Below are 228,165 nucleotides of genomic sequence, written 5' to 3' on the forward strand. Positions count from 1 at the left end.
CGCCGAGGTCGTCCGTGCAGCGATCGCGGCCGGCAAGGACGTCGTCTCCGAGAAACCCCTGGCCCGGACCGACGCGGACGCGGCGGACCTGGCGGCGCGCGCTGCGGACGCAGGCGTGCAGCTCTACCCGGCCCAGGTGGTGCGCTGGTTCCCCGCGTACGCGCGCCTGCACGAAGCCGCGACCACGGGCCTCCTGGGCGACCTGGCGGTGTTGCGGTTCTCGCGGTCCGGTGCCTTCCCCACCCACGTCCCCTGGTTCGGTGACCGCGCGCTGTCGGGCGGGATCGTGATGGACCAGATGATCCACGACCTGGACATCGCGCGCTGGGTGGCGGGCGAGGTGACCCGGGTGTCGGCGGTGAGCGTCCGCGCGGGTTCCGAGGCGGAGCCGGTCGAGGCGGCGCACGTCCTGCTCACGCACGAGTCGGGTGCGATCAGCCACGTCGCCGGGCTGTGGGGGCCGCAGCACCTCGCCTTCACGACCGAGTACTCGGTGACGGGGACGCTCGGCAGCCTGTCGCACTCGTCCCGGGCAGAGGAGGACACCCGCAGTGACCTCGCGGCACCGGCCTCCGTGGACGGTTTCCTGCCGACGGTCGACCCGGCGGACGACCCGTACGCGCTGGAGCTCGCCGACTTCCTCGCCGCGTTCGACGGTGGTGCACCGCCCCGGGTGACCGTGGACGACGGCGTCGCTGCGGTGCGGATCGCGAACGCGGCGATCGCCTCGATCGAGTCCGGCCAGCCGGTGGAGGTGTCGCGGTGACGCTCCGGGTCGGGGTGCTCTCCTTCGCCCACACGCACGCCATCAGCTACCTCGGTGCCCTGGCGGCGATGCCCGACGTCGAGGTGCGCGGCACGGATCCGGACGGCACCTCGACGGGGACGGAACTCGGCGACCTGCGCGGAGCCGAACTGGCGAGCGCGCTCGGCGTCGGGTACGCGGACTCCGTCGACGAGCTGCTCGCCTGGGGTCCGGACGCGGTGATCGTCACGAGCGAGAACGCCCGGCACCGCGAGCACGTCGAGCTCGCGTCGGCAGCGGGGGCACACGTGCTCTGCGAGAAGCCGCTCGCGACCTCGTGGCAGGACGGCCTCGCCATCCGCGATGCGGTGGACCGCGCCGGGGTGCTGCTCATGATGGCGTTCCCGGTGCGCTTCGCCTCGGCGTTCGACCGGCTGCGCGCGACGCGGGACTCGGGCGCACTCGGCACGGTGTTCTCGGTGCGCGGCGCGAACAACGGCATGCTGCCGCTCGCCCGGGACTGGTTCACCGACGTCCGGTCGAGCGGAGGCGGCGCCCTCGTCGACCACGTCGTGCACGTCGCCGACCTGATCGACGGGCTGACCGGAGCGGCGCCGGTGTCCGTCACCGCCGTCGCCAACCGGGTGCTGCACGCGGACCGAGCGAACGCCGAGACCGCGGGCCTGGTGACCATCACGTACGACGACGGCACGATCGCGGCGATCGACTGCTCGTGGAGCCGACCGGACACGTCACCGGTGTGGGGTGGACTGACGCTCGACGTCGCCGGGACCGGCGGCACGGTGTCGGTGGACTTCTTCGGGGCGGCTGCTCGCGGGCTCGACGCGGTCGGGGGCCGGCCGATCGAACTCCGGTACGGACCCGACCACGACCTGCCGATGCTCCGGACGTTCCTGGCGGCCGTGGCGTCGGGCGAGCAGCCGCAGCCGGACGTCGGGGTCGGGCTGCGGACGCTGTCGATCGTGCTGGCGGCGCAGGAGTCGGTGCGGACGGGCAGGACGGTGGCGGTCACCCCGGCGTGATGCGGGAGCGCCGCAGCGCGAGTCCGCTGTGGCCGTCCAGGTCGACGTCGCGCAGCCGCGGCCTCGTCCGCGTGCTCGTCCGCGTCTTCGTCGTCGTCTTCGTCGTCGTCGTCTTCGTCCTCGTCTTCGTCCTCGTCTGCGTCTTCGGAGGCGAGGCGGATTCGCGTCGTGCCGTCCCCGGCGGTATGTTCGGGGCGCGCGGTAGGGACCGCGCATCGTGAGGCAAGGGGTAGCTCGTGACGGTCGCGCCGGCGCGCGCAGCGCGACACGATCCTGTCGCGCGCCACCGTGCCCGTCACAACGCTCGCCGCGCGGGCGGTGCAGCGGACACCAGGACGCTGCGACTCGAGATCCAGGCCGTCCGTGCCATCGCCATCGGGGCGGTGGTGCTCTACCACCTGTTCCCCGAGGTGCTGCCCGGTGGCTACGTCGGCGTCGACGTCTTCTTCGTGATCTCGGGCTTCCTCATCACCGCGCACATCGCGAAACCGCTGGCCACCGGCCGGTTCAGCTTCCGGGCCTTCTACGCTCGACGTGCCTGGCGACTCCTGCCGGCGTCGATGGCGACGCTCTTCGTGACCGTGATCCTGACCGCGGTGTTCGTCCCCCGGACGCTCTGGAAGGACTTCACCGAGCAGATCATCGCCAGCGCGCTCTACGTCGAGAACTGGGCGCTCGCGGGCAACGCCGTCGACTACTCCGCCCTGGCGTCCGACGCGAGCATCGTGCAGCACTTCTGGTCGCTGTCGACCGAGGAGCAGTTCTACGCCGTCTGGCCGCTCGTCCTCTGGTTCTGTGCCTTCGTGCGGTACCGGCGCCGACGCCGGAACGGTGTGTCCCTCGCTCCGGCGATCGCCGTCGCGCTGGGCATCGTGTTCGTGCTGTCGTTGGCGTACTCGATCTGGGCGACGGCGCACACCCCGGCGTCCTACTTCCTCACCACGACCAGGGCGTGGGAGTTCGCCGCGGGCGGCCTGCTCTGGCTCGGCCTGCAGCGCGTCCGGATCCCCGCGGCGCTGGCGGCAGCGATGAGCTGGACCGGCCTCGTCCTGGTCGCGACGACCGCACTCCGGTTCGACGCGTCGACGCCGTTCCCGAGCTGGACGGCGCTCATCCCCATCATCGGGGTCTCGCTCGTCATCGCGGGCGGGATGCCCGAGCCCGCGTGGAGCCCGGCGTTCCTGTACCGGCTGCGACCCGTGCAGTGGCTCGGGGACGTGTCGTACTCGCTCTACCTCTGGCACTGGCCGCTGCTGATCGTGATGCCCTTCGTGATCGGAACCCCCACGGGCGAAGCGACCCCGCTCTGGGCGAAGGGCATCGTGCTCGTCGTCGCGCTCGTCCTCGCCCACTTCTCGCGCCGGTTGATCGAGCAGCCCGTGATCGCGTTCTCCAGCGAGCGCATGCGTGCGCGGCACCCGCGGCACCGCGGCGTCCTGGTGCTCGCGATCGCCGGCATGCTCGTCGTCGCCGTGCCCGCCGCCAGCATGTACTGGTCGGTGGTGCGGGAGGAGACCGCGGGCGCCGCCACCGGGGTCACCGTCACCGCGGACGGCACGCTGACCAGCCGAGCCTGTCACGGTGCCGCAGCGATGCAGCCCGGGGCGGACTGCCCGCAGGTGGACGCGGCCGACATCACGCCCAGCCCGGTGCAGGCGGGGTCCGACGCGTTCGCCGACCAGTCCGGCGCCGGGTGCCAGGTCGCGGGCGACGACACCACGGTCCGGGGCTGCGAGGTCGGCGACCCCGACGGCACCGTGCGGCTGGCGATCGTCGGCGACTCCCACGCCGCCAACTACGTGCCGTCCCTCGAGCTCATCGCGAAGGCGAAGCACTGGAGCCTCACCACCTACCTGCACTCCGGCTGCCCGATGACCCGGGCACTCGTGACCCCGTCGTGCAACACCTGGAAGGCCGACACCCTCGAGCGGCTGCAGCAGGAGCGGTACGACGTCGTGTTCGTCGCCGCGATGTCCCGCACGCCGTGGCCGCACGGCATCATCCGGCACGCCGACGAGATGACGCCCCAGGTCCGCGACGACGCGGCAGGCCAGTACGCGAAGACCTGGGTGCGCCTGCAGCAGGCCGGGTCGAGCATCGTGGCCCTGCGCGACAACCCCGACCCGGGCATCGGCGGCGTGTCCGACGTGCCGAGCTGCGTCGAACAGCACGGTGACGGCGCCGCCTGCGACGTCTCCGACGCCGACGCGCTGATCGACGACCCGGTTGCGCAGGCCGCGCGGACCACTCCGGGCGTCACGCTGATCGACTCCACAGCGATGTTCTGCGCGGACGGCACCTGCCCCTCGGTCATCGGCGGCGTCGTCGTCTACCGACAGGTGCAACACGTCACGCAGACCTACGCACGATCCATGGCGCCGTTCCTGGAGCCGAAGGTGACCGCTGCGGTCGAGGCCGCCGTCGCCGGCTGAGGTAGCTGCAACGGCCGCGACGGCCTCAGCGGCCAGCCGGGTACCGCCGGGTACCGCCCGGGAGCGCCCGGGAGCGCCCGCGCTACGCTCGTCCCGATGCGCGCAACCGTGCGGGACGTGGCAGCCCTCGCCGGGGTGTCCCCGAAGACCGTCTCCAACGTCGTCAACGGCGGCGTGGTCGTGCGCCCGGAAACCCGGGAACGCGTCGAGCGTGCGGTCGCCGAGCTCGACTACGTGCCGAACCTGTCCGCCCGCGGGCTCCGGAACGGTCGCTCCGGAGCGATCGCGCTGACACTGCCGGAGATGGGCAGCGCCTACTCCGCCGAACTCGCGCAGTCCTTCGTGGAACTCGCCCGCGAACGCGGCTGGGTCGTGCAGCTCGAGCAGACCGGCAACGACCCGGCCCGCGAACGCGAACTGGTCTCCCGTGCCCGCGCACACCTGGTGGACGGGCTGATCCTCAACCCGGTGTCGCTCAGCGCGAGCGTCCTGGCCTCGACCGAGGGACTGCCGCCGACCGTCGTCATCGGCGAGGTCGAGCCCGAGCACGTCGACCAGGTGCACGTCGACAGCCGTGCGGCGGCCGAGCAGGTCACCGAACACCTCATCGCCCACGGGCACCGGCGCATCGCGATCGTCGGGGCGTCACCCGAGGGTGCCGCGACGGCGACCAGCGAGCTCCGCGAACGCGGGTACGCCGCCGCGATCGGCGCCGCCGGCATCACGCCCGACCCGTCGCTCCGAGTCCCGCTGCCGGCGTGGACCACGAGTTCCGCGGCGACGACCTTCGCGGCCTGGCTCGACGAGCACCCCCTGCCCGACGCCGTCTTCGCGTTCACCGACTCGATCGCGTTCGGGGTGCTGCACGTGCTCGCCGCCCGCGGTGTCCGGGTGCCGGACCAGGTCAGCGTCATCGGGTTCGACGACGTCGACGGTGCCGCGTACGCGATCCCGTCGCTCAGCACGGTGTCGTTCGACCGTCGGGCGTTCGCAACGGCTGCGCTCGACCTGCTGACCCGTCGGATCGCTGACCGCGGTGCCGCGCCGGAGACCGTCGTCGTGCCGCACCGGATCGTCGAGCGCGCGAGCGTCGCCGACCGCCCGCGCTGACGCCGACGTCGCCGCCGCCGTCGCCGCCGCCGTTTCGCGCTGACCGACACCTCACGCCGTCGCGGGCCCGTGACGTGTCGCTCAGCGCGAAAGACCGCCGGGGCCGGAGCCGCCGCCGCCCCCACCCGGGTCCGCCGCCGCCAGCACCGCCGACCGCGTCCGCGCATCGCCGAGGATCCGGAAGTGCCCTCCCACCGGCAGCCGCACGTTCGTCGCCCCCTGGAGCTCGCTGCCCTCGGGGATGAGCGTGTCGAACACCCCGTACACCGAGGTGATCCGCGCGTTCGCGTCGAGTTCCCGTGCCAGCCCCGCCAGCACCGGGTCGGCCGCCCGGAACGCCCGCAGGTGCGGCACCGGCGCGAGCCGCGCGTAGACCGAGCCCGCGAAGGGCGTCGACACCGCGACCATCCGGTCGATCCGCTCGTGCTGGTCGAGCTGCGTCATCGCGTACTTGCCGATCAGCCCGCCCTTGCTGTGTGCGAGCACGAGCACGTTCCGCAGGTCCTGTTCCTCCAGGGTCGCGATCACCTCGCGCGCGGAGTCGGGCACGGGCCGCAGGTTGTGCCGCAGGACGGGCAGCACGTGCACCGGGTGCCCCCGGTCGTGGAGCGCGTCCATCAGCGGCCGCATGAAGTGCCAGGTCTCGTAGACGCCGGGCACCACGACGACGGGCTGCCCGGCGCCGGTCCGGTAGTCGTCCGCGGTGGTCGGGCCGAGGCTCCGGACCTGCCACCTGGCGGCGTACCCCCAGTCGAGTGCGGCCCACCACGCGCGTCGCACCAGCGGGACACGGCCTGGAGGCCCGGATCGCGCCGTCCGCGCCGCCTCCGTCCCCGACGTGGCCGGCCGGGTCATCGCAGCCCCTCCAGGCGCTCGGCGCTGCGGAACGTCTCGAGGAGGCGCGCGAAGGCGTCCGGCTGCCGTTCCTGCACGTGGTGCGGGCCGGCCAGTTCCACGAAGGTGCCGTTCGGCGCAGCGGCCGCGACCCGAGCCGACCAGTCGTGCCGCGCGATCGGGTCCTGGGTGCCGCGGACGACGAGGACGGGCTGCGTCACCTCGGTGATCGTCTGCTCGGTCGGGTAGCGGAGCATCGGTCCGAGCTCTCGCGTGTACTGCCGCATGCTCCGCAGGTAGTCGGTGACCAGGACGCCGTTCATCCGGACCCCCTCGACGAACCCGTCGCGGCCCAGGTCGAGCGCCTGCAGCGGGAGCGATCGCCGCTCGGAGTCGATCACCGGACCGACGAGCACGATCGCCGCGACGGTCTCCGGGTGGCGCCGGGCGGACTCGACCACGACCTGGGCACCCATCGACTGCCCGACGAGCACCAGGTCGCCGTCGACCAGGTGGCGGACCGCCCGAACGACGACGTCGCCGAGCTCCTCGATCGACAGCCGCCGACCGGCCGCGGGCAGCCAGCCGAACCCCGGCAGGTCGACGCTGACCGTGCGGTGCTCGGCGGCGACGGCGCGCTGCGACCGGGCGAAGGACCGGTGCGACATCCCGATGCCGTGGACGAACACGACGGTGGGGTCGGTGTCGTCGCGGACCGGCTCTCGCGCCGCCATGGTGTGCAGGCGCACGGGCAACCCGTCGATCCGGACGGTCTCCACAGCAGCGCGCACGAGCCGAGGCTACGCGGCGGTTCGCAGCACCGGGTCAGCCTCGTCATCGGCTGCACACAGCCGCGCCGTGTGCACTCCTGGCATGAGCGACACCACTCCCACCAACGGCCACGAACCGGACGGCTCCGACCCGGCGAACCGGGCGACGACGCCGACCGGCTGGGGCGCCGCCCCGACCCCGACGTCGACCTCCACGCTCGACGCCCCCGCGCCGCAACAGCAGCAGCAGCAGCCGTGCCGCGCGGACGCCGGCGCCACGACCCCGGGCGCCTGGGACTCCACCGCCCCGAACGGCACCACCCCCTGGTACGGAGCCGCAGCCGGCGCCGCGAGCCCGACGAACCGCCGCAGCGCAGGCCCGAAGCCCCCGTGGTTCTGGCCGCTCCTCGCCGCGATCGTCGGGCTCGCCGCGCTGCTCGTCGGCGGAGGCGTCGGGTTCGCCATCGGCCACGCGATCGGCGCGGACCGGACGCAGTCGACGACGCAGGTGCCCGGCACGAACCGGTTCCCGGGCAACGGCACCGGCCAGGCCCCCGGGTACGGCACCGGGAGCTGACCGGCGGGTACGATCCGTCCCATGCGGAAGACCACTGCCGGTCTGTTCACGTCGGTCGACGGCGTCGTGCAGGACCCCTACGAGTTCCAGTACGACAGCTTCGACGACGAGCTCGGTGCAGCGATGGGTGCCTTCATGGCCCGGACCGACACCGTGCTGCTCGGCCGGAACAGCTACCTGGAGTGGTCCGAGTGGTGGCCAGCCCACCCGGAGGACCCCTTCGGCCAGTGGATCAACCCGATCGAGAAGCACGTGGCCTCCACCACGCTCGGCAACGACCTGACCTGGCAGAACAGCACGCGGATCCCCGGCGACGTCCCCGCGTTCGTGCGCGACCTGCAGCAGCGCGATGGTGCGGACATCGCCGTGTGCGGCAGTGTCACGCTCGTCCGCAGCCTGCTGTTCGCCGGGGTCCTCGACGAACTGCAGCTCATGATCCACCCGGCGATCGCCGGCCGTGGCCGGCGACTGTTCGAACCGACCGATCCGCCCACGCGCCTGCGTCTGGTCGACAGCACCGTGACGAGCAAGGGGAACGTGCTGAACACCTACGGTCGGTTCGACGCCTGACGGACGCACCACGGGCCTCCCAGCCCCACCCGTCATGCGCCCCGGCAAACCGCGCGTACCCTCGATGGTGACCATCCGCACCCGAGGAACACCGGAGCAAGCATGACCCAGGACACCCGCCCGCACGTCGTCATCGTCGGCGGTGGATTCGCCGGTGTGGCCGCCATGCGCGAGCTCGCCGATGCGCCGGTCCGGGTGACCCTGGTCGACCGCCACGTCTACAACATGTTCCAGCCCCTGATGTACCAGGTGGCGACGGGCGGCCTGAACGCCGGCGACGTGACGTACTTCCTCCGCTCGCTCCGGGCCCGCCAGTCGAATGCCGAGTTCCGTCACGGCCTGCTCACCGGCATCCGCACCGACGAGCGCATCGCCGAGATGTCCGACGGCGAGCACCTGCACTACGACTACCTGATCCTCGCCAACGGCGTGAACACGAGCTACTTCGGCACCCCCGGTGCGTACGAGTACGCGTACTCGATGTACTCCCGCTCGCAGGCACTCCGCATCCGCGACGAGCTGTTCACCCGGCTCGAAGAAGCGGCGGCGAACCAGGGCCCCGACGAGATCCGCATCGTGATCGTCGGTGGCGGTGCGACCGGCGTCGAGATGGCCGGCGCGCTCGCCGAGCTCCGCGACCAGGCGCTCGTCGGCGCGTACCCGGAGATCGAACGCGGCAACATCTCGATCACCCTCGTGCACCGCAGCGGCGAGCTGCTCAAGCCGTTCGCCCCGCGCCTGCGCCGGTACGCCGCCAAGGTGCTGCGCAAGCGAGGCGTCGTGCTGCGGCTGAACACCGGCGTCTCCGAGGTCAAGCGCGACGGCGTGATGACCGCGGACGGCGAGTTCATCCCCGCCTCGCAGGTGATCTGGGCGACCGGCGTCGCCGCCCACAAGGAGGTCTCCGGCTGGGGCCTGCCGCAGACCCACGGTGGCCGCATCCAGGTGAACGACGACCTGAGCGTGAAGGGCGCCGAGCGGATCTTCTCCGCCGGCGACATCGCGGCGCAGGACGACGCCCTCGCCCAGCTCGCCCAGCCCGCGCTGCAGGGCGGACGGCACTCGGCGCGGCAGATCGTGCGCCTGCTCGAGGGCAAGGCCACCGAGCGCTTCAAGTACTTCGACAAGGGCACCATGGCGACGATCGGCACGAACGCCGCGGTCGCCCAGCTGCGTGGCGGGATCACGATGGTCGGCCCGATCGCCTGGCTGGCCTGGGTGTTCGTGCACATCACGAGCCTGCTCGGCGCCGGCAACCGGATGTCGACCCTGACGCACTTCTTCGTCCGCTACGTGTGGTTCATGCGGAAGCGCTCGATCCCGATCGTCGGCGACGTGCGCCCGGTGCGCCCGAACGGCGACCGCGAGCCGGACCCCTGGCAGCTGCAGAAGGCCGAGTAGCCGCGCGCGTTTCCACTTGGTGAGCAGGAACGGTCGGGTCCGCACGTCGGACCCGACCGTTCCTGCTCACGGTGTGCGTGCGGTGGACGCGGGGCGCGACGGCCTGGAGGCGCGGTGCGGGCCGGCCACGGGCCTCCCGGCTGGCGCGTGGTGCGCGGGGCTGGCGCCGACGCGTGGCCGGGACCGTGGGGCCGGCCGACGCGGAACGACGATGACGCTGTCGTACGACAGCGACATCGTCGCTGCGCGCGCTTCGCAACATTGCGCGCGTGCAACGAACGACGATGTCGCTGTCATGCGACGTCGACACTGTCGTTCGACGTCGGCGCTGACGAGCCTGGTGCACCCCGCTCGTTGAGACTCCTCTTACCCGCGAGGAGGACCCTGGTCGGCAACACGCAACCGAGCAGCGCGGGGAGGGACCATGGCGACGACCACGCTGACCCACGCGCCGACGCAGGCGCAGCCACAGCACCGCACGGCCACCCCGGCGCACTCCGAGGCCGGGTCGCCGCAGGCTCCGCCACCCCCGCTGACACACCGCGCACCCGCGCTCGACGGGCTCCGGACCCTCGCCATCCTGGTCGTCGTCCTATACCACCTGCACGTGCCGCAGTTCGAGGGCGGCTTCATCGGCGTGACGGTGTTCTTCGTGCTGTCGGGCTTCCTCATCACGACGCTGCTGCTCGGCGAACGGCGTCGCACCGGGCGGGTGCGCCTCGGCTCGTTCTGGGTGAAGCGGCTGCTCCGCCTCTACCCGGCACTGCTCGCGCTCGTCGTCGTCGGGCTGCTGCTCTGGAACTGGGTCGGTGACTACAAGGGCGCCTCGCTGTCGTCCGGCGAAGCGGCGTTCATCGCGCTGACCTACACGGGCAACCTGTTCCGCGCGTTCTGGGACACGTCGCAGGGCGTCTTCGCGCACACGTGGAGCCTGTCGATGGAGGAGCAGTTCTACCTGGTCTGGCCGCCGGTGCTGGTCCTGCTCGCCGTACTCCGGGTCCGCCGTCGCTGGCTCCTGGCGGGGCTCGGGGTCCTGGTCGTCGGAGCGTCGGTGGCGTCGTGGGCGAGCTACCGCAGCCCGAGCGGCGGTGCCACGCCCGACGTCTACTTCTCGCCCGTGCTCGGGGTCGTGCCGCTCGCGATCGGCTGCGCACTCGCCCTGCTGCTCGACGACGAACGGGTGCGCGTGCGGGCCGCCGGAGTCCTCGGGCACGTGGCGACCTGGCTCGGTCTCGTGCTGCTGGTCGGGGTGCTGCTCCGGATCGACGACGACTGGACGCAGCACGCGTCGACGTTCGGCATCGTGCTGCCGCTGACCGGGCTGATCGCGGCGGTGACGATCGGCGGGCTGGTCTCGGTCCGCTCCCCCGTGTCCGCCGCCCTGGCCTGGACGCCGGTGTCGTGGTTCGGCCGCCGGGTCTCGTACTCGGCGTACCTCTGGCACCCGCTGGTGATCGCGCTGCTCGGCACCTTCGCGATCGGCCCCTGGGGCACGCTCGGCCTGGTCGGCGCGGTGGTGATCGTGTCGATCGGCGCCGCCTACGCCGTCGAGGTCCCCGTCGAGCGCTTCCGCGCACGGGTCCGAGCGGGTCGCCGTGCGGCAGCCCACGCCGCACCGGCGACGACGCCCGCGCCCGCGCCCGCGCCCGCGCAGCGCATCGAGTGAGCACAAGACGTCGAGTACGGCCCACTGACCGGACGCCTTCTGCTCACTGAACGCCGCGGCGAACGGTCACCGTAGGCTCGCGGACGTGCCCATCGAACGCGTCGACGTCCTCGTCGTCGGCGGCGGCCCCGTCGGACTGTTCCTGGCGGCACTCCTCGCGGCGCAGGGCGTCGAGGTCCGAGTGTGGGAACGCCGGGCCGAGCCGCCGACCGGTTCGCGGGCCATCGGCATCCACCCACCGTCCCTCGACGCGTTCGCCGCGATCGGCCTGGACACCGCGGTGCTCGCCGAGGCGTCGCTGGTGCACGCCGGCGTCGCCAGGAGCCGCGGTCGGACCCTCGGCACCCTGCGCTTCGACCGCGCGTCGCCGACCCACCCGTACGTGGCCACCCTCGACCAGCACCGCACCGAGTCCCTGCTCCGGGAGCAGCTCCGGGCCAGCGCACCGAGCGCCCTGCGGACCGGCACCACCCTGACCGCCCTGTCCCGGCACACCGACCACGTCGACGCCACCGGGACCGGACCGGACGGCGGCACCGTGACGGTCCGTGCGGCCTTCGTCGTCGGGGCCGACGGTGCCCGGAGCGCCGTCCGTGACCTGCTCGGCATCGGCACGACCGGGCGCGAGTACCCGGACCGCTACGTGATGGGTGACTTCGCCGATCCCGAGGCCCCGTCGGCTCGGTCCTCCGCGCTGGTCGACGTCGGCCCGGACGGCGTCGTCGAGTCCTTCCCGCTGCCGGGTGCGCGGCGCCGGTACGTCGCCCTGGTGCCGGACGACGACGCGTTCGCCTCGGCCGAGGGCAGCTGGACGGGCACGCCGGACCCCGCGGTCGTCCACCGCCTGGCCGCACTCGTCGCGGAGCGCACCGGCGTCGTGCCGGACCCCGCGACCTGCTCGATGACCAGCGGCTTCCGGGTGCGCCGCCGCGCCGCCGACCGGGTGGGCGTCGGCCGGGTCGTGCTCGTCGGCGATGCCGCCCACGAGATCAGTCCGATCGGCGGGCAGGGCATGAACCTCGGGTGGCTCGACGTCGCCGAACTGGCGCCCCTGCTGGTGGGTGCCGTCCGCACCGGCGTCCCCGGTCCGTGGCCGGGCTACGCCGCCCGCCGCCAGGCAGCCGCCCGACGCGCGGCCCGGCAGGCCGAGGTGAACATGGCACTGGGCCGTCCGCTCGGCCCCGTCACGGCGACCGGCCGGGAGGCGCTGCTCCGGACCGCCCTGTCCCTGCCGACCGCGCACGGCCTGGCCCGGCTCTACGCGATGCGCTGGGCCTGACGGCTCGCGTCCGGCCCGCAGCGCGCAGTCGTGCAGACGCGCGCCTGCGCGGAGGCGCAGCGTGTTCCGCGTCGTCAGGCGACGAGTCGCGCGCCCGCGAAGCCGAGCTCGACCACGAGCACGAGGGACGACGCGATGACCAGCCGGAACAGGGTGCGTGATGCCCGCCCCGCGAGCACCAACCGGACGCCGACGACAGCGAGCACGGCCACCACGACGGCACCGAGGACCGCGAGCACGACGCCGAGGCCCCGGACGGGGTCGTCGCCGAGCACCTGTCCGCCGAGCACCAGCGCGGCCGCGACGACGAGCGAGGCGAACGCGACGATCCCCGCGCCACGGAGCCCGAGCCGGTGCGGGAAGCCCCGGACCCCGGTCGCGGCGTCGTCGACGAGGTCGGGCAGCACGTTGGTGCAGTGGATCGCGATGCCGAAGACAGCCCCCGTGGCGATCGCCCACCACGCCGGCCACTGCCCCTCGGGCCCGGCCGCGACGGACACGACGGGCAGCAGCCCGAAGGCGACGACGAACGGCGCCACCGACCACGCCGAACGCTTCAGGCCGGCGTCGTAGGCCCACCCCGCGGCGACCAGCACGAGGTGCGCGAGGGCGGCGACCGGCCCCAGGAACAGCGAGAGCACCACGGCGATCCCGGCGGTGGCGTACGCGGCGGCACGGACGGTGCCGACGGCGATGAGTCCGCGGGCCACGGGCTTGTCGCTCCGCCCGACGGCTCGGTCGCGGTCCGCGTCGATCCAGTCGTTCGCCAGACCGATGGACAGCTGGCCCGCGACGACGGTCAGCGCCACCAGCACCACGAGCCACACGGGGTGTCCGACGGCTGCGGCGATCACCGCGGCGAGGACGGTCACGGTGACCGTGGGCCCGGGGTGGGACGACGCGAACAGCAGACGCGCGGTCGACGGGGTACGGCTGGCGGTCACCCGGTCAGCGTACGGATCGCGCCTGCGCGGTCGTGGCAGGGCTCACGGAACGGCCGTCACCTCGACGCCGAACCGGTCGACGAGCTCGCGCTTGAGCACCTTGCCGCTCGGGCCCAGCGGCAACGCGTCGAGGACGTGCACCACCCGCGGGTACTTGTACGCGGCGATCTCGGCGGCGACGAAGTCGACCAGGACCTGCGGCTCGACGGATGCGCCGGCGTGCAGGACCACCGCGGCTTCGACCTCCTGCCCGTGCACCGCGTGCGGCACGCCGAACACCGCGGCCATCGCGACGTCGGGGTGGGTGGCGAGCACTTCCTCGACCTGCCGCGGGTACACGTTGTAGCCGTTGCGGATGATCATGTCCTTGGTGCGGTCGACGATCGTCAGGTACCCGTCGTCGTCCTTCGTACCGAGGTCACCGGTGCGGAACCACCCGTCGACGATGGCCTCGGCGGTGTCCTCGGGCCGGTCGAGGTACCCGTTCATCAGGTTGTGGCCGCGGATCACGAGCTCGCCGATCTCGCCGTGCGGCAGCATGACGATCGCGTCGCGGACCTCGGGGTCGGCGATCTCGACGTCGATGCCCCACACTGCTGTGCCGATGGTGCCGGGCCGCGGCGGTTGCCCGACGTGGTTGAAGGTGGCGACCGGCGAGGTCTCGGTCAGCCCGTACCCCTCGTGGATCGGCGCGTCGAAGACCTGCTGGAAGCGCTCGAGCACCGCGAGCGGCAGCGAGGCCCCGCCGGAGATCGCGTACCGGAGCGTCGGACGGGCCTCGGACCGTGTCGCGGCGTCGAGCAGTGCCATGTACATCGTCGGGACACCCATGAAGATGCCGCAGCCGTGCTCGACCATCGCGGCGAGCGCCGTGTCACCGTCGAACTTCGGCAGCATGACGAGCGTCGCGCCGGTCCGGAACCCGGTGTTCATCGTGCAGGTCTGCCCGAACGTGTGGAACAGCGGCAGGGCGCCGAGCAGGACGTCCCCGCGGTGCATGTCGAACGTCGTCATCAGGTTGGTGTTGACCTGTTCGAGCAGCGAGAAGTGCGACCCTTCGGCACCCTTGGGCTGGCCGGTGGTGCCGCTTGTGTACAGGATCGTGGCGGTGTCGAACGGGTGCCGCGGCACGTAGGTGTCGAGCGGTTCGCTCTGCGCGGCCAGGGCCTCGAGCCGGTCCGGGCCGGCCGCGGACCCGTCGTCGGTCGTCGCCGGTGCGAGCACGGTCACGACGTCGACCCCGGCGAGCTCGGCTCCGGCGGCGCCCTCGCCGAGCAGCGGGGCGGCACAGACGAGCAGCGTCGCGCCGCTGTCGCGCAGGACGTACTCGATCTCGCGGCGCTTCAGCAGCGCGTGCACGGGCACGGCCACCGCGCCGAGGGCGAGGGTGGCGTAGTAGACGCGGGGGAAGTCCGCGACGTTCGGCACGAGCATCGCCACCTTCGACCCCTCGGTCACGCCCCGCGCGCGGAGCGCCCCGGCGTAGGCCAGGGTCTGTGCCCACAGCTCGGAGTAGGTCGTACGGACGTCGCCCACGATGACGGCGACGTCGTCCGGGTAGCGTGCTGCCGACTCGGCGAGGATGGCTGCGACGGACGCGGTCGCGCGGGTGGTGTGGGTGTCGTGCATGCCGGTCTCCGTCTTCGTCGACGACCTCGTCGTCGTCACCGCCGATCCTACGGCTCGACCCGGCGGACCGGTCAGGCAGGCTCGACCCGAAGGACCGGTCGGGGAGGCCCCGGTCAGGCGGCGGACGCCGCAGGTTCCCGCCGACGGAGGAGCACCCCGGACGCCAGGGCGATCCCGAGCAGGACGACGAGTCCGCCGACGGGCTCGTTCCACCGCACCCGCTCCCCCAGCACGAGCACACCGAGCGCCACCCCGACCACCGGCGTCAGGTACGTGACGGTGGAGGCGCGGCCGGCGCCCCACGCCTGCACGAGCCGGGTGTTCCAGGCGTAGGCCAGCCCCGTGCCGACGCAACCGAGCGCGATCATCGCGGCCACGATCCTCCCGTCCAGCTGCACCGGACCGGTGGCGATGACGGGCGCGACCAGCAGGAGCATCCCGGAGGCCAGCGTCAGCTGGACCGTCGCGAGCGTGACCGGGTCGTACGCGCTCGCCACGGCCACCCGGCGCAGGTAGGCGAGCCCGATGCCGTAGGACGCCGTCATGCCGAGCAGCGCGACCTGCCCCGGCACGCTCGCCAGGACCTCCGGGTCGGTCAGGACGTCCCACGGGCCGACCAGCACGAGCACCCCGACGATGCCGAGCACGATCCCGAGCACCTGCCGTCCGCGCAGCCGTTCGGACGGCACGAGCACCGCGAGCGCGGCCAGCGTCATGATCGGCGTCGTCGCGTTGTAGATGCTCGCGAGCCCGGAGGGCACCGTCTGCTCGGCCCACGCCATCAGTGACGACGGCACCGCGTTGAGGAACACCGCGACGACCGCCAGGTGCGCCCAGGTGCGTGGCTCCCGGGGCCACCGGCGACGCGTCGCCAGGAGCACCACGACGAGCGTCACCCCACCGAGCACGGTCCGCACGGTGGCGACCTGCTGCGGGGCGAGTCCGTCGAGTCCGATCTTCGCGAAGAGGAAGCTCGAGCCCCAGGTCAGTGCGACGAGGGCGTAGAGGAGGGCGTTCACGTGGCCTAGTGTCGGACCAGCGAGTGACATGCGGCAAACGCATGGGGCTCATGCCGACATGAGGAGGACGCATGACCGTCTCGGTCCAGCAACTGCGCGCGTTCGTCGCCACGCTCGACGCCGGGTCCTTCACCGCGGCGGCCACCGTCCTGGGCGTCGGGCAGTCCGCGGTGTCCCACGCCGTCGCCGGGCTCGAGCGCGAGGTCGGTGGCCCCGTGGTGCGCCGCGGCACGGTCGCCGCCGCCACACCGCTGGGCGACCGCCTGCTGGCCCACGCCCGCAGCGTGCTCGCCTCGGTCGAAGCCCTGGAGGCGGTGGTCCGGCCCGCCACGGCGCGCGGCACCGTGCGCCTCGCCGCCGTCCCCACCGTCTGCCAGGGCCTGCTACCGCGGCTCCGCGAGCTGTGGGCCGTGACCCTGCCGGACGTCGACGTGCAGGTCTACGAGGGCGACGACGACGAGATGCCGGAGTGGCTCGAGGCCGGCACCGTCGACGCCGCCGTGCTCGTCGACCCGTCGCCGACACCCGCGGGTGGCGTGGTCGTGGCGCGGGACGAGATGGCCGCCGTGATCCGCCGCGACCATCCCCTCGCCGAACTGCCCGCGCTCACCCTCGACGACCTGCACGAGGACGGCCTGGTGGCGGGCGGCGGCGGCTGCGAGTACCAGATCCAGAAGCTGCACGAGCTCGACGGCCGCCCGTTCCGCTACGCCCACCGGGTGCGGGAGATGAGCACGATGTTCGGGATGATCCAGCGGGGCGAGGGCGTGTCGATCGTGCCGACCCTGGGCCGCGGAATGCTGCCGCCCGACCTCGTGATGATCCCGATGGCCCGGCGACTCGAACGGACCCTGGTGCTGAGCGGGCCGTCGTCCCGTGCGTGGCACCCGTTGGCGCGGGCACTGGTCGACGCGGTCTGAGACGGACGGTCCCCTGGTCAGGCGGCTCGGGCAGCTCCGACCTTCGGCGGATCCGCTCGTCCCGACGGCTCCCTAGGCTCGGGGCATGACCTCGACCGCGCTCCCCGCCGTACCGCTCGGGCAGCGTGTGTGGTCCCAGACCTGGCGTGTCGCCGTCGCGGCCCTGACCGGGCTCCTCACCGCGGGGCTCGTGTGGCCGTCGATGGACACCCGCGGCTGGAGCGACCTGCACGTCGGCGCACTGATCCTCGGCGACGTGGGAGCCGGTCTGGTCGCCCTCGTCCTCCTGCCGTTCCGGCACCGGGCACCGCTGGTGATCACCGTCGTCATCGGTGCCCTCAGCTCGGTGTCGACACTGGCCGTCGGCGCAGCCGGACTCTCCCTCGTGTCACTCGCCACCCGGCGTCGAGCCGTGGAACTCGCCGTCGCCGGCGCGGTGCTGCTCGGCGCCACACTGCTCTACGACGTCGTCCTGGCACCCCCCGCCGATGACATGCCGCTCTGGCAGATCATGCTCGTCGGCCTCGTCGGCATCGCCCTGCTCGTCGCGATCGGCATCGGGATCGGACAGCGCCGGGCGCTCCTGCTGTCCCTGCGCGAGCGCGCGGCCCTGCTCGAACGCGACCAGCAGCTGCGCGAGGACCGTGCCCGCGAGCAGGAGCGCGCCCACATCGCCCGCGAGATGCACGACGTCCTGGGCCACCGGCTGTCCCTGGTCGCGCTGCACGCCGGTGCGCTCGAGTACCGCGGCCCGGGGCTCACCCCCGACGAGACCGCCGCAGCGGCCGGGGTCGTGCGGGCCGAGGCGCACTCCGCGCTCACCGACCTGCGCGACGTCCTCGGGGTGTTGCGCGACCCCGCGGCGAACGGCGGCGACGAGGTGACCGGCACCGCGCCTCCGCAGCCGACGCTCGTCGACCTGCCCGGCCTGCTCGACCAGGCGCGTTCCGGCGGTGCGACCGTCCGGGCGCGCGTCGACACCGACGGCACGGCGGTGCCGACGGCCGTGGGGCGACACGCCTACCGGATCGTGCAGGAGTCGCTGACGAACGCCCGCAGGCACGCCCCCGGAGAGCTCGTCGACGTCGTCGTCGAGACCGTCCCCGGCCCGGCGATCCGGGTGGTGGTGTCGAACACGCTGGCCGACGGACCCGCGCCCGTGGACGCCTCCGGGCACACGGCCGGGCACGGCCTGCGCGGGCTCGCCGAACGCGCCCGTCTCGTCGGCGGGAGCTTCCGCGCCGGCAGCGACGACGGACGCGTGCACGTGGTCGAGGCGGTGCTGCCGTGGACCCCGTGACCGCTCCCGTCCGCGTCGTCCTGGTCGACGACGACCAGCTCGTGCGCGTCGGGCTCCGCATGCTGCTCAGCGGCGACGACGGGCTGGTGGTGGTGGGCGAAGCGGGCGACGGGCTCGAAGCCGAGGGCGTCATCGCGTCGACCGCGCCCGACGTCGTGCTCATGGACATCCGGATGCCCCGGTGCGACGGACTCGTCGCCACCGAACGCGAACTGCGCCGACGACCCGACCTGGCCGTCCTGGTGCTGACCACCTTCGAGGGCGACGACCTCGTGCTCGGAGCGCTGCAGGCCGGCGCCCGTGGGTTCCTGCTGAAGGACACCCCGCCGCACGAACTCGTGCAGGCCGTGCGGACCGTCGCGGCCGGACGCTCGATCCTGTCCCCGTCCGTGCTCGACCGGGTCATCGCGTTCGCGGCCGGGCCCCGCTCGGGCCAGACGGTCGCTGGCCGGGGCGGCGGACCGGCCGGGCCTGGGGTCGGCACCGCTCCGGACGGAGCCGAGGAGCGCCGGCTCCTCGCCCTGCTGACCGAGCGGGAGCGGGAGGTCGCGCTCGCCGTGGCGAACGGGGCGTCCAACGCGCAGATCGCCGCCGACCTGTACGTGGGCCTGGCCACCGTGAAGACGCACGTCGGGCACGTCTACGAGAAGTTCGGCGTCGAGAACCGGGTGCAGCTGGCTCTCGTCGTGCACGCGGCCCGGCGGGGAGAGCCGAGCGCGTGACCGGTTCGCCGGGTGACCGGGGCGCCGGGTCGCCGGGTCGCCGGATCGCCGGATCGCCGGGTGACCGTCGGCTGAACGGTCGACGGTGCCCCCTCGGCAGGATGGGCCGATGGCCGAGACGCACGTGAAGACGTTCACCACCGCGGACGAAGCGGCAGCCGAAGCCGCCGGGCTCTCCTGGCTCGCCGAGGCCGAGGACACCGGCGGCACCCGCATCGCCCGTGTGCTGGGGCGCCCGACCCCGACCGTGCTCGACCTCGAGCTGATCTCCGACGGCTCCCCCACCGCCGCCCAGGCCGAGCGGTTCGGCCGCTCCCTCGCGCACACACACGCCGCCGGTGCCGACCACTGGGGTGCGCCGCCCACCGAGTGGACCCGCGGTGCGGCGCTGCGGATGGGCCGCTCGCGCACGCCGTTCGTCGCGGCCGATCGGGTACCGACGACCTGGGGCGAGTTCTTCGCCGAGTACCGCATCCGTGACTTCGTCCGCCGCATCGTCGACGCCGGCGGGTTCGACCACGCCGAGGCCGCCGTGTTCGAACGGGTCGCCTCGCGCGTGCAGGACGGCACGCTCGGGTCGCCGCAGCCCGCGCTCGTCGGGGACGGACCCGCGCGCCTGCACGGTGACCTGTGGGCCGGCAACGTCCTCTGGCCGACGGACTCGTCCGAACCGACCGGCGCCGTGCTCATCGACCCGATCGCCCACGGCGGGCATGCGGAGACCGACCTGGCACTGCTCGGGCTGTTCGGGCTCCCCCGGCTCGAGACGGTGCTCGCCGCCTACGACCGGGAGTCACGGCTGGCCGACGGCTGGCAGGAGCGCGTCGAGCTCCACCAGCTCGCGCCGCTGCTGCTGCACGTGTTCCTGTTCGGCGGCTCGTACACCGGGGCCGCACTCCGAGCAGCCCAGCGGTACGCCTGACCCCCTCGCACCGTGCGAGGGGCGCCGCACGAACGGTGCGAGGTTCCACACTCCGTGCGACCCCGCGTGCCTCGCACCGAGTGCGGAACCTCGCACCACGGCAGACCGCCCCCTCGCACCGTGCAAGGGGGCGGCACGCGGTGCTGCGGCCGCTTCGTGAGCAGAAGACGTCGGGTGCCGCGACCGCACTCGACATCTCCTGCTCACCGAGTGCCGCCCGGGTCGCATACTGGTCGGAGAACGCCGGACGAGGAGGCCCCGTGACGAACTCGTACGACAAGCTCCCGGGCCGCCCGGACCCCACCGACCTGGTGGTCGAGGTGCCGGCGTTCGAGGACGACCGCCCCCAGCCGGAACCCGCTCCGCCCGCCGCGGCGCCGGAGCTCGTGGCCGCGACCGAGTTCGCGCGGTCCTCGCACGCACCGCCCACGATCCGTCGGACGCAGATGCGGGCGGGCGCGTGGATCGCGGGCGTCCCGATCGCGGCGCTCGTGGTCGTCGCGATCGTGCAGATCCTGCTGCCCCGCTGACCGAGAGCGCGACCGAGCGGAGCGGGGCGCTCGGACGCCTTCTCACGCGCTCAGCGACACCTCACGCACAGCCGACGGCGTGAGGTGTCGCTGAGCACGAAATCCGGGCGTGGTCCGGATCGTCAGACGATCGACCAACGTCGAGCCCCATCCCGTGCATCCGCGTCAGAGCGCACGCAGGCTGGGTCCTGTCCGAGCAAGACGACCCGAACGGGTCACCACTGCAGAGATGGGAAACACGATCATGAACTCGTTCAAGCGCAAGTCCGTGAAGCTCCTCGCCGGCACCGCCCTCGGTGGCGCCGTCATCGCCGGGGCGTTCGTCGCAGCCCCCGCGCAGGCCGCCGAGCCCGCGCCGCCCAGCACCTCGTCGTCCGTCGGCGGCAACGTCAACGTCAACCTCGACCCGGTCGCGATCGTCAACGCGATCAAGGACGCCGTCAACGACCAGAGCGATCGTGGCGGTGCCGTGCAGGCGGCGCTCGACGTCGGCTACTGGAACGCCGGCAACCCCGACCGCCTCACCGTCGCGGTGGTCAACAAGAACCAGGACATCACCGTCGAGGGCGACGTCGCGGACGCCCAGTCGATCGACATCAAGGGTGGCAACTACGTCATCTACTGGTTCAAGGGCCCCGGCAAGGTCACCAACAACGGTGACGGCGGCTGGCTGAACTGGGGTGTGTTCGGCAACATCGAGCGCATCGACAACGTCATCCACGTCAACGGCGGCTGACTTCCCCGTTCATCGACGACGCCCCCTGGGACCTCGGTCTCCGGGGGCGTCGCCGTGTGCTGTCGGACTCAGGGAGCGTCGTCGCCCGCCTGCGCCGCCTCGATCGCCGACGGCCGGTTGCGTGCAGCCAGCCTGAAGTCCCTCCGAGACCGGATCCAGCCCCGGACGAAGGCGACCGACACCAGCGCCGTCCGGTTCGGTGCGTTCCAGGACTTCATCAGCCGGCCGAGGTGCCAGGCGACGGCCTGTCGGCTGTAGGCGGTCTCCTTGGCGATGGCGTCGTTCGAGAGCCCGCGGGCGGCGAGCGCCAGCATCCGCTCCTCGGTCTCGTCCAGGCCGGGCGCCGACGCCACCAGGTCGATGTCGTCGGTACCGAGTGCTGTCGTCGCGTCCGCCGACGCCCCTCCGCGGTGCTGCGCCCAGGCCTCCGCCCAGCACGAGCCGAGTTCGTGCGCCACGAGTGATGCCCGGCTCATCGCGAGCATCGTCCGGCCGGCATGGTCGATCGTCGTCGCGTGCTCGCGGGTGGCCGTGTGCATGACGAGGGCGAAGACACGGATCGCGGGCAGGGCGCCGCGGAGCACGACCGAGACGTCGACCTGCGGATCGTCGGCGCTGGCGGCTGCGACCTCGCGGAGCCGGACCAGGCACTCCGGATCGAGTGGTTCCCCACGCTCGACCGCGCGCAGTGCCGCGGGGAGCACGAGCGGGACGATCTGCTCGTACCGACGCCGGAGCCAGTCGTGCCCGTCGGGTCGGATCCCGTGCAACGGTGGCGCGAGCAGCAGCTCCGTGAACTCCGGGCACCGCTCGTCGAGCGCCAGCCCCAGCCGCTCCCCGGGGAGCAGCACGGCCGTCCGTCGTGCGTCGTCGCGCTCGGTCGTCATCGTGCGTCGACCGTATCCGGACAACAGGTGTCGTGTCCGCTGCGTTCACGTGGTGTTCGTTCTCACCTCGGCCACAGCGCTCCGCCTCGGTGTGGAGATCTCGGTGCTGGCGGCAGCCAACCCGGTGGCGACGGGCGTGCGGTTCGTGTCATCTGAGGCGTGGGTGTTCCGCGGGCGCAGACGACCGGAGCCATCCGCCCCGGTACCACCACCTCGGCGGGCCTACCGGGTGCGAGCAGCACGGCACCTGCCCGCCGCACCGCCCATCCGGGGCGAGGTCGTCCGCTCCGTGCGGCGCTGCGACCTCGCACCGAGTGATCGACCCCGCACCAGCCGGAGACCCCCGCGCCGCGCCCCACACCACCCGTGTTGCACGGTCGGTATACCAAGCCGTAGCATCGCCCTACCGCACCACCACCCCACAGGGCCCGACTGCCACCATCGGTCTGCCCGCGGCGAGCGCTCCATCGATGCAGCCCGCGCCGTCCGCTGCCGGCAACGCCCCACTGGACCCGCACGTGAACCCCACCTCTTTCGGTCTCTACGACCCTGCCCGCGAATCGAGCGATTGCGGCGTCGGTTTCATCACCCGTCTCGACGGGACGCCGAGCCACGACGTCATCCGCAAGGGCGACGAAGCGCTGTGCTCCATCCCGCACCGCGGCGGCAAGTCCGCCGAGGGTGTCGGTGACGGCGCGGGCGTCAGCATCGACCTGTCGGTGGAGTTCTTCAGCGCCATCACCGGCGAGCAGCTGCGCGCCGGGCACTTCGGCGTCGCGAACTGCTTCGTGCCGAGCAGCGACGGAGTGGACGGCTCCGACGAGCGTGCCCGCGCCGAGCAGACCGTCACGGACGCCATCACGGCCGAGGGCCTCGAACTGCTGCTGGTCCGTGACGTCCCGGTGGACCACTCCGTCGCGCGCCCCGAGGCCGAGCAGTACCAGCTGCCGATCGTGCAGTGGGTCTTCCGTGCTCCGTCCGACTGGGACCGCACCGAGGTCGACGCCGCCGCGAACCGCGCCCTGCTCGCCATCGAGGCGGTCTCCTACGCCCAGGCAGCCGCCGAGCGCGCCGAGCACGCCGCCCTGTACCCGCTGTCGCTCAGCGCCCGGACCCAGATCCTGAAGGGCCGGCTGAACTCCGGCGAGGTGATCGGGTACTTCACCGACCTGCGCGACCCCCGGCACTCGGTGCGGACGCTGTACTTCCACACCCGGTTCTCGACGAACACCGAACCGCACCCGACGATGGCGCAGCCGTTCCGCCTGATGGCGCACAACGGCGAGCTGAACACCGACCGCAAGAACCGGCTGTCGGACGAGGCGCTCGCGCGGGCTCGCACCCGGAGCATCGTGCGTCCGCCCGGGCAGTCGGACTCGAGCCGACTCGACCAGACCCTGCAGAGCCGCGTGTTCGACGACGGGCTCGAGATCATCGAGGCCGTGGTCTCGCTCATGCCGCCGGCATGGGAGAACGACCGCACCCTGACCCCGGACGTCCGGGACATGCTCGAGTACTTCTCGCTGTACGAGGAGAAGAACGACGGTCCCGCCGCCGTGATCTTCAGCGACGGCGACGTCGTCGGCGCCCGCCTGGACCGCCTGGGCCTGCGCCCGCTGCGCACCGTCGAGACGGCCGAGTACCTGATGGTGTCGTCCGAGGCCGGCCAGGTCGAGTTCGACGCCGACGAGGTCGTGCACCGCGGCCGCATCGAGGCCGGCGGCATGCTCGTCGTCGACCACCGCACCGGCACCCGCATGCGCACGGGCGAGGTGCTGCACATGCTCGCGGCCCGCCGTGACTACGGCACCCTGCTCGACGCCGCCCGCGTGAACCTGGACGACGTGCCCGCTCCGGACTACGAGCGCACGACGTCCACCCTGGGCTACGACGGCGACCTGTCGCTCGCGGGTCGGTACGTGGCGTACTCGCTGAACCAGGAGAGCTTCCGGTTCATGCTCGACCCGATGCTGCAGAACGGGTCGGAGCGCATCTCGGCGATGGGCTACGGCAACGCCATCAACGCCCTGAGCGACACCGAGGGCGGCATGGCGAAGTACTTCTCGCAGCGCTTCGCCCAGGTGACGAACCCGCCGCTCGACTCGATCCGCGAGGCCGACGGGATGTCGATGCGCGTGGCACTCGGCGCGAAGCCGGACGGCACGGGCACCACGGGGCGTCAGCTCGTCGTGCAGTCGCCGATCCTCGGGCACCTCGACATGGTGCGGCTGCGCGAGCAGGACATCGTGCCGCTCGAGCGCTTCGACATGCTCTACGTGCCGGTGCCCGCCGACGAGCAGGCCAACGCCGACGCGATGCGCGGCGCGCTGGACGCGCTGTGCGACGCGATCGAGGCGTTCGCGGCGCGCGGTGGCGGGATCGCGGTCGTGACCGACCGCGAGGTGTCGTCGACCCATGCGCCCCTCCCCGTGATCCTGGCCGTGGCCGCCGTCAACCAGCGGCTCATCGAGACCGGTCTGCGCCTGCGGGTGTCCGTCGTCGCGGAGAGCGGTCAGCTGCCATCGTCACACCACGTCGCGACCGCGCTGGGCTTCGGTGCCGCCGCTGTGTACAGCTTGAGCGCTCGGCTGCGCGCGGAGGAGAAGTACCCCGCCGCACCCGCACCCGCCGGCGAGCTGACCGCGACCGACCTGGCGCTCAAGCAGTTCCGCAAGGCCGCCGAGAAGGCCCTGGCGAAGACCATGGGCCGCGTCGGCCTGTGCACCGCCGAGAGCTACATCGGTGGCGAGTTCTTCGAGCCGAACTACCTCGACACCGGCGACGACGTGCTCGCGCGGATCTTCCCGCACATGCAGGCACCGGTCGGCGGCGTCGGCTTCGCGCGCATCGCCCAGGCGGCGACGGACTGGCACGAGCGTGCCCGCACGGTGGCGTCCGAGGGCCAGGTCCCGCTGCTCGGCCTGTTCAAGGAACGCTCCGACGGCGCCGGCCACTCGTTCGGCGTCGCGAGCGTCCGCGGGTTCGGCGGCATGACCGAGGAGCGCCCGGCCTTCGAACGCTCCGGCGACTCCGACGCGCTGCGCCTGCTCACGCTCGGCCAGCTCGACGACTCGTTCGGCATCACCGACGCCGCGTACCGGAACACCGGGTACGACCGGCTGAGCGACGCCGAGATCGACGCGCACCGCATCACGCCGGGCTACGTCACGTTCCTGCAGACGACCCACGACGAGCGGTCCCGCCGCCCCGCCGCGCTCCGCGACGTGCTCGCGCTGCCCGCGGACGTCACCGGGATCGACACCGCCGAGGACTTCGCCCGCGAGCTCGGCCGCTTCTCGACGAGCGGCAACGCCAGCGTCACCGTGCGCGGGCTCTCCGGCTCGCGTCCGTCGGACGACCAGGACCTGCCGGGAGGCACGGAGCGGTTCCGCCTGGAACTCACGTCGACGGGGACCACGGGTGCACTGCGCCACGCGGCCCTGGCGGACGGCCTCGCGCTGCTCCACCCCGGACAGATCGACGTCGACGCCGTCGACGACACCGGGGTGACGCTCCGCGCCACCGGTGCGGCCGTCGCCCTGCTCGCACTGCTGCAGAGCGCCCCGGCGAGCGTCGAGCTCGACGAGGTGCAGCCGGCCCACGAGATCACCCGGACCCTGGCGTCCGGCGCGATGAGCCACGGCGCGCTCGTCGCCACCGCCCACGAGGCCGTCGCGCACGGCACGAACATGGTCGGTGGCATGTCGAACAGCGGTGAGGGCGGCGAGCACCACTCCCGCTACGGCACCATCCGCGGCTCGCGCATCAAGCAGTTCGCCTCGGGCCGGTTCGGCATCTGGGCCGGCTACCTCGCCGACCCCATGCTCGAGGAGCTCGAGATCAAGATCGGCCAGGGCGCGAAGCCCGGCGAGGGTGGCCAGCTGCCCGCACCCAAGGTCACGGTGGACATCGCTGCGGCCCGGGGTGGCACGCCCGGCGTCGAGCTGATCTCGCCGCCGCCGCACCACGACACGTACTCGATCGAGGACCTCGCGCAGCTCATCCACGACTGCAAGGCCGCCCGCGTCCGGGTGATCGTGAAGCTCGTCTCGTCCGAGGGCATCGGCACCATCGCGGTCGGCGTCGCGAAGGCCGGTGCCGACGTGATCAACGTCGCGGGCAACACCGGCGGCACCGGCGCCGCGGCCGTCACCAGCCTGAAGTACGCCGGGCGCTCCGCGGAGATCGGTGTCGCCGAGGTGCACCAGGCCCTGGTCGCGAACGGCCTGCGCCAGAAGGTCACGCTCCGCTGCTCGGGTGCGCACCAGACCGGCAGCGACGTCGTCACGAGCGCCCTGCTCGGCGGCGACAGCTTCGAGTTCGGCACGACCGCGCTCATGATGCTCGGCTGCGTGATGGCGAAGAACTGCAACGTGAAGTGCCCGGCGGGCCTGACCACGAACGCCGAGGCGTTCGAGGGCGACCCCCGCGCGCTCGCGCAGTACCTGCTCAACATCGCCCACGACGTGCGGCAGATCCTGGCCCGTCTCGGCCTGCGCTCCCTGCGCGAGGCCCGCGGCCGGACCGACCTGCTCCAGCTCCTGGACCACCCGGCGAGCGTCGGCCGGCTCGACGCCCGTGCCCTGCTCGCCCAGGTGCCCGAGAAGATCGTCGCGGACCCGGAGTACCTGGAGAAGGACTTCCACACCGACGACGCCCTGCTCGAGCGCGTCCGCACCGCCCTCGTCGACCACGCGCAGGAGCACGTGCTCGTGCACGGCGTGCTGCTCGGCAACGCCGACAAGTCGGTCGGTGGCCAGCTCGGCATCGACCTCGAGCGTCTGCTCAACCACGAGCTCCGCGCCGAGGACGTGCAGGGCCTGCCCGCCGTGACGACGGACGACCGCGGACGCCGCCGACTGGTGGACGGCGCGGTCACGATCCGCACGCAGGGATCGGCCGGGCAGTCCTACGGCGTCTTCAACAACGACGGCGTCGTGCTCGAGCACACCGGCACCGCGAACGACGGTGTCGGCAAGAGCCAGAGCGGCGGACGGATCATCGTCCGCGCCCCCGGTGGCGGCAGCGCCGCACAGGGCGGCAACGTCCTGGTCGGCAACTTCGCGCTGTTCGGGGCCACCGGCGGCCGCACCTTCGTCGAGGGCGAGGCCGGCGACCGGTTCGCCGTCCGCAACTCCGGCGCGACCGCCGTCGTCGAGGGCCTCGGCGACTTCGGCTGCGAGTACATGACCGGCGGCGCCGTGTTCAACCTCGGCGCGTTCGGCAAGGGCCTCGGCAACGGCATGTCCGGCGGGTTCCTGTACCAGTACGACCCCTCCGGCCAGGTCGCCGAGCGTGCCAGCACGGACTCGCTCCTGGTGTTCCCGGTCACCGACACCGAGCGCGGTGCGTTCCACGAGGCCGCCGCCCGCCTGCTGCTCGAGTGGCACCTCGAGGCGACGGGTTCGGCCCTGGCCGACCGGCTGCTCGCCGAGTGGGACACCGCCCGTGCGCACGTGTACGTCGGCATGCCGCGTGCCCTGCTGCTCACGCAGGACGCCGGCGAGATCCTCGCGGCGGCGACCCGGCCCGAGCTCCTCGACGAGCTCGCGACCTCGATCGCCACCGACAAGCTCCGCGCGTTCAAGCTCGACTACCGCGACCAGCGCACGGTGCTCGACGGCCGCGCCCCGGCGCTCGGCGACCAGGGCGAGGACATGTTCTCGCTGCTGTCGTCGTACACGGTGCTCGGGGTCGCCCAGGACGTCGCCCTCGAGCGCGTCCCGGGTGCGCGCGGCGCCGCCGACCCGCGGGTCGCCGAGGCCGTCAAGAACCTCGTGCTCACCGAGGACTTCTCCGTCAAGCAGCGCGTCGTGAAGTACCTGCGCGGCACGCTCGACCGGTTCGCCGACGACCAGCTCGCCACGCTCATCGCGATCAAGCGGCTCGACGACTACAAGCGCGCGCTCACGCAGCGGAACAACCGCAGCATGGACGCGCCGGGCACCACGGGGTGGATCATGCACCAGAACGCCAAGAACGACGGCCGCGTCCGCGAGGCCCGCTTCGACGAGCTGCTCGCCACCGCGGCGCTCGAGGACATCGCCCGCCGGGCACCGCAGGCGCCGACCGAGGCGGTGACCGCGTGAGTCTGCTCCCCCCGACCGGGTCGCTGATCCCCGTCGACGCACCGTTCTCGGCCGCCCAGGAGTCCTGGCTCGCCGGGTTCATCGCGGGCATCGCCGCCGCCGGCAAGAAGGTCGCGGCCAGCGCACCCACGACGACGATCGACGTGCTCTTCGGCACCCAGACCGGCAACGCCGAGTTCCTGGCCGACGAGCTCGTTGCCGGCGCGAAGGCCCGCGGACTCGGCGGTCGTGCCAGTGCGCTCGACGCCGTCACCCCCGAGCAGCTCGCCGAGATGTCGCACGTGCTCGTCGTCACCTCGACCTACGGCGAGGGCGAGATGCCCGACAACGCCGGGCTGTTCTGGGACGCGATCCAGGCGAGCACCGTGCCGCGGCTCGAGGGGCTGCAGTACGCCGTCCTGGGCCTCGGCGACACGAGCTACGACGAGTTCTGCCAGGCCGGCAAGCTCCTCGACACCCGGTTCGAGCAGCTCGGCGCGACCAGGATCCACGACCGCGTCGACTGCGACGTCGACTTCGAGGACCCGGCCGCGCTGTGGACCGCGGCGGTCCTCGACCGCCTCGCCGCCGAGGCCGGCGCGACGGCCGCACCCGGCGCGACCACGGGCGGTGGCGCCGGCGACGGTGCCGGCGCGACCGGCGGGGCGGGCGCGAGCCGTGCCTCCCGGCCGGGGTCGCAGTGGAACAAGCGCAACCCGTACCCGTCCCGCCTGGTCGAGAACCGGCTGCTCTCCTCGCCGCGCAGCGCGAAGGAGATCCGTCACTACGAGTTCGACCTCGGCGACTCGGGCATCGAGTACGCGGCCGGCGACGCCCTGGCGGTCGTACCGATCAACGACGAGGTCTTCGTGGCGGACCTGCTCGAGCAGGTCGGCGCCAACGGCGGCGAGGCGTTCGACGGCCGGCCGATCACCGAGGTCCTGCGGACCGACCGTGAGATCCGGACGCCCTCGAAGGACCTCATCGCCGACCTGGTGCAGCGCGCGCCGTCGAGCGAGCTCGCGGCCGTCGTGGCGCACGGCGACAAGCACGAGCTGGACCGTTGGCTCTGGGGACGCGACGTCCTCGACCTGCTCCGCGACGCCGGCCCGGCCGCCCCGGGACTCGACGAGCTGCTGCCGAACCTGCGGCCGCTGCAGGCGCGGCAGTACTCGATCTCGTCGAGCCCGCTGGCGCACCCGGACCGCATCCACCTGACCATCGCGTCGGTGCGCTACGGCGACCCGCACCGGATGTACGCCGGTGTGGCGTCGACGTTCCTGGCCGACCGGGTCGACCCGGACGGCACCGTCGACGTCTACCTGCAGCCGAACGCGTCGTTCGGGGTGCCGGCGGACGAGTCGGCCCCGATGATCATGATCGGCCCGGGCACCGGTGTCGCCCCGTTCCGCGGGTTCCTGCACGAGCGCGCGGTGTCCGGGGCGACCGGGCGCAACTGGCTGTTCTTCGGGGACCAGCACCGGGACACCGACTTCGTGTACCAGGACGAACTCACCGAGCTGCAGGAACAGGGCGTGCTCGACCGCCTCGACCTGGCGTTCTCGCGCGACCAGGCCGAGAAGGTCTACGTGCAGACGCGGATGCTCGAGCGCTCGGCGGAGCTCTTCGCCTGGCTCGAGGACGGCGGCCACGTGTACGTCTGCGGCGACGCCTCACGCATGGCGAAGGACGTCGAAGCAGCGCTGCTCCAGGTCATCCGGACCGGACGCGGGCGCGGCGAGGACGACGCGCAGGCGTACCTGGCCGACATGCGTCGCGCGAAGCGGTACGTGCGCGACGTCTACTGAGCCGCACACGGACCTGACGGCGGATCCGCGTGCAGACGTGATGAGTCCGCCCCGGCCACGGAACCCGAATCCGATGGCCGGGGCGGTCCCGGAGGAGCGCCGGTCGATGGGGGCGGACCGGCGAGCCCCGCAGCGTGACGCACGCATCACCGACGCGTGGCGTCGGCGACCCGAGCAGGGAGTCCCCTGATCCGGGACTCACGTCCCTCGCTCGTCTCGGTCACCGGTGGTTGGTCGGCACCGGACTCGCTGTGCGTCACGGGCTGTTCGGGTTCCCCTCCTGCCGCGGACACTGCCAGCACCGGCGCCCTAGCAGGCCGGTGCGGGGGGACGACAGCGAACCGCGGTACGGAAACCGTACGAGGTGTGGAGTTCGAGCGGAACCCGTTGACCCGGATCAACCCGCTGTGCTACTGCTGCCGCGATCAGCGCGCGGTGCTCCCGCTCGGCGTCCCCGAGGCGTCGTCCGCGTCGCCGGGTGCCACCGCCCGCGACCACGCCGAGTCGTCCGCCGTGCTGGTGTCCGCCGGCTCCGGCGTCAGCACGAGCCCCGACCCCGAGGTGGCCGAGGCGTAGAGGTCCTCGAGCCAGCTGCGGTTGATCGACGGCACCCGACTGCCGGTGAACTTGAAGTGCAGGCTCACGTTGGGGTGCAGCCAGATCGTGCTGCGACCGTTGCCGTGGACGACGTCGTCCTTCCACGAGAACGCGAACCGGTGGTCACGCCGGAGCATGTTGACGATGACGATCTGCAGGTGCGTGAGCGCGCGGTCGTCGATCCGCAGGTCGAGCGGTCGGCCGTCGTAGATGAGCTGCCCCATGGCTCCTTCTACTCCTGCGCTCCGGTGTGCGCGAGACCAGACGCCCAGGTGGTGATGGTGCGGTCGAACCAGGCGGCGTCGACGTTGCGCTCCCAGGCGTGCTCGGCCGGCTCGCTGACCGCCAGGGTCACCGTGCCGGGGTGGGCGTCGGCGAACTCCTGACTGGCCGAGAACGGCACCGTGGTGTCGCCGGTGGAGTGGATGAGCAGGGTCGGTGGCAGCGGCCGGGGTGCGCGCAACCAGGACAGCACGCGCACGTCGACCGGCGAGCGCAGCCCCACCGTCCGGCAGAGGCCCGGTGTCGCCATCGCCTCGAGGGCAGCGCCCACCACAGGGCCGGGCAGCCCCGCGCGACGGGCCTGGGACCGGACGGTGACGGCCCAGTCCAGTGCCGGGGCGACGAGCACGATCCCGGCCAGGCGGCCACGGTGCGCCGAACGGGCGAGGAGTTCGTGCGTGATCGTCGCGCCCATCGACCACCCCACGATGACGAGCCGTTCGGCGCCGTTCGCGACGGCGTGGTCGAGCGCCGCTTCGACGTCGGCCCACTCGCGCGCGCCGAGGTGCGAGGCCCGGCCTTCCCACGGTGCTTCGCCGTCCCCGCGGAACGACGGGACGATCGAGGTCCAGCCGAGCTCGAGCGCGGCGGGGACGGTCCGGAGCGCGGTGACCCGGGTCGTCCGGATCCCGTGCACGTGGACGGCCCAGGTCCGGGCGGCCGCGGGATCGGCACCCCGGGCAGCCACGGAGTCGGCACCCTGCTCAGCACCGCGGTCCGGGCGTGCAGCACCGTCCGGCCCGGGCCGCACCACCCACGCGGGTGCCGGCCCCACCGGCGTCGGCAGCGACACCTCGGACCAGTCGACGTCCATCGCCGCCGGGTCCGGGTGCACGTGTCCGCTCCACCGCACCCGCGACGACACCGCGCCGGTCGTCCGCACCACGGCCCGGCGCACGAACCCGGCGGCTTCGTCGACCTCGAGCACCGGCCCGACGGTGGTGTGCCCCGGGCCGTCGTGCCACAGCCCGTACTCCCCCGGCCGCACGGTGTCGTCGGTGATCGGCAGCCGGACGGAGTCGGCGTCGGACTCGAGCACGGGCGTCCACCGATCGCCACCGGGCAGCACGATCCTGCCGACGACCTTCCGCAGGACGACCAGGACCGCCAGGGACACCGCCGCCAGCACCACGAGCGCTCCGAGCACCCACCACACGATCGTCACGCCGTCATCCTCCGAGGCTCCGGGTCAGGGTCCGTTCCGCCGACCGCACCTGCGCGAGTTCGGCGTCGTCGAGGGTCCGGCCCTGCACCTCGGCGTCGCGGATCGCGATGACCAGGTCGTAGGTCCGGGCCTGCGGGTCCCCCGGCCGCTCGACCGCCCGCACCGCGTGCCGCCGGGCGATGCGGCGCAGGCGTCGGTGGTGCCCGCGGTGGCGCAGGTCACGGCCCCACCGCCGGAACGTCAGCGAGGCCATCGCCACGACGATGAGCACGATGCCGAGGTAGAACGGCGGGTCGAAGGCCAGGCGCAGGCCGTCCCGCACCCCGGCCGGGAAGAGCCCGAAGTGGTCGGCGGTGAGCGAGGCGACCTCGTCGACGCTCGCCACGACCACCAGCGCGAGCCCGACGCGGAACACCACGAGCGCCACCGGGTTCTGCAGCACGCCGCGGCGCAGTGTCGTCGCGGCGATCAGTCCCACGCCCACCATGTAGACGGTCGCGTAGAGCCACATCGGGGTCTGCTCGATCTCGCGCACGATGAAGTGGAAGTCGGTCCCGCCGCGCTCCTCGACCAGCAGGAACGGCACCGTGAAGGCCACGACCACGACGAGCAGCGCCACCGGCCTGGCGAGCACCGGGCGCTCCGGCAGGTCGTCCGTGCTCGCGCGCAGCATCAGCCAGAACGCGACGGTCGCGCAGACGTTCTGCACCAGGTTGATGAGGTTCGAGCCGCCCAGGGCACCGTCGAGCACCGGCTGCGGCACGACGCTGCCGAGGGTCAGGAGCCCGAGCGCCCCGACGCCGGTGGCACCCCAGGCCGCCCGACCACGGGGGTTCCGCAACACGTACGGCGTGCGGGCGAGCAAGATCAGCGCCGCGAACCAGAAGGCCGCGGCGTGCAGGACGGCCATCAGCCGTAGGCCCGCTCGTCCGCGCCCGTGGCCCCGGCGAGCAGGACCGTCGCGAGCTCGTAGGCGAACCGTTCGGCGAAGTGCTCGTCGTCGTCGGAGATGCTCACGAGCCCGGAGTCGGCGTCGAGGGCACGACGGCAGACGTGGCCCCCGGCGACGAACTCGGCGACGGACGACGGGGTGGGGGTGCCGACGTCGCCGTGCACCAGGTGCCCGAGCTCGTGCAGCACGCAGTGCATGCGGTAGAGCGGCGGTGCGTCGGCCGGCACGAGCACCAGGTTCTCGTGCTCGAACTGCGACACGAGCGCGGTGAGCGGACCCCAGCTCGGGCCGTCGACGTCGACGACGCGCGTGGGCTTGCCGACCATCCGACCGACGCCGGTCACCACGTCGGACAGCTGCGGCGCACGGGGCAGGGTGGCGACGAGGGCACGGACGGCACCGGACGCACCCAGCTGCTCCGCCATCGCCCCTCCGATCTCCGCGGCAAGACTACCGGCAGGTCCCCCTTGTGGACGAGACCGGCCGGACGTAACCTACAACCAAATGGTTGTACGAATCGAACTGTCCGACGCCGAGGTCGACCGGGTGTTCCACGCACTGGCCGACGCGACCCGTCGTGACATCGTCCGGCGCACGCTCGTCGGGTCGTCGTCCGTGAGCGAGCTCGCGGACGCCTACTCGATGTCGTTCGCCGCCGTCCAGAAGCACGTCGCCGTCCTCGAAGGAGCCGGACTCGTGAGCAAGGAGGCCCGCGGCCGCACCCGCATCGTGCGCGCCGAACCGGAGCAGCTCGACCGGGTCCGTGATCTCCTCGACGCCTACGGCCGCCTCTGGCACAGCCGGATGAACCGCCTGGGCGACCTGCTCGACGGCGACGCGTCCGGACACCCAGCACCAGACGACCCCCGACGACACCAGGAGCGATGATGCCCACCACGTCCGTCCACACCGATCCCGACACCCTCTCGATGACCCTCGTCGCCGAGTTCCCCGTCCCCGTCGAACGCCTCTGGGCCGCCTTCGCCGACCCGCGCCAGCTCGAGCGGTTCTGGGGACCGCCCGGGTTCCCCGCGACGTTCACGACGTTCGACCTGCGCCCCGGCGGCCGTGCCGACTACCGGATGACGTCCCCGCAGGGCGAGCGGTTCCACGCCGTCTGGCAGGTCACCGAGGTCGACGAGCCCCGCCGCATCGTCTTCCGTGACCTGTTCACCGACCCCCAGGGCACGGTCGACGAATCACTGCCCGCGGGCGAGACCGTGTTGTCGTTCGGCCCGGCCGACGACGGCTCGCGGGTCACCGTGGTGTCCTCGTTCGCCTCGGCCGCCGACCTCGACGCGATGCTCCAGATGGGCATGCTCGAGGGCTACCAGCAGGCGTTCGGCCAGCTCGACCGGGTGCTCGCCGACCTGCGCGAGTGGGCGCTGGGTGCGGGCACCGAGACCGAGGTCCTCGACGACACCCACGTCCGGATCACCCGGGCGTTCGCGGCGCCGCGGCACCTGCTCTGGCGGGCACACACCGAGCCCGACCTGGTGCGCCGGTGGCTGCTCGGCCCCGACGGGTGGGAGATGACGGTGTACGAGAACGACCTGACCCCGGGCGGCGTGTTCCGGCAGGCCTGGGCGCCGACGGGTGACACCGAGGGTGAGCCCTTCGGGTTCGAGGGCGAGAACCTCGTCGTCGAACCCGAACGCCGGATGGTGTCGACCGAGCGCATGACCGGGGCGCCCTTCCCGCCGAACACGAACGACCTGCAGTTCGACGAGGACGACGGCGTCACGCTCATGACGCTGCTCGTCACCTACCCGGACCGCCAGCAGCGGGACGCGATCCTCGCGACCGGCATGACGGAGGGCATGGAGGCCAGCTACCGGCGGCTGGAGCGCGAGGTCCTGTCCGCAGCGTGACCAGCAGACGGACGGGAGGCCCGTGGCGGCGCCGCCACGGGCCTCCCGTCCGTCTGCGGTGTCCGGTCCAGGACGCCTCGTGCCGGTCTAGGACGCCTCGTAGTGCCGCGCGCCACCGCGCACGCCCGCGAAGCGGAACGGCGCGGTCGTGACGCGCGGACGCTCGACGTCCTCGCTGGTGGCGGCACCCGCGGCGTGCAGCGCGCGGTACGCGTCGACCGTCAGCGGGACCCGTGCCTCGAGCAGCGACCGCACACGACCCGCACGACGGTGCTCGCGGTAGTCGGGCCGGACGGTGCCGGTGATGAGCTCACCGACGCTGCCCGAGCCGTAGCTGAACAGGCCGAGCCGCTCCCCCGCCAGGTCGTCGTCCAGGTCGAGCAGCGCTGCGAGCCCGATCCAGAGCGACGCCGTGTAGGTGTTGCCGGTCTGCCGGTTGTAGGTGAACCCGATCGCCAGGTCGGCCTCGTCGAACGGTGCGCCGACGTGCTGCGTGAGCTTGCGGTGCGCCTTGATCGCCATCTTGGTGAAGGGCTGGTGGTGCACGAACCGGGCGATGTCGTCGTACGCCGGGCCGCCCTGTTCCGCCAGGTCGTCCCAGGCGCCGACGAAGGCGTTGACGTACGCGCTCACCGAGAGCCGACCGTCGACCAGCGCGGTGGAGCGGTCGTTCGGCCGCCAGAAGTCGTCGACGTCCGCCGTGTAGACACCCGCCGCCGGCTCGATCTTGATCAGGTCGGGGTCGGCGGACACCAGGATCGCGGCGGCACCGGCACCCTGGGTCGGCTCGGCCGGGGTGTCGACGTCGTACCGGGCGACGTCGGCGGCGATGACGAGCACCCGCTCGTGCGGGGCGCGGGCGACGATGCCGAGTGCGAGCTGCACCGCGGCCATCCCGCCGTAGCAGGCCTGCTTCAGCTCGACCACGCGGACGGCCTTCGGCAGCCCGAGCAGGCCGTGCACGTACACGCCGGCGGCCTTCGACTGGTCGACGCCGGACTCGGTGGCGAACAGCACCGTGCGGATGCCCTCGACGCCGTGCCGGTCGATGAGCTCCTTCGCCGCCGCGGCGCCCATCGTGACGATGTCCTCGTCGGGCGCGGGCACGCTGAAGGCGTCCTGCCCGATGCCGACGTGGTACTTCGCCGGGTCGACGCCGAGCCGCTCGGCCAGGTCGTCGAGCTCGAGCACGTGGTGCCCGGTCGCGATCGCGATGTCGTGGATGCCGACGCCGGTCATGCCGCACCCCCTGCGGGCTTCGCGCCGCGGCGTTCCATGGCGACGTGGGCGGCCATCAGCTCACCCGGGTTGGTCTGTGCGGCGAGGAGCGAGAGCTCCCCGCACAGGACGGTCGCGGCGCACAGGGCGGCGAGGCGGCGGGCGTTCCCGCCCGGCGCGCGGTCCTCGCGGCAGCCGAGGCGCACCAGGGCGTCCTCGACGACGGGCAGGTCCCCGCCCTTGCCGTTGCCGACCGTGCCGACGATCAGGTGCGGCAGCGAGGTCGCGAAGTACAGGTCGCCGTCGCGGTCCTCGGCGCTCGTGATGCCCTGCGAACCCTCGACGATGTTGGCGGCGTCCTGTCCGGTGGCCAGGTAGAAGCCGAGCAGCATGTTCGCGTAGTGCGCGTTCGCCGAGCGGATGGCCCCGGCGATCGTCGACCCGATCAGGTTCTTCGCGATGTTGAGCTCGACGATGCGCGCGGTGCTCGACCGCAGGCGCTTCTCGACGATCTCGCCGGGGATCACGATCTCGGCGATGGTGTTGCGGCCGCGGCCACGGATACCGTTCACCGCGGTGGCCTTCTTGTCGGTGCAGAAGTTGCCCGACACCGAGACGTACCGCAGGCCCGGCTGCCAGTCCAGGATCGCCGGCAGCAGCTTGTCCGCCGCCTGCGTGACCATGTTGTGGCCGGAGGCGTCGCCGGTGGTGAACGCGAAGCGCAGGAACAGCAGGTCCCCGACGATCTCCGGGTGCACCTCGATGAGCTTGGCGAACCGGCTCTGTCCGGACACGATCGCGGCGAGCTCGTCCTGGCGCGCGAGGATCTGGCCCGCGGCGACGTGGGCTGCGGCGGCGCTGTCGGCACGGACCACGACGGAGCGGGTCATGCGCTCGTCGACGACGGTCGCGACGATGCCGTCCTCGACCATGCGCGAGATGCGGGCACCCCGGCCGACGGACGGCCAGAGCGGCGACTCGTAGGTGGCGAGGGGGACCTCGTGCTCCCCCTGCACGGTGTTGCCGCTGACGCGGATCGGGCCGACCCACTTGGTGGGGATCGGTGTGAGCAGGTCACTCATCGAGGGCTCCTTCTGGTGCTCGCACCGCGACGCTGAGGTGTCTGATGTCGTGCGCCTCCCAGGCGCGGTGGATGCCGGCGGGGTCGGTGTCCGCCGGGACGAGCGCGATGCCGCAGTCGCCGCCGCCGGCCCCGGACGGCTTCGCCGCCCCGCCCGCGGCCTCGACGACGTCGCACAGGGTCGCGAGACGCTCGGTCTCGATCTGCGACCCGACGGACGCACCGAGGCGCTGCAACAGCCCGCGGGCGCGTCGGAGGGCACCGAGCGTGCGCTCGGCGTCGCCGGTCTGGAGGCCCGTGGTCAGGTCGTCGACGGCGCTGCGGCTCTCGTCGAGGAACGCCTGGTACCCGCCGTTGCGGTGCCGACGCACCACGTCGACGAGCTTCGTGGTGGACGCGGGCGAGCCGGTCCAGCCGACGAGCAGCTGCAGGTTCTCGGGAGCGGGCAGCCGCTGGACGTCGAAGCCGTCCCAGGCGTCGGCGTCCGTCAGGATCGCGGACACGGCGTGGTCGCCGAGCATCGCGGCGAGGCGCTCGCGGTCGGGGGCGCTGTAGCGCAGCCAGCCGCCGAACGTGCTCGCGGCGAGGTCGCCACCGGAGGCCCGGGGGTTCACCCGGATGGTGGCGAGCAGCGCGACCTGGAAGCGCTGACGCTGCGTCAGGCCGATGCCGTAGAAGCGGTCGAGGGCGCCGACCGTGGCGACGGTGACCGCGGCCGACGACCCGAGCCCGAACTTCCGGCCGCTGGCGTCGTCCAGTTGGCTCTCGATGCGCAGGTCGTGGAACCGCGGGGCGATGCCGTGCTCGGCGCGGAGCTTCTCGACCAGGTCGATCGTGGCCATCACGTAGTCGTACGGGTGGTGCTCACGGTCGAGCGCCAGGCCGTCCTCGGCACGGGTCCACGTGAGCGGCAGGTGTCCGTACTCCTCGGAGTGCACGCTGCCCGCGCCGTGGCCCTCGCGCACCTTCGCCGTGATGGCGCGGTCGAGGGCGATCAGGACGGACGGCTGGCCCGGCTCGACGACGGCGTACTCGCCGGCGACGAACAGCTTGCCGTGTGCACGGAACTCGATCACTGCGCGGACTCCTTCTGGTCGGGATTGCTCCCGATCTCTTCGGAGCGGAGCACCCGCGCGGCAGGTCCGGTGCCGGACTCGATGACGTCCCCCAGCGACGCGAGCGCCCCGGCGACCGCCGCCCGGTCCTGCGGCTTCGTGAGCACGACGACGTTCGGGCCCGCGTCGGCCGTGGCGTAGGCCTCGGTGCCACCGGCGCGCAGCTCGGCGACGGCGTCGAACACGGCGACGCTGCGGGCGTTGAGGTAGCGGATCGGCGGGAACGCGCCCTCGATCGTCGCGTGCATGCGGAGCGCGTTGCTCTCGGTGATCTCGCCGATGCGGGTGAAGTCGCCGGCCGCGCAGGCCGTGAGCATGTCGCCGACGGTCTCGGTCGTCGAGGTCACCCAGGCCGGGTAGAAGGGCGACGTCGCGATGGTGCGGCGCATGGCCTCGCGCGACCCGATCGGCTTCGGTCCGGCGTCGATCGTGACCACGACCATCGCCATCGGCGGGGCCGGGATCGGCTCGGCGAAGGAGCCCTGGTCGTCGCCCGCGTGCCAGACGGCGACACCGCCGGGGATCGAACGCGTGGCCGAGCCGGAACCGCGACGGGCCAGACGGGACAGGTCGCGCGGCGACAGGTCGAGGCCGTAGGCCGCGGCAGCGGCGGTCGCCAGTGCGGCGAAGCCGGACGCGCTCGAGGCCAGCCCGGCACCGGTCGGGACCGTGTTCTCGGACACCACCGACGCCCGCTCGGACGACCCCGCGAGTTCGCGCACCAGGTCGAGGAACTGCTGCACGCGCACCAGCGCACCGTCGTCGACGACGTGACCGTTCAGCGTGAACGCGTCACGCGCCTCCCGTCCGCCGTCCACCGTGACGGTGGTCGTCGTCGGGAACACGTCGAGCCCCATCGAGACGCTGCCCGTGGCGGGCAGCGCGAGCTGCGCGTCCGCCTTCCCCCAGTACTTGACGAGGGCGATGTTGGGGTGCGCGACGGCGGTGGCTGTCAGCAAGCGCGGGCTCCGATCGTGGTGGTCCAGGTGGCTGCGGCCCCTGCGCCGCGGAGTGCGGCCGCGATGCGGTCCGCGTGGTCGTCGTCCGTGGCGAGCGCGAGGACGCACCCGCCCCGCCCGCCGCCGGTGAGCTTCGCGCCGAGGGCGTCCGCAGCGCGTGCGGCGTCGACGAGCCGGTCCAGGTCGTCACTCGACACGTCGAGTGTGCTGAGCAGGTCGTGCGCGGCGTCCATGGTGGCACCCAGACCCTGGGCATCGCCGTCCTCGAGTGTCCCCCGTGCGCGCCGGGCGAGCGCGCCGATCCGGTCGATCACGGCGCCGACACCGACCGGGTCCTGGTCGTGGCGGGCGCGGACGGCCGAGACGGCCTCGCGGGTGTGCCCGGGGACGCCGGTGTCCGCAACGACGAAGGTGAACCGGGCGCCGAGCGTGACGGGTTCGATCCGGCCGCCCTCGAACCAGACCGGCGCGGACGCGACGACGCCCCGGGCGTCGAGGCCGGACGGTCGGCCGTGGGCGACGCGCTCGCACTCCTGGATGAGCTCGTGGTGGGTCTCGACGTCGAGGGTCTCGCCCAGGGCATCGGCGACGGCGGCGGTCACGGCGGCGGCGACCGCGGCGCTCGAGCCCATGCCGCGGGCGGTCGGGACCTCGCTGTCGACCCGGACGTGGAAGTGGCGGTCGGTGACCCCGAAGTGGCGCAGGGTCGCGGTGACGGCGGTGACGGTCGGCATCACGGCCGCGGGTGCGAGGTCGAGGGGGCCGGTGTGCACGGTCGACTGCAGGCTGTGACCGGGCTGCTCGGCGTCGGCGGCGACCGGCGTGACCGTCGCCACGACCCGCGCGTCGAGCACCGGCAGGACGAGAGCGGGTGCGCCGTAGACCACGGCGTGCTCACCGATCAGGATCGTCTTGCCGTGGGACGACGCCGATCCGTTGCCGGGGGTCGTGGTGTTGTCGAGGTCGCTGCTGGTCATCTTGGGTCACGTCAGCCTAACCGTCCGGGCCGTCGGCGTGTTCGTCGTGCGCTGCGGGCGGACCTGGGACGCCGTTCCGGGAGCGCGGCGCACCATCGGGGTCCGCCCACGACGAGGAGCCGCGATGCCGCACGCCTTCCGACCGGACCGCCCGAACCCGGTCCGACTCGACGTGCTCGCCCGAGCACTCGGCGTCGACGGGCCCGGCGACGGTGCCGGTGGTGGTGCCGCTGGCGGCCCCGGTGCCGTCCCGGTGGCTGGCCTGGCGCTCGCCACCGACGAGCTCCGGCCGGGGATGCTGTTCGCCGCGCTCCCCGGCCGCGTCACACACGGCGCGCAGTACGCCGAGGTGGCGCGCGACGCCGGTGCCGCCGCGGTGCTGACGGACCCGGACGGGCAGGCCGCGGCGCGACGGAGCGGGCTGCCGGTCGTCGTCGTGCCCGACGTCCGCGCACACCTGGGCGCCGTCGCACGGCTCCTCGCCGGCACGGAATCGCTGTCGTTCCCGCTGTTCGGGGTGACCGGCACGAACGGCAAGACGTCGACGGTGCACCTGCTCGACGCCCTGATGCGCCGGCTCGGGTGGCGGTCGGCGATCAGCAGCACGGTGGAGCGCCGTGTCGACGACGAGTCGCTGCCGAGTGCGCTGACGACACCGGAGGCCCCCGAACTGCACGCGTTCCTGGCACGCGCCGCCGAACGCGGGGTCGACGGTGCCGCCCTCGAGGTGAGTGCGCAGGGCCTCTCCCGCCACCGCACCGACGGCGTCCGGTTCGACGTGGCGGGCTTCACGAACCTGTCACACGACCACCTCGACGACTACGCCGACATGGACGAGTACCTGGCGGCCAAGGCCCTGCTGTTCACGCCGGCTCGGTCGCGGGCTGGCGTCGTGTCACTCGACTCCCCCGCCGGTCGACGCGTCGTCGAGCGGGCGACGGTCCTGGTGACGACGATCTCGACGGACCCCGCGGCCGGGGCCGACTGGACCGTCCTGGTGCGGGAGCAGCGGCCCGACGGCACCCGTTCGAGCCTGACCACACCGGACGGCACGACGTTCGACCTCGACCTCCCGCTGCTCGGCGTGCACATGGCGGCGAACGCCGGGCTGGCGGTGGCGATGCTCGCGACCGCCGGGGTGCCCGTCGCGGCCCTGCTCGACGCGACCGAGGGTCGTCTCGACGTCGTCGTCCCCGGGCGGATGGCGGACGCATCGGCCGCGACCGGGCCTCGTGTCTTCGTGGACTTCGCGCACACCCCGGACGCCTTCGCGAAGAGCCTGCAGGCGGTGCGGGCGTTCGCACCGGGCCGGGTCGGGATCGTCCTCGGGGCGGACGGCGACCGGGACCCGAGCAAGCGGGCGGCGATGGGTGCGGTGTCGGCCGAGGCCGCCGACGTCGTCGTCGTGGCCGACCACCACCCGCGGTTCGAGGACCCGGCCCCGATCCGGGCGGCCATCGTCGAGGGTGCGCGAGCGAGCGGGCACGACGCGCTGGTCGTCGAGGAGCCGGACCCGGCGCGGGCGATCCGCCGGGCGATCGCCGAGGTCGGTGACGACGGGGTCGTGTACTGGGCCGGTCCGGGCCTGACCGACTACCGGGACGTCCGCGGCGTGCACGTGCCCTACTCGTCGTTCCGGGACGCCCAGGCCGCACTCGCCGAGGCGGGGCACCTGCCCGGTGCTCGCTGTGAGCTCGCCTGCGAACCGTCGATGTAGGTTGCACACAACTGGGTTGCGTGACAGTGTGGACGCATGCCCGTGACCGACGAGATGGTGTGCTTCTCCCTCTACGCGGCGTCCCGCGCCACCACGCAGGCGTACCGCACGATGCTCGAACCCTGGGGCCTGACGTACCCGCAGTACCTGGTGCTCGTGACCCTGTGGGTCGAGGGCGACCAGACCGTCTCCGGTCTCGGCGAACACCTGCAGCTCGACTCCGGCACCCTCTCGCCACTGCTCCGCCGCATGGAGCAGAGCGACCTGGTCCGCCGCGAGCGCCGCAGCACCGACGAGCGCGTCGTCACGGTGACCGTCGGTGACCGCGGCCGCGAACTGCGGTCCGAGCTGAGCGGCATCCCCGCGCGGATCGCCGCAGGCATGGGCCTGGCCGACGAACGCGCGGCCGCCGAGCTCATCGCGACGCTGCACCGGCTGACCGAGACGATGCACGCGGCGGCCGACCCCGCCGGTGCCGCTGGCGCTGGCGCTGGCGCCGTTTCGCACTGAGCGACACCTCACGCCCCCGTGCGCCCGTGAACTGTCGCGGAGCGCGAGAGCACGCCGCACACCCACCAACTTCACGATCCGCCCCACAAGGAAGGAACCCCATGGAAACCCTCTACACCGCCGAGGCCCTGGCCACCGGCGAAGGCCGCAACGGTCACGTCGCCACGAGCGACGGCACGGTCGAGTTCGACCTCGCCATCCCCAAGGAGATGGGTGGCTCCGGCAACGGCGCCAACCCCGAGCAGCTCTTCGCCGCCGGTTACGCCGCCTGCTTCCACTCCGCACTGCAGGGCGTCGCCCGCAGCCAGAAGGTGAAGATCACCGACTCGTCCGTCGGCGGTCGCGTGTCGATCGGCCCGAACGGCAACGGTGGCTACCAGCTCGCCGTCATGCTCGAGGTCGTCATCCCCGGCCTGGAGCACGACCAGGCCCAGGCCCTCGCCGACGCGGCCCACCAGGTCTGCCCGTACTCGAACGCGACCCGCGGCAACATCGACGTCACCATCGTCGTCTCGGAGGACTGACCCATGAGCACCACCACCCCCACCACCATGCGCGCCGTCGTCCACGAGACGTTCGCCGAGCCCGCCGACGTCCTCGAGGTGCAGGAGCGCCCCGTCCCGACGCCCGGCGCCGGCGAGGTCCTCGTCCGCACGGTCCTCTCCCCCATCCACAACCACGACCTGTGGACCGTCCGCGGCACCTACGGCTTCAAGCCGGAGCTGCCCGCCGCCTCGGGCACCGAGGCACTCGGCGTCGTCGAGGCCCTCGGCGACGGCGTCACGAACCTGCAGGTCGGCCAGCGCGTCGCCGGCGGTGCCTTCGGCGTCTGGGCCGAGTACTACACCGCGAACGCCGCCGGGCTCGTCCCGGTGCCGGATGCGATGACCGACGAGGCCGCCGCCCAGCTCGTCTCGATGCCGTTCAGCGCCATCAGCCTGCTGCACTCGCTCGACCTGCACGAGGGCGACTGGATCATCCAGAACGCCGCCAACGGTGCGGTCGGTCGCATGGTCGCCCAGCTCGGTGCCGCCCGCGGCATCAACGTGATCGGACTCGTCCGTCGCGCCGCCGGTGTCGACGAGCTCCGCGAGCAGGGCATCGAGCGCATCGTCGCCACCGACGCGGACGACTGGCAGGACCAGGTCGCCGCGATCACCGGTGGTGCACCGATCATCGCCGGCGTCGAGTCGGTCGGTGGCAAGGCCGCTGGCGACATCGCCTCCGTGCTGGGCGAGAACGCCACCCTCGTCGTCTTCGGCGCGATGGCGTCGCCGACGCTCGAGATCCCGTCGGGCAAGGTCATCTTCGGCCAGCTCACCGTGAAGGGCTTCTGGGGCTCCGTCGTCAGCAAGACGATGCCGGCCGAGACGAAGGGGCAGCTCTTCGGTGAGCTCATCACCCGCGTGCTCGACGGCTCGCTGACGCTCCCCGTCGCCGAGACCTTCGCCTTCGAGCAGGTCCGCGACGCCGTGCGCGCCAGCGACACCGCGGGCCGCGTCGGCAAGGTGCTCCTGCGCCCGTAGCGCGACCACAGAACGGACGGAGGCCCGGTGCCAGCTGGCACCGGGCCTCCCGTCTGTTTGCTGGTCCGTCACATGGCCTCCTTGATGCCCCGACGCACCAGCCACACGTTCACGGGGTACGAGCAGACGAAGCCGGCCACCATCGCCAGCTGCATCGCCACCCAGAACTCCGGCGAGAAGACGCTCGCGCGCCCGCCGACGAGTGCCGGGAACACGACGAGCTGCCACACCGCCATCAATCCGTACATGCCCACCTGCCACGCGATGATCGACAGCGCGTCGGCCTTGAGCGCGGCGACGAGCCCGGCCCGGACGCCGAGGCCCCGCATCGGCGCGATGGCGAAGTACTGGAACACGATGCCGAGCACGAACGCGATGACGAAGTCGACGATCCACCCGGCGATCATCCGGTCCTGGTAGAGCGCGCCCAGGCCGACCGCCACCCCGAGCGCCGGGAACGCCGCGAGCCCGAACTCGCCGATCAGGTCACCGAGGGCGCACCCGGCCCCGCAGTGGCTCGTGTCGATCACTGTGCCCGCCCACCGTCCGTGGCCGGGCGCCGTCGCCCGCCCCCGACGCAGGTAGAAGACGAGCCACACGACGCTGCCGAAGAGCATCGTGAGCGGCCACACGAACGCCATGACGCGCATCTGCGGCGGCCGACGCACCACGTCGACCGCCACGAACACGGCACAGCCCACGGCGACCACGAGCAGCGCGGAGCACACCACGTTCAGGGCGGCCGGGAAGTCCTGCAGCACCAGTTCCGTCACGCCTCCATGCAACCAACCGGGCGACGACGGTGGATCCAGTGAGCAGAAGACGTTGGGTGCCCTCGGGCGACCCGACGTCTCCTGCTCACTCGGTGCGGCGTGGTGCGGACTAGCGGCGCGACGCCTTCACGGGGACGGTGAAGATGTTGCCGGTGGTGACGCCCTCTTCGACCTCTTCGAGGGTGCGACCGCGGCTCTCCGGCACGAACTTCCAGATGAAGAGCAGCGCCAGCAGCCCGACGACCCCGAACCCGAAGAAGGTCCCGGTGATGCCGGTCGCTGCGACGATCGTCGGGAAGTACAGCCCGAGGAACGCGTTCGCGATCCAGAGGCAGAACACCGAGATGCCCATGCCGAGCGCACGGATCTGGGTGGGGAAGATCTCGGACAGCACGACCCACACCGCGATGTTGAGGAAGGTCTGCATCGAGCCGACGAACGCGACGACCAGGAACAGGATGACCCACGGGCGAGCCGGGTTGCCCTCGGGCAGCGCCACCGACGCGATGCCGATGAGGAAGTGGCAGATCGTCGTCAGCGTGAACCCGAGGATCAGCGTCGTGCGGCGGTTGATCTTCTCCATGTTGTACAGCGCGATGACGCCACCGACCACGGCGATCACGCCGGGGGCGATGTTCGCGATGAGGGCTGCCGACGCCTGGAACCCGGACTCGATGAGCACGGTCTGGCCGTAGTACATGATCGAGTTGATGCCGGTGAGCTGCTGCGCGACGCCGAGCCCGGCACCGATGAGCACGATGCGGATGAGCCACTTGTTCCCGCGCAGCGTGTGCCAACCGCTGACGCGCTCGACCTTCGCTTCGAGGTCGTTGCTCCGCTTGATGTCGTCGAGCTCGGCACGGGCCCGATCGGTGGTCCGGACCTGCTCGAGGACCGAGAGCGCCTCGTCGTAGCGGTCCTTCGACGCGAGCCACCGCGGCGACTCCGGCACCCGGAGCATCCCGACGAACAGCGCGATCGCGGGGAGCGCACAGACGGCCAGCATGACGCGCCACACGCCGTTGCCCTCACCCCACACGTTGCCGATGATCGCGTTGACCACGAACGCGGCGAGCTGACCGATCACGATCATGAGCTCGTTGCGGCCGGACAGCGACCCGCGGATCTCGTACGGCGCGAGTTCGGCGAGGAACACCGGCACCACCGTGGACGCGCCACCCACCGCGAGGCCGAGGAGCACACGACCGACGACGATGACCTCGAACGTCGGCGCGAACACGCAGATCAGCGTGCCGACGAAGAACGTGACGGCGAGCAGGATGATGGTCTTGCGACGACCCCAGCCGTCGGCGATGCGGCCGCCGAGCATGGCGCCGATCGCGGCGCCGAAGAGCAGCGAGCTGGTGACCACGCCCTCGGTGAAGTTCGTGAGGCCGAGCTCCGCCTTCATCGGGTTCAGGGCACCGTTGATGACACCGGTGTCGTACCCGAAGAGCAACCCGCCGAACGTGGCGACGAGGGCCAGCACGCCGAGTCGTCGGCGGTGCGGCCCGGTCCCCAACGGGGGCAGTGCGACAGTCGGGGCTGTCGGTTTGATGTCGACCATTCGGTGACTCCTTCGTCGGTGATCGCGCTTCATCGCGTGGACCGATCGTAACCCGATTCCATGTCCTGTCAATTGGACATTCTGTCGTCAGGTCGTTTGGATCGGTCCACAGAAGGCCTGATGAGGACGGGAGCGGTCCAATCTGCGGATCAGGTTCAGCGCTCGTCGTCGACGGGGCCCTCGCCCAGGACGTCCCCCAACGAGGCCATGTCGGCACCGTGGTCGGTGTAGCGGCGCACGGTCCGTCGGGCGGCGGCACTCGCGGCACCGGACAGGGCGGGGTTGCGTCGTGCGGCGTCGGCGACGCGTCCGGCGTGCCCCGCGGTGGAGAGCAGCACGTTCGCGAGCGCTCGGGCGTCACCGCGCTCGGGGACCCCGGTCACGGTCCAGGCCGTGCGGACCTGGGCGTCGGGGGTGACGCCACGACGGGTGCCCATCCGGTGCCAGTCCGACAGCACGCCCTCGGTGCGCGAGGCCGCGCGGTCCGCCTCGCCTGCGCGTCGGCGAGCGGCGTCGCGGGCGTCGGACTCGCCGTCCGTGCCCTCGACGGTGTCGTACCGGTCGGTGAGCCCGTCGGCACGTCGTCGGACGCTGTCGGCCCGTTCACGCGCTGCGACGTCGTCACCACCGGCCGCTGCGATGCGGGCGGCGTGCGCGGCGGCAGCCGCGGCGAGGATCTCCGAACGCTCCATGCCCTCGACCGTAGCCGCTCCGACCGACACCGGCGGACCGTCCGGCGCGGTGACGGGGCGCGGCGGCAGGCGCGTTTCGCGCTGGGCGACACCTCACGGGCCAGCGCGCGCGTGAGGTGTCGCTGACCGCGAAACCGGCCCGGCGTCCGCCCCGCGGCCAGCGCACGCACACGACGGACGGGAGGCCCGTGGCGAATCCGCCACGGGCCTCCCGTCCGTCAGGTGGGGGCGTGCGCTACTTCCGCAGCTCCAGGTACTTCGCGATGAGCGCCTTGGTCGACGGGTCCTGCGCGTCGAGCGCGGCCTGGTCGCCCTCGACGGCCGGCGTGACCTGCAGCGCCAGCTGCTTGCCGAGCTCCACACCCCACTGGTCGAACGAGTCGATGCCCCAGATCGTGCCCTCGGTGAACACGATGTGCTCGTACAGGGCGATGAGCTGGCCGAGGACGCTCGGGGTGAGCTCCGGCGCGATGATCGACGTGGTCGGCTTGTTGCCGGGGAACGTGCGCGCCGCGACGATGCCTTCGTCCGTGGTGCCCTCGGCGCGGACCTCGTCGGCGCTCTTGCCGAACGCGAGCGCCTTGGTCTGCGCGAAGAAGTTCGCCAGGAACAGCGTGTGCACGTCGGTGCCGGGCGCGACGCCCTTGCCGTCGCCGGTCTCGTCCTTCAGCGGACGGGCCGGGTTGGCGACCGTGATGAAGTCGGCCGGGATCAGGCGGGTGCCCTGGTGGATGAGCTGGTAGAACGCGTGCTGGCCGTTCGTGCCGGGCTCACCCCAGAAGACCTCGCCGGTCTCGGTGGTGACGGGCGAGCCGTCCCAGCGGACGCGCTTGCCGTTCGACTCCATCGTGAGCTGCTGCAGGTACGCGGCGAAGCGGTGCAGGTACTGCGTGTACGGCAGGACCGCGTGGCTCTGCGCTCCGAGGAAGTTCGTGTACCAGACGTTGAGCAGGCCCATCAGGACGGGGACGTTCTGCTCGAGCGGCGTGGTGCGGACGTGCTCGTCGATGGCGTGGAAGCCGGCGAGGAACTGCTCCCAGTTCTCCTTGCCGATGGCGATCACGACGCTCGTGCCGATGGCCGAGTCGACCGAGTAGCGGCCGCCCACCCAGTCCCAGAAGCCGAAGGCGTTCTCGGGGTCGATGCCGAACGCCTCGACCTTGTCGAGCGCGGTGGAGACGGCGACGAAGTGCTTGGCGACGGCGTTCTTCTTCTCGTCGTCGGCGGCGTCGGTCAGGCCGAGCTTCTCCCACAGCCACTGGCGGGCGAGACGCGCGTTCGTCAGGGTCTCGAGCGTGCCGAAGGTCTTCGACGCGACGATGAAGAGCGTGGTCTCGGGGTCCAGGTCCGCGGTCTTCTCGTAGATGTCCGCCGGGTCGATGTTCGAGACGAAGCGGGCTTCGAGGCCGGGCTGGACGTAGGGCTTGAGTGCCTCGTAGACCATGACCGGGCCGAGGTCGGAGCCACCGATGCCGATGTTGACGACGGTCTCGATGCGCTTGCCGGTGACACCGGTCCAGGCGCCGCTGCGGACCTGCTCGGCGAAGCCGTAGACCTTGTCGAGCGTGGCGTGCACGTCGGCGTCGACGTCCTGGCCGTCGACGGTCAGGGGTGCCGCCGGCACGAGGCCCTCGGTCGCCTTCGGGCGGCGGAGCGCGGTGTGCAGCACGGCGCGGTCCTCGGTGACGTTGATGTGCTCACCGGCGAGCATCGCCTGGAAGCGTTCGGCGACGCCGGTGTCCTTCGCGACCTGCAGCAGCGCGGCGAGGATCTCGTCGGTCACCAGGCCCTTGGACAGGTCGACGGTCAGGTCGGCCGCCTGGAAGGTGTACTGCTCGGCACGACCGGGGTCGCTGTCGAACCACCCTCGCAGGTCCGGGGTGAAGCCGGCAGCGATGCTGTCGAGCTTCTTCCAGCCTTCGGTCGATGTGGGGTCGACGGGAGCGGATTCGGTCACTTCGGTCCTCCTGGGGATCACGTTCAAGACGTACAGCCCGCGGGTCACGCAGCGCTGCGTCGCGGACCGTCTTCGAGCGTAGTGCGCTCCGGCAGGTGGTGCGCACAGTCGGCCGGGAGGCGCGGCTCGCGTTCGCTGCGCGCGTCACGCCTCCCGGCCGGTCGCGTTCACGGCTGCGGTCGGCTCGCCGGGTTCACGGCTGCGGTCTGCTCGCCGGGTTCACGGCTGCGGTCGGCTCGCCCGGTTCACGGCTGCGGTCGGCTCGCCCGGTTCACGGCTGCGGTCGGCTCGCCGGGTTCACGGCTGCGCCGCGAAGCGACGCAGGCGCAGGCTGTTCGTCACGACGAAGACCGACGAGAACGCCATCGCCGCACCCGCGAGCACCGGGTTGAGCAGCCCCGCCATCGCGAGCGGGATCGCCGCGACGTTGTACGCGAACGCCCAGAACAGGTTGCCCTTGATGACGCCGAGCGTCGCGCGCGACAACCGGATGGCGTCCGCGACCACGGTGAGCCGGCCGCTCACCACCGTGATGTCGCTCGCCGCGATGGCCGCATCGGTGCCGGCCCCCATGGCGATGCCGAGGTCGGCCGCGGCCAGCGCCGCTGCGTCGTTCACGCCGTCGCCGACCATCGCGACGCTCCGCCCCTCGGACTGCAGTCGGCGGACGGTCTCGAGCTTCGACGCCGGGGTCGCGCGAGCGTGCACCTCGTCGATGCCGACCCGGGCGGCGACCGCACGTGCGGCACCGTCGTTGTCGCCGGTGAGCAGCACCGGGTGCAGGCCGAGCGCCCGCAAGCGGGCGATCGCGTCAGCGGCCTCGGACTTCACCGTGTCGCCGACGACGACCACACCGAGGGCCGTGCCGTTCCGGGCGACGACGACCGCCGTGCCCCCGTCGGCCTCGGCGCGGTCGACGGCGCCGGACAGCACCGGGGGCAGGGTGATCGACCACGAGTCGGCGAGCCAGCGGGTCGTGCCGACCAGGACGACGTCGCCGTCCACGACGGCCTGCACACCAGCGCCGGCGGTCGCGGTGAACTGCTCGGCCTCGGGCAGGTCGACGCCTCGGTCACGGGCCGCGGTGGTGACGGCACGGGCGACGGGGTGTTCCGAGCCGTCCTCGACCGCGGCGGCGAGCCGGAGCACGGTGTCCTCGGTCTCGTCGACGGCGGTGACCGACCGCAGGGTCATCGACCCCGTGGTGACGGTGCCGGTCTTGTCGAGCACGACGGTGTCGACGCCGCGGGTGCGCTCGAGCACCTGCGGACCGCCGATCAGGATGCCGAGCTGGGAGCCTCGGCCGGTCCCGACCAGCAGGGCGGTGGGCGTGGCGAGCCCGAGGGCGCACGGGCAGGCGATGATCAGGGTGGCGACGGCCGCGGTGAAGGCCGCGGTGACCGAACCGCCGAACACGAGCCAGCCGACGAAGGCCAGCACGGCGAGCGCGATGACGATCGGCACGAAGACCCCCGACACGCGGTCGGCCAGGCGCTGCACCTCGGCCTTGCCGGTCTGGGCGTCCTCGACCAGGCGACCCATCCGGGCGAGCTCGGTGTCGGCGCCGACGCGGGTGATCGCGACGACGAGCCGGCCGCCGACGTTGATCGTCGCGCCGGTGACCCGGTCGCCCGGGCCGACCTCGACCGGCACGGACTCACCGGTGAACGTGCTGAGGTCGACGGCCGAGGAGCCGTCCTGCACCAGGCCGTCGCTCGGGATCCGTTCGCCGGGTCGCACCACGACGACGTCACCCACGACGAGGGACGAGGCGGGCACGCGGTGTTCGCCGCCGTCACGCAGGACGGTGGCGTCCTTCGCACCGAGTTCGAGCAGTGCCCGGAGCGCGGCGCCGGACTGCGTCTTCGCGCGGGCCTCCATGTACCGGCCGGCGAGGATGAACACCGTCACGGCCGTCGCGACCTCGAGGTACAGGTCGGCGGCCTCGGGGTCCGTGGCGAACCACGAGAACGTCATGTGCATGCCGGTCGTGCCGGCGTCGCCGAAGAACAGGGCGTACAGCGACCACCCGAAGGCAGCGAGGACGCCGACGCTCACCAGGGTGTCCATGGTGGCGGCACCGTGCCGGGCGTTGACCCACGCGGCACGGTGGAACGGGAGCGCGCCCCAGACCGCGACGGGCGCGGCGAGCGTCAGGGCGAGCCACTGCCAGTTCGGGAACTGCAGGGCCGGCACCATCGAGAGCACCACGACGGGCACCGCGAGCACGGCGGACACGACCAGGCGCCGGCGCAGCGGGCCGGTCGGGTCCTCGTCCACCGCGGGGCCGGCGTCAGCAGCGGCGGGCGGGGCCGGCACCGTGGCGCCGTACCCGGCTGACTCCACCGCGGCGATGAGCGCCTCGGGGTCGGCGGTACCGTCCGCGGCGACCTGCACCTGCGCCTTCTCGGTGGCGTAGTTGACCGTGGCGGTGACCCCGGGCAGCTTGCCGAGCTTCCGCTCGATGCGGTTCGCGCACGAGGCGCAGGTCATCCCGGTGATGTCGAGTTCGACGGTGCGGTCGGTCACGAGCGCACGACCTCGTACCCCGCCTCGACGACGGCGGCGCGGAGGGCGTCCGCGTCGACGGGTGCCGGGGAGCTGACGGTGACCTCGGACGACCCGCCGGGGACGAGTCGGACGTCGACGCCCGACACCCCGTCGACCTCGGTGAGTTCCTCGGTGACGCTCATCACGCAGTGGTCGCAGGTCATGCCCTCGACGAGCAGCGTTTCGGTGGTCATGGTGTCTCCTTCTCGGTGGTGGTCGTCAGGGTCAGGAGCGGACGAGCCGGGCGATCGCCTGGCTGGCCTCGCGCACCTTCTCGTCGGCGGCGTCCCCGCCCTCGGCGACGGCCTCGGCGACGCAGTGCGCCAGGTGGTCCTCGAGCAGCGACAGCGCGACGCGTTCGAGCGCCCGGTTCGCCGCCGAGATCTGGGTCAGGACGTCGATGCAGTACGTCTCGTCCTCGACCATCCGCGCGATGCCGCGCACCTGCCCCTCGGCGCGACGGAGTCGCTTGAGCAGGTCGTCCTTGTCGCCGATGTACCCGACGTGTTCGTGCATGTCCGCCTCCACCGTTCTCAATACGGTACCCCCCTAGGGTATTCCGATCTCGTCCGAGCGCAACCGGTGGCATGATCGGCGCATGGACCCCTCGACGACGAACGGATTCCGCCGGCTGCGGTTCTCCGACGGTGAGGGCTCCGACTACTCCGAGATCTTCGCGGCCGAGTACGGCGGCTCGGACTTCGCATCCGAGACCTTCGCCACCGACGACACCCGGTACGAGTACACGGTCGTGGGCGACGACGACCTGTCGCTGCGCACCATGCGTGCCGAGGGCGGCCGGCGGGGCGGGGTCATCGGCGTGCGGGACGACCACGTGGTGTTCTGGCTGACCAAGGGCCGGCTCGAGATGCACTTCGCCGACCGCACCCGCGTCGTCGAGCCGGGCAGCCCGTACATCGCCTCGGCGTCCGAGGCCTACCGGTTCGAGTCCGACGGCACGGTCTACAACGGCGTGCACGTGTCCGACCGGTTCCTGCGCAGCGTCGGCCGTGACCTCGGCTACCGCCTGCCCGACGGCCCACTGCTGTTCGACCAGCAGGACGAGGTCGTCGCCCGGCGTGAACCGCTGCGGCACCTGATCCGCGAACTCGGGCCGGCCCTGGTCGACGACCGCGTGCTCGGACCGATGCGGACCGCCCTGAACCGCCGGCTGGCCGTCGTCATCCTCGACACGTTCCCCATCCGCAACCGGGGTGACGACGTGCCCGTGGCGAACCGGCTCCGCGACGCGATCCGGTTCATCGAGCTGCACGCCGCCGAACGCCCTTCGGTCCCCACGATCGCCGCCGCGTGCGGACTGAGCCAGCGCGGGCTGCAGGACGTCTTCGCCCGGACACTCGACACCACCCCGCACCGGTTCCTCCGCGACCACCGACTGGACCGTGTGCGCGAAGAGCTGCTCCGCGCGGACCGGGGTGGCCCGGTCGCCCCGGCTGACTGTCCGCTCGTGTCCTCCGGCATCGCCGCGATCGCCCGCCGCTGGGGCTTCACCAACCCGGGTCGGTTCGCCGAGACCTACCGCAACCGGTTCGGCGAGGACCCCGCCGTGACGAAACGCGCGTCGCTGGCTGCGCAGCCGGAGGCCGGCAGGGCGTCGTGGCGTGTCCGCCGTGCGGTGTCGTACATCGAACAGCACCTCGACGACCCCCTCACGCTCGACGACATCGCGGCCGCCGCAGGGGTGCTCCCCCGACGGCTGCAGCAGCTCTTCCGCGAGGAGCGCGGCGAGTCCCCGATGGCCTGCGTGCGAGCCATGCGGGCCGCGGCCGAGCGCAACGACGCGGCCGGAAACGGCTGAAAGGCCCGACGGAACAGCCCGGGGGTACACGCAGATCCCCGGATTTCCGGGGATGCCTGGACATCACCCGAATCCGAGAAGTCGTGTGTGACGAATCTCTTCCACAGCCCGTCTCATCCGTGAACAGCAACCGCTGGGAACGCCCGGCGGGTCAACGGAAGGAACGAACATGGCTGACACCATCACCCCCACCCCGGCCACCACGGCGACCCGTGCCACCTCGCACGCCGGCACCAGCGGCGTCACCGGCAAGACCGTCATCGACGACACCGTCGTGTCGAAGGTCGCCGGCATCGCCGCCCGCGAGGTCAACGGCGTGCACTCCCTCGGCAACGGCGCAGCCCGTGCCATCGGCGCCCTCCGCGACGCCATCGGCCAGCGCGACTTCGGTCAGGGCGTCAAGGTCGAGGTCGGCGAGAAGCAGGTCGCCGCGGACATCGTGATCGTCGCCGAGTACCCGGTGTCGCTTCAGCAGGTCGCCGACGGCGTCCGTTCCGGTGTCGCCCGTGCCCTCGAGCAGATCGTCGGCATGGAGGTCGCCGAGGTCAACGTGACCGTCCAGGACGTCTACATCCCGGGCGACGACGACGACAACGACGACGAGAAGAAGGAAGCCCGAGTCGCATGAGCAACACGCTGATCGGCGCCCTCATCGGCGCAGTCCTCGCCGTCGTGGCACTGCAGTTCGGGTTCTGGGGCTTCGTGCTCGTGATCGTGTTCGGTGCGATCGGGGCCCTCGTGGCCGCCCTCGCCACCGGTCGCATCGACCGCGGTGCCCTGACCGACGTGCTGACCGGACGCCGGAGCTCCCGGTGAACGCCGGCCCGGACGTCCCGGGCCGCGTCGAGATCACCGCACGCGCGCTCACCTCGCTGGCGCGGGCCGTCGCAGCCGAAGGGCTCGGCGCCCCCGCCAAGCGGGTGCGCGTCGGACTCGGCGACGCGTCGGGAGCACTGTCGCTCGACATCACCGGGCCGATCGCCGCGAGCGACGACATCGTCTCGGGGTCGATCCGGATCGCGGACCAGGTCAAGGGCCGCGTGAGCGACCTGACCGGACGCCGCGTCGGCAGTGCCCACATCGAACTCACCGGGATCGTGCGCGAGCACGAGTCCCGTGCCCGCTAGGAGGCCATCATGAGCAACGGTTCCGTCGAACGACGCATCCGTCGTCGGAGCGTGCACCGCTCCCGCTCCACCGCAGTGGCGGTGGCCCTCGTGGTGCTCGCCCTGGTGGCCGCCTGGATCGGCACCGAGTCGGTGCTCAGCGCCATAGGCCGCCCGCCGCTCGTCGCCGACCCCCAGACCGTGGTCGACACCGCGCTCCGCCCGGACGCCGCGTTCGTCACCATCGTGGAGGCCATCGCGGGTGTGCTCGTCGTCCTCGGCGTCGTGCTGGTCGTCCTGGCGCTCAAGCCCGGCCGCCAGCACCGATCGGTCGTCGAACACGAGCGTGGTGCCGTCGTCATCGACGCCCGCATCCTCGCCTCCACCGCGGCCAACGCCGCCGGCATGGCGGCCGGTGTCCCCGAGGGGAACGCCTCCGCCACCGCCCGTGGCCGTTCCACCGAGGTCCGGATCGTCCCCGTCACCGGTGTGCCGGTCGACGAGGCGAGCGTCCGCGCCGCCGTCGTGGAGCGCCTGAGCGGCCTCGACGAGCGCTTCGGCCGACGCGTCCGCGTCCGGGTCGAGGAGAAGGGAACCCTGGCATGACCAAGAGCAACCGGACCCTCAACCGGATCATCCTGTTCGTCCTCGGCCTCGTCGCCGTCGTCATCGGGATCGCGATGGGCGCGGGTGTGCTGCCCGCCGTCCAGGACGCCGTCAAGCCGTACGTCGACCTCCCCCGCAGCCTCGACGTCCCCGCGTCCGCGCTGTGGATCGTCGCCGGGGCCGCGACCCTCGTGATCGTCCTGTCGCTCGTGTGGGTCTTCACCCGCGGTGGTGGCGGCACGTCCGTCGCCGTGCGGGAGCACTCGGGCGACGACGCCGTCACGATCAACGTCGCACTCGTCCGGGACGTCCTCGAGTACGAACTCGCGGGTGTCCGCGACGTGGTCGGCTCCCGTGTCGACACCTACCTCGTCCGCCGGCAGCGCGCCGCACGGATCCGTGTCGCGGTCCGCCGCGGCGGGGACGCCGTCACCGTGCTCGACGCCGTCGACCGAGCCGTCGCGGTCCTCGACCGCACCCTCGGCCGTCCGGTCCCGGTGCTCGTGCACTTGACCGGCGGTACCCGCTCCGCGCTCGCGAAGTCGACCCGCGTCCACTGACACCCGTCAGCCGGACGCACCCCGGGCCTCCCGGCCCACCACCACACCACCGGGCGCACCGCCCACCGACGAAAGGACCCGTCATGGGACTCGACGACAAGATCAAGAACGCCGCACAGGACCTCGCCGGCAAGGCGAAGGAAGCCGTCGGCAACCTGACCAACGACGACTCCAAGGTCGCCGAGGGCAAGAAGGACCAGGCCGCCGCGAGCGCGAAGCAGACCGGCGAGGACGTCAAGGACGTCTTCAAGAAGTAGGTCGTACGTACCGTCTCGGGGCACTCGCGCAGTCGGGTGCCCCGATGCGTTCCGGCGGAACCCGAACGAGGAGAGAACCATGCAGCACGACCCGAACGCGCACACGCAGGTCACCGAGGTGGCGCTGCCCGCGGAGCTCACGGAGCCGTTGCCCGACGACGCGAGCACCGTCACGATCGTCGCCCGGACCGCAGCGGAGACCGCACTCGGCGTGCCCGGTGTGCACCACCTCGGCGGGATCGCCGCCCGTGCAGCCGACCAGCTCCGCAAGCAGCTCGGCCGGAGCGCCGGCGCCGCCGGCGTGCAGGTCGACGAGGACGACGGCGCGCTCGGCGTGCAGGTCTCCATCGTCGTCAGCTACCCGGAGCCGGTGCTGCACGTCGCCGACGAGGTGCGGAAGCAGGTGATCGCCGCTACGCGGCAGCTGTCCGAGCTCCCGACGAGCGTGGACGTCCGCGTCCTCGACGTGCACGGCCCCTTCGACGACGAGCAGTCACCGCTCGGCCGCGCGACCGAGGTCGCGACTGACGCCGTCGAGCAGGCTGCCGAGACCACCGGCGACGCCGTCGAGCAAGCCGCCGAGACCACGGCGGACGCGACGAAACGCGCTGCCGCAGCGACCGCCGACGTGACCAAGCGCACCGCGGACGCGACCGCCGACGCCACCAAGCGCGCTGCCGACGCCACCGCCGAGACCACGAAGCGCGTCGTCGAGAGCGCCGCCGACACCACCGAGGACGTGCGTGACGCCGCCGCCGAGTCGCTCGCACGGGCGTCGGAGCAGGCCGCCGACGCCGCGGCCGACGCAGCCGACGCCGCTGAGGACGCCGCCGCCGCTGCCGCCGACGCGGCCGAGACCGAGACCGCTGCGGCCGAGACGGACGTCGCCCGGCACCGCCGAGAGCAGCCGTGACCACCGCCTGGTCCGGGAACCGCCGGGCGAAGCTCCGTCGCCCCCGGCCACGCGGCGTCTGGATCGCCTCGGGCATCGGTGTGGTCCTGGTCCTCGGCACGGCGCTGGGGGCGTTCCTGCCCCTCGTCGGGTTCCTCGGCGGCGTCACGGCGACCACCTCGGGACTCGTGCCGTTCCCGTTCGTGCGGGTGGCACTCGTCACGATCGCGGGGTCGCTGGTCGTCCTCGCGCTGCTCGCCCTCGCCTTCACCCGACGGCACACCGCGACCGCAGCCTCGGCCGTCGTGCTCGCCGTCCTCGTGGCCGTCGCCGTCACGATCGTCCCGGTCGTCCTCGTCGCCATCGGGTCCGCCGACCGCGCCGGTGGCGTCTGGCCGATCGTCGCCGACCTCTGGAACCGCTTCACCGGCTGACGCGCCGACACCGCTGACGCCTCCGGCGCATCACACATGGATCACGACACGGACGACTCGCGTCGTGATCCGTGTCATGTTCGGCCTCTTCACGACATTGTCGTAGTGGAGGGAGCACCGTGGACAACACCGCAGAAGACGACGCCGGCCTCGCCCGGCGCCTCGCCTCGGGGGACAGAGCAGCACTCGCGACGGCGTTCGACCGGTTCGCGCCGACGCTGACCCGCTACGCCTGGGCGATCGCGGGGAGCAAGCAGGACGTCGAAGAGCTGGTCCAGGACACGTTCCTGACGCTCTGGCAGCGAGCCGACGGCCTGCAGCTCCCGACCGGCACACTCCTGCCGTGGCTGCTGGTGGTGTGCCGGAACCACGCCAAGAACCTGGGACGGCGCAACCAGAAGCACGCCGGCGACGAGCTCCCCTTCGACCTCGCCGCCCCCGCTGACACCACCGAGGCATCCGAGCAGCTCCGCTGGGTCCGCGCCGAGATCGCCGCACTGCCGGAGACCGACCGCCGGATCTGCGAACTCTGCCTGCTGCAGGGGTACTCCTACGCCGAAGCCGCACAACTGCTCGGACTCAGCGTCGGGGCGGTCACCCAGCGGGTCTCCCGGTCCCGCCGACGACTCAGGAAGGCGGTGACGCACGATGAACACTGAACCTCCCCAGCGAGACGACCTGCAGCGCATGCTCGTCTCGATGAAGCAGAACGTCCTCGAGCGGGCCACCCCTCGCCCGAAGCGACGAGGCCGCCGGGCAGGCATCGCGATCGGTGTCGTCGGGGTGCTGCTGCTCGGTGCTGCGGGCGGCGGGGTCGCGCTCGGCCTCATCCCGACGTCGATCACCACCGCCCCCGCCCCCACCGCGACGACGACACCCGAGCCGTCGCCGACCGAGACCTCGTCCGGGGCCCCGGTCGTGGGCGGCCCGACGCCCACGGCGAACCCGACCCCGACCCCGACGCCGACGTCGACCCGGCCGCCGTACTCGCTGTCCGATCCGGACACGTGGACGATCTCCGGCAGCGAGGTGGGGCCGATCGCGCTCGGCGGGGAGGACGCCGCCGAGACGGACGACCTGGACGGGATCTACACGCCCGCGCCCTGCCTCAACCCGAACGTCACCTTCTGGCGGTCGCAGGATTACCCGGAACTGACGGTGGTCCGGGCGGACGACGGCACGGTGCAGAGTCTCGCCATCGGAACCGGCGCCCCGGACGCTCCGGGCAACGGCCCCACGACGGCTGCGGGACTCGGGGTCGGCAGCACGCTCGCCGAGTTGCGGGCGGCGTACCCCGACCTCCACTACACGGAGCCCGGCAACGACGACGCCCAGCCGTCGGACTCGCCCTACGGCGGCTGGACGACGACGATCAACGGCGTGTTCGTCAGCTTCCGGGGCCCGTCGCTCGGCTCCAGCGACCGGGCGGACTCGGTGTGGGTGAGCAAGGTCGATCAGTCGCCGCCGACGGAGTTCTGCGGGTGACGTCGCCGGACCGGAGGCGCGGATCACGCGAGCCGATCGGCTCGCGTGGTCCGCGCCTCCGGTCCGCTACCCTCGCGACGTGAAGCGTCTCTCCCCCGGCCAGCGCTGGGTCATCGGTCTCGGCGCGTTCGCGCTCGTCTGCCTCGTCGTCGGCATCATCGCCATCGCCGTCGGGATCGGCAACGGCGCAGCCACCTGCGTCGACGCCGAGGACGACGGGTTGCAGTACGCGTGCCCCGGTGACACCAGCAGCATCCTGTGGGGCAGTGTCCTCGCCGTCGTCGGGCTGCTCCACCTCGGACTCACCGGGCTCGCGGGGGCACTCGTCTGGACCTCGACCCCGACGATCGGTCCGAAGCCGGTCCGGCGACCCGAGCACCTGCCCGGCCAGACCCAGCGGGTGTTCTCCTACGGCACGCTCCAGCAGCCCCTCGTGCAGGAGTCACTGTTCGGCGAGCATGTCCCGACCACCCCGGACTCCCTGCCCGGCTGGCGGCTCGACCGGGTGACGATCACCGACCCGGACGTCATCCGGACGAGCGGCTCGGACCAGCACCCGATCCTGCGCCGCGGTGCTCCTGACGACGTCGTCGAAGGGGTGGCCCTGGCTCTCGGGTACGAGTGGCAGCTCCGCGCGGTCGACGGGTACGAGGTCGCCGACTACCAGCGCGTGCGGGTCACACTCGCCTCGGGTCGGACGGCCTGGGTCTACGTCGCCGCCGACGAAGCCTGAAGCGCGGCCGCTGCGGCTAGTCGCTCGAGCCCCTCGTCGATCGACACCGACGGGGTCCACCCGAGGTGCTGCCGGGTCCGCCGCTGGTCGAACCAGTGCGCGGTCGACAGCTGCTCGGCCAGGAACCGGGTCATCGGTGGCTCGTCCTCGCCCGGTCGGACGCGCCAGACGGCCTCGACCACGGACCCCGCTGCCCGGGCGACAGCAGCCGGCACGTGCCACTGCGGGGGCCGGACGCCGGACGCCGTGCAGATACCGGCGAGCAGATCGGCGACGGGTCGGGGCTCACCGTTCGTGACCACGTAGGCGTTGCCGTGCACGCCGTCGTCCGTGACGCGTTCGAGTGCCGCGACCATGGCCGTCGCGGCGTTGTCGACGTAGAGCGTGTCGATGAGCGCAGCGCCGGAGTCGAGCAGCGGGAGCCGTCCGGCTCGGGCCCGCTCGACGATCCGTCCGACGAGCTGGGTGTCCCCCGGACCCCACACCAGGTGCGGCCGGACGGCCACGACGGCGAAGTCCGGGGCGTCGGCACCGAGTGCCAGCAGCTCCGCCGCGGCCTTGGTGCGGGCGTAGTCACCACGCGCACGGGACGGTTCGGCCGGACCGGCGTCGGCCCCGACGAGCGACGAACCGGTGTGCGCGACCGACGGCGACGACACGAAGACGAAGCGCCCGACGCCGGCGGCGCGGGCGGCCGCCAGCAGTGAGCGGGTTCCCTCGACGTTGACCCGGGCGAAGTCGGCCGGGTCCCCGGCGAGCGACACCTTCGCGGCCAGGTGCACGACCGCCTCGACCCCGTCGACCGCGCGGGCGATCGCAGCGTCGTCCGTCATCGTCCCGGCGACGTCCTGCACGCCCGAGACCCCGGAGGGACGGCGCTGGAAGGTCCGGACCTCGTGCCCGGCGTCCCGCACGGCTGCGGCGGTGGCCTGCCCGAGGAACCCGCTGGCCCCGGTGACCAGGACCTTCACGGGCGCACCTTCCGGCCGCCGTCTCGAACCGCGGCGGGTCGGAGATTCGTGCTCACCGACACCTCACGCACCCGACGGCCCGTGAGGTGTCGCTGAGCGCGCGAGAACGCGCCGAACGCGCCGAACGCGCCGCTCACGGGCGCACCATCCGTCCGCCGGACAGCACCGAGCCGGCCCAGCGGGACAGCCGGGTGCGGTCGACCTTGGAGTTGTGCCGGATGTCCGTCGGCAGCACGGGCACGACGAGCACCGCGGCGAGTGGCACTCCGGCGGCGGCACGGACCGCTGCGGCGAGCGACGGCGACGCCAGCCCGGGTCGGCGAACGGCAGGGTCCGTCTCGACGACGGCCACCACCTGCTGGGTGCCGATCGGCCCGATGCCCGCGACCCCGGCACGTCCGACACCGTCGACGCCCTCGATCCGCTGCTCCGGCCCCACCGGCGTGACGACCCCGTCCGGGGTGGTGAGCACGTGCTGCAGCCGGCCCTCGACCCAGATCCGTCCCGCGGCATCCAGGTGCCCGACATCTCCGGTGCGGTGCCCGCGCGGGTCGTCGACGCCGAGGCGCGAGACCCGGTCGGCGCGCCAGAGCCGGTCGTAGTGGTCGCGCACGTGTGGTGCCGCGACGACGATCTCGCCGGTGATCCCGGGCTCGTCCGTCAGGGCTCCGGTCGAGCGCCCGGAACCGTCGAGCGGTGCGATGCGGACGCGGACGTTCGCTGCCGGCACCCCGACGCAGATCCCCTCGTCATCGGACCGGCCGGCGGCACGGACCCCGTCCAGGTCGACGTCCGTCATGAGCAGCCCCTCGGTCATGCCGTAGGGGGTGTGCGCGCTGGCGTTCGGCATCAGCTCGGTCGCCGCGGTGAGCAGCGCGGCCGAGACGGGAGCCCCGGCCGACAGGAACAGCCGCACGCCCCGCAGCGCCTGGCGGTCGGCGTCGGTGAGTTCCGACGCGGTCGCGACGACGTTCGCCAGGGCCGCCGGCGACAGGAACACCACGGTGGCGTCCGCCGCGGCGACCGAGGCCGCGACCGCCTTCGCCGTCAGGGTGCGCGGCGCGGTGACGTCCATGTCGGGCGCGACCGACCGCGCCCCGAGGGCCGGGCCGAGCAGCGCGAACGGTGCGAACCCGGCGACGAGGCCGGTGCCGACACCGACGTCGTACTGGGTGGCCAGGGCGTCCCGGACGGCACTGAGTTGCCCGTGCGTGTACACGACACCCTTCGCCGGCCCGGTCGATCCCGAGGTGAAGAGCACGGCAGCGGGCGCGTCCGGCGACGGGGCCGTCGGCAGCGCGGTGCCGTGCGCGAGACGGCGGGCTCCGCAGCGGGCGACGTCGACGAGCGTGTGCTCCACCCGCAGCGCCTTCCGGGCCGGCGCGGGCAACGAGACCGTCGCGATGCGTCGCCCCGGCCAGCCGAGGGCACGCGCGGCACCGAGCCCGGGCAGCGCGCCGATGATCCAGTCCGGTCGGGCTCCACGGACGGCCCGGGTCAGTCCGCCGAGTCCGAGTCCGGCGTCCGCGACGACGACGACCGCCCCGATCCGCACGCAGGCGTACAGGACGGCGGTCAGGTCGGCACCGGGGGTCACCAGGAGCGAGACACGGTCGCCGCTCCGGACGCCCAGGTCGTCGAGTCCTGCGGCGATCTCGTCGACCCGTCGGGCGAGCAGTCGCCACGTGATCGTGCGGGGGCCACCGGCGGCGGCCATCTCGACCAGCGCGGGTTCGTCGCTCTCGCGCAGTTCGTCGAGCCGCGCCCAGAGCGGCGGGGTCGCCTGTGCGGACTGGCCCGGGTCCACGGCGTCGGACTGGAGGCCCGTGGGGGCCTGGGCAGGACGGCCACCGTCCGGCAGGCGGTCACCGAGCCAGTCGAACACCGCGCCCGCCACGTCGGCGTCATCCGGCAGCAGGTGCCCGGCGCCCTCGAACCGGTGGACGTCGGCGTGCGGCACGCGTTCGGTCAGGTCGTCCAGGTAGCGCTCGAGGAACACCGGGTCGCGCGGACCCCAGAGCAGGAGCACCGGCACGTCGAGCGCGGCGACCCCGGCGGCGATGCGGTCGAGTTCGGGTGCGCTCCGGTGCCGGGCGTCGACGGGGATGTCCGCGACGAACCCGCCGATGCCACCGCGTCGGGCGGCACCGCGGTAGGGCGCCCGGTAGCCGTCGGCGACGGCCCGCTCGAGCTTCGGGTGCGCGATGGCCAGGGTGGTCTCGAGGAACGCCGGGGTCACGACCGTCGCGCGGCCGAGCATCCCCGGACCGAGGGCGAGCCGCAACGGTGCGGGGATCGGGGCGTCGTCGGGCTGGTGCACGGCCGTGTTGCACGTCATCGCGGCGGCCAGGACGTCCGGGTGGTCGACCGCCCAACCGAGCGACACCACACCGCCCCAGTCGTGGCCGAGGGTGACGACCGGTCCGGTCAGCCCGAGTTCGTCGGTCAAGGCTCCGAGGTCCGCGACGCGCTGCGCCAGTCCGCGCTCGACGCCGGTGCGCTCCGAGAAGCCCATGTCGAGCTGGTCGACCGCGACCACACGCCAGGCGGGGCCGCCGGCCTGCGCGACCTCGAGCGAGGTGCGGAGCACCGACCGCCACAGGTACGACCACGTCGGGTTGCCGTGCACGCAGAGGATCGTGCCGATCGGTTCCACGCCGAGCGCGGCCAGGGACCCGGCCGTGTCGAGGAGGTGCCAGGTGCGCGCGGCGCGATCTGTGCCTCCCGTCCGATCTCCGGACCACGCGGGGACCGTGACCAGACGCGACCAGGCCGGGTCGAGGTCGGGCAGGGAGGGCGGCTGCGTCGCCGGAGCCGTGCTCGCGGCGACGCGGGGCAGCCGGGACCTCACCAGTGGAGTTCCATCATCGCCGTGTTGATACCCGACCCGACGCCACCCAGGAACACGCGGTCACCGCGACGGATGCCGCCGGAAGCGACCTCGTCGGCCAGGGTGATCGGGATCGACGCGGGGCCGACGTTGCCGAACCGCTGGTACGTGGTGGGGACCTTGTCGCGCGGGATGCCGATCGCCTCGACGAAGGCGTTGGTGTGCACGTCGGAGACCTGGTGCAGCACGTAGCGGTCCATGTCGGCCCAGTCGAAGTGGGCTCGTGCCTCGGTCCAGGCGGCGACGACGAGCTCCATGCCGCCCTTGAGCAGCATCTTCGCATCGGTGAACATGCCGTCGACGCTGCCGACGCACAGGTCGTACCACTGGGTCGCCGCGCGGGTGACGCCGCCGACGATCCGGTGGCCTTCGGGGTGCAGATCCGCCGGGCCGAGCACGGCCGCCGCAGCACCGGACCCGAGGGTCAGGCTGGCGAACTCGCTCATGAAGTCCTTGCGGTTCCGGCCGCCCTGGTTCAGACGGTCGATGGTGTTGAGCTGCACCTGGTCGGCGTCCTCGCCGTCGACGACGAGCGCGTACTTGATCTGCCCGGAGTCGATCATGCCCGCGGCGACGCTCATGGCGTTGACGAACCCCAGGCAGGCGTTCGCGATGTCGAAGTTGATGGCGGACGACGGCAGCCCGAGACCGTGGTGCAGGCGCACGGCGACCGACGGCTCGAGGTGCGGACGGGTCACCGAGGTGTTGATGAGCAGCCCGATCTCGTCCGGACGGACACCGGCCTCGGCCATGGCACGGCGGCCGGCGTCGATCGCGGCGTCCTGGAAAGTCTGGCCCTCGCCCCAGTTGCGACGCTCGATGACCCCGGCGACGCGCTCGAGCAGCCCCATCGGCAGACGGAGCCGACGGAGGACCCCGCGGAGCTTGGCCTCGATGTCGGCCGAGGTCGTCACACGCTCCGCCGTGGTGGTCGCCACGGAGAGCAGCGAGACGTTCCGGTGCTTCGCCGTGGCGTTGCCGGGCTGCTCCGGTTCACTGCTCGATGCCTGGTCGACCGGCCGTTCCGTCATGATCGTCACCGACACATACTTCCGCATCCGGCCTGTGTGCGCGATCCGGATGCGCTGGACGGCCCTGAATCCGAGCAATGCATTGCATGTGAAATACATATTGCATACGATGGCTACCGACCCCTTCGATCGGAGCCCCGAATGCCCCCGCTCAGCAAGTCCACCTCTGCCGCAGCCCTCCTGCTGGCCTTCGCGCCGTTGGCGGTGCCGGACATGGCCGCCGCGACGACCGTCACGACGGCACCCGCGCCGACCGAGGAGCGAGCCGACGCGTCCGTGGAGCCGGAGGCTCCGGGCGCGGGCGAGGGCGAGTCGCCTGTCGACAGTGGCGCACCTGTCGAGCCCGAGGCACCCGCGGACACCGCGGCCCCGGTCGACGCCGACCCCGCCACGAAGCCGGAGCCGGCCCCGGCGCCGAGCACCGCGCCCGCCCCGACCCCCACGCCCGAGGCACAGCCCACGACCGACGAGGTCACGCCGAACGAGACGCCGATCAACGTCTACGTCCAGGGCGCGACGGACGCGATCGGCCAGCCGGGACAGCGGTTCGAGACGTCGATCTTCAACGTCAAGAACTCGAGTGGCTTCACGATCCCGAGCCGCTCGCTCGACTTCCACTGGACCATCACCGGCCCTGCGACCTTCACACGCGGACGACCGCCGTTCAGCGTGGCGAACTCGGGCACGGCGAACGTCGCGAACTGCACGTTCACGTCTCCCACGCAGACCGACTGCCTCGGAGCGAATCCCCAGCCGCTCAACACCGGAGGAGCGAACTTCAACCACATCCGGGTGCCGATCACCGTCGACGCTTCGGCGCTGCCGGGCGACGTCGTCACGGTGCACGGCTCGTTCGCCCCGAACGCCGCCACCGACTACGTCAACACGAACGAGCAGACGACATCGACGTGGAAGGTCACCATCCCGCTGACCTCCGCCGTCATCGACGAGCCGACCGCAGCAGTCGGACCGAAGCCGACCATCACCGGCCAGGGCGTCCCCGGCGGCACCGTCGACGTGACCGTCGGTGACCGGGCACCGGTGAACGTCCGTGTGGGTGACGACGGCACCTGGTCGCTCCCCGTCACCGAGGCGTTGTCGGACGGGTCGGTCACCGTCACCGCCGTACAGCACCGCAACGGCTTCACCGCCGAACCGACCACGGCGACCCTCGACGTCGACGCCACCGCCCCCGATGTCCCCATCGTCGACGACCCCGGCACCCTCGACGACCCGACCGGACCCATCACCGGTACAGCCGACCCGGGCTCCATCGTCATCGTCCGGGACCGTGACGGCAACGAACTCGGCCGCGACCGCGCGAACGAGGACGGCGACTTCTCCGTCCGTCTCGACGCGCCGCTGCCGGAGGGCGCGACCGATCTCGTGGTCGTCGCCGCCGATGCGGTCGGCAACGAGTCCGGCCCGGCGACCGCGACCGCGGTCGTCCCGGACACCACAGCGCCTGATGCTCCGGTCGTCGAGCGCCAGGACCTCGCGACCCCGACCGGTCCGGTGGTCGGAACCGCCGAGCCCGGCTCCATCGTCATCATCCGTGACCAGGACGGCAACGAGATCGGGCGGGGCGAAGCCAACGACGACGGCGACTTCTCGGTCGAGCTGAACGAGCCGCTGACCAAGGGCGACCACGGCCTGGAGGTCGTCGCGCAGGACGACGCCGGCAACGAGTCGGCTCCCTCGCCCGTGACCGTCACCGCACCCGACGTCACCGCACCCGACGCACCGATCAGCACGACCCCCGAGTTCCTCGCCGACGGCACCGGCCCCTTCACCGGGTCGGCCGAACCCGGTTCGACGGTGATCGTGCGGGACGCCGACGGCAACGAACTCGGCCGTGCCGAGGCCCGCGACGACGGGCAGTTCACCATCGTGCTCGACGAGCCGCTCGACGACGGCGCGCACGACCTCGAGCTCGTCGCGCAGGACGAGGCCGGCAACGTCTCGTCCCCGACGCCGGTCACGGTGGACGTGGACGACGACGCTCCGAACGCACCGATCGTCACCGGTCCGACCGACCTGGCTGACGGCAAGGGCCCGATCACCGGGACCGCCGAGCCGGGCTCCACGGTCATCGTCCGTGACGAGGACGGCAACCAGATCGGCCGCGGTGAGGCCAACGACGACGGCGACTTCTCCATCGAGTTGGACGACCCCCTCGACGATGGCGAGCACCACCTCGAACTGATCGCACAGGACGACGCCGGCAACATCTCGACCCCCACCCCGGTCACCATCGACGTCGACACCGAAGCACCCGACGCACCCGTCGTCACCAGCCCGTCCGACCTGAGCGATGGCAAGGGACCGATCACGGGTACCGCGGAGCCGGGCTCGACCGTGATCATCCGCGACGAGGACAGCAACGAGCTCGGCCGCGGTGAGGCCAACGACGACGGCGACTTCTCCATCGAGCTGGACGAACCGCTGACCGACGGCGAGCACAAGCTCGAACTCGTCGCTGCAGACAAGGCCGGCAACGAATCCGACCCGACCGACACCACGGTCGACGTCGACACCGAAGCACCGACAGCACCCGTCGTCACAAGCCCCAGCGATCTCGCTGACGGCAAGGGTCCCATCAGCGGCACCGCCGAGCCCGGCTCCACGGTGATCATCCGTGACGAAGACGGCAACGAACTCGGCCGCGGCGAGGCCAACGACGATGGGGACTTCTCCATCGAACTCGATGTGCCCCTCGACGACGGCGAGCACAAGCTGGAACTCGTCGCCCAGGACGACGCCGGCAACACCTCCGAGGAAACGAAGACCACGGTCGACGTCGACACCGAAGCACCGACAGCACCGGTCGTGACCAGCCCCAGCGATCTCGACAACGGCAAGGGCCCGATCAGCGGGACCGCGGAACCCGGCTCGATCGTGATCATCCGCGACGAGGAGGGCAACGAGATCGGCCGCGGCAAAGCCAACGACGACGGCGACTTCTCGATCGAGCTGGACGAGCCCCTCGACGACGGCGAGCACAAGCTCGAGCTCGTCGCTGAAGACAAAGCCGGCAACGAATCTGGCCCGACCGACACCACGGTCGATGTCGACACCGAAGCCCCCATTGCCCCGGTCGTCACCAGCCCCTCTGACCTCGCTGACGGCAAGGGCCCCATCACCGGCACAGCGGAACCCGGCTCCACGGTCATCGTCCGTGACGAGGACGGTAACGAGATCGGCCGCGGTGAGGCCAACGATGACGGCGACTTCTCGATCGAGCTGGACGAGCCGCTCAACGACGGCGAGCACAAGCTGGAACTCGTCGCTGCAGACAAGGCCGGCAACACCTCTAACCCGACCGACACCACGGTCGATGTCGACACCGAAGCACCCACGGCACCGGTCGTGACCAGCCCCAAGGACCTCGACAACGGCAACGGTCCGATCAGCGGAACCGCGGAACCCGGCTCGACCGTGATCATCCGCGACGAGGACGGCAACGAGATCGGCAGGGGCGAAGCCAACGACGACGGCGACTTCTCCATCGAGCTCGACGGGCCCCTCGATGACGGCGAGCACAAGCTCGAACTCATCGCCCAGGACGACGCCGGCAATACCTCCGAGGAAACGAAGACCACGGTTGACGTCGACACGAAGGCACCGACCGCGCCGGTCGTGACCAGCCCCTCTGACCTCGCTGACGGCAAGGGCCCGATCACCGGGACCGCCGAGCCCGGCTCGACCGTGATCATCCGCGACGAGGACGGCAACGAGCTCGGCCGCGGCGAAGCCAACGACGACGGCGACTTCAGCATCAAGCTGGACGAGCCGCTCAACGACGGCGAGCACAAGCTCGAACTGATCGCCCAGGACAAGGCCGGCAACACCTCGGAGGAAACGAAGACCACCGTCGACGTCGACACCGAAGCGCCCACGGCCCCGGTCGTGACCAGCCCCAGCGACCTCGACAATGGCAAGGGCCCGATCACCGGCACCGCCGAGCCGGGCTCCACTGTGATCATCCGTGACGAGGACGGCAACGAACTCGGCCGCGGCGAAGCCAACGACGACGGCGACTTCAGCATCGAACTGGACGAACCCCTCGACGACGGCGAGCACAAGCTCGAACTGATCGCTGAAGACAAGGCGGGCAACACCTCCGAAGAGACGAAGGCCACGGTCGACGTCGACACCGAAGCACCCACGGCACCGGTCGTCACCAGCCCGTCCGACCTGAGCGACGGCAAGGGCCCCATCACCGGGACCGCCGAACCCGGCTCCACCGTGATCATCCGCGACGAGGACGGCAACGAGCTCGGCCGCGGCGAAGCCAACGACGACGGCGACTTCAGCATCGAGCTCGATGAGCCCCTTGATGACGGCGAGCACAAACTCGAACTCGTCGCGCAGGACAAGGCCGGTAATACCTCCGAAGAGACGAAGACCACGGTCGACGTCGACACCGAAGCACCCACGGCACCGGTCGTCACCAGCCCGTCCGACCTCACCGATGGCAAGGGACCCATCACGGGGACCGCTGAGCCTGGTGCCACGGTGATCATTCGTGACGAGGACGGCAACGAGATCGGCCGCGGCGACGCCAACGACGACGGCGACTTCTCCATCGTCCTCGACGAGCCGCTCACCGATGGCGACCACAAGCTCGAACTGGTCGCGCAGGACAAGGCCGGCAACGCCTCCGAGGAGACGAAGACCACGGTCGACGTCGACACGAAGGCACCGACCGCACCTGTCGTCACCAGCCCGTCCGACCTCGCTGACGGCAAGGGCCCGATCACCGGGACCGCGGAACCCGGCTCCACCGCGATCATCCGCGACGAAGACGGCAACGAACTCGGCCGCGGCGAAGCCAACGACGACGGCGACTTCAGCATCGAGCTCGACGAACCGCTCGACGATGGCGAGCACAAGCTCGAACTCATCGCCCAGGACAAGGCCGGCAACGAATCCGACCCGACCGACACCACGGTTGATGTCGACACCGAAGCCCCCACGGCACCGGTCGTGACCAGCCCCAGCGATCTCGACAACGGCAAGGGCCCGATCAGCGGCACCGCCGATCCCGGCTCGATCGTGATCATCCGCGACGAGGACGGCAACGAGATCGGCCGTGGCGAGGCCAACGACGACGGCGACTTCGCCATCGAGTTGGACGAGCCCCTCGACGACGGCGAGCACCAGCTCGAACTCATCGCCCAGGACGACGCCGGCAACGAGTCCAACCCGACCGACACCACGGTCGACGTCGACACCGAAGCGCCCACGGCACCAGTCGTCACCAGCCCGTCCGACCTCGCTGACGGCAAGGGCCCCATCACCGGGACCGCCGAGCCCGGCTCCACCGTCATCATCCGCGACGAGGACGGCAACGAACTCGGCCGCGACACCGCGGACGAGAACGGCGACTTCGAGATCGTCCTCGACGAGCCGCTCACGGACGGGGCGCACGACCTCGAACTGATCGCGCAGGACAAGGTCGGCAACGAGTCCGACCCGACGAAGACCACCGTCGACGTCGACACCGAGGCCCCGGCGGCACCCGTCCTCGAGGCGTTCGACGACATCGTCGACGGCACCGGCATCGTCCGGGGCTCCGCCGAGCCCGGCTCGACGGTCGTCATCCGCGACACCGACGGCCGCGAGATCGGACGCGGGACAGCGGACTCCGACGGGCGGTTCGCCTTCCGGACGACGGTTCCCCTGGAGCCGGGAGCACACCTGCTGTCGGTCGTCGCCGTGGACCGCTTCGGTCACGTCTCACCGGGCTCGAGCATGCTCGTCACGCTCGTCCCCGAGAGCGAAGGCGATGACGATGGCGATGCCGAGAACGACCACGGGGCCGGAACGGGAATCGCGTTCCCGGTGATCGTGACCCCGGGCACGGGCACGCAGCTCGGCACGACCGACGATCGCACCGCACCCGCTCCGGAGACCGACGGAGCCAGCACCACCGGCACCGCCACCACCAACCGTGAGCTCGCCTTCACCGGCGTCGAGCTCGGCGGCTGGCTCGCCGCCGCGCTGACCGCGCTCGGGCTCGGCGCCGTCCTGCGCCTGCTCGCGCGCCGACGCCAAGGCGACGTGCGCGGCGACTGAGCCCCGGACTGCGGACTGGAGGCCCGGATCACGCACCCGACGAGGGGACGCGATCCGGGCCTCCCGGCTGTCACGGCGCTGCAGCGCCCGAGCGCTCAGCCCTCGGTCTGCAACGGCTCCTTCGGCAGCTTCCGCACCTTCGCGCGCCGTTTGCGGCGCTCCGGGATCATCGACCGCATCTCCTCGAGCTTGCCGAAGCAGAGCAGGCGGTCCCCCGGCTCGAGGGCGACGCCACTGCGCGGGTTCGGGATGACGTTCGAGCCGCGGTGCAGCGTGAGGACCGTGATGTCACGGTCCCAGAGCCCGGACTCCTTGATCGTCTTGCCGACCAGGTCGGCGTTGGTGTGCACGAGGAGCTCGGCGACGCCGTAGCCGGTCGAGACGGACAGCCGCTGGCGGACGTCGATCTCGGGGAACGAGACCTGGTTCGCGATGAAGTCGACGATCGCACCGGCGATGTCGAGGCCGGTGGCACGCTCGACGCCCTCGAGTCCTGGCGAGGAGTTGACCTCCATCACGAGGGGCCCGTCGTTGCCCTCGAGCATGTCGACGCCGGCGACCTTGAGGCCCATGATCTGCGCCGAGCGCACGGCCACCGCCTCGTACTCGGGCGAGAGCGTGACCTTCTCGACGGTGCCGCCGCGGTGCACGTTCGAGCGGAACTCGTCACCCGACGCGGTCCGGCGCATCGCCGCCACGACCCGGTCACCGACGACGAGGGCCCGGATGTCACGACCGCGGCTCTCGGCGATGAACCGCTGGATCAGGACGTTCTGCTTGGTGGAGTGCAGCGTCTCGACGATCGACTCGGCCACCTTCGCCTCGGGTGCCAGGATCACACCGATGCCCTGCGTGCCCTCGAGGAGCTTGATGACGACGGGCGCGCCACCGACCCGTTCGATCGCCCCGCGCACGTCGTTGCGGCCGGCCACGAAGGTCGTCGCCGGCATGCCGATGTCGTGCCGCGACAGGATCTGGTTCGCCCGGAGCTTGTCGCGCGAGTTCGTGATGCCGTTCGCCGTGTTCGGCGTGTAGACGTCCATCTGCTCGAACTGGCGCACGACGGCGGTGCCGTAGTAGGTGATCGAGTTGCCGATGCGCGGCAGCACCGCGTCGTAGTCGCTCAGCAGCTTGCCGCGGTAGAGCAGGTCCGGGTCGTCGCCGGACAGGTCGATCGCGAAGCGCAGGGTGTTGAGCACCTTGACCTCGTGACCGCGGTCGAGTGCCGCTGCGCGGAGGCGCTGGGTCGAGTACGCCTGGGGCGCGCGCGACAGGATGGCGAGTTTCATCGAGGGGTTCTCCGCTGGGTCGGATCGACGGCGACGCTCCATCAAAGCATGCGGACGTGGCCACGGAGCATGCGACAGGATGGGCACATGGCCCGAGCTCCGAAGTCCTCCGACAGCGGGCTCGTCGTCGCCGGGTGGCGGGAGTGGGCGGGACTGCCGGACCTCGGCGTGCCGTGGATCAAGGTGAAGCTCGACACCGGCGCCCGGAGCTCCGCGTTGCACGCCTTCGACCTCGAGGAACTGCCCGGCGAGCGGGTCCGGTTCTCGCTGCACCCCTGGCAGGACACCGATGCCGACGCCTCCACCATCGAGTGCGACGTGCACGACCGCCGCATCGTCCGCAGCTCGACCGGACACACCCAGGAGCGCATCGTCGTCCGCACGCGGATCGCGTTGGCCGGGCAGGTCGTCGAGTCCGAGGTCACCTTGAGCAACCGGGACCAGATGGGGTTCCGGATGCTCGTCGGGCGCGAGGCGCTCCGGCAGGGCTTCCTCGTCGATCCTGCACGGTCCTTCATGGCCGGGCGGGCTCCGAAGGAGATCCGGCGCCGCAACCGCGGTCGCGCCTGAGCGCGCCTGGTCACGCGGCACGGGCCGTTGCGGTGACCGGTCGACGGCCTGGAGGCGCGGTGCGGGGCCGCCACGGGCCTCCCGTCCGCCTCGACGCGCGGCCAGGGCGCGGGCCCGGTCAGTGACCGAGGTGGCGGCCGAGGAAGGCGAGCTGCTGCGGCGCCAGGCGGCGCCAGTAGCCGTGCGTGTGGGCGCCGGGTGCGAAGCCTCCGGCCGGAGGCGAGTCGAAGCCGTCGACGTAGGTGTGCACCGCTGGCGCGAACCCGTCACCGTTGCCGCAGTCGACGCGGACGGCGACACCGTCCAGGGCGCGCTGCCGCCCGAGGACGGTGTTCGCGCGGAAGTCCGCGGCATCGTCGAAGGCGCCGCGAGCGGTGTCGGCGGCCGACTTCCAGAGCGCGGGGCTGATGGCCGAGACGGCCCGGACGCGCGAGGCGCCGAGGACTCCGCCGAGCCGGAGGGCGCCGAAGCCACCCATCGAGTAGCCGGTCAGGGCGAGGCGGTCCGTGTCGAAGCCGCGGCGGGCGATCAGGGGCAGGAACTCGTCGACGACCATCGCGGCGGGGTCGTCCCCGTCGGCTCGTGGGTGCCAGTAGCGGTTGCCGCCGTCGATCGAGGCGATCGCGAACGGGGCTCCGCCGTCGGCGACGTGCGCTGCGAGGAACCGGTCGTAGCCCAGGCTCCGCCCGAAGAACGAGGTGTGGTCGTCGCCGTAGCCGTGCAGGGCGACCGCCACGGGCAAGGGGGTGTCGGATGCCGGAGCCGCGATCGTCCACCCGACGGTGCGGCCGTTCCGAGCGGTCGAGACGAAGGTGCCGGAGGCGGTGGGGACCGCCTCGACGTCGGGGACCGTGCCGTCGGTGCCGTCCAGACCGAGGACCCGGTACAGGGTCGAGCGTCCGGGCAGCAGGCCGAGGTTGATCCCCTCGGCCACGGCTCCCGCGGCGACGACGCCCGTGCCACCGATCAGCAGGGAGCGGCGGGTGATCGTGGCAGCCCGCGATCGGGTCATGTGGTGGGCGCCGTTCCGTCTGGGGTGTGTTCCCGGATGAGGGACGCGGCGACGGACCGTGCCGTCGTCGTGTCGAGCGCGGGGTCGCGCAACCGCATCGCAAGGTAACCGGAGACGATGAGGAGCAGCTGGTCGGCGAGGACCTCGGCACGGGGACCGACCACCGGCACCGCCCGTGCCATGAGCCGCCGGCGCAGGGTGGTGGTCTCGAGGTCCAGGACCTGCCGGACCTCGGCGGGGGCGTCGGCGTACTCGGCGGCGGTGCCGAGGAAGGCGCACCAACGGGAGCCCGTGGGCGTCGAGCGGTAGTCGTCGAGGGCGTCGAACACCGCCAGGAGTCGGCCCAGGTCGTCCCGTTCGGCGGAGACCGCACGGTCCCAGGTGGCGATCCAGTCCTCGTGGCGACGGGTGAGGGCCGCGGCGACCAGGGACTCCTTGCTCGCGTAGCCGCGGTACAGGGTGGCCGTCGAGACCCCGGCCCGTTCGAGGACGGCGTCGATCGGGGTGGCGGCGATGCCCTGTGAGAAGAAGAGCTCCTCGGCGGCGTCGAGCAGCCGTTGCTCGGTCCCTGGGCGCATCACCATGAGAGCACCCTAGGCTCTGAAAAGTGAAACGATCGTTTTCGTTACGACATCGACTGCTCCTGGTGAGCGGACTCGGCCTGATCGCCGCCACCTACGGCCTGGTGCGCCTGGCGTACGGGCTGTTCCTGCCCGACGTGCAGCGGGACCTGGGGCTCCGGGCAGACGCCGCCGGGTGGGTCTCATCGGGTGCCTCGGCGCTGTACTGCGTCGGTGCGGTGGCCGGGTTCCTGCTCGCCGCACGGATGCCCCGCGTGCTCGTCTCGGTCGCGACCCTGGTGGCGGGAGCCGGTGCGATCGCCATGGCGACGGCCGGCGGGGCGCCGGCGTTCGGCATCAGCGCCGTGGTCGCGTCGGCGGGCGCCGGACTCGCGTCGCCCGCCCTCGTGCGGATCGTCGCGGCGCAGGTGCCCCAGGCGCTGCAGGGCCGCGCGCAGGCGATCGTGAACGCCGGCACCGGCCCCGGGCTCGTGGGCGCCGGCGCGCTCGCACTCGTGCTGCTGCCCGACTGGCGGACGGCCTGGGCGGTGTCCGGGGTGTTCGCCCTGGCCATCGGAGCGCTGCTGCTCGTGGTGTCCCGCGGCGGGACTGCCGCGTCCCGGTCACCGCTGCCCGGCGCTCCCTGGTTCGCGGCGCACCGAGGGGTGCTCGTGCTGGCGCTGCTGTTCGGGGCGGGGTCCGCCGTCGTCTGGACCTACGGACGTTCGGCGCTGGTGGAGGCCGGCGCGTCGGTCGTCGTCTCGGTGTCGGCATGGATCGCGCTCGGGATCGGCGGAGCGGCCGTCGTGGTCACCGCGCGTTGGACGAACGGACTGCGCGCCCGGACGCTCTGGGCGGTCACGGCGGGGTCGGTCGCCGTCGCCGTCGTGGTGCTGGGGGCAGCTCCGCAGTCGACGGTCGCGGCACTGCTGGCGTGTGCCGTGTTCGGCTGGGGCTACACGGCGGCGACCGGGGCGCTGATCGCGTGGACGACCGAGATCGATGCCGAGCGGTCGTCGGCCGGCACGTCGATGCTGTTCGTCGCACTCGTGCTCGGGCAGGCCGTCGGCGCTGCGGCTGCCGGAGCGCTCGTCGGTGCGATCGGGTTCGTCGCGACGTTCGTGGTCGGGGCTGGCGTGACCGCGGCGAGCGCCGTCCCCGCGGTGGCCCGTCGGCCGGGTGGGGTCCGCGCTGTCAGAGCAGCGGGCGGAGCTCGATCTTCCGGTTGCACGCCTGCGACGCCTGGTGCGCCACCCGGGCAGCCGTCTCGGCGTCCGGGAGGTCCATGACCCAGAACCCGGCGACGTACTCGTCGGGGTCGGGCCGGTTCGTCGTGTCGACCGCGCCCCCGCGGGCGTCGACCACGGTGGCGTTTGCCGGTGCGGAGACCCCGGCGGCGAACACGATCGCGTCGGCCATCCGTTCGTTGAAGGCATCGACCGCGGCGGCTTCGGCGTCGGTCGCGGAGTACGTGTTGCCGACGGCGGCGGCCTGACCGTCGTCGATGACGTTGACGAGGAACTGCATGGCGTCTCCCCTGCTCGTTGGCGGGAGGCTACTCCTGCCGTGCACCGACGGACGCGTTCGGCGTGAAGCTGCTGTTCCCCTGGGACATCCGCAGAAGCGGTCCTGTGACGTTTACCATCTGTGAACATGAACACTCCCACTCGAGAAGCTGCAGTCGGGACTCGGCTCAGGCGAGGGCACGGCTGGCAGACACCGGTGTTCCTCTGCAGTGCTGCCGTGGTCGCGTGCTTCGTGTTCGTGGCCGAAGGGCTGGACGGCCCACGACTCCCCGTCCTCGCGATCGCCGCGGTCGTCGTCATCGTGCTCTGGCTCGTCGCGAGCACTCGGCGGGTCATCCCCCGCGGAGGCAACCGACTGATGACCGTCGCCTGGATCGCAACAGGTGTCCTCTACGTCCTCGCCGTCGCTCCGCTCGATGCCGCGCTGCTCCGAGGACTCGACGGGTCAGCGTCGCTGGTGGCGTGGGGAGCGACCGCGCTCGTCGTTGCAGCTCCGCTCGTCGTGGCGGCGGTGCAGGCTCGGCCGCGGCGTCGATGACGAGCGGCACCCACCCTCGGCACGAACTCGACGACCGGATCCACTCGCCGGTGAGGTTCTCCCTGCTCGCTCTGCTCCGGACGGTGGACGAAGCGGAGTTCGGCGTCGTCCGGGACGCACTCGAGGTCAGCGACTCAACGCTGTCCCAAGCGGCGGCGACTCTGCGAGAGGCGGGTTTCCTCCGCATCCGCAGACTTCGCGTGGGGAGGAGCACGAGGAGCTGGCTCGCCCTCACCGACGCAGGACGACATGCGTTCGAGCGGCACTTCGCCGTCATCCGGGCGATCGCCGAGCCCGCCCGGTGACCGCCGCCCGGTGAAACGAGCGAACGCCGGCAGTCGAGCGTCGTGGCGATGACCGCGAGCGTCGGCCGATGATGACGACATCGCACCGGGATTCCGCTAGCGTTTCGGGGGTGGGGACGACGGCGGAGTGGTCGCGACTGCCGGTGGGGCGGCACGAGTACCGGCAGGACACGGTGCTCGCCGTGGTGCTGGCCGGCGGGCTCGCCGTCACGACGTTCCTGTACGGGTCGGCCGGTACGTACGGTGACGACCAGGCCGAGTGGTGGGTGTCCGCGCTGATGATCGTCGCGAACGCGGCCCCGATCGCGTTCCGCCGACGGTTCCCGATGTCGGTGGCCCTGGTGTCGGCGGTGGCGTTCGCCGCGACGCAGCTGCTCCAGGTGCCCGAGGTCTTCCTCGTCAACTTCACGCTCTTCATCGCGCTGTACACGGTGGGTGCGTGGTGTTCCGACCGGGTGCGAGCCGAAGCGGTGCGCTGGGTCGTCATCGGCGGCATGTTCGCGTGGTTGTTCGTCGCGATCTCGTTCGGGTGGGCGTCACCGAACGCTCTGCCGAACGACACTGACTCCCCTGTGGCGCCCTACGTCGCGATCTCGCTGCTCAACATCGTCATCAACGTGATCTACTTCGGCGCCGCCTGGTACGCCGGCAACCGCGCCTGGGCCTCCGCGGTCGCACGACACGAGCTCGCCGAACGCACCGCCGAACTCGCCGCCGAGCGGGAGCGGTCCGCGGCACAGGCCGTCACGATCGAGCGGGTGCGGATCGCCCGCGAGCTGCACGACGTCGTCGCCCACCACGTCTCGCTGATGGGCGTGCAGGCGGGTGCTGCACGGCGCGTGATCGACCGCGACCCCGCGCAGGCCACCGCCTCGCTCGGGGTGGTCGAGGAGAGCGCCCGCACCGCGGTGGAGGAACTCCGGCGGATGCTCGGCACCCTGCGCTCCGACGACGACGCGGACGGCCTGGGGGCGGCCGGTGGCGACGGCCCGAGCACCGAGGGCATCACCCGGATCGCCGAGCTGGCCCAGTCCGCCCGGGTGGCGGGCCACCCCGCCGAGTACGTCGTCGTGGGTGACGAGCGCCCGGTGCCGCCGACGGTGGCCGCGGTGGCGTACCGGATCGTGCAGGAAGCGGTGACGAACATCCTCAAGCACGCCGGCCCGACCGCCCGCGCCGACGTCCGGGTGCGGTACCTGGACGACGGCGTCGAGGTGGAGGTCACGGACGACGGGCTCGGTGCCCGTGCCGCCCGGAGCACCTCCGGCAGCGGACTCGGACACGTCGGGATGCGGGAACGCGTCGCCGCCGTGGACGGACGGATCGAGATCGGGCCACGAGCCCGAGGAGGCTACCTGGTGCGCGCATGGCTGCCGACGACCTGACCATCGTGCTGGCCGACGACCAGGAACTCGTCCGCGCCGGGTTCCGCGTGATCCTGGAGTCCGAGCCCGGGTTCCGGGTCGTGGGCGAAGCCGCGGACGGCGCCGGGGCGATCGAGGCCGTGCAGGAGCTCCGTCCCGACGTGGTCTGCCTCGACGTGCAGATGCCCGGTGTCGACGGGCTCGAGGCCGCGCGACGGATTGCGGCACTGCCGGACCCGCCGGCGGTGCTCATCCTCACGACGTTCGACAGCGACGACGCACTGTTCCAGGCGCTCGAGGCGGGAGCGAGCGGGTTCCTGCTGAAGAACGCCTCCCCCGAGCGGCTGATCGACGCGGTCCGGACCGTCGCAGCCGGGGACGCCCTGCTCGCGCCGGACGTCACACGCCGGGTGATCAGCCGGGCGACGGCGTCCGCTGCGGCCCAGCCCTCGGCGACCACCACGACCGCGACCCCTTCGACGACGGGCGAGGACGCGCTCGCCGCCGCCGGGCTCACCGAGCGGGAGACCGAGGTGCTGCGACTCCTCGCCCGAGGCCTGAGCAACGCGGAGATCGCCGCCGAGCTCTACGTCGGCGACGCCACCGTGAAGACCCACGTGTCGAACGTGCTGCAGAAGCTCGCACTGCGCGACCGGATCCAGGCCGTCGTCTGGGCGTTCGAGCACGGCGTCGCCGGCTGACCGAGCCGGGCCGACGCGCGTTCCTCCCCCACGCGGTGGAGCCGACCACCCACCCAAGTCCCGCCTGGCGGCGGAGGCGGGGCGTGCCTCCCGGCCAATAGCGTCGGTCGCAGCGACGACCAGCGTCGCGACGAAGGGGAACGACATGCTCACCATCGAAGGGGTGACCAAGCACTTCGGCGACCGCCGGGTGCTCGACGACGTGGGGTTCACGGTCGGCAGCGGCCGCCTCACCGGCTTCGTCGGCGGCAACGGTGCCGGCAAGACCACCACCATGCGCATCATGCTCGGCGTGCTCCAGGCCGACGCCGGCTCGGTCTCGATCGACGGCACCGCTGTCCGCCCCGCCGACCGCCGCCGCTTCGGCTACATGCCCGAGGAACGCGGCCTGTACCCGAAGATGCCGGTGGCCGAGCAGATCACCTACCTGGCCCGGTTGCACGGCGTCGACAAGCGCGGGGCGACGAACCGCACCGGCGAGCTGCTCGAACGCCTCGAACTCACCGCACACGCCGGCGATCCCGTCGAGAAGCTCTCGCTCGGCAACCAGCAGCGCGTGCAGATCGCCGCGGCGCTGGCACACGACCCTGAGGTGCTCGTGCTCGACGAGCCGTTCTCGGGCCTCGACCCGATGGCTGTCGACACCGTGCTCGGCGTCCTGCGCGAGACCGCGGCCCGGGGCGTCCCGGTGCTGTTCTCGAGCCACCAGCTCGACGTGGTCGAGCGGCTGTGCGACGACGTCGTCGTCATCGCCGGTGGCACGATCCGCGCCGCCGGTCCCCAGGAGGAGCTCCGCAAGCAGGCCGGTCCGGCCGCCTGGGAGCTGCTGGTCGACGGGGACGTCGCCTGGCTCCGCGACGAGCCGGGTGTGGCCGTACGGGAGTTCGACGGCGGGTACGCGGTCTTCGAGGCCGACGCCGCCACCGCCCAGCGCGTCCTGCAGCGTGCCGTCCAGCACGGCACCGTCGGGTCGTTCTCGCCGCGGGTGCCGCGGCTCAGTGAGGTCTTCCGGGAGGTCGTCCGATGAACAACTCCTTCGTGCAGGCCGTGCGGCTCGTCTCCGCACGTGAGATCCAGGCACGCATCCGCAGCAAGGCCTTCGTGGTCTCGGCGCTCATCCTGATCGGCATGGTCGTCGCGTCGATCGTCGTCGGCGGGATCGTGAGCAAGGCCACCGCCGACGACACCACCCCGGTCGCGGTCGTCGACGGCGTCTCGCTGCCGACCACCAGTGGGCTCGACGTCACGGAGTCGGCATCGGTCGACGACGCCGAACGGCTCGTGACCAAGGGCGACGTCGACGCGGCGATCGTGCCGTCGGACGACCCGCTCGGCTACAAGGTCGTCGGACTCGACGAGGCCCCGTCCGAGGTCGTCTCGGCGTTGAGCGTCACCCCGCGCATCGAGTTGCTCGACCCGGACGCACTGCCGGGTGGCCTCGTCTACCTCATCGCCATCGCGTTCGGCGTCGTGTACTTCGCGTCGGCGGTGACGTTCGGCCAGTCGATCGCGCAGAGCGTCGTCGAGGAGAAGTCGACCCGGGTGGTCGAGATCCTGATGTCCGCGATCCCGGCCCGAGCACTGCTCGCGGGCAAGGTCCTCGGCAACAGCATCATGGCCTTCGCCCAGATCGTCGCGGTGGCCGTCGCCGCCATCGTCACGTTGGCGGTGACCGGCCAGGACAACATGTTCGCGATGCTCGGCCCGAGCATCCTGTGGTTCATCGGCTTCTTCGCGATCGGGTTCGTGCTCCTGGCGTCGCTGTTCGCCGCGGCGGCCGTGTTGGTGTCCCGCCAGGAGGACGTCGGCAGCGTCACCACCCCGGTGATGATGCTCGTGATGATCCCGTACTTCCTGATCATCGTCGCGTACGACAACCCGACGATCCTCGGCATCATGTCGTACGTGCCGTTCAGCGCCCCGATCGGCATGCCCATGCGGATCTTCCTGGGGACCGCCGAGTGGTGGGAGCCGATCCTGTCGCTCGTCATCGTCGCCGCTTCGGTCGTCGCGGTCGTGGTCATCGGCGCCCGCGTCTACGAGAACGCCCTGCTCCGCACCGGCAGTCGCGTGAAGCTGTCGGAGGCGTTGCGCGGCTGACGCCGCCGGCCCGTCAGGTACGGCCAGGAGGCCCGCCCAGGGTGAGCAGATCAGCTCACATCGGGCGGGCCGTCCGTCGTCAGTCCGCGCGCACCGAGAAGACGTCGCCCGGCTGGCAGCCGAGCACCTCGCACAGTCGGGTGAGGGTGGAGAACCGGATCGCGCGAGCCCGGTTGTTCTTGAGCACCGAGAGGTTGACGACCGTCACACCGACGCGGTCGGCGAGCTCGGTCAGGGTCATCCCCCGCTCGGCGAGCAGGTCGTCGAGGTGACAGACGACCGCGTGGCCGTCCTCCTGTTCCGGGGGCATCAGACCAGCCCGGCCTGGTCCCGCACCATCCGCTGCGAGGCGGTGAGCGCGAACCGGAAGCAGACGACGACGAGCAGGCCGAGGTACACGGGCAGGAACTGGTGGTCCACCACCGGGGTGGGCAGGTACCCGTCCCAGCCGAGGCCCGACACCACCCAGTTCCACCCCATGCGGCGGACGAACGACGGCAGGAACCCGGCAGCCAGCACCGCGCCGGCGAGCCAGTCGAGGATCCGGGTGGTCGAACGGTCGAAGAGTCCGCCGCGCGAGATCTTCCAGGCCACCGCCGCGACCAGGGCGATGAGGGCGCTGACGAGCAGGACCTCCAGGGCGTCGCCGACGCGGATGTACCCGATCGCACCACCCGGCACGTCGGCGATCGGCGCCCGGAGCACGAGCTGGTCGGACGTCACGATCGCACCGCCCGGAGGCTGCGGGACGGCACTGGTCTCACGGATCCGGATCGGCACCGCCACCGTGCCCGAGGTGATCGAGTGGACGAGCAGGTCGACGTACCGCCACACGACGATCGCGATGCCGATCGCACACGAGACGACGTAGGCCAGGTAGGAGTTCCGCCCGCGGGGCGGTTCGTAGACGGGCGTGGTCATGGCTGCTTCCCCTGTCGATCATCGATACCATCGAATTTCGATGCAACGATAAACGATAGGTCCGGTGCCGGCAACCCCTACAGCAGACCGAAGGCCGCCTGCATGCCCAGGCTCGTCCCCGCCACCAGGACCCACAGCGCGATGCCGAGCAGCATCGGCCGGAACCCGGCACGGCGGAGCGCGGCGAAGTCCGTCGAGCAGCCGATCGCGGCGAGCGCCACCGTGATGAGGAACGAGGCGGCCGTCGCGAACCCCGGCGCCACGGACGCGGGCAGGACCCCGACGGTCCGGAGCAGCACCACCACGAGGAACCCGATCAGGAACCACGGAACCAACCGGAACACACGGAACCCGCGACCCGGCCCCGAGGCGGGGGCGTGCTGCTCGCGGGAGGCGCGGCGGGCCTCCAGTCCGGCCAGCCCGATGACGATCGGGATGATCATCAGGGTGCGCACCAGCTTCACGACGACCGCGGTGTCGGTCGCCTGGCGGCCGTAGACGGTCGCCGTGGCGACGACGGACGACGTGTCGTTCACGGCGGTGCCCGCGAAGACGCCGAAGGCGTGCTGGCTGAGGCCCAGGGCGTGCCCGAGCAGCGGGAAGGCGAAGACGGCCGCGATGTTGCAGAGGAAGATCGTCGACATGGCGTAGGCGACGTCCGCACTGACCGCGCCGATGACGGGTGTCACGGCGGCGATCGCCGAGGCGCCGCAGATGCCGGTCCCGACGCCGATCAGGGTGCGGAGTGCGCCCGAGACCCGGAGCAGTCGGCCGATCCCCCACGCGGCCACCAGGCAGACGACGAGCGTCGCGAGCATCACCGGCAGGGTCTCACCGCCGATGCGCAGGACCTCGCCGATGGACAGCTGCGCGCCGAGCAGGACCACCGCGAACTGCAGGACCCGGCTGGACGAGAACTTCACGCCGGGAGCCAGCGCGGCGAGTGTGCCACCGGTGCGACGCCGGACGATCCACCCCACGACGGCACCGATCAGGACGGCGGGGACGGGACCGCCGACCACCGGGACGACCCGGCCGACGAGGGTGGCGACGATGCCGATCGCCACGGCGAGGGCGACACCGGGTACGACGGCACGGACGGACTGCATGTGAACAGCATGTCGCGCCCGTGGACGATCGGTGACCGCGACGGGCAGGATGGCACGGTGGAGTACTCCGGGGAACGGTGGGTGCAGCGGCTGCGCGACGGGGAGATGCCGAAGCGCGGGCCGCTGCTGCTCGCGGCGGTCGTCACCACGGCGGTGGGGCTCGCCGCGCTCATCGCCGAGTTCGCGTTCCCGGACTTCCTGCGCGGCATCGACAGTGCCCGGACGCAGGGGTCGTTCGTGCTGTGGCCGATCGTGGTCACGGGGTTCGGGCTGCTGCTGGCCGTGTCGACGCTGTCCGCCGGGCGAGGTGACCGCCGGACGCTCGCGCGCATCGGAGCGAGGCGGGCACCCCGGTTCCACCTGCCCGTGCTGACATCCGGCCTGCGCACCTCCGACGACTTCCCGAAGCCCCGCCCCGAGGTCTGGACCGTCGACGAGTTCGGCCTGCACGCGTGGGCACCGTCACGGGACGCGCCGGTGTTCGACCTGCCGTGGGCGCGCATCCGGCGGTTCTCCGTCGCGACGAGGGAGTCCCGCGGCCAGCGTGCCGACTTCGGCGTCTGGATCACCACGACCGACGGTGACGACGTGGTCGTGCAGCCGCGGTCTGCCCTCGGGCGTGGGTTCGAGGCCGGACCGGACAAGCTCGACACCCTCGTGCGGGTCCTCCGCACGCTGCAGCGGGAACTCGGTGTGGCTTCCGCGCCAGCTGACCGTCACTGAGCGGGTGGGGTGTCGCCCGTCATCTCGACCCGGCCGGTCTCGTCGTTCCAGGTGAAGGTGACGGTAGTGCGGCGTGCTGCGACACTGCTCCCATGCGGGGGAAGCACCAGGACACGATCGACGTCGCCGATGAACGGATCGACGGACCACACGGGCCCGTCCCCATCAGGCGCTACCGACCGCTGGACCGGAGCGGCGGCACGGGAACCCCGACCCTGGTCTGGGTGCACGGCGGCGGCTTCTTCCGCGGCGACCTCGACCTGCCGGAGTCCGACGCCGTCGCACGCGCACTCGCCGAGCGCGGCCTGCCGGTCGTGACCGTCGACTACCGCCTCGGACCGCTGCCCGGACTGCCCTGGCTCGCCCGGCGTGGACCCCGTGGGCGACGGCGGGCACCCCACGCGCGGGACGAGATCGTCGCCGTCCTCCACCACCTGCACGACGAGGCGCCGTCCGGCCTGCTGCTCGGCGGGGCGAGCGCCGGTGCGTGCCTGGCGGCGTCCGCGGTCGCGACCGCCCCGCCGCTGGCCGGCCTCGTGCTGACCTACGGGTTCTTCCACGCCCGGCTCCCCCGTGACCGGGCGGTGCGGCGACTCGTCCGAGGGCACCGGCGTCTCACGCACGCGCCGCTGCTGCTCGACCTGAGCAACCGGGCGTACGCGGGCGGCCGCCCCACTGCGGTCTACCCGGCGTCCGACGACCTCGGCGGGTTCCCCCGCACCCTGTTGATCGACGCCGAGCAGGACGTGATGCGCGCCTCGGGCGAGCGCTTCGCGGACGAGCTCGAGGCCGCGGGCATCGAGGTCGAACGACACGTCCTGCCGGACAGCCGTCACGCGTTCCTCAACCGACCCGGCACGCGGGACTTCGACGACACGATCGAACGCATCGTGGACTGGGCCGACCGGACCCCCATCCACTGAACGCTCATCCATCTGCGAACGGCGGACATCCGGGAACGGCACGCCCATCGCGGACGTACTCTGGAAACGGAAGCAACGGCGGTTCCGAATCCCCTTCGCCACGCTCCCTGCCGTGGCGCCTCACCACCGTGACGAAGAGTTCCATCGTGACCGAACACCTCATCGAGTACGTCGCCCGCGACCGCACGGGCATCACCGCCGTCGTGACACCGACCGGTGTCATCGACGTGGACACCGTGATCCAGCACATCCGCGCCGGCCACGCCGGGTACTACGTGGCTGCCGACTCGTGGAAGCGCACGCCGGTCCGGAGCATGTCCTTCATCGGCGGGACCTACCTGTTCGCCAACTGGGACGGATCGAAGCGGAACATGTTGCACGACCTGGCGTTCCGCTCCCCGACCCGCTCGATCGAGACGCCCCACGAGCCGGAGTCGCGGTTCTCGCGGTTCCTCGACGCGCTGTTCGGCAGGCGCACACTGCAGCTCTGACCCCCGGCAACCCGCCCGTGACACCATGGCAGGGCCACGAGAGGCGCCAGCAGAAGGGGGAGGACATGCTCGCACGAGACGTTGCGGACAAGCGGTTCCGGCCGACGAAGTTCCGCGAGGGGTACGACCAGAGCGAGGTCGACGCGTTCCTCGACCGGATCCAGACCACCCTGGCCGGGTACGAGCAGCGACGCCCCGTCGACCCGCTCACACCGGAGCAGGTCGCAGCGGTCCGGTTCCAGCCGACGAAGTTCCGCGAGGGGTACGACCAGGGGCAGGTCGACGACTTCCTCGACGAGGTCGTCGTCGCACTGCGCCAGCACGGCGCCCGCTGAATCGGTCACCTGCGGTGGAGGTGACCGCCTGGAGGCGCGGCGTGCGTTGCGGACGCAGGTCGCGCCTCCAGGCGGTCGCGTCGGTCACCGGACCGACTTGATGGGCAGGATCACGAGGGCACCGAGGATGACGGCGACGCCGGCACCCCAGAGCATGAGCGTGTAGTTCTGGCCGCCTCCGATGCCGAGCAGGAACAGACCGACGGCGGGGGCGAGCGACTGCGGCAGGGCGTTCGCGATGTTGATGACACCGAGGTCCTTGCCGGGGCGCTCCGGGTCGGGCAGCACGTCGACGATCAGGGCGGTGTCGATGGCGGCGTAGATGCCGAAGGCGAAACCGAGGACGATCTCGGCGAAGTAGAACCCGCCGACGCTGTCGACGTGGGCCAGGATCACCAGGCCGACGGCGGTCATGGCCGTCGAACCCCAGACGAAGACCTTGCGACGCTGGATCCGGTCGGACACCCAGCCGGAGACGGCCGCACTGACGAGCAGGGCGATCGTGTACAGGAGCACACCGAACGCCACGGCGCCGACCGCTTCGGCCTGCGGGAGTCCGATGCGGTCCTGCATGTAGAGGAGTCGGTACGTCGTGAACATGAACGTGCCGAAGGTGATGAGGAAGCGGCCCCACCAGGCGAGCCCGAAGTCGCGGTGCTTGATCGGGTTCGTCCAGAACGAGCTGATCAGGTTGATCCAGCTGAAGGGCTTGACCGGCGTCGTCGGCAGGTCGTCACGGGCGACGAACGAGTAGACGAGGACCGCGATGATCGCCAGGACGCCCGGTGCGATGAACAGGACCGGCAGGTTGCCGACCAGGTACACGGCCAGGTAGAGCCCGGCCAGGATCGCGATGTTCTGGGCCAGGGCGATGACGCTCGACGCCTTGCCGCGCTGGAACTCCGGCACGTTGTCAGCGAAGCTCGCCGTGAGCGTGGACAGGACCGCGTTGGCGGAGACCTGCGCCAGCACCCAGGCCAGGGTGAGCTGGAGCACGTCGGGCGAGAACGCGAGCCAGGCGAGGGAACCGACGAAGACGACGACACCGCCGACCATCCAGGGGCGGCGACGGCCCCACCTCGTGCGGGTGCGGTCGGAGAGCGCGCCGAACAGGGGGTTGGCGAACAGGGCGCCGAGCGCGCCGAACGGCAGGACCGAGCCGACGACGGTCTCGGGGCTCGTCGGGTTCAGCTCCGTCGCCTTGATCGACATGCTCACGAAGACGGGCGTGAGCAGGGCGACGAACAGGCCGAACTGGGCGAAGCTGAGGCCCCAGAGGTAGCCGCGGCCCACCCGGACGGTGCTGACGGACTGCGTGATGCCCTCGACCGAGAACGCTCGGGACGCCGCGGCGTCCGTGGCGGTGGCTCCGGCGGCTGCGGTGACCGCTGGGGACGCGGTCCCGGCGATGCCCCGCGTGGGTTCTTCCTTCGACGTCGGTGTCGACATGACTCCTCCTTGAGTCACAGGGGGCTTCGGCGCCCGCTGAATCCCTAGTGCTGCTAGGTGATCGGGACTGTAGCACCGGAAACCTCGTGCCGGAAGGTTTTGTGACGCATGTTTCGTCGGGCGCGGACGGATGCGTGGCGACGCAGAACGACACCGCCGTTGTCGGAGGACAACGACGGTGTCGTTCTGCATCGACCCGCAGGCCGGAAAGGAGCCGCTAGTGCTCGCCGTCCTCTTCCGGGTTGAAGTGCGAGTCGTCACCCGTGTGGCCCGCGGCCAGGCCGTCGGGGTTGTTCGGGATGGTGTTGTCGTCGCCGAGGCCGCCCGGCTTCTCGGTGCCCTCGGAGTCGTTCTTCGGGGCGTCGTGCGTGTTGTCACTGTCGGTCATGAGCTGCTCCAGTGCAGAGATCGATCCGGCAGCACTGCCGCCGGTGGTACTGAGGACTCGGACAGTACGTGGCGCACCTCGGAAACCGCCGTCCACCCGGAGGCAACGGATGACAGGGACCGGGACGATCGGTAGATTGTTCAACAACCCGCGAGGACAGGGAGCACCCGTGACCACGATCGACCTGAACAGCGACCTGGGCGAGGGCTTCGGCGCCTGGGCCATGGGCGACGACGCCGCGATGCTCGACGTCGTCTCGAGCGCCAACGTCGCGTGCGGGTTCCACGCCGGCGACCCGACGATCATGCTCACCACCGCCCGCGCCGCCGCCGAGCGTGGTGTGGCGGTCGGGGCACACGTGGCCTACCGCGACCTGATCGGGTTCGGCCGCCGACCCGTGCACGTCACCCCCGACGAGCTGTACGCCGACGTCGTCCACCAGCTCGGCGCGATGGCCGCCACGGCGCACGTCGCCGGCACGGCCGTCACCTACGTCAAGCCCCACGGCGCCCTGTACAACACCGCCTGCGCGGACCCGGTGCAGGCCGAGGCCGTCGTCCGTGCCGTGGCCGACGTCGACCCGTCCCTCGCGGTGCTCGCGCTGCCCGGGTCGGAGCTGCTGCTGGCGGCCGAGCGGCACGGGCTCCGCGCGGTGAGCGAGTCCTTCGCCGACCGTGCTTACGAACCCGACGGCTCGCTGGTGTCAAGGAAGCAGCCGGGGTCGGTGCTGCACGACCCGGACGAGGTCGCAGCCCGGGTGCTCCGCATGGTCACCGACGGCGTCGCGACCGCCGTCGACGGGTCCGAGATCGCCGTGCGTGCCGACTCGGTCTGCGTCCACGGCGACTCCCCGGACGCGGTCGCGATGGCCCGTGCCATCCGAGCGCTGCTGACCGAGCACGGCGTGACGATCGCGCCCTTCGCACCGTGACTGGTCCGGAGGTCCGCTCCGCGGGCGGCACCGCACTCCTCGCCACGTTCGACTCCCTCGCCGACGTCGTCGCCTTCCGCGCCGGGCTCGCGCAGGCCGCCCTGCCGGGGCTGACCGAGGTCGTCTCCGGCGCCCGGACACTGCTGCTCCGGTTCGACCCGACCACGACGGACGCCGGGCGGCTCCGCACCGAGCTCACGCAGGTCAGCCCGGTCAGCGCCACGCTCGAAGCGCACGAGGCCGACCCGCTCGTCATCCCCGTCACCTACGACGGCGAGGACCTCGACACCGTCACCGAGCTGACCGGCATGGGGCGGGACGAGCTCGTGGCGTGGCACACCGGGCAGCTCTGGACGAGCGCGTTCTGCGGCTTCGCACCCGGCTTCAGCTACCTCACCGGCAGTGATCGGCCGCTCGACCTACCCCGCCGCAGCACCGCCCGCACGGCCGTCCCGAGCGGGGCCGTCGCGGTGGCCGGCGAGTTCAGCGCCGTCTACCCGAGGACCTCGCCCGGCGGCTGGCAGCTCATCGGCCGCACCGACGTCCCGATGTGGTCGCTCGACCGCACGCCCCCGGCGCTCGCCCCCGCCGGCACGCTCGTCCGCTTCGTCGTGGCGGGTGCGGCATGACCGCGCTGACCGTCGTGCAGGTCGGCTACGGCGCGACCACGCAGGACCTCGGGCGCCCGGGCTTCAGCGACATGGGCCTCGGCGCGGCCGGAGCAGCCGACCGCGGCTCCGCGGCGCTCGCCAACCGGCTGGTCGGCAACCGTCCCGACGCGGCCGTCCTGGAGGCCCTGCTCGGCTCCGTCACGCTGCGCGCCGACGCGTACGTGGTCGCGGCCACCACCGGCGCGGCCTGCCCCGTCGAGGTCGAGCGGGCGGACGGGTCGGTCCGCGGGGCGGCCTCACACGAGGTGCTGCTGCTGGCTCCGGGCGACACGCTCCGGATCGGCACCGCGACCGTCGGCCTGCGCGCCTACGTCGCGGTCCTCGGGGGCTTCGCGGTCGACCCGGTGCTCGGCAGTCGCTCGTGGGACTCCCTCGCGCGCCTCGGTCCGCCGCCGCTGTCCGCCGGTGACGTCCTGCCCGTCGGTGACGCCCGGGTGTCGTGGCCGATCGTCGACGCGGTGCCGCAGCCCGAGCCACGGTGGCCCGACGAGCCGGTCGTGCTCGACGTTGTGCCCGGACCGCGCGACGACTGGTTCACCCCGGAGTGGCGTGCGACCTTGACCGGTCAGGACTTCTCCGTCAGTGCGGACAGCGACCGCGTGGGGGTCCGCACCACGGCCGAGACGCCGCTCACCCGCTCCGTGGCACGCGAGCTGCCGAGCGAGGGCGTGGAGACCGGTTCACTGCAGGTGCCGCCCGAGGGCTTCCCCGTGCTGTTCCTCGCCGACCACCCGGTGACCGGCGGCTACCCGGTCGTCGCGGTCCTGACACCGTCGTCGATCGACCTCGCTGCGCAACTCCGTCCGGGCGATCCGCTCCGGTTCCGCATCGTCGACTGACCGACCCGGAACAAGCGCAGGGGGTCAGGGGTTGGCTTGGACACCGCTGACGAAAGGTTCCCCATGTCGATGACCGTCCTGCTCGAGGTCCAGTTCCAGAGTGATGCCCCCGACGACGCACTCCAGGGTGCGATCCGCGAGACGCTCGAACAGACCGCGTCGTTCCACGGCCTGGAGTCGCTCGAGGTCCTGGTCGACGACGAGGACCCGGCGCGCATGGTCGTCGTCGAGTCGTGGACGACCGCGGAGGACCACGACACCTACGTGGCCTGGCGTGCGACGCCGGAGGGCGCTCCGGCGATGGCACCGTTCCTCGCCGCCACTCCGGTCACCCGCACCTTCGCGCGGACCCTGCCGCTCGACTGAGCGGATACCGACACCGAAGCTGACGCCAACGCCGGTGCTGACGCCGCGGCACGACGCCGGCGCGATCGCTCAGATCGTGTCGTCGTCGGTGTCGAGCGGCACCGGTCGGTCGTCGTCCGGGAGCAGTTCGTCGTCCGCGTCGTCGACCACCGGCAGGTCGTCGGGGTCGAGCACGGTCGGCTCCGGTTCGTAGTCGGTCTCCTGCGCCTCGCGGAAGTCGTCGAGGGTCTCGTCGTCCTTCGGATCGCTCATGGCCCCGAAGGTACCTCCGGATCCTCGACGTGTCCGGAGACGACCAGCGCTCCCGACGAACGATCAGCGGGCGGCGTGCTCCCGGGCCTCCATCGCGTCCCAGGCGAAGCTCGCCAGCCAGTGGGTGGAGTAGTACTCCTCGCCCACGCTCGCCGCGAGCCCGGAGGCCAGCAGCCGATCGGCCGCGTCGTCGAGCAGGTCGGCGATCCCGGTGCCGGAGTCGTCCGCACCGTCGGCGCGGAGTGCGTCCGCGATGCGCCGGGCCGAGCCCGCCCGCGACAGGTCGAGCCCGAACAGGTGCACCTGCTGCGGGTCGTTCTCGTCACGGACCACCGTCGACCGCAGGATCGCGTCGCCCGGCTGCACCGCGGCGAAGAAGCCGCGCGCCCACGTCGCGAACTCCGGGGCGGGCAGCACCGCCCGCATCAGGTCGGCTTCGGCGAGGCCCGCGGACAGGAAGTCGTGCCCGCTCCGCTCCCAGGCGAACGGCCACCCGGCGTCCGCGCCGAACCAGTCCTCCGCAGCCCCCTCGACCGCAGCCGCCAGGGCCGGACGGTCGAGCGACCGGGCGGCCTCGAGCACGAGCAGCAGCCCGAACGCCGAGTTCGAGTGCACGCCGTGCCGGACCGGGTGCGCGGCGCCGTCGATCCACCGGACGACCAGGTCTTCGAGGACGTCGACGACGGGCGCGAAGCCCGGCGCCAGTGCCCGGACGGCGGGCGCCTCGGACGCCGACACCTCGGCGGCGAGCCGCGCGAGCCAGGCCCAGCCGTAGGGGCGCTCGTAGTGCGGCGTCCCACGCAGGTAGGCCGCCTCGGTCGCCAGGTGATCCGTCGTGAGGTGCGCCCGCAGGATCGAGGTGAGCCGGGCCTCCAGGTCGGTGGGCAGGCCGTGCGCGACCAGGCGTGCAGCGAGCCAGTGCATGTGCACCGACGAGTGCCAGTCGTACGACGTGGCGAAGGCGGGGTGGAGCTCGACGGGCAGTGCCCGGTCGTCCGGTCCGGACGTCGCGTGGTGCGCGGCGTAGGGGTACTCGCGGGTCGTGTTGTCCGCGGCGACGGCCGCGAAGCGGTCGGCCCACGCGGCCCGGGTCAGGTCGATCGGGGCGGCATCAGAATGCGACAAGGTACATGACTCCCATGTTGACGACGAGCAGGATGGCGGCGGTGGGGATCTGCGCCTTGATCGGGCCGTACTTGTCCCGCATCTCGAGCAGGGCGGCCGGCACCAGGTTGAAGTTCGCGGCCATCGGGGTGACGAGCGTGCCGCAGAAGCCGGCGAGCATGCCGATCGCGAAGATCGCCGCGGGGTTGCCGTCGAAGCCCTGCACCAGCACCGGCCAGCCGATCGCGGCCGTCATGATCGGGAAGGCGGCGAAGGCGTTGCCCATGATGATCGTGAACAGGGCCATGCCCAGGCAGTAGATGACCACGGCGGCGAGCAGCGAGCCGTCGGGCAGGACCGACTTGATGATCGTGCCGACGGCGTCACCGACCCCGGCCTGGGTGAAGACGATGCCGAGCGTCGAGAGCATCTGCGGCAGCAGCGCCGCCCAGCCGATCGCCTGCAGCAGGCGACCGCCCTCGCGGATCGGGGTGGCGATCTTCGGCGGGCGCAGGACGAACACGGCCACGACCACGGCGAGCACCGAACCGATGCCCAGACCGGTCAGGGTCGCACTGCCCTCGGCGAGGAGCGGTTCGCCACCGAACGAGACGAGGGGGCCGAGCGTCGCGACCAGCACGGCGACCACCGGCACCACGAGGGCCGGGATGAAGAGCCGGTTGCCGTACTTCGTCGCGAAGGCGGCGCGCTCGTCCGGACTGGTGGTGGCGAGCACACTCGTGCTGCCGCTGCCGGCGTTCGTGATCTTCTGCGTCACGCCGGTGGGTTCGGCGGGGCCGGTCTCGGCACCCGTGCCCGCGCCGGGGATGCTCGCGACCCGGGTGCGGCTCGTCGTACCCGTGAAGCCGAGTCCGGCGAGCGCGACCATCACGAGGACGGCGATCCCGAGCGTCCAGGCCGGCACGGTGCCGGCGGCGACGAAGGTGCCGTAGAAGAACGACAGCCCGAGGATGCCCCAGAACGCCGCGTTGCCCAGGCGCTTCGCGTGCGCGGTGTCGGTGACGATCAGGACGGCGACGGCGATGAAGAACGCGCCGATGAGCCAGTAGAGCCATTCGCTGGTGATCACGCTGCTGCCCCCAGGGTCGGGGCGTCGGCACGGGCGTCCGCCGCCATCTTGTCGAGTCGGCGGTCGAACAGCAGCAGGCGTCCGCCGTGCACGATGAGCGCCGCGATGCCCGTCGGGATCGCCCACAGGGCCAGGTCGATCGGCTCGAGCGACAGCCCGTAGGTCGAGTCGACGAACGTCGTGATGAGCAGGATCGAGCCGACCGCGACGAAGACGTCCTCGCCGAAGAACACACCGACGGTGTCGGACGACGCCGAGTAGCCCTTGATCTTCTCGCGCATGCGGTCGTCGATCCGCCCGTACTTCTTGGTGGCAGCGCCCTCGGCCATCGGGTAGACCAGCGGGCGCACCGTCTGCGCCGGCCCACCGATGCTCGTCAGGCCGACCGCAGCGGTGACTTGCCGGATCACCAGGTAGCCGGCGAGCAGGCGCCCGGTCGTGAGCTTGTCGAGCTTCGCGATCAGGCGCTTCGCCTGGTCCTGCAGGCCGTAGCGCTCGATCAGACCGATGACGGGCAGGACGAGCGCGAAGGTCGTGACGGACCGGCTCGAGGCGAACCCGTTGCCGAACGCGTCGAGGATGCCGACGGGACCGATCCCGCCGATGGCCGCGGTCACGATGCCCGCGACCGTGACGACGAGGAGCGCGTTGATGCGCAACGCGAAGCCGACGATGACGACGGCGACGCCGATGAGGACGAACATGCGGGACAGTCTGGACCGCATTGTTCAACAATCGCAAGAGCCGGTTCCGCTCTGTAACACGCCCTTCACAAACGCCACCCGTGCCAGGATCGGTGCCATGACCCGAACCGTCGGCGGCGCTGACTCCACGGCCACGCGGTTGCGCACCATGATCGCGTCGGGTGGGTTCTCCCCCGGGGCGCAGCTGTCCGAGGAGCGGTTGAGCGACCAGCTCGGGGTCTCACGGAACACCCTGCGCGAGGCCTTCCGGCTGCTCGCCCGCGACCGTCTGGTCGAGCACGTGTTCAACCGCGGGGTCTTCGTCCGCCGGCTCTCCGCCGCCGACGTCACCGATCTCTACGCGGCTCGGCGGGTGCTCGAGGAGGCAGCCGTCCGCGCCTGCACCCCCGACGCACCGGCACTCGCCGAGGCCGCCGCAGCGGTCGCCGACGCCCGGGCAGCAGCGTCCGCGGGCGACTGGGGTGCGGTCGGGACCGCCGACATCCGGTTCCACTCCGAGCTCGTGCGCGCGGTGCCGAGCGAGCGGATCCACGCCCTGATGGACGGCCTGCTCGCCGAGATGCGGCTCGCCTTCCTGACCACCGCGGACCCGGCCTCGTTCCACGCCGACTTCGTCGAACGCAACGACGCGATCGTGTCCGCGTTGCGCGGTGGCGACCAGGACGCCGCCTCGGCGCTGCTCGCCGACTACCTCGACGATGCGGAGCGGACGCTGCGGGTCGCCGCCGACGCAGCCGACTGAGGGGCGGCCAGGAGGCCCGGTGCGGCCCCGTCCCGCACGCTTGGCCCCAGCGCCCTCACGCTGGTGCTCGTGGACCCTTCGGTCAGGACTTCCCGCCGAGCAGGGCGGCGACCGCGTCCACCACGACCTGGCGACGCCGCGGCGGCGTCACGGCCTGCACCAGCGGCTCGTACTCCGGAGCGGTCGCGCTCCAGAACGCCGCGGTGTGCAGCACGAGCCCGAGCAGCACCGCCGGACGGAACGCCCGCGGCAGGACCCCGGCACGCTGGGCGTGCTCGACCTCGGCCACCGCGTCGGCGTAGCTCGTCGCGACGGACTCGAGCGGGACGTCGGCGCGCTCGAGCCGGTGCCACGTCGCGAGCCGCTGGGCCCAGGGGCGACGGACGTACGAGTCGTGCACCCGGCCGGCCCATGCGGCGAGGTCGGCGGTGTCGAGCGGGGCCTCGGCGAACGTCTCGGTCACGGTGTCGGCGACGAGGGCGTCGAACAGCCCCTCCTTGCTGCCGAAGTAGTGGAAGACCTGCGCCTTGTTGCTCGACGCTGCGGCACCGATCCGTTCGACCCTGCCGGCGGCCAGTCCGACCGCGGCGAACTCGTCCCGCGCGGCGAGCAGGAGCCGGGCGCGCATCGCGTCAGCGGCTGGGGGCGTGAATCGGGCCATGGCGACCACCGTACCGATCACACGGCAGCCGAGCCGTCGATGCGGACCAGCGCGCGCAGCAGCCCTGCCCCGAGGCCAGTCGACAGCACTCCCCGGTCCCTTCCGGAGATCCCAGCCACGCGGAGCGACGGTTCCGTGCGCGGCTCGCGTGGATGCCCGCGCGAGCGCCGTGACGACGCACGATTCCACCGGAGATGGGCAACTTTGCGTCCCCCGAACTTCCCTAGGCTCGAGACGATCCGGTAACGCGCACCACTCGTCCGCAGATCCGCGGCCGACCCCAATGACGGGAGGTTCGACATGTCCCAGTTCGTCCAGAAGATCTCGCAGGACGCCATCGTCGGAGAGCCCGAGGTCGTCGAGGACCACCTGTCGGTGCGCGAGATCGCCGCCCACCCCGCCTGGCTCCGGCTCAAGCGTGCGGTCGTCGCCCTGCAGGCCCTGCAGACGCGGGACGGCTCCGTCCCCGAACCGTCCGACCACGCCGCTGCTGCCGGTCACGTCGCGGTGATCGTGCCGGCGATCGCCGAGCTGGTGCCGCACTTCCCGCACGACGCCGCGTTCCTGCAGGTGCTGCAGCACGACTTCGCTCGCTGGCAGGAGCAGGGCTTCGGCGTCCCCGACTTCCTCGACTCCCTCACCGCGTTCCAGCCGCAGCAGCACCGCGTCGACGGGCTCGGCCACCTGGTCGTGTTCCCGATGGTCACGCAGAACGGCAGCACCTCGCGGTTCGTCGAAGCGGTCCTGGTCGAGGTCCTCTGGCCGGAGTTCATCGTCGAGCTCGAGGCCGGCGACCACGGCAACGCGTTGTTCGTCGCGCTGCGGTTCGTCGACTTCACCCCGGGGTACGACACGAACTCGGCGGTGCTGTTCCCCGAGACCGTCGCGATGCGCACGATCCCCGCCTTCACGTGGGGCGCGATCTTCCAGGACCGCGAGGCCGCCCGCTACCGCCGGGTCGTCCGTGCCGCCGCCGACGTCACCAAGCTCGAGCTGCCGGCCGAGGCCGCAGCGATGCTCGACGACCAGCAGCTGACCGAGCGGGTCTTCGTGATGTGGGACATCATCCACGACCGTTCGCACATGCGCGGGGACCTGCCCTTCGACCCGTTCATGATCAAGCAGCGGATGCCGTTCTTCCTCTACTCGCTCGAGGAGCTCCGCTGCGACCTGACCGCGTTCCGCGAGTCGGTGCGTCTGGAACGCGAGCTGTCCGCCGGACCCGACGCGGGCCTCCAGGACGCGCAGCGCGCCATCCGTGACCACGCGCGCCTGGTGCAGTACGCGGTCGTCTTCGACCGCATCTTCCGCTTCGCGATCACCGGCAGCCGCGTCCGCAACTACGACGGACTCGGCGGCCAGCTGCTGTTCGCCTGGATGCACCAGCACGGCGTCCTGCACTGGACGGACACCCAGCTGACGATCGACTGGCCCGAGGTGCCGGACGTGATCATCGCCCTGAGTGACGAGATCAACGAGCTCTACCGGCGCTCGATCGACCGGCCGAAGTCGGCGCACTGGCTCGCCGCGTACGAGATACTGACCCGCACGCTCACGCCGCACCCGGCGTCGAAGTGGGCGCGTGGGCTGCCCGACGAGACGCTCGCCGGACCGCCGCGCGGCTACACCGACGCGGTGCTCGACGACGAGTTCCCGCTGTCGATGTTCTACGAGGCCCTCGACAAGAAGATGGCGACCGTCATCGCGTCCACCGCCGGCATCACCGGCACCACGGACGCCGAGCTCGTCGGCGAGGCCGCCGCGTGACCGACCGCTCGGTGGCCGGTCGCCTGGTGCTGATCGCCGGTGCGACCAGTGCCAGCGGCGCGGCCGTCGCGCGCGCACTCACCGCCGCCGGTGCGTCCGTCGTCGCGGTCGGCACCAGACCCGACGCCCTGGAGGCCCTGCGCGCGTCCGTCCCGGGCGTCACGACCCGCACGTGCGACCTGTCGGACCTCGGTGCGGTCACCGCGTTGGCCGACGACGTCCACGCGGACGCCGGCCGCGTCGACGGACTGGTCCACCTGGTCGGCGGGTGGCGCGGCGGTGGCAGCATCGTCGGCCAGTCCGACGCGGACTGGGACTTCTTCGACCGCGCCTTCCGGACCCTGCGGAACACGACCCGGGTCTTCCACGACGACCTGGTGGCGTCCCCTGCCGGACGGCTCGCGTTCGTGTCGTCCACCGCGGTCGACTCCCCCACCGCCGGCGCCGCGAACTACGCGGCGGCGAAGGCCGCGTCCGACGCCTGGGTCCGGGCCGTCGCGCAGGGGTTCCGGAAGGAGGGGCCGGAGACCGCCGCTGCCGCCGTGTTCGTCGTCGGCGAGTTGTCCGGCCTCGAAGCGCAGCTCGGCGCCGAGGTCGTCCGGCTCTGGGACACCCCATCGGCCGACGTCAACGGTGCCCGCATCCCGCTCACGGCGCCTGATCCCTCGAACCTAGGATGAACGAGTGACCCTCCGACTGCACGACCTGGACCTGCGGGGCTTCGCCTCGGACAACTACGCCGGCGTCCACCCCGAGATCCTCGCCGCCATCGCCGCGGCCAACGACGGCCACCAGATCGCCTACGGCGAGGATGTCTACACCGCACGTCTCAACGAGGTGATCCGCGAGCACTTCGGGTCGCAGGCCGAGGCGTTCCCGGTGTTCAACGGCACGGGCGCGAACGTCGTCGGCCTGCAGTCGATGCTGCCGCGGTGGGGAGCGGTCGTGTGCACCGCGACCGCGCACATCCACACCGACGAAGCCGGTGCGCCCGAGCGCGTCGCCGGCATCAAGCTCCTGCCGGTGGAGGCGCCCGACGGCAAGCTGACGCCCGAGCTCATCGACCGCGAGGCCTGGGGCTGGGGCGACGAGCACCGCGCCCAGCCGCTCGTCGTGTCGATCACGCAGACCACCGAGCTCGGCACCGCCTACACGGTGGACGAGGTCCGGACGATCGCCGACCACGTCCACTCGCTCGGCATGAAGCTGCACATGGACGGCGCCCGCATCTCGAACGCCGCGGCGTCCCTCGGGGTGCCCCTGCGCGACTTCACCACCGACGCCGGTGTCGACGTGCTGAGCTTCGGCGGCACGAAGAACGGCATGCTCTACGGCGAGGCGATCGTCGTGCTGAACCCGTCGGCGTCCGAGGGGTTGCACTACCTGCGCAAGATGAACATGCAGCTCTCGTCGAAGATGCGGTTCGTCTCCGCCCAGCTGATCGCCCTGCTCAGCGACGACCTGTACCTGCGCTCCGCCGGGCACGCCAACGCCATGGCCGCCCGACTGCGCGGTGCGCTGGAGGCCGGCATCGCCGACGGCAGCATCCGCGGTGTCGGCTTCAGCCAGCAGACCCAGGCGAACGGGGTCTTCGCGACCCTGCCCGCCGGGGTGGCCGACCGGCTGCGGAAGCACTTCCGGTTCTACGACTGGGATGCCAGCCGCAACGAGGTGCGGTGGATGTGCGCGTACGACACCTCGGAGCAGGACATCGACGACTTCGTCGCGGCCCTGACGCGGGAGCTCGACGCCGCCTGAGCCGGTCGGGCCCGGCCCGGTCGGGCGCGCGCCGAGTCGGCACCGGCGGTCGGTTCACCCGAACGGGATGACCCGCACGACGATCGCCACCACGAGCATCGCCATCGCGACCACGGCGGCCCGCCACAGCACCTTGCGGTGGTGGTCGCCGAGGTTCACGTTGGCCAGCGACACCAGCAGCAGGATCGCGGGGACCAGCGGGCTCTGCATGTGCACCGGCTGCCCGACGACCGAGGCCCGCGCCATCTCGGCCGGCGTGATCCCGTACGCCGCGGCGCTCTCGGACAGCACCGGCAGGATCCCGAAGTAGAACGCGTCGTTGCTCATGAAGAACGTCAGCGGCATGCTCAGCACGCCGGTGATGCCCGCCAGGTACGGGCCCATCGAGTCCGGGATCACCGCGACGAGCCAGTCGGCCATCGCCGCGACCATCCCGGTGCCGTCGAGCACCCCGATCAGCACCCCGGCGGCGAACACCATCGACACGACACCGACGATGCTCGGGGCGTGCGCCACGATCTGCGCGGTCTGCTGCTTGAGCTGCGGGAAGTTCACGAGCAGGGCGATCGCCGTGCCGATCATGAACACGAAGTGCAGCGGCAGGAGCCCCAGCACGAGCGCCATCATCACGGCGACGGTCAGCGCCAGGTTGAACCAGATCCGCTTCGGCCGCAGGGTCGGACGGTTCGGGTCGAGCATCGTCTCGGCCATGGTGCCGGTCCCCGTGCTGTCGTCCCCCGCCCCGGTGCCGTCCACGCCCTCGCCGTCCGCACGCCGGCCGTCGGCCTTCCCACCGCGCAGCCCGAGCGCGACCGTGGGGCTCGTGAACATCCCGCCGCCGGTCCCGCCGACCGCCGCGAGCACCCGTGACCCGGCTCGGGCGTTCGCCCGCTCCGGCACCCGCGCGCCCCGCGAGGCCTCGGTGAACTCGATCATGCCGAGGCGCTTGCGCTCCCGCAGGCCCATCGTCCACGCGAACGTGAAGCACAGCAGCAGCCCCACCACGAGCGAGGGCACGAGGGGCACGAAGATGTCCGTCGGGTCGATCTTCAGCGCGGCGGCGGCACGGGCGGTGGGACCGCCCCACGGCACGATGTTGAGCGTGCCGTTCGTCAGACCCGCCACACACGTCATCACGACCGGGCTCATGCCGAGCTTCAGGTAGATCGGCAGCATCGCCGCCGTGACCACGATGAACGTCGTCGAGCCGTCCCCGTCGAGCGAGACCGCACCGGCCAGCAGAGCCGTGCCGAGCACGATCTTCGCCGGGTCGTTGCCGGTCACCCGCAGGATGAACCGGACGAGCGGGTCGAACAGGCCGACGTCGATCATCAGCCCGAAGTACATGATCGCGAACATCAGGAGCGCGGCCGTCGGTGCCAGCGTGCCGATCGCCTCGGTCACCATGTCGCCGAGTCCCAGACCCGCCCCGGCGAACAGTCCGAACACGGTCGGCACGATGATCAGCGCGAGCATGGGCGACATGCGCTTGGTCATGATCAGGACCATGAAGGTCAGGACCATCGCGTACCCGAGGATGACGAGCATCAGGACTCCTTCGTCCGTGTCTGGCAGTCCGGGCACGCTACGACCCGGCCTGGAGGCGCGGCGCGCTTCTGCACATTGGCGCACCATCGCGCGTTGACCGCTTTCTGCGCATTGTGCGCAGGCAGGTCGACTCGCCCTCCGTACGCTGGGGTCGTGACCGACGACCGTTCACGGCGCCCCAGGCTCCGCTTCGCCACCGAGGTGCTCGTGCTGCAGCTCGCCGTGGTGGTCGCCGTCGTCGCCCTGACCAGTGCCGTGTTCGTCCGGATCGAGGTCACCCGGCTCGAGCGCGCTGCCGAGGGGACCGCCCTCGCGATCGCACAGAGCGTCGCCGCGCAGTCCGACGTCCGGGCCGCGGTCGCCCGGCTCAGCGTCGACGGCACCGACCTCGACCCCGCGGTCCTCGCCGACGGACCCGTCCAGCGTGCGGCACTCGCAGCCCAGCGCCGGACCGGGGCGCTCTTCGTCGTGGTCACCGACGACCGGGGCATCCGCCTGGCCCACCCCGACACCGACCGGATCGGCGAGATGGTGAGCACCTCTCCCGACGCCGCACTCGCCGGCCGCGAGACCGTGTCCTGGGCGCGCGGCACCCTCGGTGAGTCGGCGCGGGCGAAGGTGCCCGTCTCCGCGCCCGCAGCCGGCGGGGCGGAGACGAGCCGGGCCTCCCGGCAGTCCGCCGTCGTCGGCGAGGTGAGCGTCGGCTTCAACCGGGCACGCGTCTACGACACCCTGGTCGAGGACAGCATGCCGGTGATCGGTGCCGGGCTGGCGGCGGTCCTGCTCGCGGTGATCGCCTCGGTGCTGATCCGGCGGCGACTGGTGCGGCTGACGCTCGGGCTGCAGCCGGAGGAGCTCGTGACGCTCGTGCAGAACCAGCAGGCCGTGCTGGGCGGCGTCGGTGAAGGCGTCATCGCGATCGGCCCGTCGGGGGTCGTCACCGTCTGCAACCCCGAAGCCGTGCGACTGCTCGGACTGACCGACCCGATCGGCCGTCCGGTGGCCTCCCTCGACCTGCCCGCGCCGCTCGGGTCGATGCTCGTCGCGTCCACCGCGGCTCCGGCGAGCGCCACGATCGTCGCCGGGCACCGGGTGCTGCTCGTCGACGTCCGCACGGTGTTCCGCGACGGACGCGACCTGGGCCGGGTCGCCGTCCTGCGCGACCGCACCGACGTCGAGGCCCTGACCCGACGGCTCGACGCCGTCGGGGCGATGAGCACGGCGCTCCGCGCGCAGCGCCACGAGTTCGCGAACCGGCTGCACGCGATCTCGGGGCTGCTCGACATCGGCGAGACAACGCGGGCACGCGCCTACCTGGCGGACGTGCAGGAGCGCGGGCCGCTGCGCTACCCGGTGCAGCACGCCGACCGGTTGACCGAGCCGTACCTGCAGGCGTTCCTCGGAGCGAAGGGCGTCGAGGCCGCCGAGCGCGGGGTGCTGCTGCGGATCGGGGCGGAGACGCTCGTTCAGGGGACGATCACCGAACCGGGCGACGTGACGACCGTGCTCGGCAACCTGGTCGACAACGCGGTCTCGGCGGCGCTCGGCGGCGACGAGCGAACGCGCGACGGCGGATCCCCGTGGGTGGAGGTCGAGGTGCTCGACGACGGCGCGACCCTGCACCTGTCGGTGGTGGACTCGGGGCCGGGGGTGCCGGACGATGCCGCGGACTCGCTGTTCGTCCGCGCGCCGGCGGCGGCTCCTGCGTCGGAGGACGTCTCGCAGGTGCACGGGCTCGGGATCGGGCTGCCGTTGTCGCGGGAGATCGCCCGGCGGCACGGTGGCGAGGTGTGGCTCGCCTCCCCCGGCGGTGACGACCACGGCGCGGTCTTCTGCGCCCGACTGGAAGGAGTGGTGTCGTGAGTTCCGTCTTCACCGTGCTGGTGGTCGACGACGACTTCCACGTCGCCGACCTGCACCGGCGGCAGGTCGACGAGGTACCGGGGTTCCGGGCACTCGAACCCGTCGGGACCCTCGCGGCCGCCCGCTCCGCGCTGTCGAGCGGGACCGTGGACCTGGTGCTCGTCGACGTGTACCTGCCCGACGGCAGCGGGCTCGACCTGCTGCGGTCGATCGACACAGATGCCGACGCCTTCGTTCTGAGTGCTGCGTCGGACTCGGGCACCGTTCGGCGGGCGATGCGCAGCGGGGCACTCGCCTACCTGATCAAGCCGTTCGCAGCCGGGGTGCTGGCCGAGCGGCTGCAGGCGTACGCACGGTCGCGGAACGTGCTCGACGAGCGGTCGACCCTCGATCAAGAGGCCGTCGAGCGGGCGTTCCGGATCCTGCACGCCGGCGACAGCGGTGGGGCGTCGCCGTCCCGGGCGGCCACGGCGGCGCTGGTGCTCGAGCAGCTCGTCGCCGGTGAGGAACGATCCGCCGCGGAGGTGGCTGCGGCGATCGGGGTGTCGCGGGCGACGGCGCAGCGGTACCTGGCGCAGCTCACGGCGGACGGGACCGTGGCGATGCAGTTGCGGTACGGGGCTGCGGGGCGGCCGGAGCACCGGTACGTGCGGCGGTAGCGGGCCCTGTTGCCCTTGCGTATTTCACCGGATACCGGCAGGTTTGGTCTGACACGCTCCGCGCAGCCTCACTGCGCACACGAGCGCGATGACCGACCCAGAAGGAGACCACGTGATCGCGATCGAGACGGCGGCCGCCGTCCTGACCATCGTCCTCGTCGCACTGCCGGCGCGGGGCCTCATCGGCAGGAACGGACTCGTGGGCATCCGCACCCGGGCGACCATGCGCAGTGACGAGAACTGGATCCTCGGCCACCGAGCAGCGGTCGTCCCGACGAGCATCGCCGGCGGCGCGACGGTGGTCGTGAGCCTGGTCTACATCGCACTCGGACGCACCGACGACGTTCCCGCGTTCGTCGCGTGCGCCGCGATCCTCGTCGGTGGAGCCCTCTGGGGCGTGGAGGCCGCACGACGCGCGACCAGGTGACGGACGGGAGGCGCGGGGCGGGGCCGCACCGGGCCTCCATGCCGTCAGGTGGTCACGCGACGATCTGCACCTGCGTGGGCACGTCGGCGACGGCGAACGCCGCGGACGCGCCACGCACGTCGACGCGGTAGTCGCCACGGAAACCGCGGATCTGCACCTGACCACGGTCGTCGGTGCGCAGCACCGTCGGGCCGAGCCACCACTCCTCCTTGACCAGCCGGCGGAGGGCCTCGTACGACGGCTTCGGGGTGCCGTCGGCGCGGACGAGTCCGATCGGGGCGCCGAGCCAGGCGCCGGCGTCGGTGATCCCCCAGTAGGTGATCGCCTCGACGGAAGGGTGGCCGACCAGGCTCCGGTAGTGCCGCTCGAGGTCGTCGGCCTGGCGCGCCTCGCCCTCGGGCGTCGACGGCCACGAGGCCACCTGGTGGTCGTTGAGGTCGACGATGTGCGCGGGCATGAGGTCACCGGAGACGAGCGAGGTCTCGGTCAGGTGCAGCGGCAGGCCGTAGCGGGCGAACCGGTCAACCATCGCGAGCATCGTGTCCTCGCCCCAGTAGCCCTGGTGCATGTGGGTCTGCAGTCCGATGACATCGATCTGCACGCCGGCTTCGAGCACGCCCTCGATCAGGCACTCGTACGCACTCGACAGGTCGAAGTCGTTGAGCAGCAGGGTGGCGTGCGGGTTGGCGGCGCGGGCCTCCTCGACGGCCATCCGGATCGTCGGGATGCGGCCCTTGGCACGGGCGAGCGGGGTGATCGCGTTGTCGCCGTTGTCGAACACCGGCATGATGACCACCTCGTTGATGGCGTCCCAGGTGTCGATCGTGCCGGCGAAGGCGGAGACCTCGCGGCGGATGCGCTCCCGTTGGAGCTGCTCGACCTCGTCCAGCGGGAGCCCCAGCAGCCAATCGGGCTGCACGGTGTGCCAGACGAGCGGGTGGCCCTTGAGGGCGATGCCGCGGTCGCGGAACCACTGCGCCGTCGTCAGGAGTCTGGCGGTGTCCGCCGCTCCGCGCTCGGGCTCGAAGCGACCCCAGTAGAACGGGAGCGTCGCGGTGTTGAAGACGTCGGTGTAGAGGTCGGCGAGGTGCTCGGTGCCTGCTTCCTCCTGCGCTTCGGCGTTGGCTTCGCCGGCCGGTTCGCCGGTCGGTTCGCCGGTCGCTTCGCCGTTGGCGAGTCCGATGAAGTCGAAGCCGATGTTGCCGAAGGCGAAGGCATGGCGGGTCTGCTCGACGGTGATGTCGGCATCCGGGATGGGATTGCCTTCGGCATCGACGACCGTCAGGGTCGTCTCACCGAAGCGGTGCTCTGGTGCGTGCGTCATCGCGCGTCCTCCGACATCGTCGTCCGGGATTTGTTGTGCGCGCAAACATAGCAGCGGAGGGCGTGGGCGTCACGCCGTAGATTGATGGTGTGAACTCGCAGAAGCACTGCGCTCGACGCACCTCACGGTGGACGCCGGTGCTCGTCTGCGTGTTCGGAGCCACGCTTGCGCGGGTCGCTGGCCAGATGCTCCTTGGCCAAGGGTCAGACTCACCAGAGCCCGGACTTCTGATGCTGACCACAGGGGCGATGAGCAGGGCTGACGGAATCCTGTGATCGATCCGGAGTGTGCAGACTCACCCTTCTTCCGGGCCCCCGACGGCCGCGTGTACGTCGATCGCGACGGCCCCGCTGCCGACACCGCGTCTCGGTGGCGCCGACTCCACGATCCCGCTGGCGTGCGCCGTCAAGACCGGCTCGCAACAGCGTCCGTCTTGGCGGTCTTTGCGGTCGGGTACATGGCAGGCGGCGCATTCGGCTTCGTGGTCGCGCCGCCGCCGCTGCCCGGAGACGAGCCAGTCGTTGCCCGACTCATCGGCGCGGTCCTCGGCGGAGGCGTCGTCGCCGTCCCCGCGATGCTCTTCGCCTTCTTCCGCAGCGCCGCCCCCGACCGGCGGGTGATCCCAGTACCGGACGAGGTGCTGCAGCATGCACCGCCGACTGCGTCGAGTTCCGACATCTGGCGGTGGTCGGTAGCGGTCATCGACGAGGCCGCGGAGCGCCGGACGATCGGGTACGAGACGAACGTCGAGCGCCCGAGGGACGTCGCTCGTGCGGATCGCGCGACCGCTCGGTATGGCGAGGTGTACTGCGCCTACCTCACGGCTGCTGCCGAGCTCGGGTTGCGGCCGAGGGCGCCTGCCATCGGCCTACCGCCCGCTTCTTCCGACTGACCACACGGACAGCGTGCCCTTCGAGCAGGACACGGTCATCTCGGACATGCAGCAGCCGGAGGATTGCGCACGAGCTGTGGTCGAGCGGAGGTCCGTTGATGAGCCCCTGATCAGCTGGTCGAGCCGCTCCCGGTCATCTCTCCGTAATCGCCGTCGGCACATTGCGATTCAGCGTCGATGCTGTAGCCACCCACTGTGGAAGCGAGGAAGTCGATCGTCTCGATCGGACCACCGCGGCCCCGGACCCCGAGATCAGGATCGTCGCCGCCGCTCCGATACCGCTCGGTCGTGATGCCGAGGCTCTTCCACAACGCCTCGACTTTCCGGAGATCGTCCCTCGGGTCGGCCGCGCCCTCGCGCTGCTTCACGTACACCCAAGTGACTCCACCACTGTCGTCCGCACGCCCCGAGCCGTCAGATCCGGGGCACAGGCCGACTCGCGGTCCACTGATGACCTTCCAAGGGCCGCCGTCCACGGCACGAGCCGTTTCATCGACGAGATCCACCACGGTGCGCTTGGCTGCATCGGGCTTCACGGTGTGGTTGGTCGAGGGACTTTCCATCGGTTTTCCTCCTGCGCATGCTGTCAGCAGAGACATCGTCACGATCGCGGCCACCGCCGCACCCGACCAACGCGCCGCGGGTCGTCCCAGCGCCGCGCTCCTTGCAATCGTGGAACCGTTCATTCGTTGGTCACCAGGCTTCCTCGTGATCGTCCGGTCGGGTCACCTTGTCACCCTGACCGGTGGAGATCAGGCCGACGTTCCGGAGCGACTCGGTCCCTTTGTCCAGGTACCCACGTTTGCCACCTGTGTGTACTCCATGGTCCAGGACTGGGTTGCCCTGAGCACCGTCGTCGACCTCGAAGGCGGTGCCACCGAAGTCGTCATCTGTCGGATCTTTGCGGTTACTTCCGAGACGACCGAGCCAGGCCCATTGGTCGCCGCTCGGCTCGTCATCGTTCAGCGGGTTCGCTTGTTGCGCCTGGCCGGAGTAAACGTGGCTTGCGTGAAGGTCGCCCGCGTCGTGAATGCTGCGTGGTATTCCCGCTGATCCAATCGTAGTCAAGGTGTCTACGTGGACACCTTCCTCGGTGAGGCCGAACGCGGCAGTGGTCGATCCGTAGGAGTGAGCGACCACGTTCGTCCGCGGCCTGTCATCGCCCCGTACTGCGTCGAGACCTCGAACGCTCGACGCCAACTTCGGTGCCCCTTCTCGAGCGGATCGATCGCCGAGCACGCCGAGGTCCCGATTCTCACCGTCTGGAACGGGAGGCGGTTCGTATCCGATCCACGCCAGTACTGCATTGTCAGGGCGGCCGTTTGCTTCGGCCTGTTGCTCCACGAGGTTCTGGCCGGCGTTGGCCCAACCCACCATGTCAGCGGTCGTCGTGCCCATGCCGGGTACCGTCCACGTCACATTCGCTGCCGCATCAAGGTCACCGATCGAGATCGCAGCAAGCGGAGGCACGTCCGCGGTGAGTGCAGTGAGCGATCTGGGGTATTCATCGGTCGCACCGCGAAGTGCTTTGTTGATACTCGTGAGCGCCTCCAGCTCCACATCATTCCCCCCATGCCGAGCAGCCTGCAGACGCTCGCCGAGCACGACGCGGTTGGCCGTGTCACGAGCCCAGTACGGAATGCCTTCCAGGTTCCCCAAAGCGGAAAGCACGGGCAGTGGTAGGGCACGCAGATCAGCGCGGTGTTCTGGCGTGTATCCGAATGCCGCCCACAACTCGTGCACCTCGCTCGGTGCCAGCCCGTCACCGAAGATGCGCTGCACAGCGGCGGGGACCTCGTTCGAAGTGGAAACGTCGAGCGTCGCATTGGAGAGGCTCCCGGACCGGCCAGCCCGGTCGAAGGCCTCGGCTATGCGATCGATCCACAACGCGTCGTCGTTGTTCTCCCGCAAGTACGAGTCCATCCCAGCGAGGAATGTTGTGTTGCCTATCCGCGCCCATCCGCACGAAGCGACGAACGCCGCCCAAGCCCGACGAATGCGGGCGACGGCTACGCCCGCTGACCGGTCTTCGGACCGGCATGTCCGTGCGAACCCTCGCAAGTTCTCGGGCACCGCGGAGCTTCGCCCACTGCTCGTCCCAGTTCCTGTCCGCTCTCGGTGTCGCGGTGCGAACGAAGCGGAGATCTCGGCCGGTGTGATCGCTGTCGTCGATGGTTTCGGATCTGGAAATGTGATCGGAGGAACTTCGAGCATCCGCAGTGGACCCGCAGCCGCGGTTTGCTGGCGGCGGGCTTCACGCGTCGTCCAGTCGGCCAGGTCGGCCATCCGCTGACGCTCTCTGGTTGCTTCAGCTGCGACCGCTGTGACCTGCTCAGCTATTGTTGCGAAGCGATTCGCCAGTAGTGCCCGGTCGGACGCCTCCACCTGAACGGCTGCGACGAACCGCAGGGAGTAGACGCCGTCAAAGTTGAACAACGCGTCTTGCGCCGCTGCTGATCTTGAGGCCCCTTGACCACGCAGACAATCATCCGCTGCGCGGGCAGCCGCGGCCAGAGCCGCCGCCGCACGATCGTCAAACTGGATATCGATCATGACGCCCCCGTTCCACCCCGCAACCACCATAGCGACACGCGCCGAGCAGGGGGCGTCCATCACTGGAACTCACAAACAGCAACCGGCGGATGTCAACGAGATGCGGAAGGCGCCCGCGCTCAGCGCCAGCCCTGCACCCCTCCTGACGGCGTTACACGACGGCACCGATGCGGATCCCTCGGGTGGTCTTGCTCCTAGCGATCCGCAATCGGGCGATGGATGGTGTGTTCGACGTGTTCGGCTGCGAACCCGCACCCTTTGGTCCTCCTGGGGAGCGCGGAGTCCCGCGAACGGGAGGATGCGGTGGGATGCCGATCTCCGGAACACTTGCCGCCACATGCGCACACCGTTCCTGCACGCCCGCCACGGCCGACGACGCGGCACCCTCGCCATCGGCGTCGCCGTCGTGGCCCTCGTGTCGCTCACGGCGTGTTCCGACCACCCGACACCGGAAGAGAACGACAAGGCGCACTCCCGCTGGATGCAGGGTGTCCAGGAGCGATGGGCCGGACAGCCCGGCGAACTCGGCAGCGGCGCCGGCAACGACCACCCGACCGACCGGCTCTCGCTCGGCAACGACGGGGACGAAGCCGGGGACCGTGCGCGCATCCGCGTCTCGGTCACCTGCCAGGGTGACGGGACCGTGCAGATGGCCGTGTGGGCGGGCCGTGCCGCCACGGACGGAACGACGACGGGCAAGCGGCTCGCATCGCGCTCGGTTCACTGCGGACACGACGAGGACCTGTACGTCGTCACGTCGAGCGGGTGGATCACGATCGGACCGACCGCCGGCGACGGCACCGTCGGCTGGTACGCGGCGGCCTACAGCGACCTCGTTGCGCGCTCGAGCTGAGCTCGCGCCCGGATCGGCGATCGACCGTGAAGGCGGCCACCGTCGGGTCGTACCTGCGTTGCAGATGGTGTGGCCCGACTCTCAGGGGGGGCTTCCCCTGGGAACACGGCTATCGCAACCCAGTTGAAGGCGTCGGTGTAGCGGTCGGCGAGATGCTCGGTGCCTGCTTCTTCGTTCGCAACAGAGCACCGCTTCGGTGAGACGACCCTGACGTTCGTCGATGCCACCGGCGCACCCATCCCCGATGCCGGCGTCACCGTCGAGCAGACCCGCCATGCCTTCGCCTTCGCCAACATCGGACTCGCGAACGGCGAAGCGACCGGCGTAGTCGACCGCGCTGCGTGCGTCATCGCGCCTCCTCCGACATCGTCGTCCGGGACTTGTTTGGCGCGCAACACGGCAGCGTGGACCGCCGCCGTCACCCCTGGGGTTCGGCCGTGCGGAGTCGCCTGCGGGGTCAGGCGGACTGGCCACAGTGACCGGAGAGAGCCCGGTCGAGCAGGTGGATGAGGTCCTTCCGCTCCTTCGTCGACAACGCGGTGAGCAGTTCGTCCTGCACGGCGTCCGCGAGCACCTGGATCTCGGCGAGCCTGCGCTGTCCGGTGGGCGTGATCGTGACGACGTTCCGCCGGCGGTCCGACAGGTCAGGCTCCCGAGTCACGGCCTCGTCCCCCTCGAGCCGGACGACGATGCCGTTGACGTTGTTGCGGTCCAGACCCAGCACCCGGCCGATCTCGGCCTGACTCAGCGCGCCGCTCTCTTCGAGCACCGCCAGGACCGCGAAGTCGGACCGCGCTTCGAGCGGCATCCGGGCGCCCGTCAAGCGTGCGCCGATCGTCGCGAGTCGCCCGGCCTGCCAGCTCACGAGCGTCCGGAGCGCCTGGGGCGGAGTGGGTTCGTCGGACATGTCGAAAGCTTATCAGTTGGCACGACCAACCATTTGTGCATATCGTTGGTTGAACCAACATTGATCCCACCAAAGAGTCGAACATGTCCACAGATCCCGTCACCCCTGACCTCTCAGGTCGTCGCGTCCTCGTGCCGGGCGGCACGGGCGGTGTCGGGGAAGGCATCGTGCGCGCCTACCTCGACGCTGGTGCCGACGTCGTCGTCCCCACGCGTTCCGACGAGCGTGGGTCGGAACTCCGCGCCGCGCTCGGCACGATCGGCACGTCCCAGCTGCTGCACCTGCCGACGCACGACTACACGTCCTTCGCCGGGGCGGAAGCACTCGGTGCCGAGATGACCGAGCGGCTCGGCGGCATCGACGACGTGGTCGTCCCCGTTGGCGGATGGTGGCAGGGCGGGCCCCTGACCACCATCGGTGAGGACGACTGGGCGGCAGCGTTCACCGGGCTCGCCACGGCGCACATGGCGCTGGCGCGGGCGATCGTCCCGAGGCTCAGTGGCGCCGGCGCCTACACGGTGATCGTCGGGCAGTCGGCCGAGTTCCCGGTGCCGGGCAGCGGGCTCGTGAGCATGGAGCAGGCCGCGGTGCTCATGATGCAGCGGGTCCTCGCGGCGGAGTCGCCCGACGAGCGTGTCCACGCGCTCGTGCTCGGGCCGGTGCGGACCCGGTTCGTCGGCGGCGAGCCGGAGTGGGTCTCGGCATCCGAGGTCGGTGCCGCCGCCGTCGCACTGTCCCTGGCGACGGGCATCGGCAGCCACTCCGTCTCGCTCGCCTCGTCGGCGGAGGCCCGAGCGGCGACGGAGGCGTTCCGGGCCGCGGCCTGACCGCTGTCCGGGTGCCACCGTTGCACAGAAGGAGCAGGCGGACCGTCCGACCCGACGGCCCGCCTGCTCCGGTCTCGCTACGCGACGACGACGACCCGGACGTCCCACGGCCCGAGCTCGAGCACGGCATCCGCGTCGAGTGCCGTGCCCTCGAACAGGTCCTCCGCGGCGACCGGCACCGCGTACGTGCTCGGTTCCCACGACCAGTTGTGGATGACGTGCACCGTCTCGCCGTGGCCGTTGACCGAGCTCGCGACCGACTGCGTGTCGGCCTGCGGCTGCCAGCTCGGCGACCCGCTGCCCTGCGCGACGGCCCACTCCGTGATCGCTGCGGCGAGCGCCGGATCCGGGACGGTCCCGACGTAGGTGACCCGACCGGCTCCGTGCGACCGTGTGGTCACCGCTGCGAACCGACCGTGGTGCGGGTGGTCGTACCCGACGAGCACGTCGGCGTCGTCGACGAGCAGGCCGTCCGCCCACCGGGTGGCCGTCGCCCCGGCCGGCACGGTGAACCCGTGCTCAGCGGCCGCGGCTCCGGCGGACACCGGGATGCGTCGGCCGAGGTTGCTGAACTCGTCGTAGTGCACGCCCGCGGGCACGTCGAGGAACGCGGGCTTCCGTTCGAGCCGCGCACGGGCTTCTTCGTCCTCGTACCCGGTGCGGATGCCGACGACCAGGTGTCCGCCTGCCTCGGCGTAGGCGGCGAGCCACTGCAGCTGTGCGTCGGTCGCGATGGTGAACGCGGCAGCGACGAGCACCGGACGCTCCGCGGCGAAGGACGCCGGATCACGGTCGAAGACCTGCGACGGATGCACCGTGTTCGCCTGCAGTCCGGCATCGAAGACGCCTCGGGCGTAGGCGTCGTAAATCGTCTGCCACGACCGCCGGTCGGGCTCCATGCCGTCGCCGAGCGCCGGGTGCTCGTTCAGCGCCCACTTCGACTCGTTCGAGAACAGCAGGGCGACGTCGGCGTGCGGGCGGAGGCCGGCGACCCGGTCCCCGGCGTGCGCGAACTCCGCTCCGATCCGGGCGATCTCCTCGTAGGTGCGACCGGGCTGCTGCGAATGCGGCAGGACGCCACCCCAGTACGTCTCGACGCCGTAGTGCAGCGTGTGCCAGTGCCAGTACTCGATCATCGACGCGCCTCGGGACACGAGTGCCCAGGCGGCCTGTCGCCACTGCCCTTCGTAGGCCGGTTCGTTCATCCACGAGAACCCGATGGCCTGCGCGTTGGTCTCGGTGACCAGGAACGGTGCCTGCTTCGACCCGTACATGCGGTCGCCCGAGGCGAAGATCGACCAGGCACCGGACGAGGTCCAGAACTGTGCGGGCTCCTCGGCGCTCGGCAGCTCGAGGGCGTCCTGCATCCGGTAGTACGGGTTGCCAGCGGTGACGTCGAGCGTCCGGGTGAGCACCTCGTCCTCGACGGTCGGCCGCTCGTAGGCGATGCACGTGGTCACGAACTGGTCCGGACGCGAGTACTCCCGCACGACCGATGCCTGCCAGGCGATGAAGTCCGTCGTGATCGAGGCCTGGAACCGGCGCCAGGCCAGGTCGTACTGCGGCTGCGCGTTGCCGTCCGGCGTCCACAGGTCAGCCCAGGTGGACAGCCGGTGGGACCAGTAGGTCAGGCCCCACTCCTCGTTCAACCGCTCGACGCTGCCGTAGGTGTGACGCAGGTGGTCGACGAAGCGCTGGAACACCTCGGGGTTCGCGATGAGCTCGTTGCCCGGCTCGTTGTCGACCTGGTAGCCGATCACGGCGGGGTGTTCGGCGTAGCGGGCGACGATCTTCCGGATGACCCGCTCGGCGTGGAACAGGAACGCCGGGTGGGCGTAGTCGATCTCCTGCCGGGCACCCCAGCCCATCGCCTCGCCGTCGGTACGGCGGCGGACGTTGATCTCCGGCACGATGCGGGCGAGCCACATCGGCACGGCGTACGTGGGTGTGCCGAGGATCACCCGGATTCCGTGTTCGTGGGCGGCGTCGAGCACCGGCGCGAGCCACTCCAGGTCGAAGCGGCCGTTCTCCGGCTCCCAGGTGCTCCAGACGGACTCACCGACGCGGATGACCGAGAAGCCGGCCTCCTGCATCAGGCGCATGTCCTCGTCGAGCCGAGGGGTCGGCTGGTACTCGTGGTAGTAAGCGGCGCCGAAGAGGACGCGGTCGTGCTGCATGGTGCTGGGTGCTCCGTTCGAGAAGGATCGGTGGTGGGTGCGGGTGTCGGTCATCCCTTGACCGCCCCCGCGGTCAGCCCGTCGAGCAGCTGCTTGCGGAGGAGCAGGAACACGAGGATCGTCGGCACGCTCGCCAGCACGGCGCCGGCGAGCACCAGGTCGTACGACCGGTTCTCCGACGCGAAGATCGCGTTGAGGCCGAGGGGCAGCGTGTACTGGCTCGAGTCGGACAGCAGGACCAACGGCCACTGGAACGAGTTGTAGCTCTGCAGGAAGCTCCACACCGCCAGGGCGCCGAGCGACGGCCGGAGCAGCGGGAGCACGACCCGGCGGAACGTTCCGAACTCGGAGTTGCCGTCGATGCGGGCCGCCTCGATGAGTTCGTCGGGGATCGCCTGCACGATGAACTGCTGCATCATGAAGATGCCGAACGCCGGCGCCACCCACGGGACGACGAGCGAGAACCACGGGTTCGTCAGCCCGGACTTCACCACCAGGATGAAGAGCGGTACGAGGATCACCGCGAACGGCACCGAAAGCGACGAGAACATCACCGCGAACAGGATCCGCTTGCCCCGGAACCGGAACTTCGCGAACCCGTACCCGGCCATCGCGCAGACGAACACGGACACGACGGTCGCGATCAGGGCGGTGCCGACACTGATGCCGAACCAGGCCCAGAACGGCTGGGTGGCGAGCAGGTTCGTGTAGTTCTCCCCCGTCGCCGGGCTCGGGATGAGCGTGGGCGGTGTCGCGAAGATGTCGCCACGCTGCTTGAACGAGCCGGACAGCGTCCAGAGCAGCGGGAACACGAACACCAGCAGCAGGGCCACGAGTGTGGCGTAGAGCAGGCCGCGGCGAGCGATCCAGCCCCTGGTGCGGGGCGGGCCGGACCGAGGCGCCCGGCTTCCGGCGGTCGTGACGGCCCGGGTGTCCGGGCGGTCGGTGGTGGCGGTCATGCGTCCCTCCCGATGGCGAGTGCGCGGTTGAGGATCTGGCTGACGCCGAACACGACGACGAACAGCACGACACCGGCGGCTGCCGCGTACCCGAACTGCTGCCGTTCGAAGGCGGCGCGGTAGATGAACATGGCGACGGAGAGCGTGGCTTCACCCGGACCGCCCTTGGTGAGCAGGTAGGGCTCGTCGAACAGCTGCGCGGCACTGATGAAGCTCGTCACCACGACGAACGCCGTGACCGGCCGGATCGCCGGGAGCGTCACGTTGGTGAACTTCCGGAAGGTTCCTGCCCCGTCGAGCGACGCGGCCTCGTACTGCTCGGGCGACACGTTCTGCAGTGCTGCCAGGAAGAAGATCGTCAGGTACCCGACCGTGCGCCACAGGAGCACGAAGCCGATGGCGACCTTCGCGAGCGTCGGGTCACCGAGCCAGTCGGTGTTCGGCAGTCCGAACAGCGCCTTGAGCGTGGCGTTGAGCAGCCCGTAGTTGGTGTCGAACACCAGGCTGTAGATGAGCGCGATGACGATCGGCGACAGCACCATCGGGATGAAGAACGTCACCCGGAACAGGTCTCGGGCGCGGAGTCCCTTGGCGTTGAGTGCCTGCGCGACCAGGAGCGAGCACGGCACGATGACGAACACGGCGATGAGTGTGTAGATCAACGAGTTGACCAGGGCTGTGCCGAAGCTGGTGTCCCGGAACAGGTTCGCGTAGTTGGACAGACCGATCCAGTTCGGTGTGCCGAGGCCGACCCACTCGGTGAGTGACAGGTACACGGCGGCGAGCACCGGCACGATCATGAACAGGCCGTACAGGACGTAGAACGGCGCGATGAAGAGGTACGGCGCGCTGCCACCGTTCGTGTTCAGACGGCGGCGACGGCGATCGGGTGGATCGGTGGTGGTCGTGGTGGCGGACACCGGGATGCCGGTGGCGGTTGATGTGGACAACGTCGTCCTCCTCAGGCGCGGGTCTGGCCGCGGAAGTCGGCCGCAGCGGCGTCGAGCGCCTGCTTCGGGGAGATCTGGCCCTTGTAGGCCTTGATGAGGTAACCGCTCAGGACGGTCTGCAGGATCGAGGCATCGGCGCTCTGGTGCTGCGAGGGCACGTCGTCGACGACCGACTTGTAGACGCCGAACAGCTGCTGCCCGCCGAAGTACGGGTCGCTCAGCGCCGCGAGCCGCGGGTCGTCGTAGACCGAGCGGAGCGTCGGCAGGTACCCGAGGTCCTGGTAGCGCTTCACCTGCTGGTCCGGGTCGAGGTACGCGGCGAGCACCAGGTTGATCCCGGCCTTCGTGAGCGGCTTGTCGCGGAGCACCGCAAACCCGGTGCCGCCGCCGACGCTCGTCGTGCTGCCACCACCCGCGAACCGGGGCAGGTTCCGCACCTTCCACTTGCCCTTCTGCTCGGGCACGTTCGGCTTGATGCCGTAGCTGGCGTACCAGGAGGGCATGTCGACGGCCAGGATCGTGCCGCCCTTCAGCCCGGACTGCAGGCTCGGTCCGTACATGTCGGCGACCGTCGCGATGGCCCCGGACTGCACACCGTCGACCAGGAACTGCAGGGTGCGTTCGGCCTCCGGCGTCTGGATGGCGATTCCGCCGTCCTCGTCGTACAGGTCGCCGCCCCGCTGGAGCAGCAGGATCTGGTAGCTCTGCAGCGTGCCGCCCGGATCGGTGACCGCCACGGCGTGCAGCGAGACACCCTTGTTCTTGTTGAGCTTCGCGCCGACGTCCATGTACTCCTCCCACGTCGTCAGGTCGTCGGGGATGCCGAGGGCCTCGAACTGGTCCGCGCGGTGGTAGTAGACGCACAACGGGGTGTCCGAGTCGAGCGCGTAGAGGTGCCCGTCCTTCGAGAACGGCGTGAGTCGTGCAGCGATCAGGTCGTCCTTGCGCGACGCCACCGACGGCGACAGGTCGCTCAGCAGCTCGGCAGCGATGTCACCGCGGAGCATCCGGCAAAACGCCCCGATCTCGAGCCCGGCGACGTCCGGCGTCCCCGTGCCGGCGACGGCCTGCGCGATGAGCTTGGTCGGGATGTCCGCCGCCGCGATCGTGGTGATGTCGAGCGCGAAGTCGAAGTCCGACTTCCGGTCGGCGACCGGCAACGCCTCGGTGAAGAACTTCTCGTAGCCGGGGTCGTGGGTCCAGAAGGACAGGTCGGCGCGTCCGGAACGGACGGCGGCCGTCGACTGCGGGGAGCAGCCGGCGAGCAGCGCGCCGAGGGCGATGCTGCCGCCAGCGGCGGCGCCCCACCGGAGCAGGTCGCGCCGGCTCGGCCCACGGCCTGGAGGCACGGGTGGCGCAGGTGGGGAAAGTCGCCTGGGTACTGGGGTCACGGAGGTCTCCTGACGTCGTCGTCGAGGTGCGTGCGGAAGTGGCGGTGAGCGCGCGTGAGCGCTCACTCACGGGACGGACGCAAGCCGCGCCTCCCGTCCGGGGGTTCAGTCGGCGGGGCGGAGGTGACGCCGCTCAGCGGACGGCGGCGCGCTGGTGGCACGCGTGATCAGCTGGCCGGGCAGCATCCGGTGGCGCTCGGCGGGCGGGTGGCCGTCGAGGGTGCGGAAGAGGCGGTGCATCGCGAGGCGGGTGGCCTCGTCGAAGTCCTGACGGATGGTCGTGAGCGGCGTCGGCAGGTAGGCCGAGATCGGCATGTCGTCGAAGCCGACGATGCTGACGTCACCCGGCACGGACAACCCGTGCTGCTGGATGGCGGACATCGCGCCGATCGCCATCTGGTCGTTCGCGACGAAGACCCCCGTCAGGTCCGGGCGGCCGAGCAACGAGCGCATGGCCTCATAGCCGCTCTGCGGCGACCAGTCCCCCTCGGCCGGTGCGTGCTCGGCGACGCCGGCGTCCTGCAGCGCCGCCCGCCACCCCGCCAGCCGGCGCGAACTCGAGGTCCAGTCCGCCGGACCCGCGATGTGCCACACGGTCTCGTGCCCGAGGGCCAGCAGGTGATCGGTGGCCGCGAACGCAGCGCCGCTCTCGTCCAGGCCGACCGCCAGGGTGTTCTCGCGGTCGGCGACGTCCGGCGGCCCGAGCGTCAGCACCGTCACGCCCTGGGGCAGGCGGAGCTGGTCCATCTGGTTCTCGACCGGCTCGGAGAAGACGATCGCCTCGACGTCCTGGCCGACGAGCGAGTCGACCGCCGGCTGGAGCTCGGATGCGGTCGCGGCGACGGTCCGGACGATGGCCAGGCTGTACCCGTTCGTGCGGCACGCCTGCTCGACGCCGGTGAGCATGGCGGTCGGGCCGTACAGGTTCGTACCGATGGTGATGAGACCGATCCGGCGGGAGCGCTGCGACTTGAGGGAGCGGGCAGCGGCGTTCGGGCGGAAACCCAGTTCGTCGATCGCTTCGAGGACCCGGGCGCGGACCGCCTCGGTGACGTGCGGTTCGTCGTTCACCACGCGGGAGACGGTCTTCTGGGAGACGCCGGCCAGGCTCGCGACGTCGGTCATGGAGGCCGGGCGGAGGCGATGAACCGATGCGTTGCCGCTCATCGTCAGCTCCTTCGCTGCTCCGTGGGACCGGCCGGGACCGGGTGTGGGAGCAAGACAACCACGGGATTGTCTACGTAGTCAAGAGTGATTCCGCGGTGTCATCGCAGCCTGCTTACCCGAGCGGCTCGACGCCGTAGCTGGTGACCACCGCACGCAACTCGTCCAGGTAGGTCTGCGCCTGCACGGTGAGGGGAACCGAAGCGTGCGCGATCCAGCCGATCTCGATGCGCTCGTCGACGTCGAGTGGGATGGCGACGATCTCGGGATCGAGGTCGTCGCTGATGAGCCCGGTGGAGATCGTGTACCCGCCGAGGCCGATCATCAGGTTGAAGATCGTCGCCCGGTCCGACACACGGATCTCCCGCTTGCTCGACATCGTCGACAGGATCTCCTCGGCCAGGTAGAAGGAGTTGTTCGCGCCCTGGTCGAACGTGAGCCGAGGCAGGTCCGCGAGGTCCTCGAGGGTCGCACGCTCCCGCGACGCGAGCGGGTTCCGCTTCGCCACGAAGATGTGCGGCTGTGCGACGAACAGCGGTGTGAACACGACGCCGGCGTCGCGCAGCAGCTTGCCGAGCACCTGCTTGTTGAAGTCGTTGCGGTAGAGGATGCCCACCTCGCTGCGCAGGGTGCGGACGTCCTCGATGATGTCCCAGGTGCGTGTCTCGCGCAGCGAGAACTCGTACTCGTCCGCAGCTGCCGCTTCGACCATCCGGACGAAGGCCTCCACCGCGAACGAGTAGTGCTGCGCGGACACCCCGAGCAGCCGACGCGACCGCTGGCCGCCGACGTACCGCTGCTCGAGGAGGGAGACCTGCTCGACGACCTGCCGGGCGTACCCGAGGAACTCGACGCCGTCGACGGTGGGCACGACGCCTCGGGCCGAGCGGGTGAACAGCGGGCGCCCGATCCGCGTCTCCAGGTCCTTCATCGCTGCGGACATCGTCGGCTGCGACACATAGAGCAGGTCGGCCGCTGCGCTGATCGAGCCCTCCGTCGCCACCTCGATGAAGTACCGGAGCTGCTGCAGGGTGATGTCGTTCGAAACGCGAGCCATAGGCCGAGGCTATACCGGTGCATAGCGTCTCGGTATTACCTGATGGCTCGCGAATCCAGCCATGATCGATGCATCCCTCCCATCGTGCCCACGGGCCGCTCGACGAACAGATTGCCGACCATGGCGAACGACCTCACCTTCAGCATCACCCGGACCCGGTTCGACGAGGACTACTCCCCCGCCGACAGCTCCCGGCTGACCACGAACTTCGCCAACCTGGCGCGCGGCGAGCACCGTCAGCAGAACCTGCGTGCTGCGCTGGCGATGATCGACGGGCGAGCGAACGAGCTGGCCGCGGCACACGACCGCTACCGTCTGCAGCTCGACATCGTCTCGGTGGCGCTCGAGTTCTCCGACGGTGGTTCGGACGCCGAGTTCCCGCTGCTCGAGATGCTCGACGTCACGATCCTCGACCAGCACACCGGCGAGCGCCACCGGGGAATCCTCGGCAACAACTTCTCGTCGTACCTGCGCGACTACGACTTCTCCGTCCTGCTGCCCTCGGCGTCGTCCGGCATCCCGTCCGACTTCGGACAGCTGCACGGGGCGCTCTTCCAGCGCTTCCTGGAGTCATCCGCGTTCCACTCGAGTTTCAGTGCCGAGCCCGTCGTCTGCATCAGCGTCTCGACGAGCCAGACCTACCGCCGCACCGGGTACGTCCACCCGGTCCTCGGCGCCGAGTACGAGCACGAGCACTCCTCGCTCACCGACGACTACTTCGGCCGGATGGGCATGCGAGTCCGGTACTTCCAGCCCGCCGGAGCGGCTGCCCCGCTCGCGTTCTACACGCGCGGCGACCTGACCGGCGACTACACGGACCTCCAGCTCATCGGCACGATCGCCACCATGGAGACCTTCCAGAAGATCTACCGCCCGGAGGTCTACGCCGCGGACACCCCGGCCGGCAGCACCTACCGCCCCACCCTCGACCACACCGACTTCACGCCCACCCCGGTGACCTACGACCGCGAGGAGCGCAGCCGCCTCGGGATCACGCAGGGCCGGTGGACCGAGGAGCACCTGGTGCGGCCGCACCACGCACTCCTCGCCCGGTGGGCTGACCCCGCCCTCGCGCGCTGACCTCCTCTGCCCTTCGACTGACTGGACCGTCACTCCCATGCGTTCTCTCCTCCCCACCTCGATCGTCGGCAGCCTGCCGAAGCCGTCCTGGCTCGCCGAGCCCGAGCGACTGTGGTCCCCCTGGCTGCTCGAGGGTGCCGCCCTGACCGAGGGCAAGCAGGATGCCCTGCGCTCCGCCGTGCACGAGCAGGAGCGCCGGGGCATCGACATCGTCAGCGACGGCGAGCAGACCCGCCAGCACTTCGTCACGACGTTCATCGAGCACCTGGATGGCGTCGACCTCGACCGCAAGGAAACCGTCCGCATCCGCGACCGGTACGACGCGGCCGTCCCGACCGTCGTCGGTGCCGTGAGCCGTCGGAAGCCGGTCTTCGTCGAGGACGCTGCGTTCCTGAGGGCTCAGACCGATCGCCCCATCAAGTGGGCGCTCCCCGGCCCGATGACGATGATCGACACGCTGTCCGACCAGCACTACAAGAGCCGCGAGAAGCTGGCGTGGGAGTTCGCCACGATCCTCAACCAAGAGGCACGCGAACTGCAGGACGCCGGCGTCGACATTATCCAGTTCGACGAGCCCGCCTTCACGGTCTTCCACGACGAGGTGCAGGACTGGGGCGTGGCCGCACTCGAACGCGCGGCCGAGGGCTTGCACGCTGAGACCGCCGTGCACATCTGTTACGGCTACGGCATCGAGGCGAACAACAAGTGGAAGGAGACGCTCGGCGCGGAGTGGCGGCAGTACGAGCAGTCCTTCCCGCTCCTGCAGCAGTCCTCGATCGACATCGTCTCGCTGGAGTGCATCCACTCCCACGTTCCCCTCGAGCTCGTCGAGCTGATCCGCGGCAAGAAGGTCATGCTCGGGGCGATCGACGTCGCGACCGAGACCGTGGAGACGCCGGAGGAGGTCGCGGAGGTGCTTCGTCGGGCGCTCGAGTTCGTCGATGCCGACAAGCTCATCCCCAGCTCCAACTGCGGCATGGCACCCCTGGCGCGGGGTGCGGCGCTGGACAAGCTCGGCGCGCTGTCGGCTGGAGCGGACATCGTGCGGGCCGAGCTCGTCGGCACGGCGGTCCCGTCGGCCCGCTGATCGCCGCGAGACACCACGGCGGCTCTCTTCCGGAAGGAGGAGGGCCGCCGTTCGTGTTGCGTCCGCCGCGTGCGCGGCTTTCGGTCCGGCCTGGAGGCGCGGCTTCCGCCCGGTCGACAGGGCGCGTTGGTACTGGTGTCGCGACCAGAACCCGAACCCGAACCCGAACAGCGTTAGCGGGCTTCTGCGAGCGCCGCATTTCCAATCGGTCGATATGTTGCGGTTCAAACTTCACATCATGTACGTTCATACCCGTGCGCGGAGGGGCCGCGCGAGAAGGGGGCTTCGATGTCGAAGTTCATGATTACGGCTGCGGCCGTGATGGTCACCGTTTCCGCTGCAACCACAGTGCCGGCGCTACCGGCCCACGCAACGTCACCGACAACGCAGCATCAGGTCGCTGCCGAGCGGGCTGCGCTCTCTGACCGCAACGTGATCGAGCTCTTCACCGGGCAGGGGCGGATCATCGCCGAGCACCCGGAGCTTGCAAAGTACGTACCAAGCGGCGAGCAGAAGCTGACAGCTGCGCAGATCTCCGCCGTCACGGAGGAGTACCAGAACGCCTACCCGCAGTTTCACGACAACATCACCGTCCCGCTGCAGAGCGGCGACCCGTACCGAGTGCTCGATGCACTGCACGCGTTCGAAACCGCAACCGAACGCATCGCAACCTCGGAATCCGCCACCATCACCGGCGACGGCAAGTGCGCCCTGCTGGTCGCCGTCGCTGTCGCTGCAACGCTGTGGTTGGGCGTCCTTGTCTGGGTTGCGGGCCGATCCGGCTCCGCCCTGACCGAGGAACAGTTCGCGGCCGAGCTGGCGACTGCTTTGCCGTCGAGCAACTGACAAGAACCTCGAGAGGAAAAACCTTCGATGTCGAAGATCATGATCGCGGCTGCGGCCGTGATGGTCACCGTTTCCGCTGCAATCACAGTGCCGGCTGCGCCGGTCCAGGCAGCAACACCGACGACGCAACACCTCACCGCCGAACGGGCTCCGCTTTCTGACCGCAACGTGATCGAGCTCTTCACCGGGCAGGGGCGGATCATCGCCGAGCACCCGGAGCTTGCAAAGTACGTACCAAGCGGCGAGCAGAAGCTGACAGCTGCGCAGATCTCCGCCGTCACGGAGGAGTACCAGAACGCCTACCCGCAGTTCCGCGACAACATCACCGTCCCGCTGCAGAGCGGCGACCCGTACCGAGTGCTCGACGCGCTGCACGCGTTCGAAACCGCAACCGAACGCATCGCAACCTCGGAGCCCGCCACGATCACCGGTGATGGCAAGTGCCTGGTGGTCGTCGCAGTCGGTGTCCTGGTCTGGGCGGCTGTTTCGGTCTCGGTGAAGTTCTGGGGGCCGAAGTCAGCAGACCGTGACTCCGGCGCGCTCTTTGCTGCGGAGCTGACTCGCGACCTGGGCTGATGGGCCCGAAACGAGCGCTTTGGCCATTTGCGACAACGGCCGTACTGCTGATGAGTTGGACGGCACTGAGCATTGTGGAGTCGTTGTCTCCACACGCGTTGTCGAGTCGTGATCCTGCCGCGGTGAAGGTGCGAGATGCAGTGCTGACAATCGCTCCACAGCGTTGGGAGTTCTTCACCGCATCTTCCAAGGGCCGGCAATACGTCGCCTACCGCACGCAGACAGGCGACTCGGCGCTTTCGCTGCCGCAAGGCAAAGCAACGAACCTGTTCGGCGTCTCGCGCGCTCAGCGTGCGCAGGGTCCTGAGCTAGCAGCGCTGCATCAGCAGGTGGCGAACTGGAAGAAGTGCGTGGACAAGTCTGCGTCTCAGAAGTGCATCCGACAGGCGGCCGAAGAGCGACCGCAGGCTCTGAGGAATGGGGCGAAGCGGAAGACTCTCTGCGGAGATCTCCTCCTCGCTCAGGAGAAGGCGACTCCGTTCGAGTTCCGTAGCTTCGATCTCCCGAATTTCCGGGTGCTGAAGGCTGCACGTGTGGAGGTGTCGTGCAACTGATCTTCGCCGAGGTGAGCGGGCCCCGGCTGCGGCGCACCCTCCGCAGCTTTGACCTTCAGACGCTCCGCTTCAGCGGCTTTCGCGGGACGCTCGTGCTGGCTCAACTCACGATCCTCGTGGCAACGCCGTACGACGCGTTGATGCAGACTCTGGTGGGAAGCGGAGCCGGACCGGTTTGTGATGGGCTTCGAAACGCTTCGACATACTGCCTTGGACGATCCTTGCCCGATGCGCTCGTCACATCCGCCATGGTCATGATCCTCATCGGGGTTGCGGCTGGGGTTGCGCCGACCGTGATGGCGATCCTGCACGCGTGGGTTGGGTTCTCGATCGCTGGGTCGATCTCGCTCCCCGACGGGGGCGACCAAGCGGCCGCGGTGTGCACCCTGCTCCTTGTCGCCGTCAGTTTCGCCGACCGACGTCGCTGGCTGCTCGGTCCGCCGCAGACAGTCGCGAACTGGCGCCGACAAGTGGCGCTCGCAGGTCTCATGGTCATGCGAGTGCAGGTCACTGCGATCTACTTCAACGCCGCGATCGCCAAGCTGTTTGCACCCGAATGGGTCAACGGCACAGCCGAGTACTACGTCCTTCGGGACCCGTTCTTCGGGGCGAGCGGACCGCTTGCTCCTGTCCTACAAGCTGCAACAACGCTGCCCGCTGTGACGGTGGGCGTGACCTGGGGTGCGGTGATAGCGGAGATCGCGATCGGTGTGCTGATTCTGTGTGGCCCGCGAAGTCGTTCGATTGCCTTGGTCCTGTGCGTGGTGCTGCACGGGGCGATCATCATCACGATGGGGCTCTGGAGCTTCGGGCTGATCATGATTGCGATCGTCGGCATCGCCGCGATGCCGTACACGCCGCATGAGCAGACGCACCAGTTCTGGTCCCGTCTCGGCAGAAGGCACCACGCCACCGTGCACAGCCCTAGCGTGGGTGGCGCTGGGGTCCGGTGAGCGCGCAGCACGTGCGTAGCGCGTCTCTTGGCTCCCTCGCGGCGGCCGTCCCCGTCTTCATCGAGATCGCAGTCACGAGTGCATGGTGGAACCGACTCCCCGATCGGATCGCTACGACCTTCGGTCCGGACGGCAGCCCAGGCGGATACGGGACCCCGTTGGGGACGGTGATCCTTCTCGCCGCCGTGCAGACCCTCTTTCTCGTCGCTGCGGTCGGATCTGCCTTCGCTCGAGATCGGCGGAAAGGTCGGATCGCCTGCGCGGTCACCGCTGGATTCATCGCCGCTGTGGCTATCAGTTGGCTGAACATCGCGGGAGTCGCGGCCTCGACCGTGCCACCAGAAGCTTGGTGGGCAATCCTGGCGGGCCCGGCGTGGGCAGTCGTTCCGTACTGGCTGCTACGACTCGACAAGGAGGCACCATGAGGGAGATCAGGGGGCGAAAGAACGAGAGCGAGACCGCAGCTGGGAGGTCGCGGGGCACCCGGTGGGGTGTGGTCAGCGTGTTCGTGTGCCTGGCCTACGTTGCGGCGTGGGTGTTGCTCTGGCCAGCAATTGAGGCGAGCGCGGACCTCTCGGACCCCGCCGGGAACCCTGGTGCGTACATCGCGACCGTAGCGATGATGTTCACACCGGGCCTCGCAGCGCTGCTGGTCGCGATCACGCTCGAAGGCCGCCGTGGGAAGGCGATCCTGGTTGCACTCGGGCTGACGGGGTTCTTCACGCGTCAAGGCTGGCGCTTCGCTCTCGCAGGAATCGCCGGAGCTGCTCTGCTGATCTCCGGCAGCTGGGGCCTCGGGATGCTGTTCGGGTGGGTGCAGCTCGACCCCGAACACTCCGTCGCGAAAGAACTCATCGTTCGAGTCACGGGCGAGCAACCGCCGATGCCGATGGCGCTCCTGGCGCTGCTGCAACTGCTGAACCTCCCGATCGGGATTGCCATCACCGCGATCGCTGCGATCGGCGAAGAAGTCGGTTGGCGCGGCTGGCTCCTCCCGAAACTGCTGCCACTCGGCTCCGGATGGGCGCTGAGCGTCAGCGGCGCGATCTGGGGCCTCTGGCACGCTCCCGCGATCCTGCTCGGCCTGAACTACGAGGAACGCAATCCCCTCGGGATCATCTTGATGATGATCGGCTGTGTCGGCGCGGGCGTGCTGATCGGCTGGCTCCGGCTTGCGAGTGGATCGCTTCTGCCCTGCGTGCTCGCCCATGCGGCACTCAACAGCTTCGCCTCGTACCAGTCCGTCCTCTTCCCGCCTTTCGACGAACGCCTTGTCGGGCCGCTCGCCATCACCGGATGGGTCGTCATGGCGCTCTTGATCGCGGCGTGCGTGTTGCGGGCAACTCGACTTCGCCAGCGACACGGGTCGCAACTGGGCAGCCCCGAGGTCCGCAACACCGAGCTTTCCCAGTAGCCGGCCGAACGCCCAAGGGAACTGACCGGACCACCGCGGCCTCGGACCCCGAAGGACAGGTCCTCACCCCGGCCTGGAGGACGGCGTCTGCGAAGCGTCAGACTCGAGGGCGTTGACTTACGTTCATGATCACCAAGGGCGTCATCCACCAGGTCGAGAGTGCGACTGTCCGGGATCGCAACGGCGTATCAGTCGGCAAGGTCGTGCAGGTGTTCCCCTCCGACGAGGACGGCAGTGCGGCCTACGTCTGTGTCGCAACCGGCCTGCTCGGGCGACACCAGGCGCTCGTCCCCGCCGACGACGCCACGTTCGACGGCACGGACGTGCACGTCGGGTACACGAAGGACGCGATCAAGGGCGCTCCGTCCTTCGGAGCCGGACGCACCTTGTCCCCCGCCGAGACGAACGCCGTCCGCAAACACTTCGGGCTGTCCCGCACCGGCGCTGCGACCGGAGACATGGGTGACCCCCACGAGAACCTCGATCAGGCCGGGACCGGTCTTGCGGGTGCCGACGACACCGAGGGCGCAGGGACGACGCCGCCGGCCTGAACCTCACCGGAGTGAACGACGCCGAAACCGAGGATTTCGCCCACACCCGGCCAGGCAGCGGCCGGTCCTCTGGCGGGTGCGTGCTCCCTCATTGACGCGCGCTTCTGTGAGCCCGGCATACGCGGGCTTCTCGGAGGAGCATGCCTGTCTTCGTCCGACGGGCTCCGCGGCCGTCGCACACGCGCATCACCGCGAAGGCGCTGCTGCGAACGCTCACGGCGTCGCAGCGTGGTCACGTGTCATGGGAAGTCACCCTCCGACATACATCGACACAACCCTTCTCGCGGGCGTTCGGCGATGTCACAGTCTCGCCATGGCGCACATCTGGTCGGGGCTGTCCGGAGCCGCACTGCGCGGGGGCTGGTGACCGGACGGCTCGCACGACACCGGCCCGCGGGCGCCCCCGCGGACGAGACAGCCGTGCCGACCGCCACGGCCGGCCGCCCTCGCGCCGCGCCCACACCGGACGAATCGACACCACACGACGCCACACCACGCGACAGGTAGCAGTTCAGACCACGAAGGAGTCCTCGTGACCATCAGCAACCAGACCGCCGACAGCAGGATCGACGAGGGCGCCGACGACGAGCTCCTCGCCCGCTTCCGTCCGATCTTCGACCGCATCGCTGCCGGCGCCTCTGAGCGCGAACGCGACCACCGCCTCCCGTTCGAGGAGATCCGCGAACTCGCCGCGGCAGGATTCGGCGCCGTCCGCGTCCCCGTCGCCCACGGCGGAGCCGGGGCGACCCTGCCCCAGCTGTTCCGCCTGCTGACCGAACTCGCCGCCGCTGACAGCAACATCCCCCAGGCGCTCCGCGGCCACTTCGCACTGGTGGAGGACCGGCTGGTCGCCCGGTCCGGGGAACGTGAGGGGTGGTTGGACCGCTTCGGCCGCGGTGAGATCGCCGGCAACTCGTGGACCGAGGTCGGATCGGTGCAGGTGGGCGATGTGATCACGAAGGTGACCCCGCAGCCGGACGGGACGTTCCGGATCACCGGGCAGAAGTACTACTCGACCGGCAGCATCTTCGCCGACTGGATCGACACCTACGCCGAACGCACGGACACCGGCGAGCGGGTCATCGCGATCGTCGACGCGCACCAGCCCGGGGTCACCCACACCGACGACTGGGACGGGTTCGGGCAGCGCACCACCGGGTCCGGCACCAGCACCTTCGACGACGCCGTCGTGCAGGCCGACGCGGTGATCCCCTTCGACGAGCGGTTCAAGTACCAGACGGCGTTCTACCAGGGCGTGCTGTTGAGCGTCCTCGCCGGGTCCGTCCTCGCAGCCGAACGAGAGATCGCGCGCGAGGTCCGCAACCGCACCCGCGTCTTCTCCCACGGCAACGCCGACACGTTCGCGGCAGACCCGCAGATCCTGCAGGTCGTCGGCGAGGTGTCGGCGGCCGGGTTCGCCGCCACGGCGATCGTCGACCGGGCCGCCGCGGCCTTGCAGGGCGCGTACGAGGGAGCCGGGCTCGCCACAGCCGAAGACGAGCGCCGCAACGACCGCGCCGAACTCGCGACCGCGCAGGCCCAGGTGGCGCTGACCACCCTGGCGACGACGGCGACCTCGCACCTGTTCGACGCGCTCGCGGCGTCCGGGGTGAGCACGACGAAGAACCTCGACCGGCACTGGCGGAACGCTCGCACCGCCGGCAGCCACAACCCGTGGGTGTTCAAGGCTCGGATCATCGGTGACCACGCCGTCAACGGTGCCGAACCGCCCCGCGTCTGGGCGATCGGTGCGACCCGGACCTCATGACGCCTGTCGAAGCCGAGACGGCTTCCGCGTGACCGCTGCTGCGATGTGCCTGCCCCGCCGCCCGGCCGCCGTGCGCGTACAGTCCCTGGCAACGCACGGCTGGCCGACCATCGGGGAACGCGATGCGACTGATCACGGGGACGACACTGGCCGTTGCGCTGGCAGCAGGCGCGCTGATCGGCCTCGTGCCACCAGCGACTGCGGCCGGATCCGGAACGATCACCGTGCAGCTCGCAACGCCGGACGGCACCGCGATCCGGATGGCGGACGTCGAACTCGCAGCGATCGGCACCGACGTCGTCGTCGGGAACGCCACCACCGACGATGACGGCACCGCGACGTTCACCGGCATCCCCGCACCGGACACCGTCACGGTGACGACGCGGCAGCTCCCGCCGCACGGAACGGAGACCTACGCCCCCGGACTCCGCTCGGGCATCGCCGTCCGCGGCGGTTCGACAGTCGCGGTCACCGTGCCGCTCGTGATCGGCGCCACCGTGCAGGGCGGTGTGGTCGGCCCGACGGGACCCGCCGCCGGTCGCCTGATGTACGCCTGGAACGAGGACACCTCGCAGGTGTTCCGGACGACCTCGGACAGCGCGGGCCAGTACCGGTTCGTCGGGTTGAGCACCGGGAAGTACCGCATCGAGGCCTACGCCAGTGGAACGGCGTCGCCCGCCGTCTGGAAGACCCGGGTGTACCAGCAGCGAGGAACGCTCCCGGCTTCCCGCGTCACCTTGTCACGGCACTACGCACACAGCGACTACGACCTGGTCGTCTACGCAGCCTCGGCGTCCCGCAGCCCGTCGGCGCAACTGAGCGGTGCGACCGTCACGGTGACGAACGCGACGACCGGGGCATCGTTCTCGACCCGGTTCTCGACGCTGCTCGACAGCGAGCAGACGGCGCAGTTCCAGATCCCCTCCGGGCAGTACGTGGTGGAGCTCCGGACCGTGGCGACGACCGCAACGACCACGCAGGTGCTGTGGCTCGGACGTCCGGGCGGCGTGTACCGGTACGTGACCGACCGGGCGCAGGCCGTCCCGGTGCAGGTCATGTTCGGCGGTCATGACTTCTGGGGCGGCGCCCTCGGGTGATTCGGCCCCAGCACCATCCCCAGCACATGGCTGGCCGGACGCGGTTGGCTGCGTGACTGCACGCGGTCGCGTGAGCAGCAACGGACAGGAGGCGCGGTGCCAGCTGGCACCGCGCCTCCTGTCCGGCACACGGTCGCGGACACGCGACGGTGGCGTCGCCACCTTCTACATGTCGGCGATGAGACGGAGCGTGTAGCCGTCGGGGACCGTCTGGTGTTCGACGTAGTGCATGAACACCGGCGCAGCCTGGTCGACCGTGAACAGCTCGGCAGGATGCCGAGGCTCGTGCGCAGCCTGCACGTCGATGGTCTCCGTGAGCGGTTCGGTGAGATCGTGGTCGCGGCCGACGATGTAGAAGCGGTACTCGCCGTCGTCCTCGCGGCGGCGCAACTCCACGCTCATCTTCTCGGCGGTGCCACCGGCCTGCAGGTAGGAGCCGCCGTACTGCTCCTCAGTCTTGTCGGGGTTGAACATCCAGTCGGCGTGGTCGGGACACCACCAGAGCCTCCACGCGAAGTGCTCGTCGTTGTCGAGGAGTCCTAGCATGCGGCGAACCTGGTCAGGCATCGGCCGGAAGGTGTCCCGCAGGATGCTGCTGATGCTGCTGTTGGTCTCTTGGATGATCATGCGCTACTTCACTCGTTGGTAGTTGACCGAGGTGATCTTGATCCGTTCGCCGTTCAGTTTGGTGCGCGGGATAGTCGTACGACACCGCTCGGTCGACAGCTTCTTCGGCCCCGTTCTTCGATGTGCCGCTCTTGACCTCGACACCCTCCCATGTGCCGTCAGACTTCTTCACCAAGCCGTCGTGGCCCCTTGGATCCGCGGTCCAGGCTGGCGCGCCCCGGCTCCGTTGTCGTGCCTTCACTCCAGTATTGCTGCTTGATGCCCTGCGCCTTCTGCGCCGAGTCAGCACGCGACTTGTGGTTGTCCTCCGACCTGTGCTCACCTTCGTGCTGGGCCCGGGGCCCTCCGGCCGTTCCCCTTCTGCCCGCTCAGGACTAAGAAAGGTCCGCAGAACGGACGCTCCTTATGCACTCAGGGGGTCCCCATTGCGTTTGCCCCGACCCCCGCAGACACCCGCCTCGGGTATCGGCCCAAACGTGTCCCGCACGATGCTGCTGTTGGTCTCTTGAATGACCAGGTGTTACTTTACTCGTTGGTGGCATTCAAAGTGCCTGTAGTTAGCAAGAGTGGATGCCGATCAATCAATCGATCGAGCGAGCCGCAGCCATTCTTCGCAGCAGCGTTCTCGACGGGTGAATAACGTCGACACGTGCAATAACCCTACTCGCTCGCCCCCGCTCCCAGCCCGAACCCCCTAGCCGATAGGTAGGGGAACGAGGTGCGATTCACGTTACTCATCGAACCGTCCGATTGGGCACCCCTTATGCTGGTTCCCATGGAAGAGCCAGCCGACCAGCACCTGATGTCGCTCGTACGGGGTGTCCGTGTGAACCACCGAGCCGCCGGGCCGTATCTCGCGATTGAGCGCTACATCGCGGAACTCGTGGGCGGGCAGCAGGCCCAGGAATCCGGACCGGATATAGTCTTGGCGCGGGACGGTGCTGCGCCTCTCGCAATTGAACTGAAGCTGCTCAACTCCCAGTTTTTGCCCAAGAACTTTCGTAATCGAATCTCGGAAATGCTGGCAGCCTCGGTCGAGACGCGACGCTCTTTTCGCGACGAGGTGACTGTCGTGGCCATACTCCTTTTCCACGGAGACGCCGATGGCGCGAGCACCCGCCAAGATCCTGGGCAGCTTTCTTCCGAGCTGGCTTCCCGGCTTCTTCGGGCCAATGACGGTGTGGGATTTGACTCTATATTGGTCGGCACTGCGGGCGCTGAGTTGGAGTGGAAGTTGTTCGCCACCACTTCGAAGGGTGATCTACCCGTACGACGTCCAACCTCCACGCGAGAGGCGCTCAGCCTATTGACGATGCAACGCCCGCTTGCCACTCGCCAGAACAGGACAATGCGGGAACGAAAATTCGATCGCTGCTTGCTTGTTGCCGACGAGTGGCGCTCAGGGCGCGGCGGCATATCCACCGTGAATCGTGAGCTAGCGATCGCTTTAGCCGCCGCCGGCGTTGATTCAGCGGTGATGGTTCCGCATGCTTCAGCGCAAGATATCAAGGCCGCGTCTGACGTCGATGTCGCGCTCGTGACACCCGCACGATTACCCGGGTTGACTGACCGCGAGACACTACTTCTTCGTCCGGTCTTCGCCGATCAATCTTGGGTACCTGATGTCATTATCGGACATGGCCGGCTCCTTGGTCCGTTCGCCGCCGCTCAACAGCAACAGTTTTTTCCACATGCGCGTCGCATACATTTCGTTCACACAGATGCCGAACAGCTTGAATCGGCGAAAGAGGTTTTAGGCGGTGGGTCGCGTATGTCAGATTCGGACGCTCGTCGACGACTAGAGCAGGAACTAGTGCAGTCCGCGCATCTGGTTGTAGGTGTAGGTCCGCTACTTGCCGCAAGTATCCGAGATGACCTCATCGGCCGCGAACCAACAAGTCGCGTGATTTGCCTGATGCCAGGCTTGCGTGAGGCGTTTGACGTCAGTACGAGTCACACTCCCGTACGTAATCACGTGTTGATCGTGGGGCGCGCTGATGATTTTCATTCGAAAGGCATAGACATCGCTGCCGAAGCGATGCTAAAGGTTATCGACTTATGGCCGCGAGACAAATCGCATCGTCCCGTCCTCATCATCAGAGGCGTCCCCGATGAAGCGGCCACGGAAGTCAAGGCTCGTCTCGATGCAATTCTGGAAGGGCGCGTGAAGTTCCACCTACGCCCATTCACTGCGACGGAAACAGACGTCACGCAAGATCTCGCTCAAGCGCGCGTACTACTGATGCCTTCGCGGCATGAAGGTTTCGGGCTCGCCGCCTATGAAGCGATTGCAAGTGGCGTACCGGTGATCATCAGCGCAGAGTCGGGGCTTGCAGAATTTCTGCGCGACTCCGCGATCGATACGAGCCCTTCATCCATCGCGTCGACGAATGATTCACGGACCCGGCTTGCGGTGGATGCGTGGGCTGACGCAATTCAACGGGTACTCGACGCCCCGCACCTCGCGCGCGCACAGGCGATCGCGCTTCGTGATTCCGTCGCCGGACTAGTGAACTGGCCGAGTTCAGTCGCGCAGCTTCTCGCGGAGTTCTCGTCGCCGTAGGAGTGGCAGCATGACCGCTGAGCCGGTGGCCAAGCTCAGGGTCGCGGCTGCGTCAAGAACTGCTAATCGCAGGATTAGGTGAACTCGGTGTCAACTTCCTGTCAGCGCTGTCGTGGTGTCAGGTCGACTACAGCTGCAAGGTGGTGTTCGTTGTCTGGCGACGATACGTTTCATCACATGAAAACCGTTGCCATTGGCTGGTTACCAGCGGTCGCGGCCCTGTGCAGTTTTTGAATAGTCCGGCCGCGCCCTGTTCCCGATGTCGACACGGCGGCGCTCACTCCGATGCAATCATCCGCCTCGCTCACGCCCAGTCGACCGGGGCTGTGTGCCGAACTGAGCGTCTTCGGCTCATCAGCGACCTGGAGTGGCTCCGGAGCTAATGAGGAGCCTGAGCGTTCCAAGACGCAAGCTTGAGGTGGGGTCCGCCAGCCACAGAGCTACCCGGTCGGTACGGGGTGCTACACACCCGGCACCTCTCATCTGTGGCGTCGGAGAACCCGCACCAGTTCGCCTGAATATAGGATCTTCTGCCTGACGGGCAGCTGACCGCTACCGGACGCGCTTTAGCGGACGCGAAGGCCTCTTTCGGCGTTGAACGCGAGTAGGGACGGCCACGTCACGGCCGCCCCTACTCGCTCGTTCTGCTAGCGCTTGCGCTTGCCCGCCTGGGCGAGAGCGCTCGCTGCGGCCGTCCGCGCAGCGTCGCTGTAGCGCTTGTCCGTCATGATGCGGGACGCCGTGGACGCGACCTTCGGGCTGGTTTCCTTCTTGTTCGCCAAGGCGAACCTCCTTCAGTCATGCTGGGGTTGAGCTGAACGTGGATCTGACGAGCTTCAGACCCACGTTCAGGGTTTGGCTGCATCAGCCCTTCGAGGGGCGGATGCGGATCGTGTAACGAGTCGTGACACGGACGATGCGCTTGGGCAACGTCGTCTCCCTTCCCGACCCCACTGACTCTCTCCCCGACACGCCGATCATGTTGACCGGTCGTACCGTCGCTCGTACGCTGGTGAAGTTCACTCCAAGAACAGTCACCTTCGGGTGAGGGCCTTGCGATCGCAGTACATCTGCGGTTGCGGGGCCGTTTTTCTATGCGGGTGGTACTTCGATCCCGGCGAGACCGGTTGCCATCCGCTGTGTTGAGTTGTGAAGTGTCGAGCTAGACCTAGAAGTCCCAGTCCTCGTCCTCAGTGTTCACGGCCTTGCCGATGACGTACGACGAGCCGGACCCCGAGAAGAAGTCGTGGTTCTCGTCCGCGTTGGGCGACAGGGCGGAGAGGATTGCCGGGTTCACGTCCGTGATGTTCTTCGGGAACATCGGCTCGTAGCCCAGGTTCATCAGCGCCTTGTTGGCGTTGTAGTGCAGGAACTTCTTGACGTCCTCGGTCAGACCGACCTCGTCGTAGAGGTCCTGCGTGTACTGCACCTCGTTCTCGTACATCTCGAACAGCAGCGAGAACGTGTAGTCCTTGAGCTCGTCGCGCTCGGCCTGCGTGAGGGTCTCGAGGCCCTTCTGGTACTTGTACCCGATGTAGTACCCGTGGACGGCTTCGTCACGGATGATCAGGCGGATCAGGTCGGCGGTGTTCGTGAGCTTGGCGCGCGACGACCAGTGCATCGGCAGGTAGAAGCCCGAGTAAAACAGGAACGACTCGAGCAGCGTCGAGGCGACCTTGCGCTTCAGCGGGTTGTCGCCCTGGTAGTAGTCCATCACGATGGACGCCTTCTTCTGCAGGTTCGGGTTCTCCTCGGACCAGCGGAAGGCCTCGTCGATCTCACGCGTCGACGCGAGGGTCGAGAAGATCGACGAGTAGGACTTGGCGTGCACCGACTCCATGAACGCGATGTTCGTGTAGACGGCTTCCTCGTGCGGGGTGATCGCGTCGGGGATGAGCGACACGGCGCCGACGGTGCCCTGGATGGTGTCGAGCAGGGTCAGACCGGTGAACACACGCATGGTCAGGGTCTGCTCGGCCGGCGTCAGCGTGTTCCACGACTGCACGTCGTTCGACAGCGGCACCTTCTCGGGCAGCCAGAAGTTGTTGACGAGACGGTTCCAGACCTCGACGTCCTTGTCGTCCTGGATGCGGTTCCAGTTGATGGCCTGGACCCGATCAATGAGCTTCAGCTTCTCGACCAACGTGTGTTCCTTACAGAGATGGTGACTAAGTGACGGACTGGAGGCGCGGTGCGGGTTGGCACCGCGCCTCCAGGGAGCAGAGCGGCAGCTCTACAGCATGCAGCTGACGCAGCCCTCGACCTCCGTGCCCTCCAGCGCGAGCTGACGGAGACGGATGTAGTAGATCGTCTTGATGCCCTTGCGCCATGCGTAGATCTGCGCCTTGTTGATGTCACGCGTGGTGGCGGTGTCCTTGAAGAACAGCGTCAGGGACAGGCCCTGGTCCACGTGCTGCGTCGCCGCGGCGTACGTGTCGATGATCTTCTCGGCACCGATCTCGTACGCGTCCTGGTAGTAGTCCAGGTTGTCGTTCGTCATGAACGGCGCCGGGTAGTAGACGCGGCCGAGCTTGCCTTCCTTGCGGATCTCGATCTTCGACGCGATCGGGTGGATCGACGACGTCGAGTGGTTGATGTACGAGATCGAACCGGTCGGCGGGACGGCCTGCAGGTTCTGGTTGTAGATGCCGTGCTCCTGGACGGACGCCTTCAGCGCCTTCCAGTCGTCCTGCGTCGGGATCGTGATGTTCGCGTTGTCGAAGAGCGAGGCAACACGAGCGGTCGCGGGGGTCCACGTCTGGTCGGTGTACTTGTCGAAGAACTCACCCGACGCGTACTTCGAGTCGCGGAAGCCGTCGAAGGTCTCGCCGGTCTCGATCGCGATCTTGTTCGACGCACGAAGGGCGTGGAACAGCACCGTGTAGAAGTAGATGTTCGTGAAGTCGATGCCCTCTTCAGAGCCGTAGTAGACGCGCTCACGAGCGAGGTAGCCGTGCAGGTTCATCTGGCCGAGGCCGATGGCGTGCGACTTGTCGTTGCCGTCCTCGACGGAACGCACTGAGGTGATGTGCGACATCTGCGAGACCGAGGTCAGGCCGCGGATGGCGGTCTCGATGGTCTTGCCGAAGTCGGGCGAGTCCATCGTCAGCGCGATGTTCAGCGAGCCGAGGTTGCAGGAGATGTCCTTGCCGATCTCCTTGTAGGACAGGTCCTCGTTGAAGGTCGTCGGGGTGTTGACCTGCAGGATCTCCGAGCACAGGTTGGACATGTTGATCCGACCCTTGATCGGGTTGGCCTTGTTCACCGTGTCCTCGAACACGATGTACGGGTAGCCCGACTCGAACTGGATCTCGGCGATGGTCGTGAAGAAGTCACGCGCCTTGATCTTCGTCTTCTTGATGCGCGAGTCGTCGACCATCGCGCGGTAGTTCTCGGAGATCGGGACGTCGCCGAAGGGGACGCCGTAGACCTTCTCGACGTCGTACGGCGAGAACAGGTACATGTCCTCGTTGTTCTTCGCGAGCTCGAACGTGATGTCCGGCACGACGACGCCGAGGGACAGCGTCTTGATGCGGATCTTCTCGTCGGCGTTCTCGCGCTTGGTGTCGAGGAACTTCATGATGTCCGGGTGGTGGGCGCTGAGGTAGACCGCGCCGGCACCCTGACGCGCACCGAGCTGGTTCGCGTAGGAGAAGGAGTCTTCCAGCAGCTTCATCACGGGGATGATGCCCGAGGACTGGTTCTCGATCTGCTTGATCGGGGCGCCGGCCTCGCGGATGTTGGAGAGGAGCAGGGCCACGCCGCCGCCGCGCTTCGAGAGCTGCAGCGAGGAGTTGATGCCGCGCGAGATCGACTCCATGTTGTCCTCGATGCGGAGCAGGAAGCAGGAGACGAGCTCGCCGCGCTGTGCCTTCGCCGTGTTGAGGAACGTGGGGGTCGCGGGCTGGAAGCGGCCGGCGACGATCTCTTCGACCAGGTCGATGGCGAGCTGCTCGTTGCCCTGGGCCAGGCCGAGGGCGGTCATGACGACGCGGTCCTCGAAGCGCTCCAGGTAACGCTTGCCGTCGAACGTCTTGAGTGTGTAGCTCGTGTAGTACTTGAACGCGCCGAGGAACGTCTGGAACCGGAACTTCTTCGAGTACGCCAGGTCGTTGAGTCGCTGGATGAAGTCCAGCGAGTACATGTCGATCGTGGCTTTTTCGTAGTACTCGTTCTCGACCAGGTAGTCGAGCCGCTCCTTCAGGTTGTGGAAGAAGACGGTGTTCTGGTTGACGTGCTGCAGGAAGAACTGCTTGGCGGCCTCACGATCCTTGTCGAACTGGATGTTCCCGTCCGCGTCGTAGAGGTTGAGCATCGCGTTGAGGGAGTGGTAGTCCATCCCCGTCTGCGGCGACGTCAGATCGACGTCTGCAACTGCTGCGTCCAAAATGCATCCAATCCTGAGTTGACCGCCGACACGTCGTCAGGGGTCCCGAAGAGTTCAAACCTGTACAGAAGGGGGACGTTGCACTTCTGCGCGATGACGTCCCCTGCGAGGCCGTACGCCTCGCCGAAGTTCGTGTTGCCACCCACCACCACGCCGCGGATGAGCGAGCGGTTGTGGGCGTCGTTGAGGAACTTGATGACCTGCTTGGGGACTGCACCCTCGCCGTTGCCGCCACCGTAGGTGGGCAGGACCAGGACGTAGGGCTCGTCGACGTGCAGGAACGGTTCGCTCGGGTAGAGCGGGATCCGGTCCGCGTCGCGGCCGAGCTTCTCGACGAAGCGCGCGGTGTACCCGGACACGCTCGAGAAGTAGACCAATCGGCTCATGGTGCGCTCCTCTGGAGAAGGTGCGGAACAGGCGGACCGGGGGTGTCCTGCGGGCGATCGCCGGGCCTCCTGAACGGGACCGGGGTGACCGTCCGCAGGACGGGAGACGACTACGCCAGTTCGGCGCTGAGGGTCGCGATCTTGTCGGGGCGGAAGCCCGACCAGTGGTCGTCGTCCGTGACGACGACGGGGGCCTGCATGTAGCCGAGGCTCTTGACGTGCTCGAGCGCTGCTTCGTCCGTGGAGACGTCGTGCACTTCGTACTCGATGCCCTTGTTGTCGAGGGCCCGGTACGTCGCGGTGCACTGGACGCAGGACGGCTTGGTGTAGACGGTGACGGCCATGTTCTCCCCTGGTTCCTACTGGTTTCTGCTGTGCTGTGGAGGTGGTGCTGATGTCTGTCCGCAGTCGTGTCCGGGAGGGGCCGCTGCGATGCCTCCACACTACATCTAGTGGCTAGCCGCAGCACCGACCACAAGAGGAAGTGTTACAGCCATGTAGTTCTCCACAACGTCCTCCACAGTCTGTGGATTCCCGGGAGGCCCGAGTTTCCGCCAGTCTGCGGCCGACCACCGACACTTCCCCACACCCGTGGACAGTCCCGATCCACAAGTGTGGAATCAGCGCATCGGCGTGTCGCGAACCGCCCCTCCCCAGGACGGGGGACAGCCCCGTCCGGCCGGTCCGTACACTCGTCTCGTGAGTACGTACGGGCCCCTCCTGAAGACCCCTGGCGTGGGTCGTGTCATCGCCGCACAGCTCACCGCGCGGTTCCCGTTCGGCATGCTGTCGCTGGCCTACCTGCTGCACGTCGAGCACGTGTTCGGCTCCTACGGCGCGGCCGGTCTGGTGCTGGCGACGACGAGCATCGGGCAGGCGCTGGCCGGTCCTCTGACGAGCCGGTGGATGGGCAGCTGGGGCATGCGCCCCGTCCTCATCCTGACGAGCATCGTCGCGCTGATCAGCATGGTGGTCATCGCGTTCGTGGTCATGCCGCTCTGGGGCTACGTGGTGGTCGGGTTCCTCGGCGGCCTGGCGGTCCCGCCCGTGCAGCCGGCGGTGCGCACCATCTACCCGAAGATGGTGACGTCGGCGCAGCTCACACCCCTCTTCTCACTCGACGCCAGCGCGCAGGAGCTCATCTGGGTCGCCGGCCCGGTCATCACCACCTTCGTCGCCACCCAGGTCGGCACGGTCGAGGCGATCGTCGTCGCGATGGTCTTCCTGGTCGTCGGCGGCGCTTGGTTCATCGCCTCCCCCGAGCTCGGTCGAGTCCGCATCCCCCGCTCCAAGCGCGCCTTCGGTGTCGTGCTGAAGCGCCCCGCGGTCGTCGTCGCCACCCTGACCGGTCTGCTCCTCATCGGGGCCTGCGCCGCGGTCGAGGCGAGCGTCACGAGCGTCTTCGGCGAGGGCAGCCCGAACGCCGGAATCGTCCTCGCGGTGTTCGCGGTCGGCTCGCTCGCCGGCGGCCTGGCGTTCGGCCACCGCCCGATCTCCCGCAACACCCTGTGGACGCGCATGGCCGTCGTCTTCGTCGGCCTCACCCTTGCCCTCGGCGGCACGGGCTTCTGGTGGCTCTGCCTCGCCCTGGTCATCGCGGGTGTGGGCATCGCGCCGGCCCTCGCGGTGATGTTCGGTTCGGTCTCCGCCACCGTCAAGTTCTCCGACACGGCCGAGGCCTACGGCTGGATGGGCACCGGCCAGCTGATCGGTGCCGCCGGCGGTTCGGCGATCGCCGGCTTCCTGATCGACGGCAGCGGCCCCGTCGGCGGCTTCACCGTCGGCGCCGTGATGGCCGGCCTGGGCGTGCTGCTCCCCCTGGCGATGCGCAGCTGGCTGCCCGACCTGCGCGGCCGTGACGCCAGCCCCCTCCCCGACACCGAGCCGGTGCACCTGCCGACTTGAGCGTGCGGTTTCGGGCGTACCTGGTCGAAACGGGCGTACCTGGTCGGGAGTTCTGACCAGGTACGCCCGTTTCCACTTGCCATCGCGGCCGATGTGGGAAGGAACGTGCGCCCGGCGTACGGGTCGCGTTCTCCACAGATGGCCTGGAGGCCCGGCACGCGCCCGCCAGGCACCGGCAGGATAGGTGCATGGTCACCTCAGTCCCCCTGCGCGACGGCCGCGCGATCCCCGCGATCGGCTTCGGCGTCTACAAGGTCGACGATGCCGAAGCGGAGACGGCGGTCGGTCTCGCGCTCGACGCCGGCTACCGGCACGTCGACACCGCCGAGATGTACGGCAACGAGACCGGCGTCGGCAAGGCGATCCGGGCCTCCGGGCTCGATCGTGACGACGTCTTCGTGACGACCAAGGTGTGGAACGACCACCAGGGGCGCGACGCGACCCTGCGGGCGTTCGACGGCAGCCTCGAGCGGCTTGGGCTCGACGCCGTCGACCTCTACCTGATCCACTGGCCGGCCGCCGCGAACGACCGCTACGTCGAGACCTGGCGGGCGCTGGTGGAACTGCGCGAGTCGGGGCAGGCGCGGAGCATCGGTGTCTCGAACTTCCAGGTGCCGCACCTGCAGCGACTCATCGACGAGACCGGCGAGGTACCGGCGCTGAACCAGGTCGAACGGCACCCGTGGCTGCCGCAGCGCGAACTCATCGCGTTCCATGAGCAGCACGACATCGTGACCGGGGCGTGGTCGCCGCTCGGTCGCGGGCGCCTGATCGACGAGCCGGTGCTGACGAGCATCGCGGTCGCGCACAGCGTGAGCGTGGCGCAGGTACTGGTGCGGTGGAACGTGCAGCAGAACGTGGTGGTGCTGCCGAAGTCGGTCACGCCGTCGCGGATCCGGTCGAACCTCGACGTCGACGGCTTCGAGCTCACCGCCGACGAGCTCGCAGCGATCGCGACGCTCGAGTCCGGGCAGCGGACGGGCTCCCACCCGGACTCGGCGTCGTAGCCGAGCTAGCCCCGGCGGTCCTCCTCGGACTGCCACGGCAGGTGCAGGTCACCCGGTTCGGGCTCCACGTCGCCGGCGTCGTCCGCGCCGCCCGTCCCGGGGGCCGCGATGACCTTGGACGGGTCGATGCCGTCCTCACGCAGGTCGGCGTCATCGCGCTGCTTCGTCTGGGATGCGTCCATCTCACGCTCGCTCGACGGGCTGTACGACGTGTCCGCCGCCCGCTGCTCGCGGCCACTGACCCCGTCGACGTCGTCGCTGTGCGCGGCGTCGCGGAGCGCGTCGTTCCGTGCTCGGTCGTCCGACGGCTCGGGGCCGGGGGCGTTCGGGATGCTGTCGCTCATGGTGTTTCCTCCTGCAGCGGACGGTAGTCCCCGGCCCCGTGTAACGAGTCTGGCTCGGTCCGCTCCCCGCACTCCGTGACGCCCCTCGCCCCCGCTACGCTGCCGACGAGGGGGAACGATGGGACGAACACGGACCGCGACGACCGCGGTGATCGGCTCCGCACTGGTGGGGCTGCTGCTCGCCGGGTGCACGGCGTTCGGCGGCGACGACGCCATCCCGACGCCGACGCGACAGGCGGCCGAACGCACGACTGAACCCACGCCGGACCCGACGCCGGCGGCCGATCCGGTCAAGGTGGAGCAGGCGCTGCCCACCGGCACCGTGGCGGCGGAGACCGACGTCGTCTCGCCGAGCGGTGACACGAGCATCCACGTCCGCGTCGTGGCGAACGACCGCGGCACCTTCGACGCCCAGCTCTCCGGGTACCGGACGACCAATCCGCAGCCGATGCGGCTGGAGTTCCGGCACCGGCCCGCGAAGCCGCTCGACGGTGCGGACGGCGCGGTACGCGAAACGGCCGAGTGGGCCGCCGCGGTTGCTCCTCCGACCTCGTTCACGATGGGTCAGGCGGGTCCACGCCCCGACTACCTGCGCAGTGTCGTCCTCGTGCCCGCGACGGTGGCCGACGAGGACTCGTCGGCGCGCCCGTGGGCCGGATCGGTGCTCGCCGCCGCTGACCTCACGTGGAGGATCCCGAACCCCTACCCCGACCTCCGGGTCACCGTCGGCAAGGACCGACCGGGCGCCTACGGCATCGTCACCGACGTCGACGGCCGACCGGCGAACTACCTGGTCGCGCACGGCGACGAGCTCTCGACCGTCGCGGAGCGGTTCGGCGTCACGCCGGCGCAGGTGCAGTGGATGAACCCCTACACGGAGCAGCGCGACGACGACTGGCTACTCGAGGGCAGCACGCTCAACATCGACCCCGCTCGGCGTTGAGCCGAGGGGCCGGGCCGGTCCGTTACGGTTGACCAGCACTCGGCACCACCAGGAGGTCCCATCGTGACGATCGTCGCCGCCGCAGACGGCTCAGCCCTCGGCAACCCCGGCCCCGCTGGCTGGGCCTGGTACGTCGACGACGACCGGTGGGCAGCCGGCGGCTGGCCCCGCGCGACGAACAACATCGGCGAGCTCACCGCCGTGCTGCAGTTGCTCCGTGCCACGAAGGACACCGGCGAGCCGCTGCACATCCTGTGCGACAGCCAGTACGCCATCAAGGCCTGCACCGAGTGGCTCGCCGGCTGGAAGCGCAAGGGCTGGCGGAAGGCCGACGGCAAGCCGGTCCTCAACGTCGAGATCATCAAGGAACTCGACGCGGAACTGCAGGGCCGCAAGGTCACGTTCGAGTGGGTCCGCGGCCACGTCGGTCACGAGATGAACGAGGCCGCCGACGTTCGTGCCCGCGGTGCCGCCACCGCGTTCCAGAACGGCACCGACGTGCCGCACGGTCCCGGCTGGCCCGGCGCTGAGGTCGCCGAGCCGTCCGCGCTGCCCGACGCGACCCCGCCCGCGACCCTCTTCTGACGGCGGAGCGGCACGCAGCGACTTCGGCGGAAGCGGAACCGCCCGACGAACCTCCACTCGAACCGGAAGCAGATCTGATGCCCGACAGCACCGTCCCCTGCAATGCCAAGGTACAACGGGCTCAGTCGCATGCCGTCGAGCGAATCATCGCTCGCGCATCGGCTCTGTGGGCAGACGAACCAAAGCCGACTGACGGGACGACCGAGCTGGGCGGTCAGTAGGTCCCGTCGCGCCGGTCCTGGCGGGTGATCTGCTCCCCCGACGCCGGGTCGACGCCCGAGCGCGTGGTGGTCGTCGTGCGGCGACCACCGAAGGCCACGGCGAGGCTGATGATGAGCAGCACGACACCGGCTGCCATCAGGATGTAGCCGATCAGGCGAAGGTCGATACCGGCGAGCTGGATGTTCAGCGCGAAGGCGACGATCGCGCCGATGACGATCAGGGCGATGCTGGATCCGATGCGCATGACGCAGTCCTCTCGGGTGGGGGTGGTGCCGGAGACGGTACACGTCCGACAACCCCAGCGCCGATCAGTCGACGTCCACCTCGGCCCACCCGTCGAACCGTCCGATCTCGGTGACCCGCACGACGGCCTCGCCGACCTCGTCCGAGGCGTCCAGATCGATCGTCGCCGAGAACCCGAAGTCCTTGTCGCCCTCGGGGTCGGCGAAGATCTGCCGCGCCTTCCAGACCCGGGGTGATGCGGTGGCACCGCTCTCGTCGAGCACCAGGTACTGCATCGAACGTGCGTCGGCATCGGTGCCGATGCTGTCGTGCTCCTCGTAGTACTCCTCGAGCACGTTGTCCCACGCCGACCGGTCGAAGCCGACGGTCGCGTCGAGTTCCCCGAGCCCGTCGATGTCGTCGGCCGCGGCGAGCAGCACCCGCTGGAACAGGGCGTTGCGCACGAGCACCCGGAACGCCCGGGGGTTGCCGGTGAGTCGTGCGGGCTGCGGCGGCGCGATCTCCTCGTGCTCCTCGGAGGCCAGCAGGACGTCGCCGTTGCGCAGCGCCTCCCACTCGTCGACGAGCGAGGAGTCGGTCTGCCGCACGACCTCGCCCAGCCACTCGATCAGGTCGTCGAGCTCCTGGGTCCGCTGTTCCTCGGCGATGGTCTGCCGCATGGTCCGGTACGCGTCGGACAGGTAGCGGAGCACGAGCCCCTCGGAGCGGGTGAGCTGGTAGAAGCGCACGAAGTCGCCGAAGGTCATCGCGCGTTCGTACATGTCACGGACGACGGCCTTCGGGGACAGCTGGAAGTCGAGCACCCAGGGCTGTTCGGCGGCGTACGCCTCGTAGGCGGCGGTCAGCAGCTCGTCGAGCGGCTTCGGCCAGGTGATCTCCTCGAGCAGTTCCATCCGCTCCTCGTACTCGATCCCCTCCTGCTTCATCCGGGCGACGGCCTCGCCACGCTCCTTGAACTGCTGCTGCGACAGGATCGCCCGCGGGTCGTCGAGCGTGGCCTCGACGACCGAGACCATGTCCAACGCATAGGTGGGAGAAGAAGGGTCGAGCAACTCGAACGCGGCGAGCGCGAACGGTGACAGCGGCTGGTTGAGCGCGAAGTTCGGCGCGATGTCGACGGTCAGGCGGTAGGCGCCGTCGACCTTCTCGATCACCCGCGCGTTGATGAGGGTCCGGGCGATGACGAGTGCCCGCCGGGCCATCGCGAGCTGCCGCGAGCGCGGTTCGTGGTTGTCGTAGACCAGCGACCGGACGTCCGCGAAGGCGTCCCCGCCACGGGCGACGACGGACAGCACCATCGCGTGCGTGATCCGCATGCGCGAGACCATCGGCTCCGGCTCGGCCGCGATCAGCCGCTCGAACGACGCCTGACCCCAGGACACGAAGCCCTCGGGCGCCTTCTTCCGCTTGATCTTGTTCTTCTTCTTCGGGTCGTCGCCGGCCTTGGCGACGGCGCGGGCGTTCTCGATGTCGTGCTCGGGTGCCTCGGCGACGACGTCACCCTCGGTGTCGTAGCCGGCACGTCCGGCGCGGCCGGCGATCTGGTGGAACTCCCGCGCGGACAGCTGGCGCATCTTCGTGCCGTCGAACTTCGTCAGCCCGGTGAACAGCACGGACCGGATCGGCACGTTGATCCCGACGCCCAGGGTGTCGGTGCCGCAGATGACGGGCAGCAGGCCGCGCTGGGCGAGCTGCTCGACGAGTCGTCGGTACTTCGGCAGCATGCCGGCGTGGTGCACGCCGATGCCGGCCCGGATCAGGCGCGACAGGGTCTGTCCGAACCCGGCGCTGAAGCGGAAGCCGGCGATGGCGTCGGCGATCTGGTCGCGGCGTTCGCGCGAGGCGACCTTCGCCGACATCAGCGACTGGGCCCGTTCGAGTGCGGCGGCCTGGGCGAAGTGCACGATGTAGATCGGCGCCTTGCCCTCCTCGAGGAGCCGTTCCACCGTCTCCTGCACGGGCGTCATCACGTACTGGTACTCGAGCGGCACGGGTCGCGAGACACCGGTCACGCGGGCGGTGGGCCGACCGGTCCGGCGGGACAGGTCGTCGGCGATGGTGGTGACGTCGCCGAGGGTCGCGGACATGAGCAGGAACTGCGCCCGCTCGAGCACGAGCAGCGGCACCTGCCACGCCCAGCCCCGGTCGGGGTCGCCGTAGAAGTGGAACTCGTCCATCACGACGACGTCCACGTCGGCGTCCGGCCCCTGCCGCAGGGCGAGGTTCGCCAGGATCTCGGCGGTGCAGCAGACGATCGGGGCGTCGGCGTTGACGCTCGAGTCACCGGTGACCATGCCGACGTTCTGCGCACCGAACAGCTCGACGAGCTGGAAGAACTTCTCGGACACCAGCGCCTTGATCGGTGCCGTGTAGTAGCTCCGCTTGCCCTCGGCGAGCGCGGCGAAGTGCGCGCCGGCCGCGACGAGCGACTTGCCGGTGCCGGTCGGCGTGCTCAGCACGACGTTCGCGCCGGACACGAGCTCGATGACCGCTTCGTCCTGCGCCGGGTACAGCGGTCGGCCGCCCTCGGCGGCCCAGGCCGCGAAGGCCTCGTAGACCTCGTCGGGGTCGACGACGCCGTCCACCGCCGCCGGGATCGCGGCGACGAGCGGGGGCACGGTGGTGGCGTCGGTCATGTGCCCATCCTCCCAGGTGCGCATGTGCCGGAAGGGAGGCCCGTGGCGGAGCCGCCACGGGCCTCCCGTCCGTCCCGTCGCCGACTCAGGCGCATTTTGATACGTGCGCATAGACTCGCGACATGCGCGAACTCGGCTTCCTCTCCTTCGTCCCGAACCACGGCGGCACCGACGGCGCCGCCGGCGCCCTGGAGGACGGCCTGCGCCTGTTCGAGACCGCCGAGTCGCTCGGCTACGGGACGGGCTGGGTGCGCGGACGGCACTTCGAGCCGTACCTGACGAGCCCGATGACCTTCTTCGCGGCCGCCGCCCAACGCACCAGCACCATCGCGTTCGGCACCGCCGTGCTCGGCATGCGCTACGAGGACCCGGTACGCCTGGCCGAGGACGCCAGCACGGTCGACCTGCTCAGCGGTGGCCGGGTGCAACTCGGCATCAGCACGGGCATCGCCGGGTACGGCCCGATCCTCGACCCGGTGTTCGGCACGGTCGACCGCAGCTTCCGCGACGAGGCCGAAACCCGCGCCGCACGGCTGCTCGAGGTGCTGCAGGGTGAGCCCCTGGGCAGTGCTGGCAAGGGCTACGAGAGCATCCCCGCCGGGGCCGACCTGACCCTGCAGCCGCTCAGCCCGGGCCTGCGCGACCGAGTGTGGTGGGGCGGCGGCAGCATGGGCACGGCGGTCCGCACGGCCGAGAAGGGCCTCCTGCTGCACTGCTCGACCCTGAACACCGAGGACACCGGTGCCCCGTTCGCCCAGGCGCAGGCCGACCAGATCGTCGCCTACCGCGAGCGGTTCGCCGAGCTGCACCCGCAGCGCGAGTCCAAGGTCGCCGTGGGCCGGATCGTGGTGCCGCTCCTCGACGACCACGACCGCGCCGTGCACGAGGAGTTCCTGACCGGGTACGCCTCCGGGATGGACGACGAGGGCCGGCCGCTCTCGGGTACCCCGCCGTTCCGGTTCAGCAAGGTCGTGTCCGGCGAACCGGCGGCCATCGTCGACGCCCTGCTCGCCGACCCGGCGGTCACCGCCACCGACGAACTGGTCATCACCCTGCCGGCGAACGGCGACCGTGCGGCACACGAGCGGATCCTGCGCATCGTGGCCGAGGAGATCGCCCCGGCACTGCGGGCCTGAGGGCCGGCGCCGCTGGCCCGACCGCCGGCGGCTCCGCCGCCGCACCGCCACCGAGAGTCAAGGGCATCCGGCGGGGCTCTGATCGAGTTGGTGAGGCCCGAGAGCCCGGCCGGATGACCATCTCGTCCCTGATCCGCACGAGATGGTGCACCCATCGTTCCACCTACCGAGCGGTTTGTCACACCGTTCCGCGCACCTGGGACGTAAGAAGTTGACCAAGTGTCACTCGTTTTTCCGAACCGGGACGAAGTGCGGCAACCGGTTCACCGGTGCGCATCGGGGCCGGAACGACGAATGCGTCCCCGCGCGGACGCGGGGACGCATTCTGGGACGCACCGGGGAGGCCAGGGCAACAACGGCCGGATCAGGAGACCGAGTCGCTCACCCAGCGACCCCGTAGTCGGTGCGTGCGCGGACGGTAACCAGCCGACTCGCGCACATAGATGTTACTGAATGGAGTTGGGAGCTGCGCGGAAACCGGACGACTTCGTCACTCCAGTTCGAGGGACGCGGTTCCGGCGTCGTCGGAGACCGAGGCGCCGACGTGCAACGTGAAGGTCCCCGACTCGTACTGCCACGAGCCGTCCCAGTGGGCGAAGGCCCGCGCCGGGACCTCGATCGAGACCTCCGTCGAGGCGCCCGCAGCGAGCCGGACCGGGGCGAACCCGACCAGCCAGCGCACCGGGCGGTCCACCGCCGACTCCGCACGGGACGCGTAGACCTGCACGACGTGCTTGCCGGCGCGGTCACCCGTGTTCGCGACGGTCGCCGTGACGATGACGGCGTCGCCCTCGCGGACGGTCGGGGTCGCGGAGACGCCCTCGATCGACCACGTGGTGTAGCCGAGGCCGTGGCCGAACGGGTACGCCGGCTCCGTGCCGGCGCGGAGCCAGGCCCGGTAACCGACGTGGACACCCTCGTCGTAGGCGACCTTCCCGTCCACCGGGGTGACGTCGAGCACCGGGACGTCGGCCATCGCGACGGGCCACGTGGTGGGCAGGCGGCCTCCGGGCTCCTGCGCCCCCGTCAGCACGTCGGCCAGGGCGTTGCCGTACTCCTGCCCGCCGAACCAGGTCAGCAGCACCGCGGCGACGTCGTTCCGCCAGGGCATCTCGACCGGCGACCCGGCGTTCACGACGACGACCGTGTTCGGGTTCGCCGCGGCGACCGCGCGCACCAGGTCGTCCTGGCGGCCGGGCAGTGCCAGCGAGGAGCGGTCGTAGCCCTCGGACTCGACCTTGGAGTTCGTGCCGACCACGACGACGGCGACGTCCGCACCACGGGCGGCGTCCACCGCGGCCTCGATGAGCACGGCGGGGTCGTCGTCCGACGGCTCGGTGCCGAACTGGTACGCCAGCACCCCGCCGAGCGTCTCGTCCTGCACGATGTCGTACTCGATGCGGATCGCGACCTGCTGGCCGGTGGTCACCGACACCGGCACCGACCGCGCCGGCGGGTTGAGGAACGCGGCACCGAGCTGGTCTCCCTCGAACGGCACGTCCTCGTCGAGCAGCAGTTCGCCGTCGATCCACATGCGTGACCGCCCGGCCGCGCCGATGCCGAACCGCACGGTCCCGGTCGACTCGGCCGTGTAGGTGGTGGTGATGTCGAGCCGGTCGGCTTCGCGGGTCGGGGCGTCGCCGCCGAACCAGAACAGTGCCGTCGCGCGGCGGTCCTCGACGAACAGCTCCTCGCCGTCCTTGACGAAGGCAACCCGGGCTCCGGGCTCCCCGGTGCCGGGGTTCGTGATGGTGGACAGCGGGAACTCCGCGATGCCCTCCTGCACGACGGCGCCGATCGCGTAGTCCACGCTCGCGCCGGGGAAGACCGAACGGATGCCGTCCAGCGGTGACACGACCTGCGACGGCACGACCGTGGCCGAGCCACCGCCCTGTGTGCGGGCCTGGTCGGCGTTGTGGCCGATCACGGCGATGCGTGACACGGCGGGGGCGTCGAGCGGCAGGACACCGGTGTTGCGGACCAGGACCGTGCCCTCGGCCTCCGCCTCGCGCACGAACGCGATGCCGTCCTCGACGTGCACGGGCGACGCGGCGACGGGCTCGAAGCCCTCGAGCGCGCCGACGCGGGCAGCCAGGGTCAGGATCCGGCGGACCTTGCGGTCGATCGCCGCCATCGGCACCTCGCCGGACTGCACGGCGGCGAGCAGCGGGCCCTCGCTCCACCACGGGTTCGGCCCGGGCATCGCGACGTCCTGCGACGCCTTCGCCGAGTCCACCGAACGCACCCCGGTCCAGTCGGACACGACGATGCCGTCGAAGCCCCACTCCGAGTTGAGCGGGGTCTCGAGCAGGTCGTTCTCCGACGCCGTCACGCCGTTGATCGCGTTGTACGACGACATGAGCGCCCAGGCGTGCGCCTCGGTCACGGCCTTCTCGAACGCCAGCAGGTACAGCTCGCGCAGGGCACGGTCCGACACCTCGGTCGACGCGGTGAAGCGGTCGGTCTCGTAGTCGTTCGCGATGTAGTGCTTCGGGGTCGCGGCGACACCGTTCTCCTGCACGCCGTCGACGTACGACGCGGCCAGGTCACCCGTGAGCACCGGGTCCTCGCTGAACGCCTCGAAGTGCCGGCCACCGAGCGGGGACCGGTGCAGGTTGATGGTCGGGCCGAGCACGACGTCGACGCCCTTCCGGCGGGCCTCCACCGCGGCGGCGGCGCCGTAGCGCTTCGCGATCGCGCGGTCCCACGAGGCACTCAGCGCGGTCGCCGACGGCAGGTTCAGGGACGGGTCGCGCTCGTCCCACACCTCGCCGCGCACGCCCGACGGGCCGTCCGACATCAGGATCCGGCGCAGCCCGATCTTCTCGATGGGCCAGGTGGTCCAGAAGTCACGTCCGGTGAGCAGCTGCACCTTCTCGTCGGTGGTCAGCTGGCCGAGGAGCACATCGATGCGCTCGGTCAGCGGCGTCGACGGACTGGAGGCGGTGCTCGCGTCGTTCACGGTGGTCACGGTGGTCGGTCCTCTCGTTCAGGGCCGCGGGGCGCCGCCTGGACGGCCGGGGCCTCGTCGCCCACATCCACCATCCACCGGGTTCGCCGCCCGCGCTGGCAGCTCCTGCACCGTACCACCGAAAACCAACCGTTGCTTGGTTTCTCCGGGTCTCCTGCGGGCGGTACAGTCTGGCCATGGCACGACGGGGTTCGTACGCAAAGGGCATCGCGAAGCGCGAGGAGATCCTCACGGTCGCGCTGGACCTCGTGGCGTCGCAGGGCTTCCGGCGGACGAGCATCAAGGACATCGCCGACGCCGTGGAGCTGACCCAGGCCGGCCTGCTGCACTACTTCGACTCGAAGGACGAGCTCTGGGTCGAGATCCTCCGCCGCCGCGACGAGCTCGACCTCGCGCACGACTGGCAGGCCGCGGACCCGGCAGCACTGCTCGCCGCGATCGTGCGGCACAACGCCGAGGTCCCGGGCCTGGTGCAGATGTTCGTCAACCTGTCCGCCGCGGCCGCCACCGACGCCGAGCACCCGGCGCACGAGTACTTCCGCGAGCGCTACGACCGCAGCCGCCGCGACCTGTCCGCTGACTTCCGGGCCATGCAGCAGGACGGCCGGCTGCGCACCGACATCGACCCCGACGAACTGACCAGCGTCCTGCTCGCGGTGTCCGACGGCATGCAGATCCAGTGGCTCTTCGACCCCACCCGTGACATGGCCGAGCACGTCGAACTCGTCGCCCGCCTCGCGATCGCCCAGGTCACTCCCACTGCCTGACCACCACCCCCGACGCTCCGGGGTACGGACAGGGCCTGGTCGCGTCAGGTGTGGCGGGGCAGGATGGTCGGTGCCCGCCAGGGTGTGTTCCGACGACGATGTGGAGTGACGCGATGACGCGTGTAGTGGTGACCGGTGGCAGCGGCAAGCTCGGACGAGCGGTGGTGCGCGACCTCGATGCGCACGGGTACGACGTGGTCCTGCTCGACCGTGTCCCCTCGCCCGACAAGCCCGAGCGAGTCCCGTTCGTGCGGATCGACCTGACCGACCACGGCCAGGTCCTGAACGCCCTGCTCGGCATCGACGACCGGTACGACCACGTCGACGCCGTCGTGCACCTCGCGGCGGTGCCGGCCCCGGGGCAGGTCCCCGACGTGGCCCTCATCACGAACAACGTGACCTCGTCGATCAACGTCTTCCACGCCGCACGTGCCGCGAAGATCAAGAACGTCGTGTGGGCGTCGAGCGAGACCCTGCTCGGCATCCCGATGGGCGAGCACCACCCGCCCTACCTGCCGGTCGACGAGGAGTTCGCGGTCCGCCCGCAGTCGTCGTACTCCCTCGGCAAGGCGGTCGAGGAGGAGATGGCCCGCCACTTCACCCGCTGGGACCCGGAACTGAAGATGATCGGCCTGCGCTTCTCGAACGTGATGGACGAGACCGACTACCCGGCGTTCCCGTGGGACGCCAGCCCCGAGGCGAAGACGTTCAACCTGTGGTCGTACATCGACTCCCGCGACGGGGCCCAGGCTGTCCGCCGGGCACTCGAGGCCGACCTCACCGGGTTCGAGGCGTTCGTCATCGCGAGCCCCGACACGGTGATGGACACCCCGACGATCGAGCTCGTCGAACGCTTCGTGCCGGACATCGAGCGCCGTGCGGACATCGACGGCGTCAGCTCGCTGCTGTCCTCGGAGAAGGCCCGCGAACTCCTCGGCTACACGCCCGAGCACAGCTGGCGCGACCACCGCGCCTGATCGTCAGGCGGCGGGGACGAGCAGCCCGTCGAGCACCAGGTCGCGCGCCGCCGGCAGCAGGTCGGCGGCGAGCGCCTGCTCGTCCACGCCGGTGATCTGCGCGAGCGCGCCGATGATCGCGGCGACGGACAGGTCGCCGTCGCACGCACCCACGAACGCCGCGAGTGCGGTGTCCGTGTCCACCCGGCGCCCGAGCCCCCCACCCTGCACCAGGGTCATCACGGTGGGGTCGTCGTTGCCCGGCCAGTAGTACCGCTCCTCGGTGACGTCACCGGCCACCGACAGGTGGGCGGCGGCGAGCGCGGCGTCGTCGTGCGCGGCGAGCCAGGCGGCCGCGTCGAGGACGCGGGCGACCGTCGCGCCGAGACCCGCGGGGTTGGAGCCGAGCGTCTCGGGGACGCGCTCGAACCGGCGGAGGCCGGACGGGCCTCCTGGCAGGGGTCGACGCACCACGACGTAGCCGAAGCCGACGCCGGTGACGCGACGGTCCGCGAAGTCGTCGAGCCAGGCGCTCATCAGGGTGTCGAACTCGGCCGTGCCGGGCTTCGTCCCGCCGTCGCGGATCCAGGTCTCGGCGTAGGACGTCGGGTCCTGCCGCTCGCGCTCGATCACCCACACGTCGAGGTCGGTGTCGGCGAACCAGGCGCGCACACGGTCCAGGCCGTCGACGCCCCAGTGGTACTCCCAGTTGCCGAGGAGCTGAGCGGTGCCACCGGGCTCCAGGTGGGCGTCGAGGCCGCGCAGCACCGTCTCGACCAGGGCGTCGCCGACCATGCCGCCGTCGCGGTACTCGTACGACGGGACGCCCTCGCGACGGGGTGTGATGACGAAGGGCGGGTTCGACACGATCCGGTCGAAGCGCTCCCCCGCGACCGGCTCGAACAGCGAGCCGAACCGGAAGTCGATGCCGTCGATGCCGTTGAGCCGGGCGTTGAACCGGGCGATGTCGAGGGCACGGCGCGAGATGTCGGTGGCGACCACCTGGTCGGCGAACCGCCGTGCGTGCATGGCCTGGATGCCGCACCCGGTGCCGAGGTCGAGCACCCGCTCGACCGGGACGGGCACCTGCAGGCCGCTCAGCGTCGTGGTGGCGCCGCCGATGCCGAGGACGTGTTCCTCGCTGATGGCGTGCCCGAGGGCGAGCTCGCCGAGGTCGGAGACGATCCACCAGCTGCCGGCGCCGAGGTCGTCGACGAAGGCGTAGGGGCGCAGGTCGACGGTGGGGTGCACGAGCGCGTCGGCACTGTCGCCTTCGCTGCGCAGTAGGCCCGCGGCGATGACGGCGTCCAGCCCGGCGGTCGGGAACGCCGCGGCGGCCTCGGCCCGCGCCACCGGCAGGCCGAGCACGAACAGCGTCGCCAGGGTGCCGAGCGGCGTGGTCTCGCGGGCGGCGAGCGCGCGGAGCGCGGCGACCCGCGAACCGCGGTGCAGCGATGCGGCGGCCTCGGCGCCCCACAGCGAGTCGAGCCGGTCGACGGTGAAGCCGGCCTCCGTCAGGTCCGCGGCGAGCGCCGTGGTGACGGCAGGGTCCGTGACGATCGACGGCAGCGTGTGCACAGCGTCCGCGCCGGTGCCCGCGCCGGCGCTCACGAGGCGATCCCCTCGCGCAGCAGGGCCGCTGGGACCTGCCATTCGAGCACCAGGTCGAGGAGCCCGGGGAACCGCTGCTGCACGTCCTCGACGCGGACGCGGCTGACGCGGGTCAGGCCCTCCAGGTGCTGCTCGAGCAGGCCGGCCTCGCGCAGGACCCGGAAGTGGTGGGTCAGCGTGGACTTCGGCCGGTCGATGCCGACCCAGCCGCAGCTGCGCTCGCCCCCAGCCGCGTCGACCAGGTAGCGGTGCAGGATCGCGAGCCGGATCGGATCGCTCAGGGCGTCCATCACGACCGGGAGGTCCATCTCGGCCACGGACGGCTGCGGCAGCCGTTCAGGAGCATCGACGTGCGCGGGCATGGACGGGACGCTACCACCGTTCGGCTTGCTGTACGACTTGCGTCGTACTGTTCGAGTGAGGTACGAATGCAGTCGTACTGCACGGAGATGGAAAGGGGTGCGCATGCACCAGTCAGCTCGTTCGGTCGCCGGGTTCTGGATCCTGGCGGCGATGCTCCTGGTCTCGGTCGCGTCGTCGGCCGTGCCGTCGCCCATCTACCCGGTCTACGCAGCCGAGTGGCACCTCACCCCGCTCATGCTCACCGGGGTCTTCGCCATCTACGTCGCCGGCCTGCTGGCGAGTCTGCTCGTCGCGGGTCGCCTGTCCGACCACGTCGGCCGCAAGCCCGTGCTCGTCGTCGGCGGCCTGGGCGTCGCGCTGTCGCTCGGCCTGTTCGCGATGGCGGACGGGGTCGTCGCGCTCATCGTCGACCGGATCGTGCAGGGTGTCTCGGTCGGACTGCTCATCGGGGCCCTCGGTGCGGCCCTCATCGACAACTCCCTCGAACGCCACCCCACCATGGCCGGCGTGCTGAACGGCGTCATCCCGCCGATCGCCCTGGCCACCGGCGCGATGTCGAGCGGCGCGCTGGTGCAGTGGGGTCCGGCGCCGGAGCAACTCGTCTACCTGCTGTTCGGCGCGCTCCTCGTGCTGCTGGTGCTCGCGCTGTTCGTCGTCCCCGAGCAGGTGCAGCGTCGCCCCGGCGCACTCCGCTCCCTGCGCCCGACGATCAGCGTGCCGCGGTCCTCACGTCGGCTGTTCCGCGGTGTCGCCGGCTCGCTCGTCGCCAGCTGGGCCCTCGGCGGCATGTTCCTGTCGCTCGTCCCCTCGGCGCTCGGCACGGTGTTCGGCATCACCAACCACTTCGCCGCCGGTGCGCTCATCGCCGTGGTCACCGGCGTCGGCGCCCTGACCGGCCTGGCCATCCAGCGGATGGACACCCGTCGCGCGGTCCTGCTCGGACTCGTCGCGCTCGTGCTCGGCCCGATCGTCACCGTGTCGTTCGTGTTCGCACACTCCCTGCCGGGCGTGGTCGTCGGCAGCGCGATCGCCGGTGTCGGCTTCGGCGCCGGGTTCCAGGCGCCGCTCCGGATGCTGCTCGCCACCGCCGCCCCGACCCACCGCGCCGGACTGCTCTCGACAATCTACGTCGTCAGCTACCTGGCGTTCGGGGTGCCCTCGGTCATCGGCGGGCTGCTCGAGCCCTCGGTCGGTCTGGTCCCGGTCATCGCCGGGTACGGCGGCTTCATCGTGCTCGCCGCGGTGGTCGCCCTCGTGCTGCAACTGTCGTCGAAGGACGCCGCCGAGGTCGAGGAGCACGCCGCCGAGGTCATCGAGCGCACCGCGACCGGCTCGATCCGGGTTGCCTCCGCCGACTAGTGCCGCCGCGCTAGTGGCCCGGTCGCGCCGAGTTCGCACCGCGAGCGCGCGCACGCACCCCGACCGTCCGCGCCGCACCGGTGTGCGCAGCGTCGACGTCGGCCTTGCCCCGGTCTGCAGCATCCCGCAGGCGCTTCGGCCCGTGCCGCTTGGCCCAGTCCCAGAAGCGGTGCAGCTGCGCCCGGAGCCACGTGATGATCCGGTGGAAGAAGTGGAACTCGCTCGCCAGGACCGTCAGGCCGATGAACACCACGAGCCACCCCGGTCCGGGCAGCGGCACCAGGATCAGCCCGACGATGACGATCAGGCCGCCCACCAGACCGACCAGCACCTTGTAGAGCAGGTGCACGTGCGGCCGCGCGTGGATCCAGGCGCGCAGGCGGTGGAACCACTGGAAGCGCTGGCGCGGCGTGCCGTCGGCCCGGGCGTCGCCGGGTCGGTCGTTCGGGTCGCCGTCCATGCCGAAAACGTAGGGCGCGCGGCTGGGAATCAGCGGCGCACGGGGTGGACGCGGGGTGCGCATGCCGGGAGGCGCGTGGCGGGGACAGCCCGCGCCTCCAGGCCGTCAGGCGGCACCGATCGCGTGCCCCTCACGCGTGCGCGACGCACGTCGCCGCCCACGGGACGGCGGCCAGCCGGGCCTCCGGGATCGGCTCGCCGCCGACCGTGCAGCGACCGTAGGTGCCGTCGTCGAGTCGTACGAGCGCTGCGTCCACCTGGCGGATCCGCAGCTGGGCGCCGTCGCGGACCGCACCGAGCGAGCCGCGTTCCCAGGCCAGGGTCGCGCCCTCCGGGTCGTGCTCGTCGTCGGAGTTCGCATCCTGCCGGGCGTCGCTGACGTCGCGCATGCTCCGCTCGACCTCGGCGAGCAGCCGGACGTTGCGGACGCGTTCGGCCTCGAGCGCGGGGCGGGGGTCATCCATCCCGGACACGGTAGTCGCGGCGGAATGGCCCCGCCTCCGGATGCGTTCGCATGGACATGACGAAGATCGGGTTCCTGTCGTTCGGACACTGGCGTGACGTGCCGGGGTCGAAGGTGCGCAGCGGGCGGGAGGCCCTCGTGCAAGCGATCGACCTCGCGGTCGCAGCCGAGGAAGCCGGCGTCGACGGCGCCTACTTCCGCGTCCACCACTTCGCCCCGCAGCAGGCCGCACCGTTCCCGCTGCTCTCCGCCATCGCCGCGAAGACCAGCCGGATCGAGATCGGCACCGGCGTCATCGACATGCGCTACGAGAACCCGCTCTACATGGCGGAAGAAGCCGCGGCCACCGACCTGATCTCCGGCGGGCGGCTGCAGCTCGGTGTCTCGCGGGGATCACCCGAGACCGCCCTCGCCGGCTACCAGCAGTTCGGCTACGTGCCCGACGCTGCTGACGAGAACGGCGGCGACATGGCCCGTGCGCACACGAACGTGTTCCGCCGCGCGATCGCTGGCGAGCCGATGGCCAACGCCAACCCGCAGATGACCGGGTCGGTCGGGTCCCTGCCGATCTCCCCACTGTCCGACTCGCTCGGCGACCGGATCTGGTGGGGCGCCGGCACCCGAGCGACCGCGGAGTGGACCGCCGAGCAGGGCATGAACCTGATGTCCTCGACCCTGCTGACGGAGGACACCGGTGTGCCGTTCGACCAGCTGCAGGCCGAGCAGATCGAGCGCTTCCGTCGGGTGTGGTCCGAGTCCGGCTGGGACCGCGAACCGCGCGTCTCGGTCTCGCGCAGCATCATCCCGATCATCGACGACGAGTCGCGCCACTACTTCGGCGTGCGCGCGCAGGTCGAGGGGCAGGACCAGGTCGGGCACCTCGATGGCGGGCTGGCCCGGTTCGGCCGGTCCTACATCGGTGAGCCCGAACAGCTCGTCGCGGAGCTCGCGGCCGACCAGGCCGTCCGGGCTGCCGACACCGTGCTCGTCACCGTGCCGAACCAGCTCGGCGTGGACTTCAACGCCCGGCTGCTCGCCGCCGTGAAGGACGTGTTCACCGAGGTCGACGCGGAGCCCGTCCCCGCCTGACCCCGGATCGATCTCGGTCTCGGGCTCGGGCTCGGGCTCGGGCTCAGGCTCGGGCTCAGCCGTTCGGCCAGAGCAGCCGGAACCGCTCGCACACGACCGGCATGTCCGGCGCGAACCCGCGCGGGTTCTCGGAGTGTGCGCGCCAGAATGCCTCGTGCACGGTCCGCCAGTGCTCGAGCGTCCGGTCCCCTTCGCCCTCGGCCCAGGCGTGGTCCGCGCCGACCTGGTCGAACGGCACCACCCGGACCACCGTCGTCTCGATGACGGCACGGGGCGAGCCAGAGCCGTCGGTCACGATGCTCAACTCGTCGGCCGCCGGCAGCGGGTCACCGGTCGCCTCGTAGTCCCAGAGCGACGACGCCGTGCCGACCTTGACCCCGTCGAGCACGAGCTGCAGGAGCGCGTCCGCCTGCTCCGGGGTCGCGCCGAACGACCACGCCTCCGGCACCGCCGTCGGAAGACTCGGACGCTCGCGGCGTCGCGCGGTCCAGAAGTCGTCGAGCGTCGAGGGCACGCCCCGACCGTAGTGCACCGGCCAGGTCCCCCCTTGTGCTGACACCCGGCTGGGGACTGGGGCGAGACCGACCGCGCTCCTAGGCTCGGGAGCGTCGATCCACCCCGCACCTCGAGGAGCAACCGTGACGCTGCCGGCCGCAGGCTGGTTCCCGGACCCGCAGGACGCCCGTCGTCTGCGCTGGTGGGACGGTCGCACCTGGGGCGCAGCCACGCGGGTCCCCGCGGCCGCTGCTGACCCGGTCATGCCGATCGTCGTCGCGCCGGTGGGGCCGTCGTTCTCGGTGCAGACCGCCGCGATCCGGACGGACGCGTGGGCATCGGGCACTGCCGGCGACCGTCGACTCTGCGTGTTCACGGTGCTCGCGGTGCTGCTCGCCGTGGTCTCGGTCGTCGCGAACCCCTGGGGCCTGGCGGGGCTGCTCGGCGTGGCGTGCGGCGTCGTCGGCATCGTCCGTCCCGGAGCCGTCGGTGCATGGGCGGTCCTGGCGCGGAGCGCTTCGGCGAGCGCCCTCGTCGTCGCGGTGACGACGACCGTCATCGCCGCGTCGGCCCAGTTCCACCTGTTCTGAGCAGCGGGAGCCGCCCGCCGCTGTCCGCGGCGCTTCGTGGGCAGAAATGGTCGGGTGCGACGGCGCGACCCGACCATTTCTGCTCACGAAACGCGCCCGTCGCGCACCCGCACGGCCCATGCACCGCACGGCCCGCGCTGCCCTCCTACCGCCGCGCCCGCGGGTGTGCCGTCTGGTAGACGTCACGCAGCATGTCCGCCGTGACCATCGTGTAGATCTGCGTCGTGGCGACACTCGCGTGCCCGAGCAACTCCTGCACCACGCGCACATCGGCACCGCCCTCGAGCAGGTGCGTCGCGAACGAGTGCCGGAACGTGTGCGGTGACACGTGCGCCTCAAGGTCGGCGGCAGCAGCGGCAGCCTGGATCACGAGCCAGGCGCTCTGCCGCGACAACCGCGCTCCACGGGCACCGAGGAACAGCGCGGGCGTCGACGGCCCGCGCGCCGCGAACACCGGCCGTGCGCGCACCAGGTAGGCGTCGATCGCGGCCCGGGCGAAGCTGCCGAGCGGCACGATCCGCTGCTTGTTGCCCTTGCCGGTGACCTTCACGACGGAGAGCTCGCCGTCGGCGTCCGACAGCGTCGTCACGTCGTCGACCGACAGCCCCACCGCCTCGGAGATCCGCGCACCGGTGGCGTAGAGCAGCTCGAGCAGGGCCTTGTCCCGCAGCTGGACGGGGTCGTCGGCGTCGACGGACACCGCCCCGAGCAGCCGTTCCATGTCCTCGACGGGGATCGCCTTCGGCAGCCGCATCGGGGCCTTCGGCGGCCGGACGGCGGTGCCGGGGTCGAGCGGCAGCCAGCCCTCCCCCGCGGCGAAGGCGGTGAACGAGCGCACCGAACTGAGCATCCGCGCGATCGACCGCGGTGCGAGCGGACCTTCCGGTCGGGTGGCCAGGTGTGTCACGAACCCCGAGAAGTCCGCCCGTGCCAACCGTGCCACGTCCAGCAGCGCCGAGGACCCCCCGGCCCGGTCCGCACCGTCCGACTCGACGACCGGAGCGTCCGCCAACCACGACGTGAACACCGCGAGGTCCCGCCGGTACGCGGACAACGTGTGCTGCGAGAGTCCCCGCTCGATCGCGACGTGCCGCAGGTACGTCTCCGCGGCACGGTCGAGGGGCATCACCTGAGCAGGCTAACCGGCGCGGGGCCACCCGCCGTCAGTGCAACGCCTCGTCCGGCGTGCCCACGCGGAACCCGGTGAACGTCACGGTCAGCCCGGCCCGCGTCGGCCCGGCGCACAGCAGCCCCGCGGACACGACGGCGTCCGGGTCGAGGTACGCGACCCGCACCAAGCGGGACTCGTCACCCTCGGCCCACGCCCGGATCGTCACGGCGTCACCATCGCGGCTCGCGCGGACGGTCACCACCCGGCCCGCCCACTCCGGCACGGGCGACACCGACCAGTCCGAGAACCCACGCGTCACCACGGCGCCGAGCTGCGGGGTTCCGTCCGAGAACTCCACGCCGGCCTTGATCCAGGTCTGTTCGTCGACGCGCAGGAACACCCCGGCCTGGTCGAACTGCTCGGTGTAGTCGAGCACGAACGACGCCTCGACCGAGAACGGCCCCTCGGTCGGCTGCAGCAGCGCGTGCTCGGAGTCGTGCACGAACCCGTACGAGGTGGTCCGCCAAGCGTCACTGCCCTCGACCGCGGTGACGCGGAACACGTCGCCGTCGAACTCGGCGGCCTCCGGCTCGTGCGTCCACGTCCCCGTGGCGACCAGCTCGCGCAGCCCGTCGCCCGCGGACCCGCTCACTTGCCGCGCTGTTCGATGGCCTCGACGGCGAGCGTCGCGACGACGAGGGCGGAGTTGTTGAGCCGACCGCCCAGGATCCCCTCGAGCAGCTCTGCCCGCGGGACCCAGCGGGTCACGATGTCGGCTTCTTCCGCCTCGCGCTCGAAGGCGGACTCGGTCGACCGAACGCCGCGCGCCCGGTAGATCTGGATGAACTCGTCGCTGCCACCCGAGGACGTGTTGTAGCGGACCAGGGGCTCCCACGTGTCGGCCTCGAGGTCGGCCTCCTCGCCCAGCTCGCGCTTCGCGGCCGTCAGGTGGTCCTCGCCCTCCATGTCGAGCAGACCGGCGGGCAGCTCCCAGTCGCGCAGCCGCACCGGGTGTCGGTACTGCTGGATGACCAGGACGCGGCCCTCGTCGTCCTCGGCGTACACGGCGACGGCGCCCGTGTGGTCGATGTACTCGCGGACCATCGAGTCACCGTTGTACGCGACGGTGTCGCGGCGCACGTCCCAGACGGCGCCCTCGTACACGACGGTGGATTCGGTGACCTCGAAGGAGGCGGACTCGTCAGCGATCGGTGCGTCTGTCACGTCTCCATCCAAGCACGCGCCCCTGACGCGGCGACAGACGGACGGGAGCGCGCCCCGCTCAGCGGCAACGCGAAGCGTTGCGCGGGGCGCGCCGACCGAGCCTGCGAGGGAGGAGTGCCAGCTGGCACCGCGCCTCCCGTCCGATCGTGGAGACCGGCGCTTACGCGACCTGCTCCTCGGTCTGCGGGTCGAACAGGCTCGACGCCTCGTGGCGCTCGATCGCAGCCGCGACGAGCCCCGCGAACAGCGGGTGCGCATCGGTCGGACGCGAGCGGAGCTCCGGGTGCGCCTGCGTGGCGATGTAGAACGGGTGCACGTCGCGCGGGAGCTCGACGTACTCCACCAGCGTGCCGTCGGGCGACGTGCCCGAGAAGACGAGGCCGGCGTCCGCGATCTGCTCGCGGTACTTGTTGTTCACCTCGTAGCGGTGACGGTGCCGCTCGGAGGCCTCCGGCGCTCCGTACAGCTCCGCCGCCAGCGAGCCTTCGGTGAACGACGCCGGGTACAGGCCCAGGCGCATCGTGCCGCCCAGGTCGCCGCCGGCGATGATCTCGACCTGCTCCGCCATCGTCGCGATGACCGGGGTCGAGGTCTCCGGGTCGAACTCGGTGCTCGACGCGTCGGTCAGACCGACCTCGTGGCGGGCGTACTCGATGACCATGCACTGCAGGCCGAGGCACAGGCCGAGCGTCGGGATGCCCTGCTCACGCGCGAACTTGAGCGCGCCGAGCTTGCCCTCGATGCCGCGCACGCCGAACCCACCGGGGATGCAGATGCCGTCGACGTCGCCGAGCTGCTTCGCCGCGCCCTCGGGCGTGGTGCAGTCGTCGGACACGACCCACTTCAGCGTCACCTTGGCGTCGTGCGCGAAGCCGCCGGCACGGAGCGCCTCGGTGACGGACAGGTAGGCGTCCGGCAGGTCGATGTACTTGCCGACCAGGGCGATCGTGACGGCCTTCTTCGGCTCGTGCACGGCCTTCAGCACCGGGGTCCACGCGGTCCAGTCGACCGGACCGGCGTCGAGCTTGAGCGCATCGACGATGACCTGGTCGAGGCCCTGGTTGTTCAGCAGCGTCGGCAGGTCGTAGATCGAGGGGACGTCCACGGCGTTCACCACGGCGTCCTCGTCGACGTCGCACATCAGCGCGATCTTGCGCTTGTTCGACTCCGACACCGGACGGTCCGACCGCAGCACGAGCGCGTCGGGCTGGATGCCGATCGAGCGGAGCGCGGCGACGGAGTGCTGCGTCGGCTTGGTCTTCTGCTCACCCGAGGCGTTCATGAACGGCACCAGCGAGACGTGCACGAAGAACACGTTGTTGCGGCCGAGCTCGTGCCGCACCTGTCGGGCGGACTCGATGAACGGCTGCGACTCGATGTCGCCGACGGTGCCGCCGACCTCGGTGATGATGACGTCGGGCTGGGGGTCGTTCTGCGCCTGCTCGCGCATCCGGCGCTTGATCTCGTCGGTGATGTGCGGGATGACCTGCACCGTGTCGCCGAGGTACTCGCCGCGACGCTCCTTGGCGATCACCGTCGAGTACACCTGACCGGTCGTGACGTTCGCGGCCTGCGACAGGTTGATGTCGAGGAAGCGCTCGTAGTGCCCGATGTCGAGGTCCGTCTCCGCACCGTCGTCGGTCACGAAGACCTCGCCGTGCTGGAACGGGTTCATGGTGCCCGGGTCCACGTTGAGGTACGGGTCGAGCTTCTGCATGACGACCTTGAGGCCGCGAGCCGTGAGCAGGTTGCCGAGGCTGGCCGCCGTCAGGCCCTTGCCGAGAGACGAGACGACCCCGCCGGTCACGAAGATCTGCTTCGTCACCTTCGGGGTCGAGTTCGAGGAATTGGTACCGCCGCTGAGAGTGTCCGCCACGGGATTCCATCGTACGTCAGAACTGCCGGGAGGCGCGACCTCGGTTCGCCGTGGGCGTTGCGCGGGTGGGTGGCCGGGTCCCCGGGCCGTGGGCGTTGCGCGGGTGGGTGGCCGGGTCCCCGGGCCGTGGCCGGGTCGGCGGGTAGCACCTGCCTGTGCTGTCGTCAGGCCCGCTGGCCGGCCACGTCGAGCAGCTCGCGTGCGTGCTCGATGCCGCTGGCGCTGTCACCGAGTCCGGAGAGCAGCCGTGCCATCTCCTGCAACCGGTCCTCGCCCTCGAGTCGGCGCACGCTCGACGAGGTGACGGCCCCGCTGGCGTCCTTCACGACGTTGAGGTGGTTGTTCGCGAACGCCGCGACCTGGGCCAGGTGCGTGACGACGATGACCTGCGTGCGCTCGGCGAGCTTCGCCAGCCGTCGGCCGATCTCGATCGCCGCCGCCCCACCGACACCCGCGTCGACCTCGTCGAACACGAACGTCGGCACCGTGGTGCTGCCGGCCATGACGACCTCGATCGCGAGCATCACGCGGGACAGCTCACCGCCGGACGCGCCCTTGCCGATCGGCCGGGGGTCGGTGCCGGAGTGCGGCTGGAGCAGAATCGTCACCTGGTCACGGCCGTGTCGGCGGTACTCGCCGGCGTCGGTGACCTCGACCACCAGCGTCGCACCACCCATCGCGAGGGTCTTCAGCTCAGCGGTCACACGCTTCGCCAGGTCGGCCGCAGCCTTGGTGCGCGCCGTGGTGAGCGCAGCGGCGGCGGTCTCGAGCGCCTGCTCGTCCTGCTCGACCGACTGCTGCAACGCCGCGATCCGGTCGTCGTCGCCGTCGAGCTCGAGCAGCCGGTCGCTCGCGCGCTGTCCGTAGGCGATGACGTCGTCCACCGTCTCGCCGTACTTGCGGGTGAGGCCGGCCAGCAGAGCCCGGCGTTCGTTGATGAGTTCGAGGTCGTGCCCGGCCTCGGGTTCCAGGGAACCGAGGTAGCTCGAGATGCTCGCCGAGGCCTCGGCCGCCTGGATCCCGAGTTCCGTGAGCTGCTCGAGCACCGGCTGCAGAGCACTGTCCGACGACACCACGCGCTCCACGGCACGGCGTGCGGACTCGACCAGGCCGACGACGTCGGAGACACCGTCGAGGGACTCGCTGGACAACGCCTCGTGCGCCAGGGCCGCGGACAACCGGAGCTCCTCAAGGTTGCCCAACCGTTCGGCGCGCTCGGCCAGCTCGACGTCCTCGCCGGGCTGCGGGTCGGCGGCCTCGATCTCGTCGGAGGCCGCGCGGATCTGCTCGGCCTCGGCGACCCGGTCGTCCCGGTCGCGGACCAGGACCTCGAGTTCACCGGCGTGCTGCTGCCAGGCGTCGTACGCGGCGACGTACCGGGCGAGTGCCCTCTCGAGCGAGGCTCCCCCGAACCCGTCGAGGGCAGCCCGCTGCGCCGTGGCCGAGGTCAGGCGGATCTGGTCCGACTGCCCGTGCACGGTGACGAGCTGGTCGGCGAGCTCACCGAGCACCGCCACGGGCGCACTGCGACCGCCCACCGTGGCACGGCTGCGCCCCTCGGCGGAGACCGTGCGGGTGAGGATGAGTTCGCCGTCCTCGACGGTGCCGCCGGCGTCCTCGACGCGTTCGGCGACGGCGTCCTGCTCCGGGACGTGCCAGCGACCTTCGACGACGGCGCTCGACGCACCGCGGCGCACCGAACCGGCATCGGCCCGCGCACCGAGCAGCAGCCCGAGCGCCGTCACGATCATGGTCTTGCCCGCACCGGTCTCCCCGGTGACGACAGTGAAGCCCGGCCCGAGTTCGAGCGTGGTCTCACCGATGACACCGAGGTCGCGGATCGCGATCTCCTCGATCATCGGTCGTCCTCCGTGCTCATCGGTCGTCCTCGTCGCTCTGGGGGCCGCGCCACCCGGCGACGGGCAGCTGGAACTTCGCGACCAGGCGGTCGGTGAACGGAGCGTCCTTGAGGCGGGCGACACGCACCGGGTCGGGCGAACGCCGGACCTCGACACGGGCACCCGGGGGCAGGTCGTGGGTCCGTCGGCCGTCGCACCAGAGGACACCGACGCCGCTCGTGCGCCGCAGGACCTCGATCGCGAGCGTGCAGTCCGGCCCGACGACGATCGGACGGGCGAACAGGGCGTGGGCGCTCAGCGGCACCATGAGCAGCGCGTCGACATCCGGCCACACGATGGGGCCACCACCGGAGAACGAGTACGCCGTGGAGCCGGTCGGGGTCGACACGACCACGCCGTCGCAGCCGAAGGACGACAGCGGGCGGCCGTCGACCTCGGTCACGACCTCGAGCATCCGCTCCCGCGAGGCCTTCTCGATCGTGGCCTCGTTCAGCGCCCAGCTCGAGTAGACGATCTGGTTGCCGACGACCACATCGACCTGCAGGGTGACGCGTTCCTCGACGTTGTACTCGCCGGACAGCGCGCGCTCGACCGTCTCGGACAGGCCGTCACGCTCGCTCTCGGCCAGGAACCCGACGTGCCCGAGGTTCACCCCGATGAGCGGAGCGCCGGTGTTGCGCACGAGTTCCGCCGCGCGGAGGATCGTGCCGTCGCCACCGAGCACGATGACGATCTCGAGCTGGTTCGGCTGGACGTCGACGCCGAGGATGTCGACCTTGCCGACCGACGCTTCGGCACGACGGATGTCGGCGTACTCGTCGAAGGGCATGACGGGCGTGAGACCGGCTGCGTGCAGGAGGTCGCAGACCTCGACCGCAGCGTCGATCGAGTCACGGCGACCCGTGTGGGACACGAGCAGGATGTGCCGTTCGTCACTCATGAAGACCCTTCCGTGAGTTCGGTCGCCCGGACTCTCCATTCTGTCGGATTGCCCCCGACACCGCGCTGGAAGCGGGCCAGGTACTCGTGGTTGCCGTGCGTCCCGACGATCGGGGACGCGGCGAGCCCACTGGTGCCGAGGCCCAGGTCCCACGCCGCCCACAGCACGTTCATGAGCGCGTCGTTCCGGAGTCCGGCGTCGTGCACGATGCCCTCGCGCACACCGCCACGGCCCACTTCGAACTGGGGCTTCACCAGGAGCACGAACTCGTCCGCGGGGACGGCTTCGGCCAGCGCCGGCAGCACGAGTCGGAGCGAGATGAAGGACAGGTCCCCCACCACCAGGCTCGTCTCGACGGCGGCACCGTCGAGCGCCAGGTAGTCGGCGCGCGTGAGGTTCCGCGCGTTCGTCCCCTCGACCACGGCGACGCGTTCGTCGAGTGCGATGGTGGGGTGCAGCTGCCCGTGGCCCACGTCCAGCGCGATGACCCGGCGCGCGCCGCGCGCGAGCAGCACCTGGGTGAACCCGCCGGTGCTCGCACCCACGTCGAGCACGACCCGGCCGGCGGGGTCCACGTCGAACGCGTCGAGTGCGCCGACGAGCTTGCGGGCCGCACGCGAGACCCATTCGTCCGCGGCGTCGACCTCGATGTCCGCGTCGGACGCGATCGGCGTCGACGGTTTCAGGACGGCACGGCCGCCCACGAGCACCCGGCCGTCCTGGATCAGCTTGCTGGCGACGGTGCGCGACCGTGCGAGCCCGCGTGCGGCGAGGAGGGCGTCGAGGCGGACCGGGGTCGCGTCGTGCACGGCTCCGTCCGGCTCAGGCACTCGCGGAGCCGCCGCTCTCGAGCCGCGTCCGCAGCTCGTCGTGCAGGGCGGAGAAGGCGTCGGCACGGTCAACGAGCGGCAGGGCCTCGGCCTCGGCTGTGCGCGCGGCGAAGGCGTCCTGCTGCTCGGGATCGGCGGACGGCTGCTCGGGGTTCGGCACGTCCGACACGCTACTCGCCGCCGTACAGCTGCGGGTCCACGTCGAGGCCGTAGATGGCCAACCCGGACTCCCAGATGAGCGTCGAGCCGGCACGGAGCCGATCGATGTCCGTCCCGGCATCGAGCACCCGGACGACGTGCCCGCGCATCGCCACCGTCGAGGTACCGACGGTCACGTACCGGGTGCCGTCCTCGTCCTCGCGCCGCGCCGTCTCCGGGTAGGGCTGGGACAACCCCCGGAGGTCTTCGAGCACGTAGGTGGGACGCGAGCGCTGGTCGGCCGCGAGCACCTGCTTCGCCTTGTCGATGCCGGTGAGCACGAGCACGCTCGGGATACCGGCGTCGTTCGCACCCTTGATGTCGGTGTCCAACCGGTCCCCGATGAACAGGGTGTGACCGCCGCCGAAGCGCTCGAGGGCCGTGTCGAAGATCGGCCGCTCGGGCTTGCCGGCGACCACGGGCATCCGGCCGACCGCCTGGTGCACGGCGGACACGAGTGTGCCGTTGCCGGGTGCGATGCCCCGCTCGACCGGGATCGACCAGTCCATGTTCGTGGCCACCCACGGCACGTCCGGGTCCGCCAGTGCGAACGAGGCCTCGGCCAGTTCCTTCCAACCGAGGTCCGGCGAGAAGCCCTGGATGACCGCGGCCGGGGAGTCCTCGGCACTCGAGGTGACCGTGAACCCGGCTGCCTCGACGATGCTCGACAGGCCGAGCCCGCCGGTGACCAGGACGGTCGACCTGGCCGGCACCAGGGTCGCGAGCAGCTGGACGCCGGCCTGCGACGAGGTCACGACGTCACCCTCGGACACCTCGAGCCCGTACCGCTCGAGGTGCTCGGCGACGTCGATCGGGCGGCGCGACGCGTTGTTCGTGATGTAGCCGACCCGCGCCGTGAGCGACGCCCGGGTCAGGGCCTCGACCGCGTGCGGGATGGCGTTGCGGCCCCGGTAGACGACGCCGTCGAGGTCGGTGAGGACCACGTCGACGCCGTCGGTCAAGGCCGCAGACTGCTCAGTCGGCTGCGGAGCCGTCGACGTCGCGGGGGTTGTCGTCGTCGATCTCGCCGGGCTCGTCGGCTGCGGAAGTGTCGTCGTCGAGGTCGTCGAGGGCGGGTTCGTCATCGAGGTCGTCGGCGGATTCGTCGGCGCCGTCGAGTTCGTCGGTCGCGACGTCGTCGGCTCCGAGGTCATCGGCGTCGTCGTCTCCGGCGTCTCCGTGTTCTTCGACTTCGAGCGTTTCCTCGACCACATCAACTGTCTCCCAAGCGTTGTCGTCCGCGATTTCGGCGAGGGCCGCTGCCGCGCGGTCCACACGGGCCCACCACTCGTCGGCCTCGTCCTGTCGACCGAGCTCCTCGAGCGTGGCCGCGTAAGCACTGTAGAGCGCCGGGGACCACGTGTAGGCGGTGGACGGGTCGAGCTGTGGAATCTCCAGCTCACCGAGGGCGGCTGTGGGGTTCCCGAGGTCGAGACGAGCGCCGGACATGGCGATCGCGAGCTCGACCTGCACCGGGGTGTCGAGGGCCGAGCGCTCGACCGAGCGACCGAGCTCCAGTGCCCGCTCCGGACGGCCCAGGCCACGCTCGCAGTCCACCATCATCGGGAGCTGGTCGTTGCGACCGGAGATCCGACGGTAGGTGCGGAGCTCCCGGAGCGCGGTGGCGAAGTCGCCGAGGCGGTACGCGGTGATCGCGGCCGTCTCCCGGACGACACCGACACGACCGGCACGACGAGCAGCGCTCAGAGCGTGCTGGTTGGCCGTCTCGGGGTCGTCGTCGACGAAGAGCGCAGCGGCCACGAGGTGACGCGCAACCCAGTCGGCGTTGTCCTTGCTGAGGGTCTTCAGCTCCATCCGGGCCGCAGGGTCGAGGTCGCGCGCCTGGATCTCCTCGGGGATCTCGGGGTCGTCGTGGCGCGGACGGATCGACTTCGTGCCGTAGGGGTCGCGGTCTTCCCAGTCGTCGCGCGCGGCCTCACCGAAACGGGCGCCGGCGTGACGGCTGCCGTCACCGAAACGACGACGGTCCTCACCGCCGTCGCGGGCCGGGCGGTCCGACGAACCGCCGCGGAACGGACGGTCGGACGAACCACCACGGGCCGGACGGTCGGACGAACCACCACGGTACGGGCGGTCGGAGGAACCACCACGGTAGGGGCGGTCGCCGTCACGAGCGGGACGATCCGAACCACCACGGTACGGGCGGTCGCCATCTCGGGCGGGACGGTCCGAACCACCACGGTACGGGCGGTCCCCGTCACGAGCCGGGCGGTCAGAGCCACCACGGAACGGACGGTCGCCATCACGTCGCGGACGATCTGAGCCGCCCTGGAAGGGTCGGTCTCCGTCACGGCGCGGCCGGTCCAACGACCCGCCACGGTACGGGCGGTCACCATCACGAGCAGGACGGTCCGAGGAGCCGCCACGGTACGGACGGTCGCCATCACGAGCGGGACGGTCCGACGATCCGCCACGGTACGGACGGTCGCCATCACGAGCGGGACGGTCCGACGATCCGCCACGGTACGGACGGTCGCCATCACGAGCGGGACGGTCCGACGATCCGCCACGGTACGGACGGTCGCCATCACGGCGCGGACGGTCCGAGCCGCCCTGGAACGGGCGGTCACCGTCACGAGCCGGACGGTCTGAGCCACTACGGAACGGACGATCGCCATCGCGCCGCGGACGATCGGCACCGCGCGGACCATCGCCGCGCGGCGGCCGGCCGGAGTCACCACGGTCGCCCTGCCACGACGGACGGTCGTTCCGGTCGCCGGAACGGAACGGACGGTCGCCGTCGCGACGCGGAGCGCTGTCCCGTCGAGGCGCGCCGTCACGGAACGGACGGTCTCCACCCTGCGGACGATCGCGACGGTCGCCTTCGCGGCGCTCGAACTCGCGAGGACCGGACGACCAACGACCATCACTCTGGCCGTCCCGACGCGGAGCGCCGTCGCGACGCGGGAACCGGTCGCCGTCCCGCCGGGGTCGATCTCCGCGGTCCCCGTCGTTCCGCCGCTGATCGTCGTCGTTCGCCACCGTTGCTCCTCATCGCGTGCCCGGTGCAGTGCCTCGGGCGTTCGTCCGCTGTGTCGTTGTGTTGGGTGCCGCGTCGGTCACCCGACGTCGGCCTCCAGTCCATCACGAACCAGAGCCGGCGTCGAGCGAACGGCGGCGAAAACAGAAATGGCCACCGGCCCCGACCGAGAACGAGGGTTTCCCCTGCGAATTCTCGATGGAGGGCCGATGGCCACATCTTTCATACGTTAAGTCCGGCGGCGTCCTACTCTCCCACAAGGTCCCCCTTGCAGTACCATCGGCGCTGAGAGGCTTAGCTTCCGGGTTCGGAATGTGACCGGGCGTTTCCCTCTCGCTATGACCACCGGAACACTCTCGACCAGATCATGCATTTGGTCTCAAAGCTGTCCCAGCTACCATCTCCCGTGAAGAAGACAGAGCGGTGTATTCAGTTTCGATTCCCGATCGTCTGTCGGGAACCACAAAGTGGACGCGAGCCCGTGCAACAAGTGCACGGAAATCAGTGTGTTATCAAGTCTTCGGCTTATTAGTACCGGTCAGCTCCACGGGTCGTTAGTCCCCGCTTCCACATCCGGCCTATCAACCCAGTAGTCTGCTGGGAGCCTCTCACACTCAAGGTGCATGGAAATCTCATCTCGAAGACGGCTTCCCGCTTAGATGCTTTCAGCGGTTATCCGGTCCGAACGTAGCTAATCAGCGGTGCCCTTGGCAGAACAACTGACACACCAGAGGTTCGTCCATCCCGGTCCTCTCGTACTAGGGATAGATCTTCTCAAATTTCCAACGCGCGCAGCGGATAGGGACCGAACTGTCTCACGACGTTCTAAACCCAGCTCGCGTACCGCTTTAATGGGCGAACAGCCCAACCCTTGGGACCTACTCCAGCCCCAGGATGCGACGAGCCGACATCGAGGTGCCAAACCATGCCGTCGATATGGACTCTTGGGCAAGATCAGCCTGTTATCCCCGAGGTACCTTTTATCCGTTGAGCGACAGCGCTTCCACAAGCCACTGCCGGATCACTAGTCCCGACTTTCGTCCCTGCTCGACCTGTCAGTCTCACAGTCAAGCTCCCTTGTGCACTTACACTCGCCACCTGATTGCCAACCAGGTTGAGGGAACCTTTGGGCGCCTCCGTTACTCTTTGGGAGGCAACCGCCCCAGTTAAACTACCCATCAGGCACTGTCCATGAACCCGATCAGGGTCCTACGTTAGACATCCAAAGTGACCAGAGTGGTATTTCAACAATGACTCCACGAACACTAGCGTGCCCGCTTCACAGTCTCCCACCTATCCTACACAAGCCACTCCGAACACCAATACCAAACTGTAGTAAAGGTCACGGGGTCTTTCCGTCCTGCTGCGCGTAACGAGCATCTTTACTCGTAGTGCAATTTCGCCGAGTTCGCGGTTGAGACAGCTGGGAAGTCGTTACGCCATTCGTGCAGGTCGGAACTTACCCGACAAGGAATTTCGCTACCTTAGGATGGTTATAGTTACCACCGCCGTTTACTGGGGCTTAAATTCAGAGCTTCGCCCAAAGGCTAACCCTTCCTCTTAACCTTCCAGCACCGGGCAGGCGTCAGTCCGTATACATCGTCTTGCGACTTCGCACGGACCTGTGTTTTTAGTAAACAGTCGCTTCCCACTGGTCTCTGCGGCCTTCAACGCTCACGGAGTAAATCCGGTCACGTGTCCGGCCCCCCTTCTCCCGAAGTTACGGGGGCATTTTGCCGAGTTCCTTAACCACGATTCTCTCGATCTCCTTGGTATTCTCTACCTGACCACCTGAGTCGGTTTCGGGTACGGGCGGCTGCAACCTCGCGTCGATGCTTTTCTCGGCAGCATAGGATCACTGATTTGCCCTTACGGGTACGCGTCGGATCTCAGGCACACAGACGACGGATTTGCCTATCGTCAGCCCTACATCCTTACACCAGGTTCACCTTACGGATACCATCGCCTGGCTCAGCTACCTTCCTGCGTCACACCTGTTCATACGCTAACCGCACCAGCATGGGGTCGAGCGTTAGACCGGCCACCATCACCCCGAAGGGATCCGGTTGTACCGGGTTAGGACTCTTAGCACCACTGGATTAGCTTGGGCGGTTGTTCGCCGGTACGGGAATATCAACCCGTTGTCCATCGACTACGCCTGTCGGCCTCGCCTTAGGTCCCGACTTACCCAGGGCGGATTAACCTGGCCCTGGAACCCTTGGTCTTTCGGAGGACGGGTTTCTCACCCGTCTTTCGCTACTCATGCCTGCATTCTCACTCGTGTAGCGTCCACGGCTGGATCACTCCGCCGCTTCACTCGCCACACGACGCTCTCCTACCACTCCGCACGACTGAACCACGAAGGCTTGTCTATAGTGCGAAATCTACAACTTCGGTGGTGTGCTTGAGCCCCGTTACATTGTCGGCGCGGAATCACTTGACCAGTGAGCTATTACGCACTCTTTCAAGGGTGGCTGCTTCTAAGCCAACCTCCTGGTTGTCTGTGCAACTCCACATCCTTTCCCACTTAGCACACGCTTAGGGACCTTAGTTGGTAGTCTGGGTTGTTTCCCTCTCGACGATGAAGCTTATCCCCCACCGTCTCACTGCTGCGCTCTCACTCACCGGCATTCGGAGTTTGGCTGACGTCAGTAACCTGTTGAGGCCCATCGGCCATCCAGTAGCTCTACCTCCGGCGAGAAACACGCAACGCTGCACCTAAATGCATTTCGGAGAGAACCAGCTATCACGAAGTTTGATTGGCCTTTCACCCCTATCCACAGCTCATCCCCTCCATTTTCAACTGAAGTGGGTTCGGTCCTCCACGACGTCTTACCGTCGCTTCAACCTGGCCATGGATAGATCACTTCGCTTCGGGTCTAGAACATGCGACTCAAACGCCCTATTCAGACTCGCTTTCGCTACGGCTGCCCCTCACGGGTTAACCTCGCCACATATCACTAACTCGCAGGCTCATTCTTCAAAAGGCACGCCGTCACCCCTACTAAGGAGGCTCCGACGGTTTGTAAGCAAACGGTTTCAGGTACTATTTCACTCCCCTCCCGGGGTACTTTTCACCTTTCCCTCACGGTACTTGTCCGCTATCGGTCATCTGGGAGTATTTAGGCTTATCAGGTGGTCCTGACAGATTCACACGGGATTTCTCGGGCCCCGTGCTACTTGGGATACACATCCGGCCATAACACCATTTCGTCTACGGGGCTGGCACCCACTACGGCCCGGCTTTCAAACCGGTTCGACTATGATGCGCTGTAACCGTCCCAGTCCGGCAGAACTGAGTGACGTGTCCCACAACCCCGACCATGCAACGCCCGCCGGCTATCACACATGATCGGTTTAGCCTCATCCGCTTTCGCTCGCCACTACTCACGGAATCACATGTTGTTTTCTCTTCCTGTGGGTACTGAGATGTTTCACTTCCCCACGTTCCCTCTACCCGCCCTATATATTCAGGCGGGAGTCACCAGGTCGCAAAACGCCTGGCGGGGTTTCCCCATTCGGAAATCCTCGGATCGATGCTCGATTATCAGCTCCCCGAGGCTTATCGCAGATTTCTACGTCCTTCATCGGCTCCAGATGCCAAGGCATCCACCGTTTGCTCTTAGAAACTTGACCACAAAGATTAAAATTGCGATCCAACGTCACCAATCAACAACCCGAGGGCTGATCATGGATGACGCGAATCAAAGATGCTCGCGTCCACTGTGTAGTTCTCAACATACGATCGGCACCAGCACTCCCCCACCACAACGGTAGGTTCACCCTGGCCCGACGAAGGACCCGTAGGCCCAACCCCCACCACCACTCACGTGACGACAGGAAGCCTGGTCCCTCAGGACCCAACAACGTGCACCAGCCAGTCGCTCCACCCCGACCCGTCCCAACCCTGCAAGCAGAGCGTACTGAGGTCGGAAGCATCACTCCCAACTGCACTGTCAATGTTCCACCCATGAGCTACCCGTCGGACACGTTCGGTCCGAATCAGGCGCCTGGACCATGCGTGCCCCGATAAGGGACAACACGAGGCCAGATGCTCCTTAGAAAGGAGGTGATCCAGCCGCACCTTCCGGTACGGCTACCTTGTTACGACTTAGTCCTAATCACCGATCCCACCTTCGACGGCTCCTTCCACAAGGGTTAGGCCACCGGCTTCGGGTGTTACCGACTTTCATGACTTGACGGGCGGTGTGTACAAGGCCCGGGAACGTATTCACCGCAGCGTTGCTGATCTGCGATTACTAGCGACTCCGACTTCATGAGGTCGAGTTGCAGACCTCAATCCGAACTGAGACCGGCTTTTTGGGATTCGCTCCACCTTACGGTATCGCAGCCCTTTGTACCGGCCATTGTAGCATGCGTGAAGCCCAAGACATAAGGGGCATGATGATTTGACGTCATCCCCACCTTCCTCCGAGTTGACCCCGGCAGTCTCCTATGAGTCCCCGGCATAACCCGCTGGCAACATAGAACGAGGGTTGCGCTCGTTGCGGGACTTAACCCAACATCTCACGACACGAGCTGACGACAACCATGCACCACCTGTACACCGACCACAAGGGGGCGACCATCTCTGGCCGTTTCCGGTGTATGTCAAGCCTTGGTAAGGTTCTTCGCGTTGCATCGAATTAATCCGCATGCTCCGCCGCTTGTGCGGGCCCCCGTCAATTCCTTTGAGTTTTAGCCTTGCGGCCGTACTCCCCAGGCGGGGCGCTTAATGCGTTAGCTACGACACAGAAACCGTGGAAAGGTCCCTACATCTAGCGCCCAACGTTTACGGCATGGACTACCAGGGTATCTAATCCTGTTCGCTCCCCATGCTTTCGCTCCTCAGCGTCAGTTACGGCCCAGAGATCTGCCTTCGCCATCGGTGTTCCTCCTGATATCTGCGCATTCCACCGCTACACCAGGAATTCCAATCTCCCCTACCGCACTCTAGTCTGCCCGTACCCACTGCAAGCCCGAGGTTGAGCCTCGGGATTTCACAGCAGACGCGACAAACCGCCTACGAGCTCTTTACGCCCAATAATTCCGGACAACGCTTGCACCCTACGTATTACCGCGGCTGCTGGCACGTAGTTAGCCGGTGCTTTTTCTGCAGGTACCGTCACTTTCGCTTCTTCCCTACTAAAAGAGGTTTACAACCCGAAGGCCGTCATCCCTCACGCGGCGTTGCTGCATCAGGCTTTCGCCCATTGTGCAATATTCCCCACTGCTGCCTCCCGTAGGAGTCTGGGCCGTGTCTCAGTCCCAGTGTGGCCGGTCACCCTCTCAGGCCGGCTACCCGTCGTCGCCTTGGTGAGCCATTACCTCACCAACAAGCTGATAGGCCGCGAGTCCATCCCCAACCAAAAAATCTTTCCACCACCAGACCATGCGGCCAGTGATCATATCCAGTATTAGACGTCGTTTCCAACGCTTATCCCAGAGTCAGGGGCAGGTTACTCACGTGTTACTCACCCGTTCGCCACTAATCCACCCAGCAAGCTGGGCATCATCGTTCGACTTGCATGTGTTAAGCACGCCGCCAGCGTTCGTCCTGAGCCAGGATCAAACTCTCCGTAAAAAAATACAGACCCAACACCCGAAGGCATCAGACCGAGTTGATTCTGACTGTTGACTGTCTACTGACAATCTTCAATCCAAAAGGAATTGCTTCATGACCCAGTCAGCAAGCCGACCAGGCACGAGGTCAATCAATAAATTGGCATTGACAATGTGCACGCTGTTGAGTTCTCAAGGACCAGACGCACTTGCTCCTCGGCTCGAGTTCGAGCTTCAGCCACAAGGCTTGTGTTCTTGGCTTGCCACCGGTGGTTCGTCGGACCCGGAGGTCCAGTGGCTCATCCCGAGGGGAGAGAACCGGTGGGCTTGTCATCCTAGGCGTCGAAGCGATTCGGCGCAAGGCCCGATCTGAACTTCAGTGGAGGATGGTCCCGCTTGAGGGCCGACGTGCTCTGGGCTTTCGCTCCAGCCGCTCCGCCGCACCTTTGGGGTGACGAGTAAGAACTATACGCAGCCCTGAGCGAGTGCGCCAAGCCAGCTCCCATCCCGGGCGTGTCGCGTTGTGCAACACACGTCGCCCGGACGCAGCGATGCCCGGTTCCACAGGGGAACCGGGCATCGCAGGGGGTCGAGCAACCGGGGTCAGGCGAGGGTCACGCCGGCGAGGGTCTTCTTGCCACGACGCAGTACGAGCACTCCCCCGGGCAGGGCGAGGTCGGACAGCGGGGCGGCTGGGTCTTCGGCCCTGACGTTGTTCACGTAGACGCCGCCTTGGTCGATCGCACGGCGGGCCTCGCCGAGGGACTTCACGAGTCCGGTCTCCACGAGTGCGCGTGCGACGTCCGCTCCGGAGTCGAGCGTGACCGTGCCCGGCAGCGCGGCGATCGCCGACCGCAGGGTCTCCGGGTCCAGCGCACCGAGCTCGCCGTTGCCGAACAGCGCGGCCGCGGCATCGATCGCCGCCTGGGTCGCCGCCACCCCGTGCACGATCGAGGTGACCTCGAACGCCAGGGTCCGCTGGGCTTCTCGTCGGAAGGGTTCGTCGGCGACGGCCTGCTCGAGTCGTTCGATCTCGGCACGCGTCAGGAACGTGAACTGCCGCAGTCGGGCGATGACGTCGGCGTCCGCCGTGTTGAGCCAGAACTGGTACAGCGCGTAGGGCGAGGTCATCTCGGCATCGAGCCAGATCGCGTTACCCTCGCTCTTGCCGAACTTCGTGCCGTCGGAGTTCGTGATGAGCGGGGTCCCGAGGGCGTGCACCGTGGCACCTTCGGCACGACGGATGAGCTCGGTCCCGGAGGTCAGGTTGCCCCACTGGTCCGAGCCACCGGTCTGCAGCGTGCACCCGTACTGGCGCCAGAGCTCGCGGTAGTCGAGCCCCTGCAGGATCTGGTAGCTGAACTCGGTGTAGCTGATCCCCGCATCGGAGTTCAACCGCGCGGCCACCGCGTCCTTCTTGAGCATCGAGTTGACGCGGAAGTACTTGCCGACGTCACGCAGGAAGTCGATCGCGGACAACGGTGCGGTCCAGTCGAGGTTGTTCACCAGCCGGACGCCGTTGGCGCCGTCCGGACTGAGGAACCGGGACACCTGTGCCTGCAACCGGGACACCCACTCCGCCACGGTCTCCGGCGTGTTCAGCGTGCGTTCGGCCGTGGGACGGGGATCGCCGATGAGACCGGTCGACCCACCCACCAACGCGAGCGGCTTGTGCCCGGCGAGCTGCAGCCGGCGCATGGTCAGGAGCTGCAGCAGGTTGCCGCAGTGCAGCGACGGCGCCGTCGGGTCGAAGCCGCAGTAGTACGTGATCGGCTCACCGTCGAGGGCCTCTTGCAGCGCGGTCTCGTCGGTCGAGACCTGCACCAGACCGCGCCACTGCAGTTCGTCCCACACCGAGTCGAAGGCGGGGTCGTTCTGCTGGCGCGTCAGGACGTCTTGAGCGGTATCACTGGACACTCCGCCATCGTAGCGGCGACGGACGTCCGGCAGGCGCGGCAGCCGGGAGGCCCGGGGCCGGGTTCAGGAGTCGAGGGCGCCCTTGTGCCGTCGGTACGTCGAGACCGTGGGGTCACCCGTCAGCCAGAAGCGCCAGGGGTACCGCACCCCGCCGGCGATGCCGCCGACGCCGGTGCGCGGGCCGCGGGAGATCCGCGGGACCGCAGCGCCCGCGGGCGGACCGGCCAGGGTCTCGGACAGGAGCTCGTCGACCACGTGGGCCGGTCCGGCGGAGGCGAGCCGGGCCTCCAGGCCGGGTGCCAGGGTGAGCACGAACGGACCGGACCCGTCGAGGAGCGACGTGCCGTCGTCCTGCCCGAGGACCGCTCCGAGCGCACCACCGAGGTTGCCGGGACCGCGTGCCAACGCGACGTCCGCGACCGTCGACCCGCGCCGCGCTCGCGCGACGTCCAGTCCCTCGACGACCTCGGCACCGCGCAGCAGCGAGCCCGACGAGGTTCCGGCCGGCCCGCTCACGACGTTGACGCAGGTGTGGATGCCGTACGAGCGGTAGGCGTACAGGGTGCCGGGCGGACCGAAGAGGTGGCGGTTGCGCTCCGTCATCCCCCGGTTTCCGTGTGAGCCGGGGTCGGTGGGGCCGGAGTAGGCCTCGACCTCGGTGATGCGGAGCGTCACGCCGCGCCCCGCGATCGTCGCACCGAGCAGGGCCGGCGCGATGATCGGGGCGGGCTCGGCGAGCAGCGCGGCGATCCCCGGGGTCATCGCGAGAAGGGTGCGCCCTCGGCCAGGTCGCGGACGCGGCGGGTGACGGACGCGAGCTGCTCGGCGACCCGGTCGGGTGCGGTGCCGCCGACGCCGGAGCGCGATGCGACGCTGCCCTCGATGGTCAGGACGGAACGGACGTCGGGCGTGAGGTGCTCGGACACCGACCGGTACTCGTCGTCGGTCGGCTCGTCGAGCTCGATGCTGCGCTCCTCGCAGTACCGAACGAGCGCGCCGGAGACCTCGTGCGCATCCCGGAACGGGACGCCCTGACGGACCAGCCACTCGGCGACGTCCGTCGCGAGCGAGAAGCCCTGCGGCGCGAGCTCGGCCATCCGGTCGGTGTCGAAGGTCAGGGTCGCGATCATGCCGGTGAACGCGGGCAACAGGACCTCGAGCGTGGCGACGGAGTCGAAGACCGGCTCCTTGTCCTCCTGCAGGTCGCGGTTGTACGCCAGCGGCAGTCCCTTGAGGGTCGCGAGGAGCCCGGTCAGGTTGCCGATCAGGCGCCCCGACTTGCCCCGGGCGAGCTCGGCGATGTCCGGGTTCTTCTTCTGCGGCATGATGCTCGAGCCGGTCGAGAACGCGTCGTGGAGCCGGACGAAGCCGAACTCCTTCGTGTTCCAGAGGATGACCTCTTCCGACAGGCGCGAGACGTCGATGCCGATCTGCGCGAGGACGAACGCGAACTCGGCGACGACGTCACGGGCTGCCGTGGCGTCGATCGAGTTGTCCGCCGGACGGTCGAAGCCGAGCTCCGCGGCGATCGCGGCGGGATCGAGGCCGAGGGAACTGCCCGCCAGCGCACCGGCACCGTACGGGCTGACGCTCGCGCGGCCGGCCCAGTCGCGGAGGCGCTCGAGGTCGCGGACGAGCGGCCAGGCGTGCGCGAGCAGGTGGTGGGCCAGGAGCACCGGCTGTGCGTGCTGCAGGTGCGTGCGCCCCGGCATGATCGCGGCCGGGTGCTCGGTCGCCTGCTGGGTGATCGCGTCGACGAGGTCGATGACGAGTCGGCCGATGCGCCGCCCGTGGTCGAGCATGTGCATGCGGCCGAGGGTGGCGATCTGGTCGTTGCGGCTGCGGCCGGCACGGAGCTTGCCGCCGAGCTCGGGACCGAGGTCGGCGATGAGCAGGCGTTCGAGGGCGCCGTGGACGTCCTCGTCGGAGTCGTCGGGCTGCAGTGTGCCGTCGACGTGCGCCGCTTCGAGCCGGTCGAGGCCGGCGAGCATGCGTTCGAGCTCGTCGGCGGTCAGGTAGCCCGCGGTGTGCAGCGCTCGGGCGTGGGCACGGGACCCCGCGATGTCGTAGGGCGCGAGCTGCCAGTCGAAGTGCGTCGACTTCGAGAGCGCGGCGAGGGCCGCACTCGGGCCGTCGGCGAAGCGGCCACCCCAGAGGGCACCGGTGTTGGTGGCGTCGGTCTTCTCGTCGGTCATGTCGTCCTGCGTCGTTTCGTCTGTGGTGCGGCTGTCGGTCAGTTCGCCGCGTCGCGGCGGGCGGAGATCTTGCTGGGCAGTGACCAGAGCTCGATGAAGCCCCTGGACACGGACTGGTCGAACGCGTCGCCGGTGTCCGACGTTGCCAGGTCGAAGTCGTAGAGGCTCTGCTCCGACCGACGGCCCGTCACGGTGGCACGCCCGCCCTGCAGCCGCAACCGGACGTCGCCGGAGACGTGTTGCTGGGTGTGCTCGACGAAGGCGTCGAGGCTGCGCTTGAGTCCGCCGAACCACAGTCCGTCGTAGACCAGGTCGGCCCACTCGGACTCGACGCCGCGTTTGAACCGGGCGACGTCGCGCTCGAGGGTGAGGCTCTCGAGCTCCTCGTGCGCGGCGATGAGCGCGATCGCGGCCGGCGCCTCGTAGACCTCGCGCGACTTGATGCCGACCACCCGGTCCTCGACGACGTCGATCCGCCCGACGCCGTGCTTGCCGGCGACCGCGTTGAGCTCCTGCACCATGCGCAGCACGCTGAAGCGCTGCCCGTCGAGGGCGACCGGGACACCACGGTCGAAGGTGATCGTGACCTCGTCGGCCTGCTGCGGGAGCGCCGGGTCCTGCGTGGTCGCGTAGAGGTCGGCGGCGGGGGCGTTCCACGGGTCCTCGAGGAGCCCGGTCTCGACGGCTCGGCCCCACACGTTCTGGTCGACCGACCACGGCTCCCGCTCCGAGTGCTGGATCGGCAGCCGGTGCTCCTGCGCGTACGCGATGGCGCGGTCGCGGGTCAGGGCGCGGTCCCGCACCGGGGCGACGGTCCGCAGATCCGGTGCGATCGCCGCGACGGCTGACTCGAAGCGGACCTGGTCGTTGCCCTTGCCGGTGGAGCCGTGCGCGACGCTGTCGGCACCGAGTTGCTTCGCCGTCAGCGCGAGGTGCTTCGCGATGAGCGGGCGGCTCAGTGCCGAGACGAGCGGGTACCGCTTCTGGTAGAGCGCGTTGGCCCGGAGCGCCGGCACGATGTACTCGTCGGCGAACTCGTCCTTGGCGTCGACGACGAGTGACTCCACGGCGCCGCAGTCGAGCGCACGCTGCCGGACCGCCCCGAGGTCTTCTCCGCCCTGGCCGACGTCGACCACGAGTGCGACGACGTCCTTGCCGGTGGCGTCGCGCAGCCAGCCGATCCCGACGGAGGTGTCGAGACCGCCGGAGTACGCGAGGACGACGCGGTCAGCCACTGGTGATCGGTCCGTCGGCTAGTCGTTGGCGAGCAGCCAGGCCAACAGCGCCTTCTGGGCGTGCAGACGGTTCTCCGCCTCGTCCCAGATGATGCTGCGCGGGCCGTCGATGACGTCGGCGGTCACTTCGAACCCACGGTCGGCCGGCAGGCAGTGCATGAAGACGGCGTCGTCGGCGGCGTGCGCCATGAGCGCGTCGTCGACGCGGTACCCCGCGAAGGTGTCGAGACGCGACTGCTTCTCGGACTCCTTGCCCATCGACACCCAGGTGTCGGTGACGACCACGTCGGCACCCGCGACCGCGGCCACCGGGTCGGTCACCACGAGGACGGAGCCACCCGTCACGGCGGCGCGTTCCTCGGCGTCGGTGACGACCTGCGCCGACGGGGAGAACTCGGCGGGGGCGGCGACGCGGACGTGCATGCCCGCCGTCGCCCCGGCGAGCAGGTACGACTGCGCCATGTTGCTCGCGCCGTCGCCGATGAACGCCACGGTCTGCCCGGCGAGGGCGCCGCGGTGCTCACGGATGGTGAGCAGGTCGGCGAGGAGCTGGCAGGGGTGGAAGTCGTCGGACAGCGCGTTGACGACGGGGACCGTCGTGCCGGCGGCCATCTCCTCGAGCCCGGCCTGGCCGTAGGTGCGCCACACGATCGCCGACACCATGCGCTCGAGCACACGGGCGGTGTCCGACGGGGTCTCCTTGCCGCCGAGCTGGCTGTTCGCCGTCGAGATGATCAGCGGGCTGCCGCCGAGGTCGGAGATGCCGACGTGGAAGGACACCCGGGTACGGGTCGACGACTTGTCGAAGATCACCGCGACGCTCTGCGGACCGGCCAGCGGCTTCTCCGCCCAGCGGTCGGCCTTCATGCGGTCGGCGATGTCGAGGATCGCGGACTGCTCGGCCTGGCTCAGGTCGTCGTCGCGGAGGAAGTGGCGGGTCATGCTGTGGGCTCCTGCGCTGCGGCGACGGCCGCGAGGCTCTGGGCGAGGATCGACAGGAACTCGTCGATCTCGGCGTCGGACACGATGAGCGGCGGCGCGATGCGCAGGCTCGACTCGTTGGGGGCGTTGATGATGAGGCCACGCTCGAGGGCGGCTGCGTTCACGGCCGGACCGATCGGACCGGTCAGACCGACGCCGATGAGCAGGCCGGTGCCACGGACCTCTTCCACCAGCGGGGAGCCGATGGCGCTGATGCCGTCCCGGATCCGCTCACCCTTGACCACTGCGCCGGCGACGAGGTCGGCGCGCTCGATCTCCTGGAGCACCGCGTTGGCGACTCGGGTGCCGAGCGGGTTGCCGCCGAAGGTCGAACCGTGCTGCCCGGCCGAGAACAGGTCGGAGGCCCAGCCGAACGTGACGAGGGCGCCGATGGGGAAGCCACCGGCGATGCCCTTGGCGACGGTGATGGCGTCCGGCGTCACACCGTGGCCCTGGAACGCGAACCAGTTGCCGGTCCGGCCGACACCCGTCTGGATCTCGTCGAGGATCAGCAGTGCGCCGTGCTCCGCGGTCAGTCGGCGTGCCGCCAGCAGGAAGCCCTCCGGCAGGTCGACCACGCCGGCCTCGCCCTTGATGGGTTCGAGGATCAGGGCGGCGACGGATTCGTCGATCGACGCTTCGAGCGCCTCGATCGAGGTGTCGATGTGCTCGACACCCGGGATCATCGGCAGGAAGTCCTGCTGCAGCGCGGGCTTGCCGGTGAGCGCGAGGGCGCCCATCGTGCGGCCGTGGAAGCCCTGCTTGAGCGCGAGGATCCGGGTCTTGGTGCCGTCCGCACCCTTGTTGAGGCGGGCCAGCTTGAACGCGGCCTCGTTGGCCTCGGCGCCGGAGTTGCCGAAGTACACGCGGCCCGCGTCGCCCGCGCCGGTGATGCGCTTGAGGCGCTCGGCGAGTTCGAGCTGCGGCGGGGTGGCGAAGTAGTTCGACACGTGCACGAGCTTCGCGGCCTGGTCGGCGATCGCCTCCACCAGGGCGGGGTGCGCGTGGCCGAGCGAGTTCACCGCGATGCCGGCGAGGAAGTCGAGGTACTCGTTGCCCTCGACGTCCCAGACGCGGCAGCCCTGGCCGCGCTCGAGCATGATCTTCGGCGGGGTCAGGGATCGCATGAGCGACGCCCCGAACCGGTCGTTCCAGGTCTCGGTCTGCGTCTCGGTGCTCACTGCTGGTGTCCCTTCTCGTTCGTACCCGCCACGTGCTGGCCGGTACTGCTGTCGATCGACGGCGACGCCACGCGACGGCCGATCTCGGCGTGGGTCATCTGGTTCTCGGTTCGTCGGCTCGGATCCGGGATCACCTCGGTACCCGCACCCCGCAGGGTGAAGACCTCGAGCAGGATCGAGTGCGGGATCCGGCCGTCGATGATCGTCGCACCGCCGACCCCGCCGACCACGGCGTCGAGGCACGCGGTCATCTTGGGGATCATCCCCGACTCGAGGCTCGGCAGGAGCTCGCGGAGCTCGTCGACCGCGATGAGGTCGACGATCGAGTCACGGTCGGGCCAGTTGCGGTACAGGCCGGGGACGTCGGTGAGCATCATGAGCTTCGAGGCCCGGAGCGCGATCGCCAGGGCACCCGCCGCAGCGTCCGCGTTCACGTTGAGTGCCTGGTCGGGGTGCGCGTCGTCGATCGCGATGCTCGAGACGACCGGGATCCGGCCGGCCTCGATCGCGGCGAGCACACCGGACGGGTCGACGTGGGTGATGTCCCCGACATGGCCGAGGTCGTACTCCTGCCCGTCGACCACGACGCCCTTCTTCTCGCCGGTGAACAGCGATCCGCCGTCGCCGAACACGCCGACGGCCAGGCCCTCGCCGTGTTCGTTCATCAAGTCGACGATCTCGCGGTTGACCTCGCCGGCCAGGACGTCGCGGACGACCGTGATCGCCTCGGTCGTCGTGACGCGGTAGCCGCCGCGGAACTCGGACTCGATGCCCTGTTCCTTGAGGGCGGCGGAGATCTGCGGCCCCCCACCGTGCACGACAACCGGGTGCAGGCCGGCGTAGCGTAGGTAGACCATGTCCTCGGCGAAGGCGCGCTTCAGGTCCTCGTTCACCATGGCGTTGCCGCCGAACTTGACCACGACGACCTTGCCCGAGAAGCGCTTGAGCCATGGCAGCGACTCGATGAGCGTCGCCGCCTTGACCGCGGCGAACTCGTGTTCTTCTTCCTTCGTGAGGGGCGTGCCGGCCCCGTTCGTGTCGGCCGCCATCAGCTGGAGTACGCGCTGTTCTCGTGCACGTAGTCGTGCGTGAGGTCGTTGGTCAGGATCGTGGCCGAGTGCGTGCCGACACCGAGGTCGATGCGCACGTGGGTGTCACGCGGGGTCAGGTCGACGGAGTCGCTCCGCTCGTCGGGTGCGCCCGCGTGGCAGACCCGGACGCCGTTCATGCTGACGTCCACCGCGTACGGGTCGAACTCGGCGTCGGTGGTGCCGATCGCTGCGAGCACCCGGCCCCAGTTCGGGTCGTTGCCGAAGACCGCAGCCTTGAACAGGTTGTTCCGGGCGACGCTCCGACCGACGGTCACGGCGTCGTCCTCGGTCGCGGCGTGCACGACCTCGATCGCGATGTCGTGGCTCGCGCCCTCGGCGTCCTGCTGCAGCTGGCGGGCCAGGTCGGCACAGACCGCGGTCAGGGCCTCCTGGAAGTCACCGACCTCGGGCGTCACGCCGCTCGCACCCGACGACAGCAGGACGACGGTGTCGTTCGTGGACATGCAGCCGTCGGAGTCGACCCGGTCGAACGTGATGCGGGTGGCGGCGCGGAGCGCCTGGTCGAGCTGGTCCGGGGTCTGCACGGCGTCCGTCGTGATGACGACGAGCATCGTCGCGAGGCCCGGGGCGAGCATCCCCGCACCCTTGGCCATGCCGCCGACGGTCCAGCCGTCCTCGGTCACGACGGACTGCTTGGCCTTCGTGTCCGTCGTCATGATCGCGGTGGCCGCATCCGGACCGCCGTCGTCGCTGAGTGCAGCACTCGCCAGGTCGACGCCACGGAGCACGTTGTCGCGGAAGGTCTGGTCGCCCACACCGATGAGCCCGGTGGAGCAGACGACGACGTCGCCGGCCCCGATCCCGAGGGCGTCGCCCACGGCTTCGGCCGTCAGGTGCGTGGTCTGGAAGCCGAACGGGCCGGTGAAGCAGTTCGCGCCGCCGGAGTTCAGGACGACGGCACGCGCGACGCCGTCACCGACGACCTGGCGGGACCAGATGACGGGGTGCGCCTGGGCCCGGTTGCTGGTGAAGACGGCGGCCACGGCCGCGTCGGGGCCATCGTTGACGACGAGGGCCACGTCCGGCTTGCCGCTCGTCTTGAGACCGGCGGTGACGCCGGCGGCGCGGAAGCCCGCTGCCGCGGTGACGCCCTGGAGGCCCGGCTCGGTCTGGGTGGTCGTGCCTGCGTCGGTCACGGTGCGACTCCGTCCACGCTGAGGCCCGTGGTCTCGGGGAGACCGAGGGCGATGTTCGCCGACTGGACGGCGGCGCCCGCCGTGCCCTTGGCGAGGTTGTCGAGCGCGGTCACCGCGACGACACGGCCGGCGGCCTCGTCGACGGCGATGCCGACGAGCGCGGTGTTCGCACCGATCGTGTCCGCGACCCGGGGGAACTCGCCCTCGGGCAGCAGGTGGACGAACGGCTCGTCGGCGTACGCCTGTTCCCAGGCGAGTCGGACGTCGCGTGCGCTGACGCCGGGCGAGAGCTTCGCGGTGGTGGTCGCGAGGATCCCCCGCGACATCGGGACCAGGACCGGCGTGAACGAGATCGTCACGTCGGAGGCCCCCGCGACCTGCAGGTTCTGCTGGATCTCGGGGACGTGCCGGTGCGAGCCGCCGACGGCGTACGCGCTGGCGGACCCCATGATCTCGGAGGCCAGGTAGGTGGTGCTGAGCTTCTTGCCGGCACCGCTCGGGCCGACGCTGAGCACCGCGACGAGGTCGTCGGACTCGACGAGGCCGGCCTGGATGCCCGGCTGGATGCCGAGCGTCACCGCGGTGACGTTGCAGCCGGGCACCGCGATGCGCTTCGTGCCGACCAGGGCGGAACGCTGCTTGCCCTGCGAGGCGATGTCGTCGACCTCGCGCCATTCATCGGCCGAGCCCGGAGTGGGCGCCGCGAGCAGCAGCTCGGGCAGCCCGTAGGTCCACGCGCCGAAGTAGTCACCGCCGTAGAACCGCTCCCACGCCGCCGGGTCCGTCAGACGGTGGTCCGCGCCGCAGTCGATGACGAGCGTGTCGTCGCCGAGTTCCGCGGTGATCGCTCCGGACTGCCCGTGCGGCAGTGCCAGGAACACCACGTCGTGCCCGCGCAGCGTCTCGGCCGTCGTCTCCGCCAGGGTCAGGTGCGACAGTGAACGGAGGTGCGGCTGCGTCGCGATCAGGGGCTGTCCGGCGTTCGAGAACGCCGTCACCGTCCTGACCTCGAACTCGGGGTGGGCGGAGAGCACGCGCAGGAGCTCACCACCCGCGTAGCCGGAGGCTCCCGCCACGGCGACGGATACGGACATGGGATTCCACCTTTGGTCGGACTGGTCGTCGAGAGAGTCGGAGGCGGCGACCCCGGGCGGTGCTGATCCCGTGTGGGTCAGTCGCGCAGGGTCGCCCCGAATCGCTCGCCGGCACGTCGGACAGCGCCGTCACGGGCCTCGGTGGCCTCGGCAGCGGTCAGCGTGCGGTCCGTGGCACGGAAGCGCAGGGCGAACGTCAGGGACTTCTGTCCCTCGTCCACGCCGGAGCCCCGGTAGTCATCCACGAGCCGAGCATACTCCAACAGGTCTCCGGCGCCAGAGCGCACCGCATCCAGCACGTCACCGGCCGGCACGTCGGCGTCGACGACGAGCGAGAGGTCCTGCGTGGCTGCCGGGTAGGAGACGATCGGCGCGACCGCGACGAGTTCCGGGGCCGCGGCGACCAGTGCGTCGAGGTCGAGCTCGACGACCGCCACCACGCGGGGCAGGACGGCGGCCTCGGCCAGTTCGGGCAGGAGCTCTCCGGCGACGCCCACGACCGTGCCGTCGACGAGCAGCGACGCGGCGCGGCCCGGGTGCAGGGACGGGTGGGTCGTCTGCGCGACGGTGAGTTCGACACCGACGGCCCAGGCGACCTGGCGGGCCGCATCGATCGCGTCGGCGATGCCGAACGGTTCCGCCGTGGTGCCCGGCTGCTTGACGACCCGGTGGCCGGTGAGCAGTGCGGCGACGTGGAAGGGCTGGGCGGGCAGCGAGGCGTCCAGCGCCTCGAGCGTCGCACGGTCGGGCCGGGCGGCGCCCGCCGGGACCTCGTCGGTGCCGAGCGTCACGCCCGTCACCGGCAGGAACACCCGGGACGTCTCGTAGAGCGCGACGTCGACGAGCCCGCGCGACACGTTGCGACGGGCGGCGTCGACCAGGGCCGGCACGCCGCTGCGGCGCAGGAGGTTCTGCTCGCTGTCCAGGGCGTTGGCGAGCACGACGCTCGGTCCGCCCTGCGGGTCGATCCCCGGGTAGGCGTCCTGCGTGGCAGCGGACACGAACGGCGCCGTGACGACCTCGGTCAGGCCCGCCGCGGCCAGCGCCGAGGCAACCCGACGACGAGCCTGCTGGTGCCGGGTCAGGCTCCGACCGGGCGGAGCGACCGGCAGCACGCTCGGGATCCGGTCGTAGCCGACGATGCGCGCGACCTCTTCGACGAGGGTGGTGTCGTCGGTCAGGTCGGGACGCCAGGTGGGCGGGGTGACCGTGAGCTGCTCACCGTCGGCCTCGACCGTGGCGCCGATCGCGCGGAGTGTGTCGATGACCTCGGCGTCGGTGTACTCGACGCCGACGAGCTCGGCCGGACGCGAGAGCCGCATCGCCACGGTCGCCCGCGGCTCGGTGTCGACGAGCGTGGACCCGAGGGTGTCAGCGGTGCCGCCGGCGAGCTCGACGAGGAGCTCGACGGCACGGTTCGCCGCGGCCTCGGCCACCTGCGGGTCGACACCACGCTCGAAGCGACGGGATGCCTCGCTGGGGAGCTTGTGGCGACGAGCGGTGCGGGCAATGGAGACCTGGTCGAACCCGGCGGCCTCGATCAGCACGTCGGTCGTGCTCGCCGAGATCTCGGTGCGGGCTCCGCCCATGACGCCGGCGAGGCCGACGGGACCGTGGTCGTCGGTGATGACGAGGTCTTCGGGGTCGAGCTTCCGGACGGTGCTGTCGAGGGTCTCGAGCGTCTCGCCAGCGGCCGCCCGGCGCACGCCGAGGCCGCCCGCGACGGTCTGCAGGTCGTAGCCGTGGAGCGGCTGGCCGAGCTCGAACATGACGTAGTTCGTGACGTCGACGGGCAGGGAGATGGAGCGCACCCCGGCCAGCGACAGGCGCGACACCATCCAGGACGGTGTCTTCGCGGCCGGGTCGATCCCGCGCACGACACGCGTGACGAACGTCGATGCTCCGGCCCGACCCCGGATCGGGGCCTGGTCGTCGATCGTGACCCGGAAGCCCTCGGCCGTCCGCGGCGCGACGCGGTCGACGGGGTCGTGGAAGCTCGCTCCGGTGGCGTGCGCGTACTCGCGGGCGACCCCGCGCATGCTGAGCACGTAGCCGCGGTCCGGCGTGACGTTGATCTCGACCGCGGCGTCGTCGAGGCCGAGGAGCGCGATGGCGTCGGCACCGACGGTGGGGTCCATGCCGAGGTCGGCGAAGCGCAGGATGCCGTCGTGCTCGTCGCCCAGCCCGAGCTCGCGGGCCGAGGCGATCATGCCGTCGGACACGTGCCCGTAGGTCTTGCGGGCTGCGATCGGGAACGGCCCGGGCAGGACTGCGCCGGGCAGCGTGACGACGACGAGGTCGCCGACGTCGAAGTTGTGCGCGCCGCAGACGATGCCGCGGGGCTCGGCTTCGCCGACGTCCACCTGGCACCAGTTGATGGTCTTGCCGTTCTTCTGCGGCTCGGGGACGCGCTCGAGGACCCGACCGACCACGATGGGTCCGGTCAGGTCGAAGGTGTGGACGTCCTCTTCCTCGAAGCCGACCGACACGAGCGCCGCGTGGACGTGCTCGAGGGTGACGTCCTCGGGGAGGTCGACGGACTCACCGAGCCAACGGAGTGGGACGCGCATCAGACCACCGTTCCGAACTGCTGCGAGAAGCGGATGTCGCCCTCGAGGAAGTCACGCATGTCGTTCAGGCCGTTGCGGAACTGCAGTGTCCGCTCGATGCCCATGCCGAACGCGAAGCCCTGGTACTCGTCCGGGTCGATGCCGGCGGCACGCAGGACGTTGGGGTTCACCATGCCGCAGCCACCCCACTCGACCCACCGCGCGCCACCCTTGGCGTTCGGCTGCCAGACGTCCATCTCGGCGCTGGGCTCGGTGAACGGGAAGTAGTTCGGGCGGAGCCGGATCTGCGCCTCGGCGCCGAACATCTGCCGGGCGAAGTGCTCGAGCGTGCCGCGCAGGTGCGCCATCGTCAGACCCTTGTCGATCGCGATGCCCTCGACCTGGGTGAAGACCGGCAGGTGCGTGGCGTCGAGCTCGTCGGCGCGGTAGACGCGACCCGGGGCGATGACGTACAGCGGGAGGTCACGCGACAGCAGCGACCGCACCTGCACCGGTGAGGTGTGGGTGCGCATGACCAGGTGCCGGTCGACGGGCTCGACGAAGATCGTGTCCGCCATGGCCCGGGCCGGGTGGTCCTGGTCGAAGTTCAGCGCGTCGAAGTTGAACCACTCGTGCTCGAGTTCGGGGCCTTCTGCCACTTCCCACCCCATGCCCACGAAGATGTCGGCGACGGCTTCGTTCAGCAGCGAGAGCGGGTGGCGGGAGCCGGTGGCGCGGTGGACCGGCAACGCGGTGACGTCGACGCGCTCGGCTTCGAGCCGTGCGCGCTCCTCGGCCACCGCGAGGACGGATTCCTGCTCGGCGATCGCCGCGTTCACCCGCCCACGGGCCTGCCCGACGAGCTTGCCCGCCGCGGCCTTCTGCTCCGGCGGCACACTGCGCATCGATGCGTTCATCCGCGCCAACGGTGACTGCTCACCGGTGTGCTCGGCCCTGGCCTGCTTCAGTTCTGCGACCGTCGTCGTGGCACGGACGGCGGCGAGGGCCGCGTCCACCGCGTCGGCGACGGCCGATTCGCTGATCTCGAGAGGTTCTGACACGAGACCCAAGCCTACCGGCCGTCGGGATACCACCCACCTGCACCGAGCGGACGGTGGATGGCCGACGCCGACGACCGGCCTGGGGAGGGACGAGGTCAGCTCCGGAGCGCGAAGGCCGACTCGTACAGGCACACCGACGCGGCCGTGGCGAGGTTCATCGACTCCGCCTGCCCGTAGATCGGCACCTTGACGGCCCGGTCGACGAGCGCCAGGTCGTCGGCGGTGAGTCCGCGGGCCTCGTTGCCGAAGACCCACGCGGTCGGTCCGTCGAGCATCCCCTCGGCTCGGACCACCGGCAGGTCGTCGCCGGAGACGTCCGCCGCGAGCACCGTGTAGCCCAGGGCCTTCGCCCGCTCGATCGTGTCCGCCAGGGTCACGCCGACGGACACCGGGACGTGGAACAGGGACCCGGTCGTCGACCGGACGACCTTCGGGTTGTACGGGTCGACCGAGCGTCCGGTCAGCACCACCGCGTCGGCGCCGGCCGCGTCGGCGGCCCGGATGATCGTGCCGGCGTTCCCCGGATCCCGCACCTCTTCGAGGATGGCGACCAGTCCGGGCAACGCGGCCTGATCGTCGGACGCATCACGGGCCTCCCGGTCGGCGGCGGCCGCAGCGCGGTCCGGGAAGACGTCCTTCACCGACGTCGGGAACTGCTGGCACACCGCCACCACGCCCTGCGGGGTGACCGTGTCGGCCATCGCGTCGAGCACCTGCTCGGTCACGAACCAGGTGTCCACCGGCGCGTCGTCGAGCCCGTAGCGGGTAGCGGCGGTCGGCGTCACGTAGAGCTCGCGCAGGAGCTCCGGGGCGTACTCCAGCGCTTCGCGGACCGCTTGGGGCCCTTCCAGCAGGAACAGGCCGGTCTCGGCCCGGACGTCCTTCTTGGCCAGGGCCGCAACGGCCTTCACGCGTCCGGCACGGGGGTTCTCGAGGAGATCGCTCACGACCCAAGTCTAGGAACGACGAAACCCCCGCCGTGCGGCGGGGGTTTCGCGAGCAGAAGAACTGACTACGCAGCCTTCGGGGCCGAGGTGTCGGCCGGGAGGGCCTTCTTCGCGGTCTCGACGAGCGCGGTGAAGGTCTCGGGGTTGTTCACCGCAAGGTCGGCGAGGATGCGACGGTCGACCTCGACGCCGGCCAGGTTGAGACCCTGGATGAGGCGGTTGTAGGTCAGGCCGTTCGCACGGGACGCAGCGTTGATGCGCTGGATCCAGAGGCGACGGAACTCGCCCTTCTTCGCGTGACGGTCGCGGTACGCGTAGACGAGGGAGTGGGTGACCTGCTCCTTGGCCTTGCGGTACAGGCGCGAACGCTGGCCGCGGTAGCCCTCGGCGCGTTCGAGGATGACGCGGCGCTTCTTGGCGGCGTTGACCGCTCTCTTTACTCGTGCCATTGCACTATTCCTTTACGATCTGCGGGGCTCAGTGGCCGAGGAGCTTCTTGACGTTCTTCGCGTCACCCTTGGAGAGGACCTGGTCCTCGTTCAGGCGGGCCTTGCGCTTGGAGCTCTTGACCTCGAGGTTGTGACGCATACCGGCCTGCTGCTTCATGATCTTGCCGGTACCGGTGACCTTGAAGCGCTTCTTCGACCCGGAGTGGGTCTTCTGCTTGGGCATGGTGGTGCCTTTCCGTGGGATGGATGGGGGCCGCGTCGTTGCGGGGTCGGTCCGGGGACCTATTCGGCCGCGGCGTCCGTGGATTCCGCGGCTGCCTCGGACGTGGAACCGGCCTCGGCCTCGTCCTTGCCCTTCGCGGCGTGCTCGGTGGCACGACGCTCGGCCTTCTGTGCAGCACGCTTGGCGTTCTGCTCGCCCTTGACGTCGGACTTGTTCTTGAGCGGGGCGATGATCATCGTCATGTTGCGGCCGTCCTGGGTCGGACGCGACTCGACGACACCGAACTCGGCGATCTCTTCCGCGAACTTCTGGAGGAGACGGACACCCTGCTCCGGACGCGACTGCTCGCGGCCACGGAAGAGGATCATCGCCTTCACCTTGTCGCCACCGAGGAGGAACCCCTCGGCGCGCTTGCGCTTCGTCTCGTAGTCGTGCACGTCGATCTTCAGGCGGAAACGGACCTCTTTCAGGTCCGTGTTCACCTGGTTGCGACGAGCTTCCTTGGCCTTCTGAGCGGCCTCGTACTTGAACTTGCCGTAGTCCATGATCTTGGCCACGGGCGGCTTCGAGTTCGGCGCGACCTCGACCAGATCCAGTTCGGCTTCCTGCGCGAGACGCAGTGCCATGGCGATCGGGACAACGCCGACCTGCTCACCCTGCGGACCGACGAGTCGGACTTCGGGAACGCGGATTCGGTCGTTGGTACGGGGATCGGTGATGCGGAGCTCCTTCAATCAGGTGGTGGCCGTCCGGGGCGTTTGCCCTGGACGACAGCACGAGAGAGGAGATCTGACGCACGGGATGTCGACCCGTTCGGCAGCCGCCCTGCATCGGATCCGTGGGATCCGACCGACGAGCACAACACGTGCACTCGCGGAGCGGTGGTGACCCGGTAGCCTGGTGGAACGCGGCCGCGGGTGGGAGAGACTCCTCTTTCGTGACACCGTCCGGGTGTTGTCGAGGAACTGACGGCACACGGACAGCATCTGCCGCGAGCAAGTCTAGCAGAGGAGCACCGTGAGCGACACCCCGATCGACGACACCGGCATCGACGCCGCCAGGGACATCGCGGAGGTGCCGGCGGTCGAACTCATCAACACCGTTGCGGTGCACCTGCTCAGTGCCGCGGCCGTGAAGGTCGGCCTGGCCGACGACCCGCAGGAACAGACCGACCTGGACGAGGCACGGAAGCTCATCACCGCGCTGGCCGGCCTGGTCACCGCCGCCGCGACCGAGATCGGCGACCACCACGCCCGTCCGCTCCGCGACGGGCTGCGGTCCCTGCAGCTCGCCTTCCGCGAGGCGTCGGCGATCCCGGACCCGATCGGTGCCGGACCGGGCGAGAAGTACACGGGTCCCGTCAACTAGACGACGTCACCCGGTGACGGACGGGAGGCCCGTGGCGGTGTCGCCACGGGCCTCCCGTGGCGTCCGTGGGTCGCGCTCAGGACCCGCTGTCGCCGACCAGGCGCGCGACGGCCGCGAGCGGGATCCCGACCCAGTCGGGTCGGTTGCGTGTCTCGTAGACGACCTCGTAGACCGCCTTGTCGAGCTCGAAGGCGTCGAGCAGCGCGCTGTGGACGGCGAGGTCCGCGCCGGTCCCCCGCTGGTAGCCCTCGAGGAAGCGGGCTCGCGCCTCGGCGGCCCACGAGGCGGCGTCGACCGGTTCGGCATCGTGTGCCAGCGCGCCCGCGACGTAGTCGAAGGAGCGCAGCATCCCCGCGACGTCGCGCAGGGTGACGTCCGGCAGCGAGCGTTCGTCGAGGGGGCGGAGCGGCTCGCCCTCGAAGTCCAGGAACACCCAGCCGCGGGGGTCCGGTGCCGACAGGACCTGTCCGAGGTGCAGGTCACCGTGGATGCGCTGCAGATCCGGCCACGTCGCGTCAGCGGCACGGGCGTAGACCGCGCGGATGGCGTCGACGTGGCCGGCGACGGCCGGGGCCTCGCGGGCGGCGGTGTCGAGTCGGGCGTGCATCGTCGCGACGGCGGCGTCCCGTCGGGGCGCGTCGGCCGGTTCCGTCGGCAGCGCTCCGGCGAGGGTGCTGTGCACGTCTGCGAGCGCGGTGCCGAGCTGCTCGGCGCGGTCACCGAACGGGGTGCCGGCCTGCGCCTCCTGCAGCGCGACGCGCCAGGCGTCGTCGAGCCCGGGCAGGAACTCCTGGGCGAAGGCGAGGTGCCCCGTCGCCGTGCCGTCCGGGCGTCCGACGTCGGGCCAGTCGGCGCGGAGGGCGCCGTAGACCCGCGGCACCCGCGTGCTGCCCGCTGCCGTGAGGGCGAGCTGCGTGGTCACGTCGGGGTTGTCGCCGTGGTGCAGCACGCGGAAGACCTTGATGATGACGCGGTCGCCCGACTCGGTGTCGCAGATGACCGACGTGTTGGACTGCTCACCCGTCAGGACGCGGGCGGCGGTGACCCGGCCGATCGGGCTGAGGCTGTCCGGTGCCCCGTCGATGCGTGCGGCGAGCGCCGAGACCCACGCGAGGTCGGTGGTGGCGTCGACGATCACGCCGTCGGGGTCGCTGGTGATCGGCGACTGGTAGAGGACGGGGACCGCGGGGGCCTCGTCGAGCACCAGCCGGGTCCCATCGTCGGTGGAGATCGTCCGGAGGCGTGGCACGGACCCCTTCGAGGCGTACCAGCGGCGGTCGGCGATCCAGGACTCGAGGTCGCGGTCGCTCGGCGTGCTGGTGGGGCCCGTGGTGTCGGGTGCGCTGGTGTCTGCGCGGGTGTCGGGGGCGCTGGGTGCTCCGTCGCTCATGCAGCGGAACCTACGCGCCGGGGCCTGGCGAGGTGCCGAGTCCCCCACAGGACACCCCAGGCAGGACTCCGTCCACAGAACCCCGCTGCCCCCGGTCTGACACGGGCGCGTCGGACGACACTTGCGGCATGCCCCGATCCGCTGCCGCTCCTGCCTCCGCCGCTGACGCTGCACCTGCGCTCCCCGACCCCCGCCGGACCTGGCGGATCCTCGACGACCGCAGGCTCCCCGCACTCGAGCCGTTCGCCGCCGACGTGCGCCGTCACGAAGCGGTGACGGTGCGCGAGACGGTGTGGGACTCCGACGACAGGGTGCTCGCCGCCGAGGGTGTCGTGCTCACACGCTTGCCGGACGGCGACTGGACGATCGACCGGGGCGGGCACGGGACCGACCCGGAACCGCTCGGGGGCGTGTCCGACGATCCCCCGCGAGACGCCGTCGAGGTGTTCCTGCGTGGTCGTCCCCTGCGGACGGTCCTGGTCCGTGACACCACCACGACGCTCGTGACCCTGCGCGGCGGGGACGGCCGGGTGCGGGCCGAGGTCGCCGACGTGCGCGTGGACGACGGCGACCCGGACACCACCGTGCTGCGGTCGTCGCGGTGGTGGGCCCTGACGGACGACGGACGCGACGGCGGCACGGCTCGAGCGGCCGAACGAGCGCTGCACGACGCGGCGACCGATCCCGTGGACGTCGCGTCGGTTCCGCTCCCCCGCGGCCCCGAGCCCGCCCCGGAGCAACGACGCGGCCGAGCGAAGCGCCCCCGGCCGGACACCGCCGCCGGGTTCGTCCTGCGAGTGCTCGATGCCCTGCGGCGTGACCTCGTCGCGGTGGATCCCCGGGTACGGGCCGACGAGCCCGAGGCCGTGCACGACCTGCGGAAGGTGCTGCGCCGCCTGCGGAGTGTGCTCGCGGCGTTCCGCGGCGCGCTCGACCGCCGGGCGACCGAGGAGCTCCGTGCCGCCCTGGCCCAGACCGGTCGGGTCGCCGGGACCGCTCGCGACGCCGAGGTGCTGCACGCCGGCTTGTCCCGGTCGGCGGCACGAGCCCCCGACGGGTACGTGGACGCCGGGACCCTGGACCGCATCGGTTCGGCGACCGCGGAACGTCGCAGCGTCACCGCTGCTGAGCTCCGGCGAGCGCTGCGCTCCGACGCCTGGTTCCGGACGCTCGACGCCCTCGACGACCTGCTGCTGCGGGCACCGGCCGGCCCGCACGCGGACGACGACGCAGCCGCGTTCGTCACCAGGCGCATCCGGCACGAGCGAGCACGCGTCGGTCGGCTGCTGGGCGATCCCAGCGACGACCTCGACACCCTGCACGAGGTCCGGAAGGCCGCGCGCCGGTTGCGCTACGCGCTGCAGGCGGCCGGGGACCTGCCCGACGTCGGCAAGCGTCGGCTCGGACGGCTGCGACGGGTGCAGGAGACCCTGGGCGAGACGCTCGACGCCGCGCACGCAGCCGATGCGTACCGAGGGCTGGCCGCTGTGGCAACGCAGCACGGCGAGGACACGTTCGGGTACGGCGTCCTGGCGACGACCGAGCTGGCGGCCAGCGCGCAGGGCCTGCACCGATCGCGGAAGCTGCTCGCCCGCCTCTGACCGGTGCGAGAATCGGGCCGTGCCGCACTACTTCGAGGACCTCGCCGCCGGACAGACCTTCACCACACCGGGGCGCACCATCACCGAGGCGGACGTGGTGTCGTTCGCCTCGTGGACGAACGACAACAACCAGGTGCACACGGACGTCGAGTTCGCCGGGAAGACCCGGTACGGGCAGCGGATCGTGCACGGGCTGCTCGGCACCTCGCTGTGCCTCGGGCTCATCGCGCGCACGGGCGTGTTCGAGGGGTCCGCGGTGGCACTGCTCGGGATCGACCAGTGGCGCTTCACCGAGCCCGTGTTCATCGGGGACACCGTGACCTGCACCGTCGAGGTCCTGGGCACCCGGCTGACGAGTTCGGGCACGACCGGGATCGTCGAGCGGGCGGTGGCGCTGCGGAACCAGCACGGCATGGTCGTCCAGCAGGGACGGATGGACGTCATGGTGCTCACCCGCGACGCCGCGATCGACTGAGCGACCGCTCGACGAGAGCCCCGCCGAACCTGTTCCGCGCAATCCCGGCTCCCTGTTCACAACGAACTCTTTACAACGATGTACCGGCACGGGAGCATGGACGCATGAGCACGCTCGACGGCACCGTGGCCGCACCTGACTCCGCTTCCGCCCCCGGCCTCCCCCTCGCTTCGCGGCAGGACGGCACGTACCCCCGGCCGCAGATGCTCCGCACCGCGTGGGCCGACCTCGACGGCACGTGGTCGTTCCGGAACGACGGCGACGACCCCGCCTGGCACACGGGCTTCGCCGACGCACGGGACATCGTCGTCCCGTTCCCGCCCGAGTCCCCGGCCTCGGGCATCGACGAGCCCGGCTTCCACCCCGTGGTCTGGTACTCCCGTGCGATCACCCGCTCCGAGCTCGACGCCGCCGGGTTCGGCGACGGCGCCCCTCGACTCGTCCTGCACTTCGGCGCCGTCGACCACCGTGCCCGCGTCTGGATCGACGGGCAGTTCATCGGCGGACACGAGGGCGGCCACACCCCGTTCTCCTTCGACGTCACCGAGGCGCTGGCCGCCGACCCCGACGCCGTGCACACCCTGGTGGTCCGCGCCGAGGACGACCCGCACGACCTGACCCAGCCGCGCGGCAAGCAGGACTGGCACGAGGACCCCCACGCGATCTGGTACCGCCGGACCACCGGGATCTGGCAGACGGTCTGGCTCGAGGCCGTGCCGACCGCCTCGATCGCGTCCCTGCGCTGGACGAACGTCGACCACGCGACCATGCGCCTGACGGTCCGGCTCGACGGTCACCGCACCGGCGGGGAGCGCCTGCGCGTCGAGGCCCGCTGGGACGACCGCGACGAGCACCTCGCCACGATCGAGACCACCGTCGGCGAGACCGGCGACGAGTTCGACGTGGTCGTGCCGATCGCGCGGCAGACGAACGGGCAGGCCGAGGACGAGCTGCACTGGACGCCGGACACGCCCCGGCTGATCGACGCCACGGTCACGCTGCTGCCGAGCGCCGGCAACGCCACGACTGCGAGCACGGGCGCGCTCGACGCCGTCTCCAGCTACTTCGGGATCCGGACGGTCGGGGTCGACGGCGGCGCGTTCCTGCTCAACGGTCGACGCCACGAGGTCCGCAGCGTCCTGAACCAGGGCTACTGGCCCGAGTCGCACATCGCCGCCCCGTCCCGCCAGGCGCTCCGCCGCGAGGTCGAACTCATCAAGGAGCTCGGCTTCAACGCGGCCCGCAACCACCAGAAGATCGAGGACCCGCGGTTCCTGTACTGGGCCGACCGACTCGGACTCATGGTGTGGGGTGAGGCTCCCGGCGCCTACGCGTTCTCCCCCCGCGCCGTGCAGCGTCTGATGCGTGAGTGGATGGACGCCGTCGAGCGTGACGCCTCGCACCCGTCGATCGTCACGTGGGTGCCCGCCAACGAGAGCTGGGGCGTGCAGCACATCGCCACCGACCCGGCCCAGCAGGCCTACGCCCGGGCCCTCGCCGACGTCACGCGGGCATTGGACCCGACGCGTCCGGTGATCTCGAACGACGGGTGGGAGCACACGAACTCCGACATCGTCACGATCCACGACTACGAGGGCGACGGCCCCCGGCTCGCGGCCACCTACGCAGACGAGACCGCACGGGCTCGACTCCTCGGTGGCATCGGTCCGGCGGATCGCCGCATCCTGGTCGGCGGCGCCGAGGACCTCGGCCAGCCGGTCATGCTCACCGAGTTCGGCGGCGTGAACTACCAGCCGGGCGTCCAGCGCGAGGACGGCTGGGGCTACACGTCGGCTAGCGACGGCGACGACTGGGTCGCCCGCTTCACCGCGCTGTACGACGCGATCCGTGCGAGCTCGTTCCTCGCCGGGTCCTGCTACACGCAGCTCACCGACACCATGCAGGAGACCAACGGCTTGCTCAACGCCGACCGGTCGCCGAAGGTGCCGATCGAGCAGATCCGTCGCGCGGTCACGGGGCGCTAGCCGGGAGGCCCGCACTTCGTGAGCAGTAATGGTCGGGTCCGGCAGACGGACCCGACCATTACTGCTCACGATGCACGCAGGGCACGTCGCGGCGGACGCGGGACGGCCCGCGATGCGGGGCGCGGCCCGCGGTCTGGGAGGATCGGGCGGGTGACGAGCGTGGCGGAAGCGAGCCGGGCCTCCAGGCGGGGGTTCCGCGGCCTGCTGACCGGACGGCGCAGCGCCTGGACCGCACCGCTGCTGATCTGGGCGGGCTCGCGGGTGGTCAGCACCGTGCTGCTGGCGACCGTGTACCTGGTGGCGACCGCGAACGGCTGGCCGTTCGCCTCGTACCGGCACGATCCCTCGTTCTTCACGTTCTCGGGCTCGTGGGATGCCTCGTTCTACCGGATCATCGCCGAGCACGGGTACCCGGCGACGCTGCCGACCGATGACTCCGGGCACGTCCTGCCGAACGCGTGGGCGTTCCTGCCGGTGTTCCCCGCGGTGGTGCGGGTCGTGATGACGCTGACCGGAGCGTCGTTCTGGGTCGCCGGGGTCGTGGTGGCGTCGATCGCCGGAGCGGGCGCCTGCGTGCTGCTGTACCGGCTGGTGCTCGCCGTCGGGTGTTCGCACCGGGCCCGCTGGGCGACCGCACTGTTCGCGTTCGCGCCGACGGGGTTCCTGCTGCAGGTCGCCTACGCGGAGAGCCTGCTGCTCGTGCTGCTGTTCGGCTCCCTGCTCGCCCTGGTCCGGCGACGGTACTGGCTGATCGCCCCGCTCGGTGTCGTGGCGGCGTTCACGAAGCCCGGGGTCCTCGCGCTGGCGCTGGCACTGGCCGTGCACCTGGTCCTGCGGTGGGTGGCGTGGCGCCGGCAGCAGGACGCGTTCCCGTGGCGCGACCGGATCGCGATCGTGGTGACCGGCCTGGTCGTCGCGGCTGCGGGACTGGCGTGGCCCGTCATCGCGACGGCCGTGACCGGGCGACCGAACGCGTACCTGGACACCGAGCTGTCGTGGTGGGTGGGGTTCGTCGGTCGCCAGCACTTCGCGCCGCTGACGCCGTGGTTCACGATGGCGTCGACGTGGCTCGGGCCGCTCGGCATCGGACTCGTCGTGGTGGTGCTCGCCGGCGCGGTGTGGTTCTTCTCGCGCAGGAGCACCCGGGCCCTGGGCACCGACGTGCTCGCGTTCACGGCGTCCTACGGGCTGTACCTGGTGGCGGTGTTCCTGCCGCAGCAGTCGTTGCCGCGGTTGCTCATGCCGATGGCGCCGTTGCTCGGGTCGGACGTGTTCGTGGGGACGCGGCGGCGAGCGGTGACGTGGCTGGTCGTCGGGGTGTGCCTGCAGCCGGTCGCGATCGTGCTGCTCTGGTTCCTCGGGTACCCGTGAGCGGTGCTGGTCGTCGGCTCTGCAAGACACCGGTGTTCGCCGGTTGAACACGCGCAGACCGCGGTGCGACGTGCGAACACCGGTGTCTTGCGGGCCTGGTGAGCGCTACGCGTCGAACGTGTGGAACCAGGCCGATCCGCCGGGGTGCTGCACCGTGATCATCTCGTCGAGGTCGCGGTAGGGGCCGTCCTGGTTGTGGCTCGCCGACTTGATGCGGATGGTGCCGTCGGGCTCGGTGAAGACCTCGGACACGATGGTGGTGTGGTCGGGTGAGCCGTTGGCGTTCCAGTCGAAGAACACGATGTCGCCGACCTTGACCTTGTCGCGCTCGTCCGAGGAACGCCGGGTGAGCCCGAACTCGCCCGCGTTGTCCGCGAGCCAGGGGTCCATCGTCGGGCAGTAGGTCCACGTCGCGCTGTGCTCGGCACCGGCGGCCCGGTTGTACCAGTCGGACCGCTGCTCCCACCCACGGGCGATGAGGGTCTGGCTGACGTAGTTCGCGCAGTCGCCGCCGATGGGGTTCATCGTGCCGTACTCGGCGAGGTTGTAGTCCTTCCAGTACCGCATCGCGTAGGCGAGCTGCCGGTCGACGTCGGTCAGTGCGGCGTAGGCGAGGGTGGTCGAGGCGACCGCGCTGCCCGCAGCGGGCGTCGCGGCGGCGGTCGGGGTCGGTGATGCGGTCGCGGTGGCCTGGGTGGCGCCGCTCTGCCCGTCGTTCGCGGCGCTGCCGTTGCCGTCGGAGGACTGGTTCGCCGACGGGGTGGGTTCGATCGCGGACGTGAAGAGTGCGACGTCGGCGTCGCCGGCCGTGTACATCGCCTGGTGCGGGGCCGTGAAGGTCACCTTCGACGCGGTGGCCTGCACGTCACGCGCCGCGACTCCGCCGACGGTGACGCCCTTGACGGCGGCGAGTCCGGTCCCCGCCACGGTGACCGTGACGCCACCGACGAGCGGGACCTGCGCCGGAGCGAGGGACTTCGCGACGGGCTTCGCGGTCGGTGCGGACGAGGCGTCCCCACCGGAGCTCCCACGCCCGCCGCCCGAGCCCCTGCCCGAGTCGCCGCCCTTGTCGCTGCCGGAGGAGCACGCCGCGACGGCGAGCCCGATCCCGGCGACGCCGGCGAGGGACAGGAGTGCGCGGCGGTTCATCGAGGCAGTCATGACACGACCAGCGTAAGCGACACCTCCGTCGTTCCGACACGGCATGATCGTCTTCGGGGGCGAGCGTCCTCCGTGTCCCAGCGGACCCGTTCGGAAGGAACACACACATGCCCGAGAGCCACGACTTCTTCGTCGCGACCGATCCCGAGACCGCCCGTGCACAGGTGCGCGAGGCCCTGTCCCGCGAGGGCTACACCGTCGACGACGCCGAGCAGGGTTCACTCCGTGCGACCCGCGGCAGCCTCGGCCTGACGCTGCTCATCGGCGGCATGGCGAACGACCGCACGTTCCACACCCGCCTGGACGTGCAGATCATGATCGCCCCGGACGGCCGCACCGTCGCCCGGCTGCTGCGCGGCTCCGGCAAGTCCGCGATCAAGGGCGGAGCGCTCGGCATCTCGCGCGGGAACCGGGCCTTCGAGCAGGCCGCGAACGCCATCCACACCACCTTCGCGCAGTCCGGCGTGCTGACGGAGAGCATCGCGGGCTGACGCACGACGAACAGCCCGACAACGGCAGAACGGCCCGGAACCTGTGGGTTCCGGGCCGTTCGTGTTGCTACCTGGTGGAGCTAAGGGGATTCGAACCCCTGACCTTCTCATTGCGAACGAGACGCGCTACCAACTGCGCCATAGCCCCAAGTGCTCGATCACATTAGCACCCTCGGTCGGCCCAGCCGAAATCGCAGGTGGCCCGTCGGGCGTGCCGCGGGTCAGACCGCGCGGCGCCGTCGCATGATCGCGTCGAGGTCGGCCTGCTGGTAGGCGTCGTCGTCGAGGACCCCCATGCCGGCCCACTTGCTCGGCGGACCGGCCGGAGCGGCGGGTTCGTCGGCAGCAGGAGCAGCAGCAGCGGCAGCGGCAGCGGCAGCAGGAGCAGCGGGCGCCCGCAGCCCGAGCCGCTCGGCCAGACGACCCTGGTCGTGCGCGGACAGCGATGCCGCAGCTTCCTCGAGCTCGGGTCGCATCCGCGAGACCCGCGCCAGCGACGGGTCGGACTCCCCCGCCCGGATCGCCGCCGCTTCGGCCTCGGCTTCGGCCTTGGCCGCGGCGACGCGCTCCTTCAACCGCGCGGCGAGTTCCGCCGACGACTCAGGTGATGCAGCCGGTGCGCTCGGGCGCTCCACGTAGAGGGGCTTGGGCACGTGGTTCGGGGTCCACGAGCGGTCCGCAGCGGGTGCAGCGGGCTGCTCGGTCGACAGGGGCGGGGCCGGGTCGGTCCAGGCGGTGGACGGCCGGGAGGCGCGGGTCGTGCCCGTCTCACCGGCCGCGAGACGCTGCTTCCGCGCCGTCGCCACCTGGTGCAGCTGGGCCAGGACCGCTGCGGACCCACCGGCGGCGACGAGGCCTGCGACACCGACGAGCCAGAGCGACGGTGCCGCGACGAACACCACGAGGGCCACGACGATGCCGAGCGTGCCGAACAGGGTCGCCCCGAGCCGGGAACGGCGCATGCGCATCGCGGTCAGGGCCGGCACGGCGGACGCCCGCTCGAGCACCGGGGCCTGCTCGGCCAGGCGGCGGGTGATCTCACGCTGCCGCGCCGCTTCGTGGGCTCGGACGATGGCGGTGCGCTTGGCCTCTTCGGACCGGGCGACGCGCTGCGCCTGGGCGAGGGACTTCGCGTTCATCTCGATGCGGACCTCGTCCGGCAGCTCGGCGGTCTGCGCGAGGATCCGGAGGGTCTGCTGCAGCCGGATGGCGTTCCGCTCGGTGGCCAGGTACTGGCGGCGGGCGGCCCACGACGGCATCAGGTAGACGAGCCAGAGGACGGCCGCGACGAGCAGGACGATGCCGCCACCCCACGAGCCGATTCCTGCCATGCGAACACGGTAGGGGCGGCGGTTCCCGCGCCGCGTCATTGCCGGACGCGTGTTGCGCGTGTCGGGGGCGAATCTGCGGGGGCGAGCCGCGCCTCCAGGCCCGTGACAGGCGGCCCGTCAGATGCGGGGCGTCGTGTCCAGCGGCATGGCGGCCTCGTCGCGTGCTGCGAGCGGCACGGTCCCCACACCGGGAGGCACCTGCCCCTGGACCCAGCGCTCGAGGACGCCGCCGCGGACCTCTTCCGCCACCAGCGCGAAGCAGAAGTGGTCCCGCCAGTCCCCGTTGATGTGGATGTAGCGGCGACGGAGTCCCTCGTACCGGAAGCCGAGCTTCTCGACGACGCGCAGGCTCGGGGCGTTCTCCGGCCGGATGCAGATCTCGATCCGGTGCACGCCGAGCGACCGGAAGCAGTGGTCGACGGCGAGGGCGACCGAGATCGGCGTCACGTTGTGGCCGGCGGCGTCCTCGACGACCCAGTAGCCGATGGAGGCACTCGCGAGCGAGCCGTAGGAGATGCCGGAGACGTTGAGCTGACCGACGAAGCGGCCGTCGAGCTCCATCGCGAACGGGAGTCCGAGTCCCGCGCGGGCGTTGGCCTGGAGCGCGCGGATGCTGCCGCGGACGTCGGTGGAGACGTGTCCGGAGGGGTTCGTGGCCTCCCAGGTGCGGAGCCACGAGCGGTTCGTCGCGAGTGCCGCGTCGAGGTCGCGGGTGTCGCGGAGCCGGAGGGGCCGGATGGTGACCCGCCCGTGGGACAGGGTCGGGATCGTCGTCATCGCTGGGTTCCTCCGGGGTCCCGCCGCTGTGCGGGACGGGGTGTCCCGCCCGGGTCCGTCATGTGACGGACCCGGGCGGGATGGCCGACTATTCGCCCGCGTTGAACTCCTTCAGCCACGACTTGAGGTCGGGGCCGAGGTCATCGCGGTCCGAGGCGAGCTGCACGATCGCCTTGATGTAGTCGAGTTTGTCACCGGTGTCGTACCGGCGTCCACGGAACACGACGCCGTACACGCCGCCGGTCCACTCTTCGGCGCTCGCCATCTTCATGAGCGCGTCGGTCAGCTGGATCTCGCCGCCCTTGCCCGGCTCCTGCTTCTCGAGGACGTCGAAGACCTCGGGACGGATGACGTAGCGGCCGATGATGGCCAGGTTCGAGGGTGCCTCGCCCTGCGGGGGCTTCTCGACGAGCCCGGTGATCTTCACCACGTCGTCGGTGTCGGTCGGCTCGACCGTGGCGATGCCGTACAGGTGGGTCTGCGACTCGGGTACCTCGAGCAGGGCCACGATGGTGGCGTTCTTCTCGCCCTGGACCTCGATCATGCGCTGGAGCAGCGGGTCACGGGCGTCGATGATGTCGTCACCGAGGAGCACGGCGAACGGCTCGCGGCCGACGTGCATCTTCGCGCGGAGCACCGCGTGGCCGAGGCCGAGCGGGTCGCCCTGCCGCACGTAGTGCATGTCGGCGAGGTCCGTCGACTGGTTCACCTTCTGCAGCTTCTCGTGGTCGCCCTTCTTGCGGAGGGTCTCCTCGAGCTCCGACACGTGGTCGAAGTGGTTCTCGAGCGCGTTCTTGTTGCGCCCGGTGATCATCAGCACGTCGGTCAGCCCGGCACCGACAGCCTCTTCCACCACGTACTGGATGGCCGGCTTGTCGACGACGGGGAGCATCTCCTTCGGCATCGCCTTGGTCGCGGGGAGGAAGCGGGTACCCAGCCCTGCGGCCGGGATCACCGCCTTCGAAATCTGGAAGCCCATGGTCAGACCGTATCCGATCCCCCTTTCGAGGGCATGTCGTCGCTCCGGGGGACACGGGACCCCGCGGGTTCCCGGCGGGAAGCCGCAACCGTGCCCCCTCGGTAGACTCCTGCCCATGATCGCCGATCTCGGGAACGAGAAGCGCGCCCTGCGAGCCGAACTCCGGCAGCGGCGGCGCACCCGGACCACGACCGAACGCGACGCGGACACCCAGACCCTGACCGCGACCCTGCAGCGCTTCGTCGAGGAACGCCAGGTGACGTCCCTCGCCCTGTACCTGTCCGCACCGGACGAGCCGAACGTCCGCCCGTTCCTGAACTGGGCGTTCGGGCAGGGCATCCGCGTGCTGCTGCCGGTCACCCGCGAGGACGGGCTGCTCGACTGGGCCGTCGGCGACGGCGAGAGCGAGACCGAGAGCCTGCTCGGCCTGCCCGAGGTGGTCGGCGAGGTCCTGTCCCCGCTCGCGATCAACGACGTCGACGCGATCCTCGCCCCGGCGGCGGCGGTCGGGCACGACGGCGTCCGCATGGGCTGGGGCCGCGGCTACTACGACAAGACCCTCGGGTCCATGGCGAACCGCCCGCCCGTCTATGCTGTGATCTTCGACGCGGAGTACCTCGACGAGGTCCCGCGCGAACCCCACGACGAACCCGTTGACGGCATCATCACGCCGTCGCGCATCATCACGTTCCGGAGCTGACGTGCCCACCTACTCGTACCGTTGCACCGAGTGCGACAACGCGTTCGACATCAAGCAGTCCTTCTCCGACGCCACCCTGACGGAGTGCCCGGTCTGCGGCGGCGTCCTGCGGAAGGTGTTCTCCCCCGTCGGCGTGACCTTCAACGGCGGCGGCTTCTACCGCACCGACTCGCGTCCGGCCCCGAAGTCCGAGGGCTCGTCGAGCACCCCCGCGAAGTCCGAGCCGAAGAAGTCCGAGCCGGCGAAGAAGACCGAGTCGAAGCCCAGCGGCTCGAAGCCCGCCGCGTCCTGACGCGGTCTGCGCTCTCCGGATAGGTTGGGGCGCGTCGCCACTCGGCGGCCGTCCTCGACCCGGAAGGAGACCCTCGCATGAAGGGCTTCAAGGAGTTCCTGCTCCGCGGCAACGTCATCGACCTGGCCGTCGCAGTCGTCATCGGTGCGGCGTTCACCGCGATCGTCACCACGATCGTCAACGCCCTGATCAACCCGCTCATCGGTGCGGTGTTCAACGCTTCCAGCCTCAACGATGCGCTCATCTGGAGCATCCCGACGGTCTCCGGCGGCAGCGCCAAGATCCTCTTCGGCGCGATCATCGGCGCCGTCCTGAACTTCGTCATCGTCGCCGCGGTCGTGTACTTCGCGCTCGTCGTGCCGGTCAACCACCTGAAGAAGGCGGCGTTCGAGCGCGTCAAGAACGACGAGGAGCAGACCCCGCAGGACGTGCCCCCGACCGACGTCGAGGTGCTGCTCGAGATCCGCGACCTGCTCCGGCCGCAGACCGGCGGTGCCACGAGCGCTGGCGCGCACATCGCCCCGTCGAACGCTCCCGAGGGGCCCGGCATCGGCGGCTCGACGAAGCTCTAGCCCAGGCGCCTTCGCACGACACCGGTGTTCCCGCTCCGCACACCCGCAAACCGCGGTGCGCAGCGTGAACACCGGTGTTTTGCGCGGGGGCCCGTCAGGCGGCGGGGACCGCGCGGCGCTTCGCGAACATCGCGACGGCGTACTGGGCGCCGGCGAGCACGTGGCCCGCTGTGCCGAGGTACACGAACACCAGGGCCACGACCCGGACCCACGGTGCGTTCTCGTCGACGGTGTGCACCGCGGAGAACAGCAGCACCGGCAGCCCGACGAACAGCAGGGCCGAGCGGATCTTGCCCGTCCACGTGACGTCGAGGTCCGGATTGCCGTGGAACAGTACGCTCGACAGGACGACGAGCACCAGGTCGACGAGCACCACGACCGCCACCACCCACCAGGGCAGCAGCCCGACGAGCACCAGGGACAGCACGATCGCGATGATGGCCAGGCGGTCGGCGACGGGGTCGATCGCCTTGCCGAGCTTGGATCCCTGGTCGAACTTGCGGGCGATGAAGCCGTCCGCCCAGTCGCTCACGCCGATCACGACGAGGGCGACGAGCGCCCACCCCGGGTGGCCGGCGACGACGAGGCCGATGAACACCGGGATCAGCACGAGGCGGAACAGCGTGATCAGGTTCGGCCAGGTCTGCCAGTCGGGGCGCTGTCGCGCGGTGTCAGTCATCACGGGCCAGGCTACCGGTTACCAGTGCGGGGGGACGTCGCGTCGGAGCTGGTCGTCGTTCTCACCGTCGCGGTGCCGCGCCGGTTCCGGCGGCGGCGCGGGGTCGTAGCCCGCCACCGGCTGGGTGGTGACGCGTCTGCGGCGCCGCGCCGGGCCTCCCGGCTGGTCCGCCGTCTCGCGTCCGGACGATGCTGCCGGGCCGGGAGGCGCGGCTGACGACGCGTCGTCGGCCCGCGTCCACGTGCCCACCAGCTGGTCCGTCTCCGGCGTCACCGGACCGGCGGGCCGCGAGGCCCGGCGGCTCATCGGCGGGCGGGGCCGACCGTGGACACGCTGGGATCGAGATCCTGCGTGCTCACCGGCGGGCGGGGATCGGTGGGATCGAGATCTCCTGCGTGGCGCCTCGGTCGACCCCGAGCACGGCGGCGACGGTGTCGGCGACGCGGTCCGGGTCGGAGAACAGCTGGAACGCGTGCACGCGCACGTAGTGCCAGCCGAGTCGGCGCAGCACCTCGGGACGCAGGCGCAGGGACTCGCGCAGCGATCCCTTGACCAGCGACGCATCGGTCTCGATCGTGACGCACACCCCGCCGTGCGCGGCGACGAGGCCGAGCTTGCCGCGGTGTCCGAGCGCCACCGGGATGCCACGCATCTCGAGGCGCCGGGCCAGGTCGACGAGCAGCGGGTCGGAGTCGTCCGGCACGTACTCGGCGGTGGTCCGGGCACGCACCTCGGCCAGGATCTCGGCCAGGGCGACGGTGCCGTGGCCCATGCGCTCGGCCTCGATGTCCGACGGCTGGAAGCAGGTGACGATGACCATCGAGCGACGCGCGCGGGTCATGGCGACCGCCAGCAGCCGCTCGCCGCCGGGCTTGCCGAGCGGACCGAAGTCGCGCAGCACGCGGCCGTGCGGGGTGCGGCCGTAGCCGATGGAGAACACGACGCGGTCGCGGCTCTGCGCCACCGACTGCTCGAGCGTCGCCACGATGAACGGCTCGGCACGGTCGCCGATGACGAACTCGGTCAGGTCCTTGTGGCCCTGGGCGGCGGTCAGCACGGCCTGCTCGACGCGCACGGCGTGCTTCGCCGATGCGGTGATGACCATGAGCGACTCGGTCGGACGGGTGCGGGCGTGGTCGATGACGAGCCGCACCACGCGGTCCACCTCGGCGTCGACGCTCTCGACGGCACCGGACTCGGGGTCCGGGACGGCCTTGCCGTCGCTGACGTAGTCGAGCGCGATCGACCCGTGGCCGAGGAACGAGCCGGCCCACGGCAGGGACTCGATCTTGCCGCCGTAGAAGCGACGGTTCACGAGCTCGGCGAGGTCCTCGCCGCCGGCGCGGTACGACCGCGACAGCGAAAGGGTCGGCAGCAGGGTGGACAGCTTCGCCAGGGCGGAGTCGGCGTGGAACGCGTCGAGCGTGCCCTCGTCGACCTGCAGCGCCCGGTGCTCGGGGTCGACCGCGATGCGGAACGGCGACGGCGTCTGGGTGACGGGGTCACCGAACACGACGGTCTGCCGGGCACGACGGACGGCTCCGACGGTCTCGGCGATCGTCACGGCGCCGGCGTCGACCAGGATCACGGTGTCGAAGGGCATCGTGTCGGCGATCTGCGGCACCTCGTACGGGCTGGCGAGCCAGACGGGTGCGATCGACCGGGACAGGTGCGGTGCGGAGTCCTGCAGCAGGCGCGAGGTGATCGCGCCGTCGCGGAGCTGGGTCTTGAGCGCCGTCGCTTCTTCGGGCCAGTCGACGAGACCGACCTTCCAGTTCTCGGCGAGCTGCCACGCGAGGCCCTGGGAGACCCCGGCCGCGTGGGCGTCGTCCACCAGGCGGAAGTCGGCCTCGACCCGGTCGAGCATGTCGGTGTTCGCGCCGAGCAGGGCCCGGTCGGACTCGAGCATGGTCTCGAGGGCGGACTGCCACCAGGCGAGCTCGAGCTCGGCCGGCACCTGCACGTCGGGCACGTGCCGGTTCGCCAGGTCGGTGATGAGCGGCTCGAGCTGCAGGTCGCGCAGGGTCTGCATGAGCTCGGTGCGCTCCTGCAGGTTGTGCAGGACGTCGGATTCTGCGGCGAGCTCGGCGATGGTCGGGACGAGCTGGTCGACCGGGGTGTTCGCGAGCTGGCGGTCGCGCTCGGTGCGGCCCAGCGGCTCGTCGAGTCGCGCGAGGTCCTCGGCGACGTTCGAGAACAGCACCTGGACGTCGGCGATGCCCGTGGGCACCTCGGGGTTCACCCCGGCGGCGACGTAGCGCTGCCAGAGCACCCGCTGCTGCTGGACGCGGGTCAGGGCCTCGTGCAGGTCGGACACGTGCACGCCCGGACGGACGTACTCGCGGGCGAGCTTCTTGAGCCGGCGACGGTTCGTCGACGACATCGGCGCGCCCTCGCCGCGGGGGGCGGTGGCGGCCACGAGCTCGGACACCGAGCGGTCGAAGACCACCGGCAGGAAGCGGTCGAGCGTGTCACGGATCTCGGTGAGCAGGCGCAGGTAGATGCCGAGCTCGTTGATCGTCGTGAACTGGCGCATGTGCGTCGAGCTCACCAGGTCGTGGGCGCGGCGGAGCAGGGTCGGCAGGCCGTCGGCGTCGAGGTCCTTCGCGATGCGGTGCGCACGCTGGGCACCGTCGCTCGAACCGAACTTCGCGCCGTACCAGGGCGAGTCGTCGGGGCCGTAGCGGAACTCACCGAGGTTCGCGGCGCTGACCATCGTCTCGGCGACGCGCGAACGGCCGTCGACCATCGAGGCGACGGACTGCTTCGACAGGCGCGCGGTGGTCGACGGGGCGACGGGCAGCAGCGACAGGCGCGACAGCTCCACCAGGCAGTCGAGCACCGAGACGCCGAAGTCGGGGTCCTTGCGGGTGAGCGATCCGCGGTAGTCCTTCAGCACCTTGCGCAGGCGGACCAGTGCGTCGTCGACCTCGCGGAGGTTCGGACGCGCGGCCTTCTCGTTCCGGGCGATGGCACGGACGACGTCGCGGCGCAGGGTCGACGGCGTGACCGCGACCCCGGGCAGCTGGACCTCACCGAAGCGGGCGGCGATGCCCCGCAGGGTCGCGCGGCGCGGGCTCACGACGAGCACGCGCTTGTTCGCGGCGACCAGGCCGCCCAGGGCGTTCACGATGGTCTGGGTGCCGCCGGTGCCAGGAAGGGTCTTCACGACGATGGAGTTGCCGGCCGTGATCTGCGCGATCACGTTCTCCTGCTCGTCGTCGGCGTCGAGCAGGAGCGTGTCGGTCTCCGGGCTGCGCTCGTCCGACGGGGTCTGCTCGACCGGGTGGTAGGACTGCTCGACCTGCCACTTCGCGCTCGGGTTGCCGGCGAGGGCGTCGAGCACGGGGTGCGACAGGTCGCCGGTGTCCTCGACCATCCCGGTCGCGACCTCGGCGAAGGTGGACACCACGAGTCGGGCGTGCACCGAGAAGCCGGGGATGTGCGCGGTCAGGCCACGCAGGCGGTCGATGACGGGGTTCGGCGTGAAGGAGCCGTCCTGCTGCGCGAGGGCCACGAAGGACTGCGCGTCGAGGATGACCCCGAACTGCTCGTGCAGCGCGTCGGCGAGGCCCGGGTTGAGTACCGGTTCGCCGAGCAGGCGCACCTCGAAGTCGCGTCCGTGTCGGCGGATCGCCAGGGGGCGCAGGAGCACCGGGCCGCGGAACTGCTCGTCGCCGTGCTTCCAGTCGGCCATGCCGATGCCGAGCTTCACGGCGTCGATGCCGCGCACGGTGGCCAGCTCGGTGCCCTTCGCCTCGACGTGTCCGGCGGCCACGCGGGCGGCACGGAGCGCCACCTCGTCGCGGATCAGGCTGGACAACAGGGTCGTCTTGCCGGTGATGAACTGCGCGAGACCGCCCGGGTGGGTGGTCGAGAGCTCGATGCGGGCGCGCGGGTGGTCGCTGAAGTGCGTGAGCGGGCTCGTGCCGCCGACACCGGTCAGCTGGGTGCGCCAGCCGTCCCACGTCGGTTCGGCCGCGTTGCCGGCCTGCAACCGCGGGTCGCCGAGGCTGATCGCCTGCGGGCTCGTCATCTGCAGCTCCGGGCGGAGCGTGCGGTCCGGCTCGTCGTCGGTCCGTTCCTGGTCCACGTCCTGCTGCTCGTCTCGATCGTCGTCGGGGCGCGCGCGGGCACCCTCGACGGGGACGTCGTCGTTCACGTCGTCCTCACCGTCGGTCACCCTGTCCGCTCGCCACACATCCGACACTGTAGGCGGAACCGGACGGCCTCTCTGGCAATGAACCGAGGTTTCGGGGTTTCCGCACGGACCTGACCGGCGTCAGACCCGACCTGCAGCACGCCAGACCCGACGTGCGGCGCGTCCGATCCGACGGTGGCCCCGTCCGGTGTGGTACCAACGGGGCATGGCCATCGACGACCGCACCACTCCGTCCGCCCCCACGCCGAACCGGCGTCGATCGGTCCCCGCCGAGATCTCACGGTCGTGGCTGCTGGTCTCCGGCACCGCCACCGACCGGTTCGACAAGTCCCAGCGCTCCCGCGCCGACCAGATCATCCTGGACATCGAGGACGCCGTCGACCCCGCCGCGAAGCCCTCGGCCCGGCAGGGCGTCGCCGCCTGGCTCGCCGGCGGCGGCGAGGCCTGGGTGCGCATCAACGACGTCACCACGGACTTCTGGGCGGACGACGTCGAGGAGCTCCGCGGCCTGCCCGGGCTGCAGGGCGTCATGCTCGCCAAGACCGAGTCCCCCGCGCAGGTCACCGACACCTGGCACCGGCTCGGCGGCCAGACGCCGGTGATCGCCCTGGTCGAGTCGGCCCTGGGCATCGAGGAGTCCGTGTCGATCGCCAAGGCGCAGGGCGCGTTCCGCCTGGCCTTCGGTTCCGGCGACTACCGCCGTGACACCGGGACCAGCGCCGACACGCTCGCGATGGCGTACCCGCGGTCGAAGCTGGTCGTCGCCTCGCGCGTCGGCGACCTGCCGGGTCCGATCGACGGCCCCACGGTCGGGTCGTCGCACCCGATCCTCCGCGAGCAGTCGCAGGTGGCCGTGTCGCTCGGCCTCACCGGCAAGCTGTGCCTGGACACCGAGCAGCTCCCCGTCATCAACGAGGTCATCTCCCCCACGCCGACCGACGTCGCCTGGGCGCAGGACTTCCTCGACGACTTCGAGGCCCGCGGCCGGGTCATCCGCGACGGTTCCGACCTGCCGCGGCTCGGTCGGGCGCAGAAGATCCAGCGGCTCGCACAGGCGTTCGGGGTCGAGGCGCGGTAGGACTGCACGCATGACCTGGTCCAACGTCCCCGGCCCTCCGCCGCAGTCCTCCTCCGGCCCCACGGACGCGCAGCGCGCGGCGTGGGAGCGCGGTGGCACCACGCTGTTCCCGCCGGCGAAGCTCGCCGACCGGATCTCGACGGTGCTGCTCCTGGTGTTCGGTGCCGTCATGACCGCGATCACGGCGGTCGTCGGCATCGTCGCGATCGCCTCGGCCACGGCTGAGTGCGACGCCTCGGCCGGGTGCACACCCGGTGGGTACTTCGGTGGCGCGGCCATCGCGGTCGGTGGCGCCTTCGTCATCGGGGTCGCCACGATCGTGCTGTCGATCGGCGCGTGGATCCGACGGAAGCCGTCGTGGTGGATCGCGGCGATCGGCTTCGTGCTCGCGATCGTCGTCATCACCTGGGGCGGGGTCGTCTTCGTGAACGCCGTCGACAGCGGGTCCGGATCGTCGTCGGTGTCCGCCAGCGCGTGATCGACGCGCACGGACACCACCCGTCCGACCGGACACCGGTCGTCCGCCGCGTGTCGGGCCTGCGAACGCGTGTGCGTTCCGGCCTGGAGGCGCGGGTCGGGGCCGCCACGCGCCTCCGGTCCGGACCGGGGTAGCGTCCCGGGCATGGTGACGGTGTCGCGGACGACGGTCGCGGTGGTCGGTGGCGGCCCCGCAGGGGTCGTCCTCGGGCTGCTGCTCGCTCGCGCCGGCATCGACGTGCGCGTGCTCGAGCAGCACGACGACTTCAACCGGGACTTCCGGGGCGACACGGTGCACGCCTCGACCATCCGGCTGCTCGACGAACTCGGACTCGGTGCACCGTTCCGGGCGTTGCCGCAGTCACGCCTCGACGACTTCTCGCTGCCGATGCCCGACGGCTCGCGGCTGCTGCTCGGTGACTTCTCGCGTCTCGCGCCCCCGTACGACCACGTGGCGATGGTGCCGCAGTGGGACCTGCTCGACCTGCTCGTGACCGCCGCCCGTCGGGAACCGTCGTTCCGCATCTCGATGGGCCTCGCGGCGACCGGACTCATCGAGGAGAACGGGGCCGTGACCGGGGTCCACCTGCGGCCGAGGGACGGGGCCGGCGAACCCGAGGAACTCCGCGCCGACGTCGTGATCGCCTGCGACGGGCGGAACTCGGTGCTGCGTCGCGCCGCCGGGCTCGTGCCACGGGCGTTCCGGGTGCCGTTCGACACCTGGTGGTTCCGGTTGCCCCGGCACCCCGGGGACGCGGCGAGCGCCCTCACCCCCGCGTTCTCGGACCGGGACGTGCTGCTGAGCTTCCCGTGGCCGGACTACCACCAGGTCGCGTACTTCGCGCCGAAGGGCTCGGACGCGGCCCTGCGCGCTGCAGGGGTGGCTGCCTTCCGTGCCCGGGTGGCGCGGCTCCGACCGGACTTCGCGGACCGGGTCGACGCGATCGCCTCGATGGACGACGTGCACGTGCTCGACGTCCGCATGGACCGCCTGCGCCGGTGGTGGCGGCCGGGGCTGCTCTGCATCGGGGACGCCGCACACGCGATGTCCCCCGCCGGCGGGGTCGGCATCAACCTCGCGGTGCAGGACGCGGTGGCGACGGCGACGATCCTGGTGCCGGCACTCCGACGGGGGCTCCGCGGTGGCGGCCTCGCCCGGGCGCTCGCAGCCGTCCAGCGTCGTCGGACCCCGCCCGCAGCCCTGGTGCAGGCCGCGCAGGCCGTGCTGCACCGGGTCGTGTTCGAGCGAGCCTTCGCCGGCCACCTGCAGGACGGTCCGCCGCTGCTCCCGGTGCTGCTCGCGCGCTGGGTCCCGCCGGTCCGGGGCCTCTACGCCCGCGGCATCGCGTTCGGTCCGCTGCCTGAGCACGCGCCGGAATGGGCGCGTCGGTGACCGGGGCTCGTCGGTGCGGGCACCTCGTCGTGCGGGAACTGGGCGTCGGCGTCGGGGCCGGGCGCATGCTGGGCCGATGAAGCAACGAGTCATCGGAGACGTGTCCGTCAGTGCCATCGGTCTGGGCGGGATGCCCATGTCGATCGAGGGCCGGCCGGACGAGCGTCAGTCCATCGCCACGATCCACGCAGCGCTCGAGAACGGTGTCACGCTCATCGACACCGCCGACGCGTACCACCTGGGCGGCCACGACGAGGTGGGGCACAACGAGGAGCTCATCGCGCGGGCCGTCCGGGAGTTCCACGACGACACCTCGGACGTGCTCATCGCGACGAAGGGCGGACACCTGCGCCCCGAGGCCGGCAACTGGGCGCAGAACGGGCACCCGGAGTACCTGAAGGAGGCGGCGAAGGCCTCGGCGAATCGGCTCGGCGTCGAGCAGATCGGCCTGTACCAGTTCCACCGCCCCGACCCGGCCGTGCCGGACGCCGACTCGATCGGGGCGCTCGCCGAGCTGCTCGACGAGGGCGTCATCCGGATGGCGGGCATCTCGAACGCCGACCCGGACCAGATCCGCACCGCGAACGAGGTGCTCGGCGGACGCCTGGCGTCGGTGCAGAACCAGTACTCGCCGAAGTTCCGGTCGAGTGAGCCGGAGCTCGAACTGTGCGACGAGCTCGGCATCGCGTTCCTGCCGTGGAGCCCCCTCGGTGGCATCGGGAGCGCGGCGGACCTCGGGACGGCGTTCGAGGACTTCGCGTACATCGCCCGCGACCGTGGGGTCACCCCGCAGGTCATCGCGCTGGCGTGGGAGCTGCAGAAGAGCGACGTCGTCGTGCCGATCCCCGGTGCGTCGCGGCCGCAGTCGATCCTGAACTCGATCACGGCGCCGACCGTGCGGCTCCGGCCGGAGGACGTCGCACGCCTCGACGCCTCGCAGCCCGCGGCCGTCTGACGCCCGTTCCCCCGACGGGGGAAGCACGACGCCCCGCCGCTCCTGGTCCAGGAGCGGCGGGGCGTCGTCACGTGCGGGGCTGCGCGTGGGACCGCTCAGCTCTTGGCGGGGCAGACCGCCGAGACCTGGTCGAGGGTGGTCTGCACCTCGGTCTGGGCCTTCTTGACCTCGGCGGAGTCCTCGGCCGCACCGGAGCGGATGGCGGAGCTGTAGCCCTTCGCCGCGCCGGAGAAGTCCTCGAACGTGTCGTGGACCTGGTCGTTCGAGACCTTCGTCAGCGCCGAGTCGATGCGCTGGACGAACTCGTCGACGAGCGCCGCACGGGCCTTCGGGTCGGCCGGGGCAGAGCTGGAACCCTGCTCCTTGAGGAACGACGCGAGTTCGTTCTCGAGCAGGGAGCAGGCTTCCCCCTTGGTCTGGGCGGGTGCTGCGGCGGCGGTCTTCGAGGCCGACGGTGCGCTGGACGAGCCCGAGTCGCCGCCGGAGCAACCGGCGAGCAGCGTGAGTGCGAGGCCGGCGGTGGCCAGCGCGATGAGCTTCTTGGGCATGGTGGAGAGTCCCCCTCGATCTGTCCGCACTCCCCCGGATGAGGTGCAGATCCGTCGTCGAGCGTACAGGGAACCTCCACAGGGACACCGGCGGCGGTTGTGGGCGACCGGCAGCCGGCCGGAGGTGGGTGGCGCGTACCGTCGAGGGCATGCGAGCCATCACGTTCGACGACGCTTCCATGTCCGTCACCGACCTGCCCGACCCCGAACCCGGCACGGACGAGGTCCTGATCGAGGTCGCCGCGGCCGGCGTCAACAACGCCGACCTGCAGCAGCGCGCCGGGAACTACCCGCCGCCGCCCGGGGCGTCGGAGATCCTCGGGCTCGAGGTCTCCGGCACCGTGCGGGCCGTCGGCGCGGGCGTCACGACCGTGGCGGTGGGCGACCGGGTGTGCGCGTTGCTCTCCGGCGGCGGGTACGCGGCACTCGTGGTCGCGCCGGTCACCCAGGTGCTGCCGGTCCCCGAGGGCGTCGACCTGGTCGAGGCAGCCGGACTGCCCGAAGCCGCGTGCACGGTCTATTCCAACATCGGCATGCTCGCCGGACTCCGCCCCGGGCAGACGCTCCTGGTGCACGGGGGTACGGGCGGCATGGGGTCGCACGCGGTGCTGTGGGCGAAGGCCCTCGGGGCGACGGTGATCGCGACGAGCGGCGGCGACCGCAAGGTCGCCGCGTCCCGGGACCTCGGCGCCGACCTGGTCATCGACCACCGCACGGAGGACTTCGTGGAACGCGTCATGGCGTTCACCGACGGTGTCGGCGTCGACGTCGTGCTCGACGTCGTCGGACCGTCCTACCTGGAGCGGAACCTGCAGGCCCTCGCCCCGAACGGGCACGTCGCGGTCATCGCCTCGGGCAGCGGCCGCACCGCCGAGCTCGACTTCGGGGTGCTGATGCGGAAGCGCGCGACGATCAGCGGCACGACCCTGCGCGCACGGCCGCTCGCCGAGAAGGCCGCCATCGTCGAGGCGGTCCGCTACAACGTCTGGCCGCTGGTCGCCGACGGCCGGGTGCGCCCGGTCATCGACTCGGTGCTGCCCCTGGCCGAGGTCGAGGAGGCCCACCGCCGCGTGCGCGACGGCGAGGTGATCGGCAAGGTGCTGCTGACGCCCTAGGCGTGCACGCGGGCGAGGAACTCGACGAGCGCCGGGTGCTGCGGGTGGTCGAGGACGTCGGCGGGGGACCCCTGCTCGACGACCTCGCCGCGGTGCAGGAACACGATCCGGTCGGCGACGTTCCGCGCGAAGTGCATCTCGTGCGTCGTCATCAGGATCGTCGAACCCTGTCGCTTCAGCTCGGTGACCAGGTCGAGCACCTCACCGACGAGCTGCGGATCCAGGGCGCTCGTGACCTCGTCGAGCAGCAGGAGCTCCGGGTCGGACGCGATCGCCCGGACGATGGCGACGCGCTGCTGCTGCCCGCCGGACAGGCGGTCGGGGTACGCATCGGCGAAGTCGGCCAGGCCGATCCGGTCGAGCAGCCGACGAGCGGTCTCCTCGGCCTGCGCCTTGCCGACGCCGTGCACCTGCCGCGAGGCCAGCGTCACGTTGTCGAGCACGGTCATGTGCGGGAACAGGTTGAACTGCTGGAAGACCACACCGATGCGGGCCCGGGTCGCGTCGACGTCGATCCGCGGGTCGGCGATGTCCGTGCCCTGCAGCAGGATCTCGCCGTCGTCGATGCCCTCGAGCAGGTTGACCGTCTTGAGCAGCGTCGACTTGCCGGAGCCCGAGGCCCCGATGACGCAGATGACCTGGTGGCGGTGGACCGTCAGGTCGATCCCGCGCAGGACCTCGTGCTCGCCGAAGGCCTTGCGCAACCCGCGCAGTTCGAGGACCGCGGCGTCCGTACCGGACGCACCACGGGCCTCCAGGCCGGCCTCGCTCATACGGTCCCTCCGATCTGCTCGCGCCGCTGCTGGCGACGCGCGATCGCGTCCGTGACGCGGATCAGCGGCAGGCTGATCAGCACGAACAGCAGCCCGGCGACGAAGTACGGCGTGAAGTTGTAGGTCTCGGCCTGCGCGATCTGGGCGGAGCGGACCGCGTCGACGGCCCCGAGGATCGACACCAGACCGACGTCCTTCTGCATCGACACGAAGTCGTTCATGAGCGCCGGGGTGACCTTGCGGATCGCCTGCGGCAGCACCACGAGCCGCAGGGTCTTGGTGTGCGAGAGTCCGAGCGACCGGGCGGCCAGGCGCTGGGAGGGGTGCACGGCCTCCATGCCGGCGCGGAGCACCTCGGCGATGTAGGACGAGTAGGTCAGGGTGATCGCGATCGTGCCCCAGACCTCGGCGGGGAGCCGCGGGAACACCCCGAGCCCGGGGATGCCGTAGCCGACCAGGTAGAGCACGATGATGAGCGGCAGGCCACGGAACAGGTCCGTGTAGCCGGTCGCGACCATCCGCAGCGGGAAGAACACCGGGTTGCGCAGACCGCGGACGACCGCGAGCAGCGTGCCGAAGACGGCGACGCCGATGGCGCTGAAGAACAGGATCCGGACGTTCAACCAGAGGCCCAGCAGGATGTCCGGGAACGTGTCGACCGCGGTCTCCGGGTCGAAGAACGACTGCTGCACCGCCGCCCACCCGGGGGTGTTCACGACGCCGAAGTACACGACGGCGAGCACGACCAGGGTGGAGACGACCGACACGACGACGGAGCGACGGCCACGCTGGCGACGGTAGAGCCGACGCTCGAGCTCGACCTGGCTCGGCGCGGGTGCGGCGACCGGGGTGCCGGCCCCTGCTGGCAGGGTCATCCGGTTACTTCAGGACCGGCGTACCGGTCTCCGACGAGAGCCACTTGGTCTGCAGGTCCTGCAGGGTGCCGTCGTCGTCGAGGGTCTTCAGGGCCTTGTCGACCTTGCTCGTGAGCTCCGAGTCCTTCGGCAGGACGAAGCCGAACTCGTCGCCCTTGCCGTCGGACGGGAACTGCGCGGACACGGTGCCGTCGTCGAGCTGCGCCGAGGCCATGTAGAACGCCGTCGGCAGGTCGGTGACGATCGCGTCGATCTGCCCGGACTTGAGCGCGAGCACGGCGTCGTCGTTGGAGTTGAACACCTGCGGCGTGACCCCGAGGACGTCCTTGACGCTCGCGATGCTCGTCGAACCGGTCGCGACGCCGATGGCGTCCTGCTTGAGCGCGGTGATCGTGGTGTCGTCGGCGGCCTTCGACCCGGACGTGGTCACGACCGCCTGGGTCGTCGTGTAGTAGGCGCTCGACATGTCGACGGCCTTCTTGCGCTTCGCGTCGATCGAGAACTGCTGGACGTTGAGGTCCCAGTCCTTCGGCCCCGGTGCGATGGCGCTGTCGAAGGTGCTGCGCTTCCAGACGACGTCGGACTTGCCGTAGCCCATCTCCTTCGCGACGGCGTACGCCACGGCGGACTCGAAGCCCTTGCCGGACTCGGGCTTGTTGTCCTCGATCCAGGGCGAGTACGCCGGGTCGCCGGTGGCGATCGTGAGCTTGCCGTCGGTCACGGTGCCGTCGGCGTTGCTGCTGCCCCCGGCGGAGCAGGCCGACAGGGCGAGGGCGGCGACCGCGGCGGTGGCGACGGCGAGGGTGAAGCGGAGGTGACGGGTCACGGTCGGGCCTTCGTGCGAGGGGGGTGGGGGCAGGTCGAAGTGTACTTCGCGGTGGGATACCAACGCGAAACGGTGTCGCGGTGCTACTCGACGGCAGGGTCCCCATCGTCGGCCATCGTGAAGTCGTCGAACGAGAAGCCCGGCGACACCAGGCAGCTCAGCAGCACCTCGCCGTCGCCCGGGATTGTCCGCTGCCACACGCCTCCGCGCACGAACGCCTGCGCGTCGTTCACCCGGTCGCGTCCGGCGTCCGGGCCGAGGGTGATCGTCGCGCCGGGCTCGGGGACGTCACCGTCGCCGCCGAGCTGCAGGTCGACGGTGTCCGGCCCGTGCCACATCCAGATCTCGTCGCTCGTGACCCGGTGCCAGGCGGAGGCCTCACCCGGGGGCAGCAGGAAGTGGATCAGCGTGGCGGCGGGACGCTCCCCCGCGGGGGTGGTGACCGTCGCCGGCGAGGTCCAGGTGCGGACGTACCAGCCACCCTCGGGGTGCGGTTCCATGCCGAGGGCGATCGCGCGCTTCGGCACGTCGAGCCACTCGATCAGCTCACCGGTGACGGTTCGGCGTGCGGCCATGCCGGGGTGGGGTGCGGACTCGGTCATCGTTCCTCCTGGTGCGGTGCGGGGGTGTCCGTGTGCGGGGAAGCCGGCTCGGTGACCCCGCCCGCCACGGCGCGCACGACCCCGCGGATCACGGTGGCGGCCGCCCGCCCGGCGCCGTCCTCGACGAGCTCGGCGAGCGCGTCCGGCACCGTGCGGGCGTCGACGTCGAAGACCGCCAGGTCGGCGCGCGCCCCGACGGCGAGGTGCCCGATGCGGTCCGGTCCGACGGCGAGCCCCATCGCGTGCGCACCACCGAGGGTCGCCGCTGCGAGCAGTCGCTCGTGCAGGTCACGGTGCCCGTAGCCCTGGGCTCGGGCGATGCGGTGCAGCGCGGTGACGTCGGCCATCAGGTCGAGGGACGGCGACGACGACAGGGAGTCGGTGCCGATGGCGATCGGGCTCCCCTCGCGCAGGTAGTCCGCGACGGGCGGCGGGTCGAGGCCGATGACGGCGTTGGAGCGGGGGCACAGCGCCACCGCCGTGCCGCGGGCGCGCAGGAGCGCCCGGTCGGCGGCGGTCATGTACACGCCGTGGGCGATGTGGCAGTCCGGCCCGAGCACGCCGAGGCGGTCGACGAACGCGGTCGCGCTCGCACCGAAGCCCAGGGCCCGCAGTGCCCGGAACGACGGCACGTTCGCCAGGTGCCAGTCGTTCCCGTGACCGACGCCGTCGACCCCGTCGAGCCCGGGCACCGGACCGAGGGCGGTGCGCTCCCCCTCGAACGCCGCCTCACCGAGGTGCAGGTGCAGCCGCAGGCCGCGCTGCCGCACGATGTCGGGGAGCTCGAGCAGCGGAGCGACCTCGAGCGAGTACGGCGCGTGCGGCGACAAGCCGGCACCGGGTGTCGTGGGGATGCGGTCGAGTTCGTCGAGCACCTGGTCGCGACCGTGCGTCTGCCAGGCGTCGTTCTCCCAGTCCATCACCTCCCAGTACGCGATGCCGCCGAGCCCGGCGTCCTGCAGCGCGGTCGAGGCCTCGATGTCGGTGACGATGTCCGCGATGCTCGTGACGCCCGCCAGGATCGACGCCCGTGCACCGTCCGCGGCTTCGGCCCGCCAGTCGTGCGGTTCGGCGTAGTCGACGTTGAACGCCGCGGCCCAGTCCTCGAATCCGTTGTACTGGCGCCGGCCGACACCTGCCATGCCGGTGTACTGGAGGTGCGAGTGCGCGTTCACGAGTCCGGGCAGGAGCGCGCCGCGCCACTGCCGCTCGGTGAAGGTCGCGCCGGACCCGGTGAGCTGGTCGATGACCCACGACCGGTCGCCGACGTGCAGGATGCGGCCGTCCTGCACGGCCACCGCGCCGTCGGCGATCGGCGGCGCCGTCATCGGGACGACGACGCGCGCCGAGTGCACGGTGACCGGGTGCGGACGGGCGCTCATGCCGGGTCTCCGAAACGGTGGGTCCGGACGTCCGGGCCGCGGTCCGCCGGGCGCTCGGCGGGAAGGCCGGCAGGCAGAGGTCGGCTCCCGAAGGCGGCGAGCGCCGCGCGGGCGGTCACGTCGTCGACCGCGGGGTCGATCGGCACGACGGCACGCTCCAGCTCGTCGCCGCGTTCCAGGAGCATCCGGACGGCGCCGAGCTGCACGGCGAACGACAGGTCCATGATCTCGACCGGGTTGCCCTCGGCCGCGGTGATGTTGATGCAGCCGCCGTCGTCGAGCACGATCGGCCCGTCGTCGACCCCGGGGAACACGAACCGCTCGGCCTTCGGCCCCACGTCCTGGCGCCGGGCCCCGGCGTCGAGGGCGTCGTCGATGGCGATCTCCTGGTCGACCCCACCGGCGACGGCGAGGACCGCACCGTCCGCGCAGGCACGGAGCACGTCGAGGTCGATGGTGTCCGGCACCCCGGTGGCGCTCATCACGAGGTCGGCGTCGCGCACCGCCTCGGCGAGCGGGGCCACGACGTACCCGGCGAACCGCGCCTGCAGGGCGCGGACGGGGTCGGTCTCGGCGACCGTCACCCGGAACCCGAGGGCGGTGAGCACCAGGGCGACACCCTCGCCGACGTGCCCGAACCCGGCGACGACCGCCGCGCCTCCCGGCATCACCCGGTGCGTGCCGGACGTGAGCCCGTCGACCAGGTCGAGCACCGCGAACACGGTCGACTGCCCGGTGCCGTAGCGGTTGTCGAAGAACGTCTTGGTGCGGGCGTCGTTCACCGCGATCACGGGGATGCCGAGCTCGCCGCGCGCTGCCAGCACCCGCAGGGGCCGCAGGCCGCTCGTGGTCTCCTCGGCGGCGCCGAGCATCGTCGGCAGCAGGTCTGGGCGTTCCTGGTGGGCGAGCCGGATGACGTGCGAGCCGTCGTCGAGCAGGATGTGCGGCGCGGCGTCGAGCATCGCGAGGGCCAGCTGCTTCTGCTCGGGGAGCGTCGCCGTGCTGCTCGCGAACACCGTCAGGCCGGCGGACCGCAGTGCGTCGGCGACGGCGTCGTCGGTCTCGTCGGCGTGGGCGTAGACGACGACCTCGGCACCGGCGTCACGGAGCAGCAGGCTCAGCACCGCCGTCTTGGGCTCGAGGAACATCGCGACACCGATGCGCGTGCCGCGCAGGAGTCCGCCGTCGCGGAGCTCCGCGGCGACCGAGCGGGCGACCGGCATCGACCGTCGTGCCCAGCGCAGGCGTGCGTCCGCCGCGGGGTCGTCCTCGGGGTCGCGGCCGGTGGACACCAGGAAGACGTCGTCGGACAGCATCGGGACGGCGAGCACGCCGGGGCGGGCGGGTGCGACGGGGCCGAAGGCGTCCTCGTCGACGGCGGGCAGGTACCGGCCGGCGTCGATGACGACCAGGGTGGTGCCGCGCGGGCGGTCGGCGGCCTGCTCGACCGCGGGGGTCGATTCGTCGGGCGTGCCGAGGCACCAGAGCTGGTCGACGAGGTCGGACGGCTGCTCGACCTCGCGCGCGCCGAGTGCGGTCAGCAGGTGCCGCAGTGCCGCGGCATCCCGGGGGTCACCGCCGACGATGCGGAACCGGCGGGCGGCGACGAGCAGGTTGGTCGCCGCGGCGAAGCGCCGAACGGCCGCCGAGGCCCAGACCAGCGTCGCGGGGTCGGGTGCTGGCGGCATGTGCCAATCGTAGGGCGAGCGGGGCGCGGGTCCGGCGGCGCTCCGGGAATGCCCGGGGGCGCTCCGACGTACTCTCTGCACATGAGCGATGCGACGACTGCCCCCGACCGCGTGACCATGTTCGGTGCCGACTGGTGCCGCGACTGCCGTCGGTCCAAGGCGCTGCTCGACACCCTCGGCGTGGACTACGAGTACGTCGACGTGGAGCAGGACCTGTCCGCTGCCGACCGTGCCGAGGCCATCAGCGGCCGGAAGAACATCCCCGTCGTGGTGCTGCCCAACGGCAAGCACTTCGTCGAGCCGTCGGACGCCGAGCTGCTGGCCGAGCTCGAGGCCTCCGGCGTGGTCTGATCGGCGAACCCGACAGTCCTCCCAGGAACCCCGGAGTTTCGTCGGATGTCGGCCCTGACTCCGGCAACCATGCCGCGGCAACCGCACCCACGAGGAGGACACCGTGCTCGGTCTCATCATCAGCTTGATCATCATCGGACTCATCGCCGGCGCTCTCGCCCGGCTCATCATCCCCGGCAAGCAGAACATCGGCATCCTCATGACGATCGTCCTGGGCATCGTCGGATCGTTCGTCGGCGGGTTCCTCGGGTTCCTGATCTTCCAGCACGACCCGATGGACGGCTTCTTCCAGCCGGCCGGCATCATCGGTTCGATCATCGGCGCGATCATCGTGCTGTTCATCTACACCCGCGTCGCGGGCCGCGGCTCGCGCCGCTAGGCACGACGCTGCCGGTCTGACCGGCGAACAACCACAGTCACCCCGAACCGCGTTCCCACGTGGTTCGGGGTGACTTTGCTTGTGCGGGCCGACTGCGCGCTGCGGGCTGCGACCGGGTCGTGTCGTCCGCCACGGCCTGGAGGCGCGGCGCGGGTCGGACCCGCGCCGCGCCTCCAGGCCGTGGTCGCCCCCGCGCCGGGGGCGACGCGATGGTCACGCTGATCAGGCGGTGGCGAGCCGCCCCATCTCGCCGACGACCGCGCGCAGCCGCGCAGCCAGTTCGTCGCGGGAGCCGTCCGCCGATCGGTGGGCGGACTCGATCACGGCGGCCATCACGAGGGTGGTCGCGGTCCGCGCGGTGTCCTCGTCGACGCGCTCGGCGGCCACCGCCAGCACGGTCTGCCGCGCGTGCGCCATCCACTGCATCATCGCCGGGACCATCTCGGGGCGGGCTCGGACGAGCTCCTTCATGCGCCGGCGGTCCTGCGGCAGGGTGACCGTGTGCGCGACGAGGTCGCAGAGGTCCGACACGAGCGGCCCCGTGGCACCGAGGAACGCTGCGCGTGCCGTGTCCGGGACCGTCGTCGCCGGCAATCCGAGGGCTGCTTCGGCCTTCGACGGGAAGTAGTTGAAGAACGTCCGCGGGGAGACCCCGGCGTCCGCGCAGATCTGCTCGACGGTCACCCCGGCGAGTCCGTGGTCGGTGACGAGGGCGAGCGCCGACCGGTGGATGGCGGCCCGGGTCTGCTGCTTCTTGCGCTCCCGCAGGCCGCAGTCGGTCAGGGCGGTGGCCTCGGTGGTGGTCAGCTGGTGCACGTGCTGCGCTCCGTCTTGTTCTCGGGTTGGTGCGACGCCGGGCCCCCGCGTCCTGTGACGAGGAGGCCCGGCGTGACTCAGACCTGCGCCCGACCACCCTGGACGGGGATCGAACCGGTGACCGGGGCGGTGGGCGAGCCCATCGTGTCCGCGGCCCGCACGGCCTGCGCTTCGAGGTCGTCGGCGGTGCCGGCGTCGTCCGCCTGCTCCTGCAGGGCCGAGCTCTTGCGGAGCGGCGGCGCCTTGAAGAAGAAGCTCAGGACGAACGCGAGCAGGATCACCGCGAAGCCGACCCAGTAGACGGTCACGGCCGAGGCGTTGAACCCGGACATGAACGGCCGGGTCAGAGCAGCGTCCGCACCGTTGAGGTACGACGTGTCGCTCGTCTCGGCGTTCGAGTCGCTCGAGTCGTTGGCACCCTTGTCGATCTGCTTCGACAGTTCCGGTGCGAGCTGGTCCACCCAGTAGGTGCGCTGCGCCGAGTCCGACCAATCGACGACGAGCCGGCCGTCCTGCACGCTGGCGTGCGCCTTGTCTGCGGCAGCGGTGAGCGCCTGCTGCTGCACGGCGTCGGGAGCCCCTGCGGTGGCCTGGGTCACCTGGTCGGTGGCGGTGTCGAGGCCGGACTGCACCTGCTTCTGGAGCGGGGTGACGATCGGGTTCCAGATCTGGTCCATGACGCCCTGGTTCGCCTTGGCGCTGGCGACCTCCGGGTCGAGCGCCGCACTGAGGGCGGGCTTGAGGTTCGACTCGTCCGCCGTGGCGTGCAGGATGTTCGCCGGCATGAGCGAGAACAGGACGGACAGCAGGACGGCGGTGCCGAGCGTGCCACCGATCTGGCGGAAGAACGTGGCGGACGACGTCGCCACACCCATGTCACGCGGCTGCACCGAGTTCTGGGAGGCCAGGGTGATGCTCTGCATGAGCTGGCCGAGCCCGAGGCCGATCAGGAACATGCCGATCATCAGGAACCAGAGCGGCTTGTCGATCGTCATGAACGTCAGGACGACGTAGCCGAGCGACACCAGGGCGGTGCCGATGACCGGGAAGATCCGGTAGCGGCCGGTGCGGGCCACGATCTGCCCCGAGGCGATCGAGGCGATCATCAGGCCACCGATCATCGGCAGCGTCGCGAAGCCGGACTCGGTCGGCGTCAGGCCGGTGACGATCTGCAGGTACAGCGGGATGGTGAGCATCGCGCCGAACATCGCGAAGCCGACCAGGAAGCCCAGGATGGTCGCCATCGAGAACGTGCTCGAGCGGAAGAGCTTGAGCGGGATGATCGCGTCGTCCTGCATGCGGGTCTCGATCACCAGGAAGGCGACGAGGCCGAGCGCACCGATGACGTAGCAGGCGATCGCGCTGGCCGAACCCCAACCCCACGTGCGGCCCTGCTCCGCGACGAGGAGCAGCGGCGCGAGCGTGACGATGACCGAGGTCGCGCCCCACCAGTCGATGCGCGGCTTGGCCTTGGCCTCGCCGAACTTCGGCAGGTGCAGGAACGCGATCACCATGAGGAGCGCCGCGACACCGATCGGCACGTTGATCAGGAACACCCAGCGCCAGCCGGTGATGCCGACGATCGAGCTCGCACCCGCGAACAGTCCACCGATCAGCGGGCCGATCACGGACGAGATGCCGAAGACCGCCAGGAAGTAGCCCTGGTACTTCGCGCGCTCACGGGGCGCGAGGATGTCGCCCATGATCGCGAGCGGCAGCGACATCAGCGCACCGGCACCGATGCCCTGGAACGCGCGGAAGGCGGCGAGCATGGTCATCGACGTCGACAGGGTCGAGAGCAGCGACCCGAGGATGAAGACCGCGATGCCGAAGATGTAGAGCGGGCGACGGCCGAAGACGTCGGAGAGCTTGCCGTAGATCGGCGTGGTGATGGTCGACGCGATCAGGTAGGCCGTCGTGACCCAGGCCTGCTGGTCGAGGCCGTGCAGGTCGTCACCGATCGTGCGGATCGCCGTGCCGACGATGGTCTGGTCGAGCGACGACAGGAACATGCCCGCCATCAGGCCGTAGATGACGAGCAGGATCTGGCGGTGCGACATGATCGGCTTGCCCGGCGTGCTCGCCGGGGAGTCCTGTCGTCCGCGCGACACCTCGACGGGTGCGGTGGCAGTGGACATGCGGGGTTCCTCACAGGGGATGTGGCGTGGTGGTCGTCGGCCTGGTCGGGACCCCGAAACGAGGGTCAACCTTGCAGGCTCTGCAACTTTACACCGCAAGCACCTTTGCCGCCAACGCAAAGTTGCCGAGCATGCATGTTCGTGTACGGGTTCTCAGGTAGCGTCGGCGCATGGGGCGAACCACCTGGACCGATGTACCGACGACGCTGCGGCAGCAGGTGGAGGGGGTGCTGGGCGGTCCGGTCGTGACCGCCGAGTCCCAGGCGAGCGGGTGGTCGCCCGGAAGCGCCGACCGGGTGACGACCGCGGCGGGGGAACGAGCCTTCGTGAAGACGGTGTCGCGCTCGCGCAACGAGGCCGCCCTCGACCTGCACCGCCGCGAGGCCGAGGTCATGGCCCAGCTGCCGACCACCGTGCAGGCACCGCGGCTGCTCGACGCGCTGCACGCCACGGTCGACGGCGACGACTGGGTCGCGCTCGTGCTCGAGGACGTCGCAGGGCAGCACCCGGGCGGGCACCTCGACGGATCGGACACGACGGCCGTGCTCGACGCACTCCACACACTGCCGCTCGCGACCGATGGGCTGGCGACGCTCCCCCGCATCGCCGAGGACCTGCGCGGTGAGTTCGGTGCCTGGGACAGGATGCTGGCTGCCGGCTCGAACACCGTCCGCGTCGCCGAGGTCGTCCCGCCGCACGTCCTCGACGCCGGCCCTGCGATCGCCCGCGCGGCATCGGGGGCAGCTGCCCTCGTCGACGGCGAACACCTCGTGCACGCCGACTGCCGAGCGGACAACCTGCTCGTCGACGACACCGGACTCGTCTGGGTGGTGGACTGGCCCTGGGCGAGCGTGGGCGCGCACTGGCTCGACTCGCTGACCTACCTGCTCGACACGCTCGTCCGCGGTGAGGACGACGACGTCGAACACCACCTCGCCACGCACCCGGTCTTCGCCGGGGTGCCCGCCGCCACGATCGACGCCGTGCTGGCCGGGCTCGCCGGACTGTTCTTCGAGCACGCCCTGCCCCCGGCACCGCCGAACATGCCCACCATCCGCGACTTCCAACGGTGCGAGGGCGTGGCGGCCGCCGAGTGGCTGCTCCGCCGCTGGGCCGCCTGACAGCGCGTCCGCCCGAGCGGGGGACGCGTGGTGTCCAGGGAGCGCAGCGCACCGGAGCGTACGGTCCACCGCATGACTGATGAGCACCGCACCCCGCGTCCCGAAGACGACGCCGCGCGCCTCGGTCTCGTCGTCGTCGGAGAGGCAGCAGCCCTGCAGTCCGGCGACGAGGCGGCGCTGGACGCGAGCGAGCAGAACATCCGCGACACGATCGACGAACTGGTCGACGAACCCCTTACCCCGCGGCAGGAGGAGGTCGTCGAGCGGCTCGCCGCGGCCGGCGGCACGCTGACCGCCGGACTCAGCGGTGCCCTCGCCGCCCAGAGCGGTCGCAGCGTCGACGACGTGCTCGAGGGTGCGGCCCGCAGTGTCGTGTGGCAGCAGCGGCTCGCGGACGAGCGTGAGGACGCCGGCACGCAGCAGCGCGACCCGCAGAACGAGAACGGGCACGACGAGGGCTGATCCCCCGTCGCGCCCGCTGCAGGCACCCGCTCGGTTACTCGGCCGGCTCGACCTGTGGCACCGACTGCTCGCGCACGACGGCACGGGCAGCCGCCTGTCCCGTCGTGGTGCTCTTCACGATGTCGCTCAGGGTGAACCCGGCGGTGGCGCCGAGCAACGCGTCGACCTCGCTGAACTGACTGACGACGCTCTTCGACAGGGCACCGGCACCCTCGGAGGACACCACGGTGAGCGTGTCGATGTTGCTCATCGGCGCCGCGAGCTCGCGGGCGATGCTCGGCAGCGTCTCGATCGCCTTGACCCGCAGGACGGCCTCGGAGTGCTGCGCGAGCGCGTCGGCCTGCGCCTTGGTCGCATCGGCCTCGGCCTGACCCTTCGCACGGATCGCGTCGGCGGCGGCTTCGCCCTCGGCGCGTGACGCGTCGGCAGCGAGCTTGCGGGCGTCCGCCTCGGCCTTCGCCTCGGCCGCGACGGCCTCTGCGGAGATCCGACGGGCCTCGGCCTGGGCGCGTGCGGTCTCGACCTGGGCCCCGGCGGCGGCTTCGGCCTCGACGCGGGTCTTGCGCGCCTGGGCCTCGGCGACGGCGGAGACCTCGGACTCGAGCTCGGCACGGCGCAGCTCGGCACGCTTCTGCGCGGTGATCTGCTCCTGCTCGACGACACCCTGGGACGCGCGCGCCTGGGCGAGCGGGCCGGCGGCAGCGGCTTCGGCGGACGCACGGTCGGCGTCGAGCTGCAGCGCGGCACGGCGGATGGCCAGGGTGTTCTCGGCCTCGGCGATCGCCTGGTCGGCGGTCGCGCGGGCTTCTCGCGCTTCACGGTCGGCCTGGGCCTCGGCGTTCTCGGCCTCGAGTCGCACGCGTGCACGCTCGGCACGGCCGAGGTCGCTGATGTACTCGTTGCGGTCCGAGATGCCCTTGATCTCGAACGAGTCGACGTCGAGCCCCTGGCTGTGCAGGGCGTCCTTGGCGACGTCGAGCACAGCGACGGTGAGCTGATCGCGCTTGCGGATGATGGTCGACACGTCGGTCGCACCGATCGAGGCGCGGAGCGAACCGGACAGGACCTCGCGCGCGAAGTCGTCGATCTTCTTCTCCTGCCCGAGGAACCGCTGTGCGGCCGCCCGGATCGAGGCGTCGGTCTCGCCGACCTTGACGAGCGCGACGGCCTCGACGTCGATGGTGACACCGCGGGAGTCCTGCGCGTTGACGTTGATGTCGATCGCACGCGAGCTGAGCGACAGCTTCGCGACCTTCTCGAAGAAGGGGCGGACGAGCACGCCGGCGCCGAGCACGACCTTGATGCCGGACTCGACGGTCTCGGTGCCGTCGGCGTTCTTGACCTTGCGGGAGCGCTTGCCCGTGATGATGAGCGCTTCGTCGGCACCGGCGTTGCGGTACACGACCTTGGCGTAGATCAGCGCGATCACGGCGAGGACGATGATCCCCACGATGATCAGCGGGACGGCTCCGAGCGCGAACAGGACTTCCATGACTCCCCCTTGAGGACCAGGCGCCAGCCTGGATTCCGCATCTGTTGTTCCGTTGGCTCCCATCCTAGGAGCGCACGCGGACAGCAGGAGCGCGGAGGGAAGGGTTGGGGACAACAGACGGGAGGCGCGGTGCAGGATCACCTGCACCGCGCCTCCCGTCCGGGGTTGCGTCAGCGCCTACGCGCCCGCACGCCACCATTCGTCGAAGGGCGTCGCCGGCACCTGGCGCTTGTGCTCCGTCGCGCGGTAGCGCGACTCGATCGCCTCGGCGACCTCGACCGGCACGTCGTGGCCCTGCAGGTAGGCGTCGATCTCGGCGTAGGTGAGTCCGAGGTTCGCCTCGTCGGTCTGCCCGGGCAGCTCGTCGAGCAGGTCGGCGGTGGGCGCCTTCTCGTACAGGCGAGCCGGTGCGCCGAGGTGCTCGAGCAGCTGCCGTCCCTGGCTCTTCGACAGCCCGGTGAGCGGGGTGAGGTCGACGCCGCCGTCGCCGTACTTGGTGAAGAAGCCCGTGACGGCCTCGGCCGCGTGGTCCGTGCCGACCACCAGCAGGCCGCGCTGCCCGGCGATCGCGTACTGGGCGACCATCCGCATGCGCGCCTTGACGTTGCCCTTCACGAAGTCGCTCAGCTCGACACCCGAGGCCGCGGTGTCCTCCATGACCCCGTCGACCCCGTGCTCGATGTTCACGGTGACGCCCGGGTCGGCAGCGATGAACTGCAGGGCGAGCTGGGCGTCGTCCTCGTCGGCCTGCACCCGGTAGGGCATGCGGACGGTCGTGAACTCGGCCGGGTGCCCCTCGGCTCGGAGCGACTCGACCGCGAGCTGGGTCAGGCGCCCGGCCAGGGTGGAGTCCTGCCCGCCGCTGATGGCGAGGAGGTACCCCTTCGCCCCGGTCGTCAGCAGGTAGTCGCGCAGGAACCCGACACGACGGGCGACCTCCTGCTCCGGGTCGATGGTCGGCTGGACGTTGAGGTCCGCTGCGATGGCGGCTTGGAGTTCACGCACCACCCCAGTATCACGCCGATCCGGCTCCGTGGACCGGCGGGTTCCCGAAGACGTCGATCGGATCGACCGGGAGGTCCGGGGCGGCGGTGACCCGATCACCACCGCCCCGGGCATCCGCGACGACCCGAACGCGTCGCGGACCCGGTGAGGCGGACGCCGGTACCCGCCGGCGCCCGTCCTGGTCAGGCGCGACGAACTCGTCGCGCCGGGATCGCGGTGGGTGATCCGTGGTGTGGCACGATGCCCCCTCCTCCGACGGGGTCTCCGCCGCTGATCCGCCCCCGGTGGTGAGCCAGGGGATGTGGGGCCCGTCGAACGGGCCGGAGGCGGCTGGTGAGGCCGCTTGCTGTGGAAGGTATCAGGGTCCGGGCAGGAATCGACACCCCCGTTCTGGGGTCACGGGTCGGGCTGGGTTCGTTGACAGTTTGATGCCTAACAGTTAGAGTCCTGATCATGCAGGCACCGGACTTCACGACACCGCTCCAGCTCATGCGGTGGATCGGATGGGCACAGCGCAAGGGCGCCGAGGAGTGGGTCCGTGAGCGCGACCTCACCCACGAGCAGTCCTTCGTGCTCGGGTACCTGCAGGAGCACCCCGGCGCCATCCAGCGGGACATCGCCGAGGCCACCCGGACCAGCGCGGCCAGCGTCTCGAGTCTCCTGCAGGGACTCGAGCGGCGTGGACTGATCGAACGACGACCGGACGCCACGAACGGGCGGACGAAGACGGTGCACGCCACCCAGGCGGGCATCGACCTCATCGCCGGGTTCACCGACGCGATGGTCGCCCTCGACGACTCCCTGCTCGCACCGCTCGACGCGGACGAACGCGCCACCCTGCGGCGGCTGCTGCAGAAGGTGACCGCGGAACTCGCGCCGCCGACCCGCTAGCCGCACCACCGCACCACCCGCGCCACCGCACCGACCCGCTCCACGCACCACGCGCCTCCCGGCCGGATCCGCCGGCGCGCCCTCGCGAACCCGCGACCCCGCGACCCCGCGATCCCGCGATCCCGCGACCCCATCGGTCGCGTGCTCCCCCCCTGCCGTGCCGGCGTCCGTCGGCGCGCCCACCGTCATGCCCGGAAGGGAACCGTCATGTCCTCCACCACCACCGCTGCGGCGACGAACCGCTGGTACCTCTCCGCTGCCCCGATCGCCCGAGCCCTGGTGCACCTGTGCGTGCCGATGGCCGCCGCGATGGTCGTCAGCGCCCTGTACAACGTCATCAACGCGGGCTTCATCGGCGCCCAGCACGACACGTCCCTGCTCGCCGCGATCACCTTCGGCACGCCGCTCCTCGGCCTGGTGATGGCCGTGGGCGGGGTGTTCGGCGTCGGCGGCAGCGCCTTGATGTCCCGGTTGCTCGGAGCATCGGAACACGATCCCGACAAGGCGCGGGACATCAAGCACGTCGCCTCGTTCGCCCTGTGGGGAGCCGTGGTGACCGGCGCCGTGCTCGGCGTCGTCGGACTCCTGCTGCTCCGCCCGCTCGTCGCCGTCCTCGGTGCCGACGCGGCAGCGGTCCCCGCCACGAGCGAGTACGTCGCCGTGATGCTCGCGTTCGTCCCCGTCCTCGCCGCGTCCTTCGCGCTCGAGCAGATCGTCCGCTCCG

At 70.6% G+C, this 228,165-nt stretch carries 212 protein-coding genes, 1 tRNA gene, 3 rRNA genes and 2 pseudogenes (2 of these 218 running past the window's edge); 106 read left to right on the forward strand and 112 right to left on the reverse strand.

All coding sequences use genetic code 11. From position 1 onward, the window contains the following. From ORG17_RS14205 to ORG17_RS14225, 5 genes are all read left to right on the forward strand, one after another. Positions 1–766: the 3' portion of a Gfo/Idh/MocA family protein gene (locus tag ORG17_RS14205; RefSeq protein ID WP_176709307.1), read on the forward strand. 257 nt of this gene lie to the left of the window's left edge; 766 of the gene's 1,023 nt are visible here — the last part of the coding sequence; its start codon lies off the left edge, out of view; it ends in the stop codon at positions 764–766. Then, a complete protein-coding gene (locus ORG17_RS14210; protein WP_214527421.1) occupies positions 763–1,788 on the forward strand; it encodes a Gfo/Idh/MocA family protein in 1,026 nt (341 codons plus the stop codon). Before ORG17_RS14205 ends, ORG17_RS14210 begins: the two co-directional genes overlap by 4 nt. Then, the gene (locus tag ORG17_RS14215) at positions 1,788–2,009 is read left to right on the forward strand and encodes a hypothetical protein (protein WP_214527422.1); all 222 of its coding nucleotides are present in this window, start codon (positions 1,788–1,790) and stop codon (positions 2,007–2,009) included. Before ORG17_RS14210 ends, ORG17_RS14215 begins: the two co-directional genes overlap by 1 nt. A gap of 15 nt (positions 2,010–2,024) precedes the next feature. After that, on the forward strand, positions 2,025–4,220 hold the full coding sequence (locus ORG17_RS14220; RefSeq protein WP_214527423.1) for an acyltransferase family protein: 2,196 nt from the start codon (positions 2,025–2,027) through the stop codon (positions 4,218–4,220). 96 nt (positions 4,221–4,316) lie between these two features. Beyond that, complete coding sequence (locus ORG17_RS14225) at positions 4,317–5,330, forward strand: LacI family DNA-binding transcriptional regulator (RefSeq protein WP_214527424.1); 1,014 nt, start codon at positions 4,317–4,319, stop codon at positions 5,328–5,330. 81 nt (positions 5,331–5,411) lie between these two features. Here the strand turns inward: ORG17_RS14225 and ORG17_RS14230 are convergent, their stop codons facing one another. Together ORG17_RS14230 and ORG17_RS14235 are read right to left on the reverse strand one after the other, a co-directional pair. After that, positions 5,412–6,110 carry an esterase/lipase family protein gene (locus ORG17_RS14230; protein WP_214527425.1) on the reverse strand — a complete coding sequence of 233 codons (699 nt, stop codon included), beginning with the start codon at positions 6,108–6,110 and terminating at the stop codon, positions 5,412–5,414. Between the two features lie 71 nt (positions 6,111–6,181). Further along, positions 6,182–6,955 carry an alpha/beta fold hydrolase gene (locus ORG17_RS14235; protein ID WP_214527426.1) on the reverse strand — a complete coding sequence of 258 codons (774 nt, stop codon included), beginning with the start codon at positions 6,953–6,955 and terminating at the stop codon, positions 6,182–6,184. Between the two features lie 82 nt (positions 6,956–7,037). On the opposite strand from ORG17_RS14235, the gene ORG17_RS14240 reads away from it, so the two are divergent. The 5 genes from ORG17_RS14240 to ORG17_RS14260 all read left to right on the forward strand — a co-directional run bounded on the left by ORG17_RS14240 (position 7,038) and on the right by ORG17_RS14260 (position 12,427). After that, positions 7,038–7,511: a hypothetical protein gene (locus ORG17_RS14240; RefSeq protein WP_214527427.1), complete on the forward strand. Its 474-nt coding sequence runs from the start codon at positions 7,038–7,040 to the stop codon at positions 7,509–7,511. 21 nt (positions 7,512–7,532) lie between these two features. Beyond that, entirely contained in the window at positions 7,533–8,081 is a 549-nt protein-coding gene (locus ORG17_RS14245; RefSeq protein ID WP_214527428.1) for a dihydrofolate reductase family protein, read from the forward strand. 102 nt (positions 8,082–8,183) lie between these two features. Beyond that, the gene (locus ORG17_RS14250) at positions 8,184–9,482 is read left to right on the forward strand and encodes an NAD(P)/FAD-dependent oxidoreductase (protein WP_111032782.1); all 1,299 of its coding nucleotides are present in this window, start codon (positions 8,184–8,186) and stop codon (positions 9,480–9,482) included. A 424-nt stretch (positions 9,483–9,906) separates the two neighbouring features. Beyond that, positions 9,907–11,148: an acyltransferase family protein gene (locus ORG17_RS14255; protein ID WP_214527429.1), complete on the forward strand. Its 1,242-nt coding sequence runs from the start codon at positions 9,907–9,909 to the stop codon at positions 11,146–11,148. Between the two features lie 85 nt (positions 11,149–11,233). Continuing rightward, the gene (locus ORG17_RS14260; RefSeq protein ID WP_301565319.1) at positions 11,234–12,427 is read left to right on the forward strand and encodes an FAD-dependent oxidoreductase; all 1,194 of its coding nucleotides are present in this window, start codon (positions 11,234–11,236) and stop codon (positions 12,425–12,427) included. A gap of 74 nt (positions 12,428–12,501) precedes the next feature. Here the strand turns inward: ORG17_RS14260 and ORG17_RS14265 are convergent, their stop codons facing one another. The 3 genes from ORG17_RS14265 to ORG17_RS14275 all read right to left on the reverse strand — a co-directional run bounded on the left by ORG17_RS14265 (position 12,502) and on the right by ORG17_RS14275 (position 16,019). Beyond that, positions 12,502–13,371, reverse strand: coding sequence for a UbiA family prenyltransferase (locus tag ORG17_RS14265; RefSeq protein WP_214527430.1), 870 nt, complete (start codon positions 13,369–13,371; stop codon positions 12,502–12,504). Positions 13,372–13,413: 42 nt separating this feature from the next. Continuing rightward, positions 13,414–15,000, reverse strand: coding sequence for a long-chain-fatty-acid--CoA ligase (locus ORG17_RS14270; protein WP_214527460.1), 1,587 nt, complete (start codon positions 14,998–15,000; stop codon positions 13,414–13,416). Positions 15,001–15,113: 113 nt separating this feature from the next. After that, a complete protein-coding gene (locus tag ORG17_RS14275) occupies positions 15,114–16,019 on the reverse strand; it encodes a DMT family transporter (RefSeq protein WP_083404362.1) in 906 nt (301 codons plus the stop codon). Between the two features lie 71 nt (positions 16,020–16,090). Between ORG17_RS14275 and ORG17_RS14280 the strand changes: the two genes are divergently transcribed. From ORG17_RS14280 to ORG17_RS14305, 6 genes are all read left to right on the forward strand, one after another. Continuing rightward, positions 16,091–16,939, forward strand: coding sequence for a LysR family transcriptional regulator (locus ORG17_RS14280; RefSeq protein ID WP_214527431.1), 849 nt, complete (start codon positions 16,091–16,093; stop codon positions 16,937–16,939). Between the two features lie 85 nt (positions 16,940–17,024). After that, positions 17,025–18,239, forward strand: a complete 1,215-nt coding sequence (locus tag ORG17_RS14285) for a sensor histidine kinase (RefSeq protein WP_214527432.1) — start codon at positions 17,025–17,027, stop codon at positions 18,237–18,239. Continuing rightward, the gene (locus ORG17_RS14290; RefSeq protein WP_214527433.1) at positions 18,227–18,961 is read left to right on the forward strand and encodes a response regulator transcription factor; all 735 of its coding nucleotides are present in this window, start codon (positions 18,227–18,229) and stop codon (positions 18,959–18,961) included. The genes ORG17_RS14285 and ORG17_RS14290 overlap by 13 nt, the downstream gene beginning before the upstream one ends. 109 nt (positions 18,962–19,070) lie before the next feature. Next, complete coding sequence (locus ORG17_RS14295) at positions 19,071–19,883, forward strand: fructosamine kinase family protein (RefSeq protein ID WP_214527434.1); 813 nt, start codon at positions 19,071–19,073, stop codon at positions 19,881–19,883. A 260-nt stretch (positions 19,884–20,143) separates the two neighbouring features. Further along, positions 20,144–20,413 (forward strand): hypothetical protein, encoded by a 270-nt coding sequence (locus ORG17_RS14300; protein WP_214527435.1) that lies wholly within the window; start codon positions 20,144–20,146, stop codon positions 20,411–20,413. Between the two features lie 229 nt (positions 20,414–20,642). Continuing rightward, positions 20,643–21,149, forward strand: a complete 507-nt coding sequence (locus ORG17_RS14305) for a hypothetical protein (protein ID WP_231495687.1) — start codon at positions 20,643–20,645, stop codon at positions 21,147–21,149. 68 nt (positions 21,150–21,217) lie between these two features. On the opposite strand, the gene ORG17_RS14310 is transcribed toward ORG17_RS14305, so the two are convergent. Further along, positions 21,218–22,036 (reverse strand): helix-turn-helix transcriptional regulator, encoded by an 819-nt coding sequence (locus tag ORG17_RS14310; RefSeq protein ID WP_214527436.1) that lies wholly within the window; start codon positions 22,034–22,036, stop codon positions 21,218–21,220. Between the two features lie 518 nt (positions 22,037–22,554). Here ORG17_RS14310 and ORG17_RS14315 point away from each other — a divergent pair. Next, entirely contained in the window at positions 22,555–28,125 is a 5,571-nt protein-coding gene (locus ORG17_RS14315) for a glutamate synthase-related protein (RefSeq protein WP_214527437.1), read from the forward strand. Next, positions 28,122–29,912: a sulfite reductase subunit alpha gene (locus tag ORG17_RS14320; protein ID WP_214527438.1), complete on the forward strand. Its 1,791-nt coding sequence runs from the start codon at positions 28,122–28,124 to the stop codon at positions 29,910–29,912. The genes ORG17_RS14315 and ORG17_RS14320 overlap by 4 nt, the downstream gene beginning before the upstream one ends. A 425-nt stretch (positions 29,913–30,337) precedes the next feature. Here the strand turns inward: ORG17_RS14320 and ORG17_RS14325 are convergent, their stop codons facing one another. Genes ORG17_RS14325 through ORG17_RS14340 form a run of 4 tightly spaced genes read right to left on the reverse strand, consistent with a single transcriptional unit; the run spans position 30,338 to position 33,333 of the window. After that, on the reverse strand, positions 30,338–30,733 hold the full coding sequence (locus tag ORG17_RS14325) for a DUF7882 family protein (RefSeq protein WP_214527439.1): 396 nt from the start codon (positions 30,731–30,733) through the stop codon (positions 30,338–30,340). An 8-nt stretch (positions 30,734–30,741) separates the two neighbouring features. Then, a complete protein-coding gene (locus tag ORG17_RS14330; RefSeq protein WP_214527440.1) occupies positions 30,742–31,956 on the reverse strand; it encodes an alpha/beta hydrolase family protein in 1,215 nt (404 codons plus the stop codon). 4 nt (positions 31,957–31,960) lie between these two features. Then, complete coding sequence (locus ORG17_RS14335; protein ID WP_214527441.1) at positions 31,961–32,866, reverse strand: hypothetical protein; 906 nt, start codon at positions 32,864–32,866, stop codon at positions 31,961–31,963. Then, complete coding sequence (locus ORG17_RS14340; protein ID WP_214527442.1) at positions 32,866–33,333, reverse strand: hypothetical protein; 468 nt, start codon at positions 33,331–33,333, stop codon at positions 32,866–32,868. The genes ORG17_RS14335 and ORG17_RS14340 overlap by 1 nt, the downstream gene beginning before the upstream one ends. A gap of 79 nt (positions 33,334–33,412) precedes the next feature. On the opposite strand from ORG17_RS14340, the gene ORG17_RS14345 reads away from it, so the two are divergent. Both ORG17_RS14345 and ORG17_RS14350 read left to right on the forward strand, forming a co-directional pair. Continuing rightward, positions 33,413–33,796, forward strand: a complete 384-nt coding sequence (locus tag ORG17_RS14345; RefSeq protein ID WP_214527443.1) for an ArsR/SmtB family transcription factor — start codon at positions 33,413–33,415, stop codon at positions 33,794–33,796. After that, complete coding sequence (locus ORG17_RS14350) at positions 33,796–34,779, forward strand: SRPBCC family protein (RefSeq protein WP_214527444.1); 984 nt, start codon at positions 33,796–33,798, stop codon at positions 34,777–34,779. Before ORG17_RS14345 ends, ORG17_RS14350 begins: the two co-directional genes overlap by 1 nt. An 87-nt stretch (positions 34,780–34,866) precedes the next feature. On the opposite strand, the gene ORG17_RS14355 is transcribed toward ORG17_RS14350, so the two are convergent. The 5 genes from ORG17_RS14355 to mvk are packed head-to-tail and all read right to left on the reverse strand — an operon-like array spanning position 34,867 to position 40,129. Further along, positions 34,867–36,018, reverse strand: a complete 1,152-nt coding sequence (locus ORG17_RS14355) for a hydroxymethylglutaryl-CoA synthase (protein ID WP_214527445.1) — start codon at positions 36,016–36,018, stop codon at positions 34,867–34,869. Next, positions 36,015–37,079: a hydroxymethylglutaryl-CoA reductase gene (locus ORG17_RS14360; protein ID WP_214527446.1), complete on the reverse strand. Its 1,065-nt coding sequence runs from the start codon at positions 37,077–37,079 to the stop codon at positions 36,015–36,017. The genes ORG17_RS14355 and ORG17_RS14360 overlap by 4 nt, the downstream gene beginning before the upstream one ends. Beyond that, positions 37,072–38,154, reverse strand: a complete 1,083-nt coding sequence (locus ORG17_RS14365; protein WP_071247060.1) for a phosphomevalonate kinase — start codon at positions 38,152–38,154, stop codon at positions 37,072–37,074. Before ORG17_RS14365 ends, ORG17_RS14360 begins: the two co-directional genes overlap by 8 nt. Next, complete coding sequence (gene mvaD / locus ORG17_RS14370) at positions 38,151–39,152, reverse strand: diphosphomevalonate decarboxylase (protein WP_071247062.1); 1,002 nt, start codon at positions 39,150–39,152, stop codon at positions 38,151–38,153. Before mvaD ends, ORG17_RS14365 begins: the two co-directional genes overlap by 4 nt. Beyond that, entirely contained in the window at positions 39,146–40,129 is a 984-nt protein-coding gene (gene mvk, locus ORG17_RS14375) for a mevalonate kinase (RefSeq protein ID WP_214527447.1), read from the reverse strand. Before mvk ends, mvaD begins: the two co-directional genes overlap by 7 nt. Positions 40,130–40,253: 124 nt before the next feature. Here mvk and ORG17_RS14380 point away from each other — a divergent pair, with 124 nt between their 5' ends. The 4 genes from ORG17_RS14380 (at position 40,254) to ORG17_RS14395 (ending at position 43,882) form a co-directional block, all read left to right on the forward strand. Beyond that, a complete protein-coding gene (locus tag ORG17_RS14380) occupies positions 40,254–41,846 on the forward strand; it encodes a Mur ligase family protein (protein ID WP_214527448.1) in 1,593 nt (530 codons plus the stop codon). Between the two features lie 36 nt (positions 41,847–41,882). After that, positions 41,883–42,356 (forward strand): MarR family winged helix-turn-helix transcriptional regulator, encoded by a 474-nt coding sequence (locus tag ORG17_RS14385; RefSeq protein WP_214527449.1) that lies wholly within the window; start codon positions 41,883–41,885, stop codon positions 42,354–42,356. 101 nt (positions 42,357–42,457) lie between these two features. After that, complete coding sequence (locus tag ORG17_RS14390) at positions 42,458–42,880, forward strand: organic hydroperoxide resistance protein (RefSeq protein ID WP_071406102.1); 423 nt, start codon at positions 42,458–42,460, stop codon at positions 42,878–42,880. Between the two features lie 27 nt (positions 42,881–42,907). Further along, complete coding sequence (locus ORG17_RS14395) at positions 42,908–43,882, forward strand: zinc-binding dehydrogenase (RefSeq protein WP_214527461.1); 975 nt, start codon at positions 42,908–42,910, stop codon at positions 43,880–43,882. A 68-nt stretch (positions 43,883–43,950) separates the two neighbouring features. Here ORG17_RS14395 and ORG17_RS14400 read toward each other — a convergent pair whose 3' ends face one another. From ORG17_RS14400 to ORG17_RS14430, 7 genes are all read right to left on the reverse strand, one after another. Then, positions 43,951–44,655: a DUF4396 domain-containing protein gene (locus tag ORG17_RS14400; RefSeq protein WP_301565320.1), complete on the reverse strand. Its 705-nt coding sequence runs from the start codon at positions 44,653–44,655 to the stop codon at positions 43,951–43,953. Between the two features lie 109 nt (positions 44,656–44,764). Further along, positions 44,765–46,222 (reverse strand): sugar porter family MFS transporter, encoded by a 1,458-nt coding sequence (locus tag ORG17_RS14405; RefSeq protein WP_111047300.1) that lies wholly within the window; start codon positions 46,220–46,222, stop codon positions 44,765–44,767. Between the two features lie 155 nt (positions 46,223–46,377). Further along, the gene (locus ORG17_RS14410; RefSeq protein ID WP_111058055.1) at positions 46,378–46,914 is read right to left on the reverse strand and encodes a hypothetical protein; all 537 of its coding nucleotides are present in this window, start codon (positions 46,912–46,914) and stop codon (positions 46,378–46,380) included. Positions 46,915–47,149: 235 nt separating this feature from the next. Continuing rightward, positions 47,150–48,871, reverse strand: a complete 1,722-nt coding sequence (pgi, locus tag ORG17_RS14415) for a glucose-6-phosphate isomerase (RefSeq protein WP_071246100.1) — start codon at positions 48,869–48,871, stop codon at positions 47,150–47,152. 297 nt (positions 48,872–49,168) lie between these two features. Continuing rightward, positions 49,169–51,400 carry a heavy metal translocating P-type ATPase gene (locus tag ORG17_RS14420; protein WP_214527450.1) on the reverse strand — a complete coding sequence of 744 codons (2,232 nt, stop codon included), beginning with the start codon at positions 51,398–51,400 and terminating at the stop codon, positions 49,169–49,171. Then, on the reverse strand, positions 51,397–51,615 hold the full coding sequence (locus tag ORG17_RS14425) for a heavy-metal-associated domain-containing protein (protein ID WP_214527451.1): 219 nt from the start codon (positions 51,613–51,615) through the stop codon (positions 51,397–51,399). The genes ORG17_RS14420 and ORG17_RS14425 overlap by 4 nt, the downstream gene beginning before the upstream one ends. A gap of 31 nt (positions 51,616–51,646) precedes the next feature. Then, positions 51,647–51,937, reverse strand: a complete 291-nt coding sequence (locus ORG17_RS14430; protein ID WP_027466001.1) for a metal-sensitive transcriptional regulator — start codon at positions 51,935–51,937, stop codon at positions 51,647–51,649. Positions 51,938–52,019: 82 nt separating this feature from the next. On the opposite strand from ORG17_RS14430, the gene ORG17_RS14435 reads away from it, so the two are divergent. The 12 genes from ORG17_RS14435 (at position 52,020) to ORG17_RS14490 (ending at position 59,313) form a co-directional block, all read left to right on the forward strand. Then, a complete protein-coding gene (locus ORG17_RS14435) occupies positions 52,020–53,240 on the forward strand; it encodes a helix-turn-helix domain-containing protein (RefSeq protein ID WP_214527452.1) in 1,221 nt (406 codons plus the stop codon). Between the two features lie 169 nt (positions 53,241–53,409). After that, positions 53,410–53,868: an Asp23/Gls24 family envelope stress response protein gene (locus ORG17_RS14440; RefSeq protein WP_027465999.1), complete on the forward strand. Its 459-nt coding sequence runs from the start codon at positions 53,410–53,412 to the stop codon at positions 53,866–53,868. After that, positions 53,865–54,056: a DUF2273 domain-containing protein gene (locus tag ORG17_RS14445; RefSeq protein WP_017885412.1), complete on the forward strand. Its 192-nt coding sequence runs from the start codon at positions 53,865–53,867 to the stop codon at positions 54,054–54,056. Before ORG17_RS14440 ends, ORG17_RS14445 begins: the two co-directional genes overlap by 4 nt. Then, positions 54,053–54,367 (forward strand): hypothetical protein, encoded by a 315-nt coding sequence (locus tag ORG17_RS14450; RefSeq protein ID WP_017885411.1) that lies wholly within the window; start codon positions 54,053–54,055, stop codon positions 54,365–54,367. Before ORG17_RS14445 ends, ORG17_RS14450 begins: the two co-directional genes overlap by 4 nt. 9 nt (positions 54,368–54,376) lie before the next feature. After that, positions 54,377–54,952, forward strand: coding sequence for a DUF6286 domain-containing protein (locus ORG17_RS14455; protein WP_214527453.1), 576 nt, complete (start codon positions 54,377–54,379; stop codon positions 54,950–54,952). Then, a complete protein-coding gene (locus ORG17_RS14460) occupies positions 54,949–55,512 on the forward strand; it encodes an Asp23/Gls24 family envelope stress response protein (protein WP_214527454.1) in 564 nt (187 codons plus the stop codon). Before ORG17_RS14455 ends, ORG17_RS14460 begins: the two co-directional genes overlap by 4 nt. A gap of 83 nt (positions 55,513–55,595) precedes the next feature. After that, positions 55,596–55,769 (forward strand): CsbD family protein, encoded by a 174-nt coding sequence (locus ORG17_RS14465; protein WP_071246087.1) that lies wholly within the window; start codon positions 55,596–55,598, stop codon positions 55,767–55,769. A 79-nt stretch (positions 55,770–55,848) separates the two neighbouring features. Then, on the forward strand, positions 55,849–56,682 hold the full coding sequence (locus ORG17_RS14470; protein ID WP_214527455.1) for an Asp23/Gls24 family envelope stress response protein: 834 nt from the start codon (positions 55,849–55,851) through the stop codon (positions 56,680–56,682). Next, positions 56,679–57,095 (forward strand): MFS transporter permease, encoded by a 417-nt coding sequence (locus ORG17_RS14475; protein ID WP_214527456.1) that lies wholly within the window; start codon positions 56,679–56,681, stop codon positions 57,093–57,095. Before ORG17_RS14470 ends, ORG17_RS14475 begins: the two co-directional genes overlap by 4 nt. Positions 57,096–57,214: 119 nt before the next feature. Then, the gene (locus ORG17_RS14480; RefSeq protein ID WP_110860933.1) at positions 57,215–57,754 is read left to right on the forward strand and encodes an RNA polymerase sigma factor; all 540 of its coding nucleotides are present in this window, start codon (positions 57,215–57,217) and stop codon (positions 57,752–57,754) included. Then, complete coding sequence (locus ORG17_RS14485) at positions 57,744–58,580, forward strand: hypothetical protein (RefSeq protein WP_214527457.1); 837 nt, start codon at positions 57,744–57,746, stop codon at positions 58,578–58,580. The genes ORG17_RS14480 and ORG17_RS14485 overlap by 11 nt, the downstream gene beginning before the upstream one ends. A 79-nt stretch (positions 58,581–58,659) precedes the next feature. Continuing rightward, complete coding sequence (locus ORG17_RS14490) at positions 58,660–59,313, forward strand: gamma-glutamylcyclotransferase family protein (RefSeq protein WP_301565321.1); 654 nt, start codon at positions 58,660–58,662, stop codon at positions 59,311–59,313. Here the strand turns inward: ORG17_RS14490 and ORG17_RS14495 are convergent. From ORG17_RS14495 to ORG17_RS14505, 3 genes are all read right to left on the reverse strand, one after another. Beyond that, positions 59,289–60,284 carry an NAD-dependent epimerase/dehydratase family protein gene (locus tag ORG17_RS14495; RefSeq protein WP_214527458.1) on the reverse strand — a complete coding sequence of 332 codons (996 nt, stop codon included), beginning with the start codon at positions 60,282–60,284 and terminating at the stop codon, positions 59,289–59,291. The two genes, ORG17_RS14490 and ORG17_RS14495, sit on opposite strands and share 25 nt — an antisense overlap. Positions 60,285–60,417: 133 nt before the next feature. After that, entirely contained in the window at positions 60,418–63,135 is a 2,718-nt protein-coding gene (locus tag ORG17_RS14500; protein WP_301565322.1) for an alpha/beta fold hydrolase, read from the reverse strand. Then, a complete protein-coding gene (locus tag ORG17_RS14505; RefSeq protein ID WP_042537701.1) occupies positions 63,132–64,205 on the reverse strand; it encodes a 3-oxoacyl-ACP synthase III in 1,074 nt (357 codons plus the stop codon). Before ORG17_RS14505 ends, ORG17_RS14500 begins: the two co-directional genes overlap by 4 nt. A 141-nt stretch (positions 64,206–64,346) precedes the next feature. Between ORG17_RS14505 and ORG17_RS14510 the strand changes: the two genes are divergently transcribed. Beyond that, positions 64,347–70,286 carry an Ig-like domain-containing protein gene (locus ORG17_RS14510; RefSeq protein ID WP_301601476.1) on the forward strand — a complete coding sequence of 1,980 codons (5,940 nt, stop codon included), beginning with the start codon at positions 64,347–64,349 and terminating at the stop codon, positions 70,284–70,286. A gap of 95 nt (positions 70,287–70,381) precedes the next feature. Here ORG17_RS14510 and ORG17_RS14515 read toward each other — a convergent pair whose 3' ends face one another. Beyond that, positions 70,382–71,575: a RimK family alpha-L-glutamate ligase gene (locus tag ORG17_RS14515; protein ID WP_214527273.1), complete on the reverse strand. Its 1,194-nt coding sequence runs from the start codon at positions 71,573–71,575 to the stop codon at positions 70,382–70,384. Between the two features lie 87 nt (positions 71,576–71,662). Here ORG17_RS14515 and ORG17_RS14520 point away from each other — a divergent pair, with 87 nt between their 5' ends. Next, complete coding sequence (locus ORG17_RS14520) at positions 71,663–72,145, forward strand: ATP-dependent zinc protease family protein (RefSeq protein ID WP_027465989.1); 483 nt, start codon at positions 71,663–71,665, stop codon at positions 72,143–72,145. Between the two features lie 118 nt (positions 72,146–72,263). Here ORG17_RS14520 and ORG17_RS14525 read toward each other — a convergent pair whose 3' ends face one another. Next, positions 72,264–73,157 carry an alpha/beta hydrolase gene (locus ORG17_RS14525; RefSeq protein ID WP_214527275.1) on the reverse strand — a complete coding sequence of 298 codons (894 nt, stop codon included), beginning with the start codon at positions 73,155–73,157 and terminating at the stop codon, positions 72,264–72,266. Next, positions 73,154–73,741, reverse strand: coding sequence for a TetR/AcrR family transcriptional regulator (locus ORG17_RS14530; RefSeq protein WP_214527277.1), 588 nt, complete (start codon positions 73,739–73,741; stop codon positions 73,154–73,156). Before ORG17_RS14530 ends, ORG17_RS14525 begins: the two co-directional genes overlap by 4 nt. A gap of 62 nt (positions 73,742–73,803) precedes the next feature. On the opposite strand from ORG17_RS14530, the gene ORG17_RS14535 reads away from it, so the two are divergent. Next, on the forward strand, positions 73,804–75,006 hold the full coding sequence (locus tag ORG17_RS14535) for an MFS transporter (protein ID WP_214527279.1): 1,203 nt from the start codon (positions 73,804–73,806) through the stop codon (positions 75,004–75,006). Here the strand turns inward: ORG17_RS14535 and ORG17_RS14540 are convergent. Then, on the reverse strand, positions 74,912–75,244 hold the full coding sequence (locus ORG17_RS14540) for a YciI family protein (protein ID WP_214527281.1): 333 nt from the start codon (positions 75,242–75,244) through the stop codon (positions 74,912–74,914). The two genes, ORG17_RS14535 and ORG17_RS14540, sit on opposite strands and share 95 nt — an antisense overlap. A gap of 126 nt (positions 75,245–75,370) precedes the next feature. Between ORG17_RS14540 and ORG17_RS14545 the strand changes: the two genes are divergently transcribed. From ORG17_RS14545 to ORG17_RS14570, 6 genes are all read left to right on the forward strand, one after another. Continuing rightward, a complete protein-coding gene (locus ORG17_RS14545) occupies positions 75,371–75,781 on the forward strand; it encodes a hypothetical protein (RefSeq protein WP_214527283.1) in 411 nt (136 codons plus the stop codon). Further along, positions 75,778–76,086, forward strand: a complete 309-nt coding sequence (locus tag ORG17_RS14550) for a transcriptional regulator (RefSeq protein WP_214527284.1) — start codon at positions 75,778–75,780, stop codon at positions 76,084–76,086. The genes ORG17_RS14545 and ORG17_RS14550 overlap by 4 nt, the downstream gene beginning before the upstream one ends. Before the next feature lie 110 nt (positions 76,087–76,196). Further along, the gene (locus tag ORG17_RS14555) at positions 76,197–77,471 is read left to right on the forward strand and encodes a sensor histidine kinase (protein WP_214527286.1); all 1,275 of its coding nucleotides are present in this window, start codon (positions 76,197–76,199) and stop codon (positions 77,469–77,471) included. Next, positions 77,453–78,151 carry a response regulator gene (locus ORG17_RS14560; RefSeq protein ID WP_214527287.1) on the forward strand — a complete coding sequence of 233 codons (699 nt, stop codon included), beginning with the start codon at positions 77,453–77,455 and terminating at the stop codon, positions 78,149–78,151. The genes ORG17_RS14555 and ORG17_RS14560 overlap by 19 nt, the downstream gene beginning before the upstream one ends. 145 nt (positions 78,152–78,296) lie before the next feature. After that, positions 78,297–79,178, forward strand: a complete 882-nt coding sequence (locus tag ORG17_RS14565; protein WP_214527288.1) for an ABC transporter ATP-binding protein — start codon at positions 78,297–78,299, stop codon at positions 79,176–79,178. Further along, entirely contained in the window at positions 79,175–80,251 is a 1,077-nt protein-coding gene (locus tag ORG17_RS14570; RefSeq protein ID WP_111224220.1) for an ABC transporter permease, read from the forward strand. Before ORG17_RS14565 ends, ORG17_RS14570 begins: the two co-directional genes overlap by 4 nt. Before the next feature lie 79 nt (positions 80,252–80,330). Here the strand turns inward: ORG17_RS14570 and ORG17_RS14575 are convergent, their stop codons facing one another. From ORG17_RS14575 to ORG17_RS14585, 3 genes are all read right to left on the reverse strand, one after another. Continuing rightward, positions 80,331–80,561, reverse strand: a complete 231-nt coding sequence (locus ORG17_RS14575; protein ID WP_214524099.1) for a helix-turn-helix domain-containing protein — start codon at positions 80,559–80,561, stop codon at positions 80,331–80,333. Next, on the reverse strand, positions 80,561–81,172 hold the full coding sequence (locus ORG17_RS14580; RefSeq protein ID WP_071245068.1) for a hypothetical protein: 612 nt from the start codon (positions 81,170–81,172) through the stop codon (positions 80,561–80,563). The genes ORG17_RS14575 and ORG17_RS14580 overlap by 1 nt, the downstream gene beginning before the upstream one ends. 77 nt (positions 81,173–81,249) lie before the next feature. Then, complete coding sequence (locus ORG17_RS14585) at positions 81,250–82,281, reverse strand: YeiH family protein (RefSeq protein ID WP_214527289.1); 1,032 nt, start codon at positions 82,279–82,281, stop codon at positions 81,250–81,252. 9 nt (positions 82,282–82,290) lie between these two features. On the opposite strand from ORG17_RS14585, the gene ORG17_RS14590 reads away from it, so the two are divergent. From ORG17_RS14590 to ORG17_RS14610, 5 genes and pseudogenes are all read left to right on the forward strand, one after another. Then, on the forward strand, positions 82,291–83,004 hold the full coding sequence (locus ORG17_RS14590) for a hypothetical protein (protein WP_214527290.1): 714 nt from the start codon (positions 82,291–82,293) through the stop codon (positions 83,002–83,004). Positions 83,005–83,096: 92 nt separating this feature from the next. Further along, complete coding sequence (locus tag ORG17_RS14595; protein ID WP_214527291.1) at positions 83,097–83,927, forward strand: alpha/beta hydrolase; 831 nt, start codon at positions 83,097–83,099, stop codon at positions 83,925–83,927. A gap of 146 nt (positions 83,928–84,073) precedes the next feature. After that, a complete protein-coding gene (locus ORG17_RS14600; protein WP_214527292.1) occupies positions 84,074–84,418 on the forward strand; it encodes a hypothetical protein in 345 nt (114 codons plus the stop codon). A gap of 65 nt (positions 84,419–84,483) precedes the next feature. Continuing rightward, a pseudogene (locus ORG17_RS14605) lies at positions 84,484–84,606 on the forward strand (DivIVA domain-containing protein); the annotation flags it as partial. Next, positions 84,589–84,738: pseudogene (locus ORG17_RS14610) on the forward strand (DivIVA domain-containing protein); the annotation flags it as partial. The pseudogenes ORG17_RS14605 and ORG17_RS14610, both read left to right, overlap by 18 nt. 99 nt (positions 84,739–84,837) lie before the next feature. On the opposite strand, the gene ORG17_RS14615 reads toward ORG17_RS14610, so the two are convergent. Together ORG17_RS14615 and ORG17_RS14620 are read right to left on the reverse strand one after the other, a co-directional pair. After that, positions 84,838–86,202, reverse strand: a complete 1,365-nt coding sequence (locus ORG17_RS14615; RefSeq protein WP_071245075.1) for an MFS transporter — start codon at positions 86,200–86,202, stop codon at positions 84,838–84,840. A gap of 217 nt (positions 86,203–86,419) precedes the next feature. Next, positions 86,420–86,590: a hypothetical protein gene (locus tag ORG17_RS14620; protein WP_164941189.1), complete on the reverse strand. Its 171-nt coding sequence runs from the start codon at positions 86,588–86,590 to the stop codon at positions 86,420–86,422. A 169-nt stretch (positions 86,591–86,759) separates the two neighbouring features. On the opposite strand from ORG17_RS14620, the gene ORG17_RS14625 reads away from it, so the two are divergent. The 4 genes from ORG17_RS14625 (at position 86,760) to ORG17_RS14640 (ending at position 89,397) form a co-directional block, all read left to right on the forward strand. Beyond that, positions 86,760–87,521 (forward strand): LamB/YcsF family protein, encoded by a 762-nt coding sequence (locus ORG17_RS14625; protein ID WP_027465977.1) that lies wholly within the window; start codon positions 86,760–86,762, stop codon positions 87,519–87,521. After that, on the forward strand, positions 87,518–88,150 hold the full coding sequence (locus ORG17_RS14630; protein WP_214527293.1) for a 5-oxoprolinase subunit B family protein: 633 nt from the start codon (positions 87,518–87,520) through the stop codon (positions 88,148–88,150). The genes ORG17_RS14625 and ORG17_RS14630 overlap by 4 nt, the downstream gene beginning before the upstream one ends. Next, a complete protein-coding gene (locus ORG17_RS14635; protein WP_214527295.1) occupies positions 88,147–89,031 on the forward strand; it encodes a 5-oxoprolinase subunit C family protein in 885 nt (294 codons plus the stop codon). The genes ORG17_RS14630 and ORG17_RS14635 overlap by 4 nt, the downstream gene beginning before the upstream one ends. A 63-nt stretch (positions 89,032–89,094) precedes the next feature. After that, on the forward strand, positions 89,095–89,397 hold the full coding sequence (locus tag ORG17_RS14640; RefSeq protein ID WP_214527297.1) for a putative quinol monooxygenase: 303 nt from the start codon (positions 89,095–89,097) through the stop codon (positions 89,395–89,397). Between the two features lie 69 nt (positions 89,398–89,466). Here the strand turns inward: ORG17_RS14640 and ORG17_RS14645 are convergent, their stop codons facing one another. The 4 genes from ORG17_RS14645 to ORG17_RS14660 form a co-directional block, all read right to left on the reverse strand. After that, entirely contained in the window at positions 89,467–89,649 is a 183-nt protein-coding gene (locus ORG17_RS14645) for a hypothetical protein (protein WP_027465973.1), read from the reverse strand. Positions 89,650–89,712: 63 nt separating this feature from the next. Then, the gene (locus tag ORG17_RS14650) at positions 89,713–90,774 is read right to left on the reverse strand and encodes a DUF2891 family protein (RefSeq protein ID WP_250892412.1); all 1,062 of its coding nucleotides are present in this window, start codon (positions 90,772–90,774) and stop codon (positions 89,713–89,715) included. After that, positions 90,761–91,843: a DUF979 domain-containing protein gene (locus ORG17_RS14655; protein WP_027465971.1), complete on the reverse strand. Its 1,083-nt coding sequence runs from the start codon at positions 91,841–91,843 to the stop codon at positions 90,761–90,763. The genes ORG17_RS14650 and ORG17_RS14655 overlap by 14 nt, the downstream gene beginning before the upstream one ends. Continuing rightward, positions 91,840–92,547 (reverse strand): DUF969 domain-containing protein, encoded by a 708-nt coding sequence (locus tag ORG17_RS14660; RefSeq protein WP_027465970.1) that lies wholly within the window; start codon positions 92,545–92,547, stop codon positions 91,840–91,842. The genes ORG17_RS14655 and ORG17_RS14660 overlap by 4 nt, the downstream gene beginning before the upstream one ends. Positions 92,548–92,644: 97 nt before the next feature. Here ORG17_RS14660 and ORG17_RS14665 point away from each other — a divergent pair, with 97 nt between their 5' ends. Beyond that, positions 92,645–93,289, forward strand: a complete 645-nt coding sequence (locus tag ORG17_RS14665; protein ID WP_214527298.1) for a GntR family transcriptional regulator — start codon at positions 92,645–92,647, stop codon at positions 93,287–93,289. A gap of 82 nt (positions 93,290–93,371) precedes the next feature. Here the strand turns inward: ORG17_RS14665 and ORG17_RS14670 are convergent, their stop codons facing one another. Then, positions 93,372–93,950: a TetR family transcriptional regulator gene (locus ORG17_RS14670; protein WP_027465968.1), complete on the reverse strand. Its 579-nt coding sequence runs from the start codon at positions 93,948–93,950 to the stop codon at positions 93,372–93,374. Between the two features lie 300 nt (positions 93,951–94,250). Between ORG17_RS14670 and ORG17_RS14675 the strand changes: the two genes are divergently transcribed. The 3 genes from ORG17_RS14675 to ORG17_RS14685 are packed head-to-tail and all read left to right on the forward strand — an operon-like array spanning position 94,251 to position 97,475. Beyond that, positions 94,251–95,717: a DUF6421 family protein gene (locus tag ORG17_RS14675; protein ID WP_214527300.1), complete on the forward strand. Its 1,467-nt coding sequence runs from the start codon at positions 94,251–94,253 to the stop codon at positions 95,715–95,717. Further along, positions 95,714–96,397: an SDR family NAD(P)-dependent oxidoreductase gene (locus ORG17_RS14680; RefSeq protein ID WP_301565325.1), complete on the forward strand. Its 684-nt coding sequence runs from the start codon at positions 95,714–95,716 to the stop codon at positions 96,395–96,397. Before ORG17_RS14675 ends, ORG17_RS14680 begins: the two co-directional genes overlap by 4 nt. Positions 96,398–96,401: 4 nt before the next feature. Next, positions 96,402–97,475, forward strand: coding sequence for a threonine aldolase family protein (locus tag ORG17_RS14685; RefSeq protein WP_071245082.1), 1,074 nt, complete (start codon positions 96,402–96,404; stop codon positions 97,473–97,475). Positions 97,476–97,529: 54 nt separating this feature from the next. On the opposite strand, the gene ORG17_RS14690 is transcribed toward ORG17_RS14685, so the two are convergent. Then, positions 97,530–99,023 carry a CitMHS family transporter gene (locus tag ORG17_RS14690; protein WP_214527301.1) on the reverse strand — a complete coding sequence of 498 codons (1,494 nt, stop codon included), beginning with the start codon at positions 99,021–99,023 and terminating at the stop codon, positions 97,530–97,532. 153 nt (positions 99,024–99,176) lie between these two features. On the opposite strand from ORG17_RS14690, the gene ORG17_RS14695 reads away from it, so the two are divergent. From ORG17_RS14695 to ORG17_RS14705, 3 genes are all read left to right on the forward strand, one after another. Further along, complete coding sequence (locus ORG17_RS14695; RefSeq protein ID WP_214527303.1) at positions 99,177–100,886, forward strand: sensor histidine kinase; 1,710 nt, start codon at positions 99,177–99,179, stop codon at positions 100,884–100,886. Further along, positions 100,883–101,545 carry a response regulator gene (locus ORG17_RS14700; RefSeq protein ID WP_214527305.1) on the forward strand — a complete coding sequence of 221 codons (663 nt, stop codon included), beginning with the start codon at positions 100,883–100,885 and terminating at the stop codon, positions 101,543–101,545. The genes ORG17_RS14695 and ORG17_RS14700 overlap by 4 nt, the downstream gene beginning before the upstream one ends. An 88-nt stretch (positions 101,546–101,633) precedes the next feature. Further along, positions 101,634–101,972, forward strand: coding sequence for an SdpI family protein (locus ORG17_RS14705; RefSeq protein WP_214527307.1), 339 nt, complete (start codon positions 101,634–101,636; stop codon positions 101,970–101,972). A gap of 52 nt (positions 101,973–102,024) precedes the next feature. Here the strand turns inward: ORG17_RS14705 and ORG17_RS14710 are convergent, their stop codons facing one another. Next, positions 102,025–103,296 (reverse strand): endo-1,4-beta-xylanase, encoded by a 1,272-nt coding sequence (locus tag ORG17_RS14710; RefSeq protein ID WP_214527308.1) that lies wholly within the window; start codon positions 103,294–103,296, stop codon positions 102,025–102,027. Between the two features lie 271 nt (positions 103,297–103,567). Here ORG17_RS14710 and ORG17_RS14715 point away from each other — a divergent pair, with 271 nt between their 5' ends. Next, complete coding sequence (locus ORG17_RS14715) at positions 103,568–104,188, forward strand: hypothetical protein (RefSeq protein ID WP_214527309.1); 621 nt, start codon at positions 103,568–103,570, stop codon at positions 104,186–104,188. Between the two features lie 110 nt (positions 104,189–104,298). Here the strand turns inward: ORG17_RS14715 and ORG17_RS14720 are convergent, their stop codons facing one another. Together ORG17_RS14720 and ORG17_RS14725 are read right to left on the reverse strand one after the other, a co-directional pair. Beyond that, positions 104,299–104,805, reverse strand: a complete 507-nt coding sequence (locus tag ORG17_RS14720) for a hypothetical protein (RefSeq protein ID WP_214524080.1) — start codon at positions 104,803–104,805, stop codon at positions 104,299–104,301. A gap of 76 nt (positions 104,806–104,881) precedes the next feature. Continuing rightward, positions 104,882–106,741, reverse strand: a complete 1,860-nt coding sequence (locus ORG17_RS14725; protein WP_214527310.1) for an alpha/beta hydrolase — start codon at positions 106,739–106,741, stop codon at positions 104,882–104,884. Between the two features lie 337 nt (positions 106,742–107,078). Here ORG17_RS14725 and ORG17_RS14730 point away from each other — a divergent pair, with 337 nt between their 5' ends. Next, positions 107,079–107,594, forward strand: coding sequence for a hypothetical protein (locus ORG17_RS14730; protein WP_214527311.1), 516 nt, complete (start codon positions 107,079–107,081; stop codon positions 107,592–107,594). A 457-nt stretch (positions 107,595–108,051) separates the two neighbouring features. Here the strand turns inward: ORG17_RS14730 and ORG17_RS14735 are convergent, their stop codons facing one another. After that, positions 108,052–108,501: a MarR family winged helix-turn-helix transcriptional regulator gene (locus ORG17_RS14735; RefSeq protein WP_214527312.1), complete on the reverse strand. Its 450-nt coding sequence runs from the start codon at positions 108,499–108,501 to the stop codon at positions 108,052–108,054. 83 nt (positions 108,502–108,584) lie between these two features. Here ORG17_RS14735 and ORG17_RS14740 point away from each other — a divergent pair, with 83 nt between their 5' ends. Next, positions 108,585–109,328, forward strand: coding sequence for an SDR family oxidoreductase (locus ORG17_RS14740; RefSeq protein WP_214527313.1), 744 nt, complete (start codon positions 108,585–108,587; stop codon positions 109,326–109,328). Positions 109,329–109,405: 77 nt separating this feature from the next. Here the strand turns inward: ORG17_RS14740 and ORG17_RS14745 are convergent, their stop codons facing one another. From ORG17_RS14745 to ORG17_RS14770, 6 genes are all read right to left on the reverse strand, one after another. Then, positions 109,406–111,559 (reverse strand): beta-galactosidase, encoded by a 2,154-nt coding sequence (locus tag ORG17_RS14745; RefSeq protein ID WP_250892413.1) that lies wholly within the window; start codon positions 111,557–111,559, stop codon positions 109,406–109,408. Continuing rightward, positions 111,556–112,464 carry a carbohydrate ABC transporter permease gene (locus tag ORG17_RS14750; protein ID WP_214527314.1) on the reverse strand — a complete coding sequence of 303 codons (909 nt, stop codon included), beginning with the start codon at positions 112,462–112,464 and terminating at the stop codon, positions 111,556–111,558. Before ORG17_RS14750 ends, ORG17_RS14745 begins: the two co-directional genes overlap by 4 nt. After that, complete coding sequence (locus ORG17_RS14755; protein ID WP_209136492.1) at positions 112,461–113,414, reverse strand: carbohydrate ABC transporter permease; 954 nt, start codon at positions 113,412–113,414, stop codon at positions 112,461–112,463. The genes ORG17_RS14750 and ORG17_RS14755 overlap by 4 nt, the downstream gene beginning before the upstream one ends. Positions 113,415–113,425: 11 nt before the next feature. Beyond that, positions 113,426–114,763, reverse strand: a complete 1,338-nt coding sequence (locus tag ORG17_RS14760; protein WP_214527315.1) for an ABC transporter substrate-binding protein — start codon at positions 114,761–114,763, stop codon at positions 113,426–113,428. Positions 114,764–114,910: 147 nt separating this feature from the next. Beyond that, positions 114,911–115,972, reverse strand: coding sequence for a LacI family DNA-binding transcriptional regulator (locus ORG17_RS14765; RefSeq protein ID WP_214527316.1), 1,062 nt, complete (start codon positions 115,970–115,972; stop codon positions 114,911–114,913). Between the two features lie 112 nt (positions 115,973–116,084). Continuing rightward, positions 116,085–117,026 (reverse strand): LysR family transcriptional regulator, encoded by a 942-nt coding sequence (locus ORG17_RS14770; protein ID WP_214527318.1) that lies wholly within the window; start codon positions 117,024–117,026, stop codon positions 116,085–116,087. Between the two features lie 120 nt (positions 117,027–117,146). Between ORG17_RS14770 and ORG17_RS14775 the strand changes: the two genes are divergently transcribed. The 11 genes from ORG17_RS14775 (at position 117,147) to ORG17_RS14820 (ending at position 126,952) form a co-directional block, all read left to right on the forward strand. Then, on the forward strand, positions 117,147–118,106 hold the full coding sequence (locus tag ORG17_RS14775; protein ID WP_214527319.1) for a putative oxygenase MesX: 960 nt from the start codon (positions 117,147–117,149) through the stop codon (positions 118,104–118,106). A gap of 37 nt (positions 118,107–118,143) precedes the next feature. Further along, positions 118,144–119,193 (forward strand): methionine synthase, encoded by a 1,050-nt coding sequence (locus ORG17_RS14780; RefSeq protein ID WP_071245101.1) that lies wholly within the window; start codon positions 118,144–118,146, stop codon positions 119,191–119,193. Positions 119,194–119,481: 288 nt separating this feature from the next. After that, on the forward strand, positions 119,482–120,039 hold the full coding sequence (locus ORG17_RS14785) for a hypothetical protein (protein WP_214527321.1): 558 nt from the start codon (positions 119,482–119,484) through the stop codon (positions 120,037–120,039). Between the two features lie 27 nt (positions 120,040–120,066). After that, complete coding sequence (locus ORG17_RS14790; protein WP_214527323.1) at positions 120,067–120,615, forward strand: hypothetical protein; 549 nt, start codon at positions 120,067–120,069, stop codon at positions 120,613–120,615. Between the two features lie 50 nt (positions 120,616–120,665). Next, complete coding sequence (locus tag ORG17_RS14795; protein ID WP_214527325.1) at positions 120,666–121,169, forward strand: SdpA family antimicrobial peptide system protein; 504 nt, start codon at positions 120,666–120,668, stop codon at positions 121,167–121,169. Next, positions 121,160–122,122, forward strand: coding sequence for a sporulation-delaying protein SdpB family protein (locus tag ORG17_RS14800; protein WP_214527326.1), 963 nt, complete (start codon positions 121,160–121,162; stop codon positions 122,120–122,122). The genes ORG17_RS14795 and ORG17_RS14800 overlap by 10 nt, the downstream gene beginning before the upstream one ends. A gap of 11 nt (positions 122,123–122,133) precedes the next feature. Then, positions 122,134–122,547: a DUF1648 domain-containing protein gene (locus ORG17_RS18540; protein ID WP_367616874.1), complete on the forward strand. Its 414-nt coding sequence runs from the start codon at positions 122,134–122,136 to the stop codon at positions 122,545–122,547. Beyond that, the gene (locus tag ORG17_RS14805) at positions 122,544–123,536 is read left to right on the forward strand and encodes a CPBP family intramembrane glutamic endopeptidase (protein ID WP_214527328.1); all 993 of its coding nucleotides are present in this window, start codon (positions 122,544–122,546) and stop codon (positions 123,534–123,536) included. Before ORG17_RS18540 ends, ORG17_RS14805 begins: the two co-directional genes overlap by 4 nt. A 125-nt stretch (positions 123,537–123,661) precedes the next feature. Continuing rightward, positions 123,662–124,087, forward strand: coding sequence for a hypothetical protein (locus tag ORG17_RS14810; protein ID WP_214527330.1), 426 nt, complete (start codon positions 123,662–123,664; stop codon positions 124,085–124,087). 532 nt (positions 124,088–124,619) lie between these two features. Continuing rightward, the gene (locus ORG17_RS14815; protein WP_214527332.1) at positions 124,620–125,855 is read left to right on the forward strand and encodes an acyl-CoA dehydrogenase family protein; all 1,236 of its coding nucleotides are present in this window, start codon (positions 124,620–124,622) and stop codon (positions 125,853–125,855) included. A 224-nt stretch (positions 125,856–126,079) separates the two neighbouring features. After that, positions 126,080–126,952: a carboxypeptidase-like regulatory domain-containing protein gene (locus tag ORG17_RS14820; RefSeq protein ID WP_214527334.1), complete on the forward strand. Its 873-nt coding sequence runs from the start codon at positions 126,080–126,082 to the stop codon at positions 126,950–126,952. A gap of 165 nt (positions 126,953–127,117) precedes the next feature. On the opposite strand, the gene ORG17_RS14825 is transcribed toward ORG17_RS14820, so the two are convergent. Next, positions 127,118–127,579: a hypothetical protein gene (locus tag ORG17_RS14825; RefSeq protein ID WP_214527336.1), complete on the reverse strand. Its 462-nt coding sequence runs from the start codon at positions 127,577–127,579 to the stop codon at positions 127,118–127,120. Positions 127,580–128,354: 775 nt separating this feature from the next. Between ORG17_RS14825 and ORG17_RS14830 the strand changes: the two genes are divergently transcribed. Beyond that, positions 128,355–130,142 (forward strand): glycosyltransferase family 4 protein, encoded by a 1,788-nt coding sequence (locus ORG17_RS14830; RefSeq protein WP_214527338.1) that lies wholly within the window; start codon positions 128,355–128,357, stop codon positions 130,140–130,142. A 647-nt stretch (positions 130,143–130,789) separates the two neighbouring features. Here the strand turns inward: ORG17_RS14830 and ORG17_RS14835 are convergent. The 5 genes from ORG17_RS14835 to nrdH all read right to left on the reverse strand — a co-directional run bounded on the left by ORG17_RS14835 (position 130,790) and on the right by nrdH (position 135,259). Continuing rightward, positions 130,790–130,924 carry a hypothetical protein gene (locus ORG17_RS14835; RefSeq protein WP_284731112.1) on the reverse strand — a complete coding sequence of 45 codons (135 nt, stop codon included), beginning with the start codon at positions 130,922–130,924 and terminating at the stop codon, positions 130,790–130,792. Positions 130,925–131,310: 386 nt separating this feature from the next. After that, positions 131,311–132,285: a class 1b ribonucleoside-diphosphate reductase subunit beta gene (gene nrdF / locus ORG17_RS14840; RefSeq protein WP_017886894.1), complete on the reverse strand. Its 975-nt coding sequence runs from the start codon at positions 132,283–132,285 to the stop codon at positions 131,311–131,313. A gap of 90 nt (positions 132,286–132,375) precedes the next feature. Next, the gene (gene nrdE / locus ORG17_RS14845) at positions 132,376–134,481 is read right to left on the reverse strand and encodes a class 1b ribonucleoside-diphosphate reductase subunit alpha (RefSeq protein WP_110864196.1); all 2,106 of its coding nucleotides are present in this window, start codon (positions 134,479–134,481) and stop codon (positions 132,376–132,378) included. Between the two features lie 17 nt (positions 134,482–134,498). Further along, positions 134,499–134,915 (reverse strand): class Ib ribonucleoside-diphosphate reductase assembly flavoprotein NrdI, encoded by a 417-nt coding sequence (gene nrdI / locus ORG17_RS14850; RefSeq protein WP_027465945.1) that lies wholly within the window; start codon positions 134,913–134,915, stop codon positions 134,499–134,501. A gap of 110 nt (positions 134,916–135,025) precedes the next feature. After that, positions 135,026–135,259 (reverse strand): glutaredoxin-like protein NrdH, encoded by a 234-nt coding sequence (gene nrdH / locus ORG17_RS14855; protein WP_017886897.1) that lies wholly within the window; start codon positions 135,257–135,259, stop codon positions 135,026–135,028. 355 nt (positions 135,260–135,614) lie between these two features. Between nrdH and ORG17_RS14860 the strand changes: the two genes are divergently transcribed. Next, complete coding sequence (locus ORG17_RS14860; protein ID WP_214527340.1) at positions 135,615–136,820, forward strand: MFS transporter; 1,206 nt, start codon at positions 135,615–135,617, stop codon at positions 136,818–136,820. 188 nt (positions 136,821–137,008) lie between these two features. Beyond that, positions 137,009–137,827 carry an aldo/keto reductase gene (locus ORG17_RS14865; protein WP_214527342.1) on the forward strand — a complete coding sequence of 273 codons (819 nt, stop codon included), beginning with the start codon at positions 137,009–137,011 and terminating at the stop codon, positions 137,825–137,827. Positions 137,828–137,832: 5 nt separating this feature from the next. On the opposite strand, the gene ORG17_RS14870 is transcribed toward ORG17_RS14865, so the two are convergent. Beyond that, positions 137,833–138,171, reverse strand: coding sequence for a hypothetical protein (locus tag ORG17_RS14870; protein ID WP_051596813.1), 339 nt, complete (start codon positions 138,169–138,171; stop codon positions 137,833–137,835). A gap of 118 nt (positions 138,172–138,289) precedes the next feature. Here ORG17_RS14870 and ORG17_RS14875 point away from each other — a divergent pair, with 118 nt between their 5' ends. Further along, the gene (locus ORG17_RS14875; RefSeq protein WP_214527344.1) at positions 138,290–139,114 is read left to right on the forward strand and encodes a LysM peptidoglycan-binding domain-containing protein; all 825 of its coding nucleotides are present in this window, start codon (positions 138,290–138,292) and stop codon (positions 139,112–139,114) included. 63 nt (positions 139,115–139,177) lie between these two features. Continuing rightward, positions 139,178–139,699, forward strand: coding sequence for a ribonuclease H family protein (locus ORG17_RS14880; RefSeq protein WP_110861060.1), 522 nt, complete (start codon positions 139,178–139,180; stop codon positions 139,697–139,699). A gap of 214 nt (positions 139,700–139,913) precedes the next feature. Here ORG17_RS14880 and ORG17_RS14885 read toward each other — a convergent pair whose 3' ends face one another. After that, a complete protein-coding gene (locus ORG17_RS14885; protein WP_027465939.1) occupies positions 139,914–140,165 on the reverse strand; it encodes a DUF6458 family protein in 252 nt (83 codons plus the stop codon). A gap of 64 nt (positions 140,166–140,229) precedes the next feature. After that, a complete protein-coding gene (locus ORG17_RS14890) occupies positions 140,230–142,800 on the reverse strand; it encodes a DEAD/DEAH box helicase (protein ID WP_214527346.1) in 2,571 nt (856 codons plus the stop codon). A 122-nt stretch (positions 142,801–142,922) separates the two neighbouring features. Between ORG17_RS14890 and ORG17_RS14895 the strand changes: the two genes are divergently transcribed. Beyond that, positions 142,923–143,936, forward strand: coding sequence for an LLM class flavin-dependent oxidoreductase (locus ORG17_RS14895; protein ID WP_214527348.1), 1,014 nt, complete (start codon positions 142,923–142,925; stop codon positions 143,934–143,936). A 490-nt stretch (positions 143,937–144,426) separates the two neighbouring features. Here ORG17_RS14895 and ORG17_RS14900 read toward each other — a convergent pair whose 3' ends face one another. Next, positions 144,427–146,907 (reverse strand): glycoside hydrolase family 3 protein, encoded by a 2,481-nt coding sequence (locus tag ORG17_RS14900; protein ID WP_214527350.1) that lies wholly within the window; start codon positions 146,905–146,907, stop codon positions 144,427–144,429. Positions 146,908–147,083: 176 nt separating this feature from the next. On the opposite strand from ORG17_RS14900, the gene ORG17_RS14905 reads away from it, so the two are divergent. Both ORG17_RS14905 and ORG17_RS14910 read left to right on the forward strand, forming a co-directional pair. After that, positions 147,084–147,674 carry a TetR/AcrR family transcriptional regulator gene (locus ORG17_RS14905; RefSeq protein WP_027465935.1) on the forward strand — a complete coding sequence of 197 codons (591 nt, stop codon included), beginning with the start codon at positions 147,084–147,086 and terminating at the stop codon, positions 147,672–147,674. A 113-nt stretch (positions 147,675–147,787) separates the two neighbouring features. Continuing rightward, positions 147,788–148,651, forward strand: coding sequence for an NAD-dependent epimerase/dehydratase family protein (locus tag ORG17_RS14910; protein WP_173035262.1), 864 nt, complete (start codon positions 147,788–147,790; stop codon positions 148,649–148,651). A 3-nt stretch (positions 148,652–148,654) separates the two neighbouring features. Here ORG17_RS14910 and ORG17_RS14915 read toward each other — a convergent pair whose 3' ends face one another. Continuing rightward, on the reverse strand, positions 148,655–150,241 hold the full coding sequence (locus ORG17_RS14915) for a DUF7059 domain-containing protein (RefSeq protein ID WP_372443710.1): 1,587 nt from the start codon (positions 150,239–150,241) through the stop codon (positions 148,655–148,657). After that, positions 150,238–150,603 (reverse strand): ArsR/SmtB family transcription factor, encoded by a 366-nt coding sequence (locus ORG17_RS14920; RefSeq protein ID WP_111095917.1) that lies wholly within the window; start codon positions 150,601–150,603, stop codon positions 150,238–150,240. The genes ORG17_RS14915 and ORG17_RS14920 overlap by 4 nt, the downstream gene beginning before the upstream one ends. A gap of 103 nt (positions 150,604–150,706) precedes the next feature. On the opposite strand from ORG17_RS14920, the gene ORG17_RS14925 reads away from it, so the two are divergent. Then, complete coding sequence (locus ORG17_RS14925; RefSeq protein ID WP_214527352.1) at positions 150,707–151,963, forward strand: MFS transporter; 1,257 nt, start codon at positions 150,707–150,709, stop codon at positions 151,961–151,963. 10 nt (positions 151,964–151,973) lie between these two features. On the opposite strand, the gene ORG17_RS14930 is transcribed toward ORG17_RS14925, so the two are convergent. Together ORG17_RS14930 and ORG17_RS14935 are read right to left on the reverse strand one after the other, a co-directional pair. Continuing rightward, entirely contained in the window at positions 151,974–152,423 is a 450-nt protein-coding gene (locus ORG17_RS14930) for a TIGR02611 family protein (RefSeq protein WP_173035268.1), read from the reverse strand. A gap of 130 nt (positions 152,424–152,553) precedes the next feature. Next, positions 152,554–152,886 carry a TraR/DksA family transcriptional regulator gene (locus ORG17_RS14935; protein ID WP_111032690.1) on the reverse strand — a complete coding sequence of 111 codons (333 nt, stop codon included), beginning with the start codon at positions 152,884–152,886 and terminating at the stop codon, positions 152,554–152,556. Positions 152,887–152,936: 50 nt separating this feature from the next. Between ORG17_RS14935 and ORG17_RS14940 the strand changes: the two genes are divergently transcribed. Further along, on the forward strand, positions 152,937–153,974 hold the full coding sequence (locus ORG17_RS14940) for an LLM class flavin-dependent oxidoreductase (RefSeq protein WP_111235972.1): 1,038 nt from the start codon (positions 152,937–152,939) through the stop codon (positions 153,972–153,974). Between the two features lie 55 nt (positions 153,975–154,029). On the opposite strand, the gene ORG17_RS14945 is transcribed toward ORG17_RS14940, so the two are convergent. Further along, positions 154,030–154,488 (reverse strand): ASCH domain-containing protein, encoded by a 459-nt coding sequence (locus ORG17_RS14945; RefSeq protein WP_301565328.1) that lies wholly within the window; start codon positions 154,486–154,488, stop codon positions 154,030–154,032. A gap of 124 nt (positions 154,489–154,612) precedes the next feature. On the opposite strand from ORG17_RS14945, the gene ORG17_RS14950 reads away from it, so the two are divergent. Next, positions 154,613–155,059, forward strand: a complete 447-nt coding sequence (locus ORG17_RS14950; RefSeq protein ID WP_301565329.1) for a DUF2510 domain-containing protein — start codon at positions 154,613–154,615, stop codon at positions 155,057–155,059. A 145-nt stretch (positions 155,060–155,204) separates the two neighbouring features. Here ORG17_RS14950 and ORG17_RS14955 read toward each other — a convergent pair whose 3' ends face one another. From ORG17_RS14955 to infC, 28 genes are all read right to left on the reverse strand, one after another. Further along, complete coding sequence (locus tag ORG17_RS14955) at positions 155,205–156,185, reverse strand: site-specific tyrosine recombinase XerD (protein ID WP_214527356.1); 981 nt, start codon at positions 156,183–156,185, stop codon at positions 155,205–155,207. A gap of 37 nt (positions 156,186–156,222) precedes the next feature. Beyond that, positions 156,223–156,822 carry a DUF1349 domain-containing protein gene (locus tag ORG17_RS14960; RefSeq protein WP_214527358.1) on the reverse strand — a complete coding sequence of 200 codons (600 nt, stop codon included), beginning with the start codon at positions 156,820–156,822 and terminating at the stop codon, positions 156,223–156,225. Continuing rightward, entirely contained in the window at positions 156,819–157,394 is a 576-nt protein-coding gene (locus tag ORG17_RS14965; protein ID WP_071245128.1) for an NUDIX domain-containing protein, read from the reverse strand. The genes ORG17_RS14960 and ORG17_RS14965 overlap by 4 nt, the downstream gene beginning before the upstream one ends. Positions 157,395–157,554: 160 nt before the next feature. Next, positions 157,555–159,270, reverse strand: coding sequence for a CTP synthase (locus tag ORG17_RS14970; RefSeq protein WP_111057956.1), 1,716 nt, complete (start codon positions 159,268–159,270; stop codon positions 157,555–157,557). Positions 159,271–159,434: 164 nt separating this feature from the next. After that, on the reverse strand, positions 159,435–161,129 hold the full coding sequence (recN, locus tag ORG17_RS14975; protein WP_214527360.1) for a DNA repair protein RecN: 1,695 nt from the start codon (positions 161,127–161,129) through the stop codon (positions 159,435–159,437). Positions 161,130–161,145: 16 nt separating this feature from the next. Next, positions 161,146–162,069, reverse strand: coding sequence for an NAD kinase (locus ORG17_RS14980; protein WP_071245131.1), 924 nt, complete (start codon positions 162,067–162,069; stop codon positions 161,146–161,148). After that, a complete protein-coding gene (locus tag ORG17_RS14985; RefSeq protein WP_214527361.1) occupies positions 162,066–162,899 on the reverse strand; it encodes a TlyA family RNA methyltransferase in 834 nt (277 codons plus the stop codon). The genes ORG17_RS14980 and ORG17_RS14985 overlap by 4 nt, the downstream gene beginning before the upstream one ends. After that, a complete protein-coding gene (locus ORG17_RS14990) occupies positions 162,892–163,059 on the reverse strand; it encodes a hypothetical protein (RefSeq protein WP_214527362.1) in 168 nt (55 codons plus the stop codon). Before ORG17_RS14990 ends, ORG17_RS14985 begins: the two co-directional genes overlap by 8 nt. A gap of 10 nt (positions 163,060–163,069) precedes the next feature. Continuing rightward, entirely contained in the window at positions 163,070–164,059 is a 990-nt protein-coding gene (locus ORG17_RS14995; RefSeq protein WP_214527363.1) for an HAD-IIA family hydrolase, read from the reverse strand. Between the two features lie 13 nt (positions 164,060–164,072). Then, positions 164,073–165,425, reverse strand: a complete 1,353-nt coding sequence (locus tag ORG17_RS15000) for a hypothetical protein (RefSeq protein ID WP_250892414.1) — start codon at positions 165,423–165,425, stop codon at positions 164,073–164,075. Between the two features lie 906 nt (positions 165,426–166,331). Beyond that, a 5S ribosomal RNA gene (gene rrf / locus ORG17_RS15005) occupies positions 166,332–166,448 on the reverse strand. A gap of 158 nt (positions 166,449–166,606) precedes the next feature. After that, positions 166,607–169,734, reverse strand: a 23S ribosomal RNA gene (locus ORG17_RS15010). A 426-nt stretch (positions 169,735–170,160) separates the two neighbouring features. Then, positions 170,161–171,682: ribosomal RNA gene (locus ORG17_RS15015) — 16S ribosomal RNA — on the reverse strand. The 16S, 23S and 5S rRNA genes sit together here, the layout of an rRNA operon. Before the next feature lie 581 nt (positions 171,683–172,263). Beyond that, positions 172,264–173,577: a tyrosine--tRNA ligase gene (gene tyrS / locus ORG17_RS15020; protein ID WP_301565253.1), complete on the reverse strand. Its 1,314-nt coding sequence runs from the start codon at positions 173,575–173,577 to the stop codon at positions 172,264–172,266. Between the two features lie 63 nt (positions 173,578–173,640). Beyond that, a complete protein-coding gene (locus ORG17_RS15025; RefSeq protein ID WP_214526328.1) occupies positions 173,641–174,339 on the reverse strand; it encodes a DNA-3-methyladenine glycosylase in 699 nt (232 codons plus the stop codon). After that, complete coding sequence (gene argH, locus ORG17_RS15030) at positions 174,336–175,772, reverse strand: argininosuccinate lyase (RefSeq protein ID WP_214526327.1); 1,437 nt, start codon at positions 175,770–175,772, stop codon at positions 174,336–174,338. The genes ORG17_RS15025 and argH overlap by 4 nt, the downstream gene beginning before the upstream one ends. A 38-nt stretch (positions 175,773–175,810) precedes the next feature. After that, on the reverse strand, positions 175,811–177,007 hold the full coding sequence (locus tag ORG17_RS15035; protein WP_214526326.1) for an argininosuccinate synthase: 1,197 nt from the start codon (positions 177,005–177,007) through the stop codon (positions 175,811–175,813). 18 nt (positions 177,008–177,025) lie between these two features. After that, positions 177,026–177,949, reverse strand: a complete 924-nt coding sequence (argF, locus tag ORG17_RS15040; RefSeq protein ID WP_071405139.1) for an ornithine carbamoyltransferase — start codon at positions 177,947–177,949, stop codon at positions 177,026–177,028. Beyond that, positions 177,946–179,169 carry an acetylornithine transaminase gene (locus ORG17_RS15045; RefSeq protein ID WP_214526325.1) on the reverse strand — a complete coding sequence of 408 codons (1,224 nt, stop codon included), beginning with the start codon at positions 179,167–179,169 and terminating at the stop codon, positions 177,946–177,948. Before ORG17_RS15045 ends, argF begins: the two co-directional genes overlap by 4 nt. Then, positions 179,166–180,218 (reverse strand): acetylglutamate kinase, encoded by a 1,053-nt coding sequence (gene argB / locus ORG17_RS15050; protein WP_111058105.1) that lies wholly within the window; start codon positions 180,216–180,218, stop codon positions 179,166–179,168. Before argB ends, ORG17_RS15045 begins: the two co-directional genes overlap by 4 nt. Continuing rightward, positions 180,218–181,417 carry a bifunctional glutamate N-acetyltransferase/amino-acid acetyltransferase ArgJ gene (argJ, locus tag ORG17_RS15055; RefSeq protein WP_214526324.1) on the reverse strand — a complete coding sequence of 400 codons (1,200 nt, stop codon included), beginning with the start codon at positions 181,415–181,417 and terminating at the stop codon, positions 180,218–180,220. The genes argB and argJ overlap by 1 nt, the downstream gene beginning before the upstream one ends. Continuing rightward, on the reverse strand, positions 181,414–182,511 hold the full coding sequence (locus ORG17_RS15060; RefSeq protein WP_071244125.1) for an N-acetyl-gamma-glutamyl-phosphate reductase: 1,098 nt from the start codon (positions 182,509–182,511) through the stop codon (positions 181,414–181,416). The genes argJ and ORG17_RS15060 overlap by 4 nt, the downstream gene beginning before the upstream one ends. A gap of 77 nt (positions 182,512–182,588) precedes the next feature. Continuing rightward, positions 182,589–185,081 (reverse strand): phenylalanine--tRNA ligase subunit beta, encoded by a 2,493-nt coding sequence (gene pheT, locus ORG17_RS15065; RefSeq protein ID WP_214526323.1) that lies wholly within the window; start codon positions 185,079–185,081, stop codon positions 182,589–182,591. Beyond that, positions 185,081–186,121 (reverse strand): phenylalanine--tRNA ligase subunit alpha, encoded by a 1,041-nt coding sequence (gene pheS, locus ORG17_RS15070; protein ID WP_027466550.1) that lies wholly within the window; start codon positions 186,119–186,121, stop codon positions 185,081–185,083. The genes pheT and pheS overlap by 1 nt, the downstream gene beginning before the upstream one ends. A gap of 95 nt (positions 186,122–186,216) precedes the next feature. Then, positions 186,217–187,068 (reverse strand): TrmH family RNA methyltransferase, encoded by an 852-nt coding sequence (locus ORG17_RS15075; RefSeq protein WP_214526322.1) that lies wholly within the window; start codon positions 187,066–187,068, stop codon positions 186,217–186,219. 65 nt (positions 187,069–187,133) lie between these two features. Beyond that, positions 187,134–187,517, reverse strand: a complete 384-nt coding sequence (gene rplT, locus ORG17_RS15080) for a 50S ribosomal protein L20 (RefSeq protein WP_017887975.1) — start codon at positions 187,515–187,517, stop codon at positions 187,134–187,136. Positions 187,518–187,545: 28 nt separating this feature from the next. After that, positions 187,546–187,740, reverse strand: a complete 195-nt coding sequence (gene rpmI, locus ORG17_RS15085; RefSeq protein ID WP_017887976.1) for a 50S ribosomal protein L35 — start codon at positions 187,738–187,740, stop codon at positions 187,546–187,548. Positions 187,741–187,799: 59 nt separating this feature from the next. Further along, entirely contained in the window at positions 187,800–188,474 is a 675-nt protein-coding gene (gene infC, locus ORG17_RS15090; protein ID WP_081827403.1) for a translation initiation factor IF-3, read from the reverse strand. A gap of 283 nt (positions 188,475–188,757) precedes the next feature. Between infC and ORG17_RS15095 the strand changes: the two genes are divergently transcribed. Then, positions 188,758–189,108: a DUF1844 domain-containing protein gene (locus tag ORG17_RS15095; protein ID WP_027466553.1), complete on the forward strand. Its 351-nt coding sequence runs from the start codon at positions 188,758–188,760 to the stop codon at positions 189,106–189,108. A gap of 76 nt (positions 189,109–189,184) precedes the next feature. On the opposite strand, the gene ORG17_RS15100 is transcribed toward ORG17_RS15095, so the two are convergent. Further along, positions 189,185–190,498: a phosphotransferase gene (locus ORG17_RS15100; protein ID WP_250892128.1), complete on the reverse strand. Its 1,314-nt coding sequence runs from the start codon at positions 190,496–190,498 to the stop codon at positions 189,185–189,187. A gap of 128 nt (positions 190,499–190,626) precedes the next feature. On the opposite strand from ORG17_RS15100, the gene ORG17_RS15105 reads away from it, so the two are divergent. The 4 genes from ORG17_RS15105 (at position 190,627) to ORG17_RS15120 (ending at position 195,930) form a co-directional block, all read left to right on the forward strand. Further along, entirely contained in the window at positions 190,627–192,099 is a 1,473-nt protein-coding gene (locus ORG17_RS15105; RefSeq protein WP_250892127.1) for a CYTH and CHAD domain-containing protein, read from the forward strand. Between the two features lie 19 nt (positions 192,100–192,118). Next, complete coding sequence (locus ORG17_RS15110) at positions 192,119–192,574, forward strand: MaoC/PaaZ C-terminal domain-containing protein (RefSeq protein WP_301565254.1); 456 nt, start codon at positions 192,119–192,121, stop codon at positions 192,572–192,574. Between the two features lie 104 nt (positions 192,575–192,678). Next, the gene (locus tag ORG17_RS15115; RefSeq protein ID WP_214526320.1) at positions 192,679–194,559 is read left to right on the forward strand and encodes a glycoside hydrolase family 2 protein; all 1,881 of its coding nucleotides are present in this window, start codon (positions 192,679–192,681) and stop codon (positions 194,557–194,559) included. A 150-nt stretch (positions 194,560–194,709) separates the two neighbouring features. Beyond that, on the forward strand, positions 194,710–195,930 hold the full coding sequence (locus tag ORG17_RS15120) for a hypothetical protein (RefSeq protein WP_214526319.1): 1,221 nt from the start codon (positions 194,710–194,712) through the stop codon (positions 195,928–195,930). A gap of 105 nt (positions 195,931–196,035) precedes the next feature. Here the strand turns inward: ORG17_RS15120 and ORG17_RS15125 are convergent, their stop codons facing one another. Next, positions 196,036–197,091, reverse strand: coding sequence for an amidase domain-containing protein (locus tag ORG17_RS15125; protein ID WP_250892126.1), 1,056 nt, complete (start codon positions 197,089–197,091; stop codon positions 196,036–196,038). Positions 197,092–197,198: 107 nt separating this feature from the next. Between ORG17_RS15125 and ORG17_RS15130 the strand changes: the two genes are divergently transcribed. Beyond that, a complete protein-coding gene (locus ORG17_RS15130; protein WP_027466558.1) occupies positions 197,199–197,582 on the forward strand; it encodes a response regulator in 384 nt (127 codons plus the stop codon). Positions 197,583–197,654: 72 nt separating this feature from the next. Here the strand turns inward: ORG17_RS15130 and ORG17_RS15135 are convergent. The 4 genes from ORG17_RS15135 to galU all read right to left on the reverse strand — a co-directional run bounded on the left by ORG17_RS15135 (position 197,655) and on the right by galU (position 200,669). Continuing rightward, positions 197,655–197,730 (reverse strand) — tRNA-Ala (locus tag ORG17_RS15135). 73 nt (positions 197,731–197,803) lie between these two features. Further along, positions 197,804–198,913, reverse strand: coding sequence for a hypothetical protein (locus ORG17_RS15140; RefSeq protein ID WP_214526318.1), 1,110 nt, complete (start codon positions 198,911–198,913; stop codon positions 197,804–197,806). A 117-nt stretch (positions 198,914–199,030) separates the two neighbouring features. Beyond that, on the reverse strand, positions 199,031–199,690 hold the full coding sequence (locus ORG17_RS15145) for a GNAT family N-acetyltransferase (protein ID WP_017887986.1): 660 nt from the start codon (positions 199,688–199,690) through the stop codon (positions 199,031–199,033). A gap of 88 nt (positions 199,691–199,778) precedes the next feature. After that, positions 199,779–200,669, reverse strand: coding sequence for a UTP--glucose-1-phosphate uridylyltransferase GalU (gene galU, locus ORG17_RS15150; RefSeq protein WP_027466560.1), 891 nt, complete (start codon positions 200,667–200,669; stop codon positions 199,779–199,781). Positions 200,670–200,784: 115 nt separating this feature from the next. Between galU and ORG17_RS15155 the strand changes: the two genes are divergently transcribed. The 3 genes from ORG17_RS15155 (at position 200,785) to mscL (ending at position 202,233) form a co-directional block, all read left to right on the forward strand. After that, entirely contained in the window at positions 200,785–201,369 is a 585-nt protein-coding gene (locus tag ORG17_RS15155) for a 5-formyltetrahydrofolate cyclo-ligase (RefSeq protein WP_071244110.1), read from the forward strand. Position 201,370: 1 nt separating this feature from the next. Continuing rightward, the gene (locus tag ORG17_RS15160; protein WP_111058097.1) at positions 201,371–201,661 is read left to right on the forward strand and encodes an FmdB family zinc ribbon protein; all 291 of its coding nucleotides are present in this window, start codon (positions 201,371–201,373) and stop codon (positions 201,659–201,661) included. Between the two features lie 77 nt (positions 201,662–201,738). After that, entirely contained in the window at positions 201,739–202,233 is a 495-nt protein-coding gene (mscL, locus tag ORG17_RS15165) for a large conductance mechanosensitive channel protein MscL (RefSeq protein WP_214526317.1), read from the forward strand. A 94-nt stretch (positions 202,234–202,327) separates the two neighbouring features. Here the strand turns inward: mscL and ORG17_RS15170 are convergent, their stop codons facing one another. Both ORG17_RS15170 and ORG17_RS15175 read right to left on the reverse strand, forming a co-directional pair. Continuing rightward, positions 202,328–202,912, reverse strand: coding sequence for a CDP-alcohol phosphatidyltransferase family protein (locus ORG17_RS15170; protein WP_051596961.1), 585 nt, complete (start codon positions 202,910–202,912; stop codon positions 202,328–202,330). 355 nt (positions 202,913–203,267) lie between these two features. Then, the gene (locus tag ORG17_RS15175; RefSeq protein ID WP_083404080.1) at positions 203,268–207,095 is read right to left on the reverse strand and encodes an ATP-binding protein; all 3,828 of its coding nucleotides are present in this window, start codon (positions 207,093–207,095) and stop codon (positions 203,268–203,270) included. 184 nt (positions 207,096–207,279) lie between these two features. On the opposite strand from ORG17_RS15175, the gene ORG17_RS15180 reads away from it, so the two are divergent. The 4 genes from ORG17_RS15180 (at position 207,280) to ORG17_RS15195 (ending at position 210,977) form a co-directional block, all read left to right on the forward strand. Continuing rightward, positions 207,280–208,152, forward strand: a complete 873-nt coding sequence (locus ORG17_RS15180; protein ID WP_027466565.1) for an HpcH/HpaI aldolase/citrate lyase family protein — start codon at positions 207,280–207,282, stop codon at positions 208,150–208,152. 10 nt (positions 208,153–208,162) lie between these two features. After that, entirely contained in the window at positions 208,163–208,630 is a 468-nt protein-coding gene (locus ORG17_RS15185; RefSeq protein ID WP_214526316.1) for a DUF6264 family protein, read from the forward strand. Positions 208,631–208,774: 144 nt separating this feature from the next. After that, entirely contained in the window at positions 208,775–210,022 is a 1,248-nt protein-coding gene (locus ORG17_RS15190) for an FAD-dependent oxidoreductase (protein WP_214526315.1), read from the forward strand. Positions 210,023–210,098: 76 nt separating this feature from the next. Next, positions 210,099–210,977, forward strand: coding sequence for an aldo/keto reductase (locus tag ORG17_RS15195; protein ID WP_214526314.1), 879 nt, complete (start codon positions 210,099–210,101; stop codon positions 210,975–210,977). A gap of 95 nt (positions 210,978–211,072) precedes the next feature. Here ORG17_RS15195 and ORG17_RS15200 read toward each other — a convergent pair whose 3' ends face one another. Beyond that, positions 211,073–211,525 (reverse strand): hypothetical protein, encoded by a 453-nt coding sequence (locus tag ORG17_RS15200; protein WP_027466569.1) that lies wholly within the window; start codon positions 211,523–211,525, stop codon positions 211,073–211,075. A gap of 149 nt (positions 211,526–211,674) precedes the next feature. On the opposite strand from ORG17_RS15200, the gene ORG17_RS15205 reads away from it, so the two are divergent. Further along, a complete protein-coding gene (locus tag ORG17_RS15205; protein WP_182065295.1) occupies positions 211,675–212,640 on the forward strand; it encodes an NAD(P)H-quinone oxidoreductase in 966 nt (321 codons plus the stop codon). Here ORG17_RS15205 and ORG17_RS15210 read toward each other — a convergent pair. The 6 genes from ORG17_RS15210 to ORG17_RS15235 all read right to left on the reverse strand — a co-directional run bounded on the left by ORG17_RS15210 (position 212,637) and on the right by ORG17_RS15235 (position 218,786). Then, entirely contained in the window at positions 212,637–213,413 is a 777-nt protein-coding gene (locus tag ORG17_RS15210; RefSeq protein WP_027466571.1) for an amino acid ABC transporter ATP-binding protein, read from the reverse strand. The two genes, ORG17_RS15205 and ORG17_RS15210, sit on opposite strands and share 4 nt — an antisense overlap. Then, positions 213,410–214,288, reverse strand: a complete 879-nt coding sequence (locus ORG17_RS15215; RefSeq protein ID WP_214526313.1) for an amino acid ABC transporter permease — start codon at positions 214,286–214,288, stop codon at positions 213,410–213,412. Before ORG17_RS15215 ends, ORG17_RS15210 begins: the two co-directional genes overlap by 4 nt. A 4-nt stretch (positions 214,289–214,292) precedes the next feature. Continuing rightward, complete coding sequence (locus tag ORG17_RS15220; RefSeq protein WP_214526312.1) at positions 214,293–215,114, reverse strand: ABC transporter substrate-binding protein; 822 nt, start codon at positions 215,112–215,114, stop codon at positions 214,293–214,295. Positions 215,115–215,197: 83 nt separating this feature from the next. Beyond that, positions 215,198–215,716, reverse strand: coding sequence for a cupin domain-containing protein (locus ORG17_RS15225; RefSeq protein ID WP_250892125.1), 519 nt, complete (start codon positions 215,714–215,716; stop codon positions 215,198–215,200). Further along, positions 215,713–217,098, reverse strand: coding sequence for an amidohydrolase family protein (locus tag ORG17_RS15230; RefSeq protein WP_214526311.1), 1,386 nt, complete (start codon positions 217,096–217,098; stop codon positions 215,713–215,715). The genes ORG17_RS15225 and ORG17_RS15230 overlap by 4 nt, the downstream gene beginning before the upstream one ends. Then, positions 217,095–218,786, reverse strand: coding sequence for an adenosylhomocysteinase (locus tag ORG17_RS15235; protein ID WP_214526310.1), 1,692 nt, complete (start codon positions 218,784–218,786; stop codon positions 217,095–217,097). Before ORG17_RS15235 ends, ORG17_RS15230 begins: the two co-directional genes overlap by 4 nt. Positions 218,787–218,867: 81 nt before the next feature. Here ORG17_RS15235 and ORG17_RS15240 point away from each other — a divergent pair, with 81 nt between their 5' ends. Together ORG17_RS15240 and ORG17_RS15245 are read left to right on the forward strand one after the other, a co-directional pair. Beyond that, on the forward strand, positions 218,868–219,137 hold the full coding sequence (locus ORG17_RS15240) for a glutaredoxin family protein (RefSeq protein WP_214526309.1): 270 nt from the start codon (positions 218,868–218,870) through the stop codon (positions 219,135–219,137). Positions 219,138–219,240: 103 nt separating this feature from the next. Continuing rightward, positions 219,241–219,516 carry a GlsB/YeaQ/YmgE family stress response membrane protein gene (locus ORG17_RS15245; protein ID WP_027466577.1) on the forward strand — a complete coding sequence of 92 codons (276 nt, stop codon included), beginning with the start codon at positions 219,241–219,243 and terminating at the stop codon, positions 219,514–219,516. 222 nt (positions 219,517–219,738) lie between these two features. Here the strand turns inward: ORG17_RS15245 and ORG17_RS15250 are convergent, their stop codons facing one another. Next, positions 219,739–220,332, reverse strand: coding sequence for a TetR/AcrR family transcriptional regulator (locus ORG17_RS15250; RefSeq protein WP_111058085.1), 594 nt, complete (start codon positions 220,330–220,332; stop codon positions 219,739–219,741). Between the two features lie 77 nt (positions 220,333–220,409). Then, positions 220,410–222,470 (reverse strand): MDR family MFS transporter, encoded by a 2,061-nt coding sequence (locus ORG17_RS15255; protein WP_214523554.1) that lies wholly within the window; start codon positions 222,468–222,470, stop codon positions 220,410–220,412. A gap of 170 nt (positions 222,471–222,640) precedes the next feature. On the opposite strand from ORG17_RS15255, the gene ORG17_RS15260 reads away from it, so the two are divergent. Further along, a complete protein-coding gene (locus ORG17_RS15260; RefSeq protein WP_214526308.1) occupies positions 222,641–223,591 on the forward strand; it encodes a phosphotransferase family protein in 951 nt (316 codons plus the stop codon). Between the two features lie 72 nt (positions 223,592–223,663). Next, positions 223,664–224,053: a hypothetical protein gene (locus tag ORG17_RS15265; RefSeq protein WP_027466580.1), complete on the forward strand. Its 390-nt coding sequence runs from the start codon at positions 223,664–223,666 to the stop codon at positions 224,051–224,053. 34 nt (positions 224,054–224,087) lie between these two features. Here the strand turns inward: ORG17_RS15265 and ORG17_RS15270 are convergent, their stop codons facing one another. Then, positions 224,088–225,545, reverse strand: coding sequence for an SPFH domain-containing protein (locus ORG17_RS15270; RefSeq protein WP_071244079.1), 1,458 nt, complete (start codon positions 225,543–225,545; stop codon positions 224,088–224,090). A 177-nt stretch (positions 225,546–225,722) separates the two neighbouring features. Beyond that, the gene (gene nadE, locus ORG17_RS15275; RefSeq protein WP_071244153.1) at positions 225,723–226,550 is read right to left on the reverse strand and encodes an ammonia-dependent NAD(+) synthetase; all 828 of its coding nucleotides are present in this window, start codon (positions 226,548–226,550) and stop codon (positions 225,723–225,725) included. Between the two features lie 453 nt (positions 226,551–227,003). On the opposite strand from nadE, the gene ORG17_RS15280 reads away from it, so the two are divergent. Then, the gene (locus ORG17_RS15280; RefSeq protein WP_027466582.1) at positions 227,004–227,441 is read left to right on the forward strand and encodes a MarR family winged helix-turn-helix transcriptional regulator; all 438 of its coding nucleotides are present in this window, start codon (positions 227,004–227,006) and stop codon (positions 227,439–227,441) included. 207 nt (positions 227,442–227,648) lie between these two features. Continuing rightward, a protein-coding gene (locus tag ORG17_RS15285; protein WP_214526307.1) for an MATE family efflux transporter crosses the window boundary here: on the forward strand, positions 227,649–228,165 show its start. It continues 911 nt past the right edge of the window; only the first 517 of its 1,428 coding nucleotides appear in the window; the start codon lies at positions 227,649–227,651; its stop codon lies beyond the right edge, outside the window.

The sequence above is a fragment of the Curtobacterium flaccumfaciens pv. betae genome, assembly GCF_026241855.1.
GTDB lineage: Bacteria > Actinomycetota > Actinomycetes > Actinomycetales > Microbacteriaceae > Curtobacterium > Curtobacterium flaccumfaciens.

What these genes read in the sequence shown, in the direction of transcription:
- ORG17_RS15145 (WP_017887986.1), bottom strand. Translation starts at nt 199,690, where the DNA reads ATGACGACGATCCCGACCCTGTCCCACGGGCGGGTCACCATCCGGCCC.
- ORG17_RS14870 (WP_051596813.1), bottom strand. Translation starts at nt 138,171, where the DNA reads ATGAGCGACAGCATCCCGAACGCCCCCGGCCCCGAGCCGTCGGACGAC.
- rplT (WP_017887975.1), bottom strand. Translation starts at nt 187,517, where the DNA reads ATGGCACGAGTAAAGAGAGCGGTCAACGCCGCCAAGAAGCGCCGCGTC.
- ORG17_RS14525 (WP_214527275.1), bottom strand. Translation starts at nt 73,157, where the DNA reads ATGACCCGATCGCGGGCTGCCACGATCACCCGCCGCTCCCTGCTGATC.
- ORG17_RS14795 (WP_214527325.1), top strand. Translation starts at nt 120,666, where the DNA reads ATGAGTTGGACGGCACTGAGCATTGTGGAGTCGTTGTCTCCACACGCG.
- ORG17_RS14790 (WP_214527323.1), top strand. Translation starts at nt 120,067, where the DNA reads ATGTCGAAGATCATGATCGCGGCTGCGGCCGTGATGGTCACCGTTTCC.
- ORG17_RS14305 (WP_231495687.1), top strand. Translation starts at nt 20,643, where the DNA reads ATGGGAAACACGATCATGAACTCGTTCAAGCGCAAGTCCGTGAAGCTC.
- ORG17_RS14360 (WP_214527446.1), bottom strand. Translation starts at nt 37,079, where the DNA reads ATGAGTGACCTGCTCACACCGATCCCCACCAAGTGGGTCGGCCCGATC.
- ORG17_RS14405 (WP_111047300.1), bottom strand. Translation starts at nt 46,222, where the DNA reads ATGGTCGACATCAAACCGACAGCCCCGACTGTCGCACTGCCCCCGTTG.
- galU (WP_027466560.1), bottom strand. Translation starts at nt 200,669, where the DNA reads ATGGGCTTCCAGATTTCGAAGGCGGTGATCCCGGCCGCAGGGCTGGGT.
- ORG17_RS14350 (WP_214527444.1), top strand. Translation starts at nt 33,796, where the DNA reads ATGCCCACCACGTCCGTCCACACCGATCCCGACACCCTCTCGATGACC.
- ORG17_RS14395 (WP_214527461.1), top strand. Translation starts at nt 42,908, where the DNA reads ATGCGCGCCGTCGTCCACGAGACGTTCGCCGAGCCCGCCGACGTCCTC.
- ORG17_RS15280 (WP_027466582.1), top strand. Translation starts at nt 227,004, where the DNA reads ATGCAGGCACCGGACTTCACGACACCGCTCCAGCTCATGCGGTGGATC.
- ORG17_RS14440 (WP_027465999.1), top strand. Translation starts at nt 53,410, where the DNA reads ATGGCTGACACCATCACCCCCACCCCGGCCACCACGGCGACCCGTGCC.
- ORG17_RS14770 (WP_214527318.1), bottom strand. Translation starts at nt 117,026, where the DNA reads ATGGCTCGCGTTTCGAACGACATCACCCTGCAGCAGCTCCGGTACTTC.
- ORG17_RS14510 (WP_301601476.1), top strand. Translation starts at nt 64,347, where the DNA reads ATGCCCCCGCTCAGCAAGTCCACCTCTGCCGCAGCCCTCCTGCTGGCC.
- ORG17_RS14955 (WP_214527356.1), bottom strand. Translation starts at nt 156,185, where the DNA reads ATGCCCCTCGACCGTGCCGCGGAGACGTACCTGCGGCACGTCGCGATC.
- ORG17_RS14785 (WP_214527321.1), top strand. Translation starts at nt 119,482, where the DNA reads ATGTCGAAGTTCATGATTACGGCTGCGGCCGTGATGGTCACCGTTTCC.
- ORG17_RS14705 (WP_214527307.1), top strand. Translation starts at nt 101,634, where the DNA reads ATGACCGACCCAGAAGGAGACCACGTGATCGCGATCGAGACGGCGGCC.
- ORG17_RS15240 (WP_214526309.1), top strand. Translation starts at nt 218,868, where the DNA reads ATGAGCGATGCGACGACTGCCCCCGACCGCGTGACCATGTTCGGTGCC.
- ORG17_RS14710 (WP_214527308.1), bottom strand. Translation starts at nt 103,296, where the DNA reads ATGACGCACGCACCAGAGCACCGCTTCGGTGAGACGACCCTGACGGTC.
- ORG17_RS14830 (WP_214527338.1), top strand. Translation starts at nt 128,355, where the DNA reads ATGGAAGAGCCAGCCGACCAGCACCTGATGTCGCTCGTACGGGGTGTC.
- ORG17_RS15205 (WP_182065295.1), top strand. Translation starts at nt 211,675, where the DNA reads ATGCGAGCCATCACGTTCGACGACGCTTCCATGTCCGTCACCGACCTG.
- ORG17_RS14455 (WP_214527453.1), top strand. Translation starts at nt 54,377, where the DNA reads ATGAGCAACGGTTCCGTCGAACGACGCATCCGTCGTCGGAGCGTGCAC.
- ORG17_RS14910 (WP_173035262.1), top strand. Translation starts at nt 147,788, where the DNA reads ATGACGCGTGTAGTGGTGACCGGTGGCAGCGGCAAGCTCGGACGAGCG.
- ORG17_RS14325 (WP_214527439.1), bottom strand. Translation starts at nt 30,733, where the DNA reads ATGGGGCAGCTCATCTACGACGGCCGACCGCTCGACCTGCGGATCGAC.
- ORG17_RS14250 (WP_111032782.1), top strand. Translation starts at nt 8,184, where the DNA reads ATGACCCAGGACACCCGCCCGCACGTCGTCATCGTCGGCGGTGGATTC.
- ORG17_RS14460 (WP_214527454.1), top strand. Translation starts at nt 54,949, where the DNA reads ATGACCAAGAGCAACCGGACCCTCAACCGGATCATCCTGTTCGTCCTC.
- ORG17_RS14885 (WP_027465939.1), bottom strand. Translation starts at nt 140,165, where the DNA reads ATGCGCATCGGATCCAGCATCGCCCTGATCGTCATCGGCGCGATCGTC.
- ORG17_RS14560 (WP_214527287.1), top strand. Translation starts at nt 77,453, where the DNA reads ATGGCTGCCGACGACCTGACCATCGTGCTGGCCGACGACCAGGAACTC.
- ORG17_RS14925 (WP_214527352.1), top strand. Translation starts at nt 150,707, where the DNA reads ATGCACCAGTCAGCTCGTTCGGTCGCCGGGTTCTGGATCCTGGCGGCG.
- ORG17_RS14640 (WP_214527297.1), top strand. Translation starts at nt 89,095, where the DNA reads ATGTCGATGACCGTCCTGCTCGAGGTCCAGTTCCAGAGTGATGCCCCC.
- ORG17_RS14730 (WP_214527311.1), top strand. Translation starts at nt 107,079, where the DNA reads ATGCGCACACCGTTCCTGCACGCCCGCCACGGCCGACGACGCGGCACC.
- ORG17_RS14245 (WP_214527428.1), top strand. Translation starts at nt 7,533, where the DNA reads ATGCGGAAGACCACTGCCGGTCTGTTCACGTCGGTCGACGGCGTCGTG.
- ORG17_RS14735 (WP_214527312.1), bottom strand. Translation starts at nt 108,501, where the DNA reads ATGTCCGACGAACCCACTCCGCCCCAGGCGCTCCGGACGCTCGTGAGC.
- ORG17_RS14590 (WP_214527290.1), top strand. Translation starts at nt 82,291, where the DNA reads ATGTCGCGCCCGTGGACGATCGGTGACCGCGACGGGCAGGATGGCACG.
- mscL (WP_214526317.1), top strand. Translation starts at nt 201,739, where the DNA reads ATGAAGGGCTTCAAGGAGTTCCTGCTCCGCGGCAACGTCATCGACCTG.
- ORG17_RS14225 (WP_214527424.1), top strand. Translation starts at nt 4,317, where the DNA reads ATGCGCGCAACCGTGCGGGACGTGGCAGCCCTCGCCGGGGTGTCCCCG.
- ORG17_RS14670 (WP_027465968.1), bottom strand. Translation starts at nt 93,950, where the DNA reads ATGGCCCGATTCACGCCCCCAGCCGCTGACGCGATGCGCGCCCGGCTC.
- ORG17_RS15190 (WP_214526315.1), top strand. Translation starts at nt 208,775, where the DNA reads ATGGTGACGGTGTCGCGGACGACGGTCGCGGTGGTCGGTGGCGGCCCC.
- ORG17_RS14570 (WP_111224220.1), top strand. Translation starts at nt 79,175, where the DNA reads ATGAACAACTCCTTCGTGCAGGCCGTGCGGCTCGTCTCCGCACGTGAG.
- ORG17_RS15225 (WP_250892125.1), bottom strand. Translation starts at nt 215,716, where the DNA reads ATGACCGAGTCCGCACCCCACCCCGGCATGGCCGCACGCCGAACCGTC.
- ORG17_RS14580 (WP_071245068.1), bottom strand. Translation starts at nt 81,172, where the DNA reads ATGACCACGCCCGTCTACGAACCGCCCCGCGGGCGGAACTCCTACCTG.
- ORG17_RS14345 (WP_214527443.1), top strand. Translation starts at nt 33,413, where the DNA reads ATGGTTGTACGAATCGAACTGTCCGACGCCGAGGTCGACCGGGTGTTC.
- ORG17_RS14615 (WP_071245075.1), bottom strand. Translation starts at nt 86,202, where the DNA reads ATGTCGACACCGACGTCGAAGGAAGAACCCACGCGGGGCATCGCCGGG.
- ORG17_RS14240 (WP_214527427.1), top strand. Translation starts at nt 7,038, where the DNA reads ATGAGCGACACCACTCCCACCAACGGCCACGAACCGGACGGCTCCGAC.
- ORG17_RS15105 (WP_250892127.1), top strand. Translation starts at nt 190,627, where the DNA reads ATGCCCCGATCCGCTGCCGCTCCTGCCTCCGCCGCTGACGCTGCACCT.
- ORG17_RS14520 (WP_027465989.1), top strand. Translation starts at nt 71,663, where the DNA reads ATGGCCCGAGCTCCGAAGTCCTCCGACAGCGGGCTCGTCGTCGCCGGG.
- ORG17_RS15230 (WP_214526311.1), bottom strand. Translation starts at nt 217,098, where the DNA reads ATGAGCGCCCGTCCGCACCCGGTCACCGTGCACTCGGCGCGCGTCGTC.
- ORG17_RS14255 (WP_214527429.1), top strand. Translation starts at nt 9,907, where the DNA reads ATGGCGACGACCACGCTGACCCACGCGCCGACGCAGGCGCAGCCACAG.
- argF (WP_071405139.1), bottom strand. Translation starts at nt 177,949, where the DNA reads ATGACCCGCCACTTCCTCCGCGACGACGACCTGAGCCAGGCCGAGCAG.
- ORG17_RS14895 (WP_214527348.1), top strand. Translation starts at nt 142,923, where the DNA reads ATGCGCGAACTCGGCTTCCTCTCCTTCGTCCCGAACCACGGCGGCACC.
- ORG17_RS14875 (WP_214527344.1), top strand. Translation starts at nt 138,290, where the DNA reads ATGGGACGAACACGGACCGCGACGACCGCGGTGATCGGCTCCGCACTG.
- ORG17_RS14575 (WP_214524099.1), bottom strand. Translation starts at nt 80,561, where the DNA reads ATGCCCCCGGAACAGGAGGACGGCCACGCGGTCGTCTGTCACCTCGAC.
- ORG17_RS14810 (WP_214527330.1), top strand. Translation starts at nt 123,662, where the DNA reads ATGATCACCAAGGGCGTCATCCACCAGGTCGAGAGTGCGACTGTCCGG.
- ORG17_RS14665 (WP_214527298.1), top strand. Translation starts at nt 92,645, where the DNA reads ATGACCCGAACCGTCGGCGGCGCTGACTCCACGGCCACGCGGTTGCGC.
- argH (WP_214526327.1), bottom strand. Translation starts at nt 175,772, where the DNA reads ATGACCGACGAGAAGACCGACGCCACCAACACCGGTGCCCTCTGGGGT.
- ORG17_RS14620 (WP_164941189.1), bottom strand. Translation starts at nt 86,590, where the DNA reads ATGACCGACAGTGACAACACGCACGACGCCCCGAAGAACGACTCCGAG.
- ORG17_RS14775 (WP_214527319.1), top strand. Translation starts at nt 117,147, where the DNA reads ATGGCGAACGACCTCACCTTCAGCATCACCCGGACCCGGTTCGACGAG.
- nrdI (WP_027465945.1), bottom strand. Translation starts at nt 134,915, where the DNA reads ATGAGCCGATTGGTCTACTTCTCGAGCGTGTCCGGGTACACCGCGCGC.
- ORG17_RS14865 (WP_214527342.1), top strand. Translation starts at nt 137,009, where the DNA reads ATGGTCACCTCAGTCCCCCTGCGCGACGGCCGCGCGATCCCCGCGATC.
- argB (WP_111058105.1), bottom strand. Translation starts at nt 180,218, where the DNA reads ATGGCGGCCGACACGAACGGGGCCGGCACGCCCCTCACGAAGGAAGAA.
- ORG17_RS14285 (WP_214527432.1), top strand. Translation starts at nt 17,025, where the DNA reads ATGACCTCGACCGCGCTCCCCGCCGTACCGCTCGGGCAGCGTGTGTGG.
- ORG17_RS14690 (WP_214527301.1), bottom strand. Translation starts at nt 99,023, where the DNA reads ATGCTCGTCATCCTCGGGTACGCGATGGTCCTGACCTTCATGGTCCTG.
- ORG17_RS14465 (WP_071246087.1), top strand. Translation starts at nt 55,596, where the DNA reads ATGGGACTCGACGACAAGATCAAGAACGCCGCACAGGACCTCGCCGGC.
- ORG17_RS15025 (WP_214526328.1), bottom strand. Translation starts at nt 174,339, where the DNA reads ATGACCCCGGGGATCGCCGCGCTGCTCGCCGAGCCCGCCCCGATCATC.
- ORG17_RS15140 (WP_214526318.1), bottom strand. Translation starts at nt 198,913, where the DNA reads ATGGCAGGAATCGGCTCGTGGGGTGGCGGCATCGTCCTGCTCGTCGCG.
- ORG17_RS14930 (WP_173035268.1), bottom strand. Translation starts at nt 152,423, where the DNA reads ATGGACGGCGACCCGAACGACCGACCCGGCGACGCCCGGGCCGACGGC.
- ORG17_RS15195 (WP_214526314.1), top strand. Translation starts at nt 210,099, where the DNA reads ATGAAGCAACGAGTCATCGGAGACGTGTCCGTCAGTGCCATCGGTCTG.
- ORG17_RS14385 (WP_214527449.1), top strand. Translation starts at nt 41,883, where the DNA reads ATGCCCGTGACCGACGAGATGGTGTGCTTCTCCCTCTACGCGGCGTCC.
- ORG17_RS15100 (WP_250892128.1), bottom strand. Translation starts at nt 190,498, where the DNA reads ATGAGCGACGGAGCACCCAGCGCCCCCGACACCCGCGCAGACACCAGC.
- rpmI (WP_017887976.1), bottom strand. Translation starts at nt 187,740, where the DNA reads ATGCCCAAGCAGAAGACCCACTCCGGGTCGAAGAAGCGCTTCAAGGTC.
- ORG17_RS15170 (WP_051596961.1), bottom strand. Translation starts at nt 202,912, where the DNA reads ATGACTGACACCGCGCGACAGCGCCCCGACTGGCAGACCTGGCCGAAC.
- ORG17_RS14310 (WP_214527436.1), bottom strand. Translation starts at nt 22,036, where the DNA reads ATGACGACCGAGCGCGACGACGCACGACGGACGGCCGTGCTGCTCCCC.
- ORG17_RS14540 (WP_214527281.1), bottom strand. Translation starts at nt 75,244, where the DNA reads ATGCAGTTCCTCGTCAACGTCATCGACGACGGTCAGGCCGCCGCCGTC.
- recN (WP_214527360.1), bottom strand. Translation starts at nt 161,129, where the DNA reads ATGATCGAGGAGATCGCGATCCGCGACCTCGGTGTCATCGGTGAGACC.
- ORG17_RS14675 (WP_214527300.1), top strand. Translation starts at nt 94,251, where the DNA reads ATGTCCCAGTTCGTCCAGAAGATCTCGCAGGACGCCATCGTCGGAGAG.
- ORG17_RS14745 (WP_250892413.1), bottom strand. Translation starts at nt 111,559, where the DNA reads ATGACCGACACCCGCACCCACCACCGATCCTTCTCGAACGGAGCACCC.
- ORG17_RS15200 (WP_027466569.1), bottom strand. Translation starts at nt 211,525, where the DNA reads ATGCCCAAGAAGCTCATCGCGCTGGCCACCGCCGGCCTCGCACTCACG.
- ORG17_RS14390 (WP_071406102.1), top strand. Translation starts at nt 42,458, where the DNA reads ATGGAAACCCTCTACACCGCCGAGGCCCTGGCCACCGGCGAAGGCCGC.
- ORG17_RS14505 (WP_042537701.1), bottom strand. Translation starts at nt 64,205, where the DNA reads ATGACGGAACGGCCGGTCGACCAGGCATCGAGCAGTGAACCGGAGCAG.
- ORG17_RS14335 (WP_214527441.1), bottom strand. Translation starts at nt 32,866, where the DNA reads ATGGCCGTCCTGCACGCCGCGGCCTTCTGGTTCGCGGCGCTGATCTTG.
- ORG17_RS14435 (WP_214527452.1), top strand. Translation starts at nt 52,020, where the DNA reads ATGGACCCCTCGACGACGAACGGATTCCGCCGGCTGCGGTTCTCCGAC.
- ORG17_RS15060 (WP_071244125.1), bottom strand. Translation starts at nt 182,511, where the DNA reads ATGTCCGTATCCGTCGCCGTGGCGGGAGCCTCCGGCTACGCGGGTGGT.
- ORG17_RS15185 (WP_214526316.1), top strand. Translation starts at nt 208,163, where the DNA reads ATGACCTGGTCCAACGTCCCCGGCCCTCCGCCGCAGTCCTCCTCCGGC.
- ORG17_RS14935 (WP_111032690.1), bottom strand. Translation starts at nt 152,886, where the DNA reads ATGGATGACCCCCGCCCCGCGCTCGAGGCCGAACGCGTCCGCAACGTC.
- ORG17_RS14215 (WP_214527422.1), top strand. Translation starts at nt 1,788, where the DNA reads ATGCGGGAGCGCCGCAGCGCGAGTCCGCTGTGGCCGTCCAGGTCGACG.
- ORG17_RS14425 (WP_214527451.1), bottom strand. Translation starts at nt 51,615, where the DNA reads ATGACCACCGAAACGCTGCTCGTCGAGGGCATGACCTGCGACCACTGC.
- ORG17_RS14550 (WP_214527284.1), top strand. Translation starts at nt 75,778, where the DNA reads ATGACGAGCGGCACCCACCCTCGGCACGAACTCGACGACCGGATCCAC.
- ORG17_RS14825 (WP_214527336.1), bottom strand. Translation starts at nt 127,579, where the DNA reads ATGATCATCCAAGAGACCAACAGCAGCATCAGCAGCATCCTGCGGGAC.
- ORG17_RS14595 (WP_214527291.1), top strand. Translation starts at nt 83,097, where the DNA reads ATGCGGGGGAAGCACCAGGACACGATCGACGTCGCCGATGAACGGATC.
- ORG17_RS14485 (WP_214527457.1), top strand. Translation starts at nt 57,744, where the DNA reads ATGAACACTGAACCTCCCCAGCGAGACGACCTGCAGCGCATGCTCGTC.
- ORG17_RS14565 (WP_214527288.1), top strand. Translation starts at nt 78,297, where the DNA reads ATGCTCACCATCGAAGGGGTGACCAAGCACTTCGGCGACCGCCGGGTG.
- ORG17_RS14270 (WP_214527460.1), bottom strand. Translation starts at nt 15,000, where the DNA reads ATGCACGACACCCACACCACCCGCGCGACCGCGTCCGTCGCAGCCATC.
- ORG17_RS14905 (WP_027465935.1), top strand. Translation starts at nt 147,084, where the DNA reads ATGGCACGACGGGGTTCGTACGCAAAGGGCATCGCGAAGCGCGAGGAG.
- ORG17_RS15255 (WP_214523554.1), bottom strand. Translation starts at nt 222,470, where the DNA reads ATGTCCACTGCCACCGCACCCGTCGAGGTGTCGCGCGGACGACAGGAC.
- nrdH (WP_017886897.1), bottom strand. Translation starts at nt 135,259, where the DNA reads ATGGCCGTCACCGTCTACACCAAGCCGTCCTGCGTCCAGTGCACCGCG.
- ORG17_RS15235 (WP_214526310.1), bottom strand. Translation starts at nt 218,786, where the DNA reads ATGCCGCCAGCACCCGACCCCGCGACGCTGGTCTGGGCCTCGGCGGCC.
- ORG17_RS14445 (WP_017885412.1), top strand. Translation starts at nt 53,865, where the DNA reads ATGAGCAACACGCTGATCGGCGCCCTCATCGGCGCAGTCCTCGCCGTC.
- ORG17_RS14940 (WP_111235972.1), top strand. Translation starts at nt 152,937, where the DNA reads ATGGACATGACGAAGATCGGGTTCCTGTCGTTCGGACACTGGCGTGAC.
- ORG17_RS14530 (WP_214527277.1), bottom strand. Translation starts at nt 73,741, where the DNA reads ATGGTGATGCGCCCAGGGACCGAGCAACGGCTGCTCGACGCCGCCGAG.
- mvk (WP_214527447.1), bottom strand. Translation starts at nt 40,129, where the DNA reads ATGACCAGCAGCGACCTCGACAACACCACGACCCCCGGCAACGGATCG.
- ORG17_RS14725 (WP_214527310.1), bottom strand. Translation starts at nt 106,741, where the DNA reads ATGATCGATATCCAGTTTGACGATCGTGCGGCGGCGGCTCTGGCCGCG.
- ORG17_RS14430 (WP_027466001.1), bottom strand. Translation starts at nt 51,937, where the DNA reads ATGCACGAACACGTCGGGTACATCGGCGACAAGGACGACCTGCTCAAG.
- ORG17_RS15155 (WP_071244110.1), top strand. Translation starts at nt 200,785, where the DNA reads ATGATCGCCGATCTCGGGAACGAGAAGCGCGCCCTGCGAGCCGAACTC.
- ORG17_RS14470 (WP_214527455.1), top strand. Translation starts at nt 55,849, where the DNA reads ATGCAGCACGACCCGAACGCGCACACGCAGGTCACCGAGGTGGCGCTG.
- ORG17_RS14355 (WP_214527445.1), bottom strand. Translation starts at nt 36,018, where the DNA reads ATGACCGGCGTCGGCATCCACGACATCGCGATCGCGACCGGGCACCAC.
- ORG17_RS15115 (WP_214526320.1), top strand. Translation starts at nt 192,679, where the DNA reads ATGAGCACGCTCGACGGCACCGTGGCCGCACCTGACTCCGCTTCCGCC.
- ORG17_RS15265 (WP_027466580.1), top strand. Translation starts at nt 223,664, where the DNA reads ATGACTGATGAGCACCGCACCCCGCGTCCCGAAGACGACGCCGCGCGC.
- ORG17_RS15125 (WP_250892126.1), bottom strand. Translation starts at nt 197,091, where the DNA reads ATGACTGCCTCGATGAACCGCCGCGCACTCCTGTCCCTCGCCGGCGTC.
- ORG17_RS14780 (WP_071245101.1), top strand. Translation starts at nt 118,144, where the DNA reads ATGCGTTCTCTCCTCCCCACCTCGATCGTCGGCAGCCTGCCGAAGCCG.
- ORG17_RS14635 (WP_214527295.1), top strand. Translation starts at nt 88,147, where the DNA reads ATGACCGCGCTGACCGTCGTGCAGGTCGGCTACGGCGCGACCACGCAG.
- nrdE (WP_110864196.1), bottom strand. Translation starts at nt 134,481, where the DNA reads ATGGACTACCACTCCCTCAACGCGATGCTCAACCTCTACGACGCGGAC.
- ORG17_RS14660 (WP_027465970.1), bottom strand. Translation starts at nt 92,547, where the DNA reads ATGTTCGTCCTCATCGGCGTCGCCGTCGTCATCGTCGGCTTCGCGTTG.
- ORG17_RS15130 (WP_027466558.1), top strand. Translation starts at nt 197,199, where the DNA reads ATGCCCGAGAGCCACGACTTCTTCGTCGCGACCGATCCCGAGACCGCC.
- ORG17_RS15260 (WP_214526308.1), top strand. Translation starts at nt 222,641, where the DNA reads ATGGGGCGAACCACCTGGACCGATGTACCGACGACGCTGCGGCAGCAG.
- ORG17_RS14890 (WP_214527346.1), bottom strand. Translation starts at nt 142,800, where the DNA reads ATGACCGACGCCACCACCGTGCCCCCGCTCGTCGCCGCGATCCCGGCG.
- ORG17_RS14765 (WP_214527316.1), bottom strand. Translation starts at nt 115,972, where the DNA reads ATGAGCGGCAACGCATCGGTTCATCGCCTCCGCCCGGCCTCCATGACC.
- ORG17_RS14980 (WP_071245131.1), bottom strand. Translation starts at nt 162,069, where the DNA reads ATGAGTGACGAACGGCACATCCTGCTCGTGTCCCACACGGGTCGCCGT.
- ORG17_RS14740 (WP_214527313.1), top strand. Translation starts at nt 108,585, where the DNA reads ATGTCCACAGATCCCGTCACCCCTGACCTCTCAGGTCGTCGCGTCCTC.
- ORG17_RS15180 (WP_027466565.1), top strand. Translation starts at nt 207,280, where the DNA reads ATGGCCATCGACGACCGCACCACTCCGTCCGCCCCCACGCCGAACCGG.
- ORG17_RS14340 (WP_214527442.1), bottom strand. Translation starts at nt 33,333, where the DNA reads ATGGCGGAGCAGCTGGGTGCGTCCGGTGCCGTCCGTGCCCTCGTCGCC.
- ORG17_RS14515 (WP_214527273.1), bottom strand. Translation starts at nt 71,575, where the DNA reads ATGAAACTCGCCATCCTGTCGCGCGCGCCCCAGGCGTACTCGACCCAG.
- ORG17_RS15270 (WP_071244079.1), bottom strand. Translation starts at nt 225,545, where the DNA reads ATGGAAGTCCTGTTCGCGCTCGGAGCCGTCCCGCTGATCATCGTGGGG.
- ORG17_RS14750 (WP_214527314.1), bottom strand. Translation starts at nt 112,464, where the DNA reads ATGACCGCCACCACCGACCGCCCGGACACCCGGGCCGTCACGACCGCC.
- ORG17_RS14585 (WP_214527289.1), bottom strand. Translation starts at nt 82,281, where the DNA reads ATGCAGTCCGTCCGTGCCGTCGTACCCGGTGTCGCCCTCGCCGTGGCG.
- ORG17_RS14545 (WP_214527283.1), top strand. Translation starts at nt 75,371, where the DNA reads ATGAACACTCCCACTCGAGAAGCTGCAGTCGGGACTCGGCTCAGGCGA.
- ORG17_RS14645 (WP_027465973.1), bottom strand. Translation starts at nt 89,649, where the DNA reads ATGAGCGATCCGAAGGACGACGAGACCCTCGACGACTTCCGCGAGGCG.
- ORG17_RS14920 (WP_111095917.1), bottom strand. Translation starts at nt 150,603, where the DNA reads ATGCCCGCGCACGTCGATGCTCCTGAACGGCTGCCGCAGCCGTCCGTG.
- ORG17_RS14410 (WP_111058055.1), bottom strand. Translation starts at nt 46,914, where the DNA reads ATGGAGCGTTCGGAGATCCTCGCCGCGGCTGCCGCCGCGCACGCCGCC.
- ORG17_RS14805 (WP_214527328.1), top strand. Translation starts at nt 122,544, where the DNA reads ATGAGGGAGATCAGGGGGCGAAAGAACGAGAGCGAGACCGCAGCTGGG.
- ORG17_RS14280 (WP_214527431.1), top strand. Translation starts at nt 16,091, where the DNA reads ATGACCGTCTCGGTCCAGCAACTGCGCGCGTTCGTCGCCACGCTCGAC.
- ORG17_RS14380 (WP_214527448.1), top strand. Translation starts at nt 40,254, where the DNA reads ATGCCGCACGCCTTCCGACCGGACCGCCCGAACCCGGTCCGACTCGAC.
- ORG17_RS15215 (WP_214526313.1), bottom strand. Translation starts at nt 214,288, where the DNA reads ATGACCCTGCCAGCAGGGGCCGGCACCCCGGTCGCCGCACCCGCGCCG.
- ORG17_RS14295 (WP_214527434.1), top strand. Translation starts at nt 19,071, where the DNA reads ATGGCCGAGACGCACGTGAAGACGTTCACCACCGCGGACGAAGCGGCA.
- pheT (WP_214526323.1), bottom strand. Translation starts at nt 185,081, where the DNA reads ATGCGCGTCCCACTCCGTTGGCTCGGTGAGTCCGTCGACCTCCCCGAG.
- ORG17_RS15210 (WP_027466571.1), bottom strand. Translation starts at nt 213,413, where the DNA reads ATGAGCGAGGCCGGCCTGGAGGCCCGTGGTGCGTCCGGTACGGACGCC.